The organism is Leptospira inadai serovar Lyme str. 10, from assembly GCF_000243675.2.
GTDB classification, from domain to species: Bacteria; Spirochaetota; Leptospiria; order Leptospirales; family Leptospiraceae; genus Leptospira_B; species Leptospira_B inadai.
The window spans coordinates 288,358-519,043 of the sequence record NZ_AHMM02000017.1 but is presented as its reverse complement, the minus strand read 5'-3'; the positions used below and the strand labels follow the sequence as shown (position 1 = coordinate 519,043).

At 44.6% G+C, this 230,686-nt stretch carries 209 protein-coding genes and 1 pseudogene (2 of these 210 running past the window's edge); 129 read left to right on the top strand and 81 right to left on the bottom strand.

Going from position 1 to position 230,686, the window contains the following annotated elements:
- Positions 1-1,348 carry the 5' portion of a hypothetical protein gene (locus LEP1GSC047_RS11765; protein WP_010413295.1) on the bottom strand. 353 nt of this gene lie to the left of the window's left edge, so 1,348 of the gene's 1,701 nt are visible here — the first part of the coding sequence; it begins with the start codon at positions 1,346-1,348; its stop codon lies beyond the left edge, outside the window.
- Between the two features lie 965 nt (positions 1,349-2,313).
- On the opposite strand from LEP1GSC047_RS11765, the gene LEP1GSC047_RS11755 reads away from it, so the two are divergent.
- The 4 genes from LEP1GSC047_RS11755 (at position 2,314) to LEP1GSC047_RS11740 (ending at position 3,922) form a co-directional block, all read left to right on the top strand.
- Positions 2,314-2,574 carry a ribbon-helix-helix protein, CopG family gene (locus tag LEP1GSC047_RS11755; protein ID WP_010413298.1) on the top strand — a complete coding sequence of 87 codons (261 nt, stop codon included), beginning with the start codon at positions 2,314-2,316 and terminating at the stop codon, positions 2,572-2,574.
- Complete coding sequence (locus LEP1GSC047_RS11750; RefSeq protein ID WP_010413300.1) at positions 2,552-2,968, top strand: type II toxin-antitoxin system VapC family toxin; 417 nt, start codon at positions 2,552-2,554, stop codon at positions 2,966-2,968. Before LEP1GSC047_RS11755 ends, LEP1GSC047_RS11750 begins: the two co-directional genes overlap by 23 nt.
- 346 nt (positions 2,969-3,314) lie before the next feature.
- Positions 3,315-3,530, top strand: a complete 216-nt coding sequence (locus tag LEP1GSC047_RS11745; protein ID WP_010413303.1) for a hypothetical protein — start codon at positions 3,315-3,317, stop codon at positions 3,528-3,530.
- On the top strand, positions 3,527-3,922 hold the full coding sequence (locus LEP1GSC047_RS11740) for a PIN domain-containing protein (protein WP_010413307.1): 396 nt from the start codon (positions 3,527-3,529) through the stop codon (positions 3,920-3,922). Before LEP1GSC047_RS11745 ends, LEP1GSC047_RS11740 begins: the two co-directional genes overlap by 4 nt.
- A gap of 158 nt (positions 3,923-4,080) precedes the next feature.
- On the opposite strand, the gene LEP1GSC047_RS11735 is transcribed toward LEP1GSC047_RS11740, so the two are convergent.
- Positions 4,081-4,464 carry a hypothetical protein gene (locus LEP1GSC047_RS11735; RefSeq protein WP_010413310.1) on the bottom strand — a complete coding sequence of 128 codons (384 nt, stop codon included), beginning with the start codon at positions 4,462-4,464 and terminating at the stop codon, positions 4,081-4,083.
- A 412-nt stretch (positions 4,465-4,876) separates the two neighbouring features.
- On the opposite strand from LEP1GSC047_RS11735, the gene LEP1GSC047_RS22145 reads away from it, so the two are divergent.
- On the top strand, positions 4,877-5,038 hold the full coding sequence (locus tag LEP1GSC047_RS22145) for a DUF302 domain-containing protein (protein WP_010413313.1): 162 nt from the start codon (positions 4,877-4,879) through the stop codon (positions 5,036-5,038).
- Positions 5,039-5,634: 596 nt separating this feature from the next.
- Here the strand turns inward: LEP1GSC047_RS22145 and LEP1GSC047_RS11725 are convergent.
- The 4 genes from LEP1GSC047_RS11725 to LEP1GSC047_RS11710 form a co-directional block, all read right to left on the bottom strand.
- Entirely contained in the window at positions 5,635-6,507 is an 873-nt protein-coding gene (locus LEP1GSC047_RS11725; RefSeq protein ID WP_010413315.1) for a c-type cytochrome, read from the bottom strand.
- Positions 6,504-7,097 (bottom strand): TetR/AcrR family transcriptional regulator, encoded by a 594-nt coding sequence (locus LEP1GSC047_RS11720; RefSeq protein ID WP_010413317.1) that lies wholly within the window; start codon positions 7,095-7,097, stop codon positions 6,504-6,506. The genes LEP1GSC047_RS11725 and LEP1GSC047_RS11720 overlap by 4 nt, the downstream gene beginning before the upstream one ends.
- Positions 7,087-8,607 carry an FAD-dependent monooxygenase gene (locus LEP1GSC047_RS11715; RefSeq protein ID WP_010413319.1) on the bottom strand — a complete coding sequence of 507 codons (1,521 nt, stop codon included), beginning with the start codon at positions 8,605-8,607 and terminating at the stop codon, positions 7,087-7,089. Before LEP1GSC047_RS11715 ends, LEP1GSC047_RS11720 begins: the two co-directional genes overlap by 11 nt.
- Positions 8,608-8,801: 194 nt before the next feature.
- Positions 8,802-10,490: a putative bifunctional diguanylate cyclase/phosphodiesterase gene (locus LEP1GSC047_RS11710; RefSeq protein ID WP_010413322.1), complete on the bottom strand. Its 1,689-nt coding sequence runs from the start codon at positions 10,488-10,490 to the stop codon at positions 8,802-8,804.
- Positions 10,491-11,435: 945 nt separating this feature from the next.
- Between LEP1GSC047_RS11710 and LEP1GSC047_RS11700 the strand changes: the two genes are divergently transcribed.
- Positions 11,436-12,581 (top strand): alkane 1-monooxygenase, encoded by a 1,146-nt coding sequence (locus LEP1GSC047_RS11700; RefSeq protein WP_010413595.1) that lies wholly within the window; start codon positions 11,436-11,438, stop codon positions 12,579-12,581.
- A 139-nt stretch (positions 12,582-12,720) separates the two neighbouring features.
- Here LEP1GSC047_RS11700 and pepN read toward each other — a convergent pair whose 3' ends face one another.
- The 3 genes from pepN to LEP1GSC047_RS11685 form a co-directional block, all read right to left on the bottom strand.
- A complete protein-coding gene (gene pepN / locus LEP1GSC047_RS11695) occupies positions 12,721-15,249 on the bottom strand; it encodes an aminopeptidase N (protein ID WP_010413598.1) in 2,529 nt (842 codons plus the stop codon).
- A 64-nt stretch (positions 15,250-15,313) separates the two neighbouring features.
- On the bottom strand, positions 15,314-16,573 hold the full coding sequence (locus LEP1GSC047_RS11690; protein WP_010413600.1) for an MFS transporter: 1,260 nt from the start codon (positions 16,571-16,573) through the stop codon (positions 15,314-15,316).
- 13 nt (positions 16,574-16,586) lie between these two features.
- Positions 16,587-17,168: an NUDIX hydrolase gene (locus LEP1GSC047_RS11685; RefSeq protein WP_010413602.1), complete on the bottom strand. Its 582-nt coding sequence runs from the start codon at positions 17,166-17,168 to the stop codon at positions 16,587-16,589.
- 106 nt (positions 17,169-17,274) lie between these two features.
- Between LEP1GSC047_RS11685 and LEP1GSC047_RS11680 the strand changes: the two genes are divergently transcribed.
- The 3 genes from LEP1GSC047_RS11680 (at position 17,275) to LEP1GSC047_RS11670 (ending at position 22,203) form a co-directional block, all read left to right on the top strand.
- Entirely contained in the window at positions 17,275-19,290 is a 2,016-nt protein-coding gene (locus LEP1GSC047_RS11680) for an ATP-dependent helicase (protein WP_010413604.1), read from the top strand.
- A gap of 4 nt (positions 19,291-19,294) precedes the next feature.
- Entirely contained in the window at positions 19,295-19,939 is a 645-nt protein-coding gene (locus LEP1GSC047_RS11675) for a tetratricopeptide repeat protein (RefSeq protein ID WP_010413606.1), read from the top strand.
- Between the two features lie 125 nt (positions 19,940-20,064).
- A complete protein-coding gene (locus LEP1GSC047_RS11670) occupies positions 20,065-22,203 on the top strand; it encodes an LIC_12586 family protein (protein WP_010413608.1) in 2,139 nt (712 codons plus the stop codon).
- 36 nt (positions 22,204-22,239) lie between these two features.
- Here LEP1GSC047_RS11670 and lpxB read toward each other — a convergent pair whose 3' ends face one another.
- The 11 genes from lpxB to LEP1GSC047_RS11605 form a co-directional block, all read right to left on the bottom strand.
- Positions 22,240-23,517: a lipid-A-disaccharide synthase gene (gene lpxB, locus LEP1GSC047_RS11665; protein ID WP_068872743.1), complete on the bottom strand. Its 1,278-nt coding sequence runs from the start codon at positions 23,515-23,517 to the stop codon at positions 22,240-22,242.
- On the bottom strand, positions 23,465-24,319 hold the full coding sequence (locus LEP1GSC047_RS11660) for an LpxI family protein (protein ID WP_020988765.1): 855 nt from the start codon (positions 24,317-24,319) through the stop codon (positions 23,465-23,467). Before LEP1GSC047_RS11660 ends, lpxB begins: the two co-directional genes overlap by 53 nt.
- A gap of 2 nt (positions 24,320-24,321) precedes the next feature.
- Positions 24,322-24,582 (bottom strand): FmdB family zinc ribbon protein, encoded by a 261-nt coding sequence (locus LEP1GSC047_RS11655; protein WP_010413611.1) that lies wholly within the window; start codon positions 24,580-24,582, stop codon positions 24,322-24,324.
- A gap of 34 nt (positions 24,583-24,616) precedes the next feature.
- Complete coding sequence (locus tag LEP1GSC047_RS11650; RefSeq protein ID WP_010413613.1) at positions 24,617-26,047, bottom strand: SH3 domain-containing protein; 1,431 nt, start codon at positions 26,045-26,047, stop codon at positions 24,617-24,619.
- A 21-nt stretch (positions 26,048-26,068) separates the two neighbouring features.
- On the bottom strand, positions 26,069-27,607 hold the full coding sequence (locus LEP1GSC047_RS11645; protein WP_238325578.1) for a TolC family protein: 1,539 nt from the start codon (positions 27,605-27,607) through the stop codon (positions 26,069-26,071).
- An 85-nt stretch (positions 27,608-27,692) separates the two neighbouring features.
- Positions 27,693-28,577 (bottom strand): succinate--CoA ligase subunit alpha, encoded by an 885-nt coding sequence (gene sucD, locus LEP1GSC047_RS11640; RefSeq protein ID WP_010413617.1) that lies wholly within the window; start codon positions 28,575-28,577, stop codon positions 27,693-27,695.
- Between the two features lie 24 nt (positions 28,578-28,601).
- A complete protein-coding gene (gene sucC, locus LEP1GSC047_RS11635; protein ID WP_010413619.1) occupies positions 28,602-29,774 on the bottom strand; it encodes an ADP-forming succinate--CoA ligase subunit beta in 1,173 nt (390 codons plus the stop codon).
- Between the two features lie 478 nt (positions 29,775-30,252).
- Complete coding sequence (locus tag LEP1GSC047_RS11625; protein WP_010413623.1) at positions 30,253-30,696, bottom strand: DoxX family protein; 444 nt, start codon at positions 30,694-30,696, stop codon at positions 30,253-30,255.
- A 726-nt stretch (positions 30,697-31,422) separates the two neighbouring features.
- Positions 31,423-32,061, bottom strand: a complete 639-nt coding sequence (gene ruvA / locus LEP1GSC047_RS11615) for a Holliday junction branch migration protein RuvA (RefSeq protein WP_010413627.1) — start codon at positions 32,059-32,061, stop codon at positions 31,423-31,425.
- A 16-nt stretch (positions 32,062-32,077) separates the two neighbouring features.
- Positions 32,078-33,082 (bottom strand): hypothetical protein, encoded by a 1,005-nt coding sequence (locus LEP1GSC047_RS11610; protein ID WP_010413629.1) that lies wholly within the window; start codon positions 33,080-33,082, stop codon positions 32,078-32,080.
- 80 nt (positions 33,083-33,162) lie between these two features.
- Positions 33,163-34,398 (bottom strand): MBL fold metallo-hydrolase, encoded by a 1,236-nt coding sequence (locus LEP1GSC047_RS11605; RefSeq protein WP_010413631.1) that lies wholly within the window; start codon positions 34,396-34,398, stop codon positions 33,163-33,165.
- On the opposite strand from LEP1GSC047_RS11605, the gene LEP1GSC047_RS11600 reads away from it, so the two are divergent.
- The 4 genes from LEP1GSC047_RS11600 to LEP1GSC047_RS11585 all read left to right on the top strand — a co-directional run bounded on the left by LEP1GSC047_RS11600 (position 34,373) and on the right by LEP1GSC047_RS11585 (position 37,073).
- Positions 34,373-35,311 (top strand): fatty acid desaturase family protein, encoded by a 939-nt coding sequence (locus LEP1GSC047_RS11600; protein WP_010413633.1) that lies wholly within the window; start codon positions 34,373-34,375, stop codon positions 35,309-35,311. The genes LEP1GSC047_RS11605 and LEP1GSC047_RS11600 overlap by 26 nt on opposite strands.
- A 6-nt stretch (positions 35,312-35,317) precedes the next feature.
- On the top strand, positions 35,318-36,031 hold the full coding sequence (locus LEP1GSC047_RS11595; protein ID WP_010413636.1) for an MgtC/SapB family protein: 714 nt from the start codon (positions 35,318-35,320) through the stop codon (positions 36,029-36,031).
- A 545-nt stretch (positions 36,032-36,576) separates the two neighbouring features.
- A complete protein-coding gene (locus tag LEP1GSC047_RS11590; RefSeq protein ID WP_010413638.1) occupies positions 36,577-36,867 on the top strand; it encodes a BrnT family toxin in 291 nt (96 codons plus the stop codon).
- Positions 36,864-37,073, top strand: coding sequence for a CopG family antitoxin (locus LEP1GSC047_RS11585; protein ID WP_010413639.1), 210 nt, complete (start codon positions 36,864-36,866; stop codon positions 37,071-37,073). The genes LEP1GSC047_RS11590 and LEP1GSC047_RS11585 overlap by 4 nt, the downstream gene beginning before the upstream one ends.
- Positions 37,074-37,430: 357 nt before the next feature.
- Here the strand turns inward: LEP1GSC047_RS11585 and LEP1GSC047_RS11580 are convergent, their stop codons facing one another.
- A complete protein-coding gene (locus tag LEP1GSC047_RS11580; protein WP_010413641.1) occupies positions 37,431-37,778 on the bottom strand; it encodes a HepT-like ribonuclease domain-containing protein in 348 nt (115 codons plus the stop codon).
- Complete coding sequence (locus LEP1GSC047_RS11575) at positions 37,768-38,061, bottom strand: nucleotidyltransferase family protein (protein WP_010413643.1); 294 nt, start codon at positions 38,059-38,061, stop codon at positions 37,768-37,770. Before LEP1GSC047_RS11575 ends, LEP1GSC047_RS11580 begins: the two co-directional genes overlap by 11 nt.
- A 457-nt stretch (positions 38,062-38,518) precedes the next feature.
- Between LEP1GSC047_RS11575 and LEP1GSC047_RS11570 the strand changes: the two genes are divergently transcribed.
- Positions 38,519-40,432, top strand: a complete 1,914-nt coding sequence (locus LEP1GSC047_RS11570; protein ID WP_010413646.1) for a B12-binding domain-containing radical SAM protein — start codon at positions 38,519-38,521, stop codon at positions 40,430-40,432.
- Positions 40,433-40,434: 2 nt separating this feature from the next.
- Here LEP1GSC047_RS11570 and LEP1GSC047_RS11565 read toward each other — a convergent pair whose 3' ends face one another.
- Positions 40,435-42,378: a serine hydrolase domain-containing protein gene (locus tag LEP1GSC047_RS11565; protein ID WP_010413648.1), complete on the bottom strand. Its 1,944-nt coding sequence runs from the start codon at positions 42,376-42,378 to the stop codon at positions 40,435-40,437.
- A 436-nt stretch (positions 42,379-42,814) separates the two neighbouring features.
- Between LEP1GSC047_RS11565 and LEP1GSC047_RS11555 the strand changes: the two genes are divergently transcribed.
- On the top strand, positions 42,815-43,084 hold the full coding sequence (locus LEP1GSC047_RS11555; protein WP_010413651.1) for a helix-hairpin-helix domain-containing protein: 270 nt from the start codon (positions 42,815-42,817) through the stop codon (positions 43,082-43,084).
- A gap of 78 nt (positions 43,085-43,162) precedes the next feature.
- Here the strand turns inward: LEP1GSC047_RS11555 and LEP1GSC047_RS11550 are convergent, their stop codons facing one another.
- The 3 genes from LEP1GSC047_RS11550 to galK all read right to left on the bottom strand — a co-directional run bounded on the left by LEP1GSC047_RS11550 (position 43,163) and on the right by galK (position 45,487).
- Positions 43,163-43,786 carry a uracil-DNA glycosylase family protein gene (locus LEP1GSC047_RS11550; protein ID WP_010413653.1) on the bottom strand — a complete coding sequence of 208 codons (624 nt, stop codon included), beginning with the start codon at positions 43,784-43,786 and terminating at the stop codon, positions 43,163-43,165.
- Between the two features lie 10 nt (positions 43,787-43,796).
- Positions 43,797-44,216, bottom strand: coding sequence for an STAS domain-containing protein (locus tag LEP1GSC047_RS11545; RefSeq protein WP_010413655.1), 420 nt, complete (start codon positions 44,214-44,216; stop codon positions 43,797-43,799).
- 110 nt (positions 44,217-44,326) lie between these two features.
- Positions 44,327-45,487 (bottom strand): galactokinase, encoded by a 1,161-nt coding sequence (gene galK / locus LEP1GSC047_RS11540; RefSeq protein WP_020988781.1) that lies wholly within the window; start codon positions 45,485-45,487, stop codon positions 44,327-44,329.
- Positions 45,488-45,635: 148 nt separating this feature from the next.
- Here galK and LEP1GSC047_RS11535 point away from each other — a divergent pair, with 148 nt between their 5' ends.
- The 3 genes from LEP1GSC047_RS11535 (at position 45,636) to LEP1GSC047_RS11525 (ending at position 48,767) form a co-directional block, all read left to right on the top strand.
- A complete protein-coding gene (locus LEP1GSC047_RS11535; protein WP_020988628.1) occupies positions 45,636-46,976 on the top strand; it encodes a glucose-6-phosphate isomerase in 1,341 nt (446 codons plus the stop codon).
- Between the two features lie 177 nt (positions 46,977-47,153).
- Positions 47,154-47,534: a hypothetical protein gene (locus LEP1GSC047_RS11530; RefSeq protein ID WP_238325566.1), complete on the top strand. Its 381-nt coding sequence runs from the start codon at positions 47,154-47,156 to the stop codon at positions 47,532-47,534.
- A 345-nt stretch (positions 47,535-47,879) separates the two neighbouring features.
- Complete coding sequence (locus tag LEP1GSC047_RS11525) at positions 47,880-48,767, top strand: hypothetical protein (protein WP_010413657.1); 888 nt, start codon at positions 47,880-47,882, stop codon at positions 48,765-48,767.
- Between the two features lie 25 nt (positions 48,768-48,792).
- On the opposite strand, the gene LEP1GSC047_RS11520 is transcribed toward LEP1GSC047_RS11525, so the two are convergent.
- Together LEP1GSC047_RS11520 and LEP1GSC047_RS11515 are read right to left on the bottom strand one after the other, a co-directional pair.
- Complete coding sequence (locus tag LEP1GSC047_RS11520; protein ID WP_010413659.1) at positions 48,793-49,389, bottom strand: ClpP family protease; 597 nt, start codon at positions 49,387-49,389, stop codon at positions 48,793-48,795.
- A 9-nt stretch (positions 49,390-49,398) separates the two neighbouring features.
- Positions 49,399-49,974: an RNA polymerase sigma factor gene (locus LEP1GSC047_RS11515; RefSeq protein WP_010413662.1), complete on the bottom strand. Its 576-nt coding sequence runs from the start codon at positions 49,972-49,974 to the stop codon at positions 49,399-49,401.
- 262 nt (positions 49,975-50,236) lie between these two features.
- Here LEP1GSC047_RS11515 and pyrB point away from each other — a divergent pair, with 262 nt between their 5' ends.
- The 12 genes and pseudogenes from pyrB to LEP1GSC047_RS11450 all read left to right on the top strand — a co-directional run bounded on the left by pyrB (position 50,237) and on the right by LEP1GSC047_RS11450 (position 61,361).
- Positions 50,237-51,163: an aspartate carbamoyltransferase gene (gene pyrB, locus LEP1GSC047_RS11510; protein WP_010413664.1), complete on the top strand. Its 927-nt coding sequence runs from the start codon at positions 50,237-50,239 to the stop codon at positions 51,161-51,163.
- A 73-nt stretch (positions 51,164-51,236) separates the two neighbouring features.
- Positions 51,237-51,596 (top strand): DUF2203 domain-containing protein, encoded by a 360-nt coding sequence (locus LEP1GSC047_RS11505; RefSeq protein ID WP_010413665.1) that lies wholly within the window; start codon positions 51,237-51,239, stop codon positions 51,594-51,596.
- A 5-nt stretch (positions 51,597-51,601) separates the two neighbouring features.
- Positions 51,602-52,828 (top strand): LL-diaminopimelate aminotransferase, encoded by a 1,227-nt coding sequence (locus LEP1GSC047_RS11500; protein WP_010413667.1) that lies wholly within the window; start codon positions 51,602-51,604, stop codon positions 52,826-52,828.
- A 190-nt stretch (positions 52,829-53,018) separates the two neighbouring features.
- Entirely contained in the window at positions 53,019-53,867 is an 849-nt protein-coding gene (locus LEP1GSC047_RS11495; protein WP_010417782.1) for an Rpn family recombination-promoting nuclease/putative transposase, read from the top strand.
- 88 nt (positions 53,868-53,955) lie between these two features.
- Positions 53,956-54,875: pseudogene (locus LEP1GSC047_RS22535) on the top strand (PD-(D/E)XK nuclease family transposase).
- Positions 54,876-55,483: 608 nt separating this feature from the next.
- Entirely contained in the window at positions 55,484-56,533 is a 1,050-nt protein-coding gene (locus tag LEP1GSC047_RS11480; RefSeq protein WP_010417784.1) for an adhesin OmpL37 family surface protein, read from the top strand.
- Between the two features lie 9 nt (positions 56,534-56,542).
- A complete protein-coding gene (locus LEP1GSC047_RS11475; RefSeq protein WP_010417785.1) occupies positions 56,543-57,208 on the top strand; it encodes a hypothetical protein in 666 nt (221 codons plus the stop codon).
- A gap of 144 nt (positions 57,209-57,352) precedes the next feature.
- The gene (locus tag LEP1GSC047_RS11470) at positions 57,353-58,474 is read left to right on the top strand and encodes a helix-turn-helix domain-containing protein (RefSeq protein WP_010417786.1); all 1,122 of its coding nucleotides are present in this window, start codon (positions 57,353-57,355) and stop codon (positions 58,472-58,474) included.
- 217 nt (positions 58,475-58,691) lie between these two features.
- Complete coding sequence (rho, locus tag LEP1GSC047_RS11465) at positions 58,692-60,101, top strand: transcription termination factor Rho (protein ID WP_010417787.1); 1,410 nt, start codon at positions 58,692-58,694, stop codon at positions 60,099-60,101.
- Between the two features lie 23 nt (positions 60,102-60,124).
- Positions 60,125-60,325 (top strand): 50S ribosomal protein L31, encoded by a 201-nt coding sequence (rpmE, locus tag LEP1GSC047_RS11460; protein ID WP_010417788.1) that lies wholly within the window; start codon positions 60,125-60,127, stop codon positions 60,323-60,325.
- A gap of 63 nt (positions 60,326-60,388) precedes the next feature.
- Positions 60,389-61,186 carry a pentapeptide repeat-containing protein gene (locus tag LEP1GSC047_RS11455; protein ID WP_010417789.1) on the top strand — a complete coding sequence of 266 codons (798 nt, stop codon included), beginning with the start codon at positions 60,389-60,391 and terminating at the stop codon, positions 61,184-61,186.
- Positions 61,170-61,361 (top strand): hypothetical protein, encoded by a 192-nt coding sequence (locus LEP1GSC047_RS11450; protein WP_010417790.1) that lies wholly within the window; start codon positions 61,170-61,172, stop codon positions 61,359-61,361. Before LEP1GSC047_RS11455 ends, LEP1GSC047_RS11450 begins: the two co-directional genes overlap by 17 nt.
- Positions 61,362-61,428: 67 nt before the next feature.
- Here the strand turns inward: LEP1GSC047_RS11450 and LEP1GSC047_RS11445 are convergent, their stop codons facing one another.
- Both LEP1GSC047_RS11445 and ispG read right to left on the bottom strand, forming a co-directional pair.
- On the bottom strand, positions 61,429-63,099 hold the full coding sequence (locus LEP1GSC047_RS11445; RefSeq protein ID WP_010417792.1) for an alkaline phosphatase family protein: 1,671 nt from the start codon (positions 63,097-63,099) through the stop codon (positions 61,429-61,431).
- Between the two features lie 139 nt (positions 63,100-63,238).
- Entirely contained in the window at positions 63,239-65,236 is a 1,998-nt protein-coding gene (gene ispG, locus LEP1GSC047_RS11440; RefSeq protein WP_010417793.1) for a (E)-4-hydroxy-3-methylbut-2-enyl-diphosphate synthase, read from the bottom strand.
- Between the two features lie 157 nt (positions 65,237-65,393).
- Between ispG and LEP1GSC047_RS11435 the strand changes: the two genes are divergently transcribed.
- The 3 genes from LEP1GSC047_RS11435 (at position 65,394) to gltB (ending at position 71,884) form a co-directional block, all read left to right on the top strand.
- The gene (locus tag LEP1GSC047_RS11435) at positions 65,394-65,711 is read left to right on the top strand and encodes a hypothetical protein (protein ID WP_010417795.1); all 318 of its coding nucleotides are present in this window, start codon (positions 65,394-65,396) and stop codon (positions 65,709-65,711) included.
- Positions 65,712-65,788: 77 nt separating this feature from the next.
- The gene (locus tag LEP1GSC047_RS11430) at positions 65,789-67,072 is read left to right on the top strand and encodes a hypothetical protein (protein ID WP_010417797.1); all 1,284 of its coding nucleotides are present in this window, start codon (positions 65,789-65,791) and stop codon (positions 67,070-67,072) included.
- 324 nt (positions 67,073-67,396) lie between these two features.
- A complete protein-coding gene (gltB, locus tag LEP1GSC047_RS11425; protein ID WP_020988696.1) occupies positions 67,397-71,884 on the top strand; it encodes a glutamate synthase large subunit in 4,488 nt (1,495 codons plus the stop codon).
- Between the two features lie 9 nt (positions 71,885-71,893).
- Here gltB and LEP1GSC047_RS11420 read toward each other — a convergent pair whose 3' ends face one another.
- The 6 genes from LEP1GSC047_RS11420 to LEP1GSC047_RS11395 form a co-directional block, all read right to left on the bottom strand.
- The gene (locus tag LEP1GSC047_RS11420; protein ID WP_020988610.1) at positions 71,894-73,015 is read right to left on the bottom strand and encodes a hypothetical protein; all 1,122 of its coding nucleotides are present in this window, start codon (positions 73,013-73,015) and stop codon (positions 71,894-71,896) included.
- A 2-nt stretch (positions 73,016-73,017) separates the two neighbouring features.
- Positions 73,018-73,824 carry a TrmH family RNA methyltransferase gene (locus LEP1GSC047_RS11415; protein ID WP_010417801.1) on the bottom strand — a complete coding sequence of 269 codons (807 nt, stop codon included), beginning with the start codon at positions 73,822-73,824 and terminating at the stop codon, positions 73,018-73,020.
- Positions 73,821-74,687 carry a class I SAM-dependent methyltransferase gene (locus LEP1GSC047_RS11410; protein ID WP_010417804.1) on the bottom strand — a complete coding sequence of 289 codons (867 nt, stop codon included), beginning with the start codon at positions 74,685-74,687 and terminating at the stop codon, positions 73,821-73,823. The genes LEP1GSC047_RS11415 and LEP1GSC047_RS11410 overlap by 4 nt, the downstream gene beginning before the upstream one ends.
- A complete protein-coding gene (locus LEP1GSC047_RS11405) occupies positions 74,684-75,949 on the bottom strand; it encodes a class I SAM-dependent rRNA methyltransferase (protein WP_010417809.1) in 1,266 nt (421 codons plus the stop codon). Before LEP1GSC047_RS11405 ends, LEP1GSC047_RS11410 begins: the two co-directional genes overlap by 4 nt.
- A 117-nt stretch (positions 75,950-76,066) precedes the next feature.
- On the bottom strand, positions 76,067-77,356 hold the full coding sequence (locus LEP1GSC047_RS11400; RefSeq protein WP_010417811.1) for a citrate synthase: 1,290 nt from the start codon (positions 77,354-77,356) through the stop codon (positions 76,067-76,069).
- 199 nt (positions 77,357-77,555) lie between these two features.
- Positions 77,556-79,811, bottom strand: a complete 2,256-nt coding sequence (locus tag LEP1GSC047_RS11395; RefSeq protein ID WP_039934881.1) for a lytic transglycosylase domain-containing protein — start codon at positions 79,809-79,811, stop codon at positions 77,556-77,558.
- 58 nt (positions 79,812-79,869) lie between these two features.
- Here LEP1GSC047_RS11395 and LEP1GSC047_RS11390 point away from each other — a divergent pair, with 58 nt between their 5' ends.
- The 9 genes from LEP1GSC047_RS11390 (at position 79,870) to LEP1GSC047_RS11350 (ending at position 87,598) form a co-directional block, all read left to right on the top strand.
- Positions 79,870-81,183 (top strand): hypothetical protein, encoded by a 1,314-nt coding sequence (locus LEP1GSC047_RS11390; RefSeq protein WP_010417817.1) that lies wholly within the window; start codon positions 79,870-79,872, stop codon positions 81,181-81,183.
- 54 nt (positions 81,184-81,237) lie between these two features.
- Positions 81,238-82,011 carry a hypothetical protein gene (locus tag LEP1GSC047_RS11385; RefSeq protein ID WP_010417819.1) on the top strand — a complete coding sequence of 258 codons (774 nt, stop codon included), beginning with the start codon at positions 81,238-81,240 and terminating at the stop codon, positions 82,009-82,011.
- Positions 82,012-82,181: 170 nt separating this feature from the next.
- Complete coding sequence (locus LEP1GSC047_RS11380; protein WP_010417822.1) at positions 82,182-82,622, top strand: bactofilin family protein; 441 nt, start codon at positions 82,182-82,184, stop codon at positions 82,620-82,622.
- Positions 82,623-82,640: 18 nt separating this feature from the next.
- On the top strand, positions 82,641-83,618 hold the full coding sequence (locus tag LEP1GSC047_RS11375) for a PdxA family dehydrogenase (RefSeq protein ID WP_010417825.1): 978 nt from the start codon (positions 82,641-82,643) through the stop codon (positions 83,616-83,618).
- Positions 83,615-84,085, top strand: coding sequence for a hypothetical protein (locus LEP1GSC047_RS11370; RefSeq protein ID WP_010417826.1), 471 nt, complete (start codon positions 83,615-83,617; stop codon positions 84,083-84,085). The genes LEP1GSC047_RS11375 and LEP1GSC047_RS11370 overlap by 4 nt, the downstream gene beginning before the upstream one ends.
- A gap of 503 nt (positions 84,086-84,588) precedes the next feature.
- A complete protein-coding gene (locus tag LEP1GSC047_RS11365; protein ID WP_010417829.1) occupies positions 84,589-85,245 on the top strand; it encodes a hypothetical protein in 657 nt (218 codons plus the stop codon).
- An 18-nt stretch (positions 85,246-85,263) separates the two neighbouring features.
- The gene (locus LEP1GSC047_RS11360; protein WP_039934667.1) at positions 85,264-85,812 is read left to right on the top strand and encodes a hypothetical protein; all 549 of its coding nucleotides are present in this window, start codon (positions 85,264-85,266) and stop codon (positions 85,810-85,812) included.
- 4 nt (positions 85,813-85,816) lie between these two features.
- The gene (locus LEP1GSC047_RS11355; protein WP_010417835.1) at positions 85,817-86,293 is read left to right on the top strand and encodes a hypothetical protein; all 477 of its coding nucleotides are present in this window, start codon (positions 85,817-85,819) and stop codon (positions 86,291-86,293) included.
- Positions 86,294-87,070: 777 nt separating this feature from the next.
- Positions 87,071-87,598: an NADase-type glycan-binding domain-containing protein gene (locus LEP1GSC047_RS11350; protein ID WP_146036901.1), complete on the top strand. Its 528-nt coding sequence runs from the start codon at positions 87,071-87,073 to the stop codon at positions 87,596-87,598.
- Between the two features lie 271 nt (positions 87,599-87,869).
- On the opposite strand, the gene LEP1GSC047_RS11345 is transcribed toward LEP1GSC047_RS11350, so the two are convergent.
- The 3 genes from LEP1GSC047_RS11345 to LEP1GSC047_RS11335 form a co-directional block, all read right to left on the bottom strand.
- Positions 87,870-89,105: an RNA polymerase sigma factor gene (locus tag LEP1GSC047_RS11345; protein WP_258028550.1), complete on the bottom strand. Its 1,236-nt coding sequence runs from the start codon at positions 89,103-89,105 to the stop codon at positions 87,870-87,872.
- Between the two features lie 14 nt (positions 89,106-89,119).
- Complete coding sequence (locus LEP1GSC047_RS11340; protein WP_010417849.1) at positions 89,120-89,458, bottom strand: YciI family protein; 339 nt, start codon at positions 89,456-89,458, stop codon at positions 89,120-89,122.
- 476 nt (positions 89,459-89,934) lie between these two features.
- Positions 89,935-90,357 (bottom strand): DUF1761 domain-containing protein, encoded by a 423-nt coding sequence (locus tag LEP1GSC047_RS11335; RefSeq protein ID WP_010417852.1) that lies wholly within the window; start codon positions 90,355-90,357, stop codon positions 89,935-89,937.
- Positions 90,358-90,380: 23 nt separating this feature from the next.
- On the opposite strand from LEP1GSC047_RS11335, the gene LEP1GSC047_RS11330 reads away from it, so the two are divergent.
- A complete protein-coding gene (locus tag LEP1GSC047_RS11330) occupies positions 90,381-90,857 on the top strand; it encodes a winged helix-turn-helix transcriptional regulator (RefSeq protein WP_238325565.1) in 477 nt (158 codons plus the stop codon).
- Positions 90,858-91,163: 306 nt separating this feature from the next.
- Here the strand turns inward: LEP1GSC047_RS11330 and LEP1GSC047_RS11325 are convergent, their stop codons facing one another.
- From LEP1GSC047_RS11325 to LEP1GSC047_RS11295, 7 genes are all read right to left on the bottom strand, one after another.
- Complete coding sequence (locus tag LEP1GSC047_RS11325) at positions 91,164-93,281, bottom strand: TonB-dependent receptor (protein ID WP_010417859.1); 2,118 nt, start codon at positions 93,279-93,281, stop codon at positions 91,164-91,166.
- An 891-nt stretch (positions 93,282-94,172) separates the two neighbouring features.
- Positions 94,173-94,595 (bottom strand): VOC family protein, encoded by a 423-nt coding sequence (locus tag LEP1GSC047_RS11320; protein ID WP_010417861.1) that lies wholly within the window; start codon positions 94,593-94,595, stop codon positions 94,173-94,175.
- A gap of 253 nt (positions 94,596-94,848) precedes the next feature.
- A complete protein-coding gene (locus LEP1GSC047_RS11315; protein ID WP_010417864.1) occupies positions 94,849-95,574 on the bottom strand; it encodes a TetR/AcrR family transcriptional regulator in 726 nt (241 codons plus the stop codon).
- Between the two features lie 70 nt (positions 95,575-95,644).
- On the bottom strand, positions 95,645-96,427 hold the full coding sequence (locus tag LEP1GSC047_RS11310; protein WP_010417867.1) for an SDR family NAD(P)-dependent oxidoreductase: 783 nt from the start codon (positions 96,425-96,427) through the stop codon (positions 95,645-95,647).
- A gap of 15 nt (positions 96,428-96,442) precedes the next feature.
- Positions 96,443-97,174, bottom strand: coding sequence for a class II aldolase/adducin family protein (locus LEP1GSC047_RS11305; RefSeq protein WP_010417870.1), 732 nt, complete (start codon positions 97,172-97,174; stop codon positions 96,443-96,445).
- Between the two features lie 24 nt (positions 97,175-97,198).
- Positions 97,199-98,533 carry an aspartate aminotransferase family protein gene (locus LEP1GSC047_RS11300; RefSeq protein WP_010417872.1) on the bottom strand — a complete coding sequence of 445 codons (1,335 nt, stop codon included), beginning with the start codon at positions 98,531-98,533 and terminating at the stop codon, positions 97,199-97,201.
- A 203-nt stretch (positions 98,534-98,736) separates the two neighbouring features.
- Entirely contained in the window at positions 98,737-99,381 is a 645-nt protein-coding gene (locus LEP1GSC047_RS11295) for a class II aldolase/adducin family protein (protein WP_010417875.1), read from the bottom strand.
- A 186-nt stretch (positions 99,382-99,567) separates the two neighbouring features.
- Here LEP1GSC047_RS11295 and LEP1GSC047_RS11290 point away from each other — a divergent pair, with 186 nt between their 5' ends.
- Positions 99,568-100,185 (top strand): TetR/AcrR family transcriptional regulator, encoded by a 618-nt coding sequence (locus tag LEP1GSC047_RS11290; protein WP_010417878.1) that lies wholly within the window; start codon positions 99,568-99,570, stop codon positions 100,183-100,185.
- Positions 100,186-100,373: 188 nt separating this feature from the next.
- Here LEP1GSC047_RS11290 and LEP1GSC047_RS11285 read toward each other — a convergent pair whose 3' ends face one another.
- Together LEP1GSC047_RS11285 and LEP1GSC047_RS11280 are read right to left on the bottom strand one after the other, a co-directional pair.
- Positions 100,374-101,594: an MFS transporter gene (locus tag LEP1GSC047_RS11285; RefSeq protein ID WP_010417881.1), complete on the bottom strand. Its 1,221-nt coding sequence runs from the start codon at positions 101,592-101,594 to the stop codon at positions 100,374-100,376.
- Between the two features lie 18 nt (positions 101,595-101,612).
- Entirely contained in the window at positions 101,613-103,238 is a 1,626-nt protein-coding gene (locus LEP1GSC047_RS11280; RefSeq protein WP_010417884.1) for a xylulokinase, read from the bottom strand.
- A 280-nt stretch (positions 103,239-103,518) separates the two neighbouring features.
- On the opposite strand from LEP1GSC047_RS11280, the gene LEP1GSC047_RS11275 reads away from it, so the two are divergent.
- The 5 genes from LEP1GSC047_RS11275 to LEP1GSC047_RS11255 all read left to right on the top strand — a co-directional run bounded on the left by LEP1GSC047_RS11275 (position 103,519) and on the right by LEP1GSC047_RS11255 (position 108,452).
- Entirely contained in the window at positions 103,519-104,505 is a 987-nt protein-coding gene (locus LEP1GSC047_RS11275) for an SDR family oxidoreductase (protein ID WP_010417886.1), read from the top strand.
- Positions 104,506-104,603: 98 nt separating this feature from the next.
- Positions 104,604-106,463, top strand: coding sequence for a SpoIIE family protein phosphatase (locus LEP1GSC047_RS11270; protein WP_039934876.1), 1,860 nt, complete (start codon positions 104,604-104,606; stop codon positions 106,461-106,463).
- A 105-nt stretch (positions 106,464-106,568) separates the two neighbouring features.
- On the top strand, positions 106,569-107,558 hold the full coding sequence (locus LEP1GSC047_RS11265) for an NAD-dependent epimerase/dehydratase family protein (RefSeq protein WP_010417890.1): 990 nt from the start codon (positions 106,569-106,571) through the stop codon (positions 107,556-107,558).
- A 250-nt stretch (positions 107,559-107,808) separates the two neighbouring features.
- Complete coding sequence (locus tag LEP1GSC047_RS11260; protein ID WP_238325564.1) at positions 107,809-108,063, top strand: hypothetical protein; 255 nt, start codon at positions 107,809-107,811, stop codon at positions 108,061-108,063.
- Positions 108,060-108,452 carry a hypothetical protein gene (locus LEP1GSC047_RS11255; protein WP_010417892.1) on the top strand — a complete coding sequence of 131 codons (393 nt, stop codon included), beginning with the start codon at positions 108,060-108,062 and terminating at the stop codon, positions 108,450-108,452. Before LEP1GSC047_RS11260 ends, LEP1GSC047_RS11255 begins: the two co-directional genes overlap by 4 nt.
- A 57-nt stretch (positions 108,453-108,509) precedes the next feature.
- On the opposite strand, the gene LEP1GSC047_RS11250 is transcribed toward LEP1GSC047_RS11255, so the two are convergent.
- Positions 108,510-109,163 carry a TetR/AcrR family transcriptional regulator gene (locus LEP1GSC047_RS11250; protein WP_010417893.1) on the bottom strand — a complete coding sequence of 218 codons (654 nt, stop codon included), beginning with the start codon at positions 109,161-109,163 and terminating at the stop codon, positions 108,510-108,512.
- A gap of 142 nt (positions 109,164-109,305) precedes the next feature.
- Here LEP1GSC047_RS11250 and LEP1GSC047_RS11245 point away from each other — a divergent pair, with 142 nt between their 5' ends.
- From LEP1GSC047_RS11245 to LEP1GSC047_RS11235, 3 genes are read left to right on the top strand one after another with little or no spacing between them, the layout of a single operon-like run.
- Positions 109,306-110,721 carry a flavin-containing monooxygenase gene (locus tag LEP1GSC047_RS11245; RefSeq protein WP_010417895.1) on the top strand — a complete coding sequence of 472 codons (1,416 nt, stop codon included), beginning with the start codon at positions 109,306-109,308 and terminating at the stop codon, positions 110,719-110,721.
- Complete coding sequence (locus LEP1GSC047_RS11240) at positions 110,718-111,566, top strand: SDR family NAD(P)-dependent oxidoreductase (protein WP_010417897.1); 849 nt, start codon at positions 110,718-110,720, stop codon at positions 111,564-111,566. Before LEP1GSC047_RS11245 ends, LEP1GSC047_RS11240 begins: the two co-directional genes overlap by 4 nt.
- Positions 111,566-112,465: an HAD family hydrolase gene (locus LEP1GSC047_RS11235; RefSeq protein WP_010417899.1), complete on the top strand. Its 900-nt coding sequence runs from the start codon at positions 111,566-111,568 to the stop codon at positions 112,463-112,465. The genes LEP1GSC047_RS11240 and LEP1GSC047_RS11235 overlap by 1 nt, the downstream gene beginning before the upstream one ends.
- A gap of 607 nt (positions 112,466-113,072) precedes the next feature.
- Here the strand turns inward: LEP1GSC047_RS11235 and LEP1GSC047_RS11230 are convergent.
- The 3 genes from LEP1GSC047_RS11230 to LEP1GSC047_RS11220 all read right to left on the bottom strand — a co-directional run bounded on the left by LEP1GSC047_RS11230 (position 113,073) and on the right by LEP1GSC047_RS11220 (position 114,799).
- Positions 113,073-113,759, bottom strand: coding sequence for a hypothetical protein (locus LEP1GSC047_RS11230; protein ID WP_010417901.1), 687 nt, complete (start codon positions 113,757-113,759; stop codon positions 113,073-113,075).
- Entirely contained in the window at positions 113,759-114,160 is a 402-nt protein-coding gene (locus LEP1GSC047_RS11225; RefSeq protein ID WP_010417903.1) for a MerR family transcriptional regulator, read from the bottom strand. Before LEP1GSC047_RS11225 ends, LEP1GSC047_RS11230 begins: the two co-directional genes overlap by 1 nt.
- 276 nt (positions 114,161-114,436) lie before the next feature.
- Positions 114,437-114,799, bottom strand: a complete 363-nt coding sequence (locus LEP1GSC047_RS11220) for a PilZ domain-containing protein (protein WP_010417905.1) — start codon at positions 114,797-114,799, stop codon at positions 114,437-114,439.
- A 545-nt stretch (positions 114,800-115,344) separates the two neighbouring features.
- Between LEP1GSC047_RS11220 and LEP1GSC047_RS11215 the strand changes: the two genes are divergently transcribed.
- Together LEP1GSC047_RS11215 and LEP1GSC047_RS11210 are read left to right on the top strand one after the other, a co-directional pair.
- Positions 115,345-115,521: a helix-turn-helix domain-containing protein gene (locus LEP1GSC047_RS11215; RefSeq protein WP_238325562.1), complete on the top strand. Its 177-nt coding sequence runs from the start codon at positions 115,345-115,347 to the stop codon at positions 115,519-115,521.
- A gap of 644 nt (positions 115,522-116,165) precedes the next feature.
- On the top strand, positions 116,166-116,486 hold the full coding sequence (locus LEP1GSC047_RS11210) for a phasin-related domain-containing protein (RefSeq protein WP_010417911.1): 321 nt from the start codon (positions 116,166-116,168) through the stop codon (positions 116,484-116,486).
- A gap of 421 nt (positions 116,487-116,907) precedes the next feature.
- Here the strand turns inward: LEP1GSC047_RS11210 and LEP1GSC047_RS11205 are convergent, their stop codons facing one another.
- From LEP1GSC047_RS11205 to LEP1GSC047_RS11195, 3 genes are all read right to left on the bottom strand, one after another.
- Positions 116,908-122,826 (bottom strand): protein kinase domain-containing protein, encoded by a 5,919-nt coding sequence (locus tag LEP1GSC047_RS11205; protein ID WP_020988607.1) that lies wholly within the window; start codon positions 122,824-122,826, stop codon positions 116,908-116,910.
- 581 nt (positions 122,827-123,407) lie between these two features.
- Positions 123,408-123,896: a hypothetical protein gene (locus LEP1GSC047_RS11200; protein ID WP_010417919.1), complete on the bottom strand. Its 489-nt coding sequence runs from the start codon at positions 123,894-123,896 to the stop codon at positions 123,408-123,410.
- A gap of 11 nt (positions 123,897-123,907) precedes the next feature.
- Positions 123,908-125,338, bottom strand: coding sequence for an OmpP1/FadL family transporter (locus tag LEP1GSC047_RS11195; protein WP_103186190.1), 1,431 nt, complete (start codon positions 125,336-125,338; stop codon positions 123,908-123,910).
- Positions 125,339-126,111: 773 nt separating this feature from the next.
- On the opposite strand from LEP1GSC047_RS11195, the gene LEP1GSC047_RS11185 reads away from it, so the two are divergent.
- Positions 126,112-126,546 carry a copper resistance protein CopD gene (locus tag LEP1GSC047_RS11185; protein WP_238325560.1) on the top strand — a complete coding sequence of 145 codons (435 nt, stop codon included), beginning with the start codon at positions 126,112-126,114 and terminating at the stop codon, positions 126,544-126,546.
- A gap of 494 nt (positions 126,547-127,040) precedes the next feature.
- Here LEP1GSC047_RS11185 and LEP1GSC047_RS11180 read toward each other — a convergent pair whose 3' ends face one another.
- Positions 127,041-127,904: a class I SAM-dependent methyltransferase gene (locus tag LEP1GSC047_RS11180; RefSeq protein WP_010417932.1), complete on the bottom strand. Its 864-nt coding sequence runs from the start codon at positions 127,902-127,904 to the stop codon at positions 127,041-127,043.
- 805 nt (positions 127,905-128,709) lie between these two features.
- Between LEP1GSC047_RS11180 and LEP1GSC047_RS11170 the strand changes: the two genes are divergently transcribed.
- Positions 128,710-130,203, top strand: a complete 1,494-nt coding sequence (locus tag LEP1GSC047_RS11170; RefSeq protein WP_010417938.1) for an HD-GYP domain-containing protein — start codon at positions 128,710-128,712, stop codon at positions 130,201-130,203.
- A gap of 217 nt (positions 130,204-130,420) precedes the next feature.
- On the opposite strand, the gene LEP1GSC047_RS21890 is transcribed toward LEP1GSC047_RS11170, so the two are convergent.
- The gene (locus LEP1GSC047_RS21890; RefSeq protein WP_020988592.1) at positions 130,421-130,588 is read right to left on the bottom strand and encodes a hypothetical protein; all 168 of its coding nucleotides are present in this window, start codon (positions 130,586-130,588) and stop codon (positions 130,421-130,423) included.
- A gap of 1,495 nt (positions 130,589-132,083) precedes the next feature.
- Here LEP1GSC047_RS21890 and LEP1GSC047_RS11155 point away from each other — a divergent pair.
- The 5 genes from LEP1GSC047_RS11155 (at position 132,084) to LEP1GSC047_RS11130 (ending at position 135,375) form a co-directional block, all read left to right on the top strand.
- Entirely contained in the window at positions 132,084-132,296 is a 213-nt protein-coding gene (locus LEP1GSC047_RS11155; RefSeq protein WP_010417942.1) for a hypothetical protein, read from the top strand.
- A gap of 257 nt (positions 132,297-132,553) precedes the next feature.
- Positions 132,554-132,904: a PilZ domain-containing protein gene (locus LEP1GSC047_RS11150; protein WP_010417944.1), complete on the top strand. Its 351-nt coding sequence runs from the start codon at positions 132,554-132,556 to the stop codon at positions 132,902-132,904.
- A 170-nt stretch (positions 132,905-133,074) separates the two neighbouring features.
- Positions 133,075-133,434 carry a PilZ domain-containing protein gene (locus tag LEP1GSC047_RS11145; protein WP_010417947.1) on the top strand — a complete coding sequence of 120 codons (360 nt, stop codon included), beginning with the start codon at positions 133,075-133,077 and terminating at the stop codon, positions 133,432-133,434.
- A gap of 322 nt (positions 133,435-133,756) precedes the next feature.
- Positions 133,757-134,431, top strand: coding sequence for an LBL_2463 family protein (locus LEP1GSC047_RS11135; RefSeq protein ID WP_010417952.1), 675 nt, complete (start codon positions 133,757-133,759; stop codon positions 134,429-134,431).
- A 29-nt stretch (positions 134,432-134,460) separates the two neighbouring features.
- Positions 134,461-135,375: a histidine kinase N-terminal 7TM domain-containing protein gene (locus tag LEP1GSC047_RS11130; RefSeq protein ID WP_010417955.1), complete on the top strand. Its 915-nt coding sequence runs from the start codon at positions 134,461-134,463 to the stop codon at positions 135,373-135,375.
- 7 nt (positions 135,376-135,382) lie between these two features.
- Here the strand turns inward: LEP1GSC047_RS11130 and LEP1GSC047_RS11125 are convergent, their stop codons facing one another.
- Positions 135,383-135,775, bottom strand: coding sequence for a hypothetical protein (locus tag LEP1GSC047_RS11125; protein WP_010417958.1), 393 nt, complete (start codon positions 135,773-135,775; stop codon positions 135,383-135,385).
- Between the two features lie 659 nt (positions 135,776-136,434).
- On the opposite strand from LEP1GSC047_RS11125, the gene LEP1GSC047_RS11115 reads away from it, so the two are divergent.
- Positions 136,435-137,346: a histidine kinase N-terminal 7TM domain-containing protein gene (locus LEP1GSC047_RS11115; protein WP_010417963.1), complete on the top strand. Its 912-nt coding sequence runs from the start codon at positions 136,435-136,437 to the stop codon at positions 137,344-137,346.
- A 372-nt stretch (positions 137,347-137,718) separates the two neighbouring features.
- Here the strand turns inward: LEP1GSC047_RS11115 and LEP1GSC047_RS11110 are convergent, their stop codons facing one another.
- Entirely contained in the window at positions 137,719-138,810 is a 1,092-nt protein-coding gene (locus LEP1GSC047_RS11110) for an SH3 domain-containing protein (protein WP_010417965.1), read from the bottom strand.
- A 107-nt stretch (positions 138,811-138,917) separates the two neighbouring features.
- Here LEP1GSC047_RS11110 and LEP1GSC047_RS22530 point away from each other — a divergent pair, with 107 nt between their 5' ends.
- Positions 138,918-139,202: a hypothetical protein gene (locus LEP1GSC047_RS22530; RefSeq protein ID WP_010417969.1), complete on the top strand. Its 285-nt coding sequence runs from the start codon at positions 138,918-138,920 to the stop codon at positions 139,200-139,202.
- Positions 139,203-139,347: 145 nt separating this feature from the next.
- Here the strand turns inward: LEP1GSC047_RS22530 and LEP1GSC047_RS11100 are convergent, their stop codons facing one another.
- Positions 139,348-140,073, bottom strand: coding sequence for an L-2-amino-thiazoline-4-carboxylic acid hydrolase (locus LEP1GSC047_RS11100; protein ID WP_010417974.1), 726 nt, complete (start codon positions 140,071-140,073; stop codon positions 139,348-139,350).
- A complete protein-coding gene (locus LEP1GSC047_RS11095) occupies positions 140,015-140,854 on the bottom strand; it encodes a helix-turn-helix domain-containing protein (protein WP_010417977.1) in 840 nt (279 codons plus the stop codon). The genes LEP1GSC047_RS11100 and LEP1GSC047_RS11095 overlap by 59 nt, the downstream gene beginning before the upstream one ends.
- Before the next feature lie 384 nt (positions 140,855-141,238).
- On the opposite strand from LEP1GSC047_RS11095, the gene LEP1GSC047_RS11090 reads away from it, so the two are divergent.
- A complete protein-coding gene (locus LEP1GSC047_RS11090; RefSeq protein ID WP_010417980.1) occupies positions 141,239-142,621 on the top strand; it encodes an SBBP repeat-containing protein in 1,383 nt (460 codons plus the stop codon).
- Positions 142,622-142,920: 299 nt separating this feature from the next.
- Here the strand turns inward: LEP1GSC047_RS11090 and LEP1GSC047_RS11085 are convergent, their stop codons facing one another.
- Positions 142,921-143,976 carry a methyltransferase domain-containing protein gene (locus tag LEP1GSC047_RS11085; RefSeq protein ID WP_010417981.1) on the bottom strand — a complete coding sequence of 352 codons (1,056 nt, stop codon included), beginning with the start codon at positions 143,974-143,976 and terminating at the stop codon, positions 142,921-142,923.
- Between the two features lie 456 nt (positions 143,977-144,432).
- Between LEP1GSC047_RS11085 and LEP1GSC047_RS11080 the strand changes: the two genes are divergently transcribed.
- Complete coding sequence (locus tag LEP1GSC047_RS11080; protein WP_010417984.1) at positions 144,433-144,984, top strand: hypothetical protein; 552 nt, start codon at positions 144,433-144,435, stop codon at positions 144,982-144,984.
- 69 nt (positions 144,985-145,053) lie between these two features.
- On the opposite strand, the gene LEP1GSC047_RS11075 is transcribed toward LEP1GSC047_RS11080, so the two are convergent.
- The 4 genes from LEP1GSC047_RS11075 to LEP1GSC047_RS11060 all read right to left on the bottom strand — a co-directional run bounded on the left by LEP1GSC047_RS11075 (position 145,054) and on the right by LEP1GSC047_RS11060 (position 146,982).
- Entirely contained in the window at positions 145,054-145,407 is a 354-nt protein-coding gene (locus LEP1GSC047_RS11075) for an ArsR/SmtB family transcription factor (protein WP_010417986.1), read from the bottom strand.
- Positions 145,376-145,834, bottom strand: a complete 459-nt coding sequence (locus LEP1GSC047_RS11070; RefSeq protein ID WP_020988670.1) for an SRPBCC family protein — start codon at positions 145,832-145,834, stop codon at positions 145,376-145,378. The genes LEP1GSC047_RS11075 and LEP1GSC047_RS11070 overlap by 32 nt, the downstream gene beginning before the upstream one ends.
- Positions 145,835-146,060: 226 nt before the next feature.
- A complete protein-coding gene (locus LEP1GSC047_RS22140) occupies positions 146,061-146,342 on the bottom strand; it encodes a tetratricopeptide repeat protein (RefSeq protein ID WP_258028594.1) in 282 nt (93 codons plus the stop codon).
- Positions 146,343-146,805: 463 nt separating this feature from the next.
- Positions 146,806-146,982 carry a hypothetical protein gene (locus tag LEP1GSC047_RS11060; protein WP_180993217.1) on the bottom strand — a complete coding sequence of 59 codons (177 nt, stop codon included), beginning with the start codon at positions 146,980-146,982 and terminating at the stop codon, positions 146,806-146,808.
- Between the two features lie 345 nt (positions 146,983-147,327).
- Here LEP1GSC047_RS11060 and LEP1GSC047_RS11050 point away from each other — a divergent pair, with 345 nt between their 5' ends.
- A complete protein-coding gene (locus tag LEP1GSC047_RS11050) occupies positions 147,328-147,636 on the top strand; it encodes a hypothetical protein (protein WP_010417995.1) in 309 nt (102 codons plus the stop codon).
- Positions 147,637-147,650: 14 nt separating this feature from the next.
- On the opposite strand, the gene LEP1GSC047_RS11045 is transcribed toward LEP1GSC047_RS11050, so the two are convergent.
- From LEP1GSC047_RS11045 to LEP1GSC047_RS11035, 3 genes are all read right to left on the bottom strand, one after another.
- A complete protein-coding gene (locus LEP1GSC047_RS11045) occupies positions 147,651-147,956 on the bottom strand; it encodes a hypothetical protein (RefSeq protein WP_238325559.1) in 306 nt (101 codons plus the stop codon).
- Between the two features lie 70 nt (positions 147,957-148,026).
- The gene (locus LEP1GSC047_RS21645) at positions 148,027-148,164 is read right to left on the bottom strand and encodes a hypothetical protein (protein ID WP_020988681.1); all 138 of its coding nucleotides are present in this window, start codon (positions 148,162-148,164) and stop codon (positions 148,027-148,029) included.
- 267 nt (positions 148,165-148,431) lie between these two features.
- Positions 148,432-149,361 carry a patatin-like phospholipase family protein gene (locus LEP1GSC047_RS11035; RefSeq protein WP_010418002.1) on the bottom strand — a complete coding sequence of 310 codons (930 nt, stop codon included), beginning with the start codon at positions 149,359-149,361 and terminating at the stop codon, positions 148,432-148,434.
- Positions 149,362-149,579: 218 nt separating this feature from the next.
- Here LEP1GSC047_RS11035 and LEP1GSC047_RS11030 point away from each other — a divergent pair, with 218 nt between their 5' ends.
- The 11 genes from LEP1GSC047_RS11030 to LEP1GSC047_RS10975 all read left to right on the top strand — a co-directional run bounded on the left by LEP1GSC047_RS11030 (position 149,580) and on the right by LEP1GSC047_RS10975 (position 161,680).
- A complete protein-coding gene (locus tag LEP1GSC047_RS11030; RefSeq protein ID WP_010418005.1) occupies positions 149,580-151,214 on the top strand; it encodes an FAD-binding dehydrogenase in 1,635 nt (544 codons plus the stop codon).
- Positions 151,215-151,227: 13 nt separating this feature from the next.
- On the top strand, positions 151,228-152,961 hold the full coding sequence (locus tag LEP1GSC047_RS11025; RefSeq protein ID WP_010418008.1) for a thiamine pyrophosphate-binding protein: 1,734 nt from the start codon (positions 151,228-151,230) through the stop codon (positions 152,959-152,961).
- A gap of 454 nt (positions 152,962-153,415) precedes the next feature.
- Positions 153,416-153,877, top strand: coding sequence for a c-type cytochrome (locus LEP1GSC047_RS11020; RefSeq protein ID WP_010418010.1), 462 nt, complete (start codon positions 153,416-153,418; stop codon positions 153,875-153,877).
- A 13-nt stretch (positions 153,878-153,890) separates the two neighbouring features.
- Positions 153,891-155,807 carry a Sec-dependent nitrous-oxide reductase gene (gene nosZ / locus LEP1GSC047_RS11015; RefSeq protein WP_010418013.1) on the top strand — a complete coding sequence of 639 codons (1,917 nt, stop codon included), beginning with the start codon at positions 153,891-153,893 and terminating at the stop codon, positions 155,805-155,807.
- A 12-nt stretch (positions 155,808-155,819) separates the two neighbouring features.
- The gene (locus LEP1GSC047_RS11010) at positions 155,820-156,428 is read left to right on the top strand and encodes a hypothetical protein (protein WP_010418016.1); all 609 of its coding nucleotides are present in this window, start codon (positions 155,820-155,822) and stop codon (positions 156,426-156,428) included.
- Positions 156,418-156,825 carry a nitrous oxide reductase accessory protein NosL gene (locus LEP1GSC047_RS11005; RefSeq protein WP_010418019.1) on the top strand — a complete coding sequence of 136 codons (408 nt, stop codon included), beginning with the start codon at positions 156,418-156,420 and terminating at the stop codon, positions 156,823-156,825. The genes LEP1GSC047_RS11010 and LEP1GSC047_RS11005 overlap by 11 nt, the downstream gene beginning before the upstream one ends.
- Positions 156,826-156,829: 4 nt before the next feature.
- Entirely contained in the window at positions 156,830-158,122 is a 1,293-nt protein-coding gene (locus LEP1GSC047_RS11000; protein WP_010418022.1) for a nitrous oxide reductase family maturation protein NosD, read from the top strand.
- Positions 158,119-158,838 carry an ABC transporter ATP-binding protein gene (locus LEP1GSC047_RS10995; RefSeq protein ID WP_039934650.1) on the top strand — a complete coding sequence of 240 codons (720 nt, stop codon included), beginning with the start codon at positions 158,119-158,121 and terminating at the stop codon, positions 158,836-158,838. The genes LEP1GSC047_RS11000 and LEP1GSC047_RS10995 overlap by 4 nt, the downstream gene beginning before the upstream one ends.
- Entirely contained in the window at positions 158,835-159,620 is a 786-nt protein-coding gene (locus LEP1GSC047_RS10990; RefSeq protein ID WP_010418028.1) for an ABC transporter permease subunit, read from the top strand. Before LEP1GSC047_RS10995 ends, LEP1GSC047_RS10990 begins: the two co-directional genes overlap by 4 nt.
- A 607-nt stretch (positions 159,621-160,227) precedes the next feature.
- Positions 160,228-160,728, top strand: coding sequence for a tetratricopeptide repeat protein (locus LEP1GSC047_RS10980; RefSeq protein WP_039934860.1), 501 nt, complete (start codon positions 160,228-160,230; stop codon positions 160,726-160,728).
- Positions 160,729-160,900: 172 nt separating this feature from the next.
- The gene (locus LEP1GSC047_RS10975; RefSeq protein WP_020988693.1) at positions 160,901-161,680 is read left to right on the top strand and encodes an enoyl-CoA hydratase/isomerase family protein; all 780 of its coding nucleotides are present in this window, start codon (positions 160,901-160,903) and stop codon (positions 161,678-161,680) included.
- On the opposite strand, the gene LEP1GSC047_RS10970 is transcribed toward LEP1GSC047_RS10975, so the two are convergent.
- The gene (locus LEP1GSC047_RS10970; RefSeq protein WP_238325558.1) at positions 161,677-162,072 is read right to left on the bottom strand and encodes a MarR family winged helix-turn-helix transcriptional regulator; all 396 of its coding nucleotides are present in this window, start codon (positions 162,070-162,072) and stop codon (positions 161,677-161,679) included. The two genes, LEP1GSC047_RS10975 and LEP1GSC047_RS10970, sit on opposite strands and share 4 nt — an antisense overlap.
- A 191-nt stretch (positions 162,073-162,263) precedes the next feature.
- Here LEP1GSC047_RS10970 and LEP1GSC047_RS10965 point away from each other — a divergent pair, with 191 nt between their 5' ends.
- Positions 162,264-163,445 (top strand): MFS transporter, encoded by a 1,182-nt coding sequence (locus LEP1GSC047_RS10965; RefSeq protein WP_039934853.1) that lies wholly within the window; start codon positions 162,264-162,266, stop codon positions 163,443-163,445.
- Positions 163,446-163,455: 10 nt separating this feature from the next.
- Here LEP1GSC047_RS10965 and LEP1GSC047_RS10960 read toward each other — a convergent pair whose 3' ends face one another.
- Positions 163,456-164,454 carry an MraY family glycosyltransferase gene (locus tag LEP1GSC047_RS10960; protein ID WP_020988600.1) on the bottom strand — a complete coding sequence of 333 codons (999 nt, stop codon included), beginning with the start codon at positions 164,452-164,454 and terminating at the stop codon, positions 163,456-163,458.
- A 129-nt stretch (positions 164,455-164,583) separates the two neighbouring features.
- On the opposite strand from LEP1GSC047_RS10960, the gene dapA reads away from it, so the two are divergent.
- From dapA to LEP1GSC047_RS10840, 24 genes are all read left to right on the top strand, one after another.
- The gene (dapA, locus tag LEP1GSC047_RS10955; RefSeq protein ID WP_010418047.1) at positions 164,584-165,468 is read left to right on the top strand and encodes a 4-hydroxy-tetrahydrodipicolinate synthase; all 885 of its coding nucleotides are present in this window, start codon (positions 164,584-164,586) and stop codon (positions 165,466-165,468) included.
- Between the two features lie 11 nt (positions 165,469-165,479).
- Positions 165,480-166,286 (top strand): 4-hydroxy-tetrahydrodipicolinate reductase, encoded by an 807-nt coding sequence (gene dapB / locus LEP1GSC047_RS10950; protein ID WP_010418050.1) that lies wholly within the window; start codon positions 165,480-165,482, stop codon positions 166,284-166,286.
- 10 nt (positions 166,287-166,296) lie between these two features.
- A complete protein-coding gene (gene cdaA, locus LEP1GSC047_RS10945; RefSeq protein WP_010418052.1) occupies positions 166,297-167,121 on the top strand; it encodes a diadenylate cyclase CdaA in 825 nt (274 codons plus the stop codon).
- Entirely contained in the window at positions 167,114-168,163 is a 1,050-nt protein-coding gene (locus tag LEP1GSC047_RS10940; RefSeq protein ID WP_010418055.1) for a CdaR family protein, read from the top strand. The genes cdaA and LEP1GSC047_RS10940 overlap by 8 nt, the downstream gene beginning before the upstream one ends.
- On the top strand, positions 168,160-168,540 hold the full coding sequence (gene acpS / locus LEP1GSC047_RS10935; protein WP_010418059.1) for a holo-ACP synthase: 381 nt from the start codon (positions 168,160-168,162) through the stop codon (positions 168,538-168,540). The genes LEP1GSC047_RS10940 and acpS overlap by 4 nt, the downstream gene beginning before the upstream one ends.
- A 4-nt stretch (positions 168,541-168,544) precedes the next feature.
- On the top strand, positions 168,545-168,766 hold the full coding sequence (locus LEP1GSC047_RS10930; RefSeq protein WP_010418061.1) for a tetratricopeptide repeat protein: 222 nt from the start codon (positions 168,545-168,547) through the stop codon (positions 168,764-168,766).
- A 10-nt stretch (positions 168,767-168,776) separates the two neighbouring features.
- Entirely contained in the window at positions 168,777-169,160 is a 384-nt protein-coding gene (locus tag LEP1GSC047_RS10925; protein ID WP_010418065.1) for a bactofilin family protein, read from the top strand.
- A 22-nt stretch (positions 169,161-169,182) separates the two neighbouring features.
- Complete coding sequence (locus LEP1GSC047_RS10920; protein ID WP_180993187.1) at positions 169,183-169,443, top strand: hypothetical protein; 261 nt, start codon at positions 169,183-169,185, stop codon at positions 169,441-169,443.
- Between the two features lie 7 nt (positions 169,444-169,450).
- On the top strand, positions 169,451-170,368 hold the full coding sequence (rpsB, locus tag LEP1GSC047_RS10915) for a 30S ribosomal protein S2 (protein ID WP_010418069.1): 918 nt from the start codon (positions 169,451-169,453) through the stop codon (positions 170,366-170,368).
- 11 nt (positions 170,369-170,379) lie between these two features.
- The gene (gene tsf / locus LEP1GSC047_RS10910; RefSeq protein WP_039934645.1) at positions 170,380-170,979 is read left to right on the top strand and encodes a translation elongation factor Ts; all 600 of its coding nucleotides are present in this window, start codon (positions 170,380-170,382) and stop codon (positions 170,977-170,979) included.
- A 3-nt stretch (positions 170,980-170,982) separates the two neighbouring features.
- Positions 170,983-171,732, top strand: coding sequence for a UMP kinase (pyrH, locus tag LEP1GSC047_RS10905; protein ID WP_010418074.1), 750 nt, complete (start codon positions 170,983-170,985; stop codon positions 171,730-171,732).
- Positions 171,722-172,276: a ribosome recycling factor gene (gene frr, locus LEP1GSC047_RS10900; protein WP_010418077.1), complete on the top strand. Its 555-nt coding sequence runs from the start codon at positions 171,722-171,724 to the stop codon at positions 172,274-172,276. The genes pyrH and frr overlap by 11 nt, the downstream gene beginning before the upstream one ends.
- The gene (locus LEP1GSC047_RS10895) at positions 172,277-173,002 is read left to right on the top strand and encodes an isoprenyl transferase (RefSeq protein ID WP_010418080.1); all 726 of its coding nucleotides are present in this window, start codon (positions 172,277-172,279) and stop codon (positions 173,000-173,002) included.
- Positions 172,995-173,909, top strand: coding sequence for a phosphatidate cytidylyltransferase (locus LEP1GSC047_RS10890; protein ID WP_010418083.1), 915 nt, complete (start codon positions 172,995-172,997; stop codon positions 173,907-173,909). The genes LEP1GSC047_RS10895 and LEP1GSC047_RS10890 overlap by 8 nt, the downstream gene beginning before the upstream one ends.
- Before the next feature lie 7 nt (positions 173,910-173,916).
- The gene (gene dxr / locus LEP1GSC047_RS10885) at positions 173,917-175,086 is read left to right on the top strand and encodes a 1-deoxy-D-xylulose-5-phosphate reductoisomerase (RefSeq protein ID WP_010418086.1); all 1,170 of its coding nucleotides are present in this window, start codon (positions 173,917-173,919) and stop codon (positions 175,084-175,086) included.
- Complete coding sequence (locus LEP1GSC047_RS10880; protein WP_010418087.1) at positions 175,080-176,768, top strand: site-2 protease family protein; 1,689 nt, start codon at positions 175,080-175,082, stop codon at positions 176,766-176,768. The genes dxr and LEP1GSC047_RS10880 overlap by 7 nt, the downstream gene beginning before the upstream one ends.
- Before the next feature lie 6 nt (positions 176,769-176,774).
- Positions 176,775-178,511 carry a proline--tRNA ligase gene (locus LEP1GSC047_RS10875; RefSeq protein ID WP_010418090.1) on the top strand — a complete coding sequence of 579 codons (1,737 nt, stop codon included), beginning with the start codon at positions 176,775-176,777 and terminating at the stop codon, positions 178,509-178,511.
- Positions 178,512-178,532: 21 nt separating this feature from the next.
- Positions 178,533-179,747, top strand: a complete 1,215-nt coding sequence (gene trpB, locus LEP1GSC047_RS10870; RefSeq protein WP_010418093.1) for a tryptophan synthase subunit beta — start codon at positions 178,533-178,535, stop codon at positions 179,745-179,747.
- On the top strand, positions 179,744-180,559 hold the full coding sequence (trpA, locus tag LEP1GSC047_RS10865; RefSeq protein WP_010418096.1) for a tryptophan synthase subunit alpha: 816 nt from the start codon (positions 179,744-179,746) through the stop codon (positions 180,557-180,559). Before trpB ends, trpA begins: the two co-directional genes overlap by 4 nt.
- Positions 180,560-180,764: 205 nt before the next feature.
- Complete coding sequence (locus LEP1GSC047_RS10860) at positions 180,765-183,092, top strand: adenylate/guanylate cyclase domain-containing protein (protein ID WP_010418100.1); 2,328 nt, start codon at positions 180,765-180,767, stop codon at positions 183,090-183,092.
- Between the two features lie 22 nt (positions 183,093-183,114).
- On the top strand, positions 183,115-185,028 hold the full coding sequence (gene dxs, locus LEP1GSC047_RS10855) for a 1-deoxy-D-xylulose-5-phosphate synthase (protein ID WP_010418102.1): 1,914 nt from the start codon (positions 183,115-183,117) through the stop codon (positions 185,026-185,028).
- A gap of 46 nt (positions 185,029-185,074) precedes the next feature.
- Positions 185,075-185,545, top strand: coding sequence for a tetratricopeptide repeat protein (locus tag LEP1GSC047_RS10850; RefSeq protein ID WP_010418104.1), 471 nt, complete (start codon positions 185,075-185,077; stop codon positions 185,543-185,545).
- A 900-nt stretch (positions 185,546-186,445) separates the two neighbouring features.
- Positions 186,446-187,426 (top strand): alpha/beta hydrolase, encoded by a 981-nt coding sequence (locus tag LEP1GSC047_RS10845; RefSeq protein ID WP_010418107.1) that lies wholly within the window; start codon positions 186,446-186,448, stop codon positions 187,424-187,426.
- Positions 187,423-188,481: an alcohol dehydrogenase gene (locus LEP1GSC047_RS10840; RefSeq protein ID WP_010418109.1), complete on the top strand. Its 1,059-nt coding sequence runs from the start codon at positions 187,423-187,425 to the stop codon at positions 188,479-188,481. Before LEP1GSC047_RS10845 ends, LEP1GSC047_RS10840 begins: the two co-directional genes overlap by 4 nt.
- A gap of 78 nt (positions 188,482-188,559) precedes the next feature.
- On the opposite strand, the gene LEP1GSC047_RS10835 is transcribed toward LEP1GSC047_RS10840, so the two are convergent.
- Together LEP1GSC047_RS10835 and LEP1GSC047_RS10830 are read right to left on the bottom strand one after the other, a co-directional pair.
- The gene (locus LEP1GSC047_RS10835; RefSeq protein ID WP_010418112.1) at positions 188,560-189,060 is read right to left on the bottom strand and encodes a hypothetical protein; all 501 of its coding nucleotides are present in this window, start codon (positions 189,058-189,060) and stop codon (positions 188,560-188,562) included.
- A complete protein-coding gene (locus LEP1GSC047_RS10830) occupies positions 189,041-189,538 on the bottom strand; it encodes a hypothetical protein (RefSeq protein WP_020988753.1) in 498 nt (165 codons plus the stop codon). Before LEP1GSC047_RS10830 ends, LEP1GSC047_RS10835 begins: the two co-directional genes overlap by 20 nt.
- 167 nt (positions 189,539-189,705) lie before the next feature.
- Between LEP1GSC047_RS10830 and LEP1GSC047_RS10825 the strand changes: the two genes are divergently transcribed.
- Positions 189,706-190,392, top strand: a complete 687-nt coding sequence (locus LEP1GSC047_RS10825; protein ID WP_010418117.1) for a hypothetical protein — start codon at positions 189,706-189,708, stop codon at positions 190,390-190,392.
- A gap of 161 nt (positions 190,393-190,553) precedes the next feature.
- Here the strand turns inward: LEP1GSC047_RS10825 and LEP1GSC047_RS10820 are convergent, their stop codons facing one another.
- Positions 190,554-193,085 carry a Crp/Fnr family transcriptional regulator gene (locus LEP1GSC047_RS10820; protein WP_010418119.1) on the bottom strand — a complete coding sequence of 844 codons (2,532 nt, stop codon included), beginning with the start codon at positions 193,083-193,085 and terminating at the stop codon, positions 190,554-190,556.
- 210 nt (positions 193,086-193,295) lie between these two features.
- On the opposite strand from LEP1GSC047_RS10820, the gene LEP1GSC047_RS10815 reads away from it, so the two are divergent.
- A complete protein-coding gene (locus LEP1GSC047_RS10815) occupies positions 193,296-194,447 on the top strand; it encodes a DUF1343 domain-containing protein (protein WP_039934848.1) in 1,152 nt (383 codons plus the stop codon).
- A gap of 174 nt (positions 194,448-194,621) precedes the next feature.
- Here the strand turns inward: LEP1GSC047_RS10815 and LEP1GSC047_RS10810 are convergent, their stop codons facing one another.
- From LEP1GSC047_RS10810 to LEP1GSC047_RS10795, 4 genes are read right to left on the bottom strand one after another with little or no spacing between them, the layout of a single operon-like run.
- Positions 194,622-194,858 (bottom strand): hypothetical protein, encoded by a 237-nt coding sequence (locus LEP1GSC047_RS10810; RefSeq protein WP_010418122.1) that lies wholly within the window; start codon positions 194,856-194,858, stop codon positions 194,622-194,624.
- A 7-nt stretch (positions 194,859-194,865) separates the two neighbouring features.
- On the bottom strand, positions 194,866-195,462 hold the full coding sequence (locus LEP1GSC047_RS10805) for a hypothetical protein (RefSeq protein ID WP_010418125.1): 597 nt from the start codon (positions 195,460-195,462) through the stop codon (positions 194,866-194,868).
- Entirely contained in the window at positions 195,455-196,909 is a 1,455-nt protein-coding gene (locus tag LEP1GSC047_RS10800; RefSeq protein ID WP_010418128.1) for a bifunctional ADP-dependent NAD(P)H-hydrate dehydratase/NAD(P)H-hydrate epimerase, read from the bottom strand. Before LEP1GSC047_RS10800 ends, LEP1GSC047_RS10805 begins: the two co-directional genes overlap by 8 nt.
- Positions 196,910-196,915: 6 nt before the next feature.
- Positions 196,916-198,076, bottom strand: a complete 1,161-nt coding sequence (locus LEP1GSC047_RS10795; RefSeq protein WP_020988710.1) for an LIC_12708 family protein — start codon at positions 198,074-198,076, stop codon at positions 196,916-196,918.
- 364 nt (positions 198,077-198,440) lie between these two features.
- Here LEP1GSC047_RS10795 and rimP point away from each other — a divergent pair, with 364 nt between their 5' ends.
- From rimP to LEP1GSC047_RS10685, 22 genes are all read left to right on the top strand, one after another.
- A complete protein-coding gene (gene rimP / locus LEP1GSC047_RS10790) occupies positions 198,441-198,869 on the top strand; it encodes a ribosome maturation factor RimP (RefSeq protein ID WP_232225643.1) in 429 nt (142 codons plus the stop codon).
- A 2-nt stretch (positions 198,870-198,871) separates the two neighbouring features.
- Positions 198,872-200,233: a transcription termination factor NusA gene (nusA, locus tag LEP1GSC047_RS10785; protein WP_010418137.1), complete on the top strand. Its 1,362-nt coding sequence runs from the start codon at positions 198,872-198,874 to the stop codon at positions 200,231-200,233.
- Between the two features lie 69 nt (positions 200,234-200,302).
- Complete coding sequence (gene infB / locus LEP1GSC047_RS10780; RefSeq protein WP_039934640.1) at positions 200,303-203,338, top strand: translation initiation factor IF-2; 3,036 nt, start codon at positions 200,303-200,305, stop codon at positions 203,336-203,338.
- 10 nt (positions 203,339-203,348) lie between these two features.
- Positions 203,349-203,702, top strand: a complete 354-nt coding sequence (gene rbfA / locus LEP1GSC047_RS10775; protein WP_010418149.1) for a 30S ribosome-binding factor RbfA — start codon at positions 203,349-203,351, stop codon at positions 203,700-203,702.
- Positions 203,659-204,585: a tRNA pseudouridine(55) synthase TruB gene (gene truB, locus LEP1GSC047_RS10770; protein WP_039934637.1), complete on the top strand. Its 927-nt coding sequence runs from the start codon at positions 203,659-203,661 to the stop codon at positions 204,583-204,585. The genes rbfA and truB overlap by 44 nt, the downstream gene beginning before the upstream one ends.
- Before the next feature lie 52 nt (positions 204,586-204,637).
- Entirely contained in the window at positions 204,638-204,904 is a 267-nt protein-coding gene (gene rpsO / locus LEP1GSC047_RS10765; protein ID WP_010418154.1) for a 30S ribosomal protein S15, read from the top strand.
- 10 nt (positions 204,905-204,914) lie between these two features.
- Positions 204,915-207,002 (top strand): polyribonucleotide nucleotidyltransferase, encoded by a 2,088-nt coding sequence (gene pnp, locus LEP1GSC047_RS10760; RefSeq protein ID WP_010418156.1) that lies wholly within the window; start codon positions 204,915-204,917, stop codon positions 207,000-207,002.
- A gap of 47 nt (positions 207,003-207,049) precedes the next feature.
- On the top strand, positions 207,050-208,348 hold the full coding sequence (locus LEP1GSC047_RS10755; protein ID WP_020988709.1) for a M16 family metallopeptidase: 1,299 nt from the start codon (positions 207,050-207,052) through the stop codon (positions 208,346-208,348).
- An 8-nt stretch (positions 208,349-208,356) separates the two neighbouring features.
- On the top strand, positions 208,357-208,791 hold the full coding sequence (gene dut, locus LEP1GSC047_RS10750; protein ID WP_010418160.1) for a dUTP diphosphatase: 435 nt from the start codon (positions 208,357-208,359) through the stop codon (positions 208,789-208,791).
- Positions 208,792-209,093: 302 nt separating this feature from the next.
- A complete protein-coding gene (locus tag LEP1GSC047_RS10745) occupies positions 209,094-211,892 on the top strand; it encodes a DNA translocase FtsK (protein WP_010418163.1) in 2,799 nt (932 codons plus the stop codon).
- A 110-nt stretch (positions 211,893-212,002) separates the two neighbouring features.
- Entirely contained in the window at positions 212,003-212,737 is a 735-nt protein-coding gene (locus LEP1GSC047_RS10740; protein ID WP_039934840.1) for a LolA family protein, read from the top strand.
- Positions 212,738-212,763: 26 nt separating this feature from the next.
- Positions 212,764-213,900 carry a helix-turn-helix domain-containing protein gene (locus LEP1GSC047_RS10735; protein ID WP_020988585.1) on the top strand — a complete coding sequence of 379 codons (1,137 nt, stop codon included), beginning with the start codon at positions 212,764-212,766 and terminating at the stop codon, positions 213,898-213,900.
- Between the two features lie 8 nt (positions 213,901-213,908).
- Positions 213,909-215,234, top strand: coding sequence for a 30S ribosomal protein S12 methylthiotransferase RimO (gene rimO, locus LEP1GSC047_RS10730; protein ID WP_039934633.1), 1,326 nt, complete (start codon positions 213,909-213,911; stop codon positions 215,232-215,234).
- A complete protein-coding gene (gene pgsA, locus LEP1GSC047_RS10725) occupies positions 215,231-215,965 on the top strand; it encodes a CDP-diacylglycerol--glycerol-3-phosphate 3-phosphatidyltransferase (RefSeq protein ID WP_010418174.1) in 735 nt (244 codons plus the stop codon). Before rimO ends, pgsA begins: the two co-directional genes overlap by 4 nt.
- Positions 215,955-216,965 (top strand): anthranilate phosphoribosyltransferase, encoded by a 1,011-nt coding sequence (trpD, locus tag LEP1GSC047_RS10720; RefSeq protein ID WP_010418178.1) that lies wholly within the window; start codon positions 215,955-215,957, stop codon positions 216,963-216,965. Before pgsA ends, trpD begins: the two co-directional genes overlap by 11 nt.
- 58 nt (positions 216,966-217,023) lie before the next feature.
- Positions 217,024-217,371, top strand: a complete 348-nt coding sequence (yajC, locus tag LEP1GSC047_RS10715; protein WP_010418181.1) for a preprotein translocase subunit YajC — start codon at positions 217,024-217,026, stop codon at positions 217,369-217,371.
- A gap of 45 nt (positions 217,372-217,416) precedes the next feature.
- On the top strand, positions 217,417-218,130 hold the full coding sequence (locus LEP1GSC047_RS10710; RefSeq protein WP_010418184.1) for an SRP-less Sec system protein: 714 nt from the start codon (positions 217,417-217,419) through the stop codon (positions 218,128-218,130).
- A 9-nt stretch (positions 218,131-218,139) separates the two neighbouring features.
- A complete protein-coding gene (gene secD / locus LEP1GSC047_RS10705) occupies positions 218,140-220,089 on the top strand; it encodes a protein translocase subunit SecD (protein ID WP_010418188.1) in 1,950 nt (649 codons plus the stop codon).
- Positions 220,082-221,020, top strand: a complete 939-nt coding sequence (gene secF, locus LEP1GSC047_RS10700) for a protein translocase subunit SecF (RefSeq protein WP_010418191.1) — start codon at positions 220,082-220,084, stop codon at positions 221,018-221,020. Before secD ends, secF begins: the two co-directional genes overlap by 8 nt.
- Complete coding sequence (locus LEP1GSC047_RS10695) at positions 221,017-222,291, top strand: bifunctional diaminohydroxyphosphoribosylaminopyrimidine deaminase/5-amino-6-(5-phosphoribosylamino)uracil reductase RibD (RefSeq protein ID WP_010418194.1); 1,275 nt, start codon at positions 221,017-221,019, stop codon at positions 222,289-222,291. The genes secF and LEP1GSC047_RS10695 overlap by 4 nt, the downstream gene beginning before the upstream one ends.
- Positions 222,276-222,887, top strand: coding sequence for a riboflavin synthase (locus tag LEP1GSC047_RS10690; protein ID WP_010418196.1), 612 nt, complete (start codon positions 222,276-222,278; stop codon positions 222,885-222,887). Before LEP1GSC047_RS10695 ends, LEP1GSC047_RS10690 begins: the two co-directional genes overlap by 16 nt.
- A gap of 141 nt (positions 222,888-223,028) precedes the next feature.
- On the top strand, positions 223,029-224,234 hold the full coding sequence (locus LEP1GSC047_RS10685; protein ID WP_010418198.1) for a bifunctional 3,4-dihydroxy-2-butanone-4-phosphate synthase/GTP cyclohydrolase II: 1,206 nt from the start codon (positions 223,029-223,031) through the stop codon (positions 224,232-224,234).
- 17 nt (positions 224,235-224,251) lie between these two features.
- Here the strand turns inward: LEP1GSC047_RS10685 and pdxH are convergent, their stop codons facing one another.
- The 3 genes from pdxH to LEP1GSC047_RS10670 are packed head-to-tail and all read right to left on the bottom strand — an operon-like array spanning position 224,252 to position 226,893.
- Entirely contained in the window at positions 224,252-224,893 is a 642-nt protein-coding gene (pdxH, locus tag LEP1GSC047_RS10680) for a pyridoxamine 5'-phosphate oxidase (RefSeq protein WP_010418201.1), read from the bottom strand.
- A gap of 7 nt (positions 224,894-224,900) precedes the next feature.
- Complete coding sequence (locus LEP1GSC047_RS10675) at positions 224,901-225,767, bottom strand: prepilin peptidase (protein ID WP_010418209.1); 867 nt, start codon at positions 225,765-225,767, stop codon at positions 224,901-224,903.
- A gap of 7 nt (positions 225,768-225,774) precedes the next feature.
- Positions 225,775-226,893, bottom strand: coding sequence for a pyridoxal phosphate-dependent aminotransferase (locus LEP1GSC047_RS10670; protein WP_010418212.1), 1,119 nt, complete (start codon positions 226,891-226,893; stop codon positions 225,775-225,777).
- 160 nt (positions 226,894-227,053) lie between these two features.
- On the opposite strand from LEP1GSC047_RS10670, the gene LEP1GSC047_RS10665 reads away from it, so the two are divergent.
- The 3 genes in view from LEP1GSC047_RS10665 to der are tightly spaced (at most 36 nt apart) and all read left to right on the top strand, a layout consistent with a single transcriptional unit that may run on beyond the window.
- Complete coding sequence (locus LEP1GSC047_RS10665; protein WP_010418215.1) at positions 227,054-230,086, top strand: AAA family ATPase; 3,033 nt, start codon at positions 227,054-227,056, stop codon at positions 230,084-230,086.
- A 36-nt stretch (positions 230,087-230,122) separates the two neighbouring features.
- Positions 230,123-230,602: an SsrA-binding protein gene (gene smpB / locus LEP1GSC047_RS10660; RefSeq protein ID WP_020988687.1), complete on the top strand. Its 480-nt coding sequence runs from the start codon at positions 230,123-230,125 to the stop codon at positions 230,600-230,602.
- A gap of 1 nt (position 230,603) precedes the next feature.
- Positions 230,604-230,686: the 5' end (the start) of a ribosome biogenesis GTPase Der gene (gene der, locus LEP1GSC047_RS10655; RefSeq protein WP_010418219.1), read on the top strand. 1,297 nt of this gene lie beyond the right edge of the window; only the first 83 of its 1,380 coding nucleotides appear in the window; the start codon lies at positions 230,604-230,606; its stop codon lies beyond the right edge, outside the window.

The window sequence follows — 230,686 nt, the reverse complement described above, 5'->3', positions numbered from 1 at the left end:
AAGCCGCACCGGAGAATCTAGTATAAGCGCCGCTTAGATAGATTCCTTTCCAAGTGAAAGTATAGTCGAACGTATTACCTGCCAGGTCTAGTCTACAGCGCCCCGGGGTGGTTAAGTTGCTCTGTACGTTGAAGTTTCCGTTCGTTCCGCAATCGGGAGTGGTTTGAGTGGTCAACATGGTAACGTTACCGTAACCTCTCGGAACCGCGCCGTCGACTGCGAGGGTTGAGCCTGGAGAACTACTAAACGCCGCATTTCTGGTTTGCATATGAGCCGCACCGATGGAGAGTTTCGCTTCTCTCTGGAAAATTTCCTCTCCTTCCTGCCAACCGACGTTTGCGCCGTTCGGTTTGATGAGCCCGCCGAAGACATTCCACTGAACTCGACCATAATAAGTAGGCGAAGTAATCAGGGGTTGGTTTCCGTCGAACGTATAAGTAAGGTCTTGGCGACGTCCGTTTCCGAAGTCTCCGCCGGCGCCTTTCCCGTTACCGACCATCAGGTTGACCGTCAGATGTTTTTCGTATTTGCCGTCGAAAATATCTTTCAAGGGAGAAAGTTGGATTCCGACTCCGTCGTCGAACTGCGGATAGGCTTGCGTCGTGTAAGAACGTTCCAGGGCGATAAAGTTTGCCGAAGACATTAGATATTCCCGTTGGAATTGCGTAGGCAACTGACCCAGGCTGACTCTCGCTCCCAGGAACGGAAGATTAAAGAAGAGCGCAGCTTCTTGGATAAACCCGCGGGAATCTTTTAGGGAAACGGAAGTTACTTGGCCTGCGGCATTCGTTGAGCTGTTTAGCTGAGGGTTATTCAGCATATTCTCCCCGCGAATGTTCAGGATGGCCCCCCACCAGGAAGCGCCTTGGTATTGGAAGCCGACACGAAGTCGACGAAAGTTCCAATCCACGGAACCGAAATCCGAATGTCCATTACTGAAGTTTGAACCTTCCTGCGCCGAAACACCCCGAAATTGAATCCGACCCGTAATGGTCAGTTTTTCTTTTTGAGGTTCCGCCGGACGACTCGTGAGGTGGTTCGGGTAAGGATTGAATTTAGGATCATGCTTATTGATTCCTTTATTCAATTTACTCGGAACACGGCCGGGAGCCGGTTTAGTATATAACTGTCCTTCGGAATCTTCATAGATCGTAAATTCCTCAGGCGGCTTTTCCTTCTGCTCCTGGGTCGGTGCCGGTGGAACAGTCGGTTGTGGTTGAGTCTTTTCCGGAGCTCCTTGGGCAAAACTTGCGGAAACGCAAATCGTATAAATTCCCAGCAGGAACAATCGGCAGAGAGAATCCTGAATCGGACGGAGTGAAATTTCTCCGTTTCTTCTTTTTTTCATTTAGAGTTACCGTGTATTTTTATTTTGAACCCTTTTCCGAGGGTGATTTTAAGTGTCTTAGTTTCGAGTGTCAGAATGGCCGGAATTCATTACGAATTGATTACGTCGGAATAAGAATTAGGTCACAATTGTCCAAAATTCAGAAATTCGGAGTCCTAAAATTAATTGGAATTCCAGTAAAATAAATATTGGACTAGTTTCGATGAAGGAAGGGCAGGGAGCAGAGGACTGAAGACAGAGGGCAGATGCGTTCGCTTTGCTCACGCTAGACAGAAGCTGCTCGAGGTTGGAAATGCTGTAGAGGACGGGGGACAAATCCACTCTTAGCATAAAAATCTTTCTATAGTACGTGGAAACCTTGCTCATCAATGTTCCGTCCTCCGTCATCTGACCTCTGTCTTCTGCACGGGCGGCCCCCTTCACTTCGTTCGGGTCACGCTGCTACGGGCTTCGCGTTCGCTCCGGTCCCAGCGACTCTTTTCTCTTAACATAAACCGTTATCCGACTCGCTGCGACTGCTTCGCACCCTACACATCGTTGCCGCTTTCAGAAGACAGAGGTCAGAGGACAGACGCGTTCGCTTTGCTCACGCTAGACAGAAGCTGCTAGATGTTGGAAATGCTGCAGAGGTAAAGGAAAGATCTACTATAACACAGGAATCTTTCCTTATAGCTTGGAAATCCTGCTTATCAATGTTCTGTCTCCCAGAAGACTGAGGACAGAAGACAGACGCGTTTGCTTCGCTCACGCTAGACAGTAGCTGCTAGATGTTGGAAATGCTGCAGAGGTAAAGGAAAGATCCACCGATAACGTAAGAATCTTTCTATAGAGCACGGAATCTCCGCTCATTAATGATCAAGTCCTCTTCTGACTCCTGCTCGGGGAAGGCTGGTAAAAATTATTCTTTTCTTAGAGAGCTACGTAAAAATCTTGCTCGTACTACATATTTGTGATACAATAGTGCGATGATAAGTCTAAGAATACCGCCGGATCTAGAAAGAAAGCTCGATTTATTTGCGAAATCCAAGGGTAAAAGCCGTTCAGAGATCGTTAAGGAATCAATTCTTGAATATATAAAGAATCATAGTTCGATGAAAACTCCTTTTGAACTAGGAGAAGATCTTTTTGCTAAATACGCCTCGAATAATAAGAATTTAGCGAAGAATAGAAAGGCTCATCTTATTAATATTTTAAAAGAAAAGAATGAAAAACGTCGCTCTCATTGATTCTGGTCCTATTATTGCGCTGTTTAATTCATCGGATGACCATCATAAATCGGTTTTTAAATTTTTAAAATCCTTTAAAGGTTCATTATTTACGACCTGGCCGATCATAACGGAAGTTATTTATCTACTTTCTTTCTCCATTGCGGTTCAATCCGATTTCCTGGAATGGATAGAAAGAGGCGGTTTGCAAGTCTTAGAGATTACCTTAGACGATTTAAAGTATATTAAGAATCGGATGCAGAAATATTCAGATTTACCGATGGATTTAGCAGACGCGTCGTTAATGTGTATTGCGGAGCGGGAAGGAATCTTTAATATCATTAGTATAGATTCGGATTTCTCAATATATAAAACCCTGAAAGGTAAGTACCTGAAAAACTTATATAAAAGTTGAAGCCAATCCGGCGTTTAGCACGCCGCTCCAGTTTGCTTTCAGAAGACAGAGGACAGATGCGTTTGCTTCGCTCACGCTAGACAGTAGCTGCTAGATGTTGGAAATGCTGCAGAAGTAGAGGAAAGATCCACTATTACCAAAAGAATCTTTTTCTAAAAGATGGAAATTCCGTTCATCGATGTTCTGTCCTCAGTCCTCTGACTTCGGCATTTATCTATCGTTATCCGAACATGCTTGCCCATGATTTTATTTTCTTAGCCAAAAGTATCTGAATTACTTTAATATAGTAGGACGATTCATAAATAAAAAGATTGAAAATACGAAATAGTATCGTATATTGTATCGTATGAAAGTGACCGCAATATTGCCGGATGATTTGATTGCAGAGGTTCAAAAGTACTCCGGCGGGAAAAACATTACGGATTCTCTCCAGAAGGCCCTCTCAGAGTGGCTAAAACAGGCCAAAATAAGGAAATTGAATACAAAGCTTCATGATTCTCCTCTTTTTTTCCGGGAGGGTTTTTCGGGGAAAGCTATACGTGATTTGAACCGAAGCAGATGATTCTCGTAGATACCTCCGTTTGGATTGAATTCTTTAGAGGAAAGGATCCCATTTTCAGCGAACTGAAAGACTTACTTGAATCTTCTGAAGTGATAGTTCACGAAGTAGTTTTTGGAGAATTACTCCAAGGCTGTAAGAATAAAAGCGAGGTATCCTTTATTCTCGAATATTGGGAAAATCTGAATATTCTAACATCTGAAGGTAGTTTTTTATCGGCTGGAAAGCTTTCCTTTGAAAACAAACATATAGATAAAGGGATAAGTTTAATCGATTCGGTGCTTATTAGCCAAGTAAGAAATAAGAAGCTTCGTCTTTGGACTTTAGATAAGAAAATTCTAAAAGTTTTGAATAAGAAGGAAATCTATTTAAGCCAAGGCAAGCACGTCGGTTAACTCCGCCTCTGTCGCTCCTCGCTGACTAACTTCGTAACCCTTGCTCAGCCTCCAGCACATTCCGCTTTGCCGTTCGACTTACATGTCGGCCCCCGAGTCGGCAACCTTTCATATCTCGATAGATTGGCTAACGCTGATCACCAATCTATCGAGATCCGTCATTTCCTTTTCTGAAAAAGGTGTTCTTTGCAGGCAGCAGTTAGTTTTGCCTCGTTCTCTTTTAGGCATTCTTGCATTTTACCGTGCTTATGTTCGGAACCCTTGCAATACTTTTCTTTGTCTTCGTGGCAAGGGTTGTCTTTGTGCATTTGGTCCATTTTACTTAAATGTTCCTTACAGGCCGCGATTAGATTTCCCTCATTTTTCTTGAGACATTCATGAATTTTTCCATGCTCATGATCGATACCCTTGCAATATTTTTGTCGATCATCATAGCAAGGGCTGCCTTTCATATCCATATCATGCTTTTCCTTCATCTTCCCTTGGGCATGTAGCGAAATGCAGAGAAAAAGGATCGATAGCGTTAACAATATTCGTTTCATGTCGTATTTCCTTTTCAGCGTTCGGTGATTTTTACTCAGCCATACTTTTCGAAAAATGTCTTAATGCGGAAGTTAACTCGGATTGAGAAAAATTCATCATACATTCCGTTATTTATGGCCGTTGGCTGTTTCTTTTTAACATATAATTCGAACCGGTCAATGGTATTATTCCCTATGAGTGTATCAGATTAATTTGATATTTGTCAGAATGGTTCCTGATCATAGTTATTGCTTTTTAGACGGGGCTGAAATTCTTCCATCTAAACTTGCTAAAAATTAAATATGGAGTTTTGAACATTCATGATCTACGGGAAGCTATGAAAAAAATGGAGCATAGCAACATTATGAATGTAGAATATTTTAAATTTTCAATACTCACAAGTCGAATGAAGTATTAAGCGAGGATATGGAGATGAATATGCTGCTTCCTTGCAGGGTTTCGGTTTATTCCGAAAAAGGAAAAACGAGGATCGGAATGATCAAGCCCACCGCTCTTTTGGGATTTTTGTCAAGTTGGCCGCGTCTTGCGGAAATCGCAACGGATTTGATAAGAATGATCGATTCCTCAAAGTAAACGGTCTTTTTTCGTTTCCTCCGTTAAGAGGCTTAAAGCGGGATTTCTATAATTTTAAGGGATGAGCTTACCCTAAAGATTGCTCGTACGTAAATCCCTAAATATAATATAGATGAAATTTAAATTAGGACATTTAGATATATCTGAACTCCAATGGTTCAAATCAAAAAAGTTGCTCCCAAAAAATACAAGAATCATTTCTAACGGCAGACGAGCTTAATTAGATGATAGAACGGCGCTTGCTTTTTCAATAGATTCCCGCGCCTGCGGTCGTAAAATGAATGAATGCCAAGAATAAGTCCCTGCACAAATCGGTGCTCCGCTCTCCGTACTCTATGCAGGAGTTCCCGTAAGGGTTGTGCGTTCGGATTGTGGAATTTGCTTAGTCGGACTCGGTCTTCTGCCAGCGGCAGGGATGTGCAGGGCGTAAGTCCGAACGCGGGAAGTTTGAGCGTTTTATAATATACGATATTCGTTCGGATGAGCGGGGCTCCGCGAACCCGGAGCAGCCCGACCCCGCAGGGGAGCCGCCCCTTTTTTAGATACTTTAGGATAAGATAAAATACCTTTCATTCGAAACCGAGAGTGCCGCGGTTTTACTCTTTTTTCGGAGTCGTTTTTAAGTATAGCCAGAGCGCTTTCAGCTCGATATCGCTCATATGCGCAAAGTTCTCCCAAGGCATCGGAGCTTTCATGATAGAACCGTCCGGTCTTTTGCCCGTTCTGATCGCCGAAATAAATTGCTGTTCATTCCATTTACTTAATGCTTGGCCGGTAATATTCTGAGCCGGCGGCCATTCGGGCGGGGCGCCTGGGATCGGGCCTCCCAAAAGTTCCGATCCGTGGCAACCTGTGCATGAATCCGAGATATAACGTCCGAATTCTATCGTCATTGCCGGCTGGATCCGCTTGGGAGGTGCGCTTTGGTCGGAGATCTGTTCGGCGCTCACCAACAAAGGAAGTTTTCCGAGGACGAAAAGAAGTCTTCCGATCGGTCCAACGCTTTGCTCTATGGAAGGTTGATCCACCTTCGGTCTACTTTTGATAAATGAAATGATGCGCGCAGTATCTTCGTCGCTTAATCCTCGATAATCAGTGGCAGGCATGAAGATCAAGGATCGACCATCCGCTCCGATTCCTCTTCGAATCGCGCGAGCGAATCCGAATGCGTTCATGTCCAGAGTCAAATTGGATCCCGCGAATCGTCCGATCGCCGGATCGTCCACGAAAATTTTACCTGCCAGATTATCTCCATGGCAATCCACGCAACCTCGGGAAATATAGAGTCGTTTACCTTCTTCAATGCTTGCCGGATCGATGGGAAGGGATAGTTGTTCGGAACCCGTAGCTTGGGAATATCTTTTTTGCATTCGGCCGGAGCTGATTGCATATACGATTCCGAATGCGACTAGTAAGATCGACAATAGTCCGGCCAGGATTAAGCCGATTGATTTTCCGATTTTCCTCATATTTTTCTCCTTTTAGAAGGATGTTTATTTTCTCCGATTTTGATTCCGTCTAGAAATATCTGAGTAATTTTCTCTAACCCGAACTCGAAGGAATAATTATGCGAAACGAGATATTCCGGTATTAACAAAGTGTTAATCGAAGCAAGTAGCATATCGATCGCGAACGGTACGTCTATATCGGGATTAATTTCTTTCTTTTCCCGGGCTTCCTTTAACAAACCGATTAGACTTCTGATATTCGCCGTTCGAAACTCTACCATCTGCGCGAATATATCCGGCCTTTCTCTCTGGAGATCGACCATCAAGCTACGGGAAACTTTAGAAAGTTCCTGGGCGACCTGCGTGAGAATTTGCCGAAATCGGTGGAGGGGAGGGAGTTCCTTCTGGGATAGGACGAGCACGAATTTTGTGCGAACTTGCATTTTAAAATGTTCGAGCGTCGCGGTCACTAATTCGTCCTTAGAAGGGAAGTAGCGATACAATGTTCGTTTACTGATGCCGGCAGCCTGAGCGATTTCGTCGGTATTCACCTTATGGAACCCTCGGGCTAAGAACAAGGCCAAGCTGCTTTCCACAATCTTATGATTCATATAAAGCGGAGAAATATCGATTTAGCAAATCGATCGAAATAGTTTCGGATGAAAAGGAAACATATTGATCGGGGCGAACTAATATCATTCCGCTCTTCATTCCCGTTGCTTCGCATAAATCCCGTTCGATTTCGGGAATGAAATGATGAACTTTCAAGGGAATCTCTCCGGATGAAAAATCGAATTCTGGCGAATTCTGCATTAGAAATATCAGATGAAACGTTTTGGAATCCATCTCATTCAAAATCGAATTGCCGGACGTTAAGTTCGCATGCGGTAATCGCTTTCCGGAAAGCGGAGATAAAACGATCCGAGAGAGATAACTTTCTTTATATGAGATTTGAGTTTGAGAAATACTTTGAAAGATCAATAATCTGATTTTTTGGAAAGAAAAAAGAATCGGCATCAGTCTCGGTAAAAGTCGAGTTCGAAAAAATCTGGCGAATATAGATTTCCCTGTAGCCGTCGAAAAGATCGCATCCGTTCCCTTGACTAGACGCCGAGCAAAGGGTAGTCTTTCTCGCTCGTACGAATCCAGAATTTTTTCGGAGACTTTATATTTCAGCACGAATGAGAGTTTCCAGGCCAGATTATGAGCGTCTTGCAAGCCGGTATTCATTCCCTGTCCACCTGCCGGGCTATGGATATGTCCGGCGTCCCCGCATAAGAATCCGCGGCCCTTCCTAAGATATTTCGCGCATCGATGGTGAAGTTTATATTGGGAAAGCCAACGCGGGTCCGAAACCTGGAGCGAAATAGGCACTTTCTCCTTAAGAATCGTTTGAACTAGTTTCAAATCCACCATCGAATCCCGAAGTTCCTCGGGAATGATTCCTAATATCCGATAATGGGATTCCCCAGGCATCGGAAAAAATCCGTTAAAGTCGGTTGCACCCGGACTTACGACCGCATAACCTCTGGGCAGATCCCAAGAGACGGAAAGATCCGCTAAGTAAAACGTATGTTCGTAAGCGTCTCCTACGAAATCGATTCCTAAAGCATGCCTCGTAGCACTATGAGCACCGTCGGCCCCGATCAAATATTTAGCTTTGATTTCACGATCTCCGTTCGAAGTCCGAACGAGGGCGGTGATATTCTCTGAATTCTGTTTAATGGATAAAAGCTCGCTCTCCCATTCGATGTTCGAGCCAAGTTCGTTTAATCTTTTTGCTAATAGCCGTTCGGTTCTGTCCTGAGGAAGAATCAGAATAAACGGAAACGGGGTGATAGAATTTCCGACAAGCCCCAATTCACCCTTTGCTAAACCGTTTTTCGTTAAAAGCAGAATTCCACGAACCTTTTCCCCTTGGCGGATAGCTTTGTCAGCGATTCCCATTTGCTGAAAAATTTCGAGCGTTCTGGCTTGAACCGCTAATGCACGGGAGAGGTTTGAAAATGCTTTTCCTTTATCGATGATTCGAAAAGAAATTCCCTGATCGGCTAATTGGCAAGCGGCCATTAAACCGGCCGGTCCGGAACCGCTAATTAATACGTCGGTGATTTCTTCCACGCCATAAGAATAAGTAAACTAAAAAATCGTCAATTAGTTTACCTGAAGCGATTTCTCCGACCGAACCAACGGAGGCTCGGAAATTTTTAGGAACGGATTTTTTCATTCGCTTCGTTGTTTGAATCTGGCCGCCCGAAATTCGAAGGATTCCGAAACGTAATTCGAATGTTTTCTAGGGAAAGGCCGGGTGTTCTTTATTTTCTATGAGTGAATTCGATGAGATCTTGAAACGAAATGGGTCGGCTAAAATAAAAGCCCTGTACTTCATCGCAGCCCAGATCGCGGATTTTTCTGAGCTGGTTCTCGGTTTCGATTCCTTCGGCGGTAATTCTGAGTCCCAAACTTTTACCCAATGCGACAATGGTTCGGGAAATTGCAAGGGAATTGGAATCGACTAAGATTCTACGCACGAAGGATTGGTCTATTTTTAAGGTACGCAACGGAAGCCTGCTTAAATACGCGAGATTCGAATAACCGGTTCCGAAATCGTCGAGAGAGAGGGCGATTCCCCAGGAGTGTAATTCGGCTAGAATTTCTAATGCGGAGGTCATGTTTGTTATCAAACTAGATTCGGTAATCTCTAATTCGATATCTCCGACTTCGATCGCGTACTTTTCGATGGAACGTAGAATTTTTTTGGGAATCTGAGAATCTTCCAACTGCTTTGCGGAAAGATTAATCGAAATACGAATCGGAGAAAGGTTCGCTTTTTTCCATTGTGCCAAATCCTCCAACGCCTTTTCCAGGACAAATTCGCCGATCTCCATAATAAAACCCGATTCCTCGGCTATCGGAATAAAAACGGTCGGTGAAACGATTCCGAGGTCCGGATGTTGCCAGCGAATCAAAGCTTCCGCAGATACGGTTTTACCCGTTTGTAAATCGATACGCGGTTGATAATTTAGAAACAATTCCTCCTTGGCTATGGATTGTGCCAGGTCCTTTTCCATTAAGTATTTCTCTTTCATACGAATTTTCCATTCGGATGAATAGGACTGCACTTTTGAGAAGCCGGATTGCTTGGCTTGGTTTAATGCGGTTTCCGATTTTAATAGGAGTTGATCGGCAGATTTTCCATCGAAAGGATAGACTGCGATTCCGGCTTTGATTTCGGATGAGATATTTTGGCTGACGACTTGGATCGAAGAGGAAGCCGCGTCTTGAATTTTCTTAGCCCATTTTTCGGCATCGGATAAAACTTTCGAGTCCGGTAGAACGGGAAAGAAAGAAAATTCCCCGTCGCCGGTGCGAGCCAAAACCGTTTCTTGTCCCAGTAGGACTTCCAGCTTTTGAGCTAATCCGCGCAGATACAAATCTCCCATATGCAAACCGTAATTCAATCGTATCTCTTTGATTCGGGTAACTTCTAAAGAAAGAATCGGGATGCTTAGGGAACTATCCTTTTCGGAAAGTTCCCTAAGAGCGATGGAAAATCTTTCTAGGAAATGGGTCCTATTGGGAAGACCGGTCAATCCGTCGTAATTCACCAAATAATGTACGAGTTCGTCTAATTTCTTAACCGTACTCGCGGTATCTCTCATTAGAATTCCGACTTCGTCTCGAAATTCCGTCGGTAAATCGGGGAGAATCTTTTCCGATTTATATCTATGCAGGGATTTTGAGGTATAAACGACGGGCGCTAAAAGTTTATGTAATCCGAATATTGTTATGAACGCGCCGATCGATGTCGAAAGCAGTGCGAGGGAAACGATAGGAGTCGCGATTTCGGAATCGATCCTTGCAAAAATGCCGATAAAGAAAAGAAGGGAGCCGAGAGGAATTAACGCGCCTAACAAGGCGACCGTCATGATCTTACGACTATAGGATTTTAAAAAAGGAATTTTATTTAATGATGAATAAAGATTAAAATCTCTGTGATCCACGAAGACCTCGAATAACCAGAAACCTATTTTCGATTTTTAGCTTGGCTTTGGATCTTGCGTTTCTTTTCGTTTCGGAAAGTCTGTGATAGACCTTCCGGTCATCGTTTCTACCTAGGGTACTTTCACAAGATAAAAAATCTTTGGCCCATACCGCTTTAGGCGTAATCTAAACGTTCTAGGATAGACAGAGGACTGAAGACAGAGGACAGATGCGCTCGCTTCGCTCACGCTAGACAGAAGCTGCTAGATGTTGGAAAAGTTACCGGAGTAGAGGAAAAATCCACTATAACTCAGGAATCTTTCCATAGAGCATGGAAACTCCGCTTATCAATGTTCTGTCCTCAGTCTTCTGTCTTCAGTCCTCTGAAAGACAGATGCGCTCGCTTCGCTCACGCTAGACAGAAGCTGCTAGATGTTGGAAAAGTTACCGGAGTAGAGGAAAAATCCACTATAACTCAGGAATCTTTCCATAGAGCATGGAAACTCCGCTTATCAATGTTCTGTCCTCAGTCTTCTGTCTTCAGTCCTCTGAAAGACAGATGCGCTCGCTTTGCTCACGCTAGACAGAAGCTGCTCGAGGTTGGAAAAGTTACAGAAGTAGTGGAAAGACTCCCTGTGTAACACAGGAATTTTTCTTTAGAGCATGGAATTTCTGCTTACCAATGTTCCGTCCTCTGCACGGAACCCTGCTTATCAATACTTTGTCTTTCACTCTCAGATACCTGTCACTATAGCTGAGTTTTTTTAAAATTCGGTCCTGGAACGAGAGTATTACTAACAATCGTTAGAAAAAAATGAAAAATTGGGACAATCTTAGATTTTTTTCTTGAACTCTTTCCCGCTTTAATATATACATATATATATATCAATCGTTCGAAATAAAATAAAAAGGAAGCTCAGGCAGGCGGAATTTGTTTCGAATCACGGAAAAAGGGGGAGAGAGCAATGAGCAACTGGAAGAGATTAGCATTCCTGGTCGCATTCGTCGTACCTGTATTGGCAGTAGCGGGTTATTATTTAGGAGGGGGATTTAACTTCCTCACGTTCGCAGTCGTTTTCGGTATTTTGCCGATCTTGGATGTTCTGGTGGGTTCGGATCCATCTAACCCGGATGAGGCGGATGTCGCCGGATTGCAGCAGGAATTTTATTTTCGATTTTTGACGTATGTGTGGGCCTGGATTCTGTTCGCTTTAGTGCTATGGTCGCTGTGGGAAGTCCAAACTCATACGTTGACTTGGTTGGAGTCGGTCGGTTTTGTTTTGGCGATCGGAATCAATACCGGCGGAATCGGAATAACGGTGGCTCACGAGTTAGGACATAGAAATACCAAAATAGAACAGTGGTATTCTAAATTCATTCTGATGACCGTCTGCTACATGCATTTCTTTATCGAGCATAATAGAGGACATCATATCAACGTATCGACCGATGGAGATCCTGCTACCAGTAAAAAAGGGGAATCTTTCTATTCCTTCTATCCGAGGACGTTGAAAGGAAGTCTAACGGACGCTTGGCACCTTGAAAAGAAACGGTTGGAAAAGAAAGGACGATCGGTTTGGACTCTGGAAAACGAGATGATTACTTCCATAATAATCCCGGTGTCGTTTATCGGAATCGTGCTCGGAGTATTTTATGCCATCACCGGAAATCTAAAATGGGAGGTCCCGGTCTTTTTCTTAGTTCAAAGCTGGATCGCTTTTTCGCTTTTGGAACTCGTGAATTACATAGAGCATTACGGTTTGAAACGCTTGGAAGTATCTCCAGGTAAATTCGAAAAGGTTCTTCCGATTCATTCCTGGAATCAAAACTTCGCGGTATCGAACGCCTTTTTATTCCATCTTCAAAGACACTCGGATCACCATGCAAACGCGGGTCGTCGTTACCAAAGTCTTAGACATTTTGAAGAAAGTCCCCAACTTCCGTACGGTTATACGGTCATGATTCTGATCGCCTTAGTTCCGAGTTTATGGTACAGGATGATGGATTGGAGATTGGAGAATTGGAAACAAAAATACTACGGTTCCGCCGATGGTGATAAACGAAGAAAGGATAGCGACGCTATGCAAAAAGGGAAGGTCGCGGTAGTTTAAAACTAGTTTCCGCAAAAGAAAGCGAGGAACGCTTCACTAAAAGAAATTACTTATAGTCGAGTGTTCTTCGCTTTAACCGTATCGATTACCGCTCTTGACTCTCCGAAGCAAAGGGCCCACAACGCAGGCCCTTTCCGATTCATTTCTTATATTTTTCCAAAATCCTTAAGGTTCGGATCAAATCATCCCGTTGCTGTTGTAGATCTTTCCGCAATAGCTTGGGAAGATTCGGGTGATTCTTAAGAAAATCCTGGGTTTTCTGAAGAAGTTCGCGATCGGGCTCGAAGGATGGAAATAGCATATGGCCGAAGGCTCCCGAAAAATGCGGGTCCCTTTTTTCATAAATCGGGACCACCGAATCGAAGTATTCGTCCACGAACGGGATTAATATTTCCTTCTGATGATCCCACTGAAATCCTCGCATGCCGAAGCGCAGAAAGTCGGAGGAATCTTCTTCTTTCGGTGTTTTAAATCGATCCCACGCTTCTTTCTTAATTTTCGAATCCGGAAAGGAAATCCGAGCCAGAAAGGCTTTCTTGGCTCCCAGGTCGGAGTCGTCCTTTTGCTCTTCCTGCGATACTAAATTTAACGCCTCGGAATCTCCAAAGGCGCTCAGCCGGGAGAGAATCCCCCATCTTCGTTCTTGGTCGATCGGTAATCCGAAAATCGATTCCTGGCCTTGCAATAGAAGTTTTAAGTATGCTAGTTGGTTTCGGGTACGGGACGTACTTTCCAAAATTCGGAACCAGAGTATCTGTTCCTGTTCTCCGTTCGTCTTCTTTGCGAGTTGGGTCTTTGCGATTCCGTTCAGTTTTTCCGACCAAGCTTCCCGCTCGTCTTGGGATAGGTAATTGGAGATCGTAGTCAAGGCCTTGGTCAGTATGTGGCTGTTTCTAACGGATAAATCCGGTTCCTTCAAGCCTTGGTCGAAGACCAGATCCAGGAAGTCTCGTGGAGAAAGTTCCGCATCTCGCACCATTTGCCATAGACTTCCCCAAACGATTCGTCGAGAGAAGCGATCCGAAAGGGTATCCAAGCGTTTTTTTATAAGCGAAATCGATTCGGCGGGAAGGTATGTTTTTGCGTATGCGTAGTCTTCGGTATTCAAGAGCAAAAGATCGGTTGCCCTCGGCTGCAGGCTTTCCTCTAGAAGAGTCTCTTCTCCTTTGATCAGCACTCTCTTCCTTTCGATTTGGACGAACTTACCGTCGGTCTCCCTGTACAAGGTCGCTTGCAAAGCGTGGGTCCTATAAAGATGATTTCCGTCCGACGGTCTTTGCAGTAGAAATGATTTTTCGTTTTTGCGTGCGGGACTTAACGTATTGACTCCGGTGGTTTCCAACCATTCTCGGCTCCAGCCTCGAACGTCAATCCCGCTCGTCTCCGACATGCTTGCTAAAAAGTCTTCGAGTACGGTATTTTTCTCGGCATGACGCTTGAAATACAGCCTCATCGCATTTCGAAATTTTTCCTCACCTACGTAGTACATCAACTGTCTTAAAACGGAGGCCCCTTTGGAATAAGAAATTCCGTCAAAATTACTGATCGCTTCCAGTGTATTTTCCGCCTTCCCTGCGATCGGATGGGTCGTTGAAAGTTGATCCTCCCTGTACGCCCATTCCTCCCGAACGTAGAAGTGTTCCAATGCGTCGGAAAATAATTTTCCCTTGGACATCGAGTAATAGGAAAGATAATCGGCAAAACTTTCGTTCAGCCAGAGATCGTTCCACCATTTCATCGTCACAAGATTCCCGAACCACATATGGACCATTTCGTGATAAATCGTATTAGCACGATTTAGATATTCGGAATATATTCTAGGCCCTCTAAATATGTAACTCTCCGAAAACGTGACCGCACCCACGTTTTCCATCGCGCCCATATTGAATTCCGGAACAAAGATTTGATCGTATTTTCCGTACGGATACGGAATCCCGAAGTAATCCTGTAAAAAGCCGAACGCTTCCTTCGTAATCGCGAAAATATTCGGGGCGTCCATAAATTTTGCCAAAGATTTTCGGCAAAACAATCGCAAGGGAATATTTCCCGCGGTATCTTCCCAGGCCGCATAAGGACCTACGATCAACGCGAATAGATACGTGGAAAACTTTTTAGTCCTGTTAAACCGAATCCTCTTTCTATCGTTCGGCAATAACTCTTCCGAAATAGGAAGAGTATTATGAATATAGGTCCATTGAATCGGACCGGTTACTTCCAGATCGTAAACCGCTTTTAGATCGGGTTGATCGAAGGAAGGAAACATTCGATGCGCTTCGAACGGTTCAAAGTCCGTATGCATATATTCGGCGGAATCCGCCGGGTCTTTGAATTTATGGAAACCCGAACCCGTATGATCGAACGAATTTCTATATTTGATTCTCAGCTCGTTCTTTCCCGTTAGGAGTAGCTCGGCCGGAATTTGAAGACTGGATTCTTTTTTCTCGTAATTGGTTTCTTCTTTTCCGTTCAACCAAAGAATTTCTATCTTTTTGGAAACGAAGTCCACTTTGAGCTGTCCTTTCTTTCCTCCGGAATAAACGAATCCTAGAGTCGAATCTCCGGAATATTCCTGAGAACCCGCTTCCAATTCAAGTTTAAGGGAATAAGATACATCCGAGATTTGGTTGGATCTTAAGAGCGCTTCTTGTTGAGTTAAGATATTATCCATTCGATGAAATTAGACCTCGATCATTCGGTTTAAGTAAGGATTCTTGGGGTTTATGAAGGTTGATTTAACCCGTTACGTCTTTTAAGTCCAACTTTCTAAGGCGAGGGGCAACGGTTGCGACAAAGCCCACGGTGACTAGAGTCATCAATCCTCCGAAGACGACCGAAGGCGCTAACCCCATCCACTTTGCCATTACTCCGGATTCGAAAGCGCCTATTTCATTCGAGGAGCCGATAAAGATACTATTTACTGCGGAAACCCGACCTCGCATATGTTCAGGGGTATATAATTGCACGATCGTTTGTCGGATAACGACGCTGACCATATCGAAGGCACCGCTCGCTATCAAAGCGAATGCGGACAGGTAGAAGTTGCGAGAAAAAGCGAAAAGAATCATGCTAAGGCCGAATCCGAATACGCAGGCGAGCAACAGCTTGCCTGAATCTTTTTTAGGCGGCTTGGCCGCTATGAATAACGCGCATAAAACCGCTCCGGCTGCGGGAGACATTCTTAATATCCCGTATCCTTCCGGGCCTAGCGAAAGAATCTTTTCCGCAAACGCAGGCAGCAATGCGACAGCACCTCCGAAAAGAACCGCGAATAAATCCAAAGAGATTGCGCCTAAGATAACCTGATGTCCGAATACGAATTTCCATCCGGAAGCTAAACTAACTAGGATGGATTCCTTGGGCCCGCTTTCAGGCAGAGGCTTGGACGGAATGAAGAGTAAAAGACCGAAGGCAAGAATCATCAAACTCATATCCGTAAAGTATGCCAATTCGATTCCACTGAATCCGATCAGTAATCCTCCTAAGAAAGGACCGAGTACGGAGGAAGCCTGCCAAGCGATACCTCCCCAAGTTGCCGCGTTAGGAAACACTTCCTTGGGTACGAGTTGAGTTTGGAAAGCAGCTACGCTCGGGCTTAAAAATCCTCTCGCGATTCCGGATAGAAAAATTACCGAATAAATCGGAACGCTTCCGTAGCTCAGAATGATCCAGGAAAAATACGAAGTCGTGAATGAATAGAGGAGGATGGAGCATAAAGTCAATAAGGCCAGGGAGGAAACGATCACTTTTTTGCGGGGAACGCTATCGACCACAAGTCCGGAAAAGAAAGCGATGAAGATGGAGGGAATCGCTTCCGTCAATCCGATCAGGCCTAGACTTAACGCGTCACCCGTGATCTTGTAGATCTGCCAAAATACGATCGTGGATTGAAGAATAAAGGATGTGGTGATTAGAAATTTTGCGAGGATGAAGTTTCGAAATTCCGGAATTAGGAGGGACTCGAAGGGAGTTCTGGAAAAGAATTTTTTTTTCATGAAGCGGTCCGTTTTATTTTTTTAAAGGGTATTTGAGGAAAAACATTCCGAGCGCCGCGACCATCATGCCATGGTGAAGTATGTTTTGTTCCACGAGCGAAGGAACTCCATCCAAAGGATATTCGAAGAATTCTATCTGTTCGCTCTCATCCAGGTCCTGCCCGCCCTCGTGAGGGTATACGTTCCTCGCGATATACGTGTGGCACCAGTTATCGAAAATGGCCGGGTTTCCGGAGACCTTTCCCAAATACTCCCAGTCCGAGGAGATATATCCGGTTTCTTCCCGCAACTCTGCCTGTGCGGATTCGAGTAGACTCTCCTTCTCCGCGATTCCGCCCGGAATTTCCAGGGAATATCGATCTAAACCGTGCCTGTACTGATTGATCAAAAGAATTTTTCCCTCTGGGGTCAGTGCGATGATGTTTACCCAATCCTTCGAGATCAGATGGAAGAAATCCCGAGCGACAGTTCCGTCCGGCGATTCCGTATGACAGGCGACTAAATCGAAGATGGGTGTATGAAACAGAAGTTTTTTGGCTCCTCGTTTCCAGAGGTTTGCATCGGGGTGGTAGTCGTCAGGTCGGAATTCGTGCATCGGATCGGCGTTTCTTCCAAGATATTCACACCCCGTCTGATTCGCAAACCTTTGCCTGTACGAGGTTGACAAGAAGTGAAATCTGCGAATTATGTCCCATGATTCCATGAAGCTGAACCCAGAACAGGAAAAAGCGGTGCAAACCGTTCACGGTCCTCTACTTATTTTCGCCGGTGCAGGATCCGGTAAGACCAGAGTGATATCGAATCGGATTTCTCATATGGTCCAGGACCATCATATTCCCGCTTCCAAGATCGTCGCTCTGTCCTTTACGAATAAGAGTGCGAAAGAAATGGCGGAACGAGTTCGGAAATTGGTTCCCCGCAATTTACTGAAAGGAATCGTTTTATCCACCTTCCACTCGTTGGGGCTGGGAATTCTAAAAAAGCATATCGAAAAATTAGGTTATAAGCAACCGTTCCTTCTACTCAACCAAGCGGACCAGGAAGGCTTGATTACCGGTATGCTCGTCGCTCAAAAAATAGAGCCGAAGCGAGCACAGGTAAGCGAGATTCTCGGAAAGATTTCCCGAGTCAAAAACTCGGGACCGGAATATCTGGAATTCCTTCGCACTTCGATTAACGAAGGCGATTTAACGGCATCGTCTCTTTTCCAGCAATACCAAGATTCTTTGAAAGAGCAAAACTGCATCGACTTCGACGATTTAATCCTTTTACCGTCCAGGCTATTGGTCGATTTCGAGGAAGTTAGGGAAGAATATCATAAAAAGTTCCAGTATTTCATGGTCGACGAGTTTCAAGATACGAACCGAACCCAATACGAATTCCTGCGCGCTTTGATGGGGACTTCCGATAACCTCTGCGTAGTCGGAGATGACGATCAATCCATATACGCGTTTCGCGGATCCGACGTTAGTCTTATTCTCGGTTTCGAAAAGGATTTTCCAACCGCGACCGTGATTCGCCTTCTTGAGAATTATCGATCCACCGATGTTATCGTGTCCGCCGCGAATTCCTTAATTCGTCATAACTCTTCCCGCCGAGAGAAGGAACTTTATTCCAGAGTTCCGGGTGCTAGGAAGGTAAAATATGTGGAACGGATCGACGAAAAGGACGAAGCGGAATGGGTAGCCGATAGTATTCGGGAAGAAATCATCAAAGAAGCTCGAAAGGGAAGCCAGGTCGCGATTCTGTTCCGAACCAATTTTCAATCCCGTCCTTTCGAAGAAGTCTTCAGGGCCAGAGACATGCCTTACAAAGTGGTCGGCGGTTATAATTTCTTCGATAGGAAAGAGGTTCGGGATTTAATTTCTTATATCCGTTTGATCGCCAATCAAAAGGATGATGCGTCCCTCTTACGCATTATCAACTACCCGAAACGTGGGATCGGCCCGGGCTCGATTTCACTGGTGCACGAAAAGGCTGGGCATACTAAGGAGTCGTTGTACGAAACCTTGTTTCGTGTTTGCGAGTCTCCGGATTTTATTCCCGATTTGAATCGAAAGGTCGCTTCCGAGATCTATAACTTCGTTAATCTGATAGAGAAGGCTAAGAAAAAATTTTCTTCCTCGCCCCGACTCTTTTTCGCCTTGCGCGAGTTAATCGCGGATTTGGCTCTGGAAAAGGAAATCATTTTGGAGGAGAAAGAGGAGAAAGTCGCGAAAGCTAGGATCTATAATATGTCGGAACTTGTGAATATGTTGGCTTTTTTCGAGGAAAATAACGAATCCGGCGAAAAACCGACCCTTTTTGACTTTATTAACCGACTTGCGATGCTTATGGAGGACGCGCCTAACGATGAGAAAGAGGATAACAGGGTCCAGTTATTAACCATCCACCAATCCAAGGGGCTGGAATTCGAGTCGGTGTATGTCGTAGGCTTGGAGGAGGGAATTTTGCCGAACGGTAGGATTGCCACCGAAGAAAATGCCGTGGATGAGGAACGCAGGTTGATGTATGTGGCGATGACTCGAGCCAAAGCTCATTTATGCTTGACAGGGGCCGCAAATCGCCGCAAATTTGGGGAGCAACTGAGTTCGGAACCGTCTCGGTTCCTAAAAGAGATCGACTCCGACACCCTAGATTGGCTCTCCAATGAGGAGACTAGGCAACAGGAGACGGATGACTTTCTCCAAGAACTTGAAAAATTGAAAACGGGATGAGAAAATGAATAAATATCTCACGATATTGATACTCGGAAACCTAGCTCTCTTTTCCTGCGCAACGGCACAAAGAGATACCACGGTTTCGGCTAATTTGGAGTCCCAGGTTAGAGCCGAGATAAAAATCATAGACGCCCAACTGCAAACGACCAGCCCAGAAGACAAAAAAAGGTCGGAACTCCTTCTTCAAAAATCAAAACTTTTATTGAAAATCGAATCCTTTAAGGAAGCTTCCCTTGTTTTAAAGGAACTCCAAAATTCCAAGGAAGGAAAAAACCTTCTGCATCTGGATCATTATCTAGGTTCAGCGTATTTGGGAATTAACGATTACGGTAATGCGATCGTTCACTTCCGCAAATCCGATAATATCGATAGGGACTTTGAATCGGCCAATCGTAAAAAAATGTGGGCAAAAGCCTATTTCGAAGACGAAAAATACGGTCAGGCTCTAGGAATTCTAGGTCGTGCGGCTCGGGACAAGAATTTTGAGAAAGACTTGTTCTATTACGAAACTGTTGTCGTTAGTTTCTATCGGATTAAGGAATACAAAAGATGCCAGATGGTTCTGGAAGAAGGATTGCAGAAATTTCCAGAGAGCGCCGTACTAAGGGAGACCTCGGAAAAAATCGCGCAACTCCTTCCGCGATAATTCGACTTTCCTTTCCGCTCCCTAAAAACTCTTTCATTGCAAGGGACCGAATCGAAGTTAAGATTCCGGTTCCCATTCTACTATATAAGTACTGCCGCGCGTTTTTCATTCGAGCAAAGCGAACGATGGAGCGTCCTTCGTTTCGGAGGATATCCGTATCCGCGATTATTATTCTTCTAGTTCTGGCGGCGGCGAAAGAAGGCGCGGAATGGTATTTTGTTCGGCGCGTCCTGGATCTGCGTGCAGTTAAGGAACTTTCCCGGAACTTTATAAACGAAGAATTGGGTAGGGCGGTCGCCCTCGGCGTCGTGGAATACGAATTTCCGAATCACGTCTTCATCGAAGATCTAAAGATTTCCAGCGACGAGGACTTTGCGGCCCAACATCTCATCTTTAAGGCCAACAAAATCGAATTAATTTTGCGCGGTCTTTGGAAAGGAACTCCCTCGGTGAGAGCCATTCGGATTCGGGACGCGCAAATCTCTTTGGATCTGGAGGATAAAATCTCGGGTGAAATTCTAGGATATATCCACAAAGTGAATATTCCCGAGATTCGATTGGAAAATACGACCGTGTCGATTTCCAAAGGAGAAAAAAAGCTATTAGAAGAAGTTCGAGGAGTCGATTTTCTGATTCGCAAAGAAGGATCGAAAATCAGCGTGGGAATTTCGGATTCGGTTTTTCCTTGGCCCGGTCTACGTTACGTTAACGGAACGTTCGTCACGGATATCGGCTCGAAAGGGATGTCCCTTTCATTAGATTTTAGGAATGCTAGAGCGAGTGCAATCGGAGGTTTGTATTCTGAATTTTCGCCTTTCTTTCCGCAAAGCGGCAAAATTTCGGGTAAAGCGGTACTTGAGACGGATGGAACTCGTTTAAACGTGAGCGGGAAAACGGAATTTTCGGGGGTAACCGGAGAGGTCCTTCAGGATTTACCTCTTCGCGAAGAACCCTGGCTTTGGAAGAACGTTGATCTGGATCACGAATGGGCGCGCTCATCCCAGGAACTAACCTATAAAGAATACCATCGAATCCACGATGGGAACGATTTCTTGGAACTCGCGAGAGATAGAACGGATAAGGGTCTACGTTCTTGGAATTTAAAATTGGAAGTGGCGGATATGGATCGCCTTCGGGATTTTCTACCTCTAAGCGGACAATTAGAATCCTTCGGAGGCGGAGTAAAATTGTTCTGGAGAGGTATGGAAACAGGCAATTTCGGAGATTGGTTGAAATTCGAGAGCAACTTGATAGTTAGAAACTTCAGATGGAAGGATGGAGATTTGGATCTGAAGATCGACGAAGGAAAACTCCAGTGGAATCTTGCCGGAATATTCGAAGCCAGTTTGAAAGGTTCCCAATTCGGGTTCCCGCTAACCGCAAAAGCGAAAGGAAAGACGGCATTTAAGAAGGCTTTTAAGGGCGACGGTTCGGCGTACTACCCTTTGCAGGGAGAATATAATCTCGAGTTGGATACCGAGTCACTGGTATTGGAAGATTACTTAACCTGGTACCGAAGTTTAAGACAGATGGTCCGAGAAGATGTTCGAACTCGGATGGAAAAATTGATTCCTGAAATCCGCTTTGTTCGTACGCCCGTCTTTAAATATTTTTTGGAATTTCCTACCGGCAATCTAACGGCGCATTCGAAGCAGGTTCGCTTGCAAAAAAGTCTCCCTAATATGGGCGAATTATCGCTGAATGTTAAGTTAATTCCGTATCAATCCAGATTGGAAGGGAAACTCATCGGTGTGGCGGAGGCGAAAATTAGCTCTTATTTTACGTACGGGAACGAAAGTCCGTATTTTAATTTCGATTTCGAAGCCGTTCAACTCCCTTGGAAAATTCCGGCGTTTCGATTTTGCGGAAAAGATTTAATTTCCGATACCGTCACCGGAAAAGGGAATATTCGATTCTTTGGAAATAATTTTCTGGATTTTTACGATCATTTCAATTTTAGTTTGCAGGAAGTTCGGCTCGAGGGATTACGCTGGACGGGAGCCGCCAACTTTCCTTTACCGCTTCAGCCGGGTTTTGAAATGGAATTCGATTACAGCGACCCGGGTAACCCGCCTCTGCGCAATCTTTCCTGGAAATCGGGAAATTTTAACGCGACTGCGGCAGTTTATGTGGAACCCTCCGCTTTGCGCTATTCCGTCACCGGGAGTTCCCAATCGATATCTTCCGATTCGTTTATCCCGGCAGTTTCGACTCCGTTCTTTACGAAGTTTCGTGAAACGAAAGATGCCTGTGTTTTAGAGTAAGACTATTACAAAAAAGTAATGAATATCTACGGACAGTTATTGTTTCTCTTTTAGAAAATGCACGATCGCTTTTGCGGCATTTCGCGAACTCGGATCGTCTCCTAACGATTGTTTGACGGAGGAGATTTCTTCTATCATCGAATTTCTATATTTCTTATTCTTTAGGATCGCGAGGGCTTCCTCGCGAGCGACTTCGGGAGTACATTCCGCCTGAATCAGTTCTCTCACGGTTTCCCTTCCTGAAAGGATGTTAATTAATCCTATAAACTGAGTTCTTATAAACCGGGAAGCGATTACGTAAGTTAAGAAACTGACTTTATAGAGGATGATCATGGGTTTTTCAAAATAAACGACTTCTAACGTGGCGGTGCCCGATGCTACAAGAACCAAATCCGCCGCCTCGATTGCACGCAGGGATCTATCGAAAAAATATTCGATATTCAATCCCGGAAGCTGAGCTTGGGCTTGTTCGATGGATCTTTGGATATACTCTTCTTCTCTAATATTTATATTAGGAAGAAGGAATCGAACGTGTTTTTTTTCGGCCTCTAGATCCGAGTGCAGCAGTTTTGCTGTTTGCATTAGAGTTCCTAAAATACGCCTAATCTCTCCGCTTCGAGACCCGGGCATTAACGTTATGATAAACGAAGAATGCGGACGATCTTCTCCCGTTTTCGGAATCGGGAGCTCCTTCTTGATTTTTTCCTTTATCCGTTGGGCAATCGGATGACCGACGAAAACGCTACGAACCTCGTATTTATCGTATAATTCTTTTTCAAACGGAAATAGAACCAACATTAAGTCCACATTTTCCTTTATGGTAAATATCCGATCGAATTTCCAGGCCCATAGTTGCGGAGAAACGTAAAAGATTATTTTGATACCGAGAGCTTTTAACCGCTTCGCTAACCGTAGATTAAATCCCGGATAATCGACTAACACGGCGTGAGTGCAGGAACGCGCTACCGCTTCCTCCACGATTCGTTCCATAAGGGCTCTCAGAAATTTATACTTGAATAGAACGGCGGTAAAACCGATCACCGAGAGTTCCTCCATATTTTCGATGGAGTCGAATCCTTCCTCGATCATGCGGGGACCACCTACGCCAAAGTAAGGAGAATCCGGGTACGTCTTCTTCAATTCCTTGATGAGTTCTCCTCCGAGTAGATCGCCGGAATGCTCTCCGGCCAGAAAAAGAAATACGGGAGAGGAACTTTCGGTCCATTCTCGAACGTCCTGTTTGTTCTTTTCGGGACCTTTTTTAGGCTTTTGGGACGTTTTTTTGGGTGCGATTGATTTTCGAGAGGTTACCACGGCCGATACTCAAGATATGTATTTTCAATTTTTCGGCAAGGCGAATAAATTCCTTCGGATCGACCACGATGGTTTCTCCTTCTCGAAGAGAAAGGATACCGCAATGATTGTCCTTCATCGTCTTTAGGGTTTCCAGGCCCACTGTCGGGAGATCGAATCTATCATCTTGACTCGGTTTGGAACTTTTACAGACGACGGCCTTATCCTTCTTTGCGAACGATCCGCCTCGCTCAATGGCCTTATCCGTTCCTTCCACCGCCTCCACCGCGAGCACCGATTTATCCAAAACGATAACGGTCTGACCGATATCCAGATTGGCGATTTTTTCGGCGTACTCCATTCCGAATTCCACATCCGCGAGCTGCTTTTTGTCCAAAGGCTTTTTAGTATATCGACCTTCCGGCAAAAGCAGAGACTGTAGATACGTTTTCTGAGACAGGATTTTTATTCCTTCTTGTTCGAAATCTTCGGCTATCGTTTTAAAAATGGAGTAGTCGTGTTTGTTTACCATTCTCGCCAAGAGAGCGATCGCCTTTAAATCGAAATTCAAGCTTTTAAAAATGATCTCCTTTTTTACTTTCCCTAAAAGTAAAAGGCGGTCGATTTTGTTGGCTTTACAGGATTTTAAAAGACCGCCTATTTTTGCGATATGAATGGGGATGACTCGATCCGGATAATTTCCCGGCTTAAAGTCGGATTCGGCAATGGATAAAAAAAGCGGGTCTTCGCCTGCGGCTAACGCCTCTCTCATTCCGATTTCAGGAAGATTGCCTCCTCCTGCCAAGATTCCTAAACGTCCCAAGATTATTTGGAGGAAGAGTCGGATGGAGCCGCGGTAGAGGAGCCGCTATCGGAAGAAGATTTATCGGAGGAAGATCCGGGAGACTTATTGTCGGTCACGTAAAAACCGGAGCCTTTGAATATGATTCCGCCTCCGTTTGAAATTAGCCGATCTACTTTTCCGTTCTTACAAAGAATGCAATCCTTTAAAGGCTCGTCCTTCATCGATTGAAAGAATTCGAAAGTTTGACCGCAGTTTCTGCATCTATATTCGTAAGTAGGCATTTTGTTTTTCTTTCTCCTTTTGCGATATTTGCTCTTAGAGCTGAAACTTAAATCGAAATGCTGCTAAATTTGAATCCGAACGCTTTTCCGGCTGGAGAAGGCAAAGCTTATATCTGGTTTCCTCTCCGGGCGAAAATTCTTCCTCCGGACGGATTCCTTGTAATACAATATTTTCCCCGACGAGAAGGGAGGCAAGTGCATTGCTTCCGGATTCGGTCGGCGAAATCGCGAGTTGGAATCGACGTTTGCTAGAAGCGTTTCCGGTGATGTATTTATTTCGATTGATCGAGACGCTTTCGCTATCAAGATCGATTTGAAACGCTAGGCTCCAGCTTCCCGGTTGTCCGGAATATAATCTAAACAACGGAACGCTATCCTCTCCACTTAGACTTGCCGTTAGAAACTCCAAGGATCGAAACGGTTCTTCCACTAATCTACAAATCTCTTTATATTTTCCGTTTTGAGAGCGATACAGTACGATTCCATAATCGCCGTCTAACGCGATCTTTTCGGTTTTAATATAATCTCCGTGAAATCCGGGAGGAGGTCGTTCCGGCTCCCAAAAAGCGAAGTCCCAGGCTTGGCTTTTCTCTGACTCCGAGAATCCGATCAGCATCGACTCGGCTTTTTCGGAAGGAAACGGATCTTCCTCGGTAAAGGAGGAAAAAACCCATCCTAGTGCGGATAATTCCGGAACAAAAACTTGTAGCCAATTTCCCCTTTTTCCGCCGATCGTTTCCGAACGTGGGTCCTTATCCAGGACAAAGAGGGAAACCCCCTTTTTTAATCTTGTTCGACCCGGATTTTCGGTTCCTGGACCGGTTCTAAGATTCGTATTTTCTCCGGTGTTTTTAAGTCTTCCGCCGAAGAACGAGGACTCTTCTCGAGTACTCAAAAAACCTAATCTTTCTTCCAGATTTTTTTTATCCGATTCCGAAAGGATAGTTTCCCTCTTTAATGCTTTACGAAGTACTAATGAATATTTCGGACCGAGCCGGATCGGATTGCTTTTGGAGAATTCCTTTAGAAGTTTGAGAAAGTTCGTTTCTTCTTCCCAATCCGAAGCGGTTTCTAAACGGTAAGCGACGGCCTTTTGGCGGAGAAAGCTACCGGGAGATAATTGGGAAAGAAAGACGTCCTCGAAAACCGGAAAGACGGCGTCGCCGGATACGAGAAACGGAATTTTATACGCCGCAGAAAATCGGGAGGCTTCCCGAGTCTGTTCGGAGGGTTCCGATTTTTTTAATTCGGCATTAAAGGAAACTAATGATTGTGAAGCGTAGAATAAATCGTACGGGGAAGGATCGGTCAAGGAACGAACGGATTTAACGACCTTTTCCCATCTCCCTTTTTTGAAATTTTCGTAGATCGTATCGGACGGTTTGGGCCAAAATCTCCAGGCCAGAACGACGAATAAAACTAGGATCGCTATTCCGAAAAGAGAAAGGAAAAATCCACGTTTCAAAAGTGAACTTAATCTCCCGCTTTATTCTATGTTGGGAAGCAGTTTATCCACACTCAAATCGAAGCGCTCTAAGAGCGTATTCTTTGCGATATAATAGCGCATTAAATCGATATTAAAATTCACCTTCGCCTGAGTTAGACTAAGTTGATCCTGAACTAAGGTATCCAAAGCGTTCTTTACGGCCACTGCGTCGGCTCTACCTTGCCGAAAACTACGGAGAACTCCGTTATAATAGCTCTGGGTCTCGCGCTCCGTAACGATCGAATTTTTGTATATTCGATAACTCGCTTCTAACGAATCGATTCTTCCTCGGACATCATCCCGAACCTGATTCTTGATGTCCTGCTCGGCGAGAACGGCCTGGCGAACTCCGATTTCGGAATCCCGTCTTCCCGCATACACTCCTTTATCGAATAAAGGATAAGAAAAAGCTAATTTACTTTGATAATCCTTGTATTTGAAGGAACTCACTCCGTCCGCAGGATCGCTATAATTCTTTTGCGGGGAGGCGAGAGTCTGAGCCTGCGAAGCCGCCGTCCCGGATAGAGTCAGACTCGGAAGCTGGTTATCTTTCGCGTTCTTTAGCAGAACTTCGGCGATCTCTTTTTGTTTAATTGCATTTAAGTAATCCGCTCTTTTTTGGTAAGCGATCACCAAGTCTTTAGCGTAATCCGGTTTTTCGGGAATTTCTTCCAGCAAATCCGTTTCCTCGGAAAGCTCGGTTCCATCATCCAATTTAAGTTCGCGCGCCAGTTTTCGCTTGGATTCGTCTTTCTGAACGATCGCCGTTTCTAGTTGGCTGTCCGCTTGGGCGAGTAAGGAATTCCATTGGTTGACTTCGAAGCCTTCGGACAAACCGAGGCCCTGCTTGCGCATCGTTAGGTTACGGATGTCTTTTACGTTTTCCTGAAGTTTTCTGTACGTTTTTAACGAATGCAGTTTGATCGAATAGTCCCAGAAATCGAGTAGAGAGTCCACGATTGCTTGAGAAATTTGTTGTGAAACTTGGTTCTTGGCTATCTGCGTCTGCTTATCTAAAATTTTCTCTTCGTTTCGACCTTGATAACCGAAGGCGTTTTTCATAAGATCTTGACTAAATGTTAAGCGAAGAAAGCCCGTATATAACGGCGGAAGTCCTAAGCCCGAGAAACTTGCGGTAAAAGGGTTGCTTTTATCCTCGAAAGCGTTCGAGTCGAATCGTCTGTTTCCCGCTTCGATTTTGAAATATGTACCGGTCGCCCGTATCGTCTTTTCAATCCCTCCCTTAATCGTATCGTCGGAGATCTTGTTACCGGTAAAGACGTTGTTTTGGTTGAAGGGTAATACCGTTTGGTTGAAGCTTCCGTCCGCTACGATTTTCCAGGAATACTTCGATTCCGCTTTTAAATAATCGGAGTCCGATTTTACCAACTGATAGCGGAGGTTTTGGAGATTAAAATTGCTTTCCAAGGCACGTTTGACGGTTTCCTCCGTCGTTAATTTGAGTTGCTTGGTGCCGGATTGGGCCAGCAAGCCGAATTGGGACACAACTAGGATGGCCCCCCAGGCAAACGCTTTCATCGTGGAAATGGTTGAAAATCGCTTCGATTGTTCCTGGTAGTCGTTCATGATAAACCTCCTATTTGTATCCCATTTTAGACCGGTTTTAGCCGATCGCCTTCTTCATTTTTTCACCGACTTCGGCGATTGATTGACAAACATGGATACCCGCATCGCTCATAGCCTTCATTTTTGAGGAAGCAGTTCCCATTCCCCCGCTGATAATGGCGCCTGCATGACCCATTCTCTTACCGGGAGGTGCGGTTTGTCCCGCAATAAAACCCACGACCGGTTTTTTTACATTTTGCTTAATGTATTCGGCCGCTTCTTCTTCGGAAGTTCCGCCGATTTCGCCGATCATGACGATTCCTTTTGTTTCGGAATCCTCGTTTAAGAGTTTGACCGCTTCGGTATGGTTCATTCCCGGAACAGGGTCCCCCCCGATACCGATTACCGTGGATTGTCCCAAATTCTGTTGGCTTAGCTGTGCCACGGATTCGTAGGTTAGGGTTCCTGAGCGGGAAACGATTCCGATAGAACCTGCTTGGTGGATAAATCCGGGCATAATACCCATTTTTACATGGTATTTTGGAGAAATAATCCCGGGACAATTCGGGCCGATCAAGCGCGTTTTTGAGCTTCTGAGGGCGCTGTACACCTTGAGCATATCGTGAGTCGGAATCCCTTCGGTGATGCAAACCACCAATGGAATTTCATTGAAAATTCCTTCCAGGATCGCATCCGCTGCAAAGGGAGGCGGAACGAATATGATAGAAGCGTTTGCTCCTTCCTGCAGAATTGCGTCTTTTAGGCTGTTAAAAACCGGAACTGCCTTACCGACTAGATCCGCTTTTTGTCCGCCTTTTCCCGGTGTTACTCCGCCGACTACGTTGGTTCCGTATTCGATCATTTGCTGAGCGTGAAAGGACCCCTCTTTTCCGGTGATCCCTTGGACTACCACTCTGGTGTTGCTATCTACTAATACTGCCATGTTTGTTTAAGTATACCTAATCTCTTATTTAATGGCTTCCGCCACTTTTTTAGCTGCGGTGCGCAGATCTTCTTCCGCGATGATGTTCAGGCCGGATTCGTTCAGAATCCGCTTTCCTTCTTCCGCGTTGGTTCCCTTTAGGCGCACAACTAGGGGAACATTGATATTCACCGCTTTGGCCGCTTCTATAATACCTGTCGCGACTCGATCGCAACGTACGATCCCGCCGAAGATATTCACGAAAATTCCTTTTACGTTCGGGTCGCCTAAAATTAATTTAAATCCGTTTGTTACCGTGGTTACGTTCGCCCCACCGCCTACGTCCAAGAAGTTTGCAGGCTCGGCTCCCGCTAATTTTACGATGTCCATGGTGGCCATCGCGAGACCGGCTCCGTTAACCATACAGCCGATATTTCCGTCCAGTTTTACGTAATTGATATTGTACTCGCTGGCCTTGACTTCCAGAGGATCTTCTTCGGAAATGTCGCGGAATGCGGCATTGTCCGGGTGACGATAAAGAGCGTTCTCGTCCAGATCCATTTTACAATCTCCGGCGACGATTTCATTTTCCTTGGTTAAGATCAGGGGATTGATTTCCAAGAGTGACGCGTCTTCTTTGATGTACGCTTGGTAAATGGAAGAAAGTAAAGCTTTGAAGGATTTATGGGATTCTACCGGCAATTCCAGGTCGAAGGCGAGTTGAGAAGCCTGGCTCGGTTGCAATCCGATTCCCGGATCGACGGCGATTTTCAGGATTTTTTCGGGATGCGTTTCTGCAACTTCTTCGATTTCCATACCGCCTTCAGTAGAGGCCATGATAATCGTTTTACGAATCGAGCGGTCCAAGAGGATACTAAGGTAGTATTCTTTTGCGATGTTAATTCCTTGTTCCAGATAGACTTTTAGGACCTTCTTTCCTTCCTGTCCGGTTTGGGGAGTGATCAGCTGCATGCCCAGAATTTTATCTACGGCGGTAAGAGCGTCATCTTTCGTTTTCGTTACTTTGACTCCTCCGCCTTTTCCACGCCCACCGGCGTGGATCTGAGCCTTTACGACTACGACAGGAGTTCCCGTTTTCCCGGATACTTCGTCGTATGCTTTTGCTCCGTCGGTTTTTTGATCTATAACTACGCCGAAGGGAACCTTCGCGTTATGGCGTCTCAGGATTTCTTTCGCCTGGTACTCATGAATTTTCATTAATTGGCCTTTTTATTGGGGTTAAGAAGGATACGAATCGCTTTTTCTAAGGATTTTCCGCCGGAATTTCCTGTCCATTCCTTTCGTAGAGAATTTGGGGGCAGAGGTCAGAAGACAGAGGTCAGAGGACAGAGGACAGAGGACAGAGGACAGAGGACAGAGGACAGAGGACAGAGGACAGAGGACAGAGGACAGAGGACAGAGGACAGAGGACAGAGGACAGAGGATTATTCCTATTTCCCTGACAACAATTTTTTTAAAAACGAATTATGTTGGAGCTCCTGTGCAGTAGATCTTTTCCTCTGCCGCTGCTGCCTTTACAATGTCGAGCAGCTTCTGTCTAGCGCGAGCGAAGCGAACGCGTCTGTCCTCAGTCTTCCGTCCTCTGTTCGGGTGGGCCTTTTCCGTGAAAATGGATCTCCGGAAAGACACTACCCGTAACGGATTCAATTCCCGGAGAAGGCAGCATGATTTTTTCCTAGAATAGGGTGAGAATGAACTGATCGAGGGAAAACAATCCTCCACCAGTAACTCCGAGTGCCAATGCGATTCCGATCGCTAATAGGTGGAATTCAAATCCCTCTCCTTTTTGAGCGCCATGCCAATTGATAAAAAAGCCGTTGCTTTTGTGAATGAGGGCGGCGCCGACCATGATTATTCCGATACTGATGGCCGAAAAGCGAGTAAGAATGCCCAATAAAACGGCGATCGATCCGAGCGACTCACCGAGTATTACGAGGGTGGCAATGATTGTAGGGAGACCTGCCTGTTGGGTTAGATATCCGAAGGTTCCCTTAAAGCCGTAACCGCCAAACCAGCCGAAAAGTTTTTGAGCGCCGTGAGGGAAGATCACGACAGCGAGTGTGATCCTAAGAATCAGAGGGACCAGGTCCTCATTGGTGGAAAGTAAAGTTTCTAACATCGTTCTGCTCCTTATGCATCGTTCGAACCAACGAAGCAATTAGTTTATGCATTAATACTTTAAATATGAAGTATTTGGATCAAGCCATTTTTTGTTCTAAGGTCTAATTTTCATTGAAATTAAAAGTGGAATCGTTATGGAAATGGTAGGGTCCTTTCTGTATAAAATAACGGAATTGGTTCTTTTAAAACAGAAATTATTCTGGTATTGCTTTTCCGATAAAAGCGTACGGATTGCCTTCCGTAAATTTGTCTTTCCAGGTCGAACGGAGCTTAGGTTTACCCGGATTTGGCTTCCTAGACTCGAACTAAATTTCAAATTTAATTCTAAATATGCCGGAGTTAAGCCTATCTAATTTTTAACAACAATCACTCCTTTTTTATATACGGAGATATTTCCACTGTCTCTACAAAACCGATATTCTCTTTCGCTTCCCGATTCCACCTCACACGGCGATATCTAAACAATCCGCATTTCAGTCTATCGCGTGCACGTATTTTAGTCCGCACTTTCAAATTTCTCTAAAATCGTTGGCCAGTCCAAACTTGCGGATAAATGATTCATGCAGAAATTCTAATGCATTCTGCCTTCTTTGAATAGGGGCGTCTCGGTAGACGCTTACTCTTTAACCTGATCGATCCAAGATTCTCCGTGTCGATTGAAGGAGGAATCTTGGACCGCTTGAGATCCTGGGAATTTCCGTTTATGAAATTCTCCGTAGCGCCTTCATAGATTCTTTAGAATTTCCCGGACCAATTCTCCCGTATCTTGAAACTCTTGCTTTTTTAAGACTTTTTCGACTTCCTTAAGTGCGGACTTATCGTCGAATCCTAGCTGAACCAGAGCTTGCACCGCCGTTTCCTTAAATCTATCTTCCGGGGAAGATAATTCTTCTCGTCGAATGTCCGAAGGGATCGGATCGGCCGGAGTTCCTTCCAGAAATAGCTCCAGCTTTTTCATATTTTGTTTCACTTCGAAGAAAATCTTTTCCGAAGTTTTGGCGCGGACTTTCGGGATCTTTTCCAGATCCTTTGCCTGACCGGAAGAAGCGATTCGGTACAATTCCCAAGGACTAAAAAAGGAAAGCACTTTTAAAGCGGTCATTTCCCCGATCCCGTGCAATCCTTTCATTACCTTAAAGAATTCCTTATCGCGTTCATGCAAAAAACCGAATAAACGCTGCCCTCGCTCGGTTATCGAATGATGGATATGGAGTCGGATTTCTTTTTTACCGCCGATCGACGTATCCTTTAGTTCCAAATAGGTTTTAAACGAAATGGTGATCTCATAGGTGACGCCCTGCACATCCAACTGGACCGTGCTTACCTCTAATTTTCGAATAAAACCTTGGAGCCCGGATATCATCTATCGATTCATCCCTTTAAAAGGTCGTTCCGGCGGATCCGATCATCTCCATAAAGTCGAAATTCTGAGAGGCTCTTTCTTTACTTCTTCCGGTGGTTAGGATGCTGGGCAAATCTATGTATCCGCCTCTCGCGCCGAATTCGATGAAGAAGGATTTAAACAGGTCGAGTCTAGCTCCTACATAGGCGGTGAGTCCGTACCCGGACAAATGGAAGTGATTATTTTTTCCTTCCCCGAATAATCGGACGTCACTTCGGCAAATAACCGGTCCGCCACCCGCGGAGCCCACTAAACTGAACGCGTGCTCCCCGTCTTTCGAAACCCAAAACGAATTCGTAAAACCGGGCTCGATAAAGAAGAAGTTTAAACCGTCGGTATGTTCGAACTTTAAAAAGTCAGGCGTGATATTCACGGTTTGTCCCCCGCCGTGATATCCCGCAAATTGGTTAAGATTGTTCGGAAACATATATAGATAAACTGCGGATTCGGGAGAAGTCGCGAATCTCGCTTTTTCTATAGCCAGGGGATCGATATAACCCGAGATCGTTCCGGCTTGTCCGGTAGTCATTACGTATTTCATATGGTCTTCTCCGAAGGAGATGAAAAAATGATCCGTAATATAGTACGCGAACTTGAAATTGAACTGAGGAGTTTCCCATAAAGTCGGATTTACATAAGCGGAATCTAAGCTTTGCGGTTTGTCCCGAGCATCCACACCTTTTAAAGTAAAATGGTATCCCGGACCTCTGAAGTTGATATCGCTTTGCGAAAAAGCGGTCCTATTATAACCCCATTGAAACGTCCAAGTGCCCTTTCTCTCATCGACTCGCCTAACGTTCGCTTTGGGTTTGGAGGAATCCTGTTCCTGCTTCGCCTCTGTTGCCGCAAACGGGACTTCCGTCTTGTCCGGCTCTTTTGACTCTAGGTTCGATGTTAGAGTGATTGCCGGAATGAGTATCAACGCTAGATAATAAACGAACTTACCGTTTATAGTTGTTTCGGGGAAAAATTTATTTTTCATTTTTCTGGTACCTTTGGCTTTGTTCCGAAAATACCAGAATTCACAAAATGAAATACGGCGCCAGGTTTTTTCCCTATGCTTTATTCTAAATCGATGCCGCTACCGATCGTCCAAGGGACCACTCTGACCCCGTTTTTATTTCCCCAAGATATACCGGTGTACAATGGATTTAATCCTTTTATGTCCGGAATTTCGGGAAAATTAAGTTTTCCTTTTAAATCCAATACCGGTTCTTGCGGAAGATCGTCTCCGAGGGGAAAGGTTCCCCAATGAATCGGAGCGAACGATTTGGCGTCCAAGTCTATGGAAGCCGCAAGAGCCTCGTCCGGGCCGATATGAGCATGTTTCATAAACCATCTGGGTTTATATGCCCCGATCGGAAGGAATGCCAAATCGATAGGCTTTCCTAAAAGCTTTGCAATTTCCTTAAAATGAACGGAATACCCGGTGTCCCCGGCAAAGTAGATCAGTTTTCCGGCAGCCTCAATGGCATAACTTCCCCAAAAATACTGGTTGGTATCGTTGACTCCCATACGACTCCAATGGTACGCCGGAAGAAACACTATCTTTACGAAATCATGATGCGTTACTTGACCGATTTCCTGGACTTGCGCGAGACCCAGCTTCTCATCTTCCGAGAAGGCTTTCATTCCGGACGGTAGCAGGATTTTTAAATTAGGATTTTTAGAACGTAAAAACCGGAGACTGTCCCGATCTAAATGGTCCCTATGAGCGTGACTGACGATCGCGAAATCCACGGCAGGAAGAGATTCTTTCGGTATCGGTAACGGGACCCAACGGTCCACCAAAATCGGAGTCGGAGATTCAAAGATAGGATCGGTCAGGATATTGATCGTTTTTCCTTTTTGGGTAACGGAAATCCAGATCGTGGAATGACCTAACCACACTGCTCGGATCCTTCCCTCCGCCGCGATCAAGTCTCCAGCAGATCTTTCTAATACCAAAGGTAATTCGTTGCTCAATCCTTTGACTGTGGGAGGATCGTGGGGACCGAACAGTTTCCATTTTAATACGGAAAAGAAGGATTTGCCGACGAGTTCTTCGTCGGGAGCCAAGTTTCTATACCGGCCATCTTTATAACTAGGGGAAGAAACGCGGTCCGGATCTAGCGGAAAACACCCGGTGATGATAAGAAAAAGAGAAAAAATCGCGGCTTGTCTAGCGTTTATCATATCGTTAACTTGGACCGATCGTGTATAAAACGGGAGGCAATTTTTTCCTGCCGAAACGATTGCCGCCCAAACTGGAGAATTAGAATAGGAAATCAAGATGTCTTTTTCTTCGACGATTCCCACAAGAGATCTTCCTACCAACCTCAATATCAGGCTGGCTTGGCTGTTCGTATTCTTTTTTGGAAGTTTTCAGTACGCAGTACCGATTTTACTACTGCTATTCCCCGGTTCGTTTTGGATCGGATTGCCGGTTGCGATATCGACCGGACCGGTGTCTTACGCGCTCTGGAATTTAATCCATGAAAGCATCCACGGAAATTTTTCCAATAATCGTTCTCAAAACCAATTTTGGGGAAGATGTCTCGCGATTCTATTCGGGACTCAATTTGCCGTATTGAAAGCAGGCCATTTGATGCACCATAAATACAATCGGGAAGCGGGAGATCGGATCGAATTCTTTGATCCGATCTCTTCCTATCCTCGTTGGTTGCAAAGTTTACGGTATTATTTTAGGATCACTCTCGCCACGTATTGTTTTGAGGTAGCGGTCGGTTTATTTTTAGCATTGCCGACCATTTTAACGAAACCGATTTCTGCCAGGCTCTCGAAACTTCCGATCGAAGAAGCTTTCTTCAAGTGGGTATACAAGCCGGAAATTCTGACCGAAATCAGAAAAGACCTGTTTTTCACGGCGATGGTCTACGCTCCCTCCGTCTGGCTTTTCGGAACGCAGTGCTGGATTTTAGGTATTGCAGTATTGCTTAGGGCATTCTTTGTCTCTTTTTTCGATAACGCCTATCATTATGGGAAGGAAATCGACGATAAGAACTCGGCGTATAATTTATATTTGCCGTTTCGATTGAGCGGATATTTTCTTCATTTCAATTATCATCGAATCCATCACAGGTTCCCGGGAGTACCATGGAATCGATTGCCCGTACAAATGGAAGCGAGCGGCGATATTTGGGATCGAGGATTTTGGGGACAGGCTTGGAGTCAATGGGGCGGTTTGTTGGACGAGCCGAGAAAAGATTAGGATAACATGGAAGCATTTCATAAAATTAATATTATCTCTCTGCTGGATACGATCATTAGCTTGAGTGCCGCGTTTGTTCTCGGCGGACTGATCGGGTTGGAAAGACAGTATCGGCAAAGAACGGCGGGCCTGCGGACGAACGTACTCGTGTCGGTAGGATCCGCAATTTTTGTCGATGCGGCAAATCGACTCCATGGGCATGACGGAGCCGTGCATGTAATGGCCTATGTCGTTTCAGGAATCGGTTTTCTTGGGGCAGGGGTGATCATGCGTGGGGACGGAAATGTCCGCGGTTTGAATACGGCCGCAACCCTTTGGACTTCCGCCGCTGTCGGGGCCTGCGCAGGAGCCGATCTACTTTTAGAGGCTTTTTTAGGTTCCGCCTTCGTTCTTGCCACCAATACGTTATTGAGGCCGATCGTGAATCGTATTAATCGTCAACCTTTGGACACTCGATTCGTAGAAGCGACGATGACCATGAACGTAATTGCAGTCAGGGAAAAACATAAGGAAGCGCTGCAATTATTGGAACAATTTTTGGAGCAGGCCAACTACCCGGTTCGGGATCTTATTATTAGTCCATTCGGGCACGATTTAGTTCATATCCGAGCCGTTTTAGTTTCTACTTCCGTTGAAGGAGTGGAGCTGGATAGCCTTGTAGAAGAGCTTACAAAGCAAGAAAGCATCAAACAGGCATTTTGGACCAGTACGACCGAGTGAATCGAGCTAGCAGAGGACAGAAGACAGTAGCTGCACGAAGTTCGAAAGACAGCAGGGGTAGAGGAAGATCTACTATAACACAAGAATCTTTATCTATAGCATGGAAACTCCGTTTATCAATGTTCTGTCTTCAGTCCTCTGTCATCTGTCCTCAGGGAGACAGACGCGTTCGCTTTCAGAAGACAGAGGTCAGAGGACAGAAGACAGTAACTGCTCGAAGTTCGAAAGGCAGCGGGGTTAGACGAAAAATCCACTGATAACACAGGAATCTTTCCATAGAACATGGAAAGCCTGCTCATCAATGTTCTGTCCTCTGCAGAAGACAGAGGTCAGAGGACAGAAGACAGTAACTGCTCGAAGTTCGAAAGACAGCAGGGGTAGAGGAAAAATCCACTGATAACGGAGGAATCTTCCTGTAGAATGTGGAAACCCGGCTCATCAATGTCTAAAACCTAATACCTCTTCCTGTCCTCAGTCTAAATCTAACACCTGTCATAAATCTATATTGACGTAATAAATATGTATGATATATTGATACTATACATATGTCAGAAATTGACTTTGAATGGGATCCGACAAAAAGCTCAGCTAATAAAAGAAAACATGGAATATCATTCGAAGAAGCTAAGACTGTTTTTTTCGATGAAAACGCAAGGGTGATTAATGATCCGGAACATTCAGAAGATGAAGAAAGGTTCGTTATTTTGGGATTTAGCTATAAACTGAATCTATTAATGGTCTCTCATTGTTACCGATCATCAAAAGATATCATACGAATTATTTCTGCACGAAAAGCTACAAAATCGGAATCTAAACAATACGAGGCATTTTTATGAAAAAGGAATATGACTTTTCAAAATCCAAAAAAAATCCTTATTTAAAAAAATTGAAAAAACCAATTACCATCAGGGTTGATATCGATACAATAGGATATTTCAAAGGATTAGCAGATCAAACAGGTATTCCGTATCAGAATCTAATTAATTTATACTTAGCTGAATGCGCTTCTAAACATAAAAAAATTGATCTTTCCTGGAAATAAATCCCAAAATCAAGTCGGATATGGAGCTCCCACGCAGAGGACAGAGGACAGACGCGTTCAGAAGACAGAGGTCAGAGGACAGTAACTGCTCGAAGTTCGAAAGGCAGCGGGGTTAGACGAAAAATCCACTGATAACGGAGGAATCTTCCTGTAGAACATGGAAACCCTGCTCATCAATGTTCTGTCCTCTGTCTTCCGTCCTCTGCAGATAGTAGCTGCTAGACGTTGAGGATAATGTCCTAAAGAATGAACTCGGTTTTATCTTGCGGTTTTTTGTCATTACGCATAACGGCCAAGGCGATCCGACATTCGCGAGCCTGAAGCGCCGCGACAATTTTTAGTTATACGCTGGTCCCGCTAATAATCAGGATGCTTCAAAAGATCAGAGCAAGCTTCTTTCAATGAGGCTAAGCGATTCTTAACAATATCCCAAATAATATCATCATCAATTGAGAAATAACCATGTGCTAAAATATCCCGTATACCGGCTATTTTCTTCCATTCGATTTCAGGATGTAAACTACGAATACTATCAGGGAGTTTTTTGACTGCTTCACCGATAATTTCTATATCACGTTCAACAGCTCGTTTCTTTTCTATATTATTAAGGAAGATAGATTTCGAATTGATTCCGGCGGTAAATTTCTCAATTTCATTAATGCTATCAACAATATCTTGCAAGTAGGCGCCAAAATCACGCTGCATATACAACTTCTTGTAATATTCGCTCTTTAAAATATGGTTTTATACTCGATACCGTAACTAAATCAACTTTACAGCTAAATAAATTTTCTAAATAAAACTTTAAATCCATATACGAATCTAAATTAAGTTCACCATCGCGAAAGCTTACAAGGACATCTAAATCACTATTATGAGTATTCTCGTTTCTTGCAACGGATCCAAAAATGCCGATCGAATCTATCCCATACGACTGGATAGTCAGTATGTTCTTACGAATACTCTCAATTACCTGGTCTCGATTCATACTTATTCATAAATTTGATAGCTTGAAGACAATTTGTCCAGTTAATTTTGGCTCAAGAATTATTCCAGGCAGAACTTGCGCTTTCAGAGGACAGAGGACAGAGGACTGAAGACAGACGCGTTCGCTTTCAGAGGACAGAGGACTGAAGACAGACGTGTTCGCTTTCAGAGGACAGAGGACTGAAGACAGACGCGTTCGCTTTCAGAGGACAGAGGACTGAAGACAGACGCGTTCGCTTTCAGAAGACAGAGGTCAGAGGACAGAAGACAGTAACTGCTCGAAGTTCGAAAGGCAGCGGGGGTAGAGGAAGATCTACTATAACACAGGAATCTTTCCATAGAACATGGAAACCCCGCTCATCAATGTTCAGTCCTCTGAAAGAGAAAAATCCTTGTAACACAGGAATCTTTCTCCAGAACATGGAAACTCGGCTCATCAATGTTCAGTCCTCTGTTTTATGTCTAAGCTCAAACTAGTACAACTTCCGGTCCCTCCTCCGACCGCCTTTGCTGCGACGGGGAACGTTCCTTTGGCGGCGGGTTGCTTGGCTGTGTCCGCGAGAGTTAACGGCTTGGAAAAAAAAGGTTTGAGCGTGGAGGTCCTAGACCCTTTGATCACCGACCAGGAAGGCGACAGCCGATTAGCGGATCGCATCGCAAAAGACGAACCTGAATTCGTAGGTTTTTCCCTCTATCTTTGGAATTCCGAAAGGAGTCTACATCTCGCTCGGGAAGTGAAGGCTCGGTCACCTAATACGAAAATCCTGATCGGCGGTCCGGAAGTGAATTCGGATAATCCGTTTATACTGGCCGAAACAGGCTACGATATCGCAATGTCCGGCGAAGCGGAGCATACTTTTTCCTATCTATTGGAAGCTCTCTTAAAAAAAGAAGACCCAAGGTCCCTGCCGAATATCGCCTTACGAAAGGAAGACGGAAGAATGGGAGAATTTTCTCCGGAAGAGAACGCCTCGTTTCCTCTTACTAGTTATCCTTCTCCCTATTTGGAAGGATTCGTTCCGGTGGATCCCGCCAGGTCGACCTACTTGGAGACGGTACGAGGATGCAGGTCGCAGTGTACTTACTGTTTCTATCCTAAAAGCAGCAACGTGCTAAGAACTTTAGATATTCCTGAAACTGTAAAGCTATTAAAGAATCTAAAGGATAGAGGCGCTAAAGAACTCGTTTTTCTGGATCCGACATTCAATCATCGGCCCGGATTCGAGGAATTCCTGGATGCGATTATAGACGTCAATTTCGACAGGCAGATGAGTATGTTCGGAGAATTAAGATCGGAAGGGATCACCGAGAAAATTGCCGATAAACTCGCTCTGGCCGGCTTCGACAGAATCGAATTGGGCATGCAATCCATTAATAAGGAAACCTTAAAGCGTGTGAAGCGCTATGGAACTCCCGAGAAGGTCGCAGAGGCGGCTAAAATGTTGGCTGATAGAGGGATCGAACTTCTTCTGGACCTTATCATTGGTCTTCCCGGAGATTCTCCGGAGGACGTATTGAACGGAATCGAATTTTTTTACGAACACGGGCTTGGAGAATGGGTGCAGGTTTTTCCCTTATCCGTCTTACCCGGAACTGTTATGCGAAGGGATGCCCAAAGGGAAGGGCTGATTTATCTACCGAAACCTCCGTATCGGGTCATTCGAACTCCGAATTTTTCCGCCGAGGATCTGAGCTCGACCCTATTTATGTCCGAGGATCGCTTGGATCGTCGTTTGGACGAGACCCCGAGACCGTTTCTGGCGAATTATGATCCGAACTTCGATGACGTATTCTGCTTTTCACCCGAGAAAAAGAGCGATGAAGGGATTTCGGATTTAGCGAGACCCGGCGCGAGACATGTCTCTATTTGGTGGAAATCGAGAAATTTAGAAGCAACTAAAACGGAGTTTTTATCCAAATTGAAACAAAGGCTGCAAATCGACCCGTTTACGGTAACCGATCTGATCCTTTATCCCGGGCAGCCATTTTCCATAAAACTAATCAATGAAATTATAATGGAATTTTCCAGCATTCCCGCATCTTATTTGTCTCGATCTTTGGCTCATAGAGGCGAGAATATGCTTCACCGTATCGTGCTAGTATTGTCCAAGGAATCCGATTTCCCGAAGCAATGGATAGAAGAAGCTCGGGAATATATACCTGTTTTTCAAGAGATGAGCTGGGAAGAAGCGGTTCGGAAGGCGGAGGAACTTGGGGGAGAATTTCCGGCTGCGAGGATAGTCGAAGAGGGTTTTCATGTTCAAGCCTGGGACGCTCTCGTAAAGGCGGCGGATCCCGAAACCGTTTCGTTTTCGAATCGTGAGTTCGAAAGAAAATGGTGTTGGGAAGTCCTCGGATACTCGGAGAAATAGGGTCACTCCTTTTGTTTTTGCTTTAAGACATGCAGATTCTTTAGGAGATTCGTTAAAGGCACATTCGCCGGACAGCCTGTTTTGGTTTTTGTGCGATTATACGAATCCGAGCTGGTGATTCTGATTCGCCGCATTTTATGACCGGAATAATATAGTATTTCCCCTTTTTCATCCTCGCCGAACGTCAAAGTATCTCCTAGATTTCTACCGTGCCCCAGAATTATCACCGAGTTCCTGTCCATGGGTTTGACCGGGAATATTTCCTCGGTGTTTCCCCATGGCAATTTTAGGAATAAATGCATTAGAATGAATCCGGACTCGCTGTCGTATTCGAATTGCACTTTTTCTAATATATCGCCTTGGTCCATACATTCGGGCTTATACAGATTCAATCGATCTTCCCATTCGGTCGGGAGAGCGTACGGCTCTACTTTCTCCGCAATTCCCAAGACTCCTCCTCTCGGGATTCGAATCGTAGAGAATGCCAAAGCAGGTTGCCCTGAAAATTCGTGAAACGAAATTCTGAACTGTTCGAGGCTATCGTTTGCCGATTCGAAGAGGCCGAACAGTCTCGGTAGTTTCGGAACGAAATCTCCGTCCTGGAGGGGATGCAGTGAAATGTTGAAAGAGAACAGGTTTAAATTCGGATTTTTATTTCCGATTTCAAGTTTGTGCAACCCGTGCGGGGATGCATAGTATCCTTCCCATTTTTTCCAGGATAGAAGTTCGTCTTTATTCGGAGTTTTCCGCAATTTGGTTTTTTCCGGTAAAGATATCGTTTTTCCCGACTTCGCTTCGGATGCAAGAGATAACAAGTCGATCGCGAGATCCTCTAATCCCGTGGATCCGGACGTTAAAGTATTGGAAACTATAAAGATCCCGGTTTCCCTTTCCGGATCCAATAGAAAGTAGGAGGAAAAAGGAGGTAAATCTCCTCCATGCCCGGCAAAAACTAGATTGTTTTTATCGTCCATCAATCTCCATAGAGGCAATCCTATCTCGAAGTCTAAATCCCTTTCTATCCTTTTGTTTTGCTTAGCGTAGAATTCGTTAAAGCTTCTGTTAGTCAGGAGCTTGTTCCCGTATTTATTTTTCGTAAATAACGCCTTAATAAACGAACCCATATCGCTAGGTGTCGTGGAAAGAGATCCCGCCGCGAGATCGCGAATTTTCGGAACTTTCATTTCCGATTTCCAAAATCCACCGGCATACCCGCTGGCCTTTTCGTTCTCGGGAAGGTCGTCGTAAAAACTGGTGTTCTTCATGCCGGCTGGCCCGAATATGTATGTCTTCATATAATCTTCGAAACGATAACCGCTTGCACGTTCTACGATAATACCTAATATAGAAAATCCTAAATTACTATAAGCGAATGCGGTATCCGGTTTTCGCGTTAAGTGAATTCCCTGCAATAGGGGCGGGAGTTCGTTGTAGGGATATTTCTCGTATGAATGATCGGATAACTTCCAATCCTCGAAAATATCCGAAGGTAAACCGGAGTGATGCGTTAAAAGTTGCCGAATCGTAAACGGTTTTGCGTCGGGAAATCTGGAGGATAGCCCTTTGAGTTCGGGAATATACTTTTCCGCGGGATCATCCAACACTATTTTTCCGTTCTCCGCTAATTGCAAAACCGCGATCCCTGTAAATATTTTGGAGAGGGAACCCACTTTAAAAATCGTATTTTCGGAGACTTCGTTTTCGGAGGATGCCTTTCCTAATCCTGCACTGATTAGGGTCCTTTCGCCGTCGACGATAGTAATCCCTAATCCTACGATTCCCTCCGATTTCATTCGTTCTCGCAATTTGTAGAGTGCGGTATCCCGAACGAATGCGGAATTTCCCCGGATTCCCTCCTTAGGTCGTACGGGAGCCGCACTCGCGCAGGAAAAAAATTCGCAAGCGATCAGGGTTGAAACTGCGATTAACGATATTCGAACATCCATCGGATTTCTGACTCATAAGTCGTGTGGAGATTTTGCAAACATATACGACGGTTCTTAGTATTGATCAATCATTCTTTATCGCTTCGCTTATGCAAGCCTGTTGAGAGAAATCATTAAAATCATTTCATTCGAAATCTTCTGTCGATCGGGAGTTCGTCGGCTTCATCATTTGACTTATGCAATTTCAGAAATACCTTTGCCGGATAAGTTTCGGAACGGAAAAAATTCGGAAAAAAGATACCGGTTCGCGGACTCCTCGCTTGAATACCGGGACGGTTTAAGTATAAAGCGTCATGTTTTCGAATTCCGCCTCGCAAAAATGTCCTGAATAAAGGATTGATTGAGATCCGAAATTCGGAATTTTATTCGGGCGTTCCCGCATTTTTAAATTCCGTAAAGGCTTGATTTATATTCGTTTGAAAGATATCGTACGGTTGTGGGTTCGGAAAAAAGTCTCGTTCTTAAGGAATTTCGTACCTTACCAGGAGTGGGTAAGGTTATAGCGGAGGATCTATGGAATCTAGGTCTACGAAGTAAGCAGGAATTATCGAAGAAGAATCCGGAGTTTCTCTTCGAAGAGCTTTGTAAACTTCAGGGAACCCGAGTGGATCGATGTATGCTGTACGTATTTCGTTGCGCCGTTTATGTTTCCTCTACCGAATTACCCGAACCCGAGAAAATGAAATGGTGGAGTTGGAAGGATTAAAACGAAAGAAGGGAGATCGATCTAAAATAAGTATTCCGACGCCCCCTGCTTTTTCGGAGGGAAGTCAATTCGTATTGATTACCGCGATTTCTGGACTAGTTCTTGCTTTACGATCGGATGAGTGCGAATCAAATCCAAGGCTTTAGCGATCAATATCTTGCCCTCAGCGGTATGATTCCAAACGTTCAACCCCGATGGGTGAGGCAATGGAATCCAATCCAACTCTACTCCGTGAAATTTTCTGCGAAATTTCTTTCCGATCACGTCGTCCAATTTGTATTTTTTATCATCCGACATTTGATCGATCGCTAATTTGCCTATCGGAATGATTAACTCCGGCCGATTAAAACGAACTTCGAACTCCAAATATCTCGAGCAATTTTCGATTTCGGAGGCGTCCGGTTTACGGTCTCCGCTTTTTGCTTTTCCGGGAAAACATCTGCAGACCGCCGACATAGTTACTTTAGAGCGATAGAGTTCCTCTTCCACTCCGATCGAGGCAAACCATTTAAATAAGGTTTTTCCGGCAGTGTATGCAAACGGCCTTCCGAATCTTTCTTCGTGAATTCCCGGCGCCTGTCCAAGACTAAGAATTTTCGATCGAGGGACGCATCCTTGAACGGGATTACCCTCCATTTTCGGGCAAAGTCTGCAATGGAGAAGCGTGTCTATGTGTTTCTGAAATTCTTTAGGTGCGATCATCCGTTATGGATTATGGAGAGAGTAGTTTCCAGGCTTCGGTAGAAGTGGAACCGACGCGAATCAGGTTTTTCAGTTTTGTAAGTTCTAGAATTTTATTCACTTGGGAAGAAGGAGCAAAAACCGCGATGCCTCCTTTTCCCGATTTCACGAGTCTGGAATGAGTCGCCATAAACACGCCCAAACCGGACGAGTCTATGTATTTCACATTCTCCATGTTTACCAATAAGTATAAAAATCCCCGGTCGAGCAGATGAAAGAATTTTTCCTTCATAATCTGAGCCGAATATAGGTTTATTTCCCCGGTGATCTTTATGACAATAGCCTCGTTGGCAAGTCCAGGCGGATTATTACTCGGATCCAAAAATACCCCCAATTCGGGGGCATCATGATCGAATTCCTGACTATCTAAATTAAGTGGAGTTTCCGCCATAGTTTCCAAATGCTTCCGGGCTCTAACTAGCCCTTACGGGAGTAGAATCCGTAGTCTATCGAACAGTCTGCGTTTTGTCCTGGGATTTTTCGACCGTTTTTTCTTTCCGATCAACGATCTTCACGCACTCCGTCCGAAATTCGGAAATGATAGATTTCCGCCGAGTGGCCGAATTTTAGATGATAGGCAGGGTTTAATCGGGAAAAAAGAGAATCGGATCTTCCGATAAGGTCTAAAACGAGCACACATCCCCCGAATCCGCCTCCGATCATTCTTGCGCCGATCACTTTTTGCGATTTAAGCCAATCCACGATAAAGTCGGTTTCGGGAGAGCTGACTTGAAACAATCGGGAAAGAGAATCGTTGCAGGCAAACAGTTCGGACCCTATTTCCGAAATGCTTCCTGAAATTAAATTTCGAATAACGTTATTCGTTCTTTCCTTCTCGCCGATCACGTGGAGGGCCCTTTTCTTCTCCGAAAGAGTCAATCCCGCGGCTTCCAACCATTTTTCTTCCGCATTATAAAGGTTGGATAATTCCGGATGCAATCGTCCGATTTTTTCCGTCGCCGATTCGACTTCCGCCCTACGTTCGTTATATCCGCTTTCCTTTAAGCTATGTTTTTTTTTGGAATCGATCAAATAGAATTCATAATTCCGTAATTCTAACGGATGGAATTCATACTCTAGAGTTTGCGTGTTGAGCGAAATACAGCTTTCTTTTTCCGCGACCGTGATGATCAGCTGGTCCATAATTCCGCAATTTACACCCACAAACTTATTTTCCGCCGCTTGACTTAGCAAAGCGATTTCTTTGAGAGGAAGACCCCACCCGAAAAGCTCGGAGAGCGCATAGCAGGTGACGACTTCTACGGCTGCGGAAGAGGATAATCCGGCGCCTTGCGGAATATTTCCTCCGAAAGAAAGATCGAAACCCGGCACTGATAGCCCTCTTTTTTTAGCTTCGGAGACGACTCCTACTATGTAGTTTGCCCAAGTGAGTTCCTCGTCGTATTCTAATTCTTTGACGATTTTGGAAGCTTGAAAATCGAGAGAATACAAGCGATATACATCGGTGCCGTTTTTTCTGACCGCAGCATGGACGCGGAAATCTATGGCCGCCGGCAGTACGATTCCGCCGGCATAGTCGACATGCTCTCCGATAATATTGATTCTCGCCGGCGCCGAAAAGAAACGAAATTCACTCTCGATCGAAATTGGAGTAAAAGAATTTAGGACGGAGGTTAACGCTTCGAACGAATAATTGGACATACCGGGGAATCGGAAGAATAAAATCCGCTTCGCTTCTTAAAATGCAAGCCGCTTTTGTCCGTCGAGAGAAGAACTCGTAATAGTAGATGATTATCTTTTCCTTGCTATTCGATGCCGGGTCGTTATTCTGCGTGAGTCGGGAGGATCTATGACCTTTGCACTCGAATTAAAAGATCGGTTTGCCTCCGAATTTCTAGAGGCAAACGAAAGAGAAGCGCTGTTGAGAGAGTCAGGCGTCGCTCTAGAAAATTTAATCTCCGGAAAGGGAAAAGGGCGAGAATTTTTAGGTTGGGTTCATCTGCCTCGGACGATTCGATCCGAATCGATCCAGAGAATTTCTTCCGAAGCCGAACGAATTCGAAGACAATCGGATACGATCGTTCTAGTGGGAATAGGCGGATCGTATCTGGGAGCAAGAGCCGTTATCGACGCATCCAAACCGTATTTTTCGAAATCGAAACTAGGTTCTCCCGAAATCGTTTATGCCGGCCATCATCTAGATAGCCGGTATCACGCCGAACTCTTAAAGTATCTCGAAACGAGGGAGTTTTCGATCAACGTGATTTCTAAATCCGGAACCACTACGGAACCCGCTCTTGCTTTCCGACTCCTATGGGACTTGACTAAAAAAAAATACGGGGACAGGGCAAAACAACGAATTATCGCTACGACGGATTCTTCAAAAGGCGCCTTACGAAAAATGTCGGAGGCTCTGGGGTTTACTACCTTTGTCATTCCCGACGACGTGGGAGGAAGATATTCGGTTTTGACTCCGGTAGGATTATTCCCGATTGCGGCAGCGGGAATAGACATAGGTGCTTTCGTAAACGGATTTCAGGAAGCTTCGAATCGATTACTTACAAGTACCAATCCGGAAGAAAATCTTTCCTGCAGATATGCAGCACTCAGAAATTGTCTCTATCGATCCGGGAGAACCATCGAGGTTCTGTCCAGTTTTACTCCTTCCCTAAGAACGTTCACCGAGTGGTGGAAGCAATTATACGGAGAGAGCGAAGGAAAGGACGGGAAAGGAATTTTTCCCGCCGGAGTAAATCTTACGACCGATTTGCATTCGATGGGTCAATATCTGCAGGAAGGAGAGCGTCGACTCTTCGAAACTTTCTTACATCCACTAACCGTTAAAGAAGATATAACCATACCCGCGGACAAGGATGACTTGGACGGTCTTAATTTTCTCGCGGCGAAGCCGATGTCCGAAGTCAATCGCCAAGCGATACTCGGAACCTTAACTGCACATTCGGAGGGAAACGTTCCTTGTATCGAGTTATGTTTTCCCGACACAAACCCGGAAAATCTAGGAAGTTTAATGTATTTCTTCGAATTGGCCTGCGGCATTTCCGGAACTTTGTTGAATGTCAATCCTTTCGATCAACCCGGTGTAGAAGCTTACAAACGAAATATGTTTGCTCTTTTGGGCAAATCAGGTTTCGAAAACCTTCGGGAAATCTTAAAGAGCAAAGGCATTTAAAGATTATCGTTAATTGAAATATAACGATTCTCATGGAAATTGACGCGACGGTGACCGAATATTTGTCCAGCCCCACGGTCTTTCAAATGAGATTTTGTTTCAAAAACGATATATTCCGAGTCGGAATGTATCGCTCGAACGGTTTCCTAATATGTCTTTCGAAAACTTTTTTCCAGAATGCTTGACAAGCCATCGTTTGTGATTCGCATTGAGGGAATGGGGAAAAGGTTGAACGGCCTACGAATGGTGTCCGCCTCTTTGGCACTTTCCACTTTATTTTTTTTTCTCCATTTATCGCACTTCAGTTCTTATCCCGGGAAAAAATATCCCGTTCCTGATCAAAGCATAACGGGTGTCGAGACCGAATACCAAGATGATCGTAATTTCGTGGAGAGTTCCGAAAACTCGGAACTTTCCTTTGATCCGCTTTCACTGGAAAAGATACATAATCCGGCATTTCTCGATTCGAAGGCTTCCCGACGGGATAGGTTTCAATTTCACTTCTGTAAGCTCCTATCTCAATATTTGCTGAATATTCCACCTCCTCAATTCGTTTAATATAGTTAACTTTCATCACAATGATGAGAGTTAAAATCGAGTATTAGAACTATGGGTGAGTTCCGTTTAGATTTCGCCCGATCGAACGAATGGAAAGAAATACAAGGCGATTTAAAAATGATTCCAATGTTGCGATTTCCGGAAATCCGATTTCAGCTTCCGGAAGTTCGACTTCCATGTACATATCAAAACTAACGTAGCACCGTATTGTAACCGATCTCGGTAGGGGGATTTTCCCCTTGCCGAGGTCGGGGTTTTTTACGGTTTTTTCTCCGAAAAAGTGGAGACAGGGTAGAGAGACTCCCGATACTTTTTAAGGGAAAGTTTCGACTTTCTCGAAAGCGGATGAACCTCGAATTTGCCAAATGGAATCGCCTGATTCAGGCAATGGAGGCCCGTAAACGAATCGTTTTACACGGGGTAGTTCTTTCCTCTTTTTATAAATCCAATCTTGAAAACTACCTTCGCTTTTGCCTAGAATTCTACAAAAAGACCGACCTTTTATCGCCGTTACTCAGCCTTCTTTCAACGCTTCTTGAGAGAGCCTACCGGGAAAATTGTCTCGATTCGTATTTTAAGAGTAAGGGTTGGGATGCTGCAAGCGACGGTCTTGCGGAAAAAGAGGAAGAATTTCGAAGTACCTGGGATTTTTCCGATCCTATTTCGATCCGTCCCGTGCTAAAAGAGCAAGGATTCCATCTAAAAACGACGATTTCGCATAATCAAACAGGGCTTGCAGTGGAGATTTCGAACAACGCGGTCATTCCGTTAGAGTCGGAAGAAGACTTAACGGAATACTTATCTAGAGCGAAGTCCTATCGAAATATATCCGAGTATTACGAAGATTATCCCTTCGACGAGGAGGGTAAGGAAATAGGCCTCGCTTTTTCGCTAGTCCAGTTCAAGGAAATCGGCATCAAACCCAATCTGCTTCGTTACGATACGCCCGAGGGAATGCATGTATTTAGAGTCGAGCTTCCTTTCGGAGAGAAATACGAATCCTTAATAGAACGTATCGAAAAGGACGAAGAGGTATTGCCGTTTCCGGAATACTTCATTAAAGAGGATGAAATTCTCGAGCCTTGGAAGTTATCGACTTGTAAACATTGCGGGCGAACGGTCGACGATCGGATTTTCTTCCCGGTCGTTCCGGTCGATGTCCCGTTACGTATCGTTCCGGACCTGCCTATGGATGTAGGCATTTGCGCTTGGTGCTTATCGAGTTATATTTAATCGCAAATATTTTGCACGAATACTTCTATGGAGATGATTCCGATGAATTCCATGTTTGAAGGACGGAGTCGATAGCTCCATAGGTCACCGCTTCTTCCGCCGATAGCCAAAAATCCCGATCGGTATCTCTTTCGATGATTTCCAAAGGTTGTCCGGTTCCTTCCGCAATGATCCGATTGATTTCTTTTTTCTCCTTTTCCACCATCGATGCAAAAATACCGATATCGGTGGCTTGTGCTTCGAATCGCCCGGGAACGTGCGGTTGGTGTAACATGATTCTACTATGCGGATAAGCGTATCGTTTGCCTTTGGTACCCGAAAGCAGCAACAATGCGCCGAAACTCCCGGCAAAGCCCATACAAATAGTTCGTATATCGTTGGAGATTAAATTCATCGTATCTAAAATCGCCATTCCCGAAGTATTAGCTCCGCCGGGACTATTTATGATTAACGTGATATCTTTCCTTGGATCTTCCGAAGACAGATATAAAAGTCGATCGATCACATACTTGGCGGAAGCATCATCGACCTGTCCCCAAAGAAAAATTTTTCTTTCCTTTAGGTTATTCTCATCCAGACGGATTCCGGGGAGCATTAAATCGGGTAATACGGGTGATTCCATGTTCTCTCCTTAGGATGCGATTGCCATCGGCCCGTGAAGGACATCCAACCAATCTCTTCGATCGGATTTTGTTAATAGATTTCGTCGGAGTAATTCGCGGCTTCTTCTTAGACGATTTTTAAGATTGCCGCCGGCGATTCCGGTTCTCTCGGAGATTTCTTCATAACTTAGTTCGCCGAAATATCGTAAGTTGAGCAATTCCCGCTCTTCCTTCGGAAGTTCTTCCAATGCCTGTAATACCTCCTTTCGCCAGGCTTCTTCGTCTCGATCCGATTTGGCTCTCGCCATCGTGGTCTCGGGTTTGAACTCCGCCGAAACCAGATCCTTTCGCCTAAGAATACGGTCGGAATGTTTCAAAACGAGCCTACGCAATAAAAAAGGAAAGGCTTCGGGCGCACGAAGGTTCGGTAACACCCTCCACGTTTCCAAGAAAACTTCCTGTGTGAGGTCCTCCGCCTTGGATTCGTCCCGAATTCGCTTCCCGGCTTCGATCTGGACATATTTTTCGAATCGGGAAAACAATTCGGTAAAGGCGGTTTCTTGGCCTTTGGCGGCTTCGGTGACTAGTACTGTAAAATCGCGCATATCTGATTCAGGGTCCCTTTTTAGACGAACTCAGTGTACTGTTTTTTTCGATTTTTCAGAGGACAGAGGTCAGAGAACTGAAGACAGTAGCTACTAGACGTTGGAAAAGTAATAGAGGTAGAGGAAAGATCTACTATAACACAAGAATCTTCCCCTAGAACATGGAAACCCGGCTCATCAATATTCTGTCCTCTGTCCTCCGCCCTCTGAACGCCTTAAATCACTTGCGTACCATTCCCCCCGTCCGATCCTGTCCAACGGAATGTCGTACGATCATAAGAATATTCTAGATACGGAACAATTCTCCAAAGAAGACCTTGATTTCCTGGTAAAGCAAACTCGGGAAATGGAACGTTTAATGGAGGCCGGCAAAGCCTTCGGCATCCTGGAAGGAAAACTTCTGGCCTCGCTCTTCTTTGAAGCTTCCACTCGAACACGCTTGTCTTTCGAAGCAGCGATGGAACGACTGGGGGGAAGGGTCATTTCGACTGTCGGCTTTCAATTCTCATCCATTTCGAAAGGGGAAACCCTATACGATACGATGAAAATGGTCGAAGCGTATGCGGATATCGCAGTGATCCGACACCCTGTGGAAGGCTCTTCCAGAATCGCCGCCGGTGCGGTCGGGATTCCGGTGATTAATGCAGGTGACGGAGCGGGACAACATCCGACTCAGGCATTGTTGGATTTGTATACGATCATTTCCGAAAAAGGAAAATTGGACGGCCTGGTGCTCGCGTTCATCGGAGATTTAAAATACGGCCGAACGATCCATAGCCTTATCAATCTATTACGGCATTATAAAGTTCATTTGTATCTGATCTCTCCGCCGGAACTCGCGCTTCCCGATTCTTATAAGAAGGGGCTTTCCGGTTTTCCGATTTCTTTCGAAGAAAGTGAGGACATCAAAAAAGTCTGGGAATGCGACGTTGCCTACGTGACTCGAATTCAAGAAGAACGATTTCCGGATCACAAAGAATTCGAGAGATTAAAGGAATCCTTTAAGGTGAATAAGGAGCTCATTCTTGCGTCTAAGAAGGATACGACCGTATTGCATCCGCTTCCTAGGGTAAACGAGCTTTCGACGGACGTTGACGATCTGCCGAACGCGGCCTATTTTCGTCAGGCAAAATACGGAGTCGTAAGCAGAATGACTCTACTCTGCCTTTCTTTAGGAGTCAAGTTCTGATCGGAACTTTGCTCGTCGTAATCGTTTCGAATCGGATCGGAATCAAAGACCTGTAAGCAAAGCCTTATTCTTAATGGAACGGAAAATCTGGACATACGAAGAAGCCCGTAAAATTCTACCTTATGTTAGGTCGATCACGGAGGAATTTTACTCTTCCGTAAACGAACTGCACCGGGAACTTAAAGAGGAAATACTAAGAGAAAACGAGTTGGAGGCGAAAGAGGGCCAACTCGAAGAATTGTTAATCGAATGGGCCGAAAAGATTCGCGAACTAGGGATCGAAGTAAAAGGACTTTGGTTGGTCGATTTCGATAACGGAAAAGGATATTATTGCTGGCATCTAGGAGAAGAGGATCTTCTTTTCGAACACGGGTACGACGAAGGCTTTTCCGGACGAAGGCCGATCGACGATAATGACGAGGAAAACGAATAAAGAATATGGCGAATATCAACGAGAACTATTTGAAACTAAAGGCCGGATATTTATTTCCGGAGATCGGGCGCAGGGTCAAGGCATATTCCGAGAAAAATCCTAAGGCAAAAATTATCCGCTTAGGAATCGGAGACGTTACTCTTCCATTGGCTGCCTCGGTCGTGGATGCCTTGGTAAGATCCTCCCAAGAAATGGGAACATTGCAAGGGTTTCACGGCTACGGACCGGAGCAAGGATATTCGTTTCTCTTAAAAGCGATCGCGGAGAACGATTATGCGCCGTTAGGTGTAAACTTGGACGAAAGCGAAATTTTCGTATCCGACGGTTCCAAATGCGATTGCGGAAACATTCAAGAAATCTTTTCTACAGACGCAAAAATCGCCATCGGAGATCCCGTTTACCCCGTTTACGTGGATACCAACGTTATGGCCGGCCGCACGGGGGAAGCGGGACCTGACGGGCGTTATGCGAATTTGATTTATATGCCCGCAACGAAAGAGAACGGATTCCAACCGGAATTTCCGAAAGAACGTCCCGATTTAATTTATCTCTGTTTTCCGAACAATCCGACCGGAGCGGTCGCCTCGAAGGAATCTCTAAAAGGATGGGTGGATTTCGCGAAAAAAAATCAAAGTATCATTCTTTACGATTCGGCGTACGAGGCTTTTATTTCCGAACCGGGGATTCCCCGTTCGATTTATGAAATAGAAGGAGCGAGAGACGTCGCTATCGAATTCCGATCCTTTTCCAAGACGGCAGGCTTTACCGGCTTACGATGCGCTTATATCGTAATTCCGAAAGAGCTAAAAGGCAAGACAAGGGACGGCCAAGAAGTGCCCGTCGCTTCTCTTTGGAGTCGACGTCATACCACTAAGTTCAACGGAGTTTCTTACGTGACTCAAAAAGCCGCCGAAGCGATTTATTCGTCTCAGGGGAAAAAAGAAATTCGGGAAAATATCTCTTATTACATGGCAAATGCCAAAGTGATTCGGGAGGGACTGCAAAAGGTCGGCTATGACGTGTTTGGTGGAATAAACGCGCCTTATATTTGGTTAAAAACTCCGGATCGTTTAAGTTCTTGGGATTTCTTCGATCGATTACTAGATAAGGCGCAGGTCGTGGGAACTCCCGGTTCCGGATTCGGTCCTGCAGGGGAAGGCTATTTCAGACTTTCCGCATTCGGCAAAAAAGAGGAAGTCGTCGAGGCCATTCAAAGAATTTCAGCTCTCTGAGAGGCAGAGGACATTCAGAAGACAGAGGTCAGAGGACTGAAGACAGTAGCTGCTCGAAGTTTGGAAGGCAGCTGTGGTAGAGGTGTTACAGTGGATTTTTCCTCCACCTCAGGGGGTGTCAGCAATTTTGTGTAAATGACGATTTTTAAAAGGAAATTGACCGCACTGATCATCTAAACAAAAATTCCCTATGCCCTTTTTTCCCTTAACGAACGATTTGGTCTTTAAGTCGTTATTTGTAGAAGAGCCGAAACTCTTATCTTCGATACTAACAAGCGTCTTGTATCCGAATGGAGATCATAGGGTAGAAGAAATAACGATTTTAAATCCTGAACTTCCGACGGATTATCCCGGGGATAAGAGGTCGTATTTGGACCTTAGGGCGAGGGACGAATCGGGAAGAATCTTTCACGTGGAAGTTCAAGTAGCCCATCAGAGTACATTCATTAAGCGAAGCTTATATTATCTTTCCGGGTTGATTCGGGACCAGTTGAAATCGGGAGACGGTTACGGAGATTTGAAGCCGGTGTATCAAATCAACATATTGGACTTCAGGTTGATACCCGGAGAGAATTACCATAGTAAGTTTAAACTTAGGGAAGAAGAGAATCCTGAAATAACCCTAACGGACGAACTTGAAATCCACTTTTTGGAGTTGCCAAAATTACCGGAAGAGGAGAAGCTAAGGCTGTTACGCGAAGGCGACGATTTGTATCGTTGGATGTATGTGTTCAAGCATACGTCAGAATTGACGGAGGAAGAGATGGGTATAGTAGTAGATAAGACTCCCGATTTAAACCTAGTGTTTGAATTGCTTGAGACATATTCATCGGAACCGGAAAAGAAACGCCAGATCGAGGAAAAGATCAAGGCGGATCGAGATTACGCGTATGATGTTGCTGGCAATTATGGTAGGGGCAAACTGGAGGGTAAACTGGAAGATGCTCGCAAGATGCTTGCAAAAGGTATCGATCTTAAGACAGTTTTGGAAATTACCGAGCTGGCAGAAAAAAATCTTCGAGATCACGGGATACTATAGGATTGCATTTGGAGTACAGTTTTAGTATTCACCTGACAGTTTCTCCGAAAGAAATTGACCGCACTGGGCACCTAAACAGAAATTCCCTATGCCCTTTTTTCCCTTAACGAACGATTTGGTCTTTAAGTCGTTATTTGTAGAAGAGCCGAAGCTCTTGTCTTCGATACTAACAAGCGTCTTGTATCCGAATGGAGATCATAGGGTAGAAGAAATAACGATTTTAAATCCTGAACTTCCGACGGATTATCCCGGGGATAAGAGATCGTATTTGGACCTTAGGGCGAGGGACGAATCGGGCAAGATTTTTCATGTTTGCAGAGGACAGAAGACTGAGGACGGAGGACAGAACATTGGTGAGCGGAATTTCCATGTTCTAGAGGAAGATTCTTGTGTTACAGCGGATCTTCCCTCTACTTCTTTACCTTTTCCGTGATCGGGCAGCTTCTGTCTAGCGGGCGCGAAGCGAACGCGTCTGTCCTCTGACCTCTGTCTTCTGAAAAGGATGAATTAGAAGTTCACTTTTTGGAACTTCCGAAGATGCCAGAAGAGAGCGTATTAGAGTTACTAAAAACGGGCAGTGATTTATATCGATGGTTGTATGTGCTGAAGCACACGCCAGAGTTGACGGAGGAAGAGATGGAAATATTGGTAGATAAGACCCCTGATTTGAGTAAGGCGTTTGCGATTTTGGAGAAATACTCTTCCGATCCTGCTCAGAAGCGTCGTATAGAGGAGAAACTAAAATCAGACCGGGACTACGCGTATGACCTTGCGGGTAGTTTTGAGAGGGGAGAGCAAACGGGTAAACAGAAAGGCAAGCTCGAAGGTAAACTCGAGGGTAAACTGGAAGGTAAACTGGAAGGTAGGCTCGAAGGCAAGCTCGAAGGTAAACTCGAGGGTAAACTGGAAGACGCTCGTGAGATGCTTGCAAAAGGTATCGATCTTAAGACAGTTTTGGAAATTACCAAGCTGGCAGAAAAAAATCTTCGAGATCACGGGATACTATAGGATTGCATTTGGAGTACAGTTTTAGTATTCACCTGACAGTTTCTCTGAAAGAAATTGACTATACTGGTCATCTAAACAGAAATTCCCTATGCCCTTTTTTCCCTTATCAGAGGACTGAAGCGCTCGCTTTCAGAAGACAGAGGTCAGAGGACGGAAGACAGAACATTGGCGAGCCGGGTTTCCATGCTATAGAGAAAAATTCTTATGCTAACAGTGGATCTTTCCCCGGCCCTCCGTTCTCTGATACCTTGCTCCAACATAATTCGTTTTCAGAGGACAGAAGACTGAGGACAGACGCGTTCGCTTTGCTCACGCTAGACAGAAGCTACTACTAGTTGGAAACCCTCTGAGGCAGAGGAAAGATCCATTCTAACATAGGAATCTTTTTAAAAATCGTCATTTACACAAAATTGCTGACGCTCCCCGAAAATCCAGTAACACCTCGCTCCAACATAATTCGTTTTTAAAAAAATTGTTGTCAGGGTAATAGGAATAATTCTCAGTCCTCAGTCCTCTGAACGTCCTCCGCGTGAACCCGGATATTTTGGGGAATGTCAAAAAAAATGGTAAATTTTTTCATTCTGGCCGATAGTAGAGAGTAGAACGCCATGGGTCTAAATCGCTTTAGAATCTTAGTCATACTCTCCTCGGCTTTAGTCGTTAGCGGATTGTCGGATCGAATCCTCGGGGTATCCCCGGATCAGACCAACTTGGCGATCTTGATCGATGAAAATAAGCTGAATCTGAAATTTATTAATATTTGCGCGAGTAACCTGACTCCCCAACTCACGGAGGAGAAGAATACTAAGCCGCAAACCAACGCGCCGACCGCCGCGGAAAATGCTCAGGGTGGACAAACCCCTGCCGGTTCGGCCCCTGCCGGCGAAGAAGAGCTTTATAAAAAATTGAATACGTTTGATAACTATCGTTCTTTTAGAAAAGCGAATCAAGCGGACTTTAACGGAAATATGTGGTACTTCCAGGGGAACTACAGTCTTTCGTATAAGAATCTTAAATCCGCGCAAGCGGAAATGAAGGAGCTCTTTCAAGTCGTTCATGAAAATTACGTTCGTACTGCCAGAATCCTATTGGAAGCCGCCTCTCCTTTAATTATCCGCTCTAACGATAAGATCGCGCAACATTTACTGAAGCTCGGTTTTAGGGATTTAAAAGCCTCCGAGGATAGCTTCACGGCGGCATACAATTCCTCGCCGCAACAATATAGAGTGAAACTTGTTTTGCACGGAGATGGGATTAGAATCGCTCGTAGAGCGAAGCGCTTCGCCATTTTGGCCATGATTTCCGCAAAGACTCCGAACGACGATAAAGCGGAATATCAATTCGTGAACCTGGATGAAATGAGAAACGCTGCGGAAAAAGAGAATATATCCGATTACGATAGAATTAGAAATGCGTTAATCGATTATATTGATAACGAACTGATTACCCAAAAAATCGTTCCTCCCGGTGAGGGAAAAAGCAACCCGATCGATCTGTTGGAAACTCACGACGATAATTATAGTTTTATAACAAACGGGCGCGTGTCTTTCTTAGAAAAAAGTAATGAAGAAATTCGTTCCGATGATATGAATCGAAAGGAAGCCCTTCCTCAGGTACCTTCCTCGAGCGGAGCTACACCCGGGGCGACGGGGAAATAATCCGATCCTATGGATTTACCGACTCCTTCCGAAATTCTGGCCCTCCGAGGTAAAAGAAGATCGTGGAAGTGGGTATTGATCTTCGCCGGTATGGCTCTGGGATTCTTTGCTTGGGAACAAGTGGACTCTTCCCAATCTCTAACGTTTCGAGAGCGGAAAAAAAACGTGGACTCCAAAGTTCGCATACTGCGGGAAATGAAACGTTCCTTTCATTCGATCGACCTAGAAAAAGATTTGGAGCGCCTAGAATCGTACTCCGCCGATCTCGAATCGATGACCCGAGTCGGAACCGCTCAGGAGCGATCGGACGCCTTATCGACTCTCGAAAGAAAACTTCCGGAAATAGTAAAGCGATGGTCGGAATTTGCGGAAAACTGCTCGTCCAAACTTTTGCAATATACGGTCAGAGAAACTCAGTTGCTCAAAATCGATTCGCCGGATCGGCATCCGCTGACCGCAAAAGAAAACGCGCTTGCCAATAATTACTTCCGTATGGCGAGAGAAGAATGGATTTCGGGAAATAAGTTTCATCGAGACGGAAATTACCTATATGCGCTCGTACTGTATAAACGTTCTTTAAAATACTCGTTTTCCAGTCTAAAAACCGCTAAGTTACCCGTTCCGGAGGAATTTCAAAATGCCGGCGGGCAACTCTTGGACAAGGCGAATCGCTGAGTAGCAACAGTCTAACTTCGCTAAAATTTTTTCCGACCGACAAAAAACTCCTTTCTTCGAGAAAAAAAAAGGAAGAATTTTCCCGGTAAATCGGGAATAGAAGTCATTTCAGGGAAATTCTTTTTCCCGATACCACGCTAACTAATGAGAATCGAAGGTCTCTATAAACATTTTTTATACACTCCGACGAACTTTCTTCCCGTTTGGGAGGAGAGTGACGGTTTGCTGGGCCTCCTTCCTAAAGAAACGATTCTGATGGAATTAGCCGACTTAAGCGTGGCAGATCGGGAATTTACCCGAATTCCGGAAGAATATTTGATTCAGGACATACCTGAGAGTCTTCTCGGATACTTCCAAAAACAGAGAACGATTCCCGTTTTAAATTCATTCGGAGAAAGAAAGGATGAATGGGATAAGCCCCGCCTGATGGCGGAGCTGAGCCGTTCTTCTTGGGTTGCAAAGGGTGCGGAAAAGCCGGCTCAGCAAAGCTCCGAATCGAAAGAGGAAGATAGGACAAAGCAAAGCCAATGGTTTATGGAAGTGATACTACAGAATTTTCCGGACGGTTTACTTGCAACGGATTTGGACGGACACGCGGTTTTTTATAATGAGACCTTTGAAAAAGATATTTTGACTCGGAGATGGTTTCGAGACAGCATTCTCTACGCGGAAAAATTGTTAAAAGAAATGTCTAAGGATCTGCTGGGAAACTATCTAAAAACGCATGAATTGCGCTTGGATGAGGGGAAGATCTCCGTTCAAACATTTGTGCAAGATTTGGAATCTTTGGTAAGAGTCTCCGTATTACGGCAAAAGGGAAAGCCCTTGGGCTATCTATATCATTTCTCTCCGATTCGGGCCAAGCTTAACTCCCAGGATGAAGACGGCATGGAATTCCCTTCGGTGACCGAAGCATTCAGTCAAAAACTTCCCTTAGAGACGATGCTAAAGGAAGTAGAGGGAAGCTACATTTACCATACATTAAAGCGAAACCAAGAAAACGTTTCTCACGCAGCCTTAGACCTTGGTGTACCGAGAACTACCTTACAAAACAGAATCAAGTTTTTGGATCTCGGGGCCCGATTCAAATTGAATAAGGACCAACCGATTCCGAGAAAAAAAACGGGTAAACCCAACTCTTCGAAGAAGTCCCAGATTTCTCCTAAGCCTATTCCATTAGAAACAAAACCCAAAATCGCAGCAAAGAAGAAGCAATCGGCTCCAAAAAAGAAAGGTACTCCCAAAAAAAAGGCCAAGGGAAAATAATTTCATTGACACCGCATATGTTCACGAAATAGTCCAAAGTAAGAGCCGACCTCCGTTCCCTTCTCAAAGCCGATCCCCGCACAGAGAATAAATGGGTCTTCGGGGCGACTTAAGAAACCGATCTTTCCGGATCCTCAATAACCCGCTCTTAATCATAAAAAATAAACTCTGAAAGGCGTATTACCGTACACCTTCTATAAAATCTAATGGTATCCTGATGGCTAACCCAAGAAGAGACTCTAAGCCCAAACTCAATACAGACAATCAAAACGATTATCACGAAGACGAACCAAGTTTCCCGGAAGACGATCCGGAAACCGCAGAGATCCGTTCTAGAAAGCGCCGGAGAGGTGCGTATGACGGACCAAGCCCTGTTCCGATAGATCTGGTCGCTTTAAAGAAAACCTCTATTTCCGAACTGATCGAAGTCGCAAAGGATCTGGGTGTTGAAAACACCGGGGGACTCAAAAAGCAGAATCTGATTTTTGCCATACTCCAGGCTCAGGCCGAACGAGACGGACAGGTTCATGCTGCAGGAGTCATGGAACGACTCCCGGACGGTTACGGATTTCTTCGTTCTCCGGATTATAACTATGTTCCGGGACCGGACGATATCTATGTATCTCCGTCACAAATCAAATTATTCGGTCTTAGAACCGGAGATACGGTAGAAGGCCAGATTCGTCCTCCTAAGGAATCCGAAAGATTCTTTGCGATGCTTCGGGTCGAGACGGTCAACGGGTACACTCCCGATGTCGCTAGTAAGAGAGCTCTTTTCGATAACCTAACTCCGTTATATCCGAACGAAAGATTGAGAATGGAGCATGATCCTTCTCAATTAGATACCCGTATCGTGGATTTAATGTGCCCGATCGGAAAAGGCCAGCGGGCATTGATCGTCGCTCCTCCTCGGACCGGTAAAACGATTTTGATGCAAAACGTTGCGAACGCGATCACTCGCAATCACCCGGAAGTCACCTTAATCGTACTTTTGATCGATGAGCGTCCGGAAGAGGTTACCGATATGGCACGCAACGTTCGGGGAGAAGTGGTAAGTTCCACCTTTGACGAACCTGCGACTCGTCACGTTCAGGTGGCCGAGATGGTTATCGAAAAGGCAAAACGTCTCGTAGAACACGGAAGAGACGTGGTCATTCTATTGGATTCGATCACCCGATTGGCCCGCGCCTATAACCAGGTGATTCCGACTTCCGGAAAAATTCTTTCCGGTGGTGTGGACTCCAACGCCCTTCACAAGCCGAAGCGTTTTTTCGGTGCCGCCAGAAACATAGAAGAAGGCGGTTCTTTGACGATTATCGCGACTGCACTCGTCGATACCGGATCCAAAATGGACGAAGTGATTTTCGAGGAATTTAAAGGAACCGGTAATATGGAAATCCACTTGGATCGTAAGCTTTCCGATAAACGAATCTTCCCGGCAATCGACATAAACAAATCCGGAACCCGAAAGGAGGAACTTCTTTTGCCGAAGGAGATCCTTCAGAAGGTCTTTGTTCTCCGAAAAGTACTTTCTCCCATGAGTATCACGGAAAGCATGGAATTATTGCTCGAAAAAATGCGGCAATCAAAAACAAATGAAGCCTTTTTGGCCAGCATGAACGCCTAATAGTAGGAGGATTGGAAAAAATTATGAAAACCGGTATTCATCCAAAATATGCAGAAGCTAAGATCCGTTGTGCATGCGGAGCGGTTTACGAGACTCGTACTACGGTAGGAGATATTCATGTGGAGATTTGTTCCGCATGTCATCCTTACTTTACCGGCAAATCCAAGGTTCTGGATACGGCCGGTCGAGTGGATAAATTCAAGAAAAAATATAAGATGAAGTAAGCTTCCGATTTCTATGTCGGATTTGGCGTTTTTCGAGTCTAAGCTATTACCGGAGGTAGTTTCATGAAGGTGATGGATTTTGACAAATACAAGGAAATCAACGACCAAAGACTGAACTATAGGGAAATGGAAGATGCCACGGTCGTCTCCAATTACCGAAACGTAGGTTGCGGAGACGGCTACAGAATCTACCTCAAAATCGACGAAAATCGAATCGTTTCGGATGCAAGTTATACTACAACCGGATGCGGTTTCGGGATTGTGGCCCTGGCTATGGCCACCGAAATTGCCAAAGGCAAATCGGTCGATGAACTCAAATCGATCACACCGGAAGACGTAGAGAAACTTTTCGAATTTCCGGAACGACGCAAGAATTATCCCGAATCGGCAGTGGCCGCACTCCGGCAAGCCATCCAAGATTTTGAAAACGGGTCCGGTGTTCCGAAAGAAAGAAGGATCACCGCGTTCAAAGCAAAAGAATTACTGAAACAAAACGGCACTCTAAAAGGGGAAGACTTGTCCTCGATTATTTTGGAAAAGGAAGATCTTCACGGCGTGGATTTTTCCGGAGCAAACTTAAACAACGCATTTTTGACCAATTGTAATTTCGAAGGCGCCAGTTTCGAAGGCGCCCGCTTAAGAGGAGCCTTTCTTAACTCCGCAAATCTCAAAGGTGCAAATTTTCGAGGAGCCGATTTGCGATGGGCAAAACTGGCCGGTGCTAAAATCGAAGGCGCCGATTTTACCGGCGCGATTTACGATATCGGTACCCGAGTCGACCAGTCGCAGATTCATATCTTTTCTTCCATGAAAAAGGAAGGAAAAGACGTGTATATGGAGAAGGATGAAGCCGGGAGATAAGGTAAAATTAACCAAGAGAAGCTTCCTTTTAAAGGGAGTGATCGTATTAACCGGAGCCCATGTGGAAATCCTGGAAATCGACGGCGATAAGGTTTCCGTTTTATATAATGATAGGGAAGGTTACCCGCATACGATTTCGGATTTAAGTCTTTCCGAACTAGCTCCTCTCGACTGAGAAATTTTTTATGGGCCCGGAATTTCCGAGTGCGAGAAACTCCGTTCCCTATCTTTCCTACCGGAATTTATTCCAAGGGTAGTATTTGGCCGTCCACTTTGTCCACCTGCTTTAAGCCTAGATATTTGGCGAGCGTGGGCGCAAGATCTACGATCTTTGTAGGTTTCGATACTTTCTTTGCCGTCCAGGGGCCTAAGAATATTAACGGAACTTTACGATCATAATCGTGCGGACTTCCATGATGTACTAGATATTCGAATTTATCCGTATCTCCAACGGTCGTATATTCTTTGAATGCGACCAAGATATCTCCTGACCGACCGGGAACGTAACTTAGTCTCAAGCGCTCTTTAATCGTGTACTGTTCCGGATCATTTTTAGACGGTAGATCCAGTTTTTGGATCTCATCGGCGGATATAACGGTCAAAACTCCCGGCATCGTCTTTAATACTTCAAGCGAAGCAGCTATCACTTTTTCCTTGGTAACTCCGGCTTTATCCAGATTGTATTTAGGTCTGATATAGATTTGGGAAGGATCTCGGATCTTCCAGAATAATTCCGCTTCTCCGGTACCTAAACGGGCCGCAACTTCCCGTACGAATTTGCGTCTCCAAACGTCCGGATCGATCCGATTCGCATCCTTTCCTAGTTCCAAAAGACGCTCCGATAAATCGGGAGCTCCGTGGTCTGCAGTGAAAATGATCCAAGCGTCCGGATGAGACATCCGTATCTTATCGATGAAAGTTCCGATAATTTCGTCCAGATGTAAAAGTTGGTCCCGCATTTCCGGTCCTTGGTTTCCGAATCCATGTCCGATATAATCGGTGGCCGATAATCCGACCGCGATCAGATCCGTCGTTTCTCCCTGACCTAATTTTTCCTCATCGATTAAGCGACTCGCGCCTTCGATAACCGCATCGTCGAAAAACGGAGAGGCACGGTATCGGAGATAGGTCGATTTATCGAGCGGACTTCCCGCTTTGTAGATGGCTTTATTCGCTCCGGTGTTAAGAGAATACGTCCCTACCTGATACTTTCCGGAATTAAAATTTCTATGAGTCGGCAGTTTCCAAGTCATATCCTCGGAGAATCGATTCAAAATCTTTTTATTATACGATTCTAACCATTGGGGTAACTCCTTTCCGTAAAACGTCGAGGTCGTAAAGGTGAACGATTCTTCGTCAAACCAAAACGCTCCGGAAGGCTTTGCCCCGCCCATCAGGACCGCGGCTCTATCTTTTCCCGCGAACGTATACACTCTGGAATTCGGAATTTGAGATAAAAGCCAATCGCCTAGGGTGGTCCCGGCGAAATTTTTGGGACTTGCCCCGGTTCCTTTCTTCTTGGAGTCCAAAACGTCGGTGTCCTTATCGGTCACGCAATAAATTTCCTCACCGGTCTCGGGATCGGTCCAGCTGTTCTGAGTAATCTTCGTATGAGTGGGGAATCGACCGGAAAGAATAACGGAATGGCCCGGTCCAGTTTCGGTAAAACCGTGCGCGTGATAGGAATTCGTGAAATAAACGCCTTCTTGTTGGAGGGTTTTAAAGCCTCTCGTAAATTCTCCACCCCAAGTTTTTAGAGACTTAGGATCGATCAAGTTGGAAGCGAGTTGATCTACCGAAATAACGACCACTAATTTGGGGCGAATCGGCGCGACGGAGGAAGGTGCCGTAAAGACTGAACTAAACGCGATGGAAATCGCAAAAATCACAAAAAAGGTTTTAAATCGGCGCATGTTGATCAGATTGCCGAGATCTTCGGGTTCGAAAAGAACTTTTCGAGGAAAGAAGATTTAAGATCGAAACCGATTTGATTACAAATTCGAGTCAAACGGGATTTAGGAATTCATTGAATATTCCCTGAAACTAGGAAAATTAAACCGCTTCCATCGATTCCCGTTCGATCCACATTCCGGATTCTTTAATGAGTTGAACGAGTTTTTCGTCGGCTTCTTCCGAAGGAACGTTTTTTAAGACGATTTCTTTTCCCTTATATAAATGCACTTTTCCCGGACCGGCGCCGACATACCCGAAGTCGGCATCCGCCATCTCTCCTGGACCGTTGACTATGCAGCCCATCACCGCGATTTTGACGCCTTTGAGATGTCCGGTTCTCGCCTTGATCCTTGCCGTAGTCGTTTGCAGATCGAATAGAGTGCGACCGCAGGACGGACAGGAAATATATTCCGTTTTTGTAAGTCTTAGTCTTGTCGCCTGAAGTAGATCGAATCCGAGTTGAAGAACCGATTCCGGATCCGAATCGGCTATCCGAATTCTCAATAGATCTCCGATTCCGTCCACCAGCAAACCGCCTAGACCGATGGAGGATTCGAATAATGCGGCCTCTTGCGTTTCGAATTCTCCCGCGAGCACGATCGGGTAATCGGAATCGCTCAGGATTCTCGCGAGCTTCCGATAATCGTGAAGGATATGCGGAGTTCGAAGAGAGAAGGCAATGGATTCTATTCCGTTTTCTTTAAATACTTCGGGTAGGCCGTTCAAACTTTCGATCTGATACGATTGGACGGAAAGTTCGGTTAGCCCGCGGCCTTCCCTTAGTTTCAGGAAATCCGTTAATGCATCGATGTTCTGAAAATGATAGAACGGATCGATCGTGATTTTCGGAAACGGTTTTAGATCTTCCAGATCATTCTCGAACAATAATTCATGCTGCTCCAAAATGACTCCTATCGGAGTGAGGGATGATTTGGAGATTTCGAGGAGTTCTTCCCTTTGAAGAGAATCGGCGGGAAAAGGAACGGATGCCAATTCCACTTCCAGAGATCGATTTTTTGCGAAATTTTTTAGATTGGAAAGTTGATTCGAGAATTCTCCGGGAGAGGAAAAATTGAAAACGGATTCGATGCGAACCGGATGGTTCTCCCCGATTTCGACGCTCGAAACTCGAATCGGTTTACTGTAGAATCTTTGATACGTATATGGATTCCTAAATTCCGAATAGGAAATTCCGTTTGCCTCCGGAAATAGTTTCGTATTGTACGTTTCCGCAAGATACCGCGCCACCGGAATTTCATGGATGGGATCTTCGGTAAGGGAAACACGGATCGTATCTCCGAGTCCGTCTTCCAGTAGAGATCCGATTCCGATGGCCGATTTAATTCGTCCGTCTTTCCCGTCCCCCGCTTCGGTCACTCCTAGGTGAAGAGGATAATCCATTTGCAGTTCCAGAAATCGACTGCAGAGAAGTCGGTACGCCTGAATCATCACCTGAGGATTCGAAGCCTTCATACTTACGATGATGTCCTTATACCCGACCGCTTCGGCGATTCGGATAAACTCGATCGCGGATTCCACCATTCCCATCGGCGTATCTCCGTAACGATTCATGATCCTATCGGAAAGAGAGCCGTGATTGGTTCCGATCCGCATCGAAACCCCTAACTCCTTGCAACGGGAAACCAAAGGGGAGAAGACTTCCGCGATTCGTTCCAATTCCTCAGTGTATTCCAAATCGGAATAATCCCGAACGGCGAATTTTTTCTTATCCGCAAAATTTCCCGGATTGATTCGAACCTTCTCGACCCATTCGACCGACTTCATTGCCACGCTCGGAGTAAAATGAATGTCGGCGACCAAAGGAACCTTACTTCCTATTCGCTTTAATTCTTTTCTAATATTCGGTAAATTATCCGCGTCCGGCTGAGACGGGACCGTCAGCCTCACGATTTCACAGCCGGCTTCCTCCAATTCCAATATCTGACGCACGGAGTTCTCCGTGTCCCTTGTATCGGCCGTAATCATGGATTGGATTCGTATAGGATTATTGCCTCCGACCCCAATGTCTCCCACTTTCACTTCCCGGGTGCGGCGACGTTTGTGGGAAAAGGGGGAATGATTGTATCGAAAATTCATCTGGGGCGGTCTCTAATAACAAATTGGACGTCTGCAGGTCGCTTGTCATGTAGGATTTTAAGGAAAAAATTCTCTTTCCATAATTTGAGATCGGGGGGGAGCCGGGCCGATATTCTGTATAGCGGTTGGGTTCGTCGGGATCCTAGACCTATCAAAAATGGATTCTTTAAATAGAAAGGAAAGTGATGACGACAAGATTTACCGAATCCGGTTAACTGTCGCCATTTATAGGAATAATATTCTCTCGTATAAGAACGATATCATCGTTCCTTCCATTTATAAAAGAAGAAACGAGGCCCGTTCCCATATTCGAAAAGAGGTAGGAGAAAGATTGATTCATTCCTCTTTTTTTCGTTCTCCTCGTCCGGATTACGATCTGGTCCGATATTCCGACGAGGCGACTTGTAACACCTTCCTAAGATATCGTATCGTTAGCGGGTCCTTGAACGAGGAAGAAATTTCCAAAACCGTTTGAGAAAAGAGTAACTCAAAGTGTCCTAATTGTCTTGAAGTTTGGCCCGGAACGGGAAAAACTAGTCCGCAAATCCTATTATGGAAACTCGAAAAGTCATTGAGAGGAATGCGGAAGGGGAATACGCTCTTACTGCCTACGGCGAATTCCTCAGTTACTTCCACACTCATATTCAGTTATTTGGAACACTCGTTTCTCAAAAGAAAATCCCGCCCAAAGAGCAGGAAGCCTTAAAAAATAAAATCCGCTCTTATATCGTAAATAACGTCCAAAAGACGGATCATTTCTTCGACCAACTTCCTCAATTTGCTCAGTTTCTGGAAATCAGTACCCAAGATCTTTCCGCATATATGAACCGGAATTTTTTAGGGGCCTTGAACAAGGTCAAAGCGAAGTTGATCGAACAGGAAATCGCGGCGGATCAATCTCCTAAGAAAAAAAGATACGGGCGAATCACCGACGAGATCATCGAGGGTTTGGGATTTTTACTTCCGAATGGGTTTCGATTCGAACTGCAAGAGGATATTTTGTATTTAATCGACGGAACGACCGGAAAGAAAGTCGAGTCGGTAGCTTCTGCGGAAGCGAGTCGTGACGGAGCCAAGGCTGCGGCCGCCGCGACCAAGGCGGCTCCGGTTCCGGTTCGAAGGGGTCCTGAAACTCCTATCATGCAGGAAATTCTTTCCAAGTACGGAGACCTTTTCGTAGGAACTCCCATCGTCCTGAAGAAAGAAGAGTTGGAAGAGGATGATATTCCGATTCGAGTCAACGCGAATGAGATTCTTTCCGAGGTCGAGGATCTAAAATTCGAAGGGGGATTTGCGTTCGACGACGATCCTCCTGCCGCTCCGTACGAGCAGCCTGTCATCATCGCGTTTTCTAGATATATGGAACAGGTCGGTAAGGTCCGAGCGTTTCAAAAAGCGGGTCAATTGGAGGAATACAAACGTTGGGTCAGTACTCTACCGTCGGAAGAAAACGCTTTGGTCCAATTGCAATCCTCTCTTCTGAAAGAATCGAAAGGCGAGGTCGTGGACTGGGACGGCATTATTTCCCAATTAACCGGCCGCACCGGTTTATCGGACCATCGCTTGCGGAAGGTCCTGGAATTAGGACGGGATTTTTTTAGGATTCGAAACCAACTGGAATCTTCTTGGAATCGGGCCAAGACGGCGAGTCCGGCAATTGGCGATCTTGTCAAAAAAGCCTGGCCGCATATTCTACGAGTCATGGACGAATACCCCGACATGGTTCAATTAAAGGCCAAGATGGATCAACTTCTCTCCAGAATTCCGGATGTGAGCCAAAGAAAGATACTATCCGATCTTTTCTTTTCACCCGTTCTATCGATCCGTAAAAATTAAAAAATTCGAATTTAGATCGCATTGATTCGGCGCACTCCGTCTCCACTTTTTCCTTCCAAGTGTAGGAGCTAGATTCGAAACTCGGTTCCGTCATTCCGTTCATTTAATAACGATCCTCTCGTTCACCTTTCGTTCGTTTTCTGAGCGGGAATTCCGCCAAAAAGATCGTTTTCAATATAAGCAACCGACAATTTACTGGTCCTAGAATCGAAAATTTGCCGGAAAATTCAGCCTTCGAGCGCAAGAAAGTAGGGGTTCCCCTTACCACATATGAAGTCCGCGCAATGCCTCGAATTCATATCTACCCGAAAGGACGCCTCGCGAATGTTAAAACTTGACGAACAATTGCGGATCCAAAAGTACTTGGAGGAAAGCGGTCTCTATGAGAGATCCTTCGAGCACGATAACTGCGGAGTAGGTTTCGTCGCATCCTATAAAGGCGAATCCAGCCACCGCATTGTTTCTATGGGCCTGAAGGCAGTCGGATGCCTGACCCACCGCGGAGCCGTCGACGCCGATATGAAGACCGGCGACGGAGCCGGAGTCATGTTCCGAATCCCCAAAAAATTGTTCGCTAAGTATATCGAAGAGATGGGTCACCGTCGTCCCGACGAAGATTCCATAGGCGTAGGAATGGTTTTCCTTCCTCGGGAAGACATAGACAAACAGGATATTTGTAGAAGCTTAATCGAATCCGCCTTGATGAAATTCAACTTTAAGCTTTATGCATGGAGATACGTTCCCGTAAATCCGGAAGTTCTGGGCCCGAAAGCGAATGCTTCCCGCCCTCAGATCGAACAGGTATTGATCGGAAAGCCGGAAGGCATGTCCAACGAGGACTTCGAGACTAAGTTATTTCTAATTCAGAAAAAAGTAATGCGCGACGCTCAGAAATTATCAATGAGCGAAGACTTTTATATCTGCTCCTTCTCGGCCGAGAGAATCGTCTTTAAAGGGCTCTTTAACGGAAACCAAGTAGCGCAATTTTACGAAGATCTAAAAAGCGACGAGATGGAATCTCCGTATTGCATTTTTCACCAGCGTTATTCCACGAATACGTTCCCGAGTTGGGCGTTGGCTCAGCCGTTCCGGATTCTCGCCCATAACGGAGAGATCAATACCATCGTCGGAAACAGGATCTGGATGCTCGCCAGGGAAGAGGAGTTGGAATGCGAAAAATGGGGGGACGCTCAAAAGGAGATCCACCCGATCATCCGCCCGCATATGTCCGATTCCGCAAGTCTTGATAATGCGATGGAAGCCATCGTACGTTCCGGAAAAGACGTTCTTCATGCAAAAGCGATGTTGATCCCGAATGCCTGGAGTAAAAACTTCCAGATGTCCGAGGCGCTGAAATCTTTTTACGAATATAATAATACTCTAACGGAGCCCTGGGACGGTCCGGCGGCTTTGGCCTTTGCGGAAGGGGATTGGGTCGGGGGCGGTTTGGACAGAAACGGACTCAGACCGGCACGGTATGTGACGACCGAAGACGGTCTTGTCGTTATGGGTTCTGAAGTAGGGCTCGTGCAAATCGACGAGGACCGCGTCACTAGAAAAGGACGTCTGGGGCCCGGCGAGATGCTTGCCGTTAATCTAAAGGAGGGCAAGGTTTATTTTAACGACGATATCAACGCTCTCTTCGAAAAAAAATACGATTATCGCGAATGGTCCAAAGAAAACGTGGAATACCTGGATCAAAACATCGACGATTCCATCGCGAGCGCGGTTACATATAAGGGCGACGATTTGCGCAGAAGGCAAATCCTATTCGCATATTCTCCCTACAAACAGAAAGTAGTCATTCGCCCCCAGGCCCTTAGCGGTAAGGAAGCCATCGGCTCCATGGGAGACGATACCCCTCTTTCCATTTTGATGCTGTCTCGGATCGGTCTGTACACGTATTTCCGTCAAAGATTCGCTCAGGTTACGAATCCTCCGATCGATTATTTGAGAGAGAAAGGAGTCACTTCCCTTTATACTCGCTTAATCAAGAAGATGAATTTGTTCGGGAACGAGAAACCTCAAAATTGTCTGGTGCTTTCGCATCCGTATCTGACGAATCTCGGCCTCCAAAGAATTCGGGAAAAGGACGGAAAGCAGTACAAAATCGTCACTCTGGATGCTACGTTCGAGGCTCACCACGAGGCAGGCGCGGATTCTAATTATTTAGAAAGATCTTTGGATAATCTTCTCGCAAATGCCGTAAAGGCCGCTAACGAGGGCGTGAATATCCTGATTCTTTCCGATAAAAAATTGAATAAGGAACGTGCGCCGATCCCGATGGAATTGGCGGTCGCTGCCGTTCACAATCACTTGATCAGAAATAAGAAGCGTTCCACGATGAGTATCCTTGTGGAAACCGGATCTGCATTTGAAATTCATAATGTGGCGGTTCTTCTGGGTTACGGCGCTTCCGGCGTCAATAGTTACTTAATTTGGGACACCCTTTTCGATATTTGGGAAAGAGGAGAATTCGATTCGGAGGACGGAAAACGTCCCTCTCTCGCCGAACTTTGCAGGAATTACCGGGCCGGCGTGGACGATGGACTTTTAAAGGTCATGTCCAAAATGGGAATTTCCATCATGTCCTCTTACGTGGGCGGACAGGTATTCGAAGCCATCGGACTTTCTAGAACTTTGATCTCGAAATACTTCCCGGGTACTTACTCCAGAATTTCGGGAATCGGAATCGGCGGTATCGAGCAGAATATTCTGAGGAATCACGACCAGGCTTTCTACAAAGAAATCAATCCCGAAGACTTTATTTCCGAGAAAGACGATCAACCTCATCGATGGTCTCCGAAAGTAGTTAAATTCGTTCGCAAAGCGGCGGTCGATAACGATTACGATGCGTTCTTGGAAGCTTCCAAAATTCTGAGAGAAAGCGATCCTATCAATATTCGCGACCTATTCGATTTTGTGGAAAGAAAACCGATTCCGATCGAAGAAGTGGAAACCGTTTCCGAAATTCAAAAACGATTCTTAACTCCGGGGATGAGTCACGGGGCATTGTCCATCGAGGCGCATACGGATCTCGCGGTCGCGATGAACCGATTGGGATCCAAATCCTCTTCGGGAGAGGGAGGCGAGCATCCTTCTCGATATGTCGTGGATTCCAAGGGGGACCTGGCGAATTCTTCCATCAAGCAGGTCGCTTCCGGACGTTTTGGAGTCACTTCCGAATATTTAAACTCCGCGCAGGAGCTGGAAATCAAAATCGCCCAAGGAGCGAAGCCGGGAGAGGGTGGCCAGCTTCCCGGTAAGAAGAATAACGAGGAAATCGCAACCAATCGTCATACGCCGATGGGTATCGATTTGATTTCTCCTCCTCCTCATCACGATATTTACTCGATCGAAGACCTGTCTCAGTTGATTTACGATTTGAAACAAGCCAATCACAAGGCTCAGGTTTCCGTTAAGCTAGTTTCGGAAGCCGGGGTCGGAACCATCGCTGCCGGAGTCGCCAAAGCGAATGCGGACATCATTTTGATTTCGGGACATGTCGGCGGAACCGGGGCTGCATCCCTAACTTCGATTAAGCACGCAGGATCTCCCTGGGAATTGGGGCTTTCCGAAACGCATCAAGTTCTTGTAATGAACGGACTTAGAGATAGGGTCGTTCTTCGCACCGACGGCGGAATCGTCTCCGGCCGAGACGTGATTATCGCTGCTTGCTTGGGGGCGGAGGAATATGGAATCGGAACCGCTTCCCTCGTAGCGCTCGGTTGTATCATGGCGCGGAAATGCCATTTGAATAACTGTCCCACCGGAATCGCGACTCAAGATCCGAAATTCAGAGCTAAGTACAAAGGCTCGCCTGACCAAGTCGCGAACCTTATGACCTTACTCGCTATGGAAGTTCGGGAATATCTAGCAAAACTAGGTTTCCGCTCCATGGACGAAATCGTCGGTCGCACGGACCTTCTAAAGCAGATCACTCGTTATGAGCAGGATCGTTTGGATTCCTTGGATCTCAATCCGATTTTGGTTCGCCTTCCTCTTCTCTACGATCCGGCAAAGAAGAAAAATCGTCAGGAAAGAAGAGAGCCCGTCGGAGAAGTCTTAGATGATCGGATCATTAAGGATGCGGAGCCTGCGCTGGAAGGAAAAACTTCCATGTCTCTTTCCTATTCCGTCAGGAATACGAATCGTACTGTCGGAGCGAAAGTTTCCGGAATCATTTCCCGGAAGTACGGCTCAAAAGGTCTTCCTGGTAAACTCGAAGTGATCCTAGAAGGGACTGCGGGTCAATCGTTGGGAGCCTGGTTGGCAAAAGGTGTCCAAATTACTCTGCACGGCGACGCAAATGATTACGTCGGAAAAGGGCTTTGCGGAGGAACGATCGCAATTCGCAAGCATCGTCGCTCCAAACTGAAAGCGTATGAAAATGTGATCATAGGAAATACCTGTTTATACGGAGCTACTTCCGGAAAACTATTCTGTTCAGGCCGCGCGGGGGAACGTTTCGGAGTTAGAAACTCCGGTGCGGATGCAGTCGTCGGAGGAGCGGGGGATCATTTCTTGGAATACATGACTAGCGGAACCGTAGTTTGCCTCGGGACCGTCGGTAAGAATATGGGCGCCGGTATGACCGGAGGGAAAGCCTACTTCTTTCAAAAAGGTTGGGAACTCGAGCCGTTACTCAATAAGGAATATGTTAAGATCGTTGAATTGGAACACGAAGATAACGATGCTATCAAAACCTTGATTACGGAACATACGAAACTTACCGGTTCCGAATTGTCGGACGAGATTCTTAAGAGTTGGGAAGATTCTAAAAAGTACTTCATAAAAGTCGTTCCTAAGTAATTCGATCACTTAGCGTAAGAGTAGAAGTTCTTCGATCGCTTGGGCGATGTCTAATGCTCCGTTTTTTTGTAAACGGGGCTCGATTTCGGGTCGCTTATTGCCGGCCTTTATAGAGGCGTCTGCCCAGTTGAAATTATACAGATCATCGTGACTGATAAACGAAGAGTAAAAATTCCTTTCCAAAGCTTCGACCAGAAACGGGTACTCCGGAAAATCGCCTCGATCGGTGTACAAAATGCGGGTATTTGCCAGGAGAGTTTCGCTTAGGATTCCGTATCCGGGTTTCGTTAAAACGAAATCACAGGCCGTAATTAGATCGGGATAGTGGCAAGGAGGAACTGAAACTACGCCGAGAGAATTGGGAGTAGGTCCCTTCAGTTCGGTGCCGCTGATCACGATCCTTCTTTTTGCCGGGTTCCAATCTTGCCACGAAAACCGTTCCGGATCGATTCCGTAAGCGCCGAAGGAGAACAGATAATATTCGACGTCCTTCTCGAAGCCGAATTGTAGTCGTGCCTCTTCTTTGGATAAATTCGGCTTTCGACCTAGTAATCCGATCTCTGTCTTTTTTTTCAGAAACGTAGCCGGGCAGGAAAAAGGAAGAATAAGCGCAAGATCGCAAAGCGCATATTCTTTCCGAATTTCTTCCGCAAAGTCGGAAAGAATAGGTCGCTTATAGTGCGAATAAATGAAGTCCCAAGTGAAATTACCTAAGAAAATAGAAGGGGTTTTTGATTTAGAGGAAATGATAAACGGGAGGGAGGCGGCATCGGACCAAATGAGATCGTATGCGTCTTTTTGCGCGTGCGAATATTCCGTTTCGACCCACCTTTCTTTTTGAGAACGAAATAGCTCGATCTCCTTTTCGGTTGCGGATAAATCCATTCCGAGAGAATCTCTTTGAACGATGCCGACGTCCGTTTTCACCTTTCGAAATCGGATTCTATCCTTAGATCGAAGCCAAGATTCGTTTTTATTTAAGGTAAACGAAAAGTCTTCCGCTCGCTCGGAAGCGATCGTCGCAGACCAATCGGCACGATTTGCGAGCAAAAAAGAAATCGCTTCGAGAGACCGGCTTATATGCCCGAAACCGTGACTACTCAAATAGACTAAAAGGCGGACTTTTGCCATTTCTATCCGTTTTGCCTCAGGACTTCATACATTAAGATCCCGGCGGACATGGCTAGATTTAAACTGTCCGCTTGACCTTTCATCGGTAACGAGATGTAGAGATCGCTTTTTGATCTAGCGAATTCGCTTAATCCATATTGTTCACTTCCGAATACTAAAGCTACCTTACCTTTCAAATCGGAATCCCAATAGACGGATTTCGCTTCCGGCGTAACGGCCACTATTTTATATCCTTCTTTTTTTAAGGACGGATATAAATCCTGGATTAAAGCTTGATAAACGTTTAAAGTAAATAACGTTCCGGTCGAAGAACGAATCACGTTCGGGTTCAGTAAATCCAGTTTGGGATCCGCAACGAGAACCGTGTTAAAGCCGGCGCCTTCGGCCGTTCTAAGGATCGTGCCTAAATTTCCCGGCTTCTCCACGCCTTCGACGATTAAAATCGGCGAACCGTTAAAAGGAATCGTTTCGGGTAACGAAAAGTCCGGTAAAAAAGCGGTGGCGATTAATCCGTCGGGTCGATCTCGATACGAAATCTTCTCGAAAATTTGCTTAGGAACGATAATCGTCTTCGCTTGTAAGGATTCCACTAAGGCGTCTTCGTTTTCTCCCAAATAGCATTCGGGGCAGGTGAGTACATATTCGAATTTTAATTTGCCGGAGGCAAAGGCTCTGGAAATTTCCCGATAGCCTTCGATAAAGAAGGCGTCCGCTTTTTCTCTATTCTTTTTTTCCTTGAGTCCGGCTATATATTTCAATTTCTCGTTTGAGAAGCTAGTGATCTCGAGATAATACCGTTTTCCCGTCAAAGTTCCAACCTCTCGGAGTAGAAAATACAATTGGAACCGGCCGGATAAATCCGTCCTGTGGTTTCTTGTATGGAAAGTTCTTCGGTATGATAATTGCCTTTGCTCCGAATTCTGCCCTCCAATATTCTTCGTAAGGCAAGCGGACTGAATCCGGCCGAATGACAGGTTAATACTACGAAGTCCGGTTTTGAATCGCAGAGTTGCATGAGGAGGTCCATCATCTCCGGAAGATCCCGTTCGATTTTAAAAACTTCACCGCTGGCTCCTCTACCGAAGGTTGGCGGGTCCAAAATAAATCCTGCATACTTCTTTTTTCTACGGATTTCGCGTCCTAGAAATTTAAGTACGTCTTCCACCATCCATCGTACTTTCTTATTCGACAATCCGGAGGCCTCGGCATTCTCCTTAGCCCATTCGACCATCCCTTTGGAAGCGTCGAGATGGCAAGCATCCATTCCTCCCGCCAGCACGGAAAGAGTGGAGAGCCCGGAATAGGCGAATAAATTCAAAACCTCCCCTTTCCCGGAAAGTTGCGAAGAAAAATTTCGGATCCGTTTCCAGTTTTGCCTCTGTTCGGCAAACAATCCGAGATGTCCGAACGGAGTGAATCGGATTTTTACGTACAAATCATCGATTTCAACGAAGAATTCGTCTTCGGGCCTTTCCGCCCATTTCCAACTCCCGCCTCCCTTATCGCTTCTATGGTATTCTCCATCGGCGTCTTTCCAGAGCGCGATCTTAGTCGGCGGCCATGCGCTTACCGGCGATGGGCGAATGATTTTATACGGTCCGATCTGTTCGAGTTTCTTAAAATTACCGGAATCTAAAAGTTCGTAGGTCCCGCCGGATATCGCTCGTTTCATTCAGTGCTCGTGTATGACTTTAGTCGATTAACGTTTAGATATAAATGAACTTTGAAGTAACTACCTTCGGGGAACTCCTTGCGAATCGGATGATCCGGTTCCGGAGATAGTCGAACTAAATTCTTATAATTCCATCCTTGAGATGCCATGCTTTCTCGGCCAATCTTTTCAAATTCCTTTTCCGGAATCCTTCCCGAACAGGAGAGAAATACTAGATCGCCTCCGGGTTCCAGGTGTTCCAATGATTTTATAATCAGCGCTCGGTACGCTTTCTTTGCGGAAGGTATGGAGGCCTGAGTCGGGGCGAGATTCGGCGGATCCAAAACTATGAGTTCGAATTTACGGCGTTCTAGAAAATCCCAGGCTTTAAAAAGATCAGCTCTAATGAGCTCGTGAATACCGATTGAAACCTTGGCATTCTTTTGCTCGAAAGCATTTTCGGGTACGACGTCGGTTAGCTGCGACGCAAATTCCGACAGGGATTCTCTCGAGCCGTCGATAGAAACGACCGATCGAGCTCCTCCCGATTGCATACAGAGCGAGGTTAGGCCGGTATGACAAAACAGATGTAGGCAGTTTCTGTCTTGAGCCAGCTCTTTCTTTTCCAATAAAGCGATCCTCAAATTCCGAACATCTAAGAATAAACCGCCTTTCTGACCGGGAATCTTAACCTTAAATGTAAGGTCCTTGATCGTGATTTTCTCTTCGAACGGAAGAGGGGAGCTTCCCCGTAAGAACCGAGGTGCCGATATCGGCGCATCTCCGGTTCTATGGGGGGAAATCAAGAGTATTCTTGCAGGCTTGGATTCGTCGACGAGATCCGACGCGGAATACAAAAGACGGGTTACCAATCTTGCAAGTCGGTATAAACTTTTGGAATAAATCTGCACAACCCAAGTATTCGCATATTTATCCACGGTGATTCCGGGAATCTCATCGTTTTCTCCGTGTAAAATTCTATACGCGTCCGTAACGGATCGTAGATGTTTTCGTTTTTCTAATGCGCTTAACAGGGTATTGCGAAGTGTCGAGAGAGAGAATTCTCCGCCTCTCTGTAAAATCCGAATTCCGATGGGTCCGTAAGCGGAATATATTCCGAATCCTAAAACTTCGTTTAACCCCGATACTAAGCGCAACCAATCCCCGTCTTTGAATACGGAGGCTGCGGAAGAAATATTTCCCGTTAATATCCACGGATGCCCGGAACGTAAAATCGCTTCGGAAGATTTATTGAGCTGATAGCGACGCACTGGGTGAAACAATGTTAAGAGAAGTTTTTAATCGAAGATATTTATCTGAGAATAGGCAAAAAAAGAATCCCCCCGTGAACGACGGAGGGATTCTTCGGATCGACTTTGTCGATTGAGGCTCCGAACAAATTAGGCTTTTTTCTTTGCCTGATCGTAACCGGTATCCGTCGGGCCGACATAAATTTGACGAGGGCGACCGATCTTCATATCCGGAGATTCTATCATTTCCTTCCATTGGGCGATCCAGCCGGGAAGACGACCCATCGCGAACATCACTGTGAACATATTCACGGGAATTCCTAGGGCACGGTAAATGATCCCGCTATAAAAGTCCACGTTAGGATAAAGTTTTCTTTCCACGAAATATGGATCGCTTAGGGCCGCTTCTTCCAATTCTTTAGCGATATCCAAGAGAGGATCTTTCACTCCGAGACGAGTCAGTACCGAATCGCAGGCTTTTTTGATGATCTTAGCTCTCGGGTCGAAGTTCTTGTACACTCGGTGACCAAAACCGGAAAGACGGAAGGCGTCGTTTTTGTCCTTTGCTTTTTCTACGATTTTTTTAACGGGAAGTCCTGATGCCTTAATTTCCAAAAGCATTTCTAAAACTTCCTGGTTTGCTCCTCCGTGTCGAGGTCCCCAGAGCGCGCAGATTCCGGCTGAAATAGCTCCATAAAGATTCGCTAATGAAGAACCGACCAACCTGACGGTCGAAGTCGAACAATTTTGCTCGTGGTCTGCGTGCAGGATTAAAAGCAGATTCAAAGCTTTTACGATTTCAGGGTCGATATAATATTCTTCGCTAGGGACGGAGAACATCATATTCAAGAAATTTCCGCAATAATCCAGATGATTCAAAGGATGAATCGTAGGCTGTCCCAACGATTTTTTATATGCGAATGCCGCGATCGTAGGAAATTTCGCCAGCAGACGGATCATCGAAATATGACGATGCTCGGGATTTTCCGGATCGTAGGAATCCTGATAATAAGTCGATAAGGATCCGATCATCGAGGACATGATCGCCATCGGATGACCGTCCTTCGGAAAACCGTTATAGAGACGTTTTAGATCTTCATGAATCAGGGTATGCATCGTCAGTTCCTGATTCCATTTCTGAAGGTCCGCGTCGTTAGGCAAATGCCCGTAGATGAGCAAGTATGCGACTTCCGTGAACGTGGATTGTTCCGCGAGTTGTTCGATCGGAATACCACGGTATCTTAATATTCCGAGTTCTCCATCCAGGAAAGTGACCGCACTCGTGCAGGCGCCGGTGTTCAGATAGCCGTTATCCAGGGTAATATAACCGGTCTGTTGTCTGAGTTTTGAAATATCGATCGCTTTCTCGTTTTCGGTCCCGACAATAATGGGAAGTTCGTATTCCTTTCCATCGATTTTGAGGATTGCGGTGTTTGCCATTTTTTTCTCCTGGGTAATGTATCTATATTCAGTACGGCAGTCGAATGCGACGGATCCGATGAAATGCCAAAGCAAATCCTCGGTCACGAATCCGGCATGTCGACTTTAAGACTTTTTCGGATTCGAAACTTTCCGTAAGTACTATCCTATGAATCGGAAATTCTAGACAATCCAAAAAAAGGGAAAGATAAACTTCGGTTTAGCGGTTCTTGTACTGCCTCAGAGTCTGGTAATTGTAATAGTTGGACGTTACGATTCTGCAATAATCACGCGGCTCTTTGAGCGGAAGTTCTTCCAGAAAATGATTAAAGTCTCCTCGATAGTGATTCCGTTTCCATTTTCTCAAATTACCCGGGCCGCCGTTATAGGCGATCGAAGCCCACTTTAAGTCGTTTTCATTATTGGATAAAAGATATTTCAGGAATCTCGCGCCCATCTGTACGGATATTTCCGGATCGAAGAGCGAATACGGGCCTAATCCGAGTCCTTGCGCCAATCCTTTTCCCGTCGCGCCCATAATCTGCATCAATCCGCGAGCGTTGGAGACCGAGACCGCATTTTCCTTAAAAAAGGATTCCTGTCTCATGACGGCATACACTATGTCTTCGTCGATGCCGAAGGATTGGGAATACCTAGTCACTAAATCCCGATGAGGGCGGGGATAAATTCTGGAAGCGAGTTTGGACGGAAGAAGAATCGCGTCGTCGGGAATCCGTTGCTTTTTCATTAAATTACGAATATGGAAAACCGTTAAATATTGGTTTCCGGTGGCTTCCCCTAAAGCGGCTAAAATTTCGTCCCGTTCCTCGTCCCCGATTCCGTTTTGGGACTTGTACTTATCGACTAAGGCCGTGGCATAAACCATCTCGCCTATCTCCAAATAATCCCGGGCGTTTTGTAGAAGCTGATTGCCTCGGATTCTACTGTGGGCCGAGTCGATTCGAGTATCTAATTGAAACGCTTCCGGGAAATAAGCGAATTCCAAATCCCGACCCACGATTTTGCCGGCGAATTTGGGATCCCCCGCCGTAAGCGAAAGATATTCGAATAAGCTCTCCTTGTTTCGTAACGGACTCTCCGGTTGCGAAATTTGCGAGATCTCGCCCGAAAACTCTTCTCTTATCACTCTCGTATAATAGGAACCGGGAATGGAACGATAATACGATTTTAACCAATCTCTAAGTTCGTCCGATCTGCCCTTATTCTTGAGATTTCGAAGATACCAATAGACGAGTCTCCCTTTTACGGGAAGATTCGGAATTCTTCGTAAAGCATCCTTCCAATAAGAATCCTCTAAAAAATGAGTTTGGTCTCCCGTGATCAGATCGATCAGTTCGTCTTGGCGGGTTAAGTTGTAAGGATTGCGTTCCAAAGAAGCGAGAAGGCGCGAGAAATATTTATCCCGATTTCCTAATTTCTTATAGGCTCTTGCATACGCATATTCGACTTCATCGGTGGAAGGGGGAGAGACGTCTTCCAATACTTTTAGAGCCTGAGCGCCTAGACTTTGGTTGGAGAGTTCCCGGGACATGGCTGCGGTAAAATCGGAATTGGAGTTAGCGAATCCCTTGTATCTGGAAAGGATGGAAGGAATGCGTTCCGGTTGGTATAAGACTAGGATCGTTGCCGCCGCTTTAAAACTTTCCGGCTTTTCGAACTGGACGGAGCCGAAATTGGAATGAGAGGAAAGATACGATTTTCGATCGTTTGCGGAAAGGAAGGATAGAAAATGAACCCCTTTTTCCGGGGGAAGAGATCGGTAGAAAGATTCTCCTTTCCAGGTTTTTAAATCCGTAAAGATATCCTTTTTCACGTACGAGGGAGTATTCGCGTCTTCCATCAATCCGTAAAGAATCGCTTCCCCTTTTTGGAACTCGCCGAATTTATACAGTGCTTTTCCGTAGCGATAGTTTGCCATTGTTCCGAAATATTCCCGTCGGTCTTTCTCGGCAAAAGACTCCGCGTATTCTTTAGCCTCTTTAAATTGATTGGTTTCGTAGAGAATTTTTAAAATTTCGGAGACTGAGTTCCTGTAGATCGGATCGTATTGCTGAGGAAATTTTTTGAGATAGGTTATTAATTCTCCCGAGGAAAGGGCTTTTCGTTTTGCCATTTCCTCATACAATTTCCAATATGCGACCTTTGTTATTGCGCTTGTAGAAGGTAGAGGATTGGCGATCACTTCTAAAAGATCCTCTCGACTCACGCCGGCGACCATTTTGCCTTTTAGTAAGGAAACTAAATATCGATATCTTGAGTTTCCGTCGCCGTCTGGATGGGTTTCATGAAAACGGACCATCGCATAAACTTCGGATTCGGTGGTCGGGTGACGCTCTCGGAAGATGCGTCTGATTTTTTCCAAACTATAGGACTTGGTCAGGTATTTTACGTCGTCGTTCCCTAAAAGACTGTCGACAACTAGAAATAGTAGAGTTACGAGAACCGTCTTTTTCATGCGATTCTTCATTCTTTCTCTCGTTTACAAAGGTTCAACTCCAAAAAGGTAGTCAAGCATGCAGGTTTCAGCTTCCCAAACAGAATGGCCCGAGATCACCCTGAGTCGCCCTGAAACGGAACGTTCGGAGGCGCCAGTCGGGACCAAACCTTCACCCGAGGTTTCCGCTCCCTCGGAAGTTTATCGTTTAAAAACGAAGATACTGGAAAACTACAACGGTAGTATTCTGACTCACTTAAAACCCTTGGATTGTTTTCGTTCCGACTTATTCGGTCGGTTTACCTTCCTTTCTCCCCGAACGGATTGGATTCGGGAAGACGGAATCACCGAAAGAGAGGAAAGGCTCCTACGTTTATTCTTCGAAGAGCTTTTAGAGGAACTAGAAGGCCATGTGGTTTGGGATAGCGAACTTTTCTCGCTGTGTTCCGCATTCCTGCTTTGCGAAGAACGCCTGGACGAGTATAAGAAATTATTGAATTCCTTCCCCGAAGATCTTCCTGAAGCGCAGGAAGGCAGGATCCTACTTTTTTTTCTGGGATTTTCGGACTCCGTTTCGGAAAAGACGGCGATTCCGATCGATTTTGGCCTACGGGAAAAACTGGCGCTTTCCCATAAAAAAGCGAATTTGGACGAATCCCAAAAATTTCTATTGTACGATCTGACCGTCTCGGGAAAAGAGCCGTCTTTGGTAGGATTAGCATATCATTATTTTCGATTCAATCAGATCGGTTTGCGTACGATAAAAGTTTTGGATGCGATCGTAGTGCGTCGATGGAACGAGTTGAATGCCGAGGAAAAAGACCTTTTTCTTAGGGACTACGAGACGAGGCATTCGATTTGGGATCGGTTTTTTCTCCTGAAGAAATTCAAATCGAAGGATGAACAAAAATCATGGATTCGGTCGGAGAAACGAAAAAACGGTAGGGAAGAACTCTCGGACACTCTGAGGGAATCCATTCTAGGCGCCGGAGACGAAAGTCTTTTCGAACGGTACGAAATTTTGAGGGAAAAGCAACTCGTACATACCCTTAGACCTTTCGAACTTTTGGTTCTCTGGAATTCCACTGCGGCATCTCGTCTAGACTCGGATCTGGTGGATATAGAACGGGAGTATCCGGATTCGTATTTGATTCATCGAGCCGTGGCCGTAAAAGAATTCAAGGAAAGAAAATTCGAGGCCTTTCGCGAGCGATCGGTTCGTACGGGACGCTTTCAATATTCTCCGGAAATGATTTATCTGAAGGCGATCGCGCTTTTGGAAACCGGCGAGGGAGAAGAGGGAATAAAGCTGCTGGAATCTTTGGTCTATAAATTTCCGGATTCGGACTTTTTACGGCTCGTCTTGGAACGATACAAGAAGAGATCCGATTAAGCGCGTAAACTTCTTGCTTTCGGTATCGGAATCGGCTAAAATAAAATTCCCACTATGGCGGCAATAACGCAAGAGCAGATTTTAGAGTTGCAACGTCATCAAAAGATGATCAACCAACTGGAAAAGATTCTAAAGCTTTCCAAAAACGACGAACAGAGATATCGGGTGAGTCGGGATCTTGATAAATATCGAAACCGCATGCGGGAAATTTCTCCGGAAGGAATTCCCGACAATTTGGAAACGGCTGCCGAACAAATCCGACTCTTCCGGGAAAATCCGGACGCGGCCGGTCGAATTTTGGCGAAATATCCGGTCATGAAAATTTCTCCGAATTCGAACGATTCCGAAGTCAATCAGATCGGAACCTGGATCAACGTTCTGGATCGGGAATATCTACCGATTCTGAATGAAATGCATATTCGCTTCGACTTTTCTCACGGAAACGAAAAGGACGGAGTCGTTAAGCATATGGAAAACATCCGCAGAAATATCAAGGTTTTGACGGAAACCATCGAGGAATACCAGGCCGCCGAAAAGCAGGAATTCAGGGAACAGCTTAGCCGAATGAAGAACAAGCAAACTCGAATTTTCATAGCGGAAGCGTTCGAGATGTTTCAAAAGTTCAACGAATTTCTGAATAAGGTCCTGGACGGACTCAAGGCGGGCGGGGGAATCATCATGAACGTTGAGGAGAAGATCACGTTTAATCCGCGTTTTGAAAAGGCCACCGAATTGGAAGGCCTTCCTATTCCCAAAGCAGTGGAAGAATTCCGCGACTTTACGGCGGAGGTCCTGGACCGAATCAATGTGCCGAATTTGAAGCACTGACTTAAAGGAGTCCCGGTCCGGCTCTCGAAGCCTGAGGTCGGGAAGTTTTTGCCGACGAGAAAAAACCCCCCGCTATCTCTAAAAATTCCTTTCCCGAAGCGGCAGGGGCTATACTTTGTGCATACACCGGATTACAGAACCCGATTCGAAATCTATAGGATTTAAAATTCATGGCACTTGTTAAGAACTCTTCCGAAGTCACCAATTCCACGATCGGCGAAAATTCCTACTTTAGCGGGAAATTCTTCATTAACGGATCCTTGAAGATCGATGGAAAGTTCGAAGGCAAGTCTCTTCAAGCGGAACAGTTGTATATCGGTGTTTCCGGTAAGGTAAAAACGAATATCACCGCTGCCAGTGTTATCGTGGAAGGTATCGTGATCGGGAATATCACTGCTCGAAATCGAGTCATGCTTCTTCCTACAAGTTTGATTCTAGGCGATATTCGGACTCCGGAATTAATCATCCAAAACGGAGTGACCCTGGAGGGACGTTGCATGATCTCCAGCGATCTAAAGCATTCGAATAAGGAAAGAATCGAGTTGGAGTATTCTAAGGATTCTCTCAGCCTCGAAAAACTTTTCGGAAAGCAAACCGGCAAGGAAGCGTAATCTTCCGTTCAAAAGGCCTTGGATCGCATCCTTATCACTGAAGGAGATCCCTGCGGGATCGGGCCTGATCTCTTAGAGCATTCCTATTCGAGAGTCAAGTCCTTGTCCAAGGATGTTTTCATTCTTCTAATTCGATCTCAGACAAAATCCCCCAAGAAAGGCTGGACATCCGTTGAAGATCCGGCGGCGATTTCTCGGCCTGGACTCTATACATGGAATACTCTAGCCTTGACTCCCAGGGAAGAAGCACGTCTAACTGTAGGTAAGCCTTCGATCGAATCCGGAAAGGCTGCCTATTCGTCTCTCCTGGCAGCCATCCAATTACAAAAACGTTTCGGGGGAAATTTGGTCACGCTGCCTTTGAGCAAGGAATGGGTTTTGCGTTCGGGAGTAAAGGGTTTCCGAGGTCATACCGAGACGCTTGCGGATTCCTACGATCGTAAAACGTACATGTTGATGGCTGGGCGTGAGTTGAACGTACTAACCTTGACCACTCATGTTCCTTTAATAAAGGTTCCTTTCTACTTGAAAAAAATACATGTGCCGAGTTTAATCGCCGCCATCCGTTCCGCTCCTTTAGAAAAGCGGAAGGAGATCGCATTTTTAGGATTGAATCCTCATGCGGGAGAAGGTGGACAAATCGGAACCGAGGAAAAATCCATTTTAGAACCTATGATTTCCTCTTTCAAGAAGTCGGGACTGAATGTGGTAGGACCGATCTCCGCCGATGCGGCGTTTACCGAGCAGAATCGACGCCGCTTTTCGTTGTTTCTTTCTTGTTATCATGATCAGGGACTGATACCGTTTAAAATGTGGGAAGGTAAATACGGGGTGAATATGACTCTGGGATTGGATTTTTTACGAGTTTCTCCCGACCACGGAACCGCCTTCGACATCGCCGGAAAAGGATTAGCAGATCCGGAAAGTTTGCTTCAATGCTTGGATTGGGCTTCCGGAAAATTACCCAAAATAAATAAAATCCGGAGACAGAAATGATCTTTCTCGCTCAAACAGCTTCCGCAGGCCTCTTAGAGCAGATCGTATTCCCGTTATTTTTACTCTGGTTCATCGGGCTTACCTTAGTTTTAATTCGGAACGACATAGAAGTAATCTGGAAGGTGGCGACTTTTTTCGTATTCGTATTTTATTTTTTTCAGTTCTTCCCGGAATTAAAAGAATCTTATGATCGTTTAACAAAATCGTATCCCACCGAAATTTTAAGCTGGCTTTACGGACTCCCCCGCGCCTTTTATTTTTTCCTACTTTTCTTTTGGCCGATTGCAGTATTTAGAATGTTCTATTCGGCATCGCCCTTTTTGGCTAACTCGACCGCGAAAATTTTATTCGGGTTCACCTTGGTTTATTGGATGATTTTCCTAGGCTATCATCAGTTTTCCGGTCCGATCGATGAATTTCTGAAATCCAAGTTTTTAGATTGGATAACCGTTACTCTCCCTAAATAATTCGGAGTCTTCCTGCCACTACGGGCAAAACCAAGCGGAGTTCGAAACCCATCCTGAGGCTCGCAATCTTTACTCACGCAATTGTCTCGCCTGATAGTGTCCTGAAAGTTTCGGAGGGCCCTTTCTTCCGAGGAAACAATCAGTCGAAAGAATTCAGGGAGTGGTTGGAGATTGTCGGGGGGAGAAAAGGAAAAACTGCCCGAGAAATCGTTTACCGGGAAGGAATCATTTAGGCAAACAGGGATAAGTACTAGGCTATTAGAGATTTCTAAGCCTGGTTGACCAATTCGCCCAAAGAGCCTGCTAAATCACTAGCCATAATGCTCATAATGTCGTATTAAAACCGAAACTACATAATAAAGGTTTACCTATTGTGTTTCTATCTTAGTCTCCATCAATCAATAATGTCGAGAAATCGTTGGCAAAAAGGGTCAAGAAACCGAATATAGAGTTAGGGTCCGATTTATTCGTAATTGTCGGTCTAATAATACTGGAATAGAGCTGTGATTTCAACGAATGTAATTTCTTATTCCTTTGCCGGATCTTGGCTAAGTGTTTATTCTCAAATTCCTGTCTTAGAGTCGAAATTCTACAAGAATCTATTTAATGATCCAGAGAGAACACAAGCTGTAACCACCGATGAAGGACTTAAAATATTCCAAAATACTGGGATATTGCCGTTCCCTGAGGTTTTATTAAACTCAGTTGGGATTAGAGTTACCGGTTATACTAGTTTATCGGTTTCGAATACATTCGAAAAAATAAAATCAGAATTTAATTACGTAACTCACGGCGGGTTCGGATTGGGTTTTTCAAATGTTGCATTGTATTCGGAACATGAATTCAATGATTTAGAAATCGATGGGGGCATTTGGTTAGCCGAGAAATTTATTATAAAAAATGTTAAGACTAACGATAAAATAAAGATATCCGAAGCGAAAATAATTGATTTTGAACTTATCGTCGATGGAAATAGAAAATTTCATTTTCAATTGCAACCACGGTTCGGGAAAAAAAATTCCATTTTCATTGCAGTCCTTCAGGATTTACCATGGAATCAAATTCCGGTGCAATTACCTGATGCAAAGACGGTCCAAGAATTATTGGATAGTTCCGTATTAGTTTTACAGGAGGATATTTTAGAAATTATTTTAAAATAATTTCTAAAATAAAAGAACATGAGTCAAAGAACCTTTGGAGATTTTAGTTCTTCTCAACCAATTCCGTCGTTAATTAATGCAGCTTTGAAATCAGGAAATATTTTAAAGGAATCGAAAAAATTAGGGAATCAGTATTCTGGTGAAAGCCGAAATCAATTCTCATACGTTATTGGGAACCCGATACCGTCGTTCCAGTTCCTAGATAAGGATAATCCTATAAAAGTTTCATATCTTGGCTTGGAGATAACTTTCAAGCCCTCTAAGTACGTCAAAAATGCAGATGAACTCTCGAAGCTGAAAAATGTCCTTGGATCAGAGGTCATTAAAAAAAAGTTAATACAAGAGCCGATAATTAGCGAAGATGTCGTTCGGGAATTATTCAAAGAATCGAACTGGGATTATTATTTCAATTATTCAAAGTCAATTTTATCTTCAATAGATCCTTCTAAATTAGAAAAATCTTCTGATGGATATGTGAGAGTTCCTGGAATACGTGCTTTAGAGAATTACGGTATAAATATTTTGAATGAAGCCTTGGAACGAGTATATACAGTTATAAAACAATAGACATATGCCTGCACCTAGTAAGGAAATACTAGATATTTTAGGCTTGGATCTCTTCCCGTATGAACGCAGAAAATTAGTGCAAGGTAGAGACATTGAAGATATCCCTGAAAATGAAAAATTGCTTGTTGAAACGGAGTTTCTTTACAATGCCACTGACAACGGATTGCCTCCGAGTCCTTATACTGTATTAAATTTTGATCCGAGCAATCCCCCATTAGACCATCGGTACCTTTGGGTTCTAACTTCAAAATGCTTATTTATAGTCTTAGAAAAAATTGGTCCGAAAACGATTAAACATACAAATATTACGGCAGGAGGTAAAGCTATAGCTGGAGGAGAACTATGGTTCGAATTTCCAAGACGTGTTTATATAAACGGTCAATCTGGAAGATATGGTTATTTAAACGAAAGGGCTTGGGAAACTGTAATATTTTATTTTAATTCAATCGGCTATGAAGCTGTTAGCATTGAGAAGATGTAACTTTTCCATTTTGCAAAAGAAGGGCTTCCCGTAATGAGTGTTCTGTCTCCTTACCGCCCGCAAACAAGTTGAGTATACTCGGCTTCTTGGAAAATGCAACATTATTAATAAACGCCGTTCTTCAACGTCCAGTTCATCTTCGGTAGGATCAAAAATAAACACTTCCGAAGGCGTTGCTTCACGCCTGGAAGCGGTCTAAGTATAACCATCAATGGGAATTTGCCGAATACGATTGGAAGCTACTTAGGGTTTAACTATAATACTTCAAACGGAAGTCGTTCGGTAATCGGGGGCATGAGCCTTTAAAAAATTGACAATAATAACTTCGGGTTGAATGCTTTCGTAAGTGCTGGCGGTCAAACCAACATGGGATTAAATCATAATTATGGAAATACTAGGCAGGCGAAAACGAGTAGGAAGTTTAACCGGTGAATGCCCTGATATCAATGGAGATAGAACTATCATGCAAAAGGTTGGATATCGAATGAACCGGCAGGAAACTAAATCGCATCAGAAATCCGAATTAACAGACGAGCGTTTAAGTTGACCGTGGCTCAAAGACTCCATCTGCTCCTTACGCGACTGAAAACGGGATTTTTTATACCGGTAACCGGCTGTCGGGAAAAGACTCATATTCATAAAATAGCGATACTGGCGTTATCGACATTAGTATATTCGATTGTTCCTTTTCTTTCGGGAAATGCAATTAACGAACAAGATATCGCTTGGATAAAGAATAATTTCGGCAAAACTCCGTTCGGATACGCTAGTTCTACTTTGCAAAGCACCGAACCTGAAGGAAAATTCGATATAAGGTATTTGAGCGATAACGACGAAAAGACGGCTTGGTGTACCGACAAGGGGCCAAAAGATGAATATATATTTATTGCAGGTGAAACACAAGCTAATGAAAGTTATCCGGATATGGAGAGTGTTCGATTTGATTTAACATTAAAGATATATAATGGATATGGCGAACATCCGGAATTGTTCCAGGCAAATAATCGGATCAAAAAGGCTACATTAAGAATCTATGAGGCTGCCATCGGGGTATCTCAGGATTCGAAAATAGGGGCTTACATTGCGAAAGGTCCTATTTTCTCGGAGGAATTGGTTTTTGAATTTGAGGATAAGCCTATTAAGCAAAGCAAAATTATCCCATTCCAGTTAAAGATGAAAACGAAAAATAAAGAAAAGTCTGGAGGCGTTCAATTGGTCGGCAAATTCATAATTAACGAAGTTTATAAGGGTAAAAAATATAATGACACTTGCATAAGCGAACTCCATTTGTATATTACCCGGTAAATTAAATTTCTATACATGGCATTCTCGATTTTAAATATTGAAAAGAAGTCAATCGCAAACCGAAGGTGCAACCGCGCAACTTACCTACAAAATCTCCGCTCACGACCAGCAAAGGAGACTTTGGGTCAATAGAGTTGGAAATCCCCGGCGATAGAAACGGAAGTTTAGAACCTCAGATAATCCCGAAAGGCCAATCTCGAAAACAGTAATAGAGTGGCAAAACCAAGCGGAGATCGAAGCGGGGGGAATGGTGCACTTTAAAACTTAACGATTAACTGATATCCCCGGACCCGAGCCGTCTTCGTAAAAGTTCCTTCACAGGCGGAGAGAGGGCAGCCTCAAACGCCGCATCTCTATAAAAATTTGTCATCTCGATATTTCCGCATCTCCGGTGCAAGTCTGCAAGAACCGCAGACCAAATATAAGAACTCGATAACCGAGACGGCGGTTCAAAACCGTCAAGAATTGCGAGTCCCTCGGCCGGACCTTCCAATTCCGCCACGGCAACTGCGTAATTCAACTTTTGAAGCGCCGAGGGGGCGATTTTTTCCAATATCAAATAGTATTCAACGATCCTTTCCCAGCGAATTTCCCGAAACGAGGGAGCTAGACAGTGTTCCGCCGCGATCCCCGCTTCCGCGTGATACTTAGTAAACTTATCTCCGTTTGCGGATTTGGCTAACCATTCTAACCCGATCAAAATTCCTCGTTGATCCCAAAGATTTCTGTTCTGCTCCTCCAGCAAAAGCAAGCCTCCGGATTCATCCTGACGAGCCGGCATTCGTGCCGACTGTAAATGCATTAAGGCTAATAAAGCAAATGTTTCCGAATTCTGACCTATTGAATGTTCCGCAAGGAGAGTCGTAAGTCGTATCGCTTCATCGCAAAGTTCCTTTCGGATCGGCTGGAAAGCATGAGAAGAAAGGTAGCCTTCCGTAAATAAAAGATACAATACTTTGTTTACGCTCGGAAGTCGCGAGGAGTACTGCGCGGCGGTAAGTTCTCCGGTGTAAGGCGGAAGTTTTCGCAAGCAGCTTCGAGCTCGACCGAGACGCTTATATATATTTGCCTCACTCGTAAATAATCGAAGTGCAATCTCTCGTATACTAAAACCGCAAAGAGTTTTTAGAGCCAACACAAGCTGCGACTCCAAGGGAATCATTTCGTTACAGGAGACAAATAGCATTAACAATAAGTCATCTCGTACTTCCCTCTCTAAAAATATCTCTTGATCGTTATCGGGACCTGAGATTTCTTCCTTCGCATTTTGTTTCAAAATTCGTAGGCGGGTCGTTTGCTGTCGCAATTCTCCCATCAGCTTATTGTACGCTACTCGATAAAGCCAGGCCGAGGGATTATCCGGCAAGCCCGTTATTATCCATGTTTCGAGCGCAGTAATTAACGAAGACTGAACTATATCCTCGACGTCTTCGATATGTTGCACTCCAACGCGACGTGATAGCATGGCAACGAGTCTACCATACTCATGTCGGAAGAAGTGCTCCACCAGTTTTGGAGGCGTCAAGGTACGTTGATCTCTCTAACCTCAACGCTTGATCCAGGTCTTACCACTCCCGGACATTGACGAGCTACCTCTATCGCTTCTTCCAAACTTTTAGCAGAGATAATCATATAGCCACCGATCATTTCCTTCGTCTCCGTAAAGGGCCCGTCGGTAACTCCGTCCGAGGTTACAATTTTTCCTCCCTTCAGTCTCCCGCCCATATCGACGATATTATCCCGGAACTTTTCTTTCCAGGTGTTGAATATGGCATACATTTCCTCCATTTCTGCCGGAGACGGCTTATCGACTTTTCCGGATTGTCCCCTTTGGATACATAAATACTTCTGATTTGGCATACAGGGCCTCCTGCCTTGTAGTATCGGTCGACTAAACCGATAACCTATGACGCGTGTGGAGTACCGTTTTGGACACTTCGTTGCAACTTTTTTTTTAAAATGAAGATTCGGTCCGGATGCCTGCTTAATGCTTATGACAATTTTTCCGCGAGTGTCGATCAGTTTACTTAGATCTCAATCATGCCTAAGAGAGATTCGACCGTCCAGGTCTTGGCGCCGATCTGAACTCACTTGGCTATTTTATTTTCTCGGCTATGATGATTCGTTTATTGATGAACCTTCTGAAACGATATCTTCTCCTTGCTCAAGCTCGATTATTGGAAATGTTCTTCTTAAAACGAATCGGGAAGGGTAAAGCACTTAAAATTTCAAGCAGCAATTTACGATCTATATCTTCAAGAAAAGATTCGCGCAGGCACCCGTCAGAATTCGAATGTCATTGACGTAACGGCGCCTATCGCGAAGCCCAATTCCATTCAGGATTTTGCGATATTGCTAACCTTTTCTCCGTAAGATAAGCCGATAAGAGAGCCGGCGATTACGAATTGAATAATATGAAAAGCGGCTTGGACGGTGAACCACTCAGTCATAAAATTAACTTGGATTTTTGCCGCGTTTGCAATGGTAGAAACGGAGTATAAAAATACCCCTGCAATCAAACCGAATTGAATCCCGCGCTTAATCGAATTTTCTCCATCCTTGTAATAAAAAGGATACAGATAGGCGAGAATTAGTCCTTGGATTAGCATCGATCCGAACCCTAGGGGAATTATAGGGTCCCTCCTATTATAGATTCCAAAGGATTCATACAACTCGTTAAAAAAGACAAAGTGCCAGATTACACCGAGAATGAATGTGGGTACAAGATAACTAAAAACCGCCAGGACATAGTTTTTCATTCGAATCCTCCTTGGGATTACTTGTGAAAAGCAAGCTATATTTATACTTGTATTTTGCAAGTAATATTTTATCTATGGGCATGACCGGAAAACATAATTCCCATTGTCCCATCGCCTTCGCGTCGGATATTTTCTTTGATCGATGGTCGCCTCTTATTTTGCGGGATATTCTTTTTAAGAATAAGAGATATTATAACGAATTTTTGGAATCGGAAGAATCCATTTCGACGAACATATTAGCGTCGCGCCTACTGTATCTTGAGCAAACGGGCCTTTTGTATAAGAGTCAAGATCCCCGGAACTCGAAAAGATTCGTATACTATCCTACTTCCAAATGTCTGGATCTTATTCCGATATTTTTTGAGATCATTCGCTGGAGTGCTCGTCATGATCCTGAGACGGAAACGCCTAAAGCATTTATTAATAGTATTAACCGAAATGAAAAAGAAGTTGAACGAAATATTAGAAAACAGTTTCGAGTGAATTACCTTCGCGATTAGAAAATAACAATGGATCGATTAACCGACCGGTTCTTGTTTTTCGCCCATAATTCTACGAATCATCCCGAATCTTATCGATAGCAATAGGTGCAACTTCCGTACATGTATACTAAAACATTACCATTGGATTGGAAGTAATCGATTTCCGGACTAAAAATTTAAGATAGGATAACATCCTGAATATTCCGTACCAACTGAATTATAGTCTTGTTTTTACGCTTAATTCAAAATGGGCGGGGGTATATCCGGATATCGAGATCGACTTCGAATGGAAATTATCCGACCTACCGTAATTTTGAGTGAATGTTAAAACGTGCCGGAGATGGAAACCCTGAAATTCCTAGGGGCTGAGGGATGAGTCAAGGTGTCGTTATATCCGCCATCATCAGGACCCGGATCCTCGTTTTTTAAACGAGTCGCATAGTAGTATTGAACCTGAGGGGCGTGCGAATTAAATATATTGAATATATCGAGGGAAAGATTTAAATTCTCCGATAGTTTCTTGCCTATTTTTATATTCCAGAATGTGGAAGGAGTCGATCTTACTGAATTATTCTGAACTAACGGTCGCGGTCCAAAATAGCGAACTCTAATAGCTCCGAAGAACCCATCCAAATCAGCGACACTGAGTCCGGAAGAGAAAGCGGAATGAATCGCCTGAGGAACATAATCTCCGTCTCTACCTAAAAACCCGCCGTTCGTGTATCTGGCGCTCGAATATGAAAGATCTTCGTCAAAATTTAGCCAAGAATTCAACTTGTAGGACAGAGACAATTCGATTCCTTTTCTAATACTGCGACCGCTAGGGTCCGTACTTCCCGAATCTCCGTTAAACACTAATTCAGAATTTACGTCCAAAAACCAGTATGCAACGTTAAGCACGATCTGCTTAACCGGAGTCGTTCTCATCCCGGCTTCGCCTCCCTTGGTTCGAACTAACGGAGTAACCGGGCTTGGCTTAACTAGGATGCCTTTTGCGTCGTTACTATGAAATCCGAATCCGTAGTTTACGAAAAACTCGGTATTCGCCCAAGGTCCGAATATCCAAGAAACTTTAGGGCTTACTATATTCGCAGTCTTCCCGGCGGACGCGTACGACATAGCATCAGTTACATTCATGTAATACGTATCGCTTCTCATCCCGATAATGCTTACGATTTTAGAAATCCATTGGATCCTATTTTCGTAGGTCGGCGATAATGACGTTTCCAAAATTCTTTTATTGGATTCCGTATCCAATCTCGATCTTGACTCAGTATGATATAGACTATTATGAATGAAATCGCGCCTAACTTGAAACCCGAATGTATTTTCCATTTTAAACGAAAATATATTCGATTTGAGTTTATAATGGCCTTTCATGCCGGAAATCGTTCTTTGGTCGACTTGCTCCACTTGGTCTCCGCGATCATGGTCGACCATAAAGAAAGTGTAATCCGAATAGAGACCTAAATCATAATAAACTCCGTATAAAATGATCTTAGCTTCCGAATGTGAATTTCTTTTATGCCCCTCGAATGTCGCGCTAGCTCGGTGTGTTAACCCCCCGTCGGTCGGATCAACCGGATCATATGGATTGAGTCCGTCATTATTCGGGTCGAGCCAAGATCTTCCTTTTTTTACAGCTCTTTGCGGTATTTGGTTCGTTGCATGCCAGGCGCCTTTATAGCCCATTGCGGTAATCGACATTCCTTGTTCCTCATCTCCTACGCTGTAGGAAAGAACCGAATTCAATTTTTGGTAACGGTCCGGAATTGTCCAAGCGCCTTTATACGAAGAATATTCCGTTCCGAAAAGAATGGTTCCTTTTCCAAGCTTTTTGGATTCTGCGATAAAGATTCGTTCGTATCCTAGGCTTCCTGCTTCTATGGAATATAAGTTTTTTTGCAGACTCTTGGAATAGGAAATATTCATAGCTCCGGCGGAGGAAAAATCCCCCTCTTCGGCGTAATACACTCCTTTTTTATAATGAACATCATGAATTAACTCGGGAATAATAAAGTTTAAATCGGTGTACCCTTGTCCGTGAGCATGAGTCGGCATATTGATCGGAACCCCATCTAGGCTGGCAGCGATATCCGTGCCATGATCCAAATCGAATCCCCTCAGATAATATTGATTGGCCTTTCCGCCTCCGCTATGCTGGGTCACGAGGACACCGGGGATCGCTTCCGCAATTTCTCCCGTTGACTGGATCGGACGCCTTCGTAAAGCCGCCCCGCTAATTCTTCCTTCGCTTACGGAACGTTCGGCCTTTTTATCCCTAATTTCTATCGCATCACCGAACGAATAAGTACGCTTGTTTTGATTTGATGTTGTTTCTCCTTGATCATTTTCTTCCGCGTTCGATCCCGTTGAGAGAAAAAGCATTATAAGAAATGCAAGATGCAGTTTGAAAAATATGGAGCATGGAAGTTTATCCAATGGCAAACCCTCGTTAGAAAGAAACCAAGATAACTTTGCATATGGATGGATGAAGAAAGACGAAGCCGAAACTTAGTCTAATCAACTAGGATCGTAGAAAAACGAAAAGTTGAATTCATTGAATGCAAATCACCAGGGTCCTTAAGCATATGCTTTTGGGGACCCCTCGTAATCGCATTATGCGGATACAAGATACGAAATCACTTAAACCTCGAAGTATCGATTTCGTAGGGAAGACCTGACTTACGAAGTAAATACCGATAAAACGGTATTTCTTCGATTACAGTTGCGGGACAGTGCGGGAATTTCACCCTGCTTCCACCCTAAAGCGTGAGATCACTGTTTATTCAAGACCTTAAAACGACAACAAAAAAGTAAGAGAAAATTCGATCGTTTTATAATAACGTATGCGATCCGATTCGATTGCGTCCTGAAAGTTTCGCAAAAATAAAATTTCCAATAAGGCTCTCGATGTCGCCAAGCAGTAAGCTTTGAAAATTCAATTCTATTCTATTACTCCGAAAGAGTTTTCCCGTTATGAAAATTTTTCGTCGGAATATCCATTGGCGAGGAGCCTTTCCTTGAATTACTTGACCCTTGCAAAAAATAAAGTGGTACTTGAAAGTGCAGATATAACGAAAATAATCTCTCCCCGCAGCAACGGGATGCGAAGCAGTCGCAGCTTCTGTCTAGCGTGAGCGAAGCGAACGCGTCTGTCCTCTGAACGAAAGGCGACGCGATCCAAGACAGAAAGAAATCGGGAATGGGAAGAATCTATTTCGGAATTTAAAGGTAGCGCACCCCGCGCTTACCGTTTCTTTTCGGGACGCTCCGAAAAGAAACGGATGATCTTTCTTTTTTGTTCCTGTCTTTCATTTCTAAAAATATATCTCAGGGTTCCCAAAGTTCCAACTTATTTCCTTCGGAGTCCATAATATGAACGAATTTCCCGTATTCGGAGTCTTTAATTTCATCTACGATAGTCACTCCGTTTTCTCTTAGCTTTTTCACGAGTCCCTCGATATTCTGGACTCTATAATTAATCATAAATTCCTTTTTTGACGGTGCAAAGTATTCGCTTCCGGTCTCGAAAGGACTCCACTGGAGAGAATTTATTTCGTCGGGTTGTTTTATATTTCTAGATTCGAAGGTCGAGCCCCAGTCATTGACCTCGAGTCCTAAATTCTTGGCATACCAATCTTTGATTTCTTTTGGATTGTCGGAAAAAAAGAAAATTCCGCCGATTCCTATCACCATCGGGATCGTATCATTGGATGAAGTCGTATTCTCGGCTTTGTTTTTTGATTCTTCCATATTGTTTCTCTTTTTACTTGTTCTATTGCTGCTCGTAAAAATCGTCAAACTTGATATCACCCCGAAAATCGATACCTTCCTACTCTCTCGGTGCTGATCCGTCTGTTTGTCGCCCTTTGAGTCGCTGCATAACCGTCGGGTATGAAATGCGCGTTAATGGCGGGAATCAAGGGAAAATCGAAATTCTCCCCATCGCTTTCTCATTTTATCGTTAATGTAGTTCGTTCTATGAAAAAGATATTTTAGAATATTCTTAAATTACTAATACGGATTGTTTAGCTACTTTTTTTACAAGAATCTCGGTTGCTTCGGGGGAAAATCCCACCGCTAAGAGACAGAATCGAACGGATTCGAATCGAAGCGATTCGATTCTTTCCGAATATAATTTTTGCTTGGGGAACGAAAAAGGAAAGAAGGAAAATACGATCAACAGATGACGAATGATCCAAGTTACGTCCCTCCAATTTTTCCAAGATCGATTCGCCGGAAGTTCCTTATTTTTTATACATACTTCTATGGAAGTTTTTATTATTGGAAAAAGGCTTCTTAATTTTTTTCGAATATATTTTTTTGCGAATTTTCCGTCTGCACTCATGTTTCTTAAAATTAATTTTTGAGCGAGTTCGATTTCTTCGTTTTTATGCTTTAAAAAAATATCCGTTATAAAAGCGTTAATTAGAAATGCAATCGCGTCGGATCCCGGCTCTAAATCGGAAACGGCGGTTCTAAAGGGGTCATTGGATAGCTTTAGGCAGTATTCCAAGACTTCCGCGAACAATTCCTGCTTACTTGGAAAATACCTATAAATAAGTCCTACCGAAATGCCGGCGGATTTACATAATGAACTCGTCCTGGTTCCCTCTAAACCTTCCTGCGCAAATAAAGGCAGAGCCGCTTGGAGGATGGATACTATTCGTTCCGCCTGAGGAAGCCTATTTCTTTTTTTGTGCTTCCTTTTTCTTTCATTTAGAGCCTTCAATGATTGCCTTCCTTAGACCCCTCTTTCTTGGAAAGATCTGCGGACGAACGAGTCAAGAATGTCTGTTCGCTTAATATTCGGTTGCCGCCTCGGACAATAAGATTTTGGTTCTCAGCCATACGGGCGCGATCCGTCCGATTCGGACCGCTATTGCAGTTCCAAGGGGAAAACGATTCTCTCGAATTTCGGAACGGAATCCTTTCAGTATGTATTTCACTGCCTCTTCTTCGCTGATTTCGTTCGGCGCGGGAATTCCATCGTCTTTAACGGCGTGGGTAGCCACGAAGCCCGGATGGATCGTTTGGATACGAATCTGTTTAAAACCGAAGTGCTTTAATTCCATTCTCGCGGTATCTAAAAAGATTCTCCCGGCCGCTTTTGCCGCCGTATAATCTCCCTGCATGGGAATTCCGAAATAAGTCGCTAGGGAATTGACGTGTGCAATCATGCAAGGCGCGGTCCGAAATTTCATTGTTGCAAGGACGGGAACGAAAAAGTTTATTAAACTATCGTAATTGGTCCTCATCTTTCCTAGAATGATTTCCCTGGAATCTTTGATCGTATTGGAAGCGGGGCCGGCTCCTACGTTCAGAACGGCAATATCAATTTTCCCGAATGCGTTTATCGTTTCGGAAACGACCAGATCCGCATGCTCGGGATCCGTAGCATCTCCGACGAAAAAAAGACATTTACTGCCCTTGGATTCGATGTCTCGCTGAAGATCTTTGAGAAGGTCGCCCCGTCTTGCGGTAACGACGATATTATTCGAAAAATCGGCGAGACGGACGGCAAGCGCTCTGCCGATACCGGAGGATGCACCCGTTATTAAAATTGTTTTGTTTTTATAATCCATATTTACCCGGTCCGGTCAGTATGCGGTAAAACCGGTCGGGGCCTGGCCTAATGCATAGGAGGCTGCGGCTCTACGCTCGTCTTTTATGAGTCGATTTTTTGCGATCCAACGGACGAACCATGGGATGCGACGAATCTTTCCGCCGGTTGCGTAAGCTAATAAGAATGCCTTGGCGCATTTTTCTATCAACTCGCAGTTATAGATCGCTTTCTCGCGGGTTACGCTTGTTATCACAACACCGTCTCGATTCAGGAAAGCGTTCGCTCCGCCGAGTAAAACCGAATCGGCGATGGCGGAACCGTCCGAAGATCGATTCATTTGAACGACGGGAGCACCGAGTTGACGGCATTGCTCGTCAAAAACAAGGGGAAGCGGGTCCTTGAGCGTTTTTAGAAGCGATCCCCAAATAGGCTGAAAGCAGGCGATCGCTCCGATATCAGACCTATGCCTGTATATGCTTGCATGAAAGTGAATCAACGCTGATCTTTCCGAATCGACAGCGACAGCATTGATCGACGCGGCCGGGTCATGAACGGTGAATCGATTTACCTCCGCTCCTTTCCCTTTTTTTCTATCGATGAGTAGAAAGGCCGGAGGCTGTTGTCCGGGGAGCCGGAACGATAGACTTGCGTCTTCGGTTTGCAAGAGACCCTTCGTTTCCAACCTATGCCATAAATTCTTTAAGTCTTTCTGATCGGTAGATTCGTGTTCTCGTTTGGATTTTTTCTTTGCCGTTACGGATTTCATCATTCGTTTCCTGATTTTATACTATTAGGTAAGCCGGAAGACGGATTCGAATCTATTGAGAGCCTCGTCGATGATATCATCCGTATCCGCCATGCTGGTGTACATTCTGCTTCCGGCTAATGTGATCATGCCGTGGGCGGAATAAGCGGCTCCCATCTCTTCCATGAGGTGTTTGCGCTCCTTGGCTTCTCTTAGAACTTTCAATGGATTTCGAAGAGACATGAGAAGTACTCCCGAAGTTTGTAGATGAACGATAGAGCCTTGGTTGTACGCGACGTATGGCAATCCCATTCGATCGATTATCTCTTGCAATCCTTTACAAAGACGATCACCGGCCCGACCGGCCTTGACTGCGGCGTTTGTGCGCTCCATTTCCTGTATGGAAAAATAACCGGCAGCGCAGGATAACGGGTTGGCCGATAGAGTGCCGCCGACAAATGCTCGTTTGCCGGTCGCACTGATTCCTCCGGCAAGTAACATCATGATTTCCTTACGTCCTCCGATTCCGCCGGCCATGGGATACCCGCCTGTCAGGCATTTTCCGAAGACGGTCAGGTCCGGTCGAACGCCGAAGAAGCCTTGGGCTCCACCTAAGCCGATCCGAAAACCGGTAACTACCTCATCAAAAATCAGTAATGTTCCGAATGAATCGCAGATCTCCCGCAATTGTCGGTTGTATTCGAAATGAACCGGACGTGTTCCGCTCTCGGGGCCCAGAGGTTCTACGATCACGGCAGCGGTCCCTCCTCTCAGCCGATTTAACCAGAGCTTTCGACGAATTGCTCCTAGGTCGTTGGGGAAGCTTTCTTCGGTAGAAGCCGTCGCACCTTTGGGAATTCCCGCCGCTTCGCGGCGACCGGTTCCGGGAATCCGCATCCCATATACCATCGAATCGCTCCATCCGTGGTAACCGCCTCCGATTTTGATAACATGGCGCTTTCCCGTATAGGTCCTTGCAAGGCGGATCGCTCCCATGACCGCTTCGGTTCCGGAACCTAGCATTCTGAACATTTCAATTCCGGGCATATTCTTACAGATTATCTCGGCAAGTTTTACCTCGTATTCGTGTAACAATCCCGTGCTAGGACCGCACTCATCGAGTAGGTCCATAACTTTTTTCCGAACGGGTTCGTAATTGGATCCCAGAAGGGTGGGGCCGCCTGATTGGAGGAAGTCGATATATTTGTTTCCGTCGACATCACGCAGGTGGGCACCCTTTGCCTGGTCTATCGCGAGTGGAAAAGGATAATTGAATGCGAGATTATGCTGCACTCCGCCCGGGATCACCGCTTCCGCCGCCGATGCAATCTTTCTAGATTGCTTGCATTTTTGATCGAAGTAATCCAACACCCCGTTCATCTTGTCCCGTCGAATCGGTCTGAGCGGGGATTTTAATAGAACTTTGAGTCTCTCGAAGATCTCGGTAGTATTATGCCATTCTGAAATGGCATACTCGGCTCGAGGTATGATTTCCTCTGTTTGTTTTTTTTCTTTTACGATCGTGGTCACACTATCCTCCAGTCGGAAAGTCGGATTTTTATAAACGTAGATAGTCGAACTATCTATAGGATTGAAAGTGCCTGCCGAATAACGAGAGGGGAAATTCCCGAGACACCGGCGTTATTTTTTATACGAGAACGGAGGAAGTGTGCGGATTGTTTTTCCGCTAGCAGAACATTCTCGATCGCCTGCTCTATGGATTTTGCCCCGCAAACTATGCCGTGGTTTCGTAAGAGGTAACCGTTCGTATCCTTTCGTACTTTTTTCTTGAACGCGTTGACTAGAAATATAGTTCCGGAAGGCGCATAGGAAACGAGGCGTAAAGATGCTCCAAGACTTGCACGTGCTTCCGCACCTTCGATAGGCATGTCAATTCCGAGTAAAGTAACCGCGCTGGCCAGGGGTTGGTGCGTGTGTAAGCTTACTTGCAAATCCGGTCTGAGAGTCAAAAAGGCCGCGTGCATCCCGCTTTCGGTGGTAGGCTGCTTATCGCCTTCCACTAACTTCAAATCTTTCATTCGGACGATGCATATATCCTCATTTTTCATGCTGTAATAGTCGGAAGCGGACGGAGTAACGGCCATAAGTTCGGGGTCGACCCGCACGGCCAAGTTTCCTCCGATCCCGGCAAAAAAACCGAGATCGGCTAGCTTCCTGGAGGCGGTTACGACCGAGTCGCGCACGGCTTTGAATCCTAAATTCTTCATGTTTTTTGCTCCTTCCTATTCAGGAAAACTCGGCAAATGTCGAGTCTATAATAAGGATAGATCGACTATTGTCGAGTAATTTTCGCTTTAAATTCGTAAAAACGGACTTGAATCGATCTAAATGTCGATTTTTGTCGGTAAATAGAAATGCCGAAATCATTAGAAGACGTATCTCCTGACGAGCCCATGGCTGGAGGAGATTTTAAAACGAGTCCGCAAGGTCGTAGCCGAAGAGCGGCTCTGGTTCAGGCTTTGAGAGAATTATTGCGAGAGCATCCGCCGGAGTCCCTTACGTTTGCGAAAATTTGCGAGCATGCCGACATTCCAAGGGCATCGGCCTATCACTTTTTTCCGAATATGGGTGCGCTCTATCTTGGCCTAAGGCTCGTTCACGCGGAACTTGTGGCGGAGAGGCTTTCCCAGGTTGATACGTCGCAATTCGAGAGCTGGCAGGATTACGTGTATTTTCTTGCTGCGGAAGCCATCGCTATCGTTAGGGAGGATCCTGCAATGATGCGCGTCGTTTATGGAGTTCGCAACGAAGAGACGATGCATATCGGCAAGGAACTGGATTCCAAAATTGCTAGCCTGGCTCTCCGACAAGTGATGGATCGTTTTGCACTTCCTTCCTGGCCCGACGCGGCCCGCAAGGTGGGAATTGCGGTGACCTTGATTGATTCCGTCTTTCGATATTCTTTCCGGGAGCAGGGCGAAATCACCGATGAAATGGTTCGCGAAGCAGGCCGAGCGGCAGTCGCTTACTTACGTTGTTATTTGCCCGAGTATGTGGAAAGCCGGGGTTGATGGCATTGTGGCACCGGTCTTAAAAACTCGACATTAGCCTAGCTTTCCAGAAGCCCGGATAGCCGATTTTTTTCCGTTTGAATGAATCCCTCCCAACCGTTGTTGTGCAGGCCAAGCTTCAAGGTCACGTACATTCGGGACGGATTTCAGACGATAGAGAAAGTTCTCCGGGTTGAATATTTTGTATATTATAAAATAGTAACTTTCTCCGAACGAAAACTCTCCGAGGCAAAGAGGGCTAGTAGAAAGATCATAATTAATAATCCAAGGAGAAAGTATTCGGCGGGTCTCCAGCCGCTAGTATCGCTTTTTAAAAGAGCCATGGCGACGGAAATGATGACCCCGCCCGCGTTCCCGACCAGCATCACTGCAGCGGCTGCCCCGCCGGCTCTCTTCGGTCCTGCGACTTCTTCGGACATTACTAGGAGTAGGGCGAAGCCCGGTAAAAACAAGAAACCGATTAATCCGCCGTAAAGATAAAGTAAAGGAAGATCGCTACTTAGACAAAGAGGCAGAATCAATACAATCCCTGAAATTCCGCAGAAGAGGAGCACAGGTTTTCTTCTTTTTATAAGATCGGAGATCGTCGGGATTACTAACGAGCCGATAATACCCGCAAGAATCATCACCCCGCCGATATTTCCGACGTCCATCGCGCCGACGCCGTTTTGTCCGAGTATTCCTTCCAGCCAAGTGGTGAGACCGTTGAAGAATCCGAAAGCGATAAACGCCATCAAAACAATGATCAGGATAGACCGATCTTTGACGATATGCATGACTTCCGACAAAGCCGTAAAAGACCGAAGCTGGGCCATTTCTTCCGGTTCCGTACTATGATTTTCTTTCACGACTAAAAAGAAAATCAGGCTTAGAACGGTCGTGATGACCGCAAAAACTAGCATCGTTCCGCTTAAGCCGAAGCCTTGATTAATATGTGGCGGAAGGGAAAACCCGAGAGCCAAGCCGGCAAACATTCCGGCAGTTCCTAGGCCGGTTGCGACGGCTCTTTGCTCTTCCGCAAACCAGTCGGCCGCTAATTTCGTAATTCCGTTCATGATAAAGGGTTGCGCGATCGCGTTTCCTATTTGGCAGACGAGAAGTAGCCAGAAACTTCCCGTATAGATCCTCATACACGCAAATACGGACATGATAAGGAGCCCGAGTCGAATTGTGAATCGGTATCCTTTCCGATCGGTCATCGCGCCGGCAGGCATGGAAACAACGGTGAACAGCAGAGGATTGCAGACCGTCAATGTGCTGGCTAGCAATTCCGAAACTCCGTACAGATTTTGAACTTCCGTCATCAGAGAAACGAAATTCAAATAGATCATTTGGCTGACTCCGATCACCGTCATGTAGGACGCGAGAACGATCCATCGATAAGGCTTGTTATAGTCGATTTGCTTCATGGCGATTCCCCTGCGATTTTAAGCGTATTTTTTCCCGTACAGTATAGAAGTTTTTTCCCGGTTCCAGCTTTTGTATAGAGGACTTAGGGCGTCGTGCAATTGCAGAAATCTGCCGAACATTTCGTCCATTGCCTTCTTATTTTTTTGATCCGGTCGGTATTCTGCTTTGATTCGGATCAATTTCGGTATATCAGAAAATTTTAATAGTCCCAGGCCTATCCCCGCGATCCAGGCCGAACCCCTGGCATTCGATTGCATAGGAGCTTCGGGTTGACGTACCGAGGTTCCGAGAGTGTCGGCGAAAATTTGGCACCATACGTCGGATGCGGCTCCTCCTCCGACGATGGTGATGGAGGAGAGGTTTTTCTTCAGGAATTTCTCTACCGGCTTTATCATCCAACGAGTGTTCATCGCCACTCCTTCCAAGAAAGCTCGGATAATATCTTCCCTACTATGTTCCAAGGAAAGATTTACCATGCCTCCCCGGAGAGACGGATCGTCCACCGGACATCTCTCTCCGTACAACCATGGCATATAGAGAAGGCCTCGGCTTCCGGCGGGAGTTCTGGCTGCGATGCGGTCCAGGATCTTGTATACGTCGGATACATGCTCTTCTCGGAGGAGCTCATCCTGGTGGTACAGAATCCTGTCCTTCAGAAAACTTAAGTTAGCGCCTGCAGAGGTTTGCATTGCGGTCATTAGGTATTTTCCCGGAATTGCGCAGGGCACCGATGCCATGGAAGAAATGATATCCGTTTTTTTATTCGGAACATGAGCGGCTATCCAGGACGAGGTTCCGATATAGAGGTGCGCCTCTCCGTCGAGGACCGCTCCGGATCCGATCGCGGCTGCGGCGGTATCGATGGCTCCTCCGACCACGGGAGTTCCCGAGGCAAGGTTTAGAACCGAAGCGACCTCCGGCAGAAGGCCTCCGATGATATCGGTGCATCGAACGATCTCGGGAAATTTTTTCGGATCGATCCCGCTCAATGCAAGCAGACCGGAATCATAGCGAACCCGGTTGGAATCTCGATTGTCCGTTACCCAAGACGTAAGAATCGAATCCGGTGTGGCGACAAACTTTCCGGTCAGTTTCATATTCAAATAATCTAATGCATTTAGGAATTTATAGGTTCTTTCGTAAATTTCCGGAAATTCATTTTTGATGAGAAGCATGTGAGCCGCCGGATCTTTTCCGGATAAGGAAGGCGCGCCTCCCGTAAGTCGAATCCATTTCCAGAGCTTTCGCGGAGAATAACCGGCCATCGGTCCGCCTGCATGATTTCGGATATGCTTTGCCCCTCTCATGTCCATCCAAAGGACGGCATTCATGAGTTCCTGTCCTTGCTCGTCTACGGGGACAGTCACTTCTCCTTGAGTCGAACAGCAAATTCCCCTCACCTTGCTTCGATCGACTCCGGAGGCGTTCAACGCCGTGCGCGATGTTTCTAGTAATGCATTCCACCAATCCGAGGGTTTTTGCTCGGCCCCGTTACCCGGTATGATCACTAACTCCACTTCTCGGAACGCCCAGGAAAGAATTCTTCCGTCCAGCGTGCATACCGCCGACTTGCATCCCGAGGTTCCTAGGTCTACGGCCAAGATTAAATTGTCATTTCCGGATAAATGTATCTGCGTCTTCATGCCCGCCGCCCATTCGGGAAGGCTTGCCTAAAAAGTCAACAAACGTTTATTAAAAATGATCATTGATTATTAAATAACACTTGAAATGCAATTTTATGACACTCAATGGCTATTTGCTAAGTGAATATTTCGACAAAAGCCGACTAATTCTCTGTTTCCTTCTTGACATGAGAGTTGGATCCAATCTGAATCTTGCCTATGGAATCGGCTAGGAAAAGCGGCATCTAGGTGTCGGCCTCTCGCCCTCCAGGGAACAGAATTTCAGAAAGATTGAGGGTTTATGAAAAAGCTAGTCACGGGAGCTGCCGGTTTCATCGGTTCCGCTATAGTTCGCGAATTGCTGAAAGAGGGTCATGAAGTAAAAGTTTTAATTCGCAAATCGACTAATCCCAAAGGTTTGGAAGGACTGGATGTGGAAGTCGCCTACGGCGATATTTGCGACGGAGACTCCATGCGATCCGCGTTAAAGGGCTGCGACACCTTATATCAAACCGCGGCATTTTTCGCTCACTGGACACTCGATAAAAAATTACCGTACGAGGTAAATGTGGAAGGAACCAAAACTTCCATGAGAGCCGCTTTGGATGCGGGAGTTGAAAAAGTGATCTATACGAGCACCGGTAATACGATCGGCGCTCACGGAGAGATTCCGGCGAACGAGACTGCAGAGTTCAATCATTGGAAATCCGGAGATCATTATTCCATTTCGAAATACCTCGGCGAAGTGGAAGCTTTAAAGTTCGTTTCGATGGGGTTACCCATAGTTGTCGTGAATCCGACTCTCGTTATCGGCGCAGGAGATGTGAAGCCTACTACCTCCGGACAGATGATCATTGATGTCGTCCAGGGGGCTATGCCAGGATACATCGACGGTGGCACAAATGTGATTGATGTATCGGATGTCGCAAAAGGTCACCTGCTTGCGGCTAAGAAGGGTAGGGTTGGAGAACGGTACCTTCTCGGAAACGAAAATTTAACCTTATCCGAATATTTCGGGCTGATAGCTGAGATCGCAGGAGTCAAACCGCCTCGAATCAAAATTCCATATTACGTGGCCTTGGGCATGGGCTATATCTTCGAGTTAGGTGCAGCCATCACAAAAAAACATCCGATTGCAACCGCATCCGAAATAAGGATCGGAAAATCAAAGGAATTTTTCGATTGTTCCAAGGCGGTTCGTGAACTCGGGCTTCCTCAAACGTCCGTTAGAATTGCCATTCAGAATGCGATAGATTGGTTTAAGGAAAACGGATACTTAAAGAAATAGCGTCGCACTTGCGAATTCCCTCGATCTTAACCCGAGGGTTTAGACGTTTATCGATTGATCGGGTCCCGAATCGAATCGGCAACAAGAGGAAGAAAATTATGAAAGCGAAAAAGATCAAAGTAATCCCTAAACTATTGTCCGGCCTATCTCATTCCGGTTCCTTCCTACTCGGACCGGCGGAACAATTCGAAATGAAGCACCGAGTTTTGAACGGAACTCTTTTGTCGGGGATCTTTGCGATGTGCATCGGTATCGGCTCCGAGTTTTTTCGAGAAGGGTTCGAGACGGGAGGACTCGTGGCATTATGCGTTGCATTCGTTTTCTCCCTCCTATTTTACTATCTGGCCCGATTCAAGAAGCACTTTAGATGGTTAGTAGCTCCCACCTTTATCATCGGCGGAGCAACAACATACCTGCAGATTCATTATAGCGGGGGAATCGTAAGCGCGAATATAATGGTGATGATTCCATTACTGATTCTTTATATGCTCATCCTCGGGCAGAAATTCGATTGGATGGCGATATTACTTTTCGTCGCGGCTCTTTTCGGAATCAATTTTGTGCAGCAAGTGCATCCTAATTGGTTTTCCGACTATTCCAGCCCGCTTGCCCGTAACGAAGATTTTCTGGTTACGAGTATTGCAGTTCTGACCGTAACGGGTTTTATGTTGCGCACATTGAATCGTTCATACGAGGACGCCATAGAAGAGGTTCGTCGTCTCAAGGATCAGCAGGACGGCGACTATTTTTTGACTTCGCTTTTAATTCAGCCGTTAGCCGGTATTCGAATTCGATCGAAAACTCTTCAATTGCGTTCGTACATCAGACAGAAAAAGATTTTTACCTTTAAGGACAAAGCGCATGAACTCGGAGGCGATATCTGCGTGGCGGACCGAATCCTTCTCCGGGGGCGCAATTATTGCGTCTTTGCAAACGGCGACGCAATGGGGAAGTCGATGCAGGGAGCCGGAGGAGTTCTGGTATTCGGCACGGCCTTGCATGCTTTAATCGAAAGAACTCATCGCGAAGGAATTCTTTCGGGATATTTTCCCGAACGTTGGTTACGAACTACGCTGAACGAGCTCAATAAGGTTTTTGAGGGATTCGACGGTTCTATGTCGATGTCGCTGATGTTAGGTCTTGTGGACGAAGAAAACGGATTTCTTTATTACATAAACGCCGAACATCCGTTTCCGATTCGGCTGCGCGGTGGGAGCGCCGCATTTCTTTCGGAACAAGCCACGAATTTCAAACTCGGATTGCTCAGAGAAAAGGCGAGGATCGAAACCTGCTGGATTCGACCAGGAGATACCATCATTATCGGTTCCGACGGTAAGGATGATATCTCGATCGGATATGACGATTCGGAAACGAGGATAATAAACGAAGATCATACCGCGATTTTAAATCTGGTCGAAAAGAGCGAAGGGGATCTGGAGCGACTCGGGAACTTTCTCCATGAAGCCGGAGAGCTTACGGACGATCTCTCCCTACTGAGTATAAAATTTTATCCTAAGGAAACCGCCGATGAAATCGGCAAGGCGCCCGATCTCATCGAAGCGCTACGGCTTCTGGAGAAGAATGAATCTTCCGAGGCTCTTACGTTTTTGAAACGAATCATAGAGCAAAGTCCGTCAGACAAGGCCGCCTGGAATTTACTTTATCGGGTTTATAGCCAAATGGGCTTGGCGGCGGATGCGGGTCAAGCGGCCGAAAACTACTCTACTATTCAACCTTCCAATTTACAGATGATTTTCAACGGCGCCATTCAATACGCTAAGGCCGGCCTGATCGAGAGATCGATCGATATGGCGGAAAGGGTCTATAGCCGAAAACCCGAGGTGATTCCCGTCTTGAAACTGTTAGTGCGTCTTTACAAAAAATCCAAACGTATGCAGAGGGCTCAGGAATACCAGGATGAGATCTCGCGATTGCAAGCGAGAGCGATGAACGGTTAGTCCGGATTTTCAATTCGCGTTATCGCAAGTATAATATTAATATATTATACTATTGTATATAGTTTATTGAAATTAAATTTTTTTTTTCGAGCGTGGGGTTGCCATATGAAAAAATTAGTAGTCGGTGGGACGGGATTTATAGGGTCTTCGATTGTAAGGGAGCTACTCAAGAGCGGAGAAGACGTAAGGGTTCTTCTTATGAAAGACCGTCCGATTCGCGGTAATCTAGACGAGCTCGATGTGGAGAAAGTTTACGGCGATATTCGCCACGGGGATTCCATAAAGAAAGCTTTAAACGGTTGTGATACCCTATATTTGGCCGCCGCGTATAACGGGCATTGGGCCCCGGACCCCAAAACGTTTTATGAGATCAATGTGGAAGGAACAAAAAAGGCGCTTCTGGCCGCTCTCGAACTAGGGGTGAAGAAGGTCGTTTATACTAGCTCCAATAACGCGGTCGCCGCCAGCGGGCCCGTGCCGGCAAACGAAGAGCGAACCTTTAATTCTTGGGAATCGAAGGATCATTATACTATGTCCAAATACATCGCGGAAAACGAGGCAAGAATTCTCGCCATGAAGGGTCTTCCGATCGTTATCGTAAATCCTACTCTGGTAATCGGTGCGAACGATAGCAAGCCCTCTCCGTCCGGGAGAACGATTCTCGACATTATCGAGAGGAAAATGCCGGGGTACATTGACGGCGGATTGAATATTGTCGACGTAGAGGACGTTGCCCGCGGTCATATTCTCGCCGCTAAAAAGGGGAAGGTTGGCGAAAGATATTTATTAGGAAATAAGAATATAACGGTTCGTGATTATTTAAATCTAATTGCGGGTATTGCCGGAGTAAAGCCGCCTTCCATGAAGTTTCCGTTTAGGTTAGCGCTGACTCTTGGGCGTCTCTTCGAATTCGGTTCCTCGATAACGAAAAGACCTCCTTTAGTTACCGTCAGTGAAGTGAGAATCGCCAAAATGATGGAATGGTATGATTGCTCCAAGGCGGTGAAAGAGCTCGGTTTACCCCAAACCCCGATCGAAGTTACGGTCAAAAAAACTATAAACTGGTTCAGGGAAAATGGATATACCGAGAAGTAATATTTTTTTCCACGGATCGATGATCCGCAATCTGCGTTCCCGAGTCGTCGCAATTTTCCTATGGTTAAGGCTTTCGGTTATATTAATCTTTCGGAATATTTATTCGAATAAACTGTTTTGGGCGAATCCGGGATTCCTTTTTAGAAAGATCGGGAAAGAAAATGATCTTTTTCGTATAATGGCCTTATGTATTACATTTTCATTGATATGTGAATGTTCGGGAAGGAAGGTCCTTGGACATTTTGATCAATTGACCATCGGCTCCGAATTTCTCGAGCCAAAGACAATCGCATCCAAAGAAAGAATCAAGACCGAAACATGTGATAAGGTTTTCTTGAATGCCTTCCAGGTCGGAATTTACGGCGCAAAAGCGAACGTGATTAGAGAGGCGCTACGGAAAGAAATGGAACGGGATTCGAGCATAGTCGCGTTTACGGACATCCATTTTCAGCACTCGGACGGGTGTTGGAAGATCGAGTATACGCCGGAAAGAAGGTTCAGATGAGGCTTATCCTATTATCATTTTTGATCTTTATACTATTTCCGTCCTGCCTTTACGAAAAAGGTTATATTCAGAGAATTCAGATCGATCCTACTGCAAGCGATACTCCGGACGAAACAAAGTTTAAGAAAAATAATCGGGAAAGTTATAAGAAATGCATGTATACGTTTATCGTTCTGGTTTGGTATAACCGTCCCTTTCCCTCCAGTTGGAACGATATTATTTTCGACACCGCATCCGATGAACACAGATCGATACGATTGAAAGACGCTACTATGTCTATCGACGTCATAGATTTTTTTCCGCCCTGGACGATCTTTATGACGATTATCCCTTTTCCAACCGTACCAATCATGCGAATTTGCGGGATAGTGGACGGTGAGAAACTTTGAGTCTCGATTAATGGATACGCTTTCGGTTTTGAACCTTGTTTAGGCTGAAATTTAATTCTAGATATTCGCTTTCCTGGTCTTAGCCGGTTTACGCGTCTCGGAGAGTTTTTGAAAGGCTTCCAAGCGTAGGTGTAGTACTTCCTTGCATTCTCGAATTACTCCTCTACTGTGCTCGTTATTTGTTTCGGCTGCAAGGCGAGTTATAGAACCTATCGAGTAGCTGAAATAGAGTGCGAATGGACGAAGCTCGGATTCGCGCAATCCTGTAAAACAACGCATTGCGGTTTTTACCATTAATTCGGCATTTCTATACGTGTCCTTATCATCCTCAATTCCCAATTCGGGGACTGCTCGTAAGCCGGCCCATATATTCGCTAGGGCAGGATCGGTTTGAAAAAGTTGCATATATTGCTTGAGGGCCTTTTCCGCCGCTATTTCTAATTCGGAAATAGTTCGTACTCGCTCTAAAAGAGATTTTGTGCCTTCGTACAATCGATCATAATATTCCTGCATAATCGTAAGTAAGAGCTGATTCTTTCCGGGAAAATACTGGTATAAGGAGCCGATCTGAACTCCTGCAGCTTGAGCAATTTCTCTCATGCTCACGGAATCTATGCCTCGTCTGCCGATGAGATCCCGCGCAGTACGTAAAATTAGTTCGACTCGTTCTCTACTTCTGTTTTGTGTAGGCGTACGAATTTTCTTTTTCATAACAAAGCATATATAATCGCGATCGTTTCTATCGGCTACTTTTTTCTTGCGGACCGATTTTTGGTTTGACCGGGATTTTATATATGATCAATGCTCTTAAAATAATGATCAATGATCATGTATTGTGCCGAGGAAGTTTATGATGCAGCGAACGGGTTTTGGGTTGAGTTCAAGAGAGATTATCGATTATTCCGATTTTATATGTATAGTGGGGGCGGGTCCGGCCGGACTTTCCATCGGGCGTTCTTTGAAATCGCGTAGAATCCCATTTCATATAATTGAAAGACATTCGGATGTTGGTGGCATCTGGGATACGGAAAATCCCGGGTCTCCGATGTATAAGAGCGCACATTTTATATCATCGAAATACCTTTCTAATTATGCCGATTTCCCGATGCCTTCCCAGTATCCGGATTATCCATCGAACCGACAAATCCTAGCCTATCACAGATCGTTCGCTAAAGAATATGATTTATACCCTCATATAGAATTCAATACTTCCGTAAAGAACGTAGAAAAAAACGGTTCTAAATGGCTGCTGGCTCTTGCAAACGGAGAGCTAAGACTGTACGGAGAAATCGTCTGCGCTACTGGAATCACTTGGTCTCCAAATTTCCCAAAGCTACCAGGTAGCGAAACGTTTGGAGGCGAAATACTACATAGCATAAAATACAAAGACGCCATTTCGTTTAAAGGAAAACGCGTACTGATTGTGGGGGCAGGCAATTCAGGTTGTGATATCGCCTGCGATGCGGGCACCAATGCCGAGCAGGCGTTTATCAGCGTAAGACGCGGCTATCATTTTATTCCCAAGCATGTACTGGGGCAACCGGCCGACGTATTCGGAGACGGTGCACATTGGATACCGAATTGGTTTTCGCAATGGATTCTCGGGAAACTCTTGAGATTTCTGATCGGCGACGTCACGAAACTCGGACTTCCCGCGCCGGATCATAAAATATTCGAGACACATCCGATTGTAAACGATCAACTTTTGCATAATTTGCGCCATGGTGATGTGATTGCGAAAGGCGATATAGAAAAATTGAATGGAAACTTTGTGGAGTTTAAGGACGGGACTCGGGAAAAGATCGATATGATCATACTTGCAACCGGATACAATTGGTCGATTCCATATATGGACCAATACTTCGAATGGAAAAACGGTCGACCCGCAGATTTGTATCTGACCTTGTTCCATCGTAAATATGAGAACTTATATGTTCTTGGATTTATGGAAACCGACGGTGGCGCCTATAAAATGTTCGATGAAATGGCGAATATAATTACGGCTTATATCGAAGCGAAGCAAAAGGGGGAGGAATCCGCTCGAAGATTCCGGAGATTAATTGAATCCGATCATCCTTCGTTAAACGGAGGGATTCATTATCTTGATACCGGTAGGCATGCCGTTTATGTAAACCAAGTCGCATATCGAAAATATCTCTCGAAAATACACCGAGCCATGAGCTGGCCGCAACTTAAACCGGGCCAATTCGATAAATTAAAAATAACGAATTCAAATTCTGCGGAAGAAGGGGCAGGTGCGAGTCTGTGAATACTACCTTGGATTATACTCTTCGAAGAATAGCGTTGATCACGGGTGGAGGAGGCGCGATTGCTGAAGCCGTTGCAATCCGATTGGATAAGCTCGGGTTTACTCTGATTCTATCCGACATTAGCAAAGAGAAAATGTTCTCGATAGTAGCCAAATTATCTCGTCCTCCGAAAACAGTCGTGTGCGATCAAACAAACCCGTCCGACGTGGATGCATTGATTCGAATGATAGAGCAAAAATATCCGGACATTGAATTATTAATTAATAACGCGGGATTCACGAAAGAAGGTCCGTTTCTCCGACAGGATGTAAGTGAAATCGATCGTCACGCGGAGATTAATATGCTCAGCCCGATTCGTTTAATTCACGGCCTGGTTCCTCTTATGTTGAAAAGAGGGCGTGGGGCGGTTGTTTCTATCGTTTCTATGGGCGGAATCATTGCTCTTGAAGATTCTGCCTTATATTCCGCCACCAAATTCGGCCTAAGGGGTTTTTTGACAGCCTTTCGCGAAGAATTACGAGGTACGGGAATTAAGGTCTCCGGAATCTATCCGGCTGCAGTGGACACGCCGATGCTAATGCATGAAGCGCTTAATGGTGGAACCGTACTGAACTGGGTAAATGCGGTGAAATCGCCCGACGATGTTGCACGTGCAGTTTTGCGCGGAGCAAGAACCGGACTGCTGGAAATTTACGTGCCTTACAGTGATGGTCTCGTATCCCGCTTGGCTGCCGTATTTCCTTGGTTGATAGGATGGCTTTCGCCAATCCTAAAATGGATCGGTGAAAAAGGGCGGCGTCGTTGGCTTCGCAAAAAAGGGATCGATCCCATTAGGAAAAATTGATGTTATCCGATGTTTGGGATCCAGATATACGGTCCGGTCTGGAGGGAATGATTTCCGGACCGGCAGGGCTTGCTTGTTTCGATTTTGATAATACGCTGATCCGCGGGGACCTCGGTGTTGCCACAATGCAATACATTTTGATGAATGGACTCATACGCGCGGATTTGGACGAATTCTGGGAAGAGTTACGAGATCCATTTCTCTCGCTTGAAACGATATCGGTTTGGAAAGATCTTTGGCGAGCATTCCGGATGCATAAGGATACACGAAGTTACGGACGACTGGTGGAGGAGCTTTTCGGATTATTTTTTGCAGTTTCCAAGGAAGAAGGGCCTGAGGCGGCGTACCGTTGGACCAGAATCATCTATTCCGGTATGTCGGAGGAAGAGCTTAAGAAAATTGCCAGATATGTATTCGTAGAGAACCAGAAGCAAAATGGAAACGATTTTAATCTAACTGGCGGGTACTCTATAGATATTCGGCTCCGAATCCGCAAACCTTTATTGGAGCTGATCCGATTGTTAAAGGAAAGAGATTGGGAAGTGTGGATCATTACAGCCTCTCCCGAATACTGCGTTCAGGTCGCCGCTCAAGAATTCGGATTGGAACAGAGTCGTGTGCGCGGTATGCGTTTAAAATCCAGGCAGGGAGTCATGCTCCCCGAAATCGAAGAGCCATTAACATTTAATGACGGTAAAGTCAAAGCGATTCGCGAAATTACCTCTTCCGAAATCGGGTTCGCAGCCGGGGATGCCTTTACCGATCTTAGTATGTTGCTCGCGGCAAATCGTAGTTTATTGATTGATCATGGCGACTCCGACTTGCGCTCCGTCGGCGAATCAGCCGGGTGGTGGATTCAATCGGCCGATTCAATAGATTCCGGGTCGCAAGTTGAATGAAATTGTCGTACTTTTTTTAAATGCGATGGATGAAAAGATCCAATATGTTAGAATTTAAAGAAAATCTAAAACGAATAAAGTCCGAATTTTATGATCATGCGGTTGGAGATATTTTAGTTTCTCTTGATAATTCTTTATTCACGTCCGCGATGATACGTTCGTTTCTTTCCCTCGAATACCTCGGTTTTTATCCGAATCGAAGGTAGGATGAGTGAAATTTCCTCTTTGGTCTGGCTCCGCTGGTGTATATGCCGCACGTTTGCTTACAATAATGAAAAATTAATATTAAAAATTTAATTAATTAATAAAAATATTATATTTTTTTTTTAAAAATTAAAAAATTGTGATGAATGATTGGATCGTTCTTTGATCCTATGCATCCGGTTTATCCGTTTGAATCTTATTCGGGCTAATTTTAAGAATATCCGAGTTTGAAAAATTATTATGATTATTTTCAGGAGACTCGAACTTTTCCCTGCTACATTTATCGGACATCAAGTGACGCTTACAACGATCGCTCCTGGGCGAATGTTTTTCATCGATCAATCGAAGCTAAATTGGACCGGTACATTTAGTTAAAATCTAACGATCTGGTGCATTCTCGAGCTTAGCAGGAGGCGCAAACCGTTTTCACTTTTCTATCGGCTTCGAATTTAGATAGAATGAATCCGGAAACGAGAAGTGAAATTCCTATAATAGTTAAAGAATCCATTTCAAGGAAAAGTTTACTAAGACCTAAGAGCAGTATTCCAAGAAAGATAAAACTGGCGGACTTCCATTTTTTTGTTCGGTCGTAATAAAGAGAAACTCCGACCGTTGCAATAAGCGAAAGAGTGAAAACGAAAGGTTTCAAAAATGGCGTATAATCAAAAAAACTAAAACCTAGACTCGCTAGTAAGCTTCCGTACAAAGGATAACACGCGGGGCAAGACAGTACCGGAAGGAATACGCTGCCTATCAAAGGGAGAAAGGAGAGTAGAGAAAAATTGATGACCTTATTTGCTCTCAAAATCGAATATTCCAATAAATCCCTTGAAGGAACTCCCGAGAGTCTTCCGGATTCATCCTTATAAAGTCTACATGCATTTCCGCCGGAGCCCGGATCAATGTCTTTGCCGTCGACTAAAATACTGGGGGAAGAAAATCTCCTATAATAATCGGGAGTTTCCGGATCGTCTTTATTGATCTCTAAAAAGGTCGCGGTAATACGATGCTCCAGAAGTGTTTCTTGTACTAACTTTTTTGTTGCTTCCTTATTCGGGCAGGTCGTTTCGTAGATCAATTCGATTTTCATTATACATCCTTCATAAAGTCCAGTACGGGACATCCTTGTTTTGTTGCCTTTGAAGATTCGCAAATTTTTCGGATTTCAAGTAAGGAACTCTCTAATTTTTTTAGAACGAGGATCTTGTCCCGTATTTCACTCAGCTTTAAATTCACTCTTGATCTGACTTTATTACATTGGCTTTTTGTTTCCAGTTTCAAATCCAGGAGTTCCTTGATTTCCGAGAGTCGAAAGCCCAGGGCCTGCATGTTTCGGACGAATCGAATTCTTTTAGCGGAATCGGCCGAATAGATTCTGTATTTCGATTCGTTCCTAACGGGTGGATTTAGGAGTTTAAGAGATTCATAATAGCGAATCGTTTCGACTGACACTTGAGTCGCTTTCGCGAGCTCTCCGATTTTTAGGCTCATATCAGGTAGTATAAGCCCTGAAGTATACTTCAGGGTCAAGAGTTGATTCGAAAAAAAGGAAGATTAAGGAGTAAAAAAAGACGATTTCGGCATCTGCGAATCCTTAAAAAAAGGGATTTGAAGAGGATATCGCGGAACATCCGAACGTCGATTCAGATGCAATAAAGGAAATATAACAGGACTTGGAGGTTCATTAATAACTGGTTTAGACTCCCGCTTACGACAGTCGTTCGAAATAACGAAGGAAGTTCGTAAATAGATTCATTATGTTTGGAATCAGACCGACTTTCCTCCTGCTAGCAACGCTAATTTTAATATTGGGACCGGTAGGCTAATTCGGGTAGCAAATTTGATCCCCAATACAAGTGAATCGCCGGCGTCATTCGAAATATATTCCTTGCGTGCTATTTCGCCTTCGAATTTAAGTTTATCCCAAGAATCCGGGAATTGAATTTGGCCGGAGATCGGTGCCCCCACCGGAAAGCTATCTCCATGCTTAATCGTCCCGACGACTCCGATTCCAATTTCCGAAATGTTCATTATAAAACCATTGAATACTATTTCTTCAAAACGTATCGTAATTTTGAATTTGCATAGCTCCTCGGAATATATCCTTTCTGCCTGTCGACGTTCGCGCATTGTTATCCCTGACCCGCTGAATGGCTAAAATGCGATTTCCTCGCGATATCCGCAATGTTAAACATTAGCTATGTTATATTAATTCCACATAAAGTAGACGTTTGAGAGAGGGAATATACTTCGATCATTTTTGAATTAAACGAATGTTCGTCCGGAATTTAAAAAAATATTTTGCTATTATCATTAGAGAATCTCTTTTAATAGATCCATTCTAATTGATCTCCGGATTAGTATAAAAGTTATTTCAAAATAAACTGAATTGTTCAGCTTCCGGCTAAGGGAACTTTCTAATTTTGGAAAAGACTAAATAGGGAACTAGAAAGCTTAGAAATCGTATGTGGAAGGCCGGTTTTTCCTTTTTTCGGAATTAATTATCCTCGTTTATGAAATTCGAGGGGTCTTTTCGATGCGATTATAATTGATAAATGTTAAGATTTTTCCCGCAAAATTAAAATAGACCGGTCGTTTTTCCTCTGTCCCGATTCGCGAGAGAGGCGAGTCATTTGGATTTGGAAGAAAGCGGAAATCGTGCTGCCGGAGTGATCATGAAAATATTACGTGAGAGGCGGAATCTTACACCGGAAGAATTTTCAAACAAACTAGAGGGAGTTTCCGTTGATCAAATTACCGATATAGAAAGCGGAATCCTGCCTATGCCGAGCGAAATCGCTAGGCAAGTTTCAAATTTACTAGATGTACCAATCTCTTTGTTTCTTAAGTAATAAATATCTTTCAGGGTAGCAGAAGACAGAAGCTACTAGACGTTGGAAAAGTTACAGAAGTAGAGGAGAGACCCCCTGTAACGCAGGAATTTTTCTCCTGAACATGGAAACCCCGCTTATCAATGTTCAGTCCTGTTCAGAGGACAGAAGCTGCTAGATATCGGAAAGGTTATAGAAGCAGAGGAAAAATCCACTATTACCCACAAGAATCTTTCTTTAGAGCATGGGGCAATGCTCACCAATGTTCTGTTCTCAGTCTTCTGTAATCTTCAGGAAATTGTTCTCGCGATCCATCCTATAGTGAAATTCCTGCAATAATTTCAGATATATTTTCCGCAATTTAATAGGCTACTATATTTATTTCGTAAATTAGAATTTATTTGAATATTGTTTTTGAGCAAATTTTCAAGTTTATTTTTAAATAATATATAAAAAATATAATAATACTAATTTTACAACCGGGTATTGGAAAGGTGATTATGTAGTATAAATATGCCTATGCCACAATGTAGCAAAATAATGATATGTTAATGAACTTGTTGCATGGAAATATTATTGAATTTGGTAAAATATTATTACGGAATTTTATTGACTGATTATTTGCAAAAAAATATAAACGCAGAGTCTTTGGACAGGAGGAACGTATGCAAATTGAATTAATGAATATCGTTAACGCCGGAATTGGGGTCGTGAATTTAGGAAAAGAAGAATTGGAAAAAACTCAAGCGGTCATAATAAAAAAATACGAAGAATTCGTAGCAAAGGGAGCCGCCGACAAAAGCGAGTCGTCGACCCGTATTCGCGATTTGTCGATGAAAGTAGCGGATAGCGTAAAAGAATCTAAAGCAACAATCGAGAAAGGTACGATCGAGGTAAGGGATAAAGTGTTAGAGGCGATCAAAAAAATTACTTCGAAAGAAGAAGTGATGATTCCAGCCGGTAAGCCCGTTACGAGTAAGTCTTAATATTTGTTAAGAGACGGTCTTTCAGGAGTTCCGTTCACTGCTGAAAGACCGTAAGGCTGGTTGAAACTTAGAGACTCATTACCGTGGAGTCTTTACATTCAGGATTCTTACTAACTTCGCGATTGCTTAGTAAGAATCCATTTTTTAAATCTTTCGGCTTCGTTTACGATCGAAATTTTTTGTGCGAACCCATGGATCGTTATTACTGAGCGAAATAATGCCGTCCCAAGGTAGGAAAACTTCGATCGAGTCTTGTTTCGATTGTAATTTCTCCAACCTTTTTTCGATTCCGGTCGATGAAAATTGCTGTATCAACAACAAAAAGAACTCCTCGGAAGCTATATTTTAGGGAAATCGATGTTTTTTTGCCCGCTATGTGCAAAGGCATGAAAAGTGCGAATACCGACTTCCGATCGGTCAATCAGGACGATTTCAGGATTTGATTTTTTGGTAGGTCCGGCGCCGTTATAATTCCATCATGGGAACTTTGCAGATTCATCTGACTCACCTTTTCTTTAAGAATTTCCGCCTGCGCTTGATTTCCGACCGTTCCGTAAAGTTTGGCCAAGAGAGATAAGAGTGAGACATCCTGAAGATTTCTTAATCTTAAACGCTCCCCCATATCGATTGCGCGTTCCAGATTGCCGACCTTTTTAAAACAATGTGCCGCAACAAAGATAGCTTTTGTATTTCCCGGACAAAGCGAGGAAAGCATAACTGCATAGTCGGCTGCCTCCTTATGTCGTTTTAACCTTAAGTTTGATTTCATTAAACATTTGATTATCGGAATCGAAGTCTTATTGTCGACATGCGCGTTTTCTAGTTCGGAAACAAGCGACAAGTATTTTACGGTTCCGACGGGTTCCGAATTTATCGATTTAATAATACTTTCGACTTGCGAAGATACTATCCTATTCCCTGTCTCATTCGATCCTTTATAATTTAAATGTAATATTGAAAAATCGTCAGTTAGATCCCCTTTTCTTAAAATGGCCTCTCTGATTGCAGTGAGTTCGCCTTTTCCTTCGGCAACGCATTCAAGGAAGAGGGTTTCGTTTTCATTCATTCTTCTTTTTTGGGTTTCTTCCGGGTGGAGCATTAAATCGTCCTTTCCGTCGGATCCGATGAAGATAGAATCTCCCGGAGAGAGTTGGTAGGTTTGGACTGCAAATATTCCGTCATTCCAGAAAGTTCCTAATTTATACATGGACGGTTGGTCCTGTATGAAGCTGGCATGTCGGTCCTTATATAGAACTATCCCCGGATGCTCCGCATTAAAACAATAGAGAAAACCGTTTTCATTGTCGATCAGTCCGATTATGCAGGAAACGTACATTGATCCGTCGAAGGACCTAAAGATTTTATCCAACTCGGTAAACGCATTTTTTAACCATCGTTCCGGGAACTGATCCTGGGCGGCGGCCGACAATTTAACCCTCTGGATCATGGCTTCAAAAACGGAGCCGAAGACTAGCGCCCCTCCTGCTCCTTGTATGGATTTGCCCATGGCATCCGCATTTGAGAATGCTGTGTATTTTTTTCCTTTTAAGATGATCGTATGCGCGCTGCAAAGATCGCCTCCGATTTCGGAAGTCCATTGCTTAAATTGAAATTCTTTTTTCTGTTTGAGGAAAAACTCCACACTTACCCGATCGTCGGTGACTTCATTGCCGTTTAAAGGGGTCATTAATAAAGAGGTCAAATAGTAGTCGCCGTCTTGTTGTTGTTTTAAGGAATGTAATTCCTTTAGAGTTCCTTCCAAATTCGAGTTCGTTTTGTTTAAGTCATCCACGACATTTTTCAATTGAGTCGTTCTTTCCTTTACTTTACTTTCCAGATTCGAATAAAGGAGCGCGTTCTCGATCGAAATAGCGGCTTGAGAGGATAATATATCCAATACGTCGATTCTTTCCGGCGTAAATGCTCCGGTCGTAAGATTGTTTTCTAAATATAGCATGCCTAAGAATTTCCCTTGATTTCGAATCGGTAGAGAAATTATGGATTTTGGTTTATTATAAATTACATATGGTATGCTTGCAAAATTTTCGTCTCGTATCGCATCCGAAATTACGACGGTTTTTCCGGTCCTACGTACATATTCTAAAATCGCAGTCGGAGCCGTGTCATTTTGCGTAAGTCGAGAGGATTCCTGATCGGTGATCGTGCCTTTCTCCTTTAAGGATCCGCGAGCAAGGATTTCCAAATTGCCGTTACGGTCTAAAATCAAGAGTCCGGTTTCCGCACCCGCGTTTTCGATCGCGATCGCCATTATCTTTTCCAATAATCTTTCTAATACGATTTCGCCGGATAAAGCTTGAGACGCCTTTAAAATACTATCGAAGTCCAATTGACGTGACGACTTTTCCTTCGTTGCCGTTCCGATCGAATAGCTTGAGATTGCTTGGCTAACCGGGGCAAAGGAATCGGAGGAATTCGGAAATGCTTCGGGAATTAGTTCCTCGATTTCCTTCACCTTTGCAAGCGCTCCCCATAAGGTATAGAAATAGTGCGCTTTTTGAAGATATACTTTTCCGATCAGATCCTTTTTGTCGGACAAATAGAATTTAGCCGCCCTCTCGTACGATAGGGCGATGATATTTCCGTAATTATTTTTAGAGGCCGTTTGTATCGCCTTCTCATAAAGATCGGAGGCTAAAGAATTGTTTCCTAGAACCTTCATTTGCTCCGCTTCCATTAAATATAATTTATGAAGGTGATTCATCGGAGCGAAGCCGGTCCATTTTTTTAATTTTTTATGACTTTCGGAGGCTTTCCCGATGAGCTTTCTTTTCTTCGATTTAGGAGCGGATTCGCTCATTGCCAAAAGGATCATCGAGCGGTAAAAATGGTATTCCGGAACCCAGGCAAGGCCGGCTGCTGCATCGATATTTTCCGCGCCCAGGTCGGAACATTCTAAGGCTTTTTCGTATGAACCGGATAAATAATGCAATACTGAAGACATGAAATAGTAGAAAGAAAGGCCGCTAAAGTTTTTAGTTTCGCTCAGATAGAGTAGATTTTCTTTTTGGAAAGTTTTTCCGTAAAATCCTTCGGGAAGAGATTTGTATTGGGAAAGGTGTTCGCTGAATTGAAGGACGATACTAATAATGCTAATCGCAGTTTCCTGCTTGAATTTTTTACTTAATTCTAAATAATAATTCCCTTTTTTTAGAACGAAGGGTAGGGCGTCGCCGCTAAGAAAGGAATTATTGCAATAAGTGATCGCGGAGTAGCAAGCATATTCAAGATCTCCGGTTTGGATTGCGATTCGGGAAGCTTCCTCCAAGTTTTCCTTCGTTTCCGCAATATGCTCTTTCCAGTGTATAATAAAAGTATTATACAGCATGTTTATTCTATTTTTGAAACCGGGGGCCTCGAATTTTTCCATCATTCGAAGGGACATTTTTCCGAATTCATAACCTGCTTGCAGATCTCCGACGGCGCTGATTAGGATCAGTCCGTATACGCAGAATGCGTAGGCAGTAACCGGCGAGTTTCCGTACTTCAACGAGGTTCTAATCATATTGAATACGATGATGGGAAAAAGATTCGGTGCAGCTATGTAAGCGGCCGGACAAGTTTCCATCATTAAATTCATTGCGGCCAATTTTCTGGAATCCTTCATTTCGGGAAGATTTTCCATTTCGCTGATGGACTTCGATCCTATCGAAAACTTTGTTTTAATTAAGCCGGTCAGAATATCGATTTTTTTTGCGTTAGTCGGAATATAAACGCCTAATGATCGTAAAACGTCGCTTGAAACCGCTATCGCTTCTCCGTATTTTGACTGGGCCGTTTTGGCTCGCATTCTCGTTTCGAAAACATGAATCGCAGAAATGGTGGAACGGCTTTTCTGTACGGCAATGCGCGCTAGCTCCTCCATTCTGTCGAAGTCAGTATTTAGATATTCGGTCTCAATCGCTTCGGAATAGATTGAAAGGGCTTTTTCATACCGGGATTCCCAGCCGGATTCCCCCAATATTTCCATCGCAACTTGGAAGTAGTAGGAGGCCGATTTATAAGCGACGGTGTCTTTTGCTTTTACGCCGGCTTGGAAATTCAGATCGGCAATTTCCGATAACTCTCGTTCGCTATCGACTAAATGTATTCCGGCGTTTAAGTGTCCGACAATATCGATTAAGCGTTCGGGAATTTCATCCTGATTCGAATCATTTAGAAGATGCCGTCCTATTTTGAGGTGCAATGCCGGTCTCTCGGATTCCGGTATCAGATCATAAGCAGCCTGTTGAACTCTATCATGTAGGAATTTAAATCGAATATCGGATAGGTTTTCCGAAAATTGAGAGTCAGAATCTTGAGAATTTGAAAAGTTGTTAGCCGCTAAATAACGGTACGCGTTTCCGAGGGGCAAAAGTAACCCGCATTCGACCGCGGCGAAGAGATCTTCGATTATTCTCATCCCGGGGAGCTGGCGTACAATTGAAATGGTCTTTAAATCGAAACTATTCCCTATGCATGCGCCGAATTGCAGGATTCTACTCGTTTCCGCGGGGAGATCCTTAATCTTCTGGGACATTAACTCTACAACGTTATCCGTAATGTCTCTTTCCTTTATTTTTTCCAAATCCCAGATCCAGGAACCGGCGGCTACGTCCAGGCTCAAAAGATTATTTTTATATAATGTTTTTAAAAATTCGTTAACGAAGAAGGGATTTCGATCGGTTTTAGACGCGACTAATTCAGCCAGCGGTTTCGCCTTTTCGATACCGCAATGGAGCGCTTCGGAAATTAGGAGATTTAAACTGTCATAATCCAAAGGCGAGAGCGCGATCGATTCCACGCTAGTTCCCGATTTTTTAATTTCGCCAATGACATGCAGCAGCGGGTGCAACGGATCCACTTCGTTATCACGATAGGCCCCGATGATAAATAAGTATTTGCATTCCGGATTTGTCTCAAGGATTTCGAGTAATTTCAAAGAAGCCGAGTCCGCCCATTGGAGGTCGTCGAGAAATATCGTAAGGGGATGGGTCGATCTCGCAAAGACCTGTACAAAATTCTGAATGGCAAGATTAAATCTATTTTGAGTTTCTTGGGGTCCTAATGTCGGCGATGGCGGTAATTTTCCTAAAATAAGCTCTAACTCGGGAATTACATCCGAGAGGATTCTTCCGTTAATTCCAAGAACCTTGGTAAGTTCTTTTCGGAATGATTCGATAGTAGACTCGTCCGCGGATAAGACCTGTCGAATTAAACTTTGGAAGGCGTTCAGAAATCCGCTATAAGGTATGTCTTTTTTGAATTGTTCGTATTTTCCTTCTATAACGTATCCTCTTCGAGCCAATACGGGTTTATGAATTTCGTTTACCAACGAAGATTTTCCGATACCGGAATATCCCGAAATGAAAATCATCTCCCGTTCCCCGAAGGAAACTTTCTCAAAACTATTTAAAAGCTTTTCTAATTCTTCTTCCCTGCCGTAAAGTTTTTGCGGAATTTGAAATCGTTCCGATATGTCAAATTTACCGGGAATAAATTCGGAGCCGTCGGAGGCGACGGTTCCATCGAGTTCCGCGAGACATTTTTCTAAATCCGCTTTTATTCCAAAAACGCTTTGGTAGCGATCTTCGGCGTTTTTTGCCAATAGCTTCATTATAACTTTTGAAAGGTTTTCCGGTATATTTCGCCCATTTTTTCTTTCATGCGGAGGAACCGGAATCTTTGCGATATGATAATGGATGAGCTCCAACGAATTGGTAGTTTCGAAGAGAAGCTCCCCCGTCAACATTTCGTAAAAAGTCGCTCCGAGGGAATAAAAGTCCGACCGATAATCGATGGAACGGTTCATGCGTCCGGTCTGTTCCGGAGACATGTAGCCTAACGTCCCTTCCAGATGTTCCGGCGATTGTAGCGAAGCGTTTTCCTGGGTTAATTTGGAAGCGATTCCGAAGTCGATTATCTTGACTGATCCGGTCTGCAAGTTTACGATTATATTACTGGGTTTTATATCCTTATGAATTACGTTAATTTTATGAATTTCACCTAAAGCTTCGACTATCTTAATCGAAATTTTTAGGGACAGCTCCAGATTTAAATCCTTAATAATTTTATTAAGCGAAATCGCGCCGCAGTCTTCCATAACGATAGCGAAAGAGTTCTTATACTTCTCGATGCCATAATAACGAATCACGCCGAATGAATGGATTCCGGCTCCTATTTCGTATTCCCGCTTAAATTTTGAAATATCTTGAATGCTAGGGTATTCGTTGGTGTGAATTTTGATAATAACCGGATCGGACGTTTCCGTATTGTTCCCTCTAAATACGGAAACATTGCCGCCCTTGTGGATCTCTTCCCTTATCTCGTAGCCGGATATCATTATCTTCCCGCTCCCTGGTTTCATTGCTCGCGGAACGAACAGCGCTCGCACGCACCGTCGAAAAAGCGGTTAATGCGAAAAGCTTACGCGAAACGCATTATACTCGTTTTGGCCTTTCTTTCATGCTGATAGCCTTAATTTGGAGATTTCTCATCGCAAAATGAAAAATTAATTTCATACTTACCTCGGCAGGATTCCCATTCTTTAAGAGACGTATTTCCGGATCGAGATCTTACATATAAAGGAGCGGCAATATTCTAATAAATTATTTACGGAATTATGGAGGCGAAACGAAAACGTTGCCATTGAGTTTGTTCGAATGCTTTATCGACGTCGTCGATTTTCGAATTCAATTCCGAATATTGCAGGATCTTGATTTTATGAAGTCGGAGATAAGAATATCCATTAACCGTCGTTAGAAATTTATTATTTGTTCATGATCAATCTGTCATGGAATAGAACGGTTTTGATTCGAATACCCGAATCCATCTCCGATTCCGAGTGTCTCTGTTTTATGCATTTTTGTCGGTTAATTTCCAAAAAATAAATGGGAGAAACGACAAAAACTTTTCGTGTTTCGCTTATTTGTCCGGCACCGTCGTATCTATTCTATAGGCCGCATGACAGGCTACGCATTTACGAGTCAAAACGTCCAACTCACCTAAAATAATGCCTAATTCTTTCTTCTGTCTTAGCTTTTCGGAAATTACGTCGAACTGTTCGTGAGTGCCGAATCCGAGTCGCTTAAACTCGATCGGAAGTTTTAGTAGAATTTTCTTTTCTTCATTTTCTAGACTTTTTACCAATCCCATCCCGGATGCTCGTGCGGATTTGGACGCTTTTTCATAATCTCCCGCGGAGAGTCCCCCCAAAATCCCGTTTAGTGAAGCGAGTAATCCTCGCATTTCGGTGAGTACGAGTATCTTTTCATCTTCATTCAAATGGATCGAGATCCTATTGTCCTTAGATTTAACCGTGTTACCTTTCAAAAAATAATACATTAGCACAGTTATAGTACAAACCCATAATATAAATGCTATCAAACCGAATGGTATTTTCTTTAAGTTCATTTTCGTTCCTTCTATATATTTTTCTCGAAGCCTAAATACATACTCAAAACGGAAACGGATTTAGCAAACTGAAACTGGTACAATTGTATTTCATTTTTTGAAAATACGGAATGTGCTAAACTCCAATCCGAGAATTCGCTTCCTTTTATCGTTTTCGGAAATCCGTATTCTATTGCAAAATGAATTGCTGAATTTTCCGCGTAATAACCGATTCCGCCGGCTAAATGATGTTCGTTCGTAGTTCCTAACATAGGATTCAATCCCTGGGGCGTTGTCGGAGTTTTTGCATAACTATACCCGCTCCTTAATCGAATTCCGTAATTCCATTGATACTCCATTCCGAACGCAAAACAATACTGGTCCCGCCATCTGAAATTCATCAGCATCGTATTAGTCTCTGTGCCGATCGGCGTCGTAAGCAGCGGTTGTTCCAACGCAAATTTACTCGTTCTAAAACTTTGGGACCAAGGAATGAATTTTATATCTAAATCGAAAATCCAGGAACTCTTGTGATAAGAAATTCCGAATACATGACGATCCGGCCAAATCATATTTCTCGAAACTCGAGACACATTCTGTATAATCGGATTCACATCCTCTATCTTCATCGTACCGTCCAAATGCAAAACACTCCTTGCGGTATAGGAGTAGGCCACTCGAATAACATCCGTTAATTCGTAAGATAACCCAAGTTTCCCGCTAAATGCGTAGGATGGATCGCTACTGTAAGCCAAACTACCGGGTAACCGTAAACTTCGACTCATATCTTGATTCGTTTTCTTCATCTCCATGAACGCGTAGACCAAATCGATACCGATGCCCAAACATAATTTTCGAAATCTATAACCGGAACCGAAAGTAAGCTTCGAAAGCATGAATTTAAACTCCAAGTCCTCTTTTACTTTCCGATCAGTCCCCAACAAAGGGACATTCGCACGTAAGGTATCATTCAAACTTTCTTTTCCCTGTGAAATTCGGGTAATATTCGAAAAGGAACCCCCGCCTCCTCCTTGCGAATATAAAGCGACTCCAACCCCTAATCGGCTGGATACGGGAGCAATATAGCCGATATATGGAAAGATCGCCCGCGGACTTTCATTGATATTGTTTTCATAAATCAATGCACTGCTCTGGTCCATAAAGGAATCAGAATATTTAATTTTCGGAAAATGTCCCGAAGTCCCGATTTCGAATTTAGGACCTGCAAGTCGAGCCAGATGTGAAGGGTTGGATTCCAAATCCATGACGGAACCACCTACGCCTTGAAATGCGCCTCCCATTCCGGCCTGTCTCGCCCCAAAGGAGGTCTGCATGATTCCCTGGAAACCGATAATCGGGGAAACTTTCCAGAATAATATATTTAGGAGAAGGAAACGAGAGGCGGTTCCTTTGTTAAATGTAGGAATGATTTTAGTAATAGTAATTCTGATTATCATTCTCATATAATCGACAGACCTTAATCTGAATAGCAAAACGAACATCGCCAAGCCCACCCGCATAATTAAATATATATTAGAAATAAAATATTATATATTTATAATTATATAACACAGTATGAAGGTAATTTTCGTTAATCCTCATAGATCGTTTTATAAATATCCGGCATATTTACTGGAGATGCATTGATCTAAATCAATTCCGATCTTGAAAATCCATTCAAAAAAATTGATTTCGATCAATGAATGCGAATCATACTCTAAATAAGCTTAGAGAATACCGTTAAACCGATTTTTATTAAAAGAATAACCACTTTCTGAAATTTCGAAACGACGATTAGAAATAAAGATTACGAAAAATTCGATTCGCGGTAACTTGAATTCGGAAGTACATTTTAAAATATCCCGTAAGAAGCGCACGATAACCGATGAAAAACAGATCCTAAGGACCTTCGGAAAGAAACGGGAAGGAGTGGATTTCAAAAAAGGAATCGATCAAGGTTGCTCATATGATTCATAAAAATATTATAGATTGCATATTGGTGCTATGGAAGGCGGATCTTTTTTACTACGTGGGTCGGTCAATTTCTGCCATATTCGTTCCTAAGACGTGATAGTTTGGGGGATCTAAGCGGATTACGGCTCGGAGCGAAGTTTAGATTTACCGGATGATCATTGATCCGAAGAGTTATCGTTAATTTACCGTCGAGTACAATTTGTTCATTTATTTCTTTTTTTTGCTAATTCACTTCTTTGCCGCGGTTTTTTGGGTCGGGGGAATGTTATTTTTTGTGTTCGTATTTGGACCGGTCTATCGGGATCCCGAGTTTTTATCGATAAAGAGTCGGTTACTTTTCAAAATCGCGATTCAATTTCGAAGAATTTCGTATTACATATTTATAATTCTTCTTTCGTCCGGGATAGTTGTCGCTTACTTTAAAGGTTATTTCCTTTCTTATTATCAATTATCCTATTGGATGTCTTCACACGGCAGAATTTTGATCCTTAAAATGACCTTATTTCTGCTTTTGGTAATCAATTCGATCATTCATGATTTTTTCATCGGTCCGATCGCTTTTAAAGAAATGCAATTGAATTCGGAACTTTGGCTTAAGAGCCGAAAATACGCCTCGTTTTTCGGGCGCAGTAACCTTTTTATTTCCTTACTGATCGCGATCCTCGGACTTGCCTATTCTAGAGGTTTAGGATTTTAAGTTTACGTTTGCATAATTCATTAGAAGACTTTAATTAATTCTTCTGTTTTTCGAACGCCAATTATCCCCTCTCCCTGGGTGATTTCAGCAATCTTTGCAGAAAGGTGATGTGCCGGAAATAATTCTCGTAGTAACTTTTTTAGAACAGAAATCGTGTCCCGTATCTCGCTACGTTTTAAGCGCACCTTTTAAGACGGCTCTATTGCCTTGACTTTTAGTTTCCGGTCTCAAGACCAAGAGTGCATGATTGCTGAGAGTCGAACACGAATCGGGAAGAAGAAAGAAATCCGAAACCCAGGGGAGGTCGCTTTAGAATCCGGAAAAAGCGATTGGGGTTTTACCAGATTCAGGACTTAAGATTGAAAAATAAAGTTTCGAAGATTTTAAATAGTAAGCTTCGCCCTCGATAATTGTATTTAGAAAGATTGAATGAAGAAGCGCTGGTCGAGAAATATCCTATAATCCATTTGTTATAAGGAAAATGACGACATCCATCAATTTTTACGCAATAAAGCGAACAAAGTAAGATTAAGGTTAAGTCTTTTAAAAGTCAGATGCCAAAAAACTAATGTGCTAAAATAATAAATCTTTTTTAAAAATATTCCTAATTTTGCGTTAGAGCCGGACACTGCCGCGATCGGTTTCAAGATCGTAAAATCGACGGAAGAAAAACCGCATTGTTTGGAAAGTAACTTTATTGTTTCTTCCGAATAATCGTTTATATGATCTTTGGCTTCGAGATAATGACCGTCGCTCACCATCCCTTTCACTAGCACTTTCAGTTTCGCTTTAAGAAGCTGAACCGGAAAATTCGGAGTTTGAATGAATAAAAAACCGCCTGGTTTTAATAATGTGAATAAATACGTTAGTAAATCTTGAGGTTTCGGAATATGCTCTAAAACGTCCCAAAGAGTTATAATATCAAAACTTTCTTTGGGCAAACCGCTGGCCTGAACTATACCGGATCGAACGTTTTTAAGTCCGTTCCGCTTCCTCGCGAATTTAACTGCGCTCTTCGATATTTCGTAACCGAAAGCTTCCCATTCGGGCCGTTCATCCTGGAGCATCTTAATGAAGAACCCCAATCCGCAACCGACGTCTAAAATTTTCCCATTCGGTTCGGTTAGAAAGCTTGTAATAAAATCTTTATAAATTTCTCGATGGGCGGTGTCCCACCAATTCAAATCGTATTCGCTTTCTTCCGCATCCCAATAGTTTTCAAAATGCTCTTCTTGCTTATAGGTAGAAAATACGTGGTTGCAAATTAAGCAGCGAACGATCGGGATCTCATTTTCAATAAAGATAGTTTTATTTTTTCGGCTTTCGCATAAATAGCAAATCTGATTGGCGGCATTCAATTATTCTAACTCATCCCCGTATAAATTCGGATTTTCAATTATAAAAAATGAGCATTCACCCTTATTTAAGAATTCGAATTTGGATGCAATATAAAATTGAAAATAATCTATAAATTATCAAATCGCATCGGACTCGAATTGCGAATCGGCATTTGAAATTCGACTTTTCGATTTTATTCTAAGTTATGCTAAATAGGTGCGTTCCGTTTTTGTGCCAAATGTAATTCGTTTTACAACGGTAAGTCAATTCGATGACTACTAACGTGTAAATTCGTTACTCGAGGACTATTCCCCACCCCAAAACAAAAATTAATTTTCTTGAACCCAGAATGCGGATTTTTTATCCTCCCTTTCGAATATCTTGAATATCAGACAGGGAGAGATTTTAATCGGAATGAAAATTAATTTGGTTATATTCGGACTATGGATACTTTGGCTCAATTCACCAAGAGGCCTCGTAAAATTGGGAGAGTTCAGCACAAATCAGGAGTGCATCGGAGCAATAACTGCCGAAACCACGGGACTTACTCGCTGGAGAACTAAGTGCGTCGAAGCGAAATAAATCGCTCTTAGCCGTCGGAAGCAATTGATATTTATCAATCCGATATATGAGAAAAATCAATAATTTGAAATTCTTCGATTTAGAAATCAATAACATCCTAAAAACATAGAATTGTTAAACATAATTCTAGTATAGTGAGCGGTCTTTTTGAAAAGTAAGACTGCACTCCATTGTCAGTTTGAACGTTTTCTCCTTAGATAATAAGGAGAAAACGTCGACCCAAAAGGAAATCTTGTCGGAAAGATGGACTCATCCAAAGATTTACAAAAATTTGATTTTACCGAAGAGGTAATCCAGTCCTTTCGGGAAAATAGGACCATCCCGGTGGATTTTTATAATAAGAACGGACAAATTCTAATTCATAAAAGCGACATGGCAACCGGAGATGATATCAGTCGTCTTCAAAAATTCGAAGAGCAGGGGATCTATTTTCTTACCGCGGAAATAGGCAAAATAGCTCTGGATCGGGGAAGAATAAGCGCTTCGCCGGACGCTTCCTTTGAAAAGTTGATTAATCCAAAGCTGTCGATCGATTTGTCCCGGGGCGCTACGGATCTTTTAAAAGACATCAAGAAATTTCCTTTAACCGGCGCTCACGTGCGAAATGTCGGGAAGTCGATCGATTCCATTTTGGAAGATTTTAAATCGTCTCCGAATATGGAAACAGGCCTCATAAATATTCTAGAGGTAATGTCCAACGCGGGAGCTCCGGTCGATTCGGAAGTCCTTACAAAAAGAACCGTTATCGCAATGGCGATGAAAGTTAGAACGGGAAAAGCTTTCACGAAAGTCGACTCGGAAATAAAGAAAGTCGAGCAGATGAATTTGATGATGGCTTCTTATATGGCCGATATCGGCTATACTCAAATGAAGATGCCCACGCATGCCAATTTGAAAGGGGAAGAATTGGATTATATTAAGAATCATCCGATTATCAGCTACTTTATGATCGCGAATATTCCGGATTTGCAGGATTCCGTAAAGTCGATCGTGTTGAATCATCACAGGCCTCATAAAGGCGAGGGCATAAATAATAATTACCCGCAACCGAAGCATCTAGTAAATAAATTACGTACCTATCTGGAAAAATATCAGACCGACCATCGAAAGAATTATATCGTTAATGATATCAAAAAACAGATAAAAGGAATCGTTACTAACTCGTTGTTTTCCGAAGACATCGGCATTCTTTCCATTGCGGGGGAATTTGCTTCCCTGACCACCGCGCAATCCTGGAGAGGTCCGGTCGAGCCCGTCAAAGCTTTAAAGTTAATTCTAAATAATAGTTTTTTTGCATATAACGAAAAAACTTTAAGGGATTTTTACGAACATGTCGGTCTCTCGCTTTGCGGTAACGAACCGTTTATCAAAGTGGGAGACTACGTAATAGTAGCTTCGCAGGACTCGAATCAAAAGGTTTTTTTTGAAGTTTGCGTAATTAGGGAATCGAAAAAGAATTCGATTCGACCTGCTCTTGAGCGGATCGGAACGATAACTCCAAAATTCATAAACAACGGAAAATTTCGGATTTCAGGATTTGAAAAAGAGAGTTTGAAATTGGATAGGCGAAGAGCGATCTTTAATCTGGAAAGAAATGCCGATCCGAGAAGAATCGTTTATCTGGTAGATCCGGAACTGGACGAAGAATTCTTCGACTATTTGGATAAGCAGGCCGAAAATTTCGCTTCCGTAAAAACAGTCTCAACCGGTACCGACGATACGATTAAAAATGTATAATGAAACCTTGTCCGGTCCTTGCCGATTACGAAACTATGGATAGCGTTCTGAAAGTTTCGCACAATTAAAATTCCAAGAGGCTTTCAAGCCGTTAGCTTCGAAATCGGATAACGCCCTTACCTTCGTGAGTTTCTTTGAATCGTTAAATGTGCGAAAAAACAGAAATGTTACCGAAATGTCAGCCTCTAGCAAAGTTCATCCGAAACAATACACGCGTTTATTTTGCTTCCTTGCATTCGGTTTTCCAGCGCATTATGCTATCCAAATCGGGAGCCGCTGCCGCCTTGCATTCTTCTAAGGACTTAAAAGTTCCGATAACGGAATACTCTCTATAGGAGTAGAGCCAAAGAACCCAAACATTCAGAATTATCATCAGTAATTTCATTGAAAAACCCTCGTTATGAATTCTTGAGACGAGACGAATCCGAACGAGATTACAGAAATAAATTATTTAATTTAATAAAAAGTAATATACCGATGGGATTAATATATCAGTATTTTGTTGTAAACAGGCGAATATAATCCGAAATGCATATGCAGCGAGTAGGGTGAACGTGGTCCTTCCGTTACGTCATTCGGATAATCCTGTGCCTCGGTTTCCTCCGAACCTGGGTTGATGGTGCATGGAATGGCAGTTTCCGTCGGAAATAATTTTCTTATTCGAGCCGATCTGTCCTGTCGTCTTTTTGTCGATGCCGAGTGAATACTATTCTAAGCGCCCGCTCGAAATCCTAAAACACTCCCGGAACGATCTTTTACTTCATTCCAAGCGCTTGAGACCCGATTCCTTCCGTGCTAAATCGGTTGGATTCCCCACTTTCTTAACGTTATAGAAAACCGATTAAACAATCGGAGAATAAGGATTACTGCATAAGTCGCTTCTCCGACGAAGAATAAGGATAAATGCTATAAGAAAAGATGCAAGAACGATTATGGGCGCGCCCTGGCGGGCCGGGCTGCTTTGGGTTCGCGTAGTCACGCTCATCCAACACGCTCCGTCTTTTTAGCTTTGATCTCCCGCTCTCGCGTGTTGGACTGCGCCCGTCGCATCCCTCGCGCTAGCAGAGGACAGAGGACAGAAGACAGACGCGTTCGCGTTGCTCACGCTAGACAGAAGCTGCTAGACGTTGGAAAAGTAATGGAGGTAGAGGATCATCTTCTATAACGAAAGAATCTTTCTCTAGAGCATGGAAACCCGGCTCGCCAATGTTCTGTCTCCCAGAAGACTGAGGACTGAAAACAGACGACTGAAGCTGCTCGAAGTTGAAAAGTTACAGAAGTAGGGGGAAATCCCCTGCAACCATAAGAATCTTTCTCCAGAACATGGAAACCCGGCTCGCCAATGTTCTGTCTTCAGTCCTCTGACCTCTGTCTTCTGAAAAAGCGAGCGCATCTGTCCTCAGGTGCGCCAGGCAAAGTCTGGGATTTCCAATGGAGGGAAGGCCTCCATCCTGCTCCTTGTTCATTCGGCAGGTAGCGAAAAGAGCCTTTGTAACGGTAACGGAACAAAGGAAGCCTCTCGTAGCAAAGAAATGAGCCATAGCGAAAGCGAACCAATGCTTGAAGCCTCGTAACAGAAATAAGTGGTATTAGCCAGTCTCTCTGATATGATGAAGCTTGGAATCGACAAGGTAGAAATGAACAAATGCACTTGTCGGAATACTCGGGGTAAAGTTGGATAGCGCGTTTCGAAGGAAACCCCAGGAACCTGGGAGATCCTTATTTGTGCTTAAATGCAACAAGTGTAGAGAACGAATAATTTACATTTGGCGAATAAGGAAGTCGGAAGAACTCATAGTAGCGAAGAACTGGGGTAATGCCCAGGGAGCGAAGGGGTTCTTATAGAGAATGCTTAGAAATTAAAGGAGTAAGCCCGCTTGATGGAAACATTCACTACGGAAATAGATAAGAACCCATTGAATCATGATGGCTTATCGGAAAAACTAACTCAATTAAGATCCAAGCTCTACCAAAAAGCGAAAGCAATGAGGTACAGTCTCTTAAAAGAGCCGAATGCGGGAAATCTGCACGTTCGGTTCGTTGAGGGGGATGGGAGCCTAACAGACTCCCATCTCTACTCTACTCCTCTGTAAGCGAACGCGTCTGTCCTCTGAACAATTCATCCGAAAGACTGCAGCGCTTAAGTAACAGCGGTTCACACGTTATTTAATCTAATTTCCGCAATTTTTTTCCATAAACTAGTGATTTCCGGTCGTTTCCGGTGTTTTAAGCTAAGGCATTCGCGCATATGGACTTAATAATATTAATAAAATACGATGAAATCTAATCGCTTCTCCTTCCGTCCGATAAATTCGTAAGTGCAAGAACTTGCGCAAAGGGGTAGAAAACGATGGAGGAAAGAAGGAGAAGAGAACGACTCGTTTCAAAAGAGTTATTAGAACTTCTTGTTTTAGCGGTGAATGGAAAGGAGACATTTGTCGGAAATCTATCCGATATTTCCGATTTCGGTATGGCAATTCTATCGGATTTTGAAATTATCCAGAACCAAGAAATCGGATCTAGGATTTCCGGGATTATTTCCGGGCCATGCATGGACGATATCAATTTCTCCGGGGTCATTGTCCGAAAGGATAAGGTCGCTACATCGGGCGGAATGAAGGGCATCATCGGTGTAGAATTCCACGAAATGATACAACTTTCTGACCGATTGCTCGCTTTAAGTTTAACGACTTCCGAGTAGCGTTCGAATCTCGGATCTTAACTCGATACGCTTATGTTTTTCGATCTTGTCCTTTTTAAAATTGCGCAGGCTTTTAAATTGCACTTGGGCAGATTGCTAAATATCATCGATTCGGATGAATTAAACTCGGGTCCAATTTTTATAGCGTGCGAGTGATTAAGGATCTCAAAATGAACGAAGAGCGCAGAAAGGCCGAAAGAATATATTCTTGGGACATTTTCGAACCGTTTGTCTTAGCTATCCAAAAGAACGTTATCATCGTAGGAAATATTTCCGACATTTCCGATACGGGACTTGCCATTCAAGTCGATAGCGGGAATTATAAAAGCGTCGAAATCGGTTCTACGATTCGGTGTTTGATTTCCGGGTCATCGATTAAGGACGTAAAAATTTCCGGAAAAATCATCCGAGTCGAAACGGTTGCTTCGAATGCGGGGACCAAGGGATTAATAGCGATAGAATTTTCAAATTCGATTCGCGCTTCCGAGCAGGTTAAGTTATTAGTTTCAGTCTACTCTAAATCGGCCTAGAGTTAGTGTTAATTCCGCATATTCCGTATAAATACGAACGGTACCGTAAGCGCTCAATTGCCGAAAATAGAGGATCTCCCGAAACGTAGCGAGTAAACTTTCTTGTAGGTTTCCTACACGAGTTTGCCTTGGAGAAATCCGAGACCGAAGATTCGTCGAGTAACGAGCGACTAAAGGGTAGAACAACGTGAAGGGCGCGAAACTATTCTTCCTTTTAGCATAATCCATTCGGGCTATTTCATGGAAACAAATTATTAAGCGATGGACCCGGCTTTTATTTTCGGATTGTCCATTTGTCCTAGGCTTATGCTACTGTTTCCGCATGGAACATATTAAAGAATCCTTTCAAACACTAAATCCGTACGCTATCGAAAAAAGCGGAACCAGAATTTACTGCATCGATTATTCGAGTTTCCCTAAACTTGTACTCGATTTGCGGAAGTTCATTAAAGAAAACTATATCTCTCACGGTTATGTCGGGTTCTCCGATGATTTCGATAGTTATAACGACCGACACTCTTATTATTTATTCTCGACCTCGGGAGGAGGGGAAGTTTTGGCGGTGCTGAGAATTATGTATAAAGAGCATACGAATCTTTTACCGTTCGAGTGGGGATTCATTCAGGACGAATCGAAGCGTTACGCGCAATTTGATACGAATGTAGCCGACTTGAATTCGTTTATTTTTACGAGAGCTCTCGAATCTCGGAAAGCTAGTAAATGCTTATTCGGGTACGCGGCCAGGCATATGCTGGAGAAAGGGGTCAAAAGAGCGTTCGGAATGTACGATATGTCGAACGCAGTGATCAAGAGTGTGTATGAAAAATATGGAGCGGTGGATTCCGAAGAATTTCCAAAACCGATTTATTTTCCCGGATATGGAGTAATCAGAGATCAAAAATTTTATGTCTCATTCTGGAAAATCATAGAAATCGCTAATTCTCAGCTAGAAAAATTAGTTTTTCTTGCCAATCCAATTGCAGAAAGAAATATTTGATCGAAAAATGACGTAATTGGGAGTTTATTTTGGCACTGCTTTCCTCTATTCTGCTGTTTTTTTCGGCTTACTTGTTTTATAAGTGGTCCGAGCGAAATGATCTTTGTAAAGCTTATGCCGTATTGACATTTTGCCTGTCCCTGTGGTGCTTGTTCTTATTCCTTGGGCAGGTTCATTTTTCGGCCCCGATTCGAATTTTAATCGCGAATGTAACGCCGATTCCAACCTTGTTTGTTCCTTCGCTCGCAACTTATATCGTAATCAATTATACCCGGCCAGATAATTTGCTTTCCCTGCCGAAGATCCTCTCTGCAGTTCAGTCACTTGCAGTCATCGGTCTTTCGATATTTTGCCTACTAGGAGACGTCTCTCCGGCTTATTTCGTAGGTAATGAAGTCCTCTTCGGAGCCGGTACCGCTTATTATTTCCTAGTCGGTTACATTTATTTTTCTCTCTTTGCGGTATTAGGGGTTATCTCTTATAATTTGTTTTTCGGGAATTACTTCGTTCGCCTTCATTCCCTCTATCTCTTTGTAGGAATACTTTTCGCCTCCGTTCTTTCGGCGATTTTTGTGGTGTTTTTACCCTTGCTTGGGATTTACTTAAACTCCCTCGGTGCGATCGGTATGCTTGGGTTTCTTTGGTTCTCGTGGATTCCGGTTACAAAATATAGATTATTTAGTACAGAGTTGATCGATTTCGGAAAGGATTTTAGAAATCCTAAATTTTCGTCGATTCTCATCGCGATCAATCGATTCTTATTGAATACGCTGGATCCGAAGGCATTTAAAGAAATCTGCGACCGATTTGAAACGGCGAGAATGGAAGAGGTGAACGTTTTGCAGGCGGAAATGCTTTTGGAATCCACTTACTCCAGAGAAGAAAGCATCTCCAGTCACATTAGGAAATACGCAAAGAAAGTTACCCATCTTTTTATGGGCTAAAGAATCCTCAGCGTTTTAATTTGGATACGAGCGTGCTAACGAATTTTAGATTTTCTGCCGAGAGTTTGGATAACTTCGTAGTTATTTCCCATAGGGTCTGGTCATGTCGAATTTTGTTAATGAGCTGTCTATCTCTTTCGATGAAGTATAACCGTTCTTCCCAATCGGCTTTGGGTTCTCCTTTATTTTCGAATATATAAGTTTTTGAAATTCCTTTTTTAAGTAAGAGCAGTTCCATTCTGATTTCGGGAATCGGTTCCTGATCGCATAGATAACGATTGACGCTCGCTAACGAGGTACCGATGGTTTCGGCCGCCTCTTCTCTAGAAATTCCGAGTTCGTTGAAGGCGATTTGAAGGCGAGCCCCAATCGTATTCGGTTTTTTTGATTTTTTTGTCATTTTGATAAAATAATTTCTTGAACCTTGTTAAAATGTACCAGTATGGTACCTAAAGGATATCCTATTTTGGATAACCTTTAGGTGCGGACATTCGATCAACCGTAAAAAGTTCCGTATGAGGAATCCGAGAATTGGCAATTGAATCATCCTATCCGGATAGGCCCGGTGTTTGTAGATCGAATCTCCGTTTCGTTTTTTTGAAAAGCATTAATATGGAAAAAATAACCTCCTCACGAATCGGTACAGTAAAGCTATGAACGGTTTAAAATGGTACAGCATAGAATATTTTGAAGAGCTTTTGGGAAGATCGTCGTATTTGTCCGCTTTGAAAAAAGTGAAAACGCTTAGGGACATTGCCTCAATGCAGACAAGCCAGACGATGGCACAGAGGAGCATTAAAAATAGCAATTTTATTTTGGGACTTCTGCTTAAGGTCAGGCATTTAAAAAATCGGATTGTTTGGTTAAGATCGCAGATTCAGGAACGGAAAGACCAATCGTCCCGAATGAAATCGGAAATTAACTTCCTAAAACGGGAAATTGACAGTCCGAAAACGGAATTGGTGCCTATGGAAAAAGCCCTAACTTTCGACCATAAGCATCCTTTGATCCTCGGGGATAATCGATAAAGAATGGATTTAGATCGAGTATAGAATTTTTATGACGTTACTATTATTTCTTCTTTTATTCGCTTCGGCGCTGTTCTTTTATAAGCGTTCCTGCAAGAATGCGATTTGCAAAGCGTTCATTTGCCTATCGTTTGCTTTTTCCCTTTGGTCTCTTTTTTTGTATCTAAGCACGGTTTCACTCGATTCTACGCTTCGATCGTTTATCGTTCCCGTTGTTCCAATTCCGATACTGTTTACTCCCTTACTCTTAAATTACATTACCTTGAACTATACAAAGCCGTACGAACCGACACCTCTCCCTCCCTACGTTCTAGTATTGCATCTGAGTATGCTTCTTTTGTTCTCCTGGCTCGCTTTCGAAGGTTATACTTGGCCTATGGCGTTTGACGGTAAGTCCGAATACTTTAGAGAGGGATTGTTTTTTTACATTGCTTGCGGATATCTTTACGTATCCGCGATCGCTTGCTTATTTGTGATCGTTTATACCATGATCACCGGTGGTTACTTGGTCAGGCTCCATTCCATCTATATGTTTACCGGCATTTTACTCGGTTGTTGCGTTTCTTCCTTATTCGTTATTATCTTACCTTTTTGGGAGATATATCAACTTCCTTTAGCGGCTTTAGGGTTTTTGGTTTTTCTTTGGTTCAGTTGGATTCCGGCGACTCAGTACGATTTATTCAATATCGAATTAGAGGATTTCGGGCAGGATTTCCGCAACCCTCGATTCTCTTCCATAATTATTTCTGCGAATCGCTTTTTGTTAAATCGAATGAATGCGAAGGCTTTTAAGGCGATCTGTGATCGTCTGGAGGAAAAGAGAGTGGAAGAGGTGTTCGAAAGGCAGGCGAATCTCATGATAGAAGCCGGATATTCGGCTCAGGATTTGATCGGACATGTTAACAGATGCTCGCGCGATATTACTCGGTTATTCTTTCGCTAACAGAGGACAGAGGACAGAGGACAGAAATTATTTCTATTACCCTGACAACAATTTTTTTAAAAACGAATTATGTTGGAGCTCCCATGCAGAGGACGGAAGACAGAATATTGGTGAGCAAGGTTTCCATGTTCTGGAGAAAGATTCCTGTGTTATAGAGGATCTTTCCTCTACTTCTGCAACTTTTCCCATATATAGCAGCTTCTGTCTAGCGCGAGCGAAGCGAACGCGTCTGTCCTCAGTCTTCTGTCCTCTGAAAGCGAAGCCCGTAGCAGAGTGATCGCCTACGAAGTGAAGGGGGGGGACGCGAACGATTTTTGGTTCGGTTTGTTAAGGAACGCTTAACTAGGATGGGCCGGATAAGTTTCCCATCTTCTATTTTCGATCACTCGGATAAAAAAAAGTAAAACTATAGTTTTTAATCTCCTGGCTGCACTTGAAGTTATTTTTTTCGTACATAGAATATAATTTTTCCATAAACGGATGGTAGGAGGAAGATTTATTTTCCTTCAGGAATTTTTTAAAACTACTTCGAATCTCGGAGAGAAGCGTATTGTTCCGAAAATCGCAAACGGGAGTATTGTCCGATCCGTTTGAATAATCGTTCATATATGCCTTTAGAATTTCCTCGACATTTCTTTTGTCAGGAATCGTTTCGTGATTTTTCGTAAACTCCTCAATCAAGCTTATTCTCCTCCTCATTTCCTCCCGGGAAATAAGGAGCGCTCCGTCGCAGGCATAAGGATTGCCGACTTTAGATAGAAGTAATAGATACTCTTTGAATTCGAATGAATACTTTGACAATAGCCGAGTGTAGTAATCGTAGTATTCGATTAGATTCGAATCACCTTCGCAGTATTCGACGGTCAAGCCGGAAGATTTGAGTTCGTTTATTAATTCCGTATTATATAGGCCGTAATTTTGGCGCAGTTTTTCTCTTAATTTGGAATTGATTTCTTCTCGTTGCAAATTTAAAAAAAATGTAAACGATCTAAATGCATTTTCCGCATCTTTGGAATTGTTGTCGAACGTCGAAATGAATTTTTCTTCCGCCTTCTTGACGGACGATAGTTCTCCTTTTGCTAAGGTTTTTAGGTATTGCAAATAGCCGGCAAGTCGATCGTCTTCATTTACTTTTTCCAAGTAAGCGTCAAAAACCCATCCTCGATTTCCGATCCATTCCACTTCCGCCCATCTCCCCATTTTTCCGTTAATGACTTCCGCTTTGTCTCTTTGCCCGAATAATTTTACTCTCATCCCCTTCGGTAAAAATATTATTACGGAACTATTTAACTCAGGCCTTTCTCTAAGATTTAGCCAACTGTCGGCGATGACCTTGGAATACGTCGAATCGGCGCTTAAATTTGGGGAATTAGAAAGAACTACCAATATCAAAAAAAGGATCTTAGATACTGAATTACGAAAACTAATCCTTAAATTCGGCTGGCAATTGAGAGAATCTTTCATCACTCTTTTCTCCTACTAGTTCTTTCATTGGTGAATACATGTTTGGAATTGCCAAGCTACTTTACGGAACCTCGTGTGGATTTAGAGCGGGAAATCATGTGTTTTTGATGAAGATCCGCGGGTTTATATTTTTCATATCTATTCTGTTTCTAGTATCTTGCCAGGACGTGCCGGCGAATTGCAGGAGAGATTGTCGTGAAAAACTCGCAAATTGCTTCGCACTGGATACGACCGTCTCGGTCGATGCGCAAAGTCGCCTAGCCTTGACTTGTTATCTCGCGGATGCCCTATGCGAATCCGATTGTGATAGTCCCGGTGGAGCGACTAGAGCGAGCAATGCTTCGGTTCGTAGAAACGGATCGAGTAGCGGGCACGCCAGCGGTAGCAAATAGAGCATAGGCTTCTCTTCAATGACGGTCGATATCTCCGGATCTATTCGGTAGCTCGCCGACCTCATGCGCCATAACGAATCGATTAAACGAATTCGGAATTAAGCGACAATTCTATTTTCGATTTTAACCCGAGTAAAACAGAATATTACTTTTTAGGAATTCGCTCAAAGTTGAATTGGCAATCGGAATCATCGAGACCTAACGTAGTCGGCCTGGAAAAGGTAATCCCATGCTTTTCCGGAACAATCCCTTTTGACCAAGAAATCAAGTCCCATTTGCACGCTATTTTCATGAGTTCCGGAACCTGATGTGATCGAAAGTAGTTATTGTAAAAGCAATTGTGTACTAATAAATGATAGGAATTAGGATCATCGATCGTTCTTGAAAAGGAAAACGTGGAGCCGAAAAAATTACTTTCCTGTTTCTTGGACACTCTTACCAAATATCCGAACGGGTCGGTCGCTTTGTTTAGAGCATTTACTATATATTTTGCAATATTGTCGGGCTTCATATTTTTAAAAAGCGAATCTTCCGTTATCTCGATTGATCTTTCTGCGCTAAAACCCTTTTCGATACATCCGTTATATGTGGCATGAATTAAACTGCTCCAGGAAAGATGATATTCCGACTGAATATCGACGATCCGCTCTTTGTTTTGTCGTTTCAAGGCTTGATAGTTCGCTTTTATTTTTCTTATGTCCTCCCGATTGAAAATAGACGAATTCTTTAAGGTGTTCCAGTAGGTCAAATTCATCGAAAGCTCATACCAAAAGTTCATTATGAACAATCGGCGAACCACTTTCTTTAAGCCGTTAGCTATAAGAATTATTACGACGACTTTTATCGCCAATACCGCGATTATTATATTCATTCGAATCTCCTTTAAGTTCTGGGATGATTTTAACGAACACATCGGATTCGGTATTGGACAATTCGGACATTTTTGATAAGTAGGAAGAAGGGTTTTCTCCTGAGAACCGTTTGAATTCCCGTATCATATGCGATTGATCGCTGTATTTATTTTCATACGTTTTTTGAACTAGCGGTAGGATCGGATTTTCATTCTGTAACAGAAGCGACCTCCTGCATTTTTCGAATTTTGTTATCCTCTGCAATAATTGCGGGGTAAACCCTGTATACGATAATACCAATCGACGAATTTGCCTTGAAGAATAACCGATTTCTAAAGCCAATTTTTCCAATTGTAGATCGGACTTCTCCATTATTCTATGAGCGATGAATTCGGATAAAATGGCATTCTTTTCGACGTCTACTTTCTTAAGAAAATTCAAAATCTGTAATACCTTCTCGTCTGCGGTACTATAAGATCCGGTTAATTCTCGCACGTATGCAAATTTTTCTCTCGATAAAATTTCCTTAAGATCGACGACCGTATTGGTGAAGGCGTCCGCCGGAATTTTTAAGTATTTAAATATAAATCCGGGACCGAGCTTAATTGCGAACGTATTCGTTGAAGAATACTTTATGCTCCAGTCGACCGAAACGTCGGTTTGCCCTACGAGTAAAAATTTATCCTCCTGCACCTTTAAATAAGGCGATACGCAGGCGTTGGAATTCACGGTCCGTACATCGCGTTGAAATGCGGATCTATTCAGAATATAGTATTCTTCCGGCGTCAAAATTTTATTCATCGATAGGATAATGCCCGACTTCTATTACGCGAACTGAAGGTAGAGTAGAATTCGCTTTACATCTTGGACTTTGAAATTTTAACCTTTCTAATTTTTGTACGTCAACGCGTTTTACTTTTAGTGGAACAATGTGCCGTAAAACGTAAAAGGCACTGCTTTTACGTAAGTAAGACTAGCGGAAGATTCTAACTGAACTTTAGAAATTTCAAATATGTCCGATTTTTAGCAGCCTAAGCAAAACTTGCATTAGAAGCGAATTGTTGAAAAATCCCCGGTTTACGGCTTCGCCCCTAAAAACGGAATTTAAAACTAGGCTCTGTTTTTGAAAATATGTTGCATAATGGTCTAATTGGAAAGAAAGTGTACAGTTACTTTCCGAGAACCATGAGAATTTTTTTATTTCCGACTTTTATTTGTTTCAGCCTACTATTTCAATTCGCCTGCTTAAAGACGGAGTTATCACTATGCGACGATTCCAATCTTTTTGAGGCTTCCTTTATCCAAGGCTTGAAGTCCCGAAAAGGAGCTTCCTTTTGCGGGTACCTTAAACGCCCGTTGCCGACCGCTTCCTGGACTCGTCTTTTAGGAGCATCCGCAGCTACAACGCAGGCGTCGGGAGTTACAGCGGATGTTTCGGGCAATGTGTATGTCACAGGATTTACGAACGGAAATTTGGACGGAAATACGCTGATCGGGTCCCAAGATGTTTTTTTGACTAAATATGATACGGACGGAAATAAACTTTGGACCAAGACTTTGGGAGCCGCCGGGACATTGGGTTCGAACGGAATTACGTCTGATACATTCGGAAATATTTATATCCTTGGTAGTACTACCGTTAGTATTGATGGGCAGCCGTTTACAGGAACGTCGGATTTTTTCGTTTCAAAGTATGATTCTAACGGTAATAGAATTTGGACTCGCCTATTAGGGCCGACCGGAGGCAGTGCGTTTGGACAAGGAATCGCTTTAGATTCTTTGAATAATATTTACATCGCAGGTTATACGAATGGAAACTTGGATGGGAACGTTCTGATCGGTCTTTACGATTTATTCTTGACGAAGTATGATTCGAACGGCAACAAACAAGGGACTCGTACTTTGGGAGTCGTATCGGGTCACACGCAAGTTGATGCGATCACTCTCGATTCTTCCAACTCCGCGTATCTAACCGGATATACTACCGGCAATTTGGATGGGAACACGCTTGCTGGCGGTCAGGATTTAATCGTAGTAAAATACGATTCGAACGGTAATAAGCAATGGACAACGCAATTGGGAGTTGCTGGCGGTTCTGAAATCGGAAATGGTATCACGACCGATATGGCCGGGAATATTTATGCCACCGGAAATACGAACGGAAATCTAGACGGACAAACGTTAATGGGAACTTTCAGTTTATTTATCGTGAAGTACGATAATAGAGGAGTAAAACAGTGGACTCGCCTCTTGGGAGCCGCAGGTGCATCCACGTACGGGCTAGGTATAACATTCGATTCGCTTAATAACGTGTTTGTCACGGGTAATACGAGCGGTAATTTGGACGGGAATACCTTGACCGGAACTCAAGATTTTTACCTCACAAAATTCGACTCGAACGGCGTTAAACAGTCCACTCAGCAGACGGGTGTAAGCGGATTTTCCACGACTGCGACGGGAGTCACTTCGGATTATTATGATAATATATATAAAGTCGGCTATACGCCGGGAAATCTCAACGGCCAAATAGCTGTCGGAACACAAAGCATGTACATTGTAAAAAATTAAATCATTTGCAGGGTTTAGAAATACGATTTACTCGAGACGACCGAAATTTTCGCTTAGAAGAAAAACCGGGTTCCAAAAAAGCGAAAAGTAGAAGAGCCGAGAAAACTTAAAATATCCGTTGGTAAACGGAAAAACGCGAGGCGAGGTTATTACCCGGAGCGATAGAAGAAAGCTTGAGTATATTAAATTTATAAGATATATTTTCGGAGCAAGTTTAATCGCTTAGGCTGGAGGCTTGTTATTCCCTTATCCTCCGGTATCAAATCGGTTCTACGTGTTTCAACTTCGTCTATGGAGTTTCAGCAGCAGGCTCCCGATTGCGATATTTGTCCTCCGACCGAAGAAGGTCCGCAGTCAAAAAGACCGAAATGTTTAGCCTTATCTCCTATAATTCGAAAGTAATCGCTATAACAAGTTTTGGAAAGCATATCCGCAGTGTTTCCGCAAACCAACATCGGTTTATCGGTTTCGAAAATATGGTGATCATCCAATATAAATCTAAGCGGGGAATCTTCGATATTACCTCGATAGACCGCGACTTGTCCGTAATCTTCGCAACGGTCTTCTAAGGGAATTTTAAAGGCGCGATAGGTAATGGACGTAAAATTTATATTTCCGATTTTCGCTTCTATTTCATGATTTTTTAAATTTATTTTGGATTGCGAAACGATTCGAAAGTCTTCGATTCCCAATTGGTAAAAAAGCCTACGAAAATCCTCCGTATACAAAGCTCCTCCCAAACATTCCCCCAATAAAATAGGGTCCTCTTTGAGTTCTTCCGGAATTCTTCGATCGGCAAACACGTCGCTAAAATATAATTCCCCGCCTGGTCTTAGAACCCGAAAGATTTCCGAAAATACCGAGGCTTTATTAGGCGAGAGGTTCATGACGCAGTTAGAAACGACGAGATCGACGGAATTATCTTCGATTCCGAGAGATCTTAAATCTTCGATATAACCCTTCATAAAAGAGACATTAGAAGTTTCGTACCCGAATTGGTTTTTATGATAATCCTGATGGGAGCGCGCTACTCTAAGCTGTTCCTCGGTCATGTCGACTCCGATAACAAATCCGTCTTCTCCCACGAGCTTTGATAAGAGAAATACGTCGCGACCGGACCCGCATCCTAAATCCAGCACAGTCCTGCCGGAGAGCGCGGGTGGGAAAGGCGATCCGCATCCGTAAAATTTGTCTTTAACTTCGGGATGAATTTTACTTAAAATCGGGAGATGCGAGGGGGAAAGCGATTCGGCATTGCAGCACGCAGAGGTTTTTAGGTCCTTATTTGATTGCAGAACTTTACCGTAGTAATTTTGGACTGACTCTAACGTTTCAAATTCGGGTTTCGTTGTCATTTTTGCACCGATAAAGTATATTTTCTAGCTTCGATTATCAATTTCGAAATCTTAACTTCCTTGATTTCCCGATGTCAAGAGGGTTTTGCCTTATTTTTTTGAAACGAATCCATTCGGTCTATAGGCTTATTAACCGACATTCGTTCGAATATAATTCAGAGAATTTCGAAAGACGTGACTTTTGCGGATCAATACGACCGACCGAAAAAATTTACGACAAGGGATTTCCATGATCGACGGTAAGAAAAATGCATGAGTTTATCGTGATTTTGCGTATAATAAGACGCCGAAGACAAATTACTTTAATAGATCGAGAAAGCAATATACTGCTTCCGGTTTATAGAATTTTTCGAATTCGGTCTCGGATCGATCGGAGATTTTAGCGGGTCGAAGGAAATTAAAATTTTGTGACGTTAATTCGATTTGATCAGAAAGTTTGCTTTTAGGTTATTCCCGGTGAAAAATATTGATTTTGTTCTCATTTTCGGTCTTTCGATTCAACTTTTCGATTGTGGGGAAGGATCTTACACTAATGACAACGTTGATGATGTGCAAAATCAATTTATGTTTGCCGCAATTTACCTGCTAATAACCCAACCGGCTCCTTGCAATAGCTTCAATATAGTTCAGCTAACAACATCCTATCAGAATTTACCATTAGTACCAGATAATATTAGGCATCCGTCTCCGTATTGGGGGGATTCATTTGTGGGTTATGCGGCAGGTACGATATCGGCCGGACAAAGCTATAAGATTTCGTCCACTAATACTAATCTAAACGCAAGTTTTGGAAGCGCTTCCGTCTATTTTCCTCCTGCCGTATGTTCTAGCGAGCGTTCGAATAATATCGCCTCGGGAGCGCTTGCCTCCTGCAGCGCTAGTTCGAATAGCATTTCATGTTCTGTGAACGGGGGATTTACAAATAATTATCTTTTCGAACTGGAACTCTATTTTCCATATTCATTATCTCTTATTTATCCGACCGATATTACGATTAAGATTCAATGAAGGCTTCGCATTTTTCAATTCCGATAAGGCGGAACCCCCTTATTATCGGATAAAACGATTTAGAATTTCTTAATTATCTACGAAGGATTTTAATCTGGAAAGAGCTTGATCCCATTGCTCCGATACAAAACCTAAATATTCCCGAATGTCTTTAAAAGGCCTCGGATCCAGTTCAAAAAGATTCTCACGGCCGGAATACATGCTTTGCACGATTCCCACGTTCTCCAATACCTTAAGATGTTTCGTCACTGCCTGTCGGGACAGCTTCGATCCTTCCGTTAATTGCGAAATGGATCGGGGCTGTCCTTTCGAAAGCTTTGCAACTATGGACAGTCTTGTCTCGTCGCCTAGCGCGGCAAATAAGGTCGCATAACCATGCAGCCTGGCTTTCTCACCTTTGCGAATGGACTGTGAGATACTCATTTATATTCTTCATTTGAGAACTCCAACCGCCGTCATTCATACGGAACGCTTCGGCACGGCGGTTCTCGGGAATTTTTTCGAATCCGGACTCGATGACAGTCAGCAAAGTTCCCTTATCGGTTTTTTCAAGTAGAAATTCGACAAGTGTCGGTTCCTCTTTCGAGTAATCCATCTTCATATCGACTGCATAAGGATGCCAGGTAAAAGAGAAGAGCCGTTCGGGTTCCATTTTTTTTACGGTAATCTCGAATGTAAAATCCTCATAACCCGGCCAGGTCATGCGAGCTTGAACGGCTTGACCCGGTATGAACTGTGTTTCGAATTTTGCCCGAAACCATTCTCCGAATTGTTTATGATTCGTTAAAGCTTGCCATACCCTTGAAACCGGGGCGTCCAGTTCGATCCTTTTTTCTATACGATTTTCCATATGCTACCTCTTGGTTGCATAATAACAACTGCTCGTAAAAATGCAATAATTTTGTTGCGTTTTACGAAATTTATTTAAACCGAACGAACTTCGTTCAACTTTCGATCATGCAAAAGCAAGCCTGAAGGGCGGTTAGCTCGTTGGGGAAAAGAACGGAAGGTTGTTGGCAATCAGTAGATAGATTGTAATGATAACGGAAATCTAAATAGTCGAAGTATCAGCAGGGTTATCGGATCGAAGTATTCTTCGGATGATCGTTTCCTTTTTGTGAATTTTTTTCTTCGTTGCTAAGTCTTCGAATTCGCTCTTTGGCGTCGCTGACGTCCGTTTCGATGGACGTATAAGCGATTTCTATGAAATGAATGTAATTCTTGAGTGCCAGTTTTTTATTCCCGGAGTTCTCATAAGCGGGCGGGAGGCGGTAAACGATTTCGGGAGTATCGGGGGCGATTTGTATGGCTTTCTTATAACTCTCCATCGCTCTTTCGTGGTTTCCTAACTTTTCTATGCCTTGGTTGAAGTAAGTTTGGGAATATTGCGATCGATTTCGATCGCCTCGGCAAATTTTTCAAGAGCTTCTTTATTCTTGGATAAGCTACGGTAGGTGAGGCCTGCGTTTGTCAGAAAATCAGGAATTCATTCTTGGGTCGCCAAGAATTTACGTAGAGCCTTTTCCGGCTCCGAAGAGAGAAGTTCGATTCCCACACTTTTTGAATCACAGGATCCTCATTATCGGAACGTTTACGGAAAAAGTGATTAGAAATAAGTAAAAAATCGTTTTTGCAAGCTTCATTACTAACTCCAGCATAGAGAGTGATGGAGGTAAAAGCGTCTTAAGTCGGAAATCGAACCGCCATTGAATAGCCGGTCTTTGGCAAAATTCAAAAAGCTATTTAACTATTATTATTAAGTGAATAATATATTTATAATTTATAAAATACAGAATATATTATTTATTTTTTTCTTTTTAATTATTTATATTTTATTTCATTTAAATGAAATTTGCAACGGTCGAGCTTACCGTTTCCGGAGCATAGTTTTTCAATTTCAAGAATCGCATTTTTAAAATCGAATAAATTGTAACCGATCGGCCGGATTTCCTCGCCGGAATCGCTTAAATAGGAAATTAAATAAAGTGATTCTTCCATTTTTGTACGCCAGAAACAATTCTGGTCCATGAAATTTCCGAATGAAATACTTCGGCGGATAAAACCGCCGTCGAATAATAGCCTGTAGTTTTCTCCCTTATCGCAAGGACAGACTATTGAAAACCCCCGGAATCAGCTCCCATTTATCTAAACCTTCGGTTTGAAGTACCCTCACGGACCTCGATTTTGCGTCCTCAAAGCAAAAAAAATTGACGACGATACAGCCATGCTTTTTGAGGTGCACTACCGATTTGATAATGCCGGAATAACTTCCTTTCTTTCTGAACAGCGTGCCAGGTTTAAAATCTTCTATTTTCATATTAATTTCCAAGAAAGGAATTTTATATGGATCATCAAAGCTTTGCGAGCAATAAAAGAATCGATTCGATTGCAGAAATTTTGATTTTCATCATCGCCGGTTATGCGAAAGATCATAATTTCGCGCAGATTCATTCTTTGTCTCGAGAGTTTGAAGATGTTCGTTTAACAATTCGTAAATCATTCGCTCACGTTGGGCCCGTTTCGTTCTATAGAGGAAGACCTTATCGGAATCGTTGGATCGACGATTATACGAACGGAATAATGTCGCTTTACGGAGCGGCTTGCGGGTCCGTAAAGACGGATCTCCGATCTTTATGTTTAGACTATTATTAAAGGGAACGCCGTAATCAACTGGATCTTTCGAGGAGAACCGTCGCAGATTCATATACGGGTTTGAAAATTACGAATCTGGCCAATTCCTGGGGACGTTTTCTTTCGGAGTCGAAGCAGACTAGCTCAATCCTGGAACTGAGTATTTTTTCTTCGGGGGCCGTTATTGCATCAATGAAGTCGACGACGTTCGGATATTGAACGTTGACATATAAATATTCGCCCTCGGGAAATTCGATACAGCTCGATATTTCAGGAGATTCGAACTGCCAGGAAAGACGTATATAGATTCGAGGATGATGCTCTTCAAATTCGATTATCATTTCATGAAAGATTCTCCCGATTGCATCGGATAAAGACGCGAACAGAAATGTCCTCTCTTCCATCACAAAGTTACCAAACCGAGTCCGGAACCGAAAACTTGGTTTTTCCTTCCTTATATTCCTTGTAAACCGTATTCCGGTGAACGAGATCGACTAGACCATGAGCATTCACATTTTTACATTCTTCTAATGTATTATAACTTTCCAATGGCTCTCCACTTTCAGCGTAGAAAGCCGAAGAATCAAAACCGACGTATACAAGATTGAATGTTTCATGCGGCACCCCCGAAAACGAAAATAACTCCGAACACAGCTGTTCGAGTAAATTCGGGATCGGCGGGTCTTTCTCCGGTCCGCCTAAATTATTCGATTCATTAAATCATAATAATTCGACACGAGGATTTAGGAATGCATTGATTTTTATCATTCTTAAATCCTATTTTTCCTAATTAGGAAGGATGGAATACGGATTTTTTTACGTAGCTAGGTTTAGGTTATATTCGAGTTTTCTTTTTCTGAATCTTTGTTTTAGATAAAGAGCCGCGTTTAATCCGACTCGTTTTCCGAGTTCTACGGTTTCCTCCAATAGGGATTGCTTTGTGGTAACTAATCCCACGGGAAGATTCCGGTTGGGAGCTATTACATGGATCTTGACTCCTTTGGGCGGGTTGGCTGCGAGAATTCGGGCCTCGTTAAAATGGAAGTGATGGGATGATTTCATAATCTTCGACATTTTACGATCGAGAGGAAAGGATAGAAATCGACTTAGAGAATCGAGAGGCGGGGACACATGTTCAAGGGGAGAGTTCATTACGACGGTTATATTATTATATCCTGCTTCGATTAAATCGTTTAACGGAAGGGGATTCAGAATAGCGGCATCCGAATACGAGCCTCCCTCTAATTTATGTCTTCCTTTCGTCGCGATAGGCAGAGATGTCGCGGCCTTTAATAAATCGAAGATATTCTCCGAAGTCGCTTTGATGTATTCGGAGGTACGCGTACTAAGATTGCTTACGGCTATCCTTAATTCCGGCAAACCGTATTTTCCGAAATTTTGAGTTTGTATCGGATATTTTTCGCGAAATAGGTAATCGATTAGATATTTTTGATCTAGAAAGAATTTTCCTCGAAGAGGATTCAGTACCGAAATCAACTTTCGACCCGCAAGTTCTCGTTTCCAGATCGAAAGTTTATGCTCTCCTTCCTTCGGCTCCGGTACCGGCGTTGTCGCATAATAAGCGGCGCAGCAAGCTCCGGAAGAGACCGCCACGATTATATCGTAATTTTGCGCGGGTAAGATGCAATTTAAGGAATGAAGCACTCCGCCCGAAAATGCCCCTTTCATTCCGCCGCCCTCCACTAATAAGGCTCGTTTTCCTTTTTTTGCCTTCGGTAAATTCATTATGATTTCCTTTTATATTCCGGTTAAATCCGAATTATATATTCCGATTTCTCGGGACTTCGTTTAATATGAGTACGAACGGTTCTTATTTGTTGCAAATAAACGAAACTCGATCGACCGAAATTATAAAACTATTCGATAAACATGACGAATAGTGGAGCTTGCATTGATATCAATCAATTGCTTGAAAAATTTCGTATGCTACAGTAGAGAACCGCATGGTAAAAAGTAAAGGCACTCGAAAAGAAACGATTTCATCCGACGCGATAATTATAGGCGGAGGTTTGGCAGGTATAGTGACGGCATTGGACTTACTCGATGCCGGCAAGAAGGTAATCTTAATTGATCGAGATACGCAGGATAGATTCGGAGGACTTGCTAAATTATCATTCGGCGGGATCCTAATGGTAGACACGCCCATTCAACGATGGAACGGAATAAAAGATAGCATCTCTCTGGCAATTTCAGATTGGAATTCGACAGCGGAATTTTCTTCTCAGGATGTGCTTCCTAAACTTTGGGCGGAAGCTTACGTTCATCATTCCATAAGAGATATTTTCCATTTCTTAAGAAAGCGTTCAGTAAATTTCTTTCCCGTAGTTCATTGGGTAGAGAGAGGATTATTCAAACCGGGAAATAGCGTGCCTAGATTTCATATGGTATGGGGAACCGGAGACGGGCTTGTGGAATCTTTGAAAAAGCATCTGCTGTCCCATAGAAATCGAAATCGGCTTCGACTGCTCTTCGAAACAAGGGCGAGTAAATTAAACAAAGTCGGAAAAAGTATTACGGGTTGCGTCGCGGAGTCTAGCTCGGGAACGCAATACGATCTCAACGCCGAACATGTGATCATTGCATCCGGTGGAATCGCAGGAAATCTTAATGAAGTTAGAAAGTATTGGCCTAAGGATATGGGAAAACCTCCCGAAGTTCTTCTTAACGGTTCTCATCCGTACGCGATAGGGGATCTTCATTCCGCCTCCCGAAGGATCGGGGCTCAGATTACTCATCTGGATAAAATGTGGAATTATGCAGCAGGAGTTCATCACCCTAATCCTAAAATGGAAGCCCATGGATTAAGTTTAGTGCCGCCAAAATCGGCCCTTTGGTTGAATTCGAAAGGAGAAAGAATCGGTCCTATTCCGTTGGTTACCGGGTTCGATACTCGATTTCTTGTCGAACGGATTTGCCAAGAGAAAGAGAAATACTCGTGGCAAGTGATGAATTGGAAAATTGCGTTAAAAGAGTTGGCCGTTTCCGGTTCGGAATTCAACGAAGCTATACGAAATAAAGATTTTATAAAATTCCTTAAAACCGTTTTTATAGGAAATAAATCATTTCTAAATAGAATAACATCCGAGTGCCCGGATTTTATTCTAGCGGATTCCATCCCCGAACTCGCCGCTAAAATGAATCAAATGGTCGGTAACCGGTTAGTCGATTCGGATCTTTTGGAGAAAACGATTCGAGATTACGATACGATGATCGATCGCGGAGAACCTTTTTTCGACGACGACCAATTGAGGCGGATCTCCCAGCTTAGACGGTATCGCGGGGAGAGGCCTCGAACTTGCAAATTTCAAAAGATAATGGATCGGAAAGCGTTGCCGTTGCTTGCGATTCGGGAATTTATATTAACGCGAAAATCCATGGGAGGTATCCAGACCGATTTAAAATCTAGGGTCTTGGACGAATCCGGAAATCCGATCCCGGGCCTTTATGCAGTGGGAGAAGCCGCAGGCTTTGGCGGAGGAGGAATTCACGGCAAAGGGACCTTGGAAGGAACTTTTTTAGGCGGCTGTATACTAACGGCAAGATTCGCAGCGCGTTCGATTTTAGAATTCGGAAATTGACGAAGGGGGAAGTATGAAAAAATCAGGGGCATCGTTAGTCGTTCATGCGTTGGAGCAAGTCGGGGTAAAATACACTTTTGGAATTCCGGGAGTACACAATACGGAATTGTATGACGAACTGAGCAACTCAAAGAGCATCGTTCCGATTCTAGTAACTCACGAATGCGGCGCGGCCTTCATGGCTGACGCGATCAGCCGAACTTCGGATTCCATCGGAACGTTAGTAATCGTTCCAGCCGCAGGTATGACTCATGCTCTCAGCGGAATCGGAGAGGCATACCTCGACGGAATCCCGATGCTGATTATTTCGGGCGGAGTTCGAACCGATACGGGAAAAAAATATCAACTTCATCAAATCGATCAATCTGCTATATTAAAAGGAATTACTAAGAAATTCTATCAAATCCAAACGCATGGAGAGATCGTTCCGACGATTTACGAGGCCTATAAAATAGCGACGACCGATGAATGCGGGCCAGTGTTCATAGAGATTCCGGTGAATATCCAATTATTCGAGGGATCGATCTCCTCTCTTCCCGATTTTAAACGGGAAGAGAATTACCCGACGATCGAGCTGGATAAAATCGAGCAGGCTTGTGAATTGCTAAAGACCGCTCGGCATCCGGGAATTTTCGTAGGATGGGGAGGGCGAGACGCTACGGAGGAACTGATTGAAATATCAGAAATTTTGAATGCACCTGTCGCAACAACTCTTCAGGGATTGAGCGTTTTTCCGGCCAATCATCCGCATCATACCGGAATGGGATTCGGTTCATATTCCGTCCCGGCTGGGGAGGCGGCATTTTCATCCTGCGACTGTCTCCTTGCGATCGGTACTCGATTCGCGGAGATTCCGACCGGAAGTTTCGGAATGAAAGTCCCGAAAAATTTAATTCATATCGATATAAATCCGAACGTGTTTTCGAAAAATTATCCGGCCGCTGTGGAAATTACCGGAGATAGTAAACAGGTTTTGTCGGCATTGATACAGGGCTTAGAACGGAATGGCTTTAGAAAAAATGAATCTACTCATATGAGTAGGACGATTCGGGAGAAAAAAGAAGCTTACTTCAAGGAATGGGAAGAGCACCGCGTTCCTAACAAAATCAATCCGTATCTCTTTTTCAAAGAACTGCGGGCTAAAATGAAGGAAGATGACATTCTAATCGTGGACGACGGAAATCATACCTTTCTGGCGGAAGAACTGTATCCGGTTTATCGCCCCAAAACTTTTCTTTCTCCGACCGATTTCAATTCGATGGGATATTGTGTTCCTGCAAGCATCGGAGCTAAACTGGTACATCCTGGAAAAAAAGTAGTAGGTATCGTAGGGGACGGCGCATTTCTTATGACCGGGCTGGAGTTGATTACGGCAACAGTTCATTCCTTGGGGGCCATTATATTCGTATTTTATGATGGAGAATTATCTCAAATTTCTCAAGGACAGCAGATCCCCTACGGGAGAAAAACATGCACTATTTTGGGTGAATTGCAGTTGGAGGGAGTTGCAAGAGCCACCGGGGCGGTATATATATCTTTGCATTCCAACGATCATATCGAAACGGCGATGCGAGAGGCGTTTTTATTGTCCGAAATGGGAAGGCCGGTGATAGTCGACGTGAAGATAGATTATTCAAAGGCCACAAGATTTACCGAAGGCGTGGTAAAAGCGAATTTGGGTCGTTTTCCTCTCGGGGAAAAATTTCGATTCATCGGACGCGCTCTGATCCGAAGATTCACGGGTTGATCTAGTTTATTATAAAATTAAAATATCATTTAAAGATTAAAAGGAAAAGTAATCGTAATGTAATAGATTCTTTCCTTGCAATCGTTTTGACCCTCGGGTCGCAGTTCCTCTTTTATCGATCCGGATCGATCTATAATAATTCCGAGCTTTTATGATCGAGGCGGGAGGCTGTTTGCGATTTTTTATTCTTTCGCGCAAAAGTATCAGTAATATTCTATTTTATAATAATAGCATTCCGGTTCTGTCTTCTTTTATATAGTCGATTCTTTTTTAAAATATCGGATTCGGGAATATGGATCGTGATAAATGTCATCACCCGTTCTTGACGTAATTTGATCTATATCAATGTGAAATTCTACGATCGCATGCTAATCTGAATCTCGGGCAATATCTCGAGTTTTTGTTCGGAATATCGGGAATTTATTATTTTGCCTAGGTTGGGAGAATATTCGAGATGGATGATAAATTAATAAATAATGCATTTATTAAAAGGAAGTCTGTTGTTTCGTTCTTTGTCCTGGTTTCTTTAATTTCGTATTCATTTTGCGGAAAGGAGAAAGAGGGAGAGGCCGAGAAGAACGTAAGCAATAAAGGTATCGGTCCGGTATCCTCGGTTACCTTGGGTCCAATCGACGAGTCGATGGTGCAGAAAGGTAAGAAGCATTTCGAGACGAAGTGTAGCGCCTGTCATAAGTTCGAGGAGAAGGTCGTCGGTCCCGCTTTGAAAGGTGTTACCGAAAGGAGAACTCCCGAGTGGATCATGAATATGATTCTGAATCCCGCCGAGATGACTCAAAAGGACCCGGTAGCTATGGGACTTCTTGCCGAACATCTAACTCAAATGACGTTCCAAAACGTGAAAGAATCCGAAGCTCGGGAAATTCTAGAATATTTCAGAAAATCGGATAAAAAATAAGGTAGGGCAAAAGATGAATATTAAGATATTCAAATATTTCTTTTATTTAGGATTGATATTCCTTGCACTTGTAGGATGTAAAAAGGGAGCGGCGACGGCCTCTCTCGCCTCGGACGCTGCAAAGAGAGTTTACGTTGCTCCAGGAGACAAGGACGAAGTTTATGCATTTCTTTCCGGCGGATTTAGCGGACAGATGTCAGTCTACGGAATTCCTTCCGCAAGATTGTTTAAGATCATTCCCGTCTTTTCTGTCTTTCCGGAAAACGGTTACGGGTACGACGAAGAGACCAAGAATATGCTTAGGACGACTCACGGTTACGTTCCCTGGGACGATAGCCATCACGTTGAAGCGTCGATGACCGACGGTAAGCAGGACGGCAGATGGATGTTTCTGAATGCGAATAACACTCCGCGATTAGCTAGAATCGATTTGAAATCCTTTGAAACTAAAGAGATTATCGAAATCCCGAACACCGCCGGTAACCACGCGTCTCCATTCGCAACCGAGAATACCGAATATTTAATGGCTGCAACCAGGTTTTCGGTCCCTATTCCTCAAAGTAGTATTCCGATCGAAAACTTTTCTAAAGGTGATTTTAAGGGAACGATCACGATGGTTAAAGTCGACCCTAAATCCGGTCGCCTTTCGATAGAGCTGCAAATACTCGTTCCGGGATTCGATTACGATCTCTCGCATTGCGGAAAAGGAAAGTCTCATGATTGGTGCTTCTTTACTTCGTATAATACCGAGCAAGCCTATAAGATGATAGAAGTCGGGGCTTCTAAAAACGATAAGGATTATATTCTCGCTTTCAATTGGGTTCGCGCTAAGCAATGTTTGGATCAAGGCAAGGCTTCCAATTTCGGCGGAGAGTATTACAGAAATTTCTTGCCTGAAAATCAACCGGCGATTTCCGAGAAATTAAGCGGAGTCAAAATGCTTCAGCCGAAAGATTGTCCGGGCGTAATGTATTATTTACCGACTCCAAAAAGCCCGCACGGAACGGACGTTGATCCCACGGGAGAGTATATCGTGGGCGGAGGTAAATTGGCGACGGTCATTCCGGTTCATTCCTTTACTAAGCTCATGGATGTAAAAGACAAACCCGAACATAGAACCAAGGAAATCATGAATATTCCGGTTCTAAAGTATGAATCAACTTTGGCGGGTGAAGTGAATAAGCCTTGTTTAGGTCCTTTGCATACGGAATTTGACGGTAAGGGATATGCGTATACTTCCTGCTTTGTGAGTTCGGAGGTCGTAAAATGGAAGCTAGGTACTTGGGAAGTGGTTCAACATTTGCCCGCTTACTATAGTGTCGGTCACCTTTCGATCGTAGGCGGAAGTTCTAAAGAGCCTTACGGAAAGTATTTGATAGCTTTAAATAAGATTACGAAGGATCGATATCTTCCGGTCGGAATGGAATTGCCGCAAAGCGCTCAGCTCTATGATATTTCGGGTAACAAAGCGGAATTACTTTCGGATTTTCCTACCGTAGGTGAACCCCATTATTCTCAAATGGTACCCGCTAAAATGTTAATGGACAAGGCTGCTAAAATTTATCCGTTAGAGGAAAATAAACATCCCTATGCGATTAAGAACGAAAAGGACGCAAGAGTCATGCGTGAAGGAAACGTGGTCAGGGTTTTAATGACTCAAATAAGATCCCATTTCAAACCGGATACGATCGAAGTTCGGAAAGGGGACACGGTTTATTTCCACGTCACTAATTTGGAGCAGGATTTCGATATTCCGCACGGCTTTGCAATCAACGGCGCGCCGGAAATGCCGAACTTACTGATCATGCCGGGTCAAACGAGAACTTTCAAATGGATGGCTTCGAAGCCGGGGATTTACCCCTTTTACTGCACTGATTTTTGTTCCGCCTTACACCAAGAAATGCAACAATACATCCGTGTAAGTCCGTAAGAAAAGAAAACTATGAAAGATTTACTATTTCAAAGACTTTCTAAGCAAAACCGACTCCTAATTTTAGGGGTCGGCATCGTTCTTATCGGCGTTTTTTTTCTACCTCTATGGGATATCACTCTGGATGCTCCTCAGTATCCGGAGGGGTTGGGGATGAAGATCTGGATCAATACGGTGACCGGTTCTACTCCTTACGACTTGCAGAATATTAATTTATTAAATCATTATATAGGTATGCGTGAAATAATATCGGCGTCCATACCGGAATTATTATTTATGCCTTTCGTATTAGGGTATTTGATTTTCGGAGCGTTCGTGACTTTTGCTGTTCCTAGAGTCGGATTTGCAGCATTAGGTATAATTAATATAATTCTCGTCGGCTTGGTGGGGTTATATGATTTTTGGAGATGGGAATATAACTACGGTCATAATCTGAATCCGGATGCGCCGATTATCGTTCCCGGAATGGCGTACCAACCCCCTCTCTTAGGTTGTAAACAAATGTTGAATATAACCGCATGCAGTTTTCCCTCTTACGGCGGGGTAATTCTTTTTTCGGCATTACTATGTCTGTTGATTATACTTTGGTCCGAGAGAAAACGATCCTTGTATGAAAAGTAAACTATCCTATTCTTTCCTAATTGCTCTCCTTCTCTCCGCTGGTTGCACGAAAAATGAGCCGATAGTACCGGAGGCAGGGCGGGAGCAATGTCAGTATTGCTCGATGTCCATCGTCGATTTTCGGTTTCATGCGCAATTTTTAACGCAGAAAGGTCGCAGATATTATTTCGATTCGATCGAATGTCTGCAATCCTATATCCGTGAAAATCAGCCGACCATCCGTTCCGTTTGGGTTTCGGATTTCGAGAGTCCAGGGAAAATGCTACTCGAACCGAATGCGGTTTTCGTTCAATCCGAATCGATTCATTCCCCCATGGGAAAGGGGCTCGGAGCTTTTAGATCCTTGGAAAGAGCGAAATCATATTTAGCGTTACATACCGGCATTTTGATTCAGTAAGTTTATGAGCTTTAGGATCGGAAAAGTTTTAAAGCATAATCCTTCGATTTCAGCGCTTGTTAGAAGTATAAGCGGAATGATTTTCCTCGTTTTGATTCTATCCGGAAAGGAACTTCTTTCACGGGAAATTATCGTATGTCCGGACTGCGCTATTTCCTCTCTTCGAAAGGCGATCGATACATCTCAGGACGGAGATACTATCATTATAAAATCAGGATTATACAAGGAAGGTGAAATTCATGTTGATAAGAGAATTTCGATTCTCGGGCTGCCAGGGGCCATAATCGACGGAAAAAAAGAAAAGCATGTTTTCGATATCACCTCGAACGGAGTGACGATTCGAGGATTGAAAATTATCGCGAGCGGTATTTCGGACACGACGGAATATGCCGGAATTCATGCCCAGAAGATCAACAACTGTATTTTCGCGAATAATACCTTCGAAGATACCGCTTACGCGATTTATTTGGCCGAAGTAAGTAATTGCCGAATAAACGATAATATTACCCAGGGTAATGCGCGTAACGAGGTTTCCGGTGGAAACGGGGTTCATCTTTGGAATTCGAAGTACGTGCAAATTATCGGTAATCGGGCGGAAAAACATCGGGACGGAATTTACTTGGAATTTTCCTCCAACCTTAAGATCGAAAATAACGTTTCTAAAAACAATATCAGATACGGAATGCATTTCATGTTTTCCTCCGATAACGATTTTCGAGGAAACACGTTCGAGAGCAACTCCGCCGGCGTCGCAGTAATGTACAGTAAGAATATCCTGATCGAAAATAATACCTTCAGGAATAATTGGGGGGAGAGTTCTTACGGTCTCTTGCTAAAGGAAATCTCCGACAGTATTTTAGTAAAAAATAAATTTATAGAAAACTCGACGGCTATTTTTGCGGACGGTTGTAATCGCAATTTTTTTACCTATAATACGATCGAAGAAAACGGTTGGGGCGTGCGTATTTTAGGAAGCAGCGATTCGAACGTTTTTTCCAAAAACGATTTTCGGGATAACGTGTTCGATATCAGCACTAACGCGAAGAAAACCGCGAATCAATTTTCCCGGAATTACTGGGATAGTTATAGAGGTTACGATTTGGACGGAGATAAAATCGGGGATTCTCCGCATAGACCGATTCATTTTTTCGGGTATTGGGTCGCGATTTATCCGTTCCTAATGGTTCTTTATGAATCTCCTGTAGTCACTTTTTTGCAAGGAATAGAGAATGCCTTTCCGATCGTAACCCCGATCGATTTTGAAGATCCGAAACCGACCATGAAAGGAAACATATGATGGATATAAGAAATTTGGAAGTTTCCTACGGCAAATCAAAGGTCGTAAAAAACGTCTCGTTTCGGGTCGAGGGAGGAAATATTCTATCGATCATAGGTCCGAACGGCTCGGGTAAGAGTTCATTAATAAAAAGTATCATCGGTTTAGTAAAGCCGTCGAGCGGCTCCATTCTTTTCAATGCCATTCCACCCTCGAAGCGTACAGAAGCGGAAGGCAGTATAGGTTATATGCCGCAAAGCCCGAGTTTTCCTAAAAATCTTACGATTCTAGAATTGGTCGATTTTTTTAAGAAATTGGAGCCGTTCGACGAGGAAACTTTTTCCGAAATGTACGAGAAGCTAGGATTGAGATCTCAGGAGAATAAGAAAATAGGATCCCTTTCCGGAGGAACAAAACAAAAAGTGAATATACTCCAATGCTTTTCCTCTAAAAAGAATATTTATGTAATCGATGAACCGACCGCGAGTTTGGATCCTTATGTGTCTCATATTTTGAAGGAACTGCTTAGAAAGAAAAAAAAGGAGGGAGCGCTAGTCATTTTTTCCACTCATATTCTTGCGGAAGTAGAAGACGTAGCCGACCGATTTCTGCTTCTATCGGATGGATCTCTTTTAATCGACGAATCTCCTCAGGAATTTCTTAGGAAAAGCGGGTTCGAAAGTCTACAACTCTCGCTTATGGAATTTTGGAATAAGGAATATGAGAATCCACGATGAAAGAGATTCTAATTTTCGAATTAAAGGAAAACATTAGAAGCAGATGGATTTTCATCTTCGGATTTTTTCTGGCGATTTGCGTCAGCATCTTGAATTATTTCGGCGACGAGAACGGAGTAAGGCTCATCGCAAGTTTAATGAACGTGGTTCTTTTGATCGTTCCTCTCTTTACGATTACGTTTGCCGGGTTGTCTTTTATGGACTCTCTTCCTTTTGCGGAAGTGCTTTTTTCCAAATCGGTCACTAGATCCGAATATTTTATCGGAAAGTATTTGGGAATTTCCGCCTCATTATCGTTGGGTTTATTATTGGGAGTGGGGATTCCCGGATTCTTCTCGTTTTATTCCGATATTCATTTTATTCTTCTTTTTATGGAATTGATCTGCTTCGGTGCGATCTTAATTTTGATTTTCGTATCCCTAGCTTTTTTGCTCGCCACATTCTTTAAGAAAGGGGAATTGATCATCGCGGGCGCGCTCCTGATTTGGTTGTATTTTTTCGTATTTTTCGATTCGTTCATTTTCGTTTTAAGTTTATATTTGGGAGAATATCCGATAGAAATCCCCGCCTTAATCATAATACTATTGAATCCTGTCGATTTGGTAAGAATTACGATGGTACTACAGACAAAGGCTTCCGTCTTACTCGGTTTTTCCGGCGCCTTTTTGTTGAAAACATTAGGCACGGTATGGGTAATCTGCCTTTGTATTTGCGTCCTTACTGCCTGGATTTTTTGGCCCCTCTTCTTCGCTTATCAACGGTTTATGAAAAAGAATTTTTAGAGAGTCTTCGTTTTCCCGAATGGAAGGCGAAACCGATGGATTAGTTTTGATTTTCACAATTGACTCGATCGAATCTTCAACGAGATCCCGGGAACGGAATCGTGAAGAGGGGAGTTCGGAATTTTCTATTATTCCGTTAGCGCCCGAGCATGGCGGTCGAATCGGGAGGATTTGAGCCGATCGGATCCGAGATTTCGATCCTATTCCAAAAATTCCCATCCGGATCAAAAAACACTGGTAAACGTATGTTTTCTACATCAAACTGCCCGAAATGGCGGCCAACGAGACGGGTATTTTGATCTTTATCCGTATCCTAGATCGAAACCTACGAATTATCGAAGGCCACTTTCTTCGTTCGATACCGGAGTTCTCCGCTGGCCGCCTTTTTATTATTCCGTGAAATACCATATGCATAGTGGAATCATTCGGATCCCGTCCGATCATACGGAGGGTTCGGGATGTCTAAAGGTAAGAGAGCGAAGGATTTCGACGAATACGGTTTATGCTAAATCATCGTGAAAACCTTTCCACTTTGTTAAGCGAAGGAAACGTATCCTAAGTGAAAAGAATTGTTCCGCAAATCGAGAGATAAGGAGAAGATTGAATGATCCACCCTATGTATCTAAGAGCGTTCGGCGAAAACGAGGATGCAAAACACTATTTCCTGGAAGGTTATAAATTCCAAACTGAGGGCGATCTGAAACGCGCCTCCTTTTATTATCGGAAAAGCCTTTCTCTCCGCCCGACCGCCGAGGCCTGGACATTTTTAGGTTGGGTCTATTCCCTCGCAGGCAAAACGGAAAAGGCGATCGAATATTGCCATAGAGCCATCGATACGGACGCTAAATTAGGGAATCCTTATAATGATATCGGCGTCTATCTAATGCAGCAGAAAAAGTATCTGGAAGCCGTTCCCTGGTTTGAAAAGGCCAAGCATGCTCCTCGATACGAAGTTCGAGTTTATCCGTTTTTTAATGCAGGGTGTTGTTGGGAAACTCTAGGGTATCTCGATCGTGCAAGAATCGAGTTCGAATCGGCGTTACAGATCGATTCAGGCTATGAGCCGGCGAAACTCGGTTTAAAAAAATTGATGGCCAGATATAATTAGCGCAATTTTAAATTCGAAATTCGACGTAAGCCCGGTCGGGCGAAATTTCGCGCTACGGGACCGGAACTCTGAATCGTCCGCCGACCCTCATTAAAGCAAATTTTCGAGGAAATTTTCTTTACAGAATTTGTTCGAAACAAATAGTAAGATATCTAACTAAATGGAGCGGGATATGGAATCGGTTCGATTTACGGAAGACGATGGAATCGGTAGAATTACCTTGAATTCCGACGATAAAAATAGTTTTACTTTCGAAGCTTTTCGGAAACTGGACGCAGCCTTGAAATCGGCGATAAACTCCGATCTAAGAGTTTTGGTGATCGGCAGCGATCGAGAAGGGGTTTTTTCTCAAGGGCTTAATTTGGGCGAATTGAAAAAAGAAGAGATCCGGAAGGACTTAGTACCTTTCTTAGATTACTTTTTCGGAATATTGCAAAAAATTCATTTCTTCCCTTGTCCCGTTTTGGCGGAGATAAGCGGACACGCGATCGGTTACGGGGCGATGATCGGTATCGCGAGCGATTTTAGATTCGGTTTACAAAATTCCAGAATCGGGTTGCCGGAAGTGAAGATGGGGATTCGGGTTCCCACTTCGGTCGCTAAAATGTTTTCGAATATCGTCGGGATTCGAGAGGCGGAACGCCACATTCTGCTCGGAACCGCTTATAAGGGATCGGAGGCAAAGGAAGTCGGGTTGCTTGACGAAGTCTTTGACGACTCCCTAACCTTACAGGATGCGGTTCAAAAATTTGCGAAGAAACTCTCGAAAAATTCCCGATCGGCGACGTCGTCGTGCAAGGAAGCGGTTCGTTATTTATCCCAAGACTTACGAGAAACGTTCGAATATGATAAGGGAAAAACGATAGAAAGCGTTCAAAGCGTCGACGCGGTCGAGGGAATCGACGCTTTGATAGCCGGGCGAAGACCGGAATTCAATAAAGCGATCAATTAAAGTTTTTTCGTGTCTCTGAGATGAGTATACGTTTTTTCTAATAAATGAAATAGCTGTTCCGATTCTTTGGAACTTAAACCCCATAGTTTTAAGGACATTATGCCGGAACTGATGCGTTTGGCTAGTCCTCGAACTGCCCGGCCCCGTTCGGTCAGTTCGAGATTCGTTTCCCGCTTGTCTTCGTCGGAATTATATTTTCTGACTAAACCTAGATCTTCGAGCTTATTAACGAGGACGGTCACCGTCGATTTTTTTCTGTGAATCGCCCTGGCGATCAGAGACATATTCGTTTTCTCTTTTCGCAATAAAAAAGTTAGAATTTCAAAATGTGACGCCGAAAGAGTGCGAAGGTCCTCCGCTTTTTTAAGATGGCGTTCTATCTCCCGGCTCATGAATTCCGCTAAGCGAGGCAGATATTTTACGGAATCAAATCTAACTGTCGAGGAGGCCATACGATTTTAGGAGATTCTCCTTTTAAATATTTTCCGTCAAGTGAACTACTTATCATTTGAAAACTCCCTTTTTGGAGCAAGATCGGTAAATTTCTTGCGTAGGCATTCGTCTTCGTAAAACGTCCGTATTGGTGATTTTACTTTATTATTTATCTTCGATTCTCGGTCTTCTTGCCGGGAATATGTATAATTATACTGCGATTATTTTATCCCAGAATATCTCGGATTCGGACGCTTTTTCCGGATGGGTATTTTTTTGCGTATGCATCCCGCTTTTGTTTTTGAGTTTTCCGGCCGGTCGTTTATTGGATCGTTATTCTAGAAAATGGGTGTTAGGGAGCGCTCAGCTCTCGATGGCGGTCGGTGCGGGTTTTGCCGCCCTCTCTCTCGAACTGGATTGGATCGGCAAGGGGCGGCCCTATCTTCTCCTGATTCCTTCCATCCTCTCGGGAATCGGACTGGCGTTCGTGATGCCGGGAAGATTTGCGATTCTGGGAGATCTGGTCGATCATTCAAAAATCGGAAAGCATAGCGTCTGGTTAAACACGCTTGTGCTATTCGGGTACGGATTAGCTCCGTTGGCCGCAGGATCTTTGAGGGAATTCCTATCGTTCAAACAAGTTTTTTTAGGTATCGGATGTTCCTATTTGATAAGCGTAGTACTACTCGCGTTTCTTCCTTTGGATTCAAAGGGAAGGAATACTCAAAATCAGGTAACGAATGTGAGTCAGATAATCGCCTATCTTGGAAGATCCGAGTTAGTGCGACAATTCCTATACTTACTCGGAACGGTCGTGATGCTCGTGGGGCCGATTCAAGTTCTCTTACCTAAGTATGCCAAGGAAGTTCTGGGCCTATCCGAATCGGCGAGAGGCGCGCTTCTAACTTCTCTAGGAATCGGTCTCGTTTTAGGGGGATCGGCGACGTTCTTCGTGCATGGAATTCGTAAGAAGGGGCATATCTTATTCGGCGCGGCTTTCATCAGTAGTCTACTCTTTGCCGGACTTCCGTTTCTTTCTTCGAGTTTGTTTTTGACGACCTTCGTTTTATTCGTGTTCGGAAGTCTCACCGGAGTAATCATTACGATCATTCCAGCCGGAATTCAGCAGCATACGGAAAATTATATACGCGGAAGGATTTTATCCATTTATAGTTTGGTATTTCTCTTAACGCCGGCGATTACCGGCGTTCTTGCGGGTTTCTTTTCGGACCGTATCGGAATTTCTTCCACCTTCGTATGGGCCGGTTTAATGGAACTTGCCGCGTTGGTTTATATGAGCTGGCGGATGGGAGAAATTAGAAGAACATTCTAATATTCTTAATTTATATCGTCTTTTTACGAAGCAATTCCCTTCTGAAATATACGTAGCAGAACGAATATAGAAAAACGGTCAGAAATACGGACCAGTATTTGGGAACAAGAGCCCAGATCAACAGCCCCGGAATATTTGCGAGCGTAAACCCTAACGAAACCCATCCTTTGTTATGGGTCCTAATCGCAAAAAGCTGGTATAAATGAGAGCGGTGCGCTCGGAAAATATTCTCTTTTTTGTACAATCTGACTAAGATCGTTAATAGACCATCGGTAAAAAATACCGGAGCGAAAAAGAAAAGGTCGGAAAATTCGAATGCTTTCGATCTTGCGACATCGAAGGGCAATGCGCTTAAGGCGAATCCTAAAAATAAAGAACCCGAATCGCCTAAGAATAGTTTGGCCTTCGGCAAATTCCAGGTTAGAAAACCGAACAAGGCGGCAAAAATCAAAAGGTACGAAAACGGAAGGTCGTTACCGGAAACTATCGTCGTCGCGAAAGCCATAAAGATTAAATTTGTGGTTAGATAGGTATCTAACCCGTCCATGAAATTGCAGAGATTGATAAAGAAAAGTAGATAGAGCGAGATTAAAGTAACCTCGCCGAAACCACCGGGAGAGACTCCTAAATCGTAACCGAATAGGGAGATTCGAAACGGGGCCAGGCTGACCCAGGCCGCCAAGAAAATGAATTCGGCTCCGAATCGAAGGTAGGGGCTTAGTCCCTTCACATCGTCGCCTAAACCGATTAAGAAAAAAAATAAAATTCCGGTCCACCAGTGCAACGGAAATTCCGCTATGCCGAAGTAACTGAAGAGGCCTAGGATAAAACTGAATGAAACGAAGATCCAAATCCCTCCGGACTTCTTTGTGGCAGCTTGGTGCATACTGCGTTCGTTGGGGACGTCCGAGATCGTGATCCTTTTCGAACCGATATAAAGCCTACAGAGTCCTAACGAGAGAAGGAAAGTCGCCGAGTAGGAAGTCAATAATTCTGCGGAAACGAGCATCGACCTACCAGAATCGCCATATCGCGACCTAAGGCAACTCGGAATCGGAATTATGGGACCGAAAGCCAAGATCGAAGAATCGGGGTATTTTTATTGCCAAATCACCCAGGGGCAAGGAATTTACAAATTATGTTTCGAGGCGTTTTTACGGCCATCATCACCCCTTTCAAGAACGGAAAAATCGACTACGACTCTTATTTTTCTCTCTTGGAAAAGCAGATAAAAGGAGGGGTCAGCGGAGTCGTACCTTGCGGTACTACGGGAGAATCTCCGACTTTGTCCCATGACGAGCACGCAGAGTTGATCCGCGAGACTGTCCGCACCGTAAAAAAAAGAATCCTGGTCGTCGCCGGTACCGGTTCCAATTCTACTCGGGAAGCGGTATTGTTAACCGAAGAGGCTTGTAAGGACGGCGTGGACGGAATTTTGCAAGTCAATCCGTATTATAATAAACCGACCCAGGAAGGGATGTATCTACATTTCAAGGAAATCGCGGATCATTCTTCGGTTCCCATCATGCTCTATAATATTCCCGGTAGGACTAGCGTAAATTTACTTCCGGAAACGGTTCTCAGACTTTCGGAACATCCGCAGATTCGTTCCATGAAGGAAGCCACCGGAGATCTGGGTCAAATGGCTAAATTGATTTCCTTGGTCGGAAATAAAATGACCGTCCTTTCGGGAGACGATAATCTAACCTTACCTTTGTTGTCCGTGGGGGGAGTCGGGGTAGTATCCGTGATTTCGAATTTATTCCCGGCGAGCATCGTCAAACTGGTGGATACGTTTCAAAAGGGGGATATGAAGGCGGCACAAAAGATTCATTACGATTTCTTGGAATTATTTGCGCTGGCATTTACTGAAACGAATCCGATACCGATTAAGGCAGCGATGAGCTGGAACGGATATTGTTCTTCGGAAATTCGTCTTCCATTAACTCCTCTTACTCAAAATGCGGCAGCGGAAAAATTAAAGAAAACCATTTCCGACCTAATCGGGAAAGGTTATAACTAGAGGAGAATATTTTGACGGCAAAAAATCGGGTCGCGGTCATCGGAGCTTCGGGAAGGATGGGAACGGCCATCATCCAAGTTCTATCTCAGTCGAAAGTTTCCGAACTTTCGGCAGCCGTGGTCAGTAAAGGATCCGTGTACCTCGGATTGGATTCGGGTTTGCATTCCGGGCTGAAGTCGAATCAGATTCCGTTTACGGACGATCTAAACAAAGCCGTCGCTTCTTCGGATATCGTCATAGATTTTTCCATCCGAGAAGTTCTTTCCGACGTGCTGGAGAGTTGTATTCATGCAGGAAAGCCGGTCGTGGTGGGTACGACGGGTTTAATCGACGCGCATAAGCATCTTCTCAAGGAAGCCTCTTCGCATATTCCGATCGTATATTCACCCAATATGTCCATCGGAGTGAATTTGCTTTTTAAACTGACCGAGATTGCCGCGAAAGTTCTGGGTGATCTCTCAGACATCGAAATTCAGGATATCCATCATCGTCATAAAAAGGATTCTCCTTCCGGTACCGCCGAAAAGCTGAAATCCATTTTACTGGAAACCCTGGGTCGTAACGAATCCAATGTGGTCCACGGTCGCCACGGAATTTTACCCGAAAGGGATCCCAAGGAGATCGGAATTCATACGCTGCGAGCCGGCGAAGTGATCGGAGATCACACCGTATATTTTTTCACTCCCGAAGAGAGAATCGAAATTTCGCATAAGGCCCAGGATCGGAAAACGTTCGCAGTCGGTTCCGTCAAGGCTGCCGAGTTTTTGGCAGGAAGAGGAAAAGGGCTTTATGATATGTTCGCCGTTTTAGGACTTTAGGAAACCGAAAATGGGATTCTTTAAGAATATCACCCTTTTTCAAAACGATCGATTCGGGATCAACGTGATTCTCGATATACTGATCGTCAGTTTTTTAATATACCAATTTTATGCTACGATTCGCAGAACCAGAGGAGTCCAACTTTTACTCGGAATCGGATTGATTTGGTTGCTCGGGATTTTTGCCCAGTACGCCGAACTGGAACTTTTAGACTGGATCATCGATAATATACGGCCCGCTCTCGTTTTCGCGATCATCGTTCTTTTACAGCCGGAGCTCCGGAAAATTACGGGCGATATGGCGAGGCTGAAATTCTTTCGGCCCTTCCTTCTTAAAACCGTTACCGATCTGGATGAAATCGTGGAAGCCGCCAAGATCATGGCAAAGAATAAGACCGGCTCCATCATCGCCATCGTTCGGGAACATAGTCTCAAGGAGATCGCCGAGCAAGCCGTTCAATTGGATGCGGTACTTTCTTCCAGTTTATTGCTCACGATCTTTAAAAAAAATACGGCACTTCATGACGGAGCCGTGATTATCGAACAAAACCGAATCGCGTGTGCGGGTGCTTTTTTGCCAATGGCTCAAAATTTAGACGATGCTAGGATGGGAGCCCGCCACAGGGCCGCTCTTGGAATCGCCGAAGAGTCGGACGCGGTGGTCGTAGTCACTTCGGAAGAGACGGGAGAAATTTCCGTTTGCTACGACGGGGAAATGATTCATCCTGTTAAGCCGATCGAGTTAAAGAATTTATTAAATACTATTCTGCACGAAAAAAAACCGAGTTCCGATAAGAAAGCGGAAGGGGACGAAAGGGAGGATTTAAATGCTTAAAACCCTCCTAAGCAATTGGCAGGCCAAACTCGGTTCGGTTATACTCGCGATCGTTTTCTATATCAATCTTCAGAATTCGAAAATTCTCGTTCGCGAGGTGAATATTAAGATCGATTACCCGAAATTATCCGGCGGGATGATGATCGCTAAAGGCTCGGACGTTACGTTTCCGGTGAAAGTGGAAGGAGTCCGGGATTACGTGAACTTCTATTCTCCCTCCCTCAAAGCCTATATATCCGCCGCGGATCTCCATCCGGGGGAAAATTTCGTCAACGTGGTTCGTATCGGAGGAGTTCCCGCAGGTCTTCGCGTGACTCGCTTAAAGGATAAAGTCAAGATCATCGTCGATTCCAATATCAGTCGCACGTTGACTTTGGACGTGAAGTTTACCGGAGATCCTCCTAAGGATTACGTAAAGTCTTCCCACTTTATATCTCCGGCCAATTTGGTGGTGATCGGGAACCACGCACAATTGGAGAAGCTTGGACGAATCACTCTACCTGCGATTTCCCTGAAGGATAAAACCGAATCGTTTACGGTAAAACAAAAACTTCCCGAACTTCCCTCCGGACTAAGATACCGGGAAAATGTTAAGGAAATTTCGATCCGAGTCAGTATTATTGCGAATTCCTCTACGCCGGGGGAAAGCATCGTATTAGGTGTGCCGGTAAAGTGTCAGTCCCTGGACAAGAATTTGGAGGCCGAGTTTTCGGAACAGGAAATCTCGGTTAAATTACAATCCAAGACCCCGCTCAGAAGCATTCAAATCATCAAGGGCCTATCTGCGACGGTGGCATGCACTCATAAGTACGATCCGAAAACTAAAAAGCTAGTACCGGATAATAAACCCGTTCTCGCTAAAGTTCGTTTAACGAAAGCTCCCGCTCTAAAATCGGTCGATATACAAAGTTTCTTTCCGGATCGGATTTCCATCTTATATAGAGTTCGCCCGGATCTGGATAACGAGACCGGAGAGGAAGGCACGGAGGGAGAGACGGAACCGAACTCCGAAGAACCGTTACCGACACCCGAGGAAGAATGAAAATTTCCATCGGGAATGATATCGTAGAAAACGATCGGATTCGCGATCTCCTGGAAAGACACGGCGAACGGTTTTTAAAGCGGGTTTTTTCGGAAACCGAGATTCAATATTGCACGGGCAGAAAGGACCCTGTTCCGCATTTAAGCGGTAGATTTTGCGTCAAAGAAGCCTTCATCAAGGCGATCGAAGCCGGCGATAAGGTGGCCTTGGATATGAGGGAAATCGAGCTTTTCGGGAAGGAATTCGGAAAAAAAGAATTGGTACTTCACGGAAAATCGAAAGAATTGTTCATCGAGAAAGGTTATAGCGGTGTGTCTGTTTCGATCAGTCACGCGGAAAATTATTCCACCGCCGTAGTAGTTCTTTATAAGGAGTGAACTCATGGTCTCCGAATCGTTTAAGGAAACTCTCAAATTGTACAACGAAGGCCTTCAGCTTTATAAGAACGGGAAGTTTACGGAAGCGTTGGGGTTGTTTAAAAAGGCGTTAGAAATTACCCCCGGAGACGGACCTTCCAAAAAATATATAGGTCGTTGCGAGGCGTTTATCGCGGAACCGCCGCCCCAGGACTGGGATGGCGTATTTGAAATGAAGACAAAATAATAAAGGTATCATGTCCAAAAAAGCTCCTAGCGCAACCAAACCCACACGAACCGTCACCGAACACGGAACCATCTCAACGGTTCTAGGGCGAGAAACGTCTTTTTCGGGCATCCTGAACTTCCGCAGACCCTTGGAAATTTCCGGAGAATTCCAGGGAGAAATCGAATCGGAAGGATTTCTTTTGATAAGCGAAGGAGCCAAAGTTAAAGCTAATATTAAGGCCGGGACGGTCGTGGTTGGAGGCGAAATCACCGGAAACGTGATCGCGACGCAACGACTGGAAATGTTGCCCACCGGAAAAGTAAACGGGAATATCAAAACGGCAAAATTACAGATTGCGGACGGAGTCGTGTTCGAAGGCAACTGTGAGATGATACTTCCCAATAAAGATTGACCCATAGGTCATTTCTGCGAAATTGGTATCTGCTAGCCCGAAACGACCTATGGACGGCGCAAAAGCGGGAAAAATCGCCATTGCAATTGTCCTTGGTTCCTTAGCGGGAGCCGTAGTCGGCGTTCTTTTGGATCGTCTTTTAGGCGTTCATTTCCTCTCTGTCTACCTCCTTCAGGAAGCGGTTCGGCTAGAACTTTACGTAATCAAAGTCGAAGTTCAAGTTACCCCTGCAAGTCTTTTGGGACTTGTGGCGACATTGTTCTTCGTACTAAAAAAGGGGTAAACAACTCATGTCAGTAATTTCCATGAAAAACCTTCTGGAAACCGGAGTTCACTTCGGCCACCAGACTCGCAAATGGAATCCCAAAATGGCTCCCTACGTCTTCACGGCAAGAAACGGGATTCATATCATCGATCTTCAAAAGACCGTACAGAAAGCTAAAGAAGCGTACGATGCTCTCAAGCGTTTAACCAGCGAAGGAAAGAAAGTCCTTTTTGTCGGAACGAAGAAACAAGCCCGCGGAGCGATCGAAAGGGAAGCGATCCGCTCCAATATGTATTTCATTAATAACCGTTGGCCGGGCGGTCTTTTAACGAACTGGAATACGGTTAAAAAATCCATCGCAAGATTAAAGAAATTGGAAGCGATGGAAACCGAAAATACTTTCGAAAAGGAAGTAAAAACCAAAAAGGAAATCCTCTCTCTTCGTCGCGAATCCGAAAAACTTCGGAAAACATTGGGCGGCATAAAGGATATGGTTTCGATTCCGGACATACTGTTCGTCATCGATCCTAAAAAAGAGGAAATCGCGGTTAAAGAAGCTCGGAAACTCGGACTTAAAATCTTTGCGGTCGTAGATACTAATTGCGACCCTGAATTGATCGATTATCCGATTCCCGGAAATGACGACGCAATTCGAGCTATCTCTCTTTTTCTCGAGACGATGTCCAATGCGGTCATCGAAGGAACCGGCGGTGTCGTTGAACAACCTCGCTTTAGCGAAGATCTGGATTCCGAAGCTCTTGCACTGGAATACCAAGGCGAGTATGATGAAAGCGGTAAGTTCATTATGGACGAAGACGCTGATCGTTTGAAAAAAGCCGAAGATGCTGCAGCCGCCTCGGCGGCAGCTACTGCTGGTACCGCTAGCACGGAAACGACCGAGCCTACGATTGCGGCCACGATCGAAATCGACAAGAACGAGTAAGGGGGAAGGCGTTGTCAGCATCTACCACAGACCTGATTAAGGAACTCCGCGACCGGACCGGCGCGGGGCTCATGGATTGCAAGAAAGCTCTTGCAGAAAACGATAATAACATCGATAAATCCGCGGATTGGCTGCGTGAAAAAGGAATTGCGAAGGCAGCAAAAAAAGCCGGTCGAGTAACGAAAGAAGGTCGGACCGTTTCGTACATTCATGGAGACGGTAAAATCGGCGTTCTTTTGGAACTCAATTCGGAGACGGATTTCGTTTCCCGTAACGAAGGCTTCGAGGCTTTGGGAAAGGAGCTTTGTCTTCAGATTGCGGCAATGGCTCCCCTATACGTGAGCGAAGATCAAGTTCCCGCCGAGGATATCGAGCGGGAAAAAAAAGTGATCGAAGCGCAGCTGAAGGAAGAGGGCAAAAAGCCGGAACAAATCGAAAAGATCGTTCCCGGAAAAATTAAGAAATATTTTTCCGAAGTCTGCCTACTCAACCAAGCGTTCATCAAAGACAATGCTAAGACGGTCGACGATCTGGTTAAGGAGTCCATTGCGAAGTTTGGCGAAAATATCACCGTAGCCCGCTTTACCCGGTACCAGGTAGGCGGCCTGTAAACTTTGGCACAGGAAACCGCAAAGTACAAGCGTATCTTAATCAAACTTTCCGGCGAAGCCCTTGCCGGAGAGGGAGAGTTCGGAATCGATAGTAAAAAGACCCATTCCTTGGCGGAGGAATTGAAGGAAGTTCATGCTCTCGGGGTGGAGATTTCCATCGTAGTCGGAGGCGGGAACCTAATTCGAGGAGCCAATTTGGTGAAAGTCGGGATCGACCGGGCCACTGCCGATTATATGGGAATGCTCGCTACCATTCAAAACGCGTTGGCTTTGCAGGATGCTTGTGAAAAAAAAGGACTCTATACAAGGGTCCAATCCGCTATCGATATTCATTCCGTTGCCGAGAGCTATATTCGCAGGCGCGCCGTTCGACACCTAGAAAAAAAGCGGATCGTTATTTTTGCCGGGGGAATCGGTAACCCGTATTTCACCACGGATACGGCAGCTAGTTTAAGAGCGGTCGAAGTCGGTTGCGAATTGATCCTCAAGGCGACCAAAGTGGACGGAGTTTACGAAGCCGATCCTAAGAAGGAGCCGACGGCGAAACGCTATAGTCAGGTTTCTTTCATGGAATCGATCAAAAGACGGTTACAAGTCATGGATTCTACGGCGCTCAGCCTTTGTATGGAAAACAATATGCCCATTATCGTATTTGACATTTTTAAGCGGGGCAATTTAAAAGATCTGGTCGTCGGTAAGGAAATCGGTACTTTGATTTCTAACTCGGAGGATATACAGATCGATGGCGAATGACGAACTTCTAAACACAATGAAGTCCAAAATGGATAAAACGGTGGAACTCCTCCGCAAGGATTTTGCCGGGATTCGGACGGGACGAGCCAATCCCGCTCTGATCGAAGATATTAAAGTAGAATACTACGGTGCCCCGACTCCGATCAATCAGCTCGGTAATATCTCCGTTCCCGAGCCTAGATTGCTCGTGGTTTCTCCCTATGATAAGGGAATCATTAAGGACATTGAAAAGGGGATTCAAGCTTCGGGCCTTGGTCTTCAGCCTACGAACGACGGCTCAGTCATTCGGATCGTGATTCCAGAACTAACGGGAGAGAGACGAAAAGAGCTGGCCAAGGTCGTCAAATCGAAGTCAGAAGAAAAGAAGGTTGCCGTTCGTAATATTCGAAGGGATACGCTGGAAGATCTGAAAAGGCATTCCGAGGGAATATCTCAGGACGAATTAAAATCCGTTCAAGATCAGGTGCAAAAGATTACCGACTCTTATATCGATAAAATCTCCGCAGTCACGGCCGACAAGGAGAAGGAAATCACCACAATCTAAGTGATTTCTTCTCGTTCTAAACTTCCCCGCCATGTGGCGGTCATCATGGATGGAAACGGCAGATGGGCCACGGCCAGAGGATTGCCTCGGTCCCAAGGGCACCGCGCCGGAGCGGATGCGATCGATCGTTTGATGGACGCTAGCCTGGCGATCGGTTTGGAAAACGTCTCTTTGTATGCGTTTTCTACCGAAAACTGGAAGCGTCCGATTACCGAAATCAGATCGATTTTCGACCTGCTCGTGGAATTCATCGAATCCCGCTTGGATACCATTGCCGAAAAAGGAATTCGAATTCTGCATTCCGGTTCCCGGAAACGTCTCTCAGCCAAGGTCTTAATGAAGATAGATCATGCCGTCGAAGTAACGAGAAAAAATCGTAATTTAACCGTAAATTTTTGTTTGAATTACGGCTCTCAGGAGGAACTGCTCACAGCAGTCGGGCGTTTGATCGAAGAGAGGCATAAGAAGAAAGTCTCGCCCGGAAAGGCAGTCACGACCAAAGAACTTGAAAAATATTTGTATACGTACCCTCTTCCCCCCGTAGATTTACTGATCAGAACTGCCGGGGAACAAAGGCTGTCCAATTTTCTCCTATGGCAGTCCGCATACGCGGAGCTTTTTTTCAGTGAAACGCTCTGGCCCGAGTTCGACAGAAAAAGTCTCGACCTGGCATTGGAATGGTTCAACGGAAGAACTCGAAAATTTGGAGGTTTAGAAAATGGGTGAAACACCGAAACGGATACTGTCCGCCGCTGTACTTGTAGTCCTTTATCTTTTCATGATTTTCTATCGTGATTTTTATTATCTTCAAACGTTAATTCTTCTCGGAGTCGGCGGCGTGATAGGGCTGACGGAGTTCTACAGGCTTTCCGATCGCCAGCAAGACGGGCGTCCTTTTAAAGGAACCGGAATTTTTTTCTTCCTCGTGATTTTGTTATTGTACTATTTTAGATTCGTCGCGGCCCAAAATAAGTTCGAGGCCCCGATGGTCTTTCAAAGGAACTTTAAATTCTTCGTGCCTCCGTTCGACGCCGTTATATTTGCATTCGTTTTATTATTCATCACGAGCTTCGTGCTGCAGATTTTGAGGAGACCTTTGGACGGTGCCATTTTTTCCGTGAGCTCCACTGTTTTAGGAGTTTTTTATGCGGGAGTTCCGTTGGGACATTTGCTCTTACTTCTGGGAATGAATGACGGAATTTATTATATCTTTCTCGTTTCGGTTGCTACGTTCTTAACGGATGTAGGCGGATATTTCGGAGGTCGATGGTTCGGACGAAATCCGGCGGGATTAGCGATTTCTCCCAAAAAAACCTGGGAGGGCTACGTCTCAGGAATCATTATTGCCGCACTGTCCGTCTTTTTACTGAATTATATTTGGGAAAAAAATACGGGTGTACCTACTCCTGTGGGGGGCGCCGAAGTATTATTGATTTCCTTGATTCTTTCCATTGTAGGCGTGATCGGAGACCTTTTGGAATCGGCGATGAAGAGGGATGCAAAAGTAAAGGATTCGGGAAATCTAATCCCGGGACACGGCGGAATTTTGGATCGGGCGGATGCTCTTCTTTTGACGGTTCCTATGCTGTATTTTTATCTGCAGATCAAAGGGGCCTTGGGCTTTCCAGTCTAATCCCTATATGACCAGGAACGTCTGCATCCTCGGAGCATCCGGTTCCGTAGGCGAATCCACGCTCAAGGTACTGAGAACTTTTCCGGAAGAATTCAGGCTCCGATCCTTCAGCGTTCATTCAAACTTAGAAAAAGCGAAATCGATCGCGGAAGAATTTCGTCCGGATATTCTTTGCGTCACCGGCGATTCCGTGGATCGACTCGTTTTAGGAAAGAAAATCGGCAAAACGGAAATCCTATACGGAATGTCCTCTCTTTCTCAATTAGTACAGGATCCCCAAATCGAATCGGTAATTACCGCGGTGGTGGGCGCTAGCGGTGTTCGGCCGACGATCGAAGCGATTCGAGCCGGAAAAAAAATCGGTATAGCCAATAAAGAGACGTTGGTCACCTGCGGGCCTTATATCAACGAACTATTAAAAACTTCTAAAGCATACCTGGTGCCGGTCGACTCGGAACATAACGCATTATATCAACTTTTGGAAAACGTAAAAAAGGATTCTCCGGAGCGGATCGTTCTGACCGCTTCGGGCGGTCCGTTTCGAACGCTACCGGTCGGAGAATTGGAGAAGGTCACGATTGGGCAGGCTCTACGGCATCCGACCTGGAATATGGGACCGAAAATTACGGTGGATTCCGCCGGAATGATCAACAAGGGTTTGGAAGTAATCGAAGCTCATTATCTATTCGGTTTTCCTTATGAAAAAATCGGAGTCGTTATTCATCCCCAGAGCATTGCCCACGGAATCGTGGAGATGAAGGACGGCGCTAGCTTCGTTTATTCTTCCTATCCGGATATGATTTTTCCCGTCGCGCATTCTCTCTTTTATCCGGCAATCGTTCCGAAAGTATTACGCTCCCACCCGAGCACGTCTTGGGGAAATTTGGAATTTTTAGAAGTGGATCCTGCTCGATATCCGGGCTTATCTTTGGCTTACGAAGCAGGCCGAGCGGGAGGAACCGCGCCTTCGATCTTTAACGCGGCCAATGAAGTCGCAGTGGACCTTTTTTTGAAAGGCGAGATCGGATTTACGGAGATCCCAAATCGAATCCATTCGGCTTTGAATACGATCGCAATTTCATTTCCTTCCGATTTGGAGGGTTACGAAGAGGCGGATCGTAAAACTAGAGAATTTGTTCTTAATTCCCGTAAAGGAAAGGTCACGCAATCATGTTAACTCTTATCTTCGGCGCTGTGTTTATGCTCGCGCTTTGTATTTTCATTCACGAACTCGGGCATTTAGTTATGGGTTGGCTTGTCGGCGTCAAGGCCAGAGTTTTTTCCATCGGTTACGGCAAGGGAATCTGGAAAAAGCAGATCGGGGAGACTACCTTTCAAATCACCGGGATTCCGATCGGTGGATACGTTCTTTTTAAAGGAGACGAATACGGTAGCAATGTAAAAGGAGAAAAGGGGGAGTTCCTATCGACTCCTCCTTTAAAGAGGATGATACCGGTCATCGGCGGACCTCTATTCAACTTAATCCTAGGTTTCATCATCGTTTTAGTACTTTATCTTTACGGGCATAATCCTTCCGGAAATCGAATCTATCTGGAGCCCGCTTATAACGAATACTCCCCCGGGTATCATGCCGGTTTAAGAAGCGGCGATAAGATTTTGGCCGTAAACGGAATTAGGACCGAAACCAAATACGAACTCATTTCAGAATTAGGACTTTCTAAAGGACATGAAGTCTCTCTTCGCGTGGAGCGGGACGGTGGAAAGCCCTTTGAAATTAAGGTTCCCGACGCCTATTTAGGGATCGAGTTCGCAGGCGAACGTTGGGTGGAAGCCGAGTTCGATTTGTCCGATCGCCTTTATCATTGGCTCTCGTCGAAGCTGGATAAGAATAAGGAAGCGGAACTCTATCAAAAAGAAAGGATGGAACGTATCGCGGTCGGAAGAGATCTTCCTCCGGAACAATTGGCTTTGCAGGAATCGAAAGAACGACAAAAAATTCTGCAGGCTAGAGCCTTGGATTATTTAAACGACGGTGACCGTATTTTATCGGTCAACGGGATGGAAGTTCATACCGTTCCGCAATTGCAGGAAACTCTGGGTAAGTTTCAGAAGGAGAAAGTCAAACTCGTAATCGATCGGAAAAAATATCCTCTTTTAAACCCGTGGTCGAGGGAGAAAATAGAGGTCGAGATGCCGGTTCTTCCGGCCTACGTGGTCGAATTTAAAAATTTAAAGGATCAAAAATATCCCGAGCTCTCTCTTTCGTCTCGAAATCTGCTCAGTTATGATCCCGAAGTGAAATTGAAACTTCTGAATTTGAAGGTAAACGGGAAATCTTTCGCTAACTTCGAGGATTTTTTGGACGAAGTCCGGGGCAGAATCGGACAGCGGGTCCAATTGCAAATGGGCGGGGATTCCTGGGAAGCGACTCTCGGATTGAGAAATATCGGTTTGCTCGGCTTCCGAGCCACCATGTACGTTAACGAAGAAAGAATGGATCGCAAGCTTTCCCTCCTGGAAGCGTTCACTCAATCCGGAAAGGACATCATAAAAATGATTTCCGACAATCTTCGTGGATTGGGAATGCTATTTTCCGGATTGATCAAAGTGAAGGATAGCCTTTCGGGTCCGGTAGGACTCTTCAAGGCTTCGCAATATTTTATGGGGAACGGGATCCTGGATTATTGGGAATTCGTCGCGAAGATTTCGATCGCTTTAATGATTATGAATTTACTTCCGATTCCCGTGGCCGACGGTGGACATATCGTTTTTTTTGCATACGAAGCTGTAGCTGGTAGGCCCTTGCCTCAAAGAGTCATGGAAGGAATCTTGAGAATCGGATTCTTCTTCCTATTGGGATTAGGATTTTACGTCAGCTATTACGATTTCTTCCGTTAGGCCGGCATGAGAGCATCAAAATATATTTTACCGACTGAAAAAGAAAATCCCGCAGATGCGGTCGTTGCCTCACATCGATTGATGATCCGTGCCGGACTCGTCCGGAAATCGGGTTCGGGATTTTACTTCTTTTTACCCCTAGGATTAAGAGTCTTAAAAAAAATCGAGTCCATCGTTCGACAGGAGATGGACGCAACCGGGGCTTTGGAGTTCGAACTTCCGATATTAACCCCGTCGGAATTTTGGGAGCAGTCGGGGCGTTGGTCCGTCATGGGGCAGGAAATGTTCAGAGTGAAGGATCGGCATGGTCAATGGTATGCGCTCGGCCCGACGCACGAGGAATCCTTTTCCTATCTCATAAAACCGCTTTTGAAATCCTACAAGGATTTGCCGTTAAATGTTTACCAAATTCATACAAAGTTTCGGGACGAAATCAGGCCTAGATTCGGCGTAATCCGCTCCCGGGAGTTTATTATGAAAGATGCATATTCTTTTCACTTAGACGATGCTTCTTTAGATGCGACCTACCAGGATATGAGGACGGCGTATCGAAAAATCTTCCAGCGATGTGGACTAAAAACGATCCCGGTTCAGGCGGATTCGGGTGCCATGGGTGGCTCCGCCTCCGAAGAGTTTATGGTCGTTTCTCCGATAGGAGAAGAAACCCTATTGCTTTGCGGAAACTGCGGATACAATTCCAATAGCGAAAAGACCCCGTTTATTTCCACCGAAGCTTCGGCTCCGAGCGGCCCGAAAGAAAAGAAGGAAGTTTCGACCCCCGGTAAAAAAAGTATCCAGGAAGTCGCGGATCTTCTTTCCGTTCGTCCGGAAGATACTTTGAAAGCCGTAGCATTAAAAAACGGAAAAGAATCGGTTCTCGTCTTTTTACGGGGAGATCTGGAATTAAACGAACATAAACTAAAGGCCCATCTTAAATGGCCCGAGTTGGATTTAATACCGGAAGCCGAATTGAAATCCGCCGGACTCTTTCCGGGCTATATCGGACCCTCCGATGCCGATTCCTCGTTCCGAGTCATTTTGGATTCTTCCATTCGCAAAGACCAACCCTATATCGTAGGCGCCGGAAAGGAAGATGCCCATATTCAGGGCTATGTCCCCGCTAAGGAAATGAAGTCGGAATTCGAAACCGCGGATATCGCTTTGACTCGGGAGGGAGATCCCTGTCCGGATTGCGGAAAGCCTCTAAAAGCGGAAAAGGGAGTCGAAGTAGGGCATATTTTTAAATTAGGTGATAAATACACCAAGTCGTTCCAGATTCAAGTATTGGATCAACAGGGAAAAGCTAGGTCGCTTACCATGGGTTGTTACGGGATCGGAGTGAATCGTACGATGGCGACCGTCATCGAGCAATGCAACGACGAAAAGGGAATCTATTGGCCGATCAGTATCGCTCCTTTCGAAGTTTCTCTCGTGACTCTAGGAAAAGGTTCCGAGCAGGAAGCGAAGGCCAAGGAATTTTACGATGCTCTTTCGAGCGAGGGTTTCGAAGTTTTTTGGGACGATCGCGATCTCGGCCCGGGATTTAAGTTTAAGGATTCCGAATTGATCGGCTTTCCGATCCGGGTCACCGTCGGTAAGAAGTTCTTCGAAGCCGGAGAAATTTCCGTCTATAATAGGAAGAAAGACAAAGAAGAAGTTTTTACATTCAAGAACTTTGATGATCTCGTGAGTCGAGTAGAACGGTTGCGCCAGGAATTATACCAAGAGTTGGCGGAGGATTGATCCTCCGGAAGGATCCGATATATGGCTAAAGAACGCAGCTTCACGGAAAAAGAAGGATACTTCGGGGAATTCGGAGGAAGATACGCTCCGGAAATTCTCACCGAGGCTTTGATCGAACTGGAATCTACTTATAATCGACTTCGCAAAAGTAAGAAATTTAAGAAAGATCTGGAATACTATCAAAGAAATTATATCGGAAGACCTTCCCCCTTAACGTTTGCGGAGAAATTGACTCAAGCTTGGGGCGGCGCTAGAGTTTGGCTCAAGCGAGAAGATTTGAATCATACCGGCGCGCATAAAATTAATAATACGATCGGTCAGGCTTTAATTGCAAAGGCAATGGGGAAGAGGCGGGTAATCGCGGAAACCGGAGCGGGTCAACATGGAGTCGCGACTGCGACAGTGGGCGCCTTATTCGGATTTGAGACCGTAGTTTATATGGGAGAGGAAGATCTTCGTCGCCAGAAGTTGAACGAAATTCGCATGCAGATGTTAGGCGCGAAGGTAGTGGGAGTTTCTTCCGGAACTGCCACTCTAAAAGACGCGACATCGGAAGCGATGAGAGATTGGGCACTAAACGTCGCCGATACCCATTATATAGTAGGTTCGGTGATCGGGCCTCATCCCTTCCCGACGATCGTTCGGGATTTTCAAGCCGTAATCGGGCGAGAATCCAAAAAACAATTTCGAAAAACGAACGATAAATTGCCGGACGCGGTGGTTGCCTGTGTCGGGGGCGGTTCCAATGCGATGGGAATCTTTTACGATTTTTTACATGATAAAAAAGTAATATTATACGGGGTCGAGGCCGGAGGAAGAGGCTCCGCTCCGGGTGAACATTCCGCGACGATGTCGTTCGGAAAGACGGGTTTTTTACACGGAACCAAGACTTTAGTGATTCAAGACTCCAACGGTCAGGTCGTCCCCGCGCATTCCGTTTCCGCCGGTTTGGACTATCCGGGTGTCGGGCCCGAGCATGCTTACTTGCATAGCTCGGGTAGAGTCAAATACGAAACTGTTTCCGACGAAGGCGCCCTGGATTCGTTTTTAGAAGTGTGTCGTGTGGAAGGAATTATTCCCGCTCTCGAAACCGCGCATGCCTTCCACTTTGCAAAAAGTTTAGCGAAGGATTTGGGTAGGAAGAAAGATATATTGATTTGTCTCTCGGGCAGGGGCGATAAGGACGTCGCCGAAGTGGCTCGCTTAACGGGCATCATTAAAGGAGAAGTTCTTTGAGCGCAATTCGAAGCGTCTTTTCGGAAACCACCAGCACATTTATTCCTTATATTTCCCTGGGCGATCCGGATTATGATTCCTGCGTGGATTGGGCCGACGCTCTGATTCGCGGCGGGGCCGGAATATTGGAATTGGGAATTCCTTTTTCCGATCCGGTAGCCGACGGACCCGTGATCCAAAAAGCGTTTAAGAGGGCATTGGCCCATCCTTTTTCGATGGATCTGATTTTGGATACTACTGCGAGAATTTACGCAAAGCATCCCCATGTTCCTCTCGTTTACCTGACTTATTTTAATCCGATTTACAGTTATGGTTTCGAAGATTTCGCCGAAAAGGCCAAGGTTTCCGGAATTCAAGGAATGATTATCCCGGACCTTCCGTTCGACACTTCGGAAACCGGTGCTCTTTTCAAATCCCTAAAAAAAAGAGGAATCGATCTCATCCATTTGGTTACGCCCGCAACTCCGGCTTCCCGAATGAAAGGAATTCGCGAATTCGCGTCGGGCTTCGTTTATTACGTTACATCCTACGGAGTAACGGGTGAAAGAAAAGCCGTTTCGGAAGGTTTGGAAGATCGGATCCGATTTACCAAGACTCTTTTCGAACTTCCCGTTTGCGCCGGATTCGGAATTTCATCGCCGGAACAAGCGAAGGAAATTTCGGCGTATTCGGACGGAATTATCATCGGCTCGGCCGTGCAAAGGATCATCGAAGAGAACGGAACAAATTCGGAAGTTTGCAAAGAAAAATTATACGAATATGCTCGCTCTATTTCGAAGGCGCTTCGCGGTCATGGGACCCCGGAAATCTAAATCGAAGCCGAATCGGCAAATTGAATTTCGTTCTTCGTATGGAAAGGCTAAAAATAAATCTTTTTCCGAATGGCCGCGTTTCTGGATGAGGATTCCAGCGCCTTAACGACAGGATTGTTGATATTTTCTTTCCCAAGAACCGGAAGAAAATTGACGAATCCGGATCAGCGGTCAAAATCCTTCCAGTTTCCACTCGGAGGAAAGAATGAGCGAGTCTAAAACCCCCTTAAAACTATCGGTTCTGGACATAGTGTTCGGAACACTGACTGTGGTAGGGATTATTGCCCATCTTTATTACGCGTTCTTATCCAATTCTCCAATCGCTTTCAAAGCGCTGCTGGTCGGAGCATTCTTACTGCTTTCTTCCGCCTATTTCTTTTATAAACTGTTAGAGAAGCTTGTGACGAACAAGCAAACAATGGGTAGCCTATGGTTAGCCATCATCGTTTCCTTCTTCGTTTTCGATTTGTACGTGGTATTTACGCCTTTTTCGGATTTGGAGGAATCTTCGGTATCCTGGAGATTTAATCTTGTTAAAGGCGGAATTACCAAGAGTGAAAAAGAATCGGACGAAGGCACTATCGAATACATCAAATACAACCCGCCCGCCGGAGCTAGAAGAGATATCCAGATCATAGGAATTACCACCAATACCCTAGAAAGACTCGAAGGTGTTTGGCCTCTCCCTTGGAAGAACTATGCGAGCATAATCGATAAATTTAAGAACACTTCGAACCTGCTGATGTTCGATATTTTTTTCGTGGATTATAAACCCGGGCAAATGGAGGAGATGTCCAAGGCATTGGACGGAAATCCGAGGGTAATGTTCGACTACCCGATGGAGACCAGTTTGGAATCCAAGGAAGCGATCCTCAATTTGGAAAAACGAACCGAGGTTTTAAGAAAATATAAACTCGAGAACGTTCAAGACCCCGACGATATCGGGCAACCTTGGCTCAAATTTCCGCAGCCTCCCATCGAACAAATCGGTTCTAAATCGTCCGGTCTTGGATTCGCAAATATTAAGAAAGATGAAAGCGGCTTAAATCGCAGAATGCCCTTGGTCGCCAAGTTGGTAAACTCGGGCCCTTTTAAGGAAACGGAATATTTCCCTTCCATCGATTTGATTATCGCCTGCAACTATTACGGCGTAGACGTGCGTAAAGATACGGAAGTCGTCATGGGCAAATACGTTAAGATCAAAAATATTCCTAATCGTACGGTGACGAATTTTGATTTTAAAACCATGAAGCGGGAAACCAAGGATATCATGGCAAAACCTAACGACACTCGCGACGTCGTTATTCCTATAGACGAGTACGGACAAATGCAAATCAACTTTGCAGGCGGTTTGTATTCCTTCAGGAATACGGAACTCTTCGAAGTCGTTCAGATGTGGGACGAGAATGCGGCGGCACAGGTGGAAAATAATATTTTCCTGGTCGCGATGTATTATGCAACCGGGCGCGGGGCGGCAAAGGATACGCACTTATCTCCGTTCGGAGACATGTCGGGAATCGAACATCACGCGCATGCGATCAATACGATCTTAAATCAGGATTTCCTTCACGAAGTTCCCGAGTGGGGAAATTTTCTGATCTATTTGAGCATGGCTTTTCTCGTAGGTTTGGTGCTTCCCCGTCTGAAAACCTCCTGGGGGTTTCTATTTATCATCGTTCTCGCGTTTCTATACAGTGTTGTGACGCTATTGGATTTTTCCGAATTTAATTTGGTGCATATCTTTCCATCAGTGATCATAGAGTTGCTCTTCATTTTCGTAGGAATCATCGGATATAAAATTTTAACGGAAGAAGAGAACGTAAAATATATCAGAAGCACATTCTCGAAATTCGTATCGAAGGATGTCGTGGACGAACTCCTTAAAAATCCGGAGAATTTGAATCTGGGAGGATCCAAGCGAGACATCACGATCTTCTTCTCGGATATCCGCGGATTCACCACAATGTCGGAAAAAATGGGACCAGAGGAACTTGTTCAATTTTTGAACCAGTATCTTTCCGAAATGACGGAGATCATAATCGAATTTAAGGGAACGATTGATAAATACATGGGGGATGCGATCATGGCTTTCTGGGGGGCTCCGGTTCCTTTAGAAGATCATGCCTATTACGCTTGTGCGGCGGCCCTCGCTCAAATGCGAAGGTTAGCCGTCTTGAAAGAGGAATGGAAAAGCAGGGATCTCCCCATGATGGATATCGGTATTGGATTGAATTCCGGACCCGCCGTAGTCGGAAATATGGGGAGTTCCCACCGCATGGATTACACCTGTATGGGGGATACGATCAACCTGGGTTCGCGCTTGGAAGGATCGAACAAGGAATACGCCACCAATATCATTATTTCAGAATATACATATGAAAAGGTCAAGGACCGTATAATTGCCAGAGAATTGGATTTGGTCAAGGTGAAAGGAAAGACGAAGCCTGTTCGAATCTATGAACTGATCGATTTAGTAAACGAAGAAGATCTCAAAATATTACGGAGACCTCTTCACGCTGCGGAGCAGTCCTAATGACCGTTAGACGACGGAATTCATGCAACAGCAACAACCGAATCTCGATGGCATCCGTATTCCCGCGGACCTCAGAAAACTTCCATTGGAGGAGTTGCCCCGGCTCTGTGCCGAGGTTCGAAACTATATTATAGATACCCTTTCGGGAATCGGCGGTCATTTTGCCAGCAATCTCGGAGTAGTCGAGCTTACCGTAGCATTGCATTACGTTTTCGATACGCCGAATGATCGTTTGATTTGGGACGTCGGTCATCAAACCTACCCGCATAAAATTCTAACAGGCAGGAAGGATAAACTTTCCACCGTTCGAAAATTCAAAGGCTTATCCGGTTTTCCGAAACGGGAAGAGTCGGTTTACGATTTGTACAATACGGGTCATGCCGGTACGTCGATTTCCCAAGCGTTAGGTGAGGCGGTTGCGAGAGATCTGACCGGCAAAAATTATAACGTAGTAGCGATTATCGGAGATGCCTCGATCGCTACCGGCATGGCCTTGGAAGCCTTAAATCATGCAGGCCATTTAAAGAAGGATCTCCTTGTCATTCTGAACGATAATTATATGTCGATTTCTAAGAATGTCGGATCGATTTCGAGTTATTTAAATAATATTATAAGTTCCCATTTTTATTTGAATTGGAAAAGGATATTTTATACTTTTTTAAAGTGGTTTCCGATTGTGGGTCCGGCAATGGAAAGTTTTTTCAAAAAGGTGGAAAAGGGATTCAAGGACGTTTTTACTCCCGGCGGTTTATTCGAAGATTTAGGTTTCGGATATATAGGTCCCGAAGACGGCCACGACGTGATTCGACTCGTTACCATGCTTCGCAAACTTAAAACGATGAAAGGACCCGTATTATTTCATGTGATCACCCAAAAAGGGAAAGGATATAGCCCGGCCGAAAAGGATCCGATTAAATACCATGGAGTGACTCCATTTAGAAAAGAAGATGGAGCTATGGATTCGGGAGACGATTCTAAAATTTCTTATTCCAAGATCGTCGGAAAAGTATTAACCCAATTAACGGAAAAAAATCCGAAAATAGCCGCGATTACTCCCGCGATGATCGAAGGATCCGGTCTCGGAGAGTATGTTGCCAAATTCCCGGATCATGTTTTTGACGTCGGAATTGCCGAGCAACATTCGGTTGCGTTCGCCGGAGCCATGACGAACGGGGATATCATTCCTTATATGTGCATTTACTCCACCTTCTTGACCAGGGCGATGGATCAGTTAGTCGAAGACGTTTCGCTTATGAATTTACCGGTGCGTTTCGTGATTGATCGTGCGGGCTGCGTGGGTCCGGACGGGGAGACTCATCAAGGGCTATTCGATTTGAATTATCTTTTATCTTTACCGAATATGGATGTTTTTGTCCCTTCTTCCGGACAGGATTTGGTGGATTCCCTTCGCTTCTTGGAGACGTACGATAAATCTCCGATCGCAATCCGATTCCCGAAAGCTTCGGTGGATATTTCCGGTTTGGATTTTTCTTCGAAACTCGAGCTAAATCCGGGTTCGTTTAGAGTATTGCGCAGGGGATCGGATATCGCGATTCTCTCGATCGGTTCCATGCTAGATGAAGCTAAAAAAGCGGCCGCATTTTTAGAGAACGAAGGCCTCTCCGTCGCGCTTATCGATTTGGTATGGTTAAGACCGCTTGGAAAGGAAGCGTTGGATGAGGAACTTTCGAAAGTCCGATATTTTACCATTTTGGATGAGAGCTATGTGGATGGCGGAGCATCCGGTTATCTTCTAAATAGAATTTCACCGGAATATCTTTCCAGATTCTTGAAAACGTTCGGCTTTCCGTCGGAACCGATTCATCACGGAGAACGAAAAGAAATCTTTCTCGAATACGGATTAGATGGTGCCGCGATTGCTAGATCTTTGTTAGGTTTGGTAAAGAAGGAAGTCATGCACGGAAAACATAATTAAGCTCTCGGCTTTAGAGACCGAAAATAAAAGAAAAACGGGTAGATAATTGGAAAGTCTGACACCTGAAGATAAGCTTGAAGCCTCAAAATTCTTTTATAAAATCGGAGATTTGGATCGTTCCGAATTTCTACTGAAATCCTTCCTAGAACAAACGGAAGATCATGAAGCATATTTTTTCTTGGGATTAATCGAAAACCAGAGGTCAAACTGGCAAAAAGGTCTCTATTATTTTTACCGATCGGTGGAAACGAATTCGGAATACGGTAATCCGTGCAATGAGATAGGCATACTGCTCCTCCGATTGGGAAGAGAAAGGGAGTCTGTTTATTGGCTGAAGAAATCCCTGCGTTGCCGATTAAACGACGCTCCTCACATTTCACTTTTCAACTTGGCAACGTTATATAAAATTTGGAATCGCCCGGAACGCTCTCTTCAATACCTACATAAAGCGATCGTAATCAAGCCAGATTTCGAAGAGGCAAAACGTTTACGGGAAGAATTGAACTCGGCGTTCTGAGACCGTTAAAATTCAGACCGATCACTAATCCTGCGATCAAGATTTATTATCGCAGGATTAGTTTAAGAAATCCTTATATTGTTCCCTTCGATTCATCCTAATCCGAAAGTAATACTGGGATCGTAAAATTGAAAATTATCCGATAACGCATTGCCGGATCCGAAACGGAGGACAGATGACAGAGGACTGAAGACAGAACATTGACGAGCAGGGTTCCCATGTTCTATGGAAAGATTCCTGTGTTATAGGGGATTTTTCCACGTCTTCCACTGCCTTTCCAACTAGTAGCAGCTTCTGTCTAGCGTGAGCAAAGCGAACGCGTCTGTCTTCCGGAGGACAGATGACAGAGGACTGAAGACAGAACATTGACGAGCAGGGTTTCCATATTCTATGGAAAGATTCCTGTGTTATAGGGGATTTTTCCCCGTCCTCCTCTGCCTTTCCAACTAGTAGCAGCTTCTGTCTAGCGTGAGCAAAGCGAACGCGTCTGTCTTCCGGAGGACAGATGACAGAGGACTGAAGACAGAACATTGACGAGCAGGGTTCCCATGTTCTATGGAAAGATTCCTATGTTATAGGGGATTTTTCCACGTCTTCTACTGCCTTTCCAACTAGTAGCAGCTTCTGTCTATCGTGAGCAAAGTGAACGCGTCTGTCCTCAGTCCTCTGTCTTCTAACTCCTACACGGATTTTGACGAGTTTAATTTGTCATTCTCGAATTCCTCTTAAATAGAGCTGTAGACTGGAATTTCCCTCCGACGAGACAAGAGTTTTATGCAGATTTTCTAATTCCTTCGAACCGAATGATAAATTGGAACGACAAGAGCAATTTTTGAGTTTATCTTTGATTTGTTTTCGATATCCAATCGTGAATGAAATTTAGTTCGGGGAAATTATAATATGGAATTAGCTCCGGAGATGGCAGACTACGTGCAAAAGATTTTATCCTTGGGGTTGAAAGGATTTAGTGAAGGAACTCCTCGCCAGAGGAGGGAAGGATACTCCGCGATTCGGTCCCTTTTAGGAGAAGGGCCGGAGATGAGCGACATTTCCGATACTTCGATTTTAACTTCAAACGGAAAGCTAATCGTAAGAAATTACATTCCGAAAAATGAAATTCGCTCCCGCATTCTTTATTTCCATGGAGGCGGTTGGGTCGTCGGAAATTTGAATGATTTTGATCCGTTTGCAAGGTTATTAGCGAACGGAACTTCAAGCTCGGTTTCTCTCGTCGATTATCGACTTGCTCCCGAGTTTCCATTCCCTGCCGCAATCGAGGATGCGACTCTTGCTTTAGAATGGATTGCCACGCGGGAAGATCGGGAAAAATTTCCCCTGGTCGTGGCTGGCGACAGTGCGGGAGGAAATCTTGCCTCCGTTATTGTGAGAGAAGCTAGAGATAAAAAATGGCCGAAGATCGATCTGCAAGTTTTAATTTATCCCGTAACTGATGCTAATTTCGAAACTCATTCCTACAAAACCTTTGAACAAGGACCCGGACTTACTCGAAAGGATATGGAATGGTTTTGGAATCAATATATTCCAGACAAGAGTAAACGAAACGATCCCAGGGCCTCGCCTCTACAAGCCGAAAGCTTGCGAGATCTCCCTCCGACGATTATCTTTACGGCCGGGTTGGATCCTCTGAGAGATGACGGAGAATTATATGCGGATCGGTTGGCCTCCGAAGGCGTGCCGACTTATTTTAAACGTTTCGACGGTTATACGCATGGCTTCTTTACGAAGGCAAATATCTTATCCGCGCCTGCGGAAGGAATCCGGGAAATTTCAAATATAATCGAGGGAATGATTCAGGGTGAGTCGAATCAGCGCCTTTCATTCAGTGGGAAAAACTATCATGAGACGGGTGAAACACTTTGAAGCGAGTTCAGTTAATCGATTTCGGAAAACCTCTCGTTTTGAATATAGCGCCCGATCCAATTCCGGAAGACAACGAAGTCTTGCTCGAAGTTCTGGCTTGCGGAGTCTGCCATTCCGATCTGCATATTCGGGAAGGTTATTACGAATTGGGATCGGGGAAAAAAATGTGGGTGAAAGATCGCGGCGTATCGCTTCCTTTAACACCCGGTCATGAGGTTGTCGGAAGGATACTGAAAATCGGATCAAAAGTAGCTGGAGTTTTTGTCGGTGAACTTTTTTTAGTTTATCCATGGATCGGATGTGACGTCTGCTCGGAATGCCAGGCCGATTTACCGCATCTTTGCGCGTCGCCGAAATCCTTAGGAGTGTATCAAGATGGGGGCTATTCGGATCGCATTTTGGTTCCCGACAAAAAATGGCTGATTCCGATCGGAAATTTGAAACCGGAAGTTGCCTGCTCCTATGCTTGTGCCGGATTGACGGCATTCAGCGCTTTAAAGAAAGCGTTGCCATTATCGGAAAAAGAAACCTTAGTAATCATCGGAGCCGGAGGCCTAGGTTTTTTTGCAGCGCAGATTGTTCGGTGTCTAACGAACGCCAATATTATTTTCTTGGATGTCGATTCGGATCGATTGAAAAAAATAGGGGAATTTGATTCGTCGTTTCATACGATACTCTCGAGCGCGGGCGAGGCCGAGATCCGTAAGTCGATCGGAGCATCCGGTGCAAAGTCCATCGTTGATTTCGTAAATAACTCCGAGACGGCCGCACTGGCATTTTCGCTATTAAGCAAGAATGGGAAACAAATTTGTGTCGGGTTATTCGGGGGTGAAGTCACTTTACAAACCCCGATCATCGCCCTCAAGAATCTTAAAATACAAGGTAGTTACACGGGGTCTCCGAGCGAACTTACGGAATTGTTGAGCTTGGTATCTAATAACCGATTACTTCCGGTTCCCATTCATTTAGCCTCGTTAAACGACGCGAATTCGATCTTGGATTCCATGGCAGGCGGGAAAGGAGTAGGGAGAACCGTTCTTATCCCGACGAGTTAATATAACGTAATATTCTAAATTCGATCGAAAATTTGCGATTGTAATCTTGCGATCGGAAATTTCGACAATAAAGAGGATTTAACTTTCATTTCGGAATTCGTCCGGAAGTTGAACTTCCGGACCCTCGGAGGTTTCCTTTAATTCTCTTTTTTCCGTCGTAGTCCGAAGCAGGTGACCTGTTTCCGTCTCTTCGATATATTTCGAAAGTTCCGCCGAAACATTTCTCGCGATCTTAAATTTTAAGAGCCTATTCCCTTTTTTTTTCGCGATTAAAATTCCGTCTCGGTCCGTCGATAATTCCAGTTCGGAAAGACTTAGCTCGTCCCCTCCGTCTGTCAAAAAGGTTAGATTACCGGCGATCTCCGATACTCGAATCAAATTTACCGGATAACCTTCAAGGTGAACGTAACCGTTTTCGGAAAGGTCACCGTATTGATTATCGATATACACGCCGTCGGGCGCCTCCTTGAGGTTTTTGCGAAAATAGGAGAGTACGTCCCTCTGTTCGATTTTCGTTCCTCGAAATATCCAATCTCCGTTGGACAGAACTTTGATTTCGCTATCGAGACGTCTTGCCATCTTCTTCCGGTTCTTTATAGCGAAACGCGATACCCTCTAAAACGCGGGCTTCTTGAGGCAACTCCGCGAAGTTTGCAGAATATCCGTTTGCGGTCCCGCTTTGAAAAATAGTCGGAGGCATCGAAACTATCCCTTTTGCCGCCAGAAACATTCCGTCCATCCCGCGATCGAACAATTCTTTCTTTATTTGATCGTAATAATATTTGTCGGTCTTGCCGTCTCCGAAATTACGAATAAGAATTCTTCCATAAACCTCGTATTCTCGTCGCCTTGGCGCTTCTTTGAGTATTTCGATATCTTTCCAAGACTGTTTATGGGTCCGTATTAGATCTTCTCGATAAACGATATCCGGAATGAATTCAACGGATTGACAGGAATACAGGAAAAAAAGTAAAAACAGGAACCGGCTAAGCTCGAAAAATAAAGATCTTTTAAACCGATGGAAAGGTGGTTTCTCGAGGATGGCCATCTTTTCCATTCAGGAAATCGTTTCCTGGGAGGACAAGCCGTTTTTACGGTGCAAAAAACTAGGCTTTTCAGATCCGTTTTTTTAGTATACTATCACTGGATAGCCGGTAAGTTATCGCGGAATTATGAAGCATCCGTATCCTGGTTCCTCACGGCGTGTCCTGCAACGCCATTTATATGGAAGATATAGAACTTAAAAAACGAGCGAGGGAGAATGTCCTTAAAATAGGTTATTGTAACCTAGACGAGCTCGAGGAAAAAGTTAAGGCATTCCGGGTAATGAACCAGAATGCCGCTAAAAAAAGATATCTGATTACTAGGGAACCCATTGCGGACACAACGGGAAAAATTCTCGTCCCGAAGGCTGCAGAGATAGACATTTCAACGGCTAAATTACTCCGCCGGCATTTTAAGGGTTCCGTCGAGTTTAAGACGTTTCAACCGGATGAGGGAATCGTTATCATCTCCGACATGACCTCCGCCGAGGGAGTATCCTTTACTATGGATATCGTGACTCAGATTATGAATCTTGGGGGCGGGGCCTATGAAGGATTCATCGATAGAGTGGATAGTTTCGGCGATTTTATCAACTTATTGAAAAAGTCATTATTTCCGCGGTTAATCATTATCGGATACATTCCGACCGAAAAAATACAAGGCGAACTGTTAAACTTTGTTCGAGTGAAGCGAGTGGACAATTATTTGCGTGCGATGGAATTAACTCACACGGCTTTTAAGCCCACTCCGTATTTTCCGAAGGTACGGCAAATCGAAATTTCACCGGAAGACCCCAAATCTTGGGGGCGCTTTGTCGTTGAAATCGTTCGAGAATACACTCGCCCTTACTTACTCGAAGACGTTTAATTCGAAATAAGTCATCCTCTCAATTTAGAATATTCTTTGAGACGGTTCGTTTGTCTGTTGGAGTTCCTAGTTATTGGAGTTCTCACGAGTCCGAGCAGGGATATAGCCGAACGATTTCGTTGCCAGTTCCAAAAAAGAAAAGAGACCAAATATACTCGTTTTCAAACTCTATAGAATTCGAGATTTTCACGCAACGGATCGGGCAGTGATCCAAGTGCGTTAATATATTTTTTATAACGGTTTTCTAACTCCGTAAATTTCCGACTCCGAATGTTAATGAATCTGTTATTAATTTCGCTAAATGCAGGCATCTTAGAAACTTTTTCCCGAATCGGCCGCGAAAATGGGATATGTCTATAGAAAATGCTGCGCACCACACGGTTCAATCGTTGCACGCTTTCCGACTCATACTTGATCCAGAGCTGATAATCATTCGCGAATATATCCCGCTCGTTCCTGAAACGTTTAAATTCCGCGGCCAGCTTCTCCTTCACTTCGATCGAGAGATCCTTGTTCTTTTTATAGAACTGAACGTAGTCCATATAATCGGCTGTGATCGAAGGATTTCCTACGTTATTCCACTCCGGCCCTAAAATACTTTTGCAGAGTTCCCATCGGAAGGCGGCAAACGCATCGATGAGAAGCGATTTTAAATCTCCTTGCACGAATACCGGTAAAACGATGCGACCCCGACTTTCTTTCGAACCGGACCCCCTGTGGACGGATAGTTCCTGCCACATCATGATTTTACTTCCGATGGAAGGCACTATAATGAAATCGGGAATGACTGCTTTTTGCACGAATTCTTTATTAATGCCCATTTCCGGATTATTGTAGATCACTTCCCGATTAAATACCGAGAAGTCGATACCCATGACGTCGTGAATGGCATCCGTAAGCATCTTTTTCGTAACGTAAGCTTTCCCGAGAGGAATTTGAGAATGGAATTTAGTCAGAATCGGTAGATAAGTAGCAAGAGATCCGGTCGTTAGCCTAACATTCGCTTCGTACATCGCACCGAATTCGAATTTTAATCGCGCTTCGGGATTATCGATATCGGGAGGGAGATCGGATTCTTTTTTGAAAACGGCATTTCTATTATCCATTTTCACTTTATCAAAGAAATTTTGTCCCAATTCATCAAGGGATGTCGGTGCTTCCCGTTTATAAATCCTTTCTAACCATTCGGTTCCATAATGAATCGGAATATCCGAAACGGAGGTGATCGCATCCTTGAACGTGGACATAAATACGAGTTGAGAATCGTCCAAAAGAGTCTCGTCAAAAAATCCGTATTTGAGCATCAGATCGACCGGCTTAGGAACGTTCTTATTCGTATTTAAATATTTTTGAAAACATCCAGCATAGATATCAAAATAGATTTTCGTAATGGATCTTCGCAGTTTCCTCGTATCATTATCCGATTCCAACGGATTTTTCATGGACTTTAGCTTTACCATGAGAGCGGAGAATTCTTTTATTGCGTCTCCGCCCAGACCGGAATACTGGATGATCGTGGATGCGGAATTTTGAAGTTCTTTTCGTATCGCTGTCGCGTCTGCCGACGAGTCCACGTCGATAGATCCGTTCGTAGAGGCCGATTGGGTTTGGGGTAAAACTTCATATTTTTTCGAAAGTCCGACGGTTTTTTCGATAAAGCTGCGTAAATTGGGCGAAGGGTTCGGCATCCCGGTGCCAAACAGGGACTGATGCCCCGCTAATGCTTTTTCGATTTTTTGAGATAGAGTTTGCAGAACCGGGACGACGAATTCGGGCGGGGCAGTCGAATAACCGTTTGCAGTCATATCTAAAATTAAATAGAATTTTTCGGCGATGCTTTCATCTCCTCCTAATAAGAATCGAAAGACTTCCTCCAATTCTTCCAATACGACCTTCGTGCTTCCGGTTAAATCGTTTTGAACTTTTCCCAACTTTTCGCAAATATAGGAAACCATCGTGGGATCGGGCGTAAACAATTGCGCCAGTAGGTTTGGATCCGCAAGAATCAGCTTTCGAAGGAAATTAAATTCCGAATCTTGAAATTCAATTTCTTCCGGATAATATTTTAACAATTGCTGAGAATGATCCTCGTCAATGTAGGTAGGGGTCGGTCGTTCCGGTAACAAACCGCCGTTTTCGAAGTAGTTCTTTAAATTTTCTCGAGCCAGTCTAAGGATCGGATCCACAATATCCGAACCGGGTTCGTTAATAGGCTGGCCCGGCTTAATATCCGGAAAAACTCCCGGATTGAATTGATAATAAAGAAGGGAAAAATTATCGTTCGATTTTCCTAGATCCGACGCAATTTTCCTGAGTTGATTGGTCCGCTTAAAAAGTTCGGTGATCTCCCTGAGTAATGATCTACCGACCATAATTCCAAGCGAGGAACGTGCCGCGAGGGAACGGGCAACAGTCGATGGCGACATAACATAAGTGGATAAAATGCATTCCTGCTCGGCGATGATCGTGCATGGGTATCGCCCCCCTGCAAATAAGGCGGTCGCACCCGGTGTAAGATTCGCTCCGGAAAGTTTGAAAAGCTCTAATTTCCTACCCTTGGGACCCTCGATTACGTATCGTAAAGCGCCGCTATGTAAAACATTGAGAGAATTTACCGCCGATCCCTCCGAAAAGAGAGTGGTTCCTGCCGGAATAGTTACTTTTTGGTTTGGAATACTTGTATCTAAGGCCATACGTTCGCTAAAGAGAGCAAATTAAGAAGAAAACAATCCTTCATCGATCCGGGAAACTCTTTTTCTAAGATCGGCTTTAAAAACCCGGCAACTAAGAGGTGAACCGCTTTAGGAACCGACTTTTAGGGGAGTTCGATCTAGGCTACTTCGACGGAGAGATTTCTCTACTGCTTGACTGATTTCATTCTCGCAAGAATGCTCCTAAGCGAAATGAAGAAAATGGACTCCTTATTATCCGGATCGAAAATCGGGATGCTTACGAATCAGAGTGCTTACGGATGGGAACACGAGTATCACTTTCGAACCGTCAGTAAGAAATACGGGTTAAAAAAACTTTTCTTACCGGAGCACGGACTCTTTGCCGAATTGCAGGATCAAATTTCGGGCGCCTCGCTCAAATATGATTTAGAAGACACCGAAATTTTAAATTTGTACGGGGATTCCGAAGATACTCTGATTCCTTCCCAAGATTCATTGGGTGGAATAGATACGATTTTAATCGATATTCGAGACATAGGGGCAAGGTATTACACCTTTTTGACTTCGGCCCTTTACTTGATGCAGGCCGTGGATCGTCGAAATCGCAGCGGTTCGGAAAAAATTAAGATAGTCGTTTTTGATTCTCCTAATCCGGCGGGAACGGGAATCGAAGGAAGTCCTCTGCAATCGGAATATGCTTCGTTCGTGGGAGTGGAAGGAGTTCCTCACAGACATGGGCTTACCTCCGCCGGACTCTTAAAATTTTATAAGGATAAATTCAAATTAGATCTTGAATTCTATTCTATTAACAAAGTTTATCCGGATCGATACGACCCATTCTTATGGGTTCCACCGTCCCCGAATATTCCCGCGATTTCGACATGCTACGTTTATGCCGGTTTATGTTTACTTGAAGGAACGAATTTATCGGAAGGAAGAGGTACTACGCGTCCGTTCGAAACTTTCGGCGTTCCTTATATCGATTATAGCAATGAAAATCTCAGGCGAAAATTGGAGGAACCGCAGAGAGGAGTCTTTCATCTGAGACCGTTGAGATTTATACCGACGTTTCACAAATACGCGGGCGAAGTTTGCGGGGGTTATCAGATTTTATTGGAAAAACCTGCAAAATTTCATAGCCTACTTTTCGGATTGCATCTGTTGAGAACCGTTCAGGAAACTTACCCTCGAGACTTTTCCTATTTGCAGGGTCCTTACGAATTTCGATCCGATAGACCTGCAATCGAACTATTGGTAGGGGATAAATTTCTATTGAAATATTTAGAAGGGAAATCTTCGTTTCTTGAAGTTGAGGAATATCTCTCCGAGGCGGAATCGCATTGGAAGAAAGAGATAACTGCATGTCAGAGGACGGAGGATTGACGCGCTCGCTTTCAGAAGACAGAGGTCAGAGGACGGAAGACAGTAGCTGCTAGAAATTGAAAAAGTTACTGAAGTAGAGGAAAGACCCCCTGTAACACAGGAATCTTTCTCCAGAACATGGAATCCCCGCTCATCAATGTTCTGTCCTCAGTCTTCTGTCTTCCGTCCTCTGTGCTAAACCGGCAATCGCCTCAATTCTTCAGAAAGACGTTTCAGATCTCGGACAAGGTCAACGGGGGGCGGGTGGATTGTCGCAGCCGCTTGTAAAGCGGTCTCTATTAAATCGAGGATCAATTTGCGTTCCGTTACTGCGCGAACCTTCGGCATTTTGCTCCATTCTGCCCGGAAGATCGTGGCTTTTTCGTCCACGATCGACGTGATTTGATTTAACGTATTGATCGCTTCGCTCATGATCGCCTCATATTTTTTCTATATTCAATCGCATTACGGATTTATGATCGACTATTTCCAATTCGAAATTCCGTTCCACTGCCGTTTTAAAATGGCGAGTGATATTCGTCCAAAAATTCGGTTTACCTATTTTGCATTCGTCGGGGAGTTCGTTTACTCGATCCCGATTCGGTTCGTAGCGAAAAAATTCCGTCCTGCCTACTGCGATAATCCTGGACGGAACCTGCCATTCTTCCTGAAGACAGGATAAACCGGTATTGGTAGTTATCTTGGCCATTAATTTCAAGCCGGCGCTCGGATACTTTACGTCGACGGAACCGGAATTAGTCATGAACAGGAAAAAAACCGGAAGTTGACGTTCGCTATCTCGACTCTCGGAAACTCTCAGTTGCACACCGGATACCGTTATTTGATTCGATTCTTTTTTTCCGGTAAAAGCTAACGGGTTTACAATTCTTGCGACTACTGCGAAAATAAATAGGAGAAGGATAAGGTCGAATAACAAAATTAACTTTGTGCGGGACTTTTCCTTTCCCTTGGTCTGGATTTGCTTCAAGAATTCCCTAAATTCCTCCGGAGAACGAGAGTGATAACCTTTACCCATGGGAAATTACCTTGCGAATATTTTTACGAATTCTGCCTGCGCTCGGATAACCGTCCGACATTTCTGCGGAAGAAACGAATAAGCTAAGTGCTAAGCGAACCGCCTCTATCATATCATGACCTCTGGAAAGGAAGAAAGCAAGCATTCCTACCAAAAGATCGCCTGTTCCCATCACGGCGAGCTTCGGCTCCTGGTAAGGCCAAAAGAATGAACCTTCCTTAGGGGTACATAAAACGGAAACGCTGCCCTTTAAAAGAATATGACAATTTCTTTCTATCGCCCATTCCTTTGCATCCTGCCATGCGTCTAAAAATCCGGCATATTTTTTTCCGGTAACCCTGGACCATTCGCCGACATGAGGAGTGAGCAGGACGTTCGGACCTAGTTTGGTAACCGAATAAGGTAAAATTGCTCCCGCATCCAAAATGACCGGAACTTTCTCCGGAAGAAGCGAGGTGGGGCAGTCTTCCGGAGAAAGCCCGGGGCCGATCGCGAATACTTTCGCCTTTCCCGCAAAGCTTCCTAAAAAAGGATTTTGGTCCGAGGCGAAGAGTTTTACCATTAAGGAGGATTCCTTCTTAAGCATTTTTTGAATGGTACTTGCGGACGGTGTTAGGACGAGAGAGATACCTCCTCCCATTTCATGAAACGAAAGAGTGGAAGATAGAATCGCACCCGCCATTCCCTCCGAACCTCCTAAAAACAAGGCCGAACCGTTGGAATATTTATGCGAGCCGCGCTCCCTCTGCATCCGTTTCTTCAATTCTTTCCGACTGGCCTTACTCCAGACTCTTTGATTTGTGGAAAACTTGTGACGGAGAAATCCGATGGGATGAAATGTTTTTTCGACTTCAAGATCGGAATGAAACAGATTCGTCAGTTTATGAGATCCGATTTCCGCCAGTCCATCGATCGGAAACGGAGCGTGTGCGTCCGGATGAAAACCCGAATGCATATCTATACTGAGTACAAAACAATCCGAACCTAATTTTTCCTTGAGTATCCTAATTTCGGATGCGACGCGTTCCAGCTCATCGGATAGGGGCGGGGAAAATCCAGTACCGAGTAAGGAATCCACAACGATCTCGCTATCGTTCCAGGATTGAGAATGAAATTCTTGGAGGGGGTATAGTTTTGCGCCGGAACTGACGCAGAGATTTCTATAAAACAAGGTCTCTTCCGAAAGATTTCCTTCTTTGTAGAAGACTCGGCAAGGAACTCCTTCCGCCGAAAGAAAATGAGCCAGCGCGAAACCGTCTCCGCCGTTATTTCCGGAGCCGCAAAGAAAAAGTGCACCTCCGGTTTTTTTGAATTTGGTTTTCCACGTTTGAAAAATAGAAACGGCCGCGAAGCCCATCAGCAACTGAGAAGGCGTCCCTCCTTCGTTGATGGAAAGTTTATCTAATTCTATACTTTCCTCGTCGGTAAAAAGGGCTTCGCTTTTCACTTTAAATCATTTCCATTTATGCACTTCGAGATAACCCGAGCGAATTCTGACGGAATAGATTTCGTCGTTCGCATCCATCCAAGTTTCCCTCCACAGGCCTCGCGGGGGCGGATAGTTGAGGCGGATATTGTTCACATGATTGCCGTCGTCGTTGTGGACTTGAAGTCGAATCGAGTTTCCTTCCTCCGCTTCGGTTTCCCAAATGAAAAAATTATCATCGTTCAATACCCAGAAGAGGGTTTCGGACGGATCCTGTATTTCCTTGATCGGTGTGACCCGCTTGGCTTCCCAATCGTAGCGATAGATTCTGCGAGATTTAAATCGTCCCGATTTCGCTTCATAGAAACTAAAAGCCGCCAACGCATATTCTCCTTCGGAATGAGGAAGAATCGTGTCGATATACCAGGTATTCCCATCCGATACGGAATGTACGATGTCCTTGAAATCGTTGGAATCCAATCTTTGTTTCACTTTTCCCGTCTCGTCGAATACGCTCAGGCGCATCTCTCCATTGGAGCGATGAAAGACGAAAAGTAAATCGTTGCGACCCGCTTCGATTCGTTCCACATAGCCGAACGGCGTCGATCCTCCGACCCCATCCGAGTAAATCGTCTGTACTAATTTGCCCGAATCGTTAACCTTTAGAATGACCGAAGGTAGAGCTTCTTCCGCATCCGTTTGAAATTCTCCCGATTTCTTCGCAAAAATATTTTCGGGGGCCTTTTCCTGTTTTACGTCGTCTTTTGATATTCGGGATTGAATGAAGACATCATCGCTTCGGGAAACCGAAACGAGGCCGATCCGACCCAACTTGACGTTGTAAATTTTTGCCTTATCCAAAGTCTTTTCTTTGGGATTTCCGATTACGAACTTGAGTTCGCCCTCGGTCGTGAATGCCTTTACGAGAGATTGTTCGAAATCAGGGATGTACATCAGGCCGGATGCGATCGCAATTTGGTTCGGTACGTTTGTCGGAACCCTATTGACGATGTTAACTTGAAGTTCTTTTATATCTTTTCCTAATTTTATTCTTCCGTAAAGGTACGGGTTGTAATCATCCACGCGGAATTTAGAACAAGCAAAATGAATCACCCCGATCGCAATGAGGAACAGGAAAGGGAAACGTAGGATTGTTTTTTCGTTTTTATTGGGTTTAAATAGATGCATAATTCGAAATGGATCCGAGGCGAGGAAATTCCGTCGATTCGGACGTAAACGGTACCATCCCGAGTATTCCATCAGAAAACAAGCAATTTCGACCAATCCAAGAAACTGTGTTCTCGGATACGGTGGATTTTTTACTTTACACTAGGGATTGTCCCAAATAATTTGAAAGGATATCGGGAACCACCCCATAGTATGGGTAGTAACAAGTCTAAGTTCGGCATGAAAGTGCCGACCTGGATGGAAAACATCTCGCTCTCACAGGCGAGAGAGGCGGTTCAGAGACTCTCTGTAAGGCCGGCACTTGACAGTCAGTAAGGAAACGATCTCTTCTATTTTAGATGGTATCCTGCTCGCACCCGTTAAGTTGTACGCACTCATGGTTAGCCAAAGGCCCAACCATACGCTGATCGAGGTAGAGTTGGATCACCTCGAACACCCGTACGGTTCCGTCAGCCTTCTGGAATGTGAGCAAGTTTCCAGAAAACTGAATGAAGAGTTGGAGCGGATCTTCCCGGATCTGAACTACACTCTTAAAGTTTCTTCTGCGGGAGCGGAACGGAAACTGGTGCTTCCTGAGGACCTGGATCGGTTCCGTGGAATTCCAGTGCGCCTCGTGTACCGGGTCGAAGGTGAGTCGGGTGAGAAAGAGGGGATCTTCAGGATCCTAGATAGGCAGGGTGACCGTTTTATTTTGGAACCGTTTTCCAAACGGAAGAAAGGAAGCGGGAAAAAAAAGGAAGCCTTCTTGGAATTGAAGGATATACTGAAAGGAAATTTGTACGTAAGTATTTGATTATGGCAGTAAAGAAGAAAGAAGCCGAAGGCAATCTGTTGGAAGCAATTCAACAATTTTGCGCCGATAAATCCCTGGACCGGGAAGCGGTTATGGGAGTCATACGGGACTCTTTAATTACGGCCTATAAGAAAAAGTCGGGACTCGACGGTTTGGATGATACGGAAAATCCGATTAAGGTCGAATTCGCCTCGAATAACGAAGGCGATAACGTTGTCATCATTGTTCCACGGAAGGTCGTCGATGGAGAACCGAAAGACGGTTTGGAAATTTCTCTCGCGGACGCGAAAGTCACTCATCCGGAAGCCAGGATCGACGAAATATTAGAATTTAAAGAAAAGCCGATGGAGTTATCCAGAATTATCTCCAGTCAGGCAAAACAAATGGTCTTCCAACGTCTCCGAGATATGGAGAAAGAGCTTTTATACGAAGAATATAAAGCGAAGGAAGGAGAACTAACTCACGGTTATTTCCAACGTTGGAAAAAGGACGCTATGTCGATCGACCTCGGAAAAGTGGAAGGCGTCATGCCTAAACGGGAACAGAATCCCGGAGAAAAATACCACAGCGGCGACCGTTTAAAGGCGATCATTCAGAGAGTGGAATTAAGGCCTCGCGAGCCGATTCCCGTAATCACTCTTTCTAGAGCTTCCGCCGATTTTGTTAAGAAATTATTTGAAATGGAAATTCCCGAGATCTACGACGGCCTTGTGGAAATCGTCAACGTTGCAAGGCAGCCTTCCATACGAACAAAGGTAGTCGTCCATGCAACTCGCGGAGATATAGATCCTGTGGGCGCCTGCGTGGGAATGAAGGGTGTCCGGATTCAATCCATTGTGCGCGAGCTCGGAAATGAGAGAATCGATATCGTCCAGTATTCCAGCGACCCGACCGAGTTTATCGCAAACGCGATTTCTCCGGCCAAACCTTTCGATGTAAAGGTGGACACGCAAGGAAGAGAGGCAATGGTGATTGTTCCCGAAGAACAACTTTCTCTTGCAATCGGAATTAACGGGTCCAACGTAAAGTTAGCCTCCCAGTTGACGGGTTTCCGGATCGATATTAAAACGATTGCACAGTATAACGAAGAATTTTCCTCCCCGGAAGCGCGGGAGAGACTTGAGAAATTATTTAGTCCTCCTACCAACGAGGAGGAAGACGACGGCGCGACTCCCCTGGAAGATCTTCCCGGTCTTTCTGCTCGCCTAATCGGTCTTTTGCGGAGCGCCGGTATCAACGACGTAGAAACCTTGATCGAGATCAGTCAGGATGATTTGGCCAAACTCCCAGGGATTGGCCCGACTACCGCGACGCAAATTCTCAAAATTTTGGCCGAATCAGTGGAGTGGGTGGAAGAGGGTTAATCTCTTCGATTACCCGAGTAATCGGGTGGGAAACCGGAAGGAACCGCCTTCACAAGACCAGGAAATTATATGGAAGATAAGAATAAGACAATCAAGGAAAAGCTCCAAGGTTCTGCCGATGCCGGTAAGAAGAAGAAGCTGGTAATTAAAAAGAAGCCGGACGAGAAAAACTCGTCTCCGGCCTCCGGTTTCAGGAAAGAAACCTCGGGCGAACAGCAAGCTGCTTCTAGACAATCCGCTTCCGGAGCCGGCGGCGGATCGAATGCAAGGCAGCCGTCTTCTTCCCATCCCAAAGAACAGCAATACTCAGAAACTAGACAGGATCGTTCGGAACCTCCTACTCCAAGGAACCAACCTTTGTTGGATGACGATACCTCTGGAAAAAAATCCCCATTCCAAAGAGAAGACAATAATATTATAGTATCTCGTCCGAATCAAAGACAGACATATTCCGGACCAAGTAGTAGGGATTCTTCTTCTGACGGCCAAGGTGGCGGCGGTGGATATCGCGGAGGCCAGGGAGGTCAGGGCGGAGGATACCAAGGCGGTCAAGGTGGCGGTGGTGGATATCGCGGAGGCCAGGGAGGCCAAGGCGGAGGATACCAAGGCGGTCAAGGTGGCGGTGGTGGATATCGCGGAGGCCAGGGAGGCCAAGGCGGAGGATACCAAGGCGGTCAAGGTGGCGGCGGTGGTTATCGCGGAGGCCAAGGCGGTCAAGGTGGCGGCGGTGGTTATCGCGGAGGCCAAGGCGGTCAAGGTGGCGGCGGCGGTTATCGTGGAGGTCAGGGCGGAGGATACCAAGGCGGTCAAGGTGGCGGTGGTGGATATCGCGGAGGCCAGGGAGGCCAAGGCGGAGGATACCAAGGCGGTCAAGGTGGCGGTGGTGGATATCGCGGAGGCCAGGGAGGTCAGGGCGGAGGATACCAAGGCGGTCAAGGTGGAGCTGGCGGTTATCGCGGAGGCCAGGGTGGCCCAGGCGGCGGTGGATATCGCGGGGGCCAGGGTGGTCCAGGTGGTGGCGGTGGTTATCGCGGAGGCCAGGGTGGCCCAGGCGGCGGTGGTTATCGCGGGGGCCAGGGTGGTCCAGGTGGCGGCGGAGGTTATCGCGGAGGCCAGGGTGGCCCAGGCGGCGGTGGCGCAGGTTTCCGCGGTCCAGGCGGACCCGGTCCCGGAGTTGCAGGTCCTCCCGGCGGAGAAGGCAGAGGTGTACTCGGACCTTCCGGAAAAAAAAGAGGCGGGGAGAAGGAAAAATCCGGCCGATCCGAATCCTCTTTTGGAGCGGAAAATTCAAAGTTTTTTAAACAATCCTATCGTAAGCATAAAAGCGGCGGACCTACCGGTGTTTCCGTTCCGAAAGAGATTACTATATTAGAAAATGTTCAAGTCGGCGAGCTTGCCAAGAAAATGAATCTTAAGCCCGGCGATGTGATCGGAAAACTCATGAAGATGGGAATGATGGTCACGATCAATAATATTATCGATGCGGAAACGGCATCGATTCTTGCGGATGAATACGGCTGCAAGGTCAAGGTAGTTTCTCTTTATGAGGAAACTTTAATCGGAGAGGAAAAAGATAATCCGGAAGATTATATCCATAGGCCCCCGGTCGTTACTATCATGGGCCACGTCGATCATGGTAAGACCAGGTTGCTGGATACGATCCGCAAATCCTCCGTCATTGATACCGAATCGGGTGGAATCACTCAGCATATCGGTGCGTACCAGGTCAAGACGCCGAGAGGGGAAATTACCTTCTTGGATACTCCGGGTCACGAAGCATTCACGTCTATGCGAGCCCGCGGTGCGAAAATTACGGATATCGTGATTCTGGTAGTCGCGGCAGACGACGGTGTAATGCCTCAAACATTGGAAGCGGTATCGCACGCGAAAGACGCGAAGGTTCCCATTATTGTCGCAATCAACAAAGTCGATCTTCCTACCGCAAATCCTGAGAAGATTATGCAAGAACTCGCCAATCACGGACTTCAATCGGAAGAGTGGGGCGGCGATACTATGTATTGTAAGATTTCCGCGAAAGAGAATATTGGAATCGATAAGCTTTTGGAAGCGGTGCTTCTTCAAGCGGAAGTTCTGGATCTCAAAGCGAATCCGAAACGTAGAGCGAAGGGCACGATTGTAGAAGCGAAATTGGATCCGGGGCGCGGTGCCGTAGCAACCGTCCTAATTCAAAACGGAACGCTCCGAGTGGGCGATCCGTTTGTCGCGGGAGTCTTTTCCGGACGAGTTCGAGCCATGTATGATGACTATGGACATTTGATCAAGGAAGCCGGACCGGCCTTCCCTGTTCAGGTAACCGGTTTGGACGGAGTTCCCGACGCGGGCGCTCCGTTCGATTCGATGGCGGATGAAAAAGAAGCCAGAAATATTTCCCAGCACAGAATCGAGTTCGAACGTATCGGTAACGCCGGAGCGACCGGTTCCAAAGTGACCTTGGAAAATATGAACGAGTTCATTAAACAAGGCGCATTAAAGGAACTGAAAGTTATCATCAAAGCGGACGTTCGCGGTTCTGCGGAAGCGATAAAAGAGGCCTTGGAAAAACTTTCCACTCCGGACGTGAAATTGAACGTGATTCAGTCCGGCGCAGGAGCCATCGTAGATATGGACGTTATGCTAGCTTCGGCTTCGAACGCTATCATAGTCGGATTCCATGTAAGGGCGAATCCGAAAACCATCGCATTGGCGGAAAAGGAAGGCGTTCAGATCAAATACTACAGCATCATTTATCAGGTTGTAGACGAGATCAAGATGGCTATGGAAGGACTTCTCGAACCGGAGAAGATCGAAGAAGTCATCGGAACCGCCGAGATTCGCGAGGTTTTCAAAGTATCGAAAATCGGAAATATCGCCGGCTGTATGGTTACTTCCGGAAAGATTACGAAAGCCTCCGGCGTTCGCGTGATCAGCGACGGGGTAATCGTTTTCGACGGAAAATTAAAATCATTGAGACGATTCAAAGACGAAGTAAACGAAGTTCTAAACAATTTTGAATGCGGTATTCAATTGGAAGGATTTAACGATTTCAAAGTCGGAGATTCGATCGAAGCGTATACAGTCACGGTGATCAAACGGAAGCTAGACTAAGAGGACTATCTTGAACCCGATCCGTAAAAGGAAGATCGAAGTGGAGACGGTGAGAACCGTCGCCATGATGATTCTGACCGGAAAGGTGAAGGATCCGAGGGTGCATATGGTTTCCGTTCACCGTTCGGAGTTATCAGACGACGCTAGATTCTTGAAAGTGTACGTTACCTCTATCGTTACGGATAAAAAGAAGGAAAAACTGTTGGCGGGATTAAATAGCGCCGCAGGAAAATTTGCAGCGACTTTATCGACAAAGTTGAATCTTAGGATGACTCCGAAGATTTCCTTTGTATGGGATGACGAATACATCCAAGGCTTAGATGAATCCCTTCGACTTACGAGAAAACCCACCAACCCGAACTGAAATCGGATTCTTACTTCTGGACAAACCTGTAGGAATGACTTCCTCGGACTTGGTCATGAAGGCAAAGAAATCTCTAGGACTCCGGAAAGTAGGACATACCGGCACTCTGGATAAGGCGGCCTCGGGCTTGATGCTTCTTCCGATCGGCTCTTCTACTAGCTTCTCTTCCTTGTTCTTAACGAAAGAGAAGGAATACATCGCAGAAGTACAGTTCGGATTTTCCACCGATTCGGGTGACCGAGAAGGTTTAGTTTTGGAAGATTGGGAAATCGGGAAAATCAAAGCCTGGCTGATAGAGAATCGTCCTAAATTAGATGTGGTTTTGCGGAATGTTCCTGAGTGGGAAGAGCAGACTGCACCGGAGATCTCTGCCTTGAAGGTGGGAGGAAAAAGACGGGCCCAGTTATTTCGAGAGGGTGTGGAAGTCCCTCCGAGTGTTAGAAAGATTAAAATTTACGAATTCGAAGTTCGTAATTTTGAAGAGTCGGGACTCACGATTCGAACGAAGGTTTCGGGCGGCACGTACATTCGAAAGCTTGTGATGGATATCGGAGAGGCCTGTGGACTCCCGATGAGTCTCAAATCCTTGACTCGCACGAAGGTGGGAAAACTGACCTTGGAGCAGGCCGATGGTTTTGGCTGCCTAGAATCGAAAACCGCAAGAATCCATCCACCGGAAGAAATCCTGGATATTCCGACATTGGAAATTCCCGGAACCGAAGTAAGAGACGTTTTTCACGGGAAGAAGATCAAATTGGAATGGATTCCCGCTCAGGAGTTTCTACTTACTTCTCCGGAAGGGGAGATTCTGGCTTGGTGTAAACGGGACGGTTTGCCGGGTAGTTTAACTTATAAATATTTAAAGGTCTTCCCTAAAAATTAGCTTGGACGCCCTGCCCCAGCCCTCGAAAATTGGCACAGGTACATTCAAAGCTATGATAACTACGGAAGCAAAGAAGCAAATTATATCCGCATTTGCAAAAGGAAGCGCAGACACTGGGTCCACCGAGGTTCAAGTTGCGCTTCTGGACGCCCGCATTAAGGGTTTAAACGAGCATTTTAAGGGTCACAAGAAGGATTTTCATTCTAAAACGGGCTTGCTTAAGCTCGTAAGCAAACGTAAGAAATTATTGGAATACCTAAAACGCAAAGATCTAGATCGTTACAAGAAGCTGATCGAAACTCTCGGACTACGTAAGTAAGGTCCGTCTCATGGCAAAATCGATTACCGGCCAATTCGGTCGGGATGCAATTACTCTCGAAACGGGAGACTGGGCAAAGCAGGCTCATGGATCCGTCGTTTATAAGACCGGAAATTTAGTTCTTCTTGCGACCGTCTGCGCTGCCGACGAGCCGAAAGAAGGCCAGGATTTTTTCCCTTTAACCTGCGAATATTCCGAAAAGATCTATTCAGTCGGACGCTTTCCCGGGGGATATTTTAAGCGGGAATCGAAACCGTACGAGCACGAAGTACTTAATTCTAGAATCATAGATCGTCCGATCCGTCCTCTCTTTCCGGAGGGATATTTTTGCGAAGTTCAGCTATTAGTTCAGGTGTTGTCCGCAGATACGGAAGTTTCGACTGCCGGGCATGCCTTGAATGCCGCGTCTGCCGCTCTTTCTATTTCCAATATTCCGTTTAACGGTCCGATTGCCGGAGCTCGTATCGGTAGAATTAACGGCGAGCTAATCATCAATCCTACAAGCAAGGAAATCGCAAATTCCGATTTGGATTTGATCGTAGCCGGAACGAAAACTCATATCGTAATGATCGAAGGCGAAGCGAAAGAACTTTCCAACGAGGAAATGTTAGCCGCTTTGAAATTTGCGCAATCCCATATCTCTAAGTTCGTGGAGCTTCAAGAAAACTGGGTCAAGGAATTGGCGATAGCCAAGAAAGAAGTCAAGCTCAAACAAAAAGACGAAGCCTTACTGACCGAAGTACGCAAGTATGCGATCGATAAACTCTCCGCAGCGAACCGTACTTCGGATAAATTATCCCGCTCCAAAGAAATTTCCAACGTCAACAAGGAAGTGGTCGAGTACTTTAAGACGACCGTTACCGACGCGGAAAAAATCAAAGATATTAAAAATTTCTTACATGAACTCGAGTATGAGATCGTTCGCGAACAAGTCTTACAGGAGGGTGTTCGCTTTGACGGTCGTAAGCTGGACGAGATCAGGAACATTAGTGTAGAGATGAGCCCTCTCCCTGGCGTACACGGATCCGCCGTGTTTACCCGCGGACAGACTCAGTCTTTAGGGACTGTGACGTTAGGGACCGCTTCCGATAACCAACGATATGAAACGTTGGAAGGGCAGAAGGAAAAGAACTTCATGCTGCACTATAATTTCCCTGCGTTTTCCGTCGGAGAAGTAAGAAGATCATCCGGTCCGGGCAGGAGAGAAATCGGGCATGGAAATTTGGCTGAAAGGGCGCTCAAACTCGTACTGCCAAAACTGGATGATTTTCCGTATGTGATCCGAGTGGTTTCGGAAATTTTGGAATCAAACGGTTCTTCCTCTATGGCTTCGGTTTGTTCCGGTTCCCTCGCCTTAATGGCTGCGGGAGTTCCTATTAAATCCTCCGTTTCGGGAATTGCAATGGGACTTTTCTCGGACGATAAGGGGCGCTTTGCGGTTCTTTCTGATATCGCCGGTCTGGAAGATCATTTCGGAGATATGGACTGTAAAATCGCCGGAACGCGAAAAGGAATCACCGCTTTTCAAATGGACTTAAAAGTTACGGGAGTTGCGTTCGACGTTCTCGAGTCGGTTTTTAACCAAGCCCAAAAGGCTCGCTTTCATATCTTGGATATTATGGAAAAACATATTTCCAAGGCCGAGGCCACCGTTTCTAGGAAAGCTCCTCGTATCATCATCAAACATATTCCGAAAGATCGGATCGGTGAGTTGATCGGTCCGGGCGGTAAGAATATAAGGGCAATCATCGAAGCTTCCGGTGCGGATATCAATATCGACGACGATGGTCGAGTAACGATTGCAGGAGCCGATATGGAATCCGCGGAAAAGGCTGCCGGAATGGTCGAAGGCTTTTTTGCGGAAGTCGAAGTCGGAAAGATTTACGAAGGAAAAGTGAAGAGAATCACGGACTTCGGGGCCTTTGTCGAAATTCTACCGGGTAAAGAAGGTCTTTGCCACATCTCCAAATTGGATTCCAAACGAGTGAATTCGGTTAAGGACGTCGTGCGCGAAGGCGAAATCATTAAGGTCCGAGTTCTGAACGTAGATAAGACCGGTAAAATCGATCTTTCTCGTAGAGACGCACTCGAAGTTTAATCTCCTATTGGCCGGCGGAATAATCCTCGCCGGCTTTCCCTCTTACATTGACTCTAAAAGAAGAACAAACACATAAGATAGAGTTGCAGAACGGCATCACCGTTCTATTCCAGCGCGCGCCCTATACGGTTAGCGTTTCTCTCGGCGTTTATATTAGAGTCGGATCAAGATCGGAAAGTCCGGAGGAAGCGGGGTACTGCCATTTCCTAGAACATATGTTGTTTAAGGACACGCAGAAGAGAACGGCAAAACAACAGGCCGAAGATTGGGAAAGAGTAGGAGCCTATTCCAACGCGGTCACTTCCCGGGAATATACCAATTTTTATGCGACTTTGGCTTCACGAGATCTCGAACTCGGATTGGAACTACTTTCGGAAATGATGTTCCTTCCTTTGCTCCGAGACCAGGATATTAAGACGGAAGCCGAAGTAGTCTTGGAAGAGATGAAAGGATACGAAGACTCCCCCGAAGACGGAGTGCATGATTTCTACTATAATAATTTCTTTCCTGAAAATGCCCTAGGCTCGGATATTATCGGAACGGAAAAAAGCATTAAAGCGGTTACTTCGCAATCGCTAAGGGAATTTTACGGGAAATACTACCACTCGGCAAATATGATTCTTTCTATTTCCGGCGATTATGAACCGGAATGGATTCTTAAAACGGTGGAAAAATATTTTTCTTTCAAAACGGATCGAGGGTTGACCGCCCGTTTTCAAACTCCTCAAAAGGCATTCGGATATTTTCGCAAAGGGAATAAAGAAACCGAACAGGCATACTTTATTCTTGGCGGAGAAGGGCGTCCGAGAAGTTTTCATGATGCAACTCGTCTTTCTCTTCTGACTCACATTTTGGGTGGAGGAATGTCTTCTCGGCTCTTCCAGAAAATTAGGGAAGAGCGAGGTCTCTGCTATCACATTACGAGTTATCCTTCTTCTTATAGTGATACGGGAATTACTTCGATCGTATGCTCCTCTTCGAAAGAAAGGTTTTTAGAGTCTTTAACGTTGATTCTGGAAGAATTAAGAATTTTCCTGGATCTCGGAATCACATCCGCGGAGCTCTCGGACGCGCAAACAAATCACGAAGGAAGTTTATCGATCGGATATGAGCATACCGAAAGTAGAATGAATAATATCGCCTTTCAAGAAATGTATTACGGGAAGTATTACACTTTAGAGGAACGAATTCGAGAAATTCATTCGGTGACTTTGGACGAACTGAATTCTTTAGCGAAGAGAATTTTCGCACTTCCTCAATTGCATTTATCCGTCCTGGCAAAAATGAACGCCAAGGAAGAAGAGAAATTGAAAAAGATCTTCGAATCGTTTTCATATCCGAAGTGAGGGACCTCATGAAGATTGCGGTGAAAAAGTTGCAACCCAATGCTAAATTGCCGGAAATTAAGACTTCGGGTTCGGCCGGGTACGATTTGCATTCTTGTCTAGAATCTCCGTTGGAACTTCCTGTCGGAGAAGTGAAATTGGTACGGACGGGTTTGGCTTTTGCGATCCCCGACGGGTATCATTTTGAAATTCGGCCGAGATCGGGATTTTCCACAAAATTCACTATTCTGGTTCCGAATTCTCCCGGAACAATCGATTCGGATTATCGCGGTGAGCTCATGGTGCCTTTACTGAATCTAGGAAGGTCTCCCTATCTTTTGGAAGACGGTGTTCGAATCGCGCAACTGTTGATTCGCAGAACCTGGCTCACCGATTGGGAAATCGTAGAGGAGTTACCCGAAACGGCAAGAGGAGCCGGGGGATTCGGGAGTACCGGGTTATAAAGCAGAAGACATTCAGAAGACAGAGGACTGAGGACTGAGGACAGAACATTGATAAACGAAATTTCCACGTTCTAGAGGAAGATTCTTGTGTTATATTAGATCTTTCCTCTACTTCAGTAACTTTTCCAATTTCTAGCAGCTTCTGTCTAGCGTGAGCAAAGCGAGCGCGTCTGTCTTCTGACCTCTGTCTTCTGAAAGCGAACGCGTCTGTCTTCAGTCCTCTGTCCTCAGTAAAAAAACTGCCGATTCCCCATGATTAAGTCTCTTTTCCTTTCTTACTAAGATGCCGATTTTTAGAAGGTATGGAACCGAAAGTAGGAATGGACCGCAATATTCTCATTTGGGAGAGGGGAAGAGCCGCTCTACCTTACCTGCTGCTATTTACGGGAATTTTCTTAACCCTTTCCCTTGGTTCGTTCACGATCGCCGAAAATGGCGTTCAATCCAATCTCTTCGGTCGAACGGGACATTATCTTTCCTGGGGAATCCTGTATTTATTTGGAAACGCCGCTTTTGTGCCGGGAATCATGTTGATTCTGACAGGAGGAATCCTGCTTGTACAGCCGAATCAGGATGCGACTACTAAGCTTCTTACGATTCCTCTCTTCCTGTTAGCGGTTTCGGTTAGCTTAAATGTTTTCGGAAATCCTTCTACGATTCCTTTTGCGGCTAACGGTGGTGTTCTCGGGCAAGCACTTGCGGTGGCCCTGGAGTATATTCTCGGCGCAACCGGACGCTTGCTAATTCATTTCGTTATTTATTTCTACGGTATTCTGGTTTATTTGAACGAATCTCCGATTCATTTTCTGGGTAGAATGATGGCTCAGGGTGGATTTTCTCTCTCCGATTGGAAGAAGCAATGGTTGGCAGGGTATCGCCAACCATCAGGGCAAGAAAGGGAATCGTATACTCGTCTCTTTCCGGAAGTCCCTCCGTCTCCGATTGCGGAAAATATCACTAAGCTTATGAAGGCATGGAAGAGACCGAGTTCAGAATTTTCCGAGCCCGATATGCCTCCTTGGTTCAAGCGGGAAGCGGTTTCTTCGAACGGAGACTCCTTACATTCCGTTCCCCGCTCGTTGGAAACTTCCGAAAGAAAACCCGCAAATTCCGTACTCCAAAGGGAAGCGACGGTCTCCACGTCTAAACAGGATCCCAAAATTCGTTACAAAAACTCGGGTCTTTTGGACGGTTTTTTCGAGGAAGATAGAAAAGTATTTCAGTTTAGAAGCGCGTCCCGGGATTTATTAGAAAAAGTTTATGGATCTCCGGCAAAGGAGGAATCCCGCGACAGAGGCAGATGGGAACTTCTCGATCTCCGGACGAATGTGCCGGTTGCAGCCGAGGATATGGAGCTTGATTCGCTAGAATCTTTGAACGCCGGCGAGTCGTTTTCCGCGACGATGACTGCTTCTTCGGATATGTCGGAACCCACCGATTTGACCGAGTCCGAAACGGAATGGGAGGAGGATGAAGATCTTTCCGAAGAACATATCTTGGAAGACGAAGAGGATCAGGATATCGAGGAGTCGGAAACCGATTCGACCGTATCGGAACTTTCCAAGACAGCCCCTCCGATAGAGATTATACCCGCCATCGCTAAAGAAAAAGTTTTTCTTCCCGAAGTCGTGGTCAGTAAGCCTAAGCAGGCGGAACTTCCGTTTGCTCCCGTTTCCATGGTCCCGACCTTTCGTTCGAAAAGATCCGTTTATCATATTCCGTTAAACAGATTGCATACGAACCCGACGAAAGTCCATGAGGCGCTATTCAAAGTCGAATCGGAGAAAGTAGCTTTCGAAATCGTGAATGCTCTGAAAGTTTACGGATATGAGACCAAAGTAGTGGCTTGGGAAAGAGGACCGATCATTACACGCTACGAGCTGACTCCCCCGCCGGGAGTGAAGCTGGGAAGAATCACGTCCTTAACGGACGAACTTAGGATGTATCTAGCTGTTAAGAATGTTCGTATCGTAGCGCCCATACCCGGAAAATCCACGATCGGGATCGAAGTTCCGAATAAACATCGGGAAGACGTTTTATTAGGGGATATCTTGCGCTCTTCTTTGGCTCCGAAAGCGAAGAAGGATTTGAATATCATCATCGGAAAGGATATTTCCGGTAAATTAGTATCGATCGATTTGAATAAACTCCCTCACTTACTTGTGGCCGGAACGACCGGCTCGGGTAAATCGGTTTGTTTGAACTCCATGATCGCCTCCCTCGTTTTGAATCTTTCTCCCGAGGAAGTCCGTTTTATCATGGTGGATCCCAAGATGGTGGAGTTAACCCTCTTTGAAGATATTCCACATCTCTTAATGCCCGTCATTAAAGACGCGAGAAAGGCGACGAAAGCGTTGGCTTGGGTAATCCAAGAAATGGAATCCCGCTATGAAGCGGTCTCCCAATTGAAGTGCCGTGATTTTAGATCCTATAACGAAAAAGTGGAGGATTATTATCATAAGGAAGGCTATTCGAAAATGCCTTACATCGTCGTATTCATAGACGAGTTGGCCGACTTAATGATGGTATCCGGGAAGGACTTGGAGGATGCGATCACTCGGATCAGCCAAAAATCCAGAGCGGTAGGAATTCATTTAGTCATGGCGACCCAGAGACCTTCCGTCGATGTCATAACGGGTTTGATCAAGGCTAACTGTCCTGCAAGAATCGCTTTTCATGTGGCTCAAAAAACGGATTCTAAAATTATTCTAGATATGAACGGAGCCGAATCTCTTCTGGGAAAAGGGGATATGCTTTATAAATCGCCGACTTCGGCGGATTTGGCAAGAATCCAAGCGCCTTATATTTCCGAGGAAGAGATCGAAAAGATCGTCGAAGAGGCGAAGAGATACGGCTCTCCCACGTATGTGGAATTGGATTTCGAGGAAGAGACCGAATCGGATTCCGCCGACGAAATGGACGAGGAGCTATTCGGGAAAGCCTGGGATATCGTACGAATCGAACGAAAAGCAAGCGCTAGCTATCTTCAAAGAAAGTTAAAAATCGGATATAACCGGGCCGCCAGAATCATGGAATTGATGGAAGAACGGGGATATGTTACGCCGATCCTCGGCTCAAAAGGGCGCGAAATTCTGAGATAGATTCGATGGATTTTCGGCTTCCGGGTTTTTCCCCCGGAAAAAAGAAACCAAGTGACAGGCGGGCCGATACTCTCCATCCTGGAAAAAAAATCTCGGCTTTTTTCTTGAAAATGAAAGATCGTACAATTTTCCAAGTTCTTAACGTTTCGGTTTTGGGACTTGTCTTGCTGCTGACTGCTTGGGGGCTCGGGGCTCAATCTTCCGCCAAGCACGGTTGGAATTCCCCTTCGGAAGTGGTGAAGAAGGTTCGGAAAACCTTTTCTGAAATCAAATCCTACAAAGCCGATTTTGTCATCCAAACGGAGTCCAACAAAAAGACACGTTCGATGAAGGGCGTTTGCTATTATAAAAAGGGCGGCAAGATCCGCTATGAATTTTCCGATCCGGCCGGCGATGAAATCGTTTCGGACGGAAAGACCTTATGGATTTTTATTAAGCGCTTAAACGCGGTCGGAAAACAGGATTTAACTCTGAATAAATCCAATAAGTCGGGACCGATTTTCGCTTCGGTAACGGAAGAAGGATTATCTCGTATTTTTAGGAAGTATCATTATAAGTTCGATTCGATCGAACAACCCCAGATTTCCCCCAAAGACAATCGGAAATATTTCGTCTTAGCCCTCGAGCAACGGGAAAAAATCGGCGGATACGAAACGATGACTCTCTATGTTGATGAGGAGAATTTCCTAATCAAGAGAGCCGTGGCAAGTGACGGTCGAGGTAAAACGACTACGGTGGAATTTTCCGGTTGGGATAGAAACGCCGACGTGGAAGACGGTCAGTTCAATTTTCGTCCGGACGGAAATGCAAAAATCGTAAATAACCCCTTGGTGTCGGAAGAATAAAACTTCCCCGGAAAAGGAGAGCGGAATTGAATCAGAAGCGTGTAGGGCAGATCCTTAGGGAGGCTAGGGAGGAAAAAAAACTTACGGTAAAGGATGTGTCCAAGGACACGAATATTTCGGTTAAATACATCCTTGCATTGGAAACCGAAGACTATGCTCAGTTTCCCGGTGAAACGTTTACGATCGGCTTCTTAAAGAATTACGGTAGTTATCTCAAATTGGACACCGGAATGCTTGTAAACTTATATAGAGGGGAAAAAATAGAAGAGTCACAGGCACCTTTAGAAGAGTTAACTCGTCCTACCTCCTCCTTTTATTATGATTTTAATATAGATAAAAATAAGATCATAACTGCAGTCTCCGCCTTGATGCTGGTGCTTGCCGGTTTTCTATTGTTTACGTACGTTTTCGACGGTTCATCCGGCAACGAGGAAGTATCCGAAGACGGTCGTCGTAAACTGGAAATTCCCGAAAACATCGACTTCGTAAATCGTTCCGTACCGGAAACTCGTCCCGAGAGTTTTATTTTAACCACGAATCAGGGCGTCAGCTTTAGCGTATCCAATCAACAATGTAAATTGTTTATCACCGGAGTCGAACAAGGTAGCGACTCGAATACGGCCTTGCTGGGCTTTAACGTATACCCGGAGCTAAGCGTTCATAAATTTAAACTTGCCGAAGGGCAGGAAAAAGTGCTAAGCTATTCCATTCCGGAAATTTCCTCTTTACGCCGTAGTATCAGAATCACTGCACAGAGTGTGACGGGAAGTTCGGCCAAAGTACTGGTTTCCCTAAATGAAGAGGAACGTGCCGGAACTGAAACGACTCAAAAAACCGGAGCGGAAGATTCGAATTCCACCAAAACGTTGGGAGACGTTCCGATACAGGTAACATTATTTTTCTCTAAACCTAGCTACGCAGAGTTCATTATCGACGGGCAAATGGGTTTTAGAGGATTGGTTCAAAACGGGGAAACCAGATCCCTGGAAGCGAAAGACCGATTAGAATTGAAAGTCGGAGACGGGTCCGCGGTGGAAATGATCCAAAACGGAAAGACGAAAGTCGTCTTGGGACGTCCCGGAAAATTGGTGAAGAAAGTTTTCGTTAAAACCCCAAATCCTTACGATAGCACTCAATTTATCATCAAGGAGCTGGGCGAGTAGTAGGCCTGTTGGATAAGAAGTTTTACATCACTACGCTAGGATGTCCCAAGAATACCGTGGACTCCATGAGCATGCATCATTCCCTTTTGGAAGAAGGATTCGTTCCGGCCGCAAAGCCGGAAGAATCCGATTTTCATTTGATCAATACTTGTACTTTCATTCGATCGGCGACCGAAGAAACGATTCAGACAATTCTAGGCGCGGCCCACGCTAAAAAGCAGGAAGGTCAAAAACTCGTGGTCGTGGGCTGCTTTGCCGAAAGATATCCGAAAGATATCTCCGCAGAAATTCCCGAGGTCGATCTTGTCTTCGGGACGGGAAAGTATTCTCAGGCGGGTAAGATCATTCGAGAGGCTTTCCGTCGGGAGCTGAATGCGGTTCCGAATCCGGAATTTAACGCAGAGCTTATCGAGAGAATGAAACTTTCTCCCAATATCGAAAACTACTCTAAGCCCTATGCGTACGTAAAAGTTTCCGACGGATGCAATCGCGGTTGCGGGTTTTGCATTATTCCTTCTCTACGCGGTAAGTTTCAGGATTCTCCGATGGAGGATATCCTTCGCGACACAAGACGCGCGATCGCCGCCGGAGCGAAGGAGATTTGTCTCGTATCGCAAGATACGGTCTATTACGGAAAGGACAGCGACCTTCTTTTGGAAATGATTCGAAACGTTTCCGAAGTGGAAGGTCTGGAGATATTGAGGCTACTGTATCTCTATCCGGATAAGAAGACGGAAAGAATCGTAAGACTGATGGGAGAAATTCCTAAGATTGCTCCGTATTTGGAATCCCCTTTACAGCACGTTTCCGAACGTGTCTTGAAATCCATGAATCGAAGCGGAAACTATTCCTCCTTTAGAGACCTATATTCTCTGGCCCGGGAAATCAGGCCGGACCTGGAAATTCGGACTTCCTTTATTCTAGGATATCCGGGAGAAACCGGCGAGGACGTGGATGAAATTTTGAGATTCATCGAGGAAACCCGTCCTGAAAAAGTGAATTTGTTTTCTTATTCTCCACAGGAAGGAACCAAAGGAGCCGAATTGCAACAAACGGTATCCGAAAAAGAAAAGGCAAAGCGAATCAATACGGTTCGGGAAACTCACTTAAAGATTTTGCAGGAAATCCACGAATCACGAATCGGTAAAATCTATCCTGCGATCGTCGACGGAATCGAAGACGGTTCCGCCATCGTTAGGCGATTGCAAGACGCGCCGGAAATCGACGAAATCGTATATGTGGAAGATGCAAGTCTCAAACTAGGCACGATAGGAAAAGTGAAAATCGAATCCTTTTACGAATACGACATGATGGGAACCTGGTTGAACGCTTGAATTCTAATATTAATATTCCCAATACCTTAACGGTCCTTAGAGTGGTTTCCTTGCCGTTTTTTATCTGGTTCTTATATCAGAAAGAACCGGTATTTCATGTCGCGGCTCTTTTGCTTTTTGCCGCCGCTTCCGTTACCGATTTTATCGACGGGTATCTTGCGAGAAAATGGAAACAGGAAACCGAATTCGGCAAATTTTTGGATCCACTCGCCGACAAAATCATCGTCGTCGGATGCTTTACTACATTCATTTTTTTGCATGAACAAATCGAGCTATGGATGGTTCTCCTAATCATAGGCAGAGACATGCTGATTACCACCCTGCGTTATTTGGCGATTCGCCAAGGCGGGTCCATCCGTACGACTATGCTCGGTAAAGTCAAGACGGCATTCCAGATGGGAGCGATTATCCTGATATTGATTTTCTTTATTCTGGTATCTTCCAAGAAAAGAATTTTGATCAACGAAGTTTATCATAGCGGCAAGGAAGCCGGATTTACCGTCTTTGGAATCGCTTCAGGGAACGCTTCCGCATTTTTTGCCAGTTGGAAGGAGCAGGGCCTGCCTAATTGGGGAGATTTGGTTTTCGGCCTTGGTGGATTCGTTCCTTATTTCGGGATGTTGATTACTACATTCATTACGGTCTTATCCGGTCTTCGTTATTTAATCTCGAATCGGGAAGTTCTAAGACCTAGCGCAATCCGGAGGGCATTCGGCAAGAATGGAAATTAGAAAAGCAATACTGAAAGTTCTGGATCGCAAATCCCTGACCGTTCAAGAAGCCGAAATGGTAATGAACGATGTCATGAAAGGCCAGGTTTCGGAAATTTTACTGGCATCGTTTCTAACGGCGATTCGTTCCAAAGGGGAGACCGTGGACGAGCTTTTGGGTTTTTCCTTGGCCCTTCGTAAGAACGCATTAAAACCGAAGACCGTTTTTCCGTTCGATATGCTGGATACATGCGGAACCGGCGGCGATGGAAAAGGGACCGTTAACATTTCCACCCTGTCCGCCATCGTTTTAGCGTCCCTCGGATTGAAGGTTGCTAAGCACGGAAATCGATCCGTTTCTTCTCATACCGGTTCCAGTGATATCCTGACCCGCTTGGGTTATAACACCGAAAAGACACAGGAAGAAGTGGAATCCCATCTTGTTTCCAGCGGGTTTACGTTTCTATTCGCTCCCATGTGGCACCCTTCCATGAAATTCGCCGGTCCTGTAAGGAAGGAACTGGGCTTCCGGACTCTATTCAATATGATCGGGCCGCTTAGCAATCCGTTCTCTCCTCAGTATCAAATCATCGGGGTTTACGAACCGGAACTTATGGAGACCTTAATCCGTGTTCTTCAGGGATTAGGCTTGCGAAAAGCGCTTGTTTGTCATTCCAGAGATGGGCTTGACGAGTTCTCCATTTTCGAAACCACCGATTACACGTTATTGGAAGACGGGGTAATTTCGCGGAAGGATTTTGATCCCGAAACGTTGGGCCTGGGGCAGTTAAATCCTGGGGAGGTCTTTGCAGAAGGTCCCGATCAGGCGGAAGATTTAGCGCGTAAAATTCTAGAGGGCCAGAAAATAGCCGGCACTTACGCGGTAGCTCTGAACGCCGGAGCCGGATTATTCGTGATGGGCAAGGTCCCTAGTATCGAAGAAGGATATAAAATCGCGTTAGAACAGCTTGTTAGCGGAAAAACCAAGCAGTTCTTTCAAAATTTAATTACCAAACAGTAGGTTGGGAAAATACTGGTCCCAAACCGAATAGAAAAAGATCTTATTTAGGGTTATAACTATGCAATTCGACTTAAACACGTTTTTTATACTAGCGCAAGCCGCAGACGGAGCAGCCGCACCTTCCGCGAGCAATCCTCTTTCTTTATTAACGTCCCCCTATGGAATGATCGCGGTGATGTTCGTGATCATGTATTTCCTCGTGATTCGCCCTCAAAGAAACGAGGAAAAAAAGCGGAAAGCCATGATAGAAAGCCTACAAAAAGGCGACACTGTCGTGACTTCTTCCGGAATTCACGGTAAAGTGGTAGAGTTTAAGGAAAACAACGAGGTCGTCGTTCTCGCGATCGCAAAAGACACGAACGTGACCTTTAATGCAAGCACCATTATAAAGAAGAAGGAAGGGTAAAAGCGCGGTCCTTCCGATAGGTATAGTAGTGAATACGGTGAGATTATGAACAAGATCCTATGCCTCCTCCTCTCATTTTTGATCTCCTTCCCGGTTTTCAGCCAGGATGGAGAAGAAATCGATTTTCTAGACAAGGTTGGAGAACCGAAGAAGGCGACGACTTCTGCAAGTAAGAAAGCTCAAGCCGCGAAAGTTCCCAAAAAGAAGAAATCGAAGAAAAGCTCTAAGAAACGCAAGTCGGGCGAAGTTCGTCAGGACGGCGTGGAGCAGAAAGAAGGTGAGACTAAAAAAAAGGTCGAGGCCACAGGAGTTCCCGACGACGCTAAAAACGATTCTCGTCCCGGTGACGACGGACATTCCAAAAATTCGGAAAATGCCTCTTCCGAGAAAGTCTTAAAAAAAGAAGAACCTAGGGATCTGCAAAAACCGTATTGGGTTAATGAAGAAACCGCTCTGACTCCTCGTCACCTTCCCGGTTACGCGGAGACTTCCGCAGCCCTGCCAAAGGAAGATATCTCTTTCAAAGATAAGTTAGGCGACATCTTGAAGATGGGCCAGGACAAGAAGAAAGAGGAGGAAAAACGAAAGGCAGCCGAACAAAAAGATCAGAGCACGATTATTTCCTTCTTTTCCGAATACAAAAAACCGATTATTATTCTCGGACTTATCGTTCTATTTGCCCTCTATCGCCTAAGGGCGGGAGGTCCCCGTATCACCCGGCGTTCTCCGGTGACAATTAATAAAGTGAGAAGAGACTAGGAGCCAAAATTGAAATCGGTTCAATGGATCATCGTACCCATACTCGTCGTAGCCGCTTCGCTGACGCTACTTTATCCCAACTTTGCGGTCCGGGAATTGGAGCTGGCCATTCGAAAAGAATTTCGGGAATTACCGGAAGAAAAGAAAAAGAAAGCCCTCGAAACATTCGCAGAACGCTGGAAGAAAGATTACAATCCGACAGCGGCCTGGTCGATCGAACCCGATCCTTCCTTATTACCGGAGAAGGATTATTATCTCGTTCGCGGGAGATTTATCACTTCCGCAAAGATCAATCAACTTTCGCAAGAAAACCAGGAGTTAATTTTAGAACCTAAGAACAAGCTTAGGTCTACCTGGGTCGAGGAATATTTCTTCGGAGACCGACCTCTTACGATCAAACTAGGTTTGGACTTACAAGGAGGGATGCGAGTCGTTTTAAAGGGCGACTTCGAAGACTACGCATCCAAATTGCGGGACAGTTACGCCAAGGAAATCGAGAATCTTACCAAGAAATCGGAAGATCCTAAACTTTCCGATAAGGAAAAGAAGGAAGCTCACGATCGGCTTGCGGAAATCGAAAGCTATTTTTCTCTCAACCCGTCTCGTAAGCTGATAGAGTTGGAAAAAGCGAAACTGATTATCGATAACCGACTTACGAATCAAAACTTGACCGAACCTCAGGTTAGAATTCAGAAAGATCAGGATTCGATCGAGGTCTCTCTTCCCGGGGTCAGCAATTCTTCGCAAATTTTGGATATTATCCGAAACACCGAGACCGTAGAATACAGATTGAAAGAGTCGGCCCGCGATCCAAAGAGCCAAAATGACAACCGCGGAATTTACCAAACTCAAATCGATACGGAAGAAAATCGATTGGTGGCCGAAGAAAGACGGGAAGAAACGGACATAGTCAAATTTCAAAATATCGTAAAGCAAAAACTCGGAAAGGATGAGCAGGATAAATTCCTGAATTCCCTAGAAAAGAAATATAATATTCCGGAAAAGTATAAATTATACGCGCTCTGGGCCCGCGGCGCCAATCCTAAAGCACCCCTGCTGCCCCGCGAATTCATCGTTTTGGAAAGAGCGATCGCTCTGGACGGAAAAGATATGAGGGATGCAAGGCCCTCTTACGATAATAACCGACTCGGATATTTCGTATCCTTTACTCTTACCTCGGCCGGCGCGGAAAAATTCTTTGAAATCACTTCCAAAAACGTAGGTCGCCAGCTCGCGATCGTTTGGGGGGATAAAGTGATCTCGGCTCCGGTTATCAAAGGACCGATTGCCGGAGGAAACGCTCAAATAGACGGAGATTTTAGTCGGGAAGAAGCCGTGGATTTATCCAATGTGATCAGCGAAGGCGCGCTCCCGATTCCGTTAAGCGTATTGGAAATGAGATTCATCGGACCCACCCTGGGAATCGAATCCATTGAAGTGGGTTTGAAAGCCGTTCTATTAGGTTTCGGCTTGGTCATCATTTTCATGCTTCTCGTTTACCGACTAGCCGGCTTGGTCGCCGATATCGCCTTACTCGTGAACGTGATCGTGCTAATGGCCTTGCTTTCCTTAATGGGCTTTACGCTGACGCTTCCCGGATTTGCGGGAATTATTCTGACGGTCGGTATGGCCGTGGATGCGAATGTCATCATCTACGAAAGGATAAAAGAGGAACTCCGCGCCGGCAAGCATGTGACTTCCGCAGTGGCGCAAGGATTCGATAACGCTTTCTGGACGATCGTAGACAGTAACGTTACCACCTTGATTTCCGGAATTTTAATGATCAAACTCGGGAACGGACCGATCAAGGGATTCGCGATCACATTATGTTGGGGGATTATCACGTCCCTGTTTACGTCGCTATTCCTGAGTAGAATGATTATGGATATTCTCGTTAACAAATTAGGAGTCTCCAAACTCCAAATCGGATTCAAGAGGCTGGAGTCCAAGAATGTTTGATTTTATAAAATACAAATACGTTTCTATCGTCGTTTCTACGATTTTAATTCTTGTCGGTTTTGGAGTAACGTTCGGAAAATACGGAGGCTTTGCGACTTCCTTGGATTTTGACGGAGGTTTGAGAACCGTAGTGGAATTCGATAAGTCCGTGGAACGTAAGACTTTGGAGGAATATTTTTCCTCCAAAGGGCTGGAAGCGGTCTTGGTTCACATGGACAAAGAGAAGAACCATTATCAGATCGATATCGGTCTGGGATCCGCCGACAGAATTAAGGAACTTTATCAGCAGAAAAAAGGAACTTCCGCGCCCGAAGCAAAACAGATTTCGGCGATCGACGCGTTGATAGGTCTCTTAACGGAAGATTTTAAATTGGATAAGAAGGCGATCTTGTCCGCAAACCAAGTGGGATCAGTAGTGGGGGCCGAATTGACGACTACCGGAATTACTCTACTCGGTTTGACTCTCCTGATTATTTTAGGATATCTAAGTTTTCGTTTCCAGTTCAAGTTCGCGTTGGGCGCAAGCCTTGCCTTGATCCACGATTTGATCATTACGATCGCCTTTATCGGTTTTTTTCAAATCAAACCGAGCGTTCCGATTATCGCCGCGCTTTTAACTTTATTGGGATATTCCATCAACGATACGATCGTGGTATTTGACAGAATACGGGAAAACTCGGGTAATATGAAGGATGTTTTCTCGAACGTAATTAACATTTCCATCAATCAAACTTTAAGTAGAACGATTAATACCTCTTTCGCTACGTTGATTTCGGTCGTCGCGATCATTATCGGTGGAGCGGTCGAACTTTACGATTTTGCCTACGTTCTAACGTTCGGAATCATCCTAGGAACCTTCTCTTCGATTTTTATCGCGGCTCCGTTGATCGATATATATGATTCCATATATAAGAGGTTCAAAAGGTCTTGAACTCGCGCCTCCCGAAAGAAATTCGGGAGGAACTCCTCCGCCTGTCCTTTTTGTCCACGGGATATTCTTCTCCGAATCCTCCCGTGGCCTGCGTGATAACCGACGCATTTACGGATAAGATTCTCGCCACCGGCAGGACGCAGATCATCGGTGGAAATCATGCCGAGCGTGAAGCTTATAAATCCCTACGAGAAAAATACAAAACGGACTCCTTACCGGCACACAAAGTATATGTGACGCTGGAACCTTGTTCCCATTTCGGAAAAACTCCTCCTTGCCTGGATCTACTTTTAGAGGAGAAACCGCTTGCGGTAATTTACGGTTGGAAGGATCCGAATCCCTTAGTGCGGAAACGGGACAGTTTACAGGAACTCGAGCGGGTAGGAATCCAAGTAGTTCTGAATTCCGAATTAGCGGACATCGCGTCGAGTTTCCTTTTCGGATTTGCGGAAAGAATCCGAAAAGGGAGGCCCGCGTTATTGTTGAAATCCTCCGTGAGCCGCGAGGGCTTTTATTCTTCGGGCCGGCAATTCAGGGAAAAAATTTCCTCGCAGATGTCGGATTACTTTCTTTCCTACTTAAGATCTAAGATGGACGCGATTCTCGTCGGACCGAGGACGATCGAGGTCGACTCTCCCAAATTGGATTTTCGTTCTCCGAAGGAAGATTCGGAAACATTAAAAAAATTGCAAGAAGTAGAAAGCTATCGGGATTCTTCCAACCTAAAAAAGGGATTTTCGGGTCTCATTTCGGAAATCCTTCGCTCTTCCGCCGATCTCAGCGTTAGACGGATTCACCGGGAGATGGAACGATTCTACCAGCCGCTTCGGGTTTTTTTTCTTCCCGCCGAAACCGAACTCCCTCCCGAATTTCTTACGATTCAGGAAGAATTGAACAGTCGGTACGAAAAAAGAAATATTGCATTTTTCTTAGAGAATGAAAAAGAATATTCAAAGAATCTATTATCCCGTATCGAGAAGCTTTCCGACGCCAAGGTGAAACGGTACTCGTCGAAATCGTTCGGAAAGCAAACTTTAAAGGATCTGGCCGACTGGGGAATGAATACCGCTTTGGTCGAGGGTGGAAATCTACTGTACCGGGAATTCTCGAAGGAAATGGAAAATTCGGATTCCATTTTGCGAATTCGATCCGGGACAGTTACCTTGGAGAAGGGGGATTCGCCGGATTGGGGTACGAACCTAACTCTAGAATTCCAAAGGGATATCGATTCCGATACGTGGGAGGTTTTTACCACATGTTCACAGGATTGATCGAAACGACCGGCGAAGTCCAAAGCATTAAGGATACCGGAGAAGGTAAGGTATTTTCCCTCAAAGTAAACTGGCAGGATCCGGACCTAAAGCTGGGTGATTCGATTTCAGTTAACGGCGCATGTCATACGGTGACTTCCTTCCAAGATCGGGGGAATACGTTCGAATTTTATTCTTCTTATCGAACTCTTGAACTTACGAATTTCGGCGATTTTCGAAACGGAACCAAGGTGAATCTTGAAAGATCCGTGCAACCTCATACAAGAATGGGAGGTCATTTTGTAACCGGTCACGTGGACGCTGTCGGAAAAATCGTCTTGGCGGAAGACCGGGATGGAGGTAAGGTCCGTAGGTATTTGATTTCTCACGATCCTTTGTTTACCAAATATTTTGCGGTGCGCGGGAGCGTTACCGTGGACGGGATCTCCCTCACTATCGTGGATTCGAAGCCGGGTGAATTTGAATTGGTTTTAATTCCGGAAACCTTGACCAAAACGAATGCGGGCGTTTCTTGGAAAGTCGGTGCCTCGGTAAATTTGGAAATCGATTTGGTCGCGAGGTATTTGGAACAGCTACTGAAATCGGAGCGCAAATAGCCGAATCTGGTCCGCCGATCGAATCGTCAGCCTTTGCGTGCTCGGTGGTTGGGCGCCCAAACCGGATTTAGTGTTTTTCGTTCCGTTTAGGATTTATGATTGGTAAAAATCCAGTCCAATAAATGAGGTGGAAGTTAAATTATGATCGGACCCATCGAACAAGCAATCGAAGACATAAAATCGGGGAAAATGATTATTCTCGTGGATTCCGAGGATCGTGAAAACGAAGGGGATCTAGTTTGCGCCGCCCAGTTTACTGACAAGGATAAGGTCAATTTTATGGCCACCTACGGGCGAGGATTGATTTGTTTTCCGATGGAAGGGGACCGCCTTCGCCAGCTCGGTCTGAATCGTATGGTCGACGATCATTCTCTTGGAGATAAGCACGGGACGGCGTTTACAGTTTCCGTCGATGCGAGAGAAGGAACTACCACCGGAATTTCCGCTCAAGACCGGGCGACTACGATCCAAGTTCTTATCGATCCGAAAACGACTCCCGGCGATTTAATGAAGCCGGGCCATCTTTTTCCTTTGCAAGCTGTGTCGGGGGGAGTTCTTCGTCGAGCGGGGCATACGGAAGCTTCCGTCGATTTATGCAAGCTTGCAGGGCTTTATCCGGCGGGAGTAATCTGCGAAATTATGAACGACGACGGAAGCATGGCCAGACTGCCGGATCTGGAAATTTTTGCAGCCAAGCACGGTTTGAATATTTATACGATAGAGGATTTGATTCGTTATCGAAGGAAAACGGAAAATCTAATTCGCCTCGAAGTGGAAACCACTCTTCCGACCGAATACGGAGATTTTAGAATTCGTGCCTATTCGACCTTAATCGACGATAAGGTTCATGTTGCCTTAATTAAGGGAGATATACATAAGGATGATCCCGTAATGGTACGGGTTCATTCGGAATGTTTGACGGGCGATATTTTCGGAAGCGGTAGATGCGATTGCGGTCCTCAACTGCATTCCGCTCTTTCGATGATTGCGCAGGAAGGAAAAGGAATACTCTTATATATGCGCCAGGAAGGTCGCGGAATCGGACTGATTAATAAACTCAAAGCTTATAACATGCAGGACGAGGGTCTGGACACGGTTGAAGCGAATGAAAAATTAGGTTTTGCTCCCGATCTACGGGAATACGGAGTCGGTGCTCAAATTCTAAAAGATATCGGAATTGAAAAGATGAGATTACTGACCAACAATCCGCGTAAGATTGTAGGTCTTGAAGGATACGGTTTGGAAGTCGTAGACCGTGTTCCGATAGAGATCAAACCGACCGGGAATAATCATCATTATCTTTTTACGAAAAAAATGAAAATGGGGCATCTTTTAGGACTGAACTAAAAACCGGTCGGCAAACCCTAGGGTTGCAATCTTTGCCTTTCCCAATTATCTCCGCGAAGCAGAAATTGCACTCGGTCGTGTAATCTGCTCCTTCTCCCCTGCCAAAATTCGAATTCGGTCGGGGTAAGCTCGTATCCCCCCCAAGTCGGAGGCAGAGGGACTTCCTTCCCTTCGTAACGTATTAGCAATTCGTTATATTTTTTTTCAAGTTCTGTTCGGTCGGCTACGGATTTACTTTGATCCGATGCAAGAGCACCTATTTGGCTTGCAAACGGTCGAGTCCTAAAATAGGCTTCGGAAACTTCCCGGGGAACTTTTGCGATATTTCCGCGGATACGGACCTGGCGTTCCAGTTCCACCCAAAAGAAAACGAGGCAGGCGATCGGGTGCTTTTCCAATTCCTCGCCCTTTCGACTGGAATAATTCGTATAGAATCGGAATTTGCCGTTTGAAATTCCCTTGAGTAAAACGATTCGAGCGTTCGGAAGATCTTGTTCATCGACGGTCGCTAAAGTCATCGCATTCGGTTCCTTTACTTCCGAGTGCAGGGCTTCTTCGAACCAACGGGAAAAAAAATCCACCGGATTTTTTTCGACCCGGGATTCGTCCAGTTCGGCCTTCGCATATTCGTTCCGTAATTCGCTGATATTCTTTGTCATAAGCTCGCTATTCCCCGTAAGGAAAGAATCCCAGACCCGTTTCCGAAAGCAATCCGGAGTTCCAGGCAAATTTAGCCAAAAATGTCAATGCCAGGGAAGCGGAAAAATAAACTCCCATCGGGATGGGAACTCCCCTTAAACTCTGCCCCTTCTTTCTAGTTCCGATCGTGATAGTAAGCGCGAGAACGTAGGATGAGTTTACGAAAAGAATCCACCATGGATGACCCGAAAGAAAAGCGAAGGATGGGGCAAAGATCGCGTCGGCAAATCCCATACCCTGGGGAAACAGAAAATGGACGGCAAAGAAGATTCCTAAAAAACAGCCGAATACGATGGCATCGATTTTATTCGGTAAGCTCCCGTCCGTTAGAAAGTTCAGCAGGATTCCCAATCCTAAAATGAAAGGAAGATTTTCGTAATCCAAGGAAAACTTTTTCCAATCCGTCGTGGCGGACACGAGTAAATGGCCGCAAAGAGCGACGAATACCAATGATGCCAGGAACTTTCCGGAAAGGAAAAAAGAGAGCGCAAATAACAATCCGAAACCGGCTTCGCAGAGGGCGTAGAGCGGATTTACCTTCGTTCCGCAGGCCACGCATTTTTTTCCCGCAAACCAATATCCTAGAACGGGCACTAACGCTAAGCCTTGGATTTTGGCCCCGCAGGATTCGCAGGCGGACGGTTCGGTTAATAAACGAAGTAACCTCCGACCGAATGTTCCCGATTTCCTCTCGTAGCCGTAAAAGAAACGGAGGATTCTATAAGCAAGCGTGGAGTAAAAACTCCCGAGCGAAATAGAGATCAAAAATCCGCTAATCCAAATCATCGGAATGATGCCCGGAATTTCGGAACCAAAATCGAAATGATTGTCCAATCTCTATTTATGCTCCGGCCAATTCTCGAAGAGCCGTTATGCCCCTCTTTAAATTATCCCATTCGGATGCGAAGCTGATCCGAATATAGTTGGGGGAATCTACGAAAATATAACCTGGTACCAGAATGAGTCCTTTTTCCTTTACCGCCCGCCCTATGAAGTCTTCGTCTCGATCCTTGATTTTTAGGAAGAAGTAAAAAGCACCTTGGCTTTTTTTGACTTCATAAAAGTCCTTTAGATTTTCGTAAACGAAATCGCGCTTTTCGCGATAATCCGCTATGTAGGAGTTCATATCGGTTTTTAAGGCTTCGATTCCCATCCATTGGGTGACCGACGGAGCGCATACTAACGTGTATTGCTGCAAAGTGGTTAAAGTTTTAATGATCGGCTCCGGCGCTAAAATGGAGGCTAACCTGAGACCGGTCATACTATACGTTTTCGAAAATCCCGATAACGTTATCGCTTTTTCGTAAAAGGAACCGACCGAATGGAATTGCTTGTCGTAATCGAACTTTTCGTAGATTTCGTCCGAAATCAAATACGCGCCGGTTCGCTCGGCCAAGTCGGCTAAGGACGTTAGTTGGTCTTTGCTAAGAATCGTTCCGGTAGGATTGGAGGGAGACGAGAAAATGATTATCTTCAGTCTTTTATCCTTAAACGGACTCAGATCTTCGGGACTGAAATTCTCGGAAATCGTATGCATTCGGCCGCCGTAAATCTTAATGTATTCCGGATACATAAGGAAATACGGCGAAACGACTAAGCATTCGTCTCCTTCGTTTAACAGCGCATTAAATAATAGCAAGAAAGCCGAGCTGATTCCGGAGGTAACTAAGACCCGTTCAGGCGTCGCGTAAGGTATCGAATTCTCTTTTCTGTACTTAAGCGAGAGGGCTTCCCTTAGCTGCGGGATCCCTGCCGTCAAAGTATATGCGGTCTTTCCGTCTCGAAGTGCCTTTACTCCCGCTTCGATGATATTTTCGGGGCACGGGAAGTGGGGTTGTCCGATGGAAAGATTGATCGGATCTTTCAGGGTTCCCGCGAGTTCAAAGGCCTTACGAATAGCGGAGGAATTTAGACCGCGAATTCTATTTGCGAGGGCGTATTCGAGTGTCGACTGGCTCATAAGTGAACGGTACTCGGTAGGCGGTTTGGGTAACAAACGGAAATTCAATCGGTGATCGGAAAATGTTTCAACCCGAACGGTTGGCAACCCCAACCAATACTTGTCGCTCTCACTCGGGAATTCGGATTGCCTCTTGATCCGGCTCCTTCATTTTGGAGACATGGAAGCCGTTGAAATCGCCGGATTAAAAGTCCCAGTGTCAAAAATCGGAAACAACTCGGGGAGCCTCGGTTCGGATCTCGTAGAGACGGACTCGACCGTTCGCAATCTTCAGAACATACTGTATCCTTTATTGGAAGGCAGGCCGGTATTATTGATCGGAGATGCGGGAGTCGGAAAAAACGCATTAATTTATTATATTAATCACAAACGAAACCATCCGACCGCTCGTTTCAGCTTTAACGAGGATACTTTGCCGGAAGATTTAATCGGCTCGTACCGACTTTTGCTGGATGGCAAAGGATTCGCTTGGGCCGACGGCCCTCTGACTTCGGCGGTTCGTTCCGGAGCCAGCTTTGTCGCCGATGAGATGAACCTTTGTCCACCGCATATCATTAAGCGATTTTCCACTATCTACGAATCCAATTATCTGGAATTGATCGAAGGAAACGGAGCCAGAATCCAAGCGTCGAACGGATTCAATTTCATCGGCACGCAAAATCCTTCGGAAGGATTCGAAGGTAGAAAGCCTCTTCCGTTCGATATCACTAGATATTATTCCGTCGTCTATGTGGACCCGCACAGCCCCGATGAGATCCTATTTATATTAGGAAAATTATATCCGGAGATGGGAAGCGAACTGCTTAAATCCTGTATTCGAATTTCCCTTGAGACGGAGACCAGAGTCGTTTCGGGAGCGATCGGAAAAGGCGATCTGGAAAAATACCATTTCAATATCCGAAATCTTAAGAAACTTTGCAGCCGCATTTTAGGACTCAAGGCGGACAGCCCTGAGTTACGCTTTAGAGAGTTATGGAATTTTTATATAGAACCCTTTCGTAAGGATGAAGATCGGCAAGCCCAAATCGAACTTATCCTTAAGGAAACCGGTTTGTCCGCGACCCCTCGATTGCCGGAGCCGAAATTCGAAATTCATAAAGGGTTCTTATACTGTAATGATAAGCGAATTCCGGTTTTGGATGAATCCAAGGCAAAGGAAATTCTCACAAGTATCCCCCTGCCTCTAAAATTGAGGGAATTTGCCGAAAGAGTCTATTCCGCTGTGGAATTTAAGGAAAACATTTTAATCGAATATTCGGAGGAGCAGGATCCGCAACTGATTCTACCTTTATTCACCGAAGCGAACGGATTACCGCTTGAAACCGTACATCTTTGCAAAGGGATTCACACTTCGGATATCATCGGTGCGTTAAAGCCTACCACAGGATCGGAAGTGGGCTGGGTGGACGGACCTTTGACGAAAGGGATCCGAGAGGGTGGGAATATTTTGATTACCAACTTGGAGGCTGCCGGGGCCGAGCTTGTGGAAAAGCTGAATATGCTGACCGACGATGCCCGTTCTCTGGTCTTACCGCCGGAAAGCGGAGAGACCATACCGGTCGAACTCAAGGAGGATTCGCGGGTTTTTGCGATGAAGCTGTATCGTAAAACGAAATCGACTCCTACGATTTCTAGGGCATTTAGAAACCGATTCACTTCCGTATTATTTCCCGATTTGGAAGATATCCAAACGCTTAAGGAAATCTTAAGCTTTTATCTACCGGAGGGGGATCTGATCGATAAGATGGCGGATTTCCATTCCAAGATCAAGGATCTGTCCAAGAAAAGAACGATAGGCTCGGCCAATTTGATGCCCTATACATTCGGTCTTTCTAATTTACTACAGTGGAAGGACCACATTCATCGCTATGCGGATAAAAAGGCTGGGAAGGAAGGATTACTCGAAGTAGCCTTTCGAGGCGGAAAAATCGCATACTCCAACCAAATTGCCGATCCGAGCGAGCGTAAGGAACTGGAAAGAATTCTTGAATTCCAACTTTCGGGAGTGGAGATCGTCTCCGAGTTTTTCAAGGAACTCGAAGATAAGAAAAAAAAAACTCTGACACCTTCTACCGCAATCGAAAAGAGCCGTTGGTGGGATCCGGAACTCCATAAAAGAGAGCCGCTTACCGGAAAGGCTAAGCTTCTCAATTCGGGAGGGGAACTTCGTAAAGGATTGGAAATCAATACGCCTCCAACGGGCGGATCCGTTAAAGAAGGTGCCGATGCTTGGTATGGACAAGAAACCCGCGGCAATATGGGTCAAGGTGAACCTGCGGGCGGCGGCGGAGCCTGGGGCTTCCGAACGGAAGAACTCTATAAGGCCTTCCTGGCCAAGCGTCGTATCCTCTGGGAATATACGGTTCAAGCCAACCTAAAAGAATTTAAGGAAGTCTTCGGACGCAGTTTGGAGGAAGTCGAACTGAATCTAGAGAGACTTTTCGATCCGGAAATAGATATCAATAGAATGTATCGAAGCGAAGGGAATCGAATCGATACTCGAAAGTATATCTCCTTTCTTTCCGGAAAAGGCGACTCGAAAGTCTTCGATAAAACTACGATCGATAAAGACGAGGAAAAACTAAAGGGTGTCGAAGTCGCTTTTCTGGTATCTAAGGCCAGGAGAATCTTCAACTTCGAATATGCGGTCGCCACTCTTTCTGCCATGCTTTCTTCGGCTCATATTCTGGATGAACACGACGTGAACTTTTCCGTAACGGCGTATTCGGATCGATTGAATCGAAAGGATCGAATCGATCTAGTGGAGATTAAGAGAATCGAAGAGCCTTACGACGCAAAAAAAGAGGAGGAAATGTTCGATTCTCTTCGGAGCGATTGGCAGGGCGACTCGATCGAGGAGTACCAATTGCTCGAGAAGATCGAATCCTACTTTTCGCCTGAGGCCCAGACTAGGATCCTGGTCATGATCTCCGATTTTCGCGGACAAAGAGGAAAAGCGGAGATCGAGCAGGAAATTCAATCTCGGGACAATCGCCGGCTTAAGGCCGAGATTTTGAAGCATTCGAATAAAAACTACGTTTTTCTCGGGGTCGGTCTAGGAAGACGCTACATTGCCGAGCATATTTTTCCGGACTCGATCCAGATAACCTCGGAAAACTTTTATAATATGCCCAATTTAATCGGGGCGGAATTGGGACGGATTATTCTCACCCACCATTCGACCCGAAATTAATTTGGGGGCGGTTATTGGCCGTCAAAACGATTGGAAATGGGAAAGAAAAAGGAAACATCCGGCCCGCAGCCGCTGGTAAATAAAAAAGCCAGATTCAACTTCGAACTGATCTCTTTTATCGAAGCGGGACTCGTTTTGTCCGGATCCGAAGTGAAGAGTCTACGGGAAAAGAAAGCGAATCTAACCGACGCATTCGCAAAAATCAAAAACGGAGAGGTGTATCTAGATAGTTTTTCCATCACTCCTTATAAAAACGGCGGATACGCAAATCACCCGGAGATCCGCCCTCGTAAACTTCTCCTCAAAAAAAAAGAGATCGATAAGCTGGATCGACAAATGAAAGAGAAGGGGCTCGTGCTCATCGCCACGAAGGTTTATTTTAAAGATAATCGTTGGGCAAAAGTGGAGCTTGCCTTGGCTAAACCTAAGAAACTTTACGATAAGCGGGAAGACTTGAAAAAGAGCGACGCAAAAATGGAGATCGCTCGCGCTATTAAGGCAAAGAACTACTCATAAAATGGCATCAAAAAAACGTAATGTACCGATGGTCAGCATCGTCGGACGCCAGAATGTCGGTAAATCGACTTTATTCAATTCGTT

Excerpts from the sequence above, each read along its gene's own strand:
- LEP1GSC047_RS11565 (WP_010413648.1), bottom strand. The coding sequence starts at position 42,378 with ATGGATGTTCGAATATCGTTAATCGCAGTTTCAACCCTGATCGCTTGC.
- LEP1GSC047_RS11145 (WP_010417947.1), top strand. The coding sequence starts at position 133,075 with ATGAACGAAGAGCGCAGAAAGGCCGAAAGAATATATTCTTGGGACATT.
- LEP1GSC047_RS11390 (WP_010417817.1), top strand. The coding sequence starts at position 79,870 with ATGCAGGTTTCAGCTTCCCAAACAGAATGGCCCGAGATCACCCTGAGT.
- LEP1GSC047_RS11060 (WP_180993217.1), bottom strand. The coding sequence starts at position 146,982 with ATGGAAGAATCACTTTATTTAATTTCCTATTTAAGCGATTCCGGCGAG.
- LEP1GSC047_RS11245 (WP_010417895.1), top strand. The coding sequence starts at position 109,306 with ATGCAGCGAACGGGTTTTGGGTTGAGTTCAAGAGAGATTATCGATTAT.
- dxs (WP_010418102.1), top strand. The coding sequence starts at position 183,115 with ATGCAACAGCAACAACCGAATCTCGATGGCATCCGTATTCCCGCGGAC.
- LEP1GSC047_RS10795 (WP_020988710.1), bottom strand. The coding sequence starts at position 198,076 with ATGCATCTATTTAAACCCAATAAAAACGAAAAAACAATCCTACGTTTC.
- LEP1GSC047_RS11355 (WP_010417835.1), top strand. The coding sequence starts at position 85,817 with ATGCCTGCACCTAGTAAGGAAATACTAGATATTTTAGGCTTGGATCTC.
- LEP1GSC047_RS11380 (WP_010417822.1), top strand. The coding sequence starts at position 82,182 with ATGGCACTTGTTAAGAACTCTTCCGAAGTCACCAATTCCACGATCGGC.
- LEP1GSC047_RS11595 (WP_010413636.1), top strand. The coding sequence starts at position 35,318 with ATGGAAGCATTTCATAAAATTAATATTATCTCTCTGCTGGATACGATC.
- infB (WP_039934640.1), top strand. The coding sequence starts at position 200,303 with ATGGAAGATAAGAATAAGACAATCAAGGAAAAGCTCCAAGGTTCTGCC.
- LEP1GSC047_RS11235 (WP_010417899.1), top strand. The coding sequence starts at position 111,566 with ATGTTATCCGATGTTTGGGATCCAGATATACGGTCCGGTCTGGAGGGA.
- LEP1GSC047_RS10925 (WP_010418065.1), top strand. The coding sequence starts at position 168,777 with ATGTCCAAAAAAGCTCCTAGCGCAACCAAACCCACACGAACCGTCACC.
- LEP1GSC047_RS11030 (WP_010418005.1), top strand. The coding sequence starts at position 149,580 with ATGGTAAAAAGTAAAGGCACTCGAAAAGAAACGATTTCATCCGACGCG.
- LEP1GSC047_RS11385 (WP_010417819.1), top strand. The coding sequence starts at position 81,238 with ATGGCGGCAATAACGCAAGAGCAGATTTTAGAGTTGCAACGTCATCAA.
- ruvA (WP_010413627.1), bottom strand. The coding sequence starts at position 32,061 with ATGATATCCGGGCTCCAAGGTTTTATTCGAAAATTAGAGGTAAGCACG.
- nosZ (WP_010418013.1), top strand. The coding sequence starts at position 153,891 with ATGAATATTAAGATATTCAAATATTTCTTTTATTTAGGATTGATATTC.
- LEP1GSC047_RS11290 (WP_010417878.1), top strand. The coding sequence starts at position 99,568 with ATGGCTGGAGGAGATTTTAAAACGAGTCCGCAAGGTCGTAGCCGAAGA.
- LEP1GSC047_RS11150 (WP_010417944.1), top strand. The coding sequence starts at position 132,554 with ATGGAGGAAAGAAGGAGAAGAGAACGACTCGTTTCAAAAGAGTTATTA.
- LEP1GSC047_RS10745 (WP_010418163.1), top strand. The coding sequence starts at position 209,094 with ATGGAACCGAAAGTAGGAATGGACCGCAATATTCTCATTTGGGAGAGG.
- LEP1GSC047_RS11740 (WP_010413307.1), top strand. The coding sequence starts at position 3,527 with ATGATTCTCGTAGATACCTCCGTTTGGATTGAATTCTTTAGAGGAAAG.
- nusA (WP_010418137.1), top strand. The coding sequence starts at position 198,872 with ATGGCAGTAAAGAAGAAAGAAGCCGAAGGCAATCTGTTGGAAGCAATT.
- LEP1GSC047_RS11195 (WP_103186190.1), bottom strand. The coding sequence starts at position 125,338 with ATGAGAATGATAATCAGAATTACTATTACTAAAATCATTCCTACATTT.
- LEP1GSC047_RS11685 (WP_010413602.1), bottom strand. The coding sequence starts at position 17,168 with ATGCACGAATTCCGACCTGACGACTACCACCCCGATGCAAACCTCTGG.
- LEP1GSC047_RS11750 (WP_010413300.1), top strand. The coding sequence starts at position 2,552 with ATGAAAAACGTCGCTCTCATTGATTCTGGTCCTATTATTGCGCTGTTT.
- trpD (WP_010418178.1), top strand. The coding sequence starts at position 215,955 with ATGGAAATTAGAAAAGCAATACTGAAAGTTCTGGATCGCAAATCCCTG.
- LEP1GSC047_RS10990 (WP_010418028.1), top strand. The coding sequence starts at position 158,835 with ATGAAAGAGATTCTAATTTTCGAATTAAAGGAAAACATTAGAAGCAGA.
- LEP1GSC047_RS11430 (WP_010417797.1), top strand. The coding sequence starts at position 65,789 with ATGGAAACTCGAAAAGTCATTGAGAGGAATGCGGAAGGGGAATACGCT.
- frr (WP_010418077.1), top strand. The coding sequence starts at position 171,722 with ATGGCGAATGACGAACTTCTAAACACAATGAAGTCCAAAATGGATAAA.
- LEP1GSC047_RS10875 (WP_010418090.1), top strand. The coding sequence starts at position 176,775 with ATGAGAGCATCAAAATATATTTTACCGACTGAAAAAGAAAATCCCGCA.
- LEP1GSC047_RS11125 (WP_010417958.1), bottom strand. The coding sequence starts at position 135,775 with ATGACAAAAAAATCAAAAAAACCGAATACGATTGGGGCTCGCCTTCAA.
- LEP1GSC047_RS11185 (WP_238325560.1), top strand. The coding sequence starts at position 126,112 with ATGTTATTTTTTGTGTTCGTATTTGGACCGGTCTATCGGGATCCCGAG.
- LEP1GSC047_RS11495 (WP_010417782.1), top strand. The coding sequence starts at position 53,019 with ATGCCCTTTTTTCCCTTAACGAACGATTTGGTCTTTAAGTCGTTATTT.
- LEP1GSC047_RS11340 (WP_010417849.1), bottom strand. The coding sequence starts at position 89,458 with ATGCCAAATCAGAAGTATTTATGTATCCAAAGGGGACAATCCGGAAAA.
- LEP1GSC047_RS11225 (WP_010417903.1), bottom strand. The coding sequence starts at position 114,160 with ATGAGCCTAAAAATCGGAGAGCTCGCGAAAGCGACTCAAGTGTCAGTC.
- LEP1GSC047_RS11670 (WP_010413608.1), top strand. The coding sequence starts at position 20,065 with ATGGAGCGTCCTTCGTTTCGGAGGATATCCGTATCCGCGATTATTATT.
- LEP1GSC047_RS11515 (WP_010413662.1), bottom strand. The coding sequence starts at position 49,974 with ATGCGCGATTTTACAGTACTAGTCACCGAAGCCGCCAAAGGCCAAGAA.
- LEP1GSC047_RS11735 (WP_010413310.1), bottom strand. The coding sequence starts at position 4,464 with ATGAAACGAATATTGTTAACGCTATCGATCCTTTTTCTCTGCATTTCG.
- LEP1GSC047_RS10665 (WP_010418215.1), top strand. The coding sequence starts at position 227,054 with ATGGAAGCCGTTGAAATCGCCGGATTAAAAGTCCCAGTGTCAAAAATC.
- LEP1GSC047_RS11500 (WP_010413667.1), top strand. The coding sequence starts at position 51,602 with ATGGCGAATATCAACGAGAACTATTTGAAACTAAAGGCCGGATATTTA.
- LEP1GSC047_RS11530 (WP_238325566.1), top strand. The coding sequence starts at position 47,154 with ATGCTTGACAAGCCATCGTTTGTGATTCGCATTGAGGGAATGGGGAAA.
- LEP1GSC047_RS11690 (WP_010413600.1), bottom strand. The coding sequence starts at position 16,573 with ATGAAAAAAAAATTCTTTTCCAGAACTCCCTTCGAGTCCCTCCTAATT.
- LEP1GSC047_RS11115 (WP_010417963.1), top strand. The coding sequence starts at position 136,435 with ATGACGTTACTATTATTTCTTCTTTTATTCGCTTCGGCGCTGTTCTTT.
- LEP1GSC047_RS10975 (WP_020988693.1), top strand. The coding sequence starts at position 160,901 with ATGGAATCGGTTCGATTTACGGAAGACGATGGAATCGGTAGAATTACC.
- LEP1GSC047_RS10670 (WP_010418212.1), bottom strand. The coding sequence starts at position 226,893 with ATGAGCCAGTCGACACTCGAATACGCCCTCGCAAATAGAATTCGCGGT.
- LEP1GSC047_RS22530 (WP_010417969.1), top strand. The coding sequence starts at position 138,918 with ATGAAGATCCGCGGGTTTATATTTTTCATATCTATTCTGTTTCTAGTA.
- LEP1GSC047_RS10880 (WP_010418087.1), top strand. The coding sequence starts at position 175,080 with ATGTTAACTCTTATCTTCGGCGCTGTGTTTATGCTCGCGCTTTGTATT.
- rpsO (WP_010418154.1), top strand. The coding sequence starts at position 204,638 with ATGATAACTACGGAAGCAAAGAAGCAAATTATATCCGCATTTGCAAAA.
- LEP1GSC047_RS10970 (WP_238325558.1), bottom strand. The coding sequence starts at position 162,072 with ATGAGCCGGGAGATAGAACGCCATCTTAAAAAAGCGGAGGACCTTCGC.
- LEP1GSC047_RS11100 (WP_010417974.1), bottom strand. The coding sequence starts at position 140,073 with ATGAATATAATAATCGCGGTATTGGCGATAAAAGTCGTCGTAATAATT.
- LEP1GSC047_RS11590 (WP_010413638.1), top strand. The coding sequence starts at position 36,577 with ATGTCAGAAATTGACTTTGAATGGGATCCGACAAAAAGCTCAGCTAAT.
- LEP1GSC047_RS11455 (WP_010417789.1), top strand. The coding sequence starts at position 60,389 with ATGAAGGTGATGGATTTTGACAAATACAAGGAAATCAACGACCAAAGA.
- LEP1GSC047_RS11275 (WP_010417886.1), top strand. The coding sequence starts at position 103,519 with ATGAAAAAGCTAGTCACGGGAGCTGCCGGTTTCATCGGTTCCGCTATA.
- LEP1GSC047_RS11155 (WP_010417942.1), top strand. The coding sequence starts at position 132,084 with ATGGAAACATTCACTACGGAAATAGATAAGAACCCATTGAATCATGAT.
- pnp (WP_010418156.1), top strand. The coding sequence starts at position 204,915 with ATGGCAAAATCGATTACCGGCCAATTCGGTCGGGATGCAATTACTCTC.
- LEP1GSC047_RS11270 (WP_039934876.1), top strand. The coding sequence starts at position 104,604 with ATGAAAGCGAAAAAGATCAAAGTAATCCCTAAACTATTGTCCGGCCTA.
- LEP1GSC047_RS10830 (WP_020988753.1), bottom strand. The coding sequence starts at position 189,538 with ATGGAAAAGATGGCCATCCTCGAGAAACCACCTTTCCATCGGTTTAAA.
- LEP1GSC047_RS10845 (WP_010418107.1), top strand. The coding sequence starts at position 186,446 with ATGGAATTAGCTCCGGAGATGGCAGACTACGTGCAAAAGATTTTATCC.
- LEP1GSC047_RS11535 (WP_020988628.1), top strand. The coding sequence starts at position 45,636 with ATGACCTTTGCACTCGAATTAAAAGATCGGTTTGCCTCCGAATTTCTA.
- LEP1GSC047_RS11610 (WP_010413629.1), bottom strand. The coding sequence starts at position 33,082 with ATGAAAAATAAATTTTTCCCCGAAACAACTATAAACGGTAAGTTCGTT.
- LEP1GSC047_RS11655 (WP_010413611.1), bottom strand. The coding sequence starts at position 24,582 with ATGCCTACTTACGAATATAGATGCAGAAACTGCGGTCAAACTTTCGAA.
- LEP1GSC047_RS11575 (WP_010413643.1), bottom strand. The coding sequence starts at position 38,061 with ATGAATCGAGACCAGGTAATTGAGAGTATTCGTAAGAACATACTGACT.
- LEP1GSC047_RS11580 (WP_010413641.1), bottom strand. The coding sequence starts at position 37,778 with ATGCAGCGTGATTTTGGCGCCTACTTGCAAGATATTGTTGATAGCATT.
- LEP1GSC047_RS11680 (WP_010413604.1), top strand. The coding sequence starts at position 17,275 with ATGAAGCTGAACCCAGAACAGGAAAAAGCGGTGCAAACCGTTCACGGT.
- LEP1GSC047_RS11745 (WP_010413303.1), top strand. The coding sequence starts at position 3,315 with ATGAAAGTGACCGCAATATTGCCGGATGATTTGATTGCAGAGGTTCAA.
- smpB (WP_020988687.1), top strand. The coding sequence starts at position 230,123 with ATGGGAAAGAAAAAGGAAACATCCGGCCCGCAGCCGCTGGTAAATAAA.
- yajC (WP_010418181.1), top strand. The coding sequence starts at position 217,024 with ATGCAATTCGACTTAAACACGTTTTTTATACTAGCGCAAGCCGCAGAC.
- LEP1GSC047_RS11280 (WP_010417884.1), bottom strand. The coding sequence starts at position 103,238 with ATGAAGACGCAGATACATTTATCCGGAAATGACAATTTAATCTTGGCC.
- LEP1GSC047_RS11250 (WP_010417893.1), bottom strand. The coding sequence starts at position 109,163 with ATGAAAAAGAAAATTCGTACGCCTACACAAAACAGAAGTAGAGAACGA.
- LEP1GSC047_RS11550 (WP_010413653.1), bottom strand. The coding sequence starts at position 43,786 with ATGATCGCACCTAAAGAATTTCAGAAACACATAGACACGCTTCTCCAT.
- LEP1GSC047_RS10940 (WP_010418055.1), top strand. The coding sequence starts at position 167,114 with ATGCTTAAAACCCTCCTAAGCAATTGGCAGGCCAAACTCGGTTCGGTT.
- LEP1GSC047_RS11050 (WP_010417995.1), top strand. The coding sequence starts at position 147,328 with ATGGATCATCAAAGCTTTGCGAGCAATAAAAGAATCGATTCGATTGCA.
- LEP1GSC047_RS11265 (WP_010417890.1), top strand. The coding sequence starts at position 106,569 with ATGAAAAAATTAGTAGTCGGTGGGACGGGATTTATAGGGTCTTCGATT.
- LEP1GSC047_RS11085 (WP_010417981.1), bottom strand. The coding sequence starts at position 143,976 with ATGACAACGAAACCCGAATTTGAAACGTTAGAGTCAGTCCAAAATTAC.
- LEP1GSC047_RS11010 (WP_010418016.1), top strand. The coding sequence starts at position 155,820 with ATGAAAGATTTACTATTTCAAAGACTTTCTAAGCAAAACCGACTCCTA.
- LEP1GSC047_RS11230 (WP_010417901.1), bottom strand. The coding sequence starts at position 113,759 with ATGAAAATCGAATTGATCTACGAAACGACCTGCCCGAATAAGGAAGCA.
- gltB (WP_020988696.1), top strand. The coding sequence starts at position 67,397 with ATGTTAAAACTTGACGAACAATTGCGGATCCAAAAGTACTTGGAGGAA.
- LEP1GSC047_RS11725 (WP_010413315.1), bottom strand. The coding sequence starts at position 6,507 with ATGAGGAAAATCGGAAAATCAATCGGCTTAATCCTGGCCGGACTATTG.
- LEP1GSC047_RS11110 (WP_010417965.1), bottom strand. The coding sequence starts at position 138,810 with ATGAAAGATTCTCTCAATTGCCAGCCGAATTTAAGGATTAGTTTTCGT.
- LEP1GSC047_RS11475 (WP_010417785.1), top strand. The coding sequence starts at position 56,543 with ATGGATTTACCGACTCCTTCCGAAATTCTGGCCCTCCGAGGTAAAAGA.
- LEP1GSC047_RS10685 (WP_010418198.1), top strand. The coding sequence starts at position 223,029 with ATGATCGGACCCATCGAACAAGCAATCGAAGACATAAAATCGGGGAAA.
- LEP1GSC047_RS10805 (WP_010418125.1), bottom strand. The coding sequence starts at position 195,462 with ATGGGTAAAGGTTATCACTCTCGTTCTCCGGAGGAATTTAGGGAATTC.
- LEP1GSC047_RS11645 (WP_238325578.1), bottom strand. The coding sequence starts at position 27,607 with ATGAAAGCGTTTGCCTGGGGGGCCATCCTAGTTGTGTCCCAATTCGGC.
- LEP1GSC047_RS11420 (WP_020988610.1), bottom strand. The coding sequence starts at position 73,015 with ATGGCAAAAGTCCGCCTTTTAGTCTATTTGAGTAGTCACGGTTTCGGG.
- LEP1GSC047_RS11700 (WP_010413595.1), top strand. The coding sequence starts at position 11,436 with ATGAGCAACTGGAAGAGATTAGCATTCCTGGTCGCATTCGTCGTACCT.
- LEP1GSC047_RS11400 (WP_010417811.1), bottom strand. The coding sequence starts at position 77,356 with ATGGCAAACACCGCAATCCTCAAAATCGATGGAAAGGAATACGAACTT.
- pdxH (WP_010418201.1), bottom strand. The coding sequence starts at position 224,893 with ATGACAAAGAATATCAGCGAATTACGGAACGAATATGCGAAGGCCGAA.
- truB (WP_039934637.1), top strand. The coding sequence starts at position 203,659 with ATGAATCCCTTCGACTTACGAGAAAACCCACCAACCCGAACTGAAATC.
- LEP1GSC047_RS11045 (WP_238325559.1), bottom strand. The coding sequence starts at position 147,956 with ATGATAATCGAATTTGAAGAGCATCATCCTCGAATCTATATACGTCTT.
- pepN (WP_010413598.1), bottom strand. The coding sequence starts at position 15,249 with ATGGATAATATCTTAACTCAACAAGAAGCGCTCTTAAGATCCAACCAA.
- LEP1GSC047_RS10740 (WP_039934840.1), top strand. The coding sequence starts at position 212,003 with ATGAAAGATCGTACAATTTTCCAAGTTCTTAACGTTTCGGTTTTGGGA.
- LEP1GSC047_RS11075 (WP_010417986.1), bottom strand. The coding sequence starts at position 145,407 with ATGAGTATCTCACAGTCCATTCGCAAAGGTGAGAAAGCCAGGCTGCAT.
- rpsB (WP_010418069.1), top strand. The coding sequence starts at position 169,451 with ATGTCAGTAATTTCCATGAAAAACCTTCTGGAAACCGGAGTTCACTTC.
- LEP1GSC047_RS11755 (WP_010413298.1), top strand. The coding sequence starts at position 2,314 with ATGATAAGTCTAAGAATACCGCCGGATCTAGAAAGAAAGCTCGATTTA.
- LEP1GSC047_RS11135 (WP_010417952.1), top strand. The coding sequence starts at position 133,757 with ATGGAACATATTAAAGAATCCTTTCAAACACTAAATCCGTACGCTATC.
- LEP1GSC047_RS10835 (WP_010418112.1), bottom strand. The coding sequence starts at position 189,060 with ATGGCAAGACGTCTCGATAGCGAAATCAAAGTTCTGTCCAACGGAGAT.
- acpS (WP_010418059.1), top strand. The coding sequence starts at position 168,160 with ATGAAAATTTCCATCGGGAATGATATCGTAGAAAACGATCGGATTCGC.
- LEP1GSC047_RS10890 (WP_010418083.1), top strand. The coding sequence starts at position 172,995 with ATGGGTGAAACACCGAAACGGATACTGTCCGCCGCTGTACTTGTAGTC.
- LEP1GSC047_RS10995 (WP_039934650.1), top strand. The coding sequence starts at position 158,119 with ATGATGGATATAAGAAATTTGGAAGTTTCCTACGGCAAATCAAAGGTC.
- LEP1GSC047_RS11095 (WP_010417977.1), bottom strand. The coding sequence starts at position 140,854 with ATGAATAAAATTTTGACGCCGGAAGAATACTATATTCTGAATAGATCC.
- LEP1GSC047_RS11720 (WP_010413317.1), bottom strand. The coding sequence starts at position 7,097 with ATGAATCATAAGATTGTGGAAAGCAGCTTGGCCTTGTTCTTAGCCCGA.
- LEP1GSC047_RS10960 (WP_020988600.1), bottom strand. The coding sequence starts at position 164,454 with ATGCTCGTTTCCGCAGAATTATTGACTTCCTACTCGGCGACTTTCCTT.
- LEP1GSC047_RS11320 (WP_010417861.1), bottom strand. The coding sequence starts at position 94,595 with ATGGAAGAATCAAAAAACAAAGCCGAGAATACGACTTCATCCAATGAT.
- galK (WP_020988781.1), bottom strand. The coding sequence starts at position 45,487 with ATGTCCAATTATTCGTTCGAAGCGTTAACCTCCGTCCTAAATTCTTTT.
- LEP1GSC047_RS11220 (WP_010417905.1), bottom strand. The coding sequence starts at position 114,799 with ATGCGCGAACGTCGACAGGCAGAAAGGATATATTCCGAGGAGCTATGC.
- dut (WP_010418160.1), top strand. The coding sequence starts at position 208,357 with ATGAAGATTGCGGTGAAAAAGTTGCAACCCAATGCTAAATTGCCGGAA.
- LEP1GSC047_RS11480 (WP_010417784.1), top strand. The coding sequence starts at position 55,484 with ATGGGTCTAAATCGCTTTAGAATCTTAGTCATACTCTCCTCGGCTTTA.
- LEP1GSC047_RS10860 (WP_010418100.1), top strand. The coding sequence starts at position 180,765 with ATGAGCGAGTCTAAAACCCCCTTAAAACTATCGGTTCTGGACATAGTG.
- LEP1GSC047_RS11370 (WP_010417826.1), top strand. The coding sequence starts at position 83,615 with ATGATCTTTCTCGCTCAAACAGCTTCCGCAGGCCTCTTAGAGCAGATC.
- LEP1GSC047_RS22145 (WP_010413313.1), top strand. The coding sequence starts at position 4,877 with ATGAATATGCTGCTTCCTTGCAGGGTTTCGGTTTATTCCGAAAAAGGA.
- LEP1GSC047_RS11090 (WP_010417980.1), top strand. The coding sequence starts at position 141,239 with ATGAGAATTTTTTTATTTCCGACTTTTATTTGTTTCAGCCTACTATTT.
- LEP1GSC047_RS11070 (WP_020988670.1), bottom strand. The coding sequence starts at position 145,834 with ATGGAAAATCGTATAGAAAAAAGGATCGAACTGGACGCCCCGGTTTCA.
- LEP1GSC047_RS11210 (WP_010417911.1), top strand. The coding sequence starts at position 116,166 with ATGCAAATTGAATTAATGAATATCGTTAACGCCGGAATTGGGGTCGTG.
- LEP1GSC047_RS11360 (WP_039934667.1), top strand. The coding sequence starts at position 85,264 with ATGAGTCAAAGAACCTTTGGAGATTTTAGTTCTTCTCAACCAATTCCG.
- trpB (WP_010418093.1), top strand. The coding sequence starts at position 178,533 with ATGGCTAAAGAACGCAGCTTCACGGAAAAAGAAGGATACTTCGGGGAA.
- pyrB (WP_010413664.1), top strand. The coding sequence starts at position 50,237 with ATGTCGTACGATCATAAGAATATTCTAGATACGGAACAATTCTCCAAA.
- LEP1GSC047_RS11255 (WP_010417892.1), top strand. The coding sequence starts at position 108,060 with ATGAGGCTTATCCTATTATCATTTTTGATCTTTATACTATTTCCGTCC.
- LEP1GSC047_RS11020 (WP_010418010.1), top strand. The coding sequence starts at position 153,416 with ATGGATGATAAATTAATAAATAATGCATTTATTAAAAGGAAGTCTGTT.
- LEP1GSC047_RS11205 (WP_020988607.1), bottom strand. The coding sequence starts at position 122,826 with ATGATATCCGGCTACGAGATAAGGGAAGAGATCCACAAGGGCGGCAAT.
- LEP1GSC047_RS11305 (WP_010417870.1), bottom strand. The coding sequence starts at position 97,174 with ATGAAATCCGTAACGGCAAAGAAAAAATCCAAACGAGAACACGAATCT.
- LEP1GSC047_RS11450 (WP_010417790.1), top strand. The coding sequence starts at position 61,170 with ATGAAGCCGGGAGATAAGGTAAAATTAACCAAGAGAAGCTTCCTTTTA.
- LEP1GSC047_RS11410 (WP_010417804.1), bottom strand. The coding sequence starts at position 74,687 with ATGAAACGAGCGATATCCGGCGGGACCTACGAACTTTTAGATTCCGGT.
- LEP1GSC047_RS10815 (WP_039934848.1), top strand. The coding sequence starts at position 193,296 with ATGAAGAAAATGGACTCCTTATTATCCGGATCGAAAATCGGGATGCTT.
- ispG (WP_010417793.1), bottom strand. The coding sequence starts at position 65,236 with ATGAATTTTCGATACAATCATTCCCCCTTTTCCCACAAACGTCGCCGC.
- LEP1GSC047_RS10820 (WP_010418119.1), bottom strand. The coding sequence starts at position 193,085 with ATGGCCTTAGATACAAGTATTCCAAACCAAAAAGTAACTATTCCGGCA.
- LEP1GSC047_RS11000 (WP_010418022.1), top strand. The coding sequence starts at position 156,830 with ATGAGCTTTAGGATCGGAAAAGTTTTAAAGCATAATCCTTCGATTTCA.
- sucC (WP_010413619.1), bottom strand. The coding sequence starts at position 29,774 with ATGAAAATTCATGAGTACCAGGCGAAAGAAATCCTGAGACGCCATAAC.
- LEP1GSC047_RS11285 (WP_010417881.1), bottom strand. The coding sequence starts at position 101,594 with ATGAAGCAAATCGACTATAACAAGCCTTATCGATGGATCGTTCTCGCG.
- LEP1GSC047_RS11300 (WP_010417872.1), bottom strand. The coding sequence starts at position 98,533 with ATGAACGGGGTGTTGGATTACTTCGATCAAAAATGCAAGCAATCTAGA.
- LEP1GSC047_RS11675 (WP_010413606.1), top strand. The coding sequence starts at position 19,295 with ATGAATAAATATCTCACGATATTGATACTCGGAAACCTAGCTCTCTTT.
- LEP1GSC047_RS11445 (WP_010417792.1), bottom strand. The coding sequence starts at position 63,099 with ATGCGCCGATTTAAAACCTTTTTTGTGATTTTTGCGATTTCCATCGCG.
- LEP1GSC047_RS11525 (WP_010413657.1), top strand. The coding sequence starts at position 47,880 with ATGAACCTCGAATTTGCCAAATGGAATCGCCTGATTCAGGCAATGGAG.
- LEP1GSC047_RS11335 (WP_010417852.1), bottom strand. The coding sequence starts at position 90,357 with ATGAAAAACTATGTCCTGGCGGTTTTTAGTTATCTTGTACCCACATTC.
- LEP1GSC047_RS11005 (WP_010418019.1), top strand. The coding sequence starts at position 156,418 with ATGAAAAGTAAACTATCCTATTCTTTCCTAATTGCTCTCCTTCTCTCC.
- LEP1GSC047_RS11170 (WP_010417938.1), top strand. The coding sequence starts at position 128,710 with ATGGACTCATCCAAAGATTTACAAAAATTTGATTTTACCGAAGAGGTA.
- dapA (WP_010418047.1), top strand. The coding sequence starts at position 164,584 with ATGTTTCGAGGCGTTTTTACGGCCATCATCACCCCTTTCAAGAACGGA.
- secF (WP_010418191.1), top strand. The coding sequence starts at position 220,082 with ATGTTTGATTTTATAAAATACAAATACGTTTCTATCGTCGTTTCTACG.
- LEP1GSC047_RS21890 (WP_020988592.1), bottom strand. The coding sequence starts at position 130,588 with ATGAAATTACTGATGATAATTCTGAATGTTTGGGTTCTTTGGCTCTAC.
- LEP1GSC047_RS11025 (WP_010418008.1), top strand. The coding sequence starts at position 151,228 with ATGAAAAAATCAGGGGCATCGTTAGTCGTTCATGCGTTGGAGCAAGTC.
- LEP1GSC047_RS11035 (WP_010418002.1), bottom strand. The coding sequence starts at position 149,361 with ATGAATTTACCGAAGGCAAAAAAAGGAAAACGAGCCTTATTAGTGGAG.
- LEP1GSC047_RS10710 (WP_010418184.1), top strand. The coding sequence starts at position 217,417 with ATGAACAAGATCCTATGCCTCCTCCTCTCATTTTTGATCTCCTTCCCG.
- LEP1GSC047_RS11625 (WP_010413623.1), bottom strand. The coding sequence starts at position 30,696 with ATGTTAGAAACTTTACTTTCCACCAATGAGGACCTGGTCCCTCTGATT.
- LEP1GSC047_RS10690 (WP_010418196.1), top strand. The coding sequence starts at position 222,276 with ATGTTCACAGGATTGATCGAAACGACCGGCGAAGTCCAAAGCATTAAG.
- LEP1GSC047_RS10930 (WP_010418061.1), top strand. The coding sequence starts at position 168,545 with ATGGTCTCCGAATCGTTTAAGGAAACTCTCAAATTGTACAACGAAGGC.
- LEP1GSC047_RS11395 (WP_039934881.1), bottom strand. The coding sequence starts at position 79,811 with ATGAAAAAGACGGTTCTCGTAACTCTACTATTTCTAGTTGTCGACAGT.
- LEP1GSC047_RS11435 (WP_010417795.1), top strand. The coding sequence starts at position 65,394 with ATGGATTCTTTAAATAGAAAGGAAAGTGATGACGACAAGATTTACCGA.
- rpmE (WP_010417788.1), top strand. The coding sequence starts at position 60,125 with ATGAAAACCGGTATTCATCCAAAATATGCAGAAGCTAAGATCCGTTGT.
- rho (WP_010417787.1), top strand. The coding sequence starts at position 58,692 with ATGGCTAACCCAAGAAGAGACTCTAAGCCCAAACTCAATACAGACAAT.
- LEP1GSC047_RS11585 (WP_010413639.1), top strand. The coding sequence starts at position 36,864 with ATGAAAAAGGAATATGACTTTTCAAAATCCAAAAAAAATCCTTATTTA.
- LEP1GSC047_RS10825 (WP_010418117.1), top strand. The coding sequence starts at position 189,706 with ATGGAAGATATAGAACTTAAAAAACGAGCGAGGGAGAATGTCCTTAAA.
- LEP1GSC047_RS11310 (WP_010417867.1), bottom strand. The coding sequence starts at position 96,427 with ATGGATTATAAAAACAAAACAATTTTAATAACGGGTGCATCCTCCGGT.
- LEP1GSC047_RS11505 (WP_010413665.1), top strand. The coding sequence starts at position 51,237 with ATGGAACGGAAAATCTGGACATACGAAGAAGCCCGTAAAATTCTACCT.
- LEP1GSC047_RS11520 (WP_010413659.1), bottom strand. The coding sequence starts at position 49,389 with ATGGAATCACCCGTATTACCCGATTTAATGCTCCCCGGAATCCGTCTG.
- LEP1GSC047_RS10810 (WP_010418122.1), bottom strand. The coding sequence starts at position 194,858 with ATGAGCGAAGCGATCAATACGTTAAATCAAATCACGTCGATCGTGGAC.
- sucD (WP_010413617.1), bottom strand. The coding sequence starts at position 28,577 with ATGGCAGTATTAGTAGATAGCAACACCAGAGTGGTAGTCCAAGGGATC.
- LEP1GSC047_RS11570 (WP_010413646.1), top strand. The coding sequence starts at position 38,519 with ATGTCTAAGCTCAAACTAGTACAACTTCCGGTCCCTCCTCCGACCGCC.
- LEP1GSC047_RS11215 (WP_238325562.1), top strand. The coding sequence starts at position 115,345 with ATGAAAATATTACGTGAGAGGCGGAATCTTACACCGGAAGAATTTTCA.
- LEP1GSC047_RS11470 (WP_010417786.1), top strand. The coding sequence starts at position 57,353 with ATGAGAATCGAAGGTCTCTATAAACATTTTTTATACACTCCGACGAAC.
- LEP1GSC047_RS11600 (WP_010413633.1), top strand. The coding sequence starts at position 34,373 with ATGTCTTTTTCTTCGACGATTCCCACAAGAGATCTTCCTACCAACCTC.
- dxr (WP_010418086.1), top strand. The coding sequence starts at position 173,917 with ATGACCAGGAACGTCTGCATCCTCGGAGCATCCGGTTCCGTAGGCGAA.
- cdaA (WP_010418052.1), top strand. The coding sequence starts at position 166,297 with ATGGGATTCTTTAAGAATATCACCCTTTTTCAAAACGATCGATTCGGG.
- LEP1GSC047_RS11200 (WP_010417919.1), bottom strand. The coding sequence starts at position 123,896 with ATGAACTTAAAGAAAATACCATTCGGTTTGATAGCATTTATATTATGG.
- LEP1GSC047_RS11295 (WP_010417875.1), bottom strand. The coding sequence starts at position 99,381 with ATGAAGAATTTAGGATTCAAAGCCGTGCGCGACTCGGTCGTAACCGCC.
- LEP1GSC047_RS11545 (WP_010413655.1), bottom strand. The coding sequence starts at position 44,216 with ATGGCGGAAACTCCACTTAATTTAGATAGTCAGGAATTCGATCATGAT.